The organism is Pseudanabaena yagii GIHE-NHR1 (assembly GCF_012863495.1).
Classification (GTDB): domain Bacteria; phylum Cyanobacteriota; class Cyanobacteriia; order Pseudanabaenales; family Pseudanabaenaceae; genus Pseudanabaena; species Pseudanabaena yagii.
In genome coordinates, this window is sequence record NZ_JAAVJL010000003.1 from 57,672 (window position 1) to 288,357 (window position 230,686).

Genomic DNA, 230,686 nt, shown 5'->3' on the forward strand with positions numbered 1-230,686 from the left:
AAATCTGGACTTAGACAACCTGATTGAAGAATTTGAAAGCTTAATCTTTATTCTCAAAAGAGATTTAGATGACAAGCTGAAAAACTTACTTGTAAACATGCTCAAACGCCTATACGTCCCCTTACCCAATCAATTTGAGAGATGGCAAAGCGACATCAGCTTTTATCGATGCGGTATTGAGCTTATTTTTAGAGATGCCCCTAGCTTAAAAGAAAATTGGAATGAAAGGTTTGACTTTAACTACTCATCTGCGCTCTATGATTTGACTGCCGATTATCCAGATACAAATTTTCCTGAAGTATGGGAATTTGAACGAGATATTGAATCAATTTTGCATAAAAGATTTTGGAAATAGCGATCGCGAAATTATGTACCAGCCATCTAATAAACGTAGATTAAAATTCCAGATTGTTAGTAAATCAGCATTAATCCGTTTGACTATACTCTGCGGTATTTTACTCGTTCTTAGCATATGGGGATGGTTCACCATGTTTGCGATGCCAGCCCAAAGTTATAGAGGTCAATTTACAACTTTAAATAATGAAGAAATAGCATTGCAAGCTTTGCTAAAACAGGACATTCAAAAAATCGCCTCGGAAATTGGAGCCAGAAATTCTGGACAATATGCAAAGCTAAATGCTACCAAAGCTTTTCTTGAAGAAGCATTTACTAAAGCAGGTTATCAGCCAAAATCAATTGAGTACAAAATTCAGGGTAAACCGTACTACAACCTAGAAGTTGAAAAAATAGGAACCGATCAACCTCAAGAAATTGTGGTAGTGGGCGGTCATTATGACACCGCTTTTAATAGTCAGGGTGCTAACGACAATGCCACAGGAGCAGCAGCAACACTAGAACTAGCTAGAATATTTGCCACAAAACCCACAAAGAGAACTATTCGGTTTGTGGAATTTACGAATGAAGAACCACCCTATTTCTGGACAAAGGATATGGGGAGTTTAGTGTATGCCAAACAATTACATGAGCAAGGCGAAAATATTGTGGCAATGTTGAGCCTAGAGACGATGGGATACTTTTCAGATATTGAGAAAAGCCAGAAATATCCTTTTCCTATCGGCTTACTTTATCCAAACCAAGGGAATTTCATTGGTTTTATTGGCAATATCCAATCTGGAGATTTGGTGCGAAAAGCGATCGCCTCTTTTCGTAATCATGCCCAATTCCCCTCTGAAGGCGCTTCTTTACCTGATTGGATACCTGGAATTGGTTGGTCAGATCATTGGTCTTTTTGGCAACAGGGATATCCCGCAATCATGGTTACAGACACTGCTACTTACCGCTATCCGCATTACCATACAGAACAAGATACTTTTGACAAAATTGACTTTGGTAAGCTTACAAGAGTCGTAACTGGCTTAGCTGAAGTTATAGCTGACCTCGCAAATTAGATTTTGGATGCACTCTATCCGCAATCACCCGCAACTACCTAGCATTAGTTATTTATGGCACCTATAAGTATTTCTAAAGAACTCTCAACTCTCGCTTCATGGATGACGGGGGAATTTAGCAACCGTGAACAATCGCTCGATCAACCTGTTTGGTTTGTAAATTTAGTCTGGTGGCAGCGTCCTATCCCATATAACGTTTTAGGCAGCATTGCCATCTTTGCCGAACAAACCAATGCCCTGATCCTCGATCGCCCCTATCGTCAACGCATTTTGCAATTTGTGGAAAATGACGGCAAAATTCAGGTGAAATATTGGGGATTTAAAGATCCTGTCGCATGGACTGGGGCTGGACGCGATCGCGATCGGCTCAATCAACTCACCATAAATGACATCGAACCCCTCGCTGGTTGTTTACTAGATGTCTCATTTGCTAATGGTCGCTACAAAGCCGAAATGCCTAAAGATGCCAAATGTTGTTTTCAATATTTAAACGAATCGCGTCAAGTTGTCTTAGGTTTTGAGGTTAGCGCTGATGAATTTTGGAGTGGCGATCGCGGAGTCGAGCCTGAAACAGGCACAGCCATCTGGGGCGCAATCATGGACTTTTATAAATTTAAAAAAATCCATGATTTTAGTGCTGAAATTACCTATCACTAATGCTATAGCTATGGACGAAATAGCCAGACAAGAGATGAGTGGCGGCGCTTTGCGCCGCCACTCATCTCTTGTCTAAGCAAAACTAGTCTTTGGGGCATCATTAGCAATGACCGTACTTACCGAACCGTGACGATTAGTGACATAATATACGGGAAAACTTAGAACAAGACTGATACTGCTATGTCAGACGGAAAAGGATTTGGCTTTGGTTTAGGCAAAATGAAAGAAGCCTTCCAAAAAGCGCAGCAAATTCAAGAAGGCGCTAAAAAACTACAAGAAGAATTAGATCAACTACGTCTAACTGGCGAATCGGGCGGCGGCTTAGTCAAAGTAACTCTAAGTGGCAACCAAGAACCCCAAGGTGTAGAAATTGCTCCTGAAGCCTTGAATGAAGGTGCAGAAGTTTTATCTGACCTAGTGCTTGCGGCGCTTAAGGATGCCTATCAGCTTTCGACTGGCACGATGAAACAAAAAATGGAAGAGCTTACAGGTGGGCTTGGCTTACCCGCAGGTTTCTAAAGAATTGGAGATAGGGCGCTTTGCGCCCTTCTTGCATTGTTCCTCATTATAGATATTTTGAAGATATGAATAACCCAGCTTTGCGCGTTCAACGTCGCAACCAACCAGCCGCCCTCATTCCTACCCAACAGGAAGTATCGATCCTCGACTGGCTCGAATCTACAGGTCGCCTCATTGCCAGAGAAGGCACTGAATCTAGCTTGAAGTTTGATGATGAAGCGGAAGAACTCAGCGAATTGATGCTCGGTGATGATGCTAGCTACATCGATGATGATGATGATGATATCGATGATGATGATGTTGACTAAACAAATGCCCTAGGGCATTTGTTTGTTAAAGGCTTATGCCCAAGAAACAGAAATTTCCACACCTAATTGGCTCAAAATGGACTGCCATGCAAGAAACCTTCGGCTGGCGGCATTTTGTTGTGGTAAATCGCAAAAATGAGGGGGATTTAGTTTTTGCAGAGATTAAGGCAGCCTGTGATGATTCGGTGCGTTTCTGGCTCAATGCTAAATCCCTAAAGCATCCATCACTATGGACTCCTGGATGGAAAACTTTAAAAGAAATGTAATAAGACAACTCAAGTTTTGTGGCGCGGCGAAGCATTGCCACAAAACTTGAGTTGCAAAGCAAAAGCCTCCATATTTATGCATGGGGGCTTTTGCTTTGTTCTAAGGGACTTGCGATTAATTAAAGTACCTATGGCTTCGACTTCGCTCAGCCAACGTTGGCTGAGCGAAGTCGAAGCCATACAAACTCGGTGGTATCTTTTTTCTCGTCAAGTCCCTAAGCAGTAGCCAAAGCTTTGATTTTCATAAGTTTCAAAAAACGCTCAAAGTTAAAATGTTTGCCCATCATTTCGCAGATACTAGTCACCTTTATGCCTTCATGCAGGCGGACTTGACCAAGACAGCTTTCGATAATGCTGACGGTACTGAGGGTATCTTTGCTGACTGAGAGAACAGGTACGCCTAGCTCCATTGCTTTATGGGCAACATCATCACTAATATAGGGGCGACCTGTGAGAATCAAACAATTAGTAGAGGTTTCTAAAGCCGCAAACTGAAGATCAATGCGACTGCTACCTGTAATTACAGCTTTGTTATAGGACTTGCGAAAATAGCTTTGGGCAGAGTTAACATCCATTGCCCCAATTTTCAACTCTTCGACCATCACTTTGCTTAAATCAATATTTTCAGGACAGCTAAGGATGGTTGCACCAAGTTGATCGATGAGTTCGGAGACACTGACACTTCGCAAAGTACGGTTTTCGGGCATGAGCGCAAATACAGGAATGCCTTGCTCTTCGAGGTAAGGATGCAGGATTTCGATCGCAGTTTCATACTGGTCATCAGGAATGTCATTGATTACCACACCCAAGAGGCGATCGCCAAAGCGATTTTTTGCCATCAAGATATGGTCAACGACCAGCAATGAGCCAAATCGCATTACCAATAGAATTGGCGCATCTAAATTGTTTGCCATCTGCTCTAAAGACAGCCCAAAAATTGTCCCTTCGGCAGTATTCGCAGGTGCTTCTAAAAGGACAAGATCGCCCTCAATAATTTTTTTGTATTCTTCCAGTTTGGTACTGTAATCAGCTTTATCTTCACCAGATAGACGACGCTGGAGGGCGGCGCGGTCAAGATTGAGGAGCGTGGGACGCAAAAGCGACGATGGCAAATTTAGCGTTTTCTGGATGAAGTCCACATCAGCTTCGCTATGCTCTGCTGATTCAGGTAATTCTTTGGTCGTAAAGGTGCCAATTGGTTTACCGTAGCCAACTTTGTAACCCTTGGCTTGCAAATGATATGTTAAACCCAAAATTGTTGCTGATTTCCCACTACCTGCTCTGGTAGAACCAATCAACAAATGCTTAGCCTGTGGCACGTCTTGCCCTCTAAAAAATGATTACAAACTTTACAAGATTGTATTAAAGCCTACATCCTGTTTGGTTATTGTAACTGATGGACTGTAACTGATAGTTTTTGTTCTGTGCTAATTGTGCATAGAAATGATGCAGTTTATGGGATTACCGCCAAATGGCATCGCCTAAACGACAAGCATCAGCGATTTCTTTGGGATCATGAACGCGCAAAATATCTGCTCCGCCTGCAATACAGGCAGTACAGGCAGCGATTGTTCCATAGAGGCGATCTTTAGGCTCAGGGCGATCGCAAAGTTTACCAATAAAGGTTTTGCGAGATACCCCTAGCAAAAGTGGTGCTGGGAGCGTTTTAAAAGCACTTAAATTCTTGATAAGTTCAAGATTATGATCTAAGGTTTTACCGAAACCAATACCAGGGTCAATTCCGATTAAATGTTGAGGAATTCCCCAAGCTTTAGCAACCAAAATTGCGTCTGACAGAAATTGCTTTACATCCCGCACGACATTACTATATCTAGGATTTTCCTGCATTGTGCGCGGTTCCCCTTGCATGTGCATCAAAAAAATTGGGACTTGCAGCTTTCCTACTAAAGGCAGCATATCGAGATCAAATCTGCCTGCGGAGACATCATTGAGTATATCTGCACCTGCGGCGATCGCTGACCTTGCTACACTCGCCTTTACGGTATCTACAGAAATCGGTAAATTCGGATATTCGGAACGGATGGCTTCGATAATCGGCAAAATGCGATCGCTTTCTTCCGCCGCACTAACAGGTTGAGCATTCGGTCTTGTCGATTCGCCACCAATATCGAGGATGTCAATATAGGGCAACATCTGCGCCACCTGTTGCAGTGCCGCATCCCGTGAGTTAAATTGACCGCCATCGCTAAAGCTATCGGGCGTAACATTCAAAATGCCCATGATGTAGGTGCGATCGCCCCAAATAAATTGGCGATCGCGAATTACCCAAGGTTCAGCAACGGGCTTAGTGATACTTGGTTCCAACTTAATAAACCTCAAACATCCTTTAGATATCTGCTAAAACTTGGGCAGGATGTAACTCTGCCTTAACACCAAGATAAATCTTCTCAATATTACCCTCCGTATCGATCACAAAGGTATTACGGAAGACACCCACATATTCTTTACCCATGAATTTTTTAAGTCCATAGCTCTCATAGGCTGTGGCAACTTGACCATCAGCATCGGTGAGTAATGGAAAGGGTAGATCAAACTTTTGCGTGAATTTTTGATGAGACTTTGCATCATCGGTACTGACACCAAAAATCAAAGTATTTTTCGCTTGGAATTGGGCGTAATTATCACGAAAGCCGCAGGCTTCCTTGGTGCATCCGGGGGTATTATCGCGAGGATAGAAATACAAAACTACACGGCTACCTTTGAGACTAGAAAGAGTCACAATATTGCCGTTAGTATCTGGCAAGCTAAACTCTGGAGCGTGATCGCCAACCTTTAAAGCCATAAATCTTCTTTACAAATAATCTTTACAATCGTTTACTCAAAGCATACAGCGCTTTGCGCTTACTGAAACCCCAGAGAAATTTTTGAAAGCGCGGCGGAGCCGCGCTTTCAAAAATTTCTCTGTACTACTCAAAACCTCAATAGGCTGTAACGCTTGGTTCAGAAAACCATGAAGTAATGCTAGGCAATGCTCCATGGTTTTAGTCCTCAATGCCCATTGCCAATCTTGTATAAACCGTCGCTAGAGCATTCGCGTCACCCACATTTCCGGGGAACAAGACCACAGGTAAATCAGGAAAACGGGGATGATCGGCGGGAGTCCGCACCACGGAGCAACCTGCCAAAATTTGACCTAATAGCCTTGCTGTGGGCAGATTTAAGCCTGTACTCAAGACATCATTAGAAGTAATGCCACCTTTGCTAATCAAAAAGCCAATATCGGTAGGTAGTTTCTGCACGATCGCCATTAGTAATGCCGATACCGACTGACCAAAAGCGAGGCGAGTGGAGATATCCGCAAATTCTAATTCTTTACGACTGGTAAACACGACGGCAGTTTTCCCTGCGGCATGAGCCTGTGCAACTTGGGCTAAGGCTTCCTGTTTGAGAATTGCCGATTGGGCTTCCGTATCGCTCAATAAACGCGCCACGTCAATTTCAACGGGAACGGTATTGGGAGCCTTGAGTAGATTCTCCAACTGCTCGGTGGTCTTTTTGACATGGGAGCCAACAATCGCAACACCAGCTTTGTGCGATCGCATATATTTGGACATTTCTTCCGCAGGAATGGGTTGCGGTGGGAGCTTAGCAAGGGCAGTCAATAAACTCGCCGCACTACGGAAGAGAAAGCGCTTGCCAGTTGCGGCGATCGCCAAAACATCGGAGGCAAATTGATTGAGGTCAGCTTGATTTTCGGCATCGACCACACCACATTGATTGTTGCGGAGTCTCGCTAGGCGCAACCGAATTCCCGCTCGGATATCCCCTAATAAAAATCGTTCTACCTGATCCGCAGGAATGCGCCCCTGAGTTTTTTCTTCGACATAATCGGGTAAGTAACTGTGCTTATAGCCAAATACCGAATCCTTGGCGAATTCGGTCTCATGTACAGGTGTAGGCACACCATTAACTACTAAATAATGCACACTTGATTTGGTAAAGCGTCCACCTTCAAAAAATGCTGGCACAAGGAAATGCGCGTCAAAGTTACCTAACTCCTCAGCGATCGCATCGGTCTCAACTGGATAATGTCCCCGCAAAGTCGAGTCCGAACGACTGACGATCAAAAATTCATGGATACCTTCTGCTTCCAGAGCAGGTTTGAGATTGCGGCAAACTTCGCGGGTGACTTTGGTTGCATCTTCGGGAGTCAGCGATCGTGTATTTGTCAACACAAACATAATTGGAGATTCATCGGCTAGCCCAATCCGTAGGGTTTCCACATCCCATTTTGTAAGCAATAGGCAGCTATGCACAGTCTGTGAACCCGTCGGATCGTCATCAAGAACAATAATTTTCGGCTTTGGGGAAGAAGTAGCTGCCATTACGTTTCATCTAAGTGTTTGCTTCTCAGTCTACTAAAAAAGCGATCATTCAGATGATGATTACGCTCTCTTACAATAGAACAAGCTGACTAGCAATATTTAGGTAAAGCGCGTTGCGCTGAATTAAGGACCAGAGAAATTTTGAAAGTGTGACTTCGCCACACTTTCAAATACAGACTGCATGAGGCAATTGCTAATCGGGGAACCGCTATAAAAACACCAATAGGCTAAATAAAATATGGCTAATATCAGTGGTAGTTGGCTTGGCACTTACTGGCAACAGGGTAATCAAACTCGGTTCGAGGCAACCTTTGTCCAAAATGGCAATACTATTTACGGGAATATTCTTGATGATGGGCATTTAGGCGAAGCTACAATTCACGGAGAAGTGATTGGGCGACATATTAGCTTCGTCAAAAGCTATCGGGGAAATAATAAAAAACTTGCTGCGGTTAACTATAACGGTGCGATCACTGAAGATGGTAATTCCATGTCTGGCAAGTGGGATTTTTTCGGTATGTTCGGCTTTGAAGAATGGGAAGCCCACCGCAGCGATCAAAATCTAGAATCTGAGCTAAAAAATTACTTAACCAATAAAGAACCTGTTTACAAATAGAAAAACGGCACAAAGTGCCGTTTTTCTATTTGTAAACTTATAAAACTCGTAATATTGTTGGGATGCTATGCAATGTGGGTAACTCCCGAATGGCAGCGATCGCCTGCTGGAAATTCAACTCGCTCACTTGTTGAGTGACCACCACGATTTCGGCTAAGCCGTCGTGAATCGTATTTTTTTGCAAAATTGCATTCAAACTAACATGGTGATGACCAAAGGCAGTACCAAGATCACCAATTACCCCCGGTTTATCGTGGGTGAGCAATCTGGCATAGAACTGCGTCACCGTATTTTCAATGGGCGCAATCTTGGCATAGTGTTCATGGGAACAGCCCATCAGTTGATTGATGTTATTAGGGACGGACTTCAAAGCTGCGACAACATTGATAATGTCGGCAACTACAGCACTAGCGGTTGCTCCTGAGCCTGCCCCAGGGCCCGAAAATACCACTTCACCAACTGGATCACCTTCAATACGCACCGCATTAGTGACTCCATGAATATTGGCAAGGGGATGCTGGATCGGGATGAGGGTAGGATGTACCCGAATTTCCAAATCGCTCTCTTCTTTTCCTGCGGCTCTTCTCGCAATACCGAGGAGCTTAATCGTAAAGCCTAACTCTTTGGCATAGCCAATATCCGCACTGGTGATCGAGCGAATTCCTTCACGGTAAATATCCTCAAGATTAACGCGATCGCCAAAGGCAAGACTTGCTAAAATCGCCATCTTATCGGCAGCATCATAACCATCGACATCCGCAGTGGGATCGGCTTCGGCATAGCCCAATTTTTGAGCTTCAGCAAGGGTATCGCCGAAGTCTGCCCCCTCAAAGTACATACGGCTGAGAATGTAATTGGTTGTGCCATTGACAATGCCCGTCAATTCAGTAATACGATTAGCACCGAGACTCTGTTTTAAGGCTTGAATTACGGGAATACCGCCACAAGCGGCAGCTTCTAACATTACATATACGTTTTTTTGTTTGGAAGCAGAAAAAATCTCGTTGCCATGTCTGGCGATTACAGCTTTGTTTGCAGTAACCACATGCTTACCATTGGCGATCGCTTTTAAAATTAAACTTTTTGCTGGCTCGATCCCGCCGATTACCTCAACTACGATATTGATCGCAGGATCATTAACAATAGACTCCAAATCATCTGTGACTATATTGGGATCGAACGCCACATCACGCTGCTTATTGAGCGATCGCACACCAACACGTGCGATTTCGATATCAGGGAGTAAGGGATGGCGACCATTAGGGTCTTGGAGAATTTTGGCAACACCAGCGCCAACGGTTCCTAATCCGAGAAGTCCAACTTTATATGTCACAGTCTTAATTTCTTTTAAGTTATCGTCAATTACTATTGGCTCCTATTGTAGTTTTTTTCGGGACGCGATGATTCACCAAAGAGAAAGAGAGCGCTAGCGCTCTCTTTCTCTTTAATATTGATTAGGTTGCTCATCAATAAATATGCTTAGGCAACTTTAGCCAATATACCTTGTGAATTCTTCGACAATTCATGATGAGGTGCTTTTGAGTTTATGTGACTTGGAGATTTATCAATATCGGCAGCGATCGCTAGTTGATAGCAAGGAATCGTATCCGCATGAACTAAGCCCGACATTATGCCTTCATAAACCTCTAATAAGGCATCCATTGATGTAGAAAAATGAATGTATTGATTTGGCAAAATGGATCTTTCAAAGAACGCAATACTAGGTTGAGATATACGTACAATCTGAATAACTGAACTTTCGTTACGATAAATACAAGTTAGTTGCTTAGCCTGATTGTGTAGGTTGTTCGGATTAGTTTTGCGCTCTTGAATATCTAACATTGCCTTTACCTGTGAATAATCTTTATCTTTGCCAGTTCATGATCCCAGAGTAGGGGATCGTCTCATGGCTAGCAGTGATATAGCGCACATATTCCAAGTTTCTTAAGCTTTGGGATCGCTGTTTTCGATCAATGCAAAACGAAGTTTTGCATTGATCGAGCTATTCTTTGCGATCGCTTGACCAAATGCAGATAAAAGTAAAAACTTCGTTTTGTACTTTTATCTAGCTACCCTTTGCGATCGCTTGACCATATATTTAGTGAGATCAATAAAGGCATCACGGCGTAAATAGGGATAATCACCAACCCAAAGATTGTATTGCGGTATATAAGCATCCGAGGTTTGGCGACTAACACGACCAAAGCGACGATCATTAGAAAACAACAACATATATACAGTCTGTTCTGGTCGTATCCGCTTGAGTTCGCGCCTCATTGGTAAACGTAAAGTCGTCACAAAATCCGTTTCATCCCCAAGCTCGATATTCAAAAAGCTTTCGGCATCATAACTAACATCCATTCTTCCCCGCGAATCAACCTTCTCTTCTCTTGCCAAGACCTCTTGGGAAACGTACACATCCAACACCTCTGCTTGCCAAAAACCACAATATGCAAAGCGCCGCAACTTAGCATTACGGATACTTGCTAAAGCTACAGGCTCCAACATCCAATAGAGTCCTCCTAGTGCCGCACATACAAACATAGCTACAGCCGCAAAGCTATTAGGACTATTTTCGTTAACACGGTTATAGAGAATCGTGAAAATAATCACACTAGCGATCGAAATTGCAACCCGCCGAAACACATTCTGTCCATTCCCCGAATAGTATTGGTACTGCTCAGAAGTGGGAACAGCAGGGATCAGTTCATCAAAATTTTTACGTTTGAGTGGAGTAATCATAGGGGTATTTTAGCCAATAACGCCGCACCATAAGCCGCTTCGGTTTGTACAGACTTTTGCATCGGGATCTGAAGATAGCGATCGCGAATTTTTGTCCATACTTGATTTTGCGCCCCACCACCTGCGGTATAAATTTGTTGAATGGGTGAAGCACCTAACTCTTGCAAAAGTTTATAGCCTTGCGCCTCGATTCTTGCCATACTTTCCAGTAACCCATGTAAAAATTCTACGGGATCATTAGGGCGTGGTTCTAAACGTGGGGCAAGGTTAGGATCATTAATAGGAAAGCGATCGCCTATTTTCGGCAAAGGATAATAATCAAGGGGGCTAGGAAGATCGGGATTAATGCGATCGCTTAGCTCTTGCAATTCCTGATCACTAAAAAACTGTCGTAATACTGCCCCACCGACATTTGATGCTCCACCCACAAGCCATAGACATCCTAACTTGGGATGATCAAAGCGATGGCTATATATGCCATATGTGGAATTGTTGACGGGGCGATCGCTTAAAACCTTAAGTACCATCGTGGAACCAAGAGATGTCACGGCTGTGCCGATCTCAAGCTCGGTTGTCCCCACACAAGCTAAAAAAGCGGCATTACTATCTGTTGTTCCTGTCCCAATTTCACAATCTTGGGGCAAGCCTAACTGCGTAGCGATTCCTTCTTGAATCTGACCTACAGTTGTACTAGGTGCAAATACTTCTGGCAAGACTAAATTAGGATTTTTTAAGCTCCAATCCTTGAACCAATCAGGATAGGTTAATGCTGCGGGATCGTAACCCAACTTCAGAGCATTGTGATAATCACTAACGCCTAATTTGCCATGGAGCAAATAACTTAGCCAGTCAGCTTGATGCAGGAAATATATCAATGAAGAGTTTTGCTCTTTATTGACAAGTAAAGAAATTAATTTGGCAAAACTTGAAGTAGCGCTACAAACTGAATGCTGAAGTGGTGCAATTTTTTTTACTTGCTCTAAAATTTCAGGTTTACAGGCATCACTATAAATCATCGACGGAGTAATTACTGTGCCATTGAGATCGCAAATTAAAACCGTTGCCGAAGTCCCATCAATGACAATTTTACGGATATTTTGTTTGATATGCTTCGGCAAGCTATTAATTGCTGCATAAAGCACATTTTGCCATGATGAGCAATCCCGTATCTTGTATTCAGAGCGAGCTATATCAACGATTTCACTATTTATGTCAATCGCGATCGCTCGTATCCCTGAAGTCCCAAAATCAATCCCTAAAAAATAATTCATCAACTACAGCCTGTTAAAGTTTGAAGTAGTACAGAGAAATTTTTGAAAGCGCGGCTTCGCCGCGCTTTCAAAAATTTCTCTGAGTTTCAAGTCAGCGCTTTACACTGTAAATGTCTCATTAGTGAGAACAAGGGGCTTAGGGAGCATGTCACTTTTGCAAAAAGGGAGAGAAAGGAGGGAAAATAGAATAATTTAGAGACCAGTAAAAGCATGACACCAAAACAAGCCAAGAAATTACAAGAACATGTGCAGGAGATCGCCAAAATACTTTACGCAAATACCGAACTAGAAGCGCTAAAGACATTTTCAGGGATCGAACAAGCCGTGCGAGAACAGATGCAACAGCATGTGATGCCCGAAGTAGGAATTTTTTTGTCTCAACAAGTACAGGAACAACAGAAGGACGAGAACGTAAGCTCAAAAGCATCCTTGGAGAGATAACTGTAACCACGCAACAAGCAGAGCAACTGGGAATTAAGGCACATACTCGTCTGAGTCCATATCTGGAGATGTGTTGTTTGCGAGTCAGTGCAAATAGCTCCTATGAACACACCGAAGCAGATGTGGCAATGTTTACAGGAATTCGAGTCCCAGCCAAGACCCAACAGCGTTTAGTCCATCGGCAAACCTTTGAATTACCCCAAGCAGAGCAAGAGATTACCGAACTGAGTGCAGATGGCGGTAAGATTCGCATCAGAACACCTGTGGGTGAAGAATGTCGATGGCTAGACTATAAAGGAGTGAGGTTGCATGAGTTTGCCACTGGAGCTTGCTTTCAGGACAATCAGCAGTTAGTCGATTGGGTACGTCAGCAACCTTTGAGTACGCCAATAACTTGTCTAGGGGATGGACATGATGGAGTATGGAATTTGATTAAGCCCATGGCTACTGAAGAGCAACGACGTGAAATTCTCGATTGGTATCATCTGATGGAGAATCTAGAAAAAGTGGGTGGTTCAATACGTCGCTTAAACGATGCGAAAGCTTTACTTTGGAAAGGTAATGTTGATGATACTATGAGATTGTCAAGCAAAGTGTGTAAAGTCTAGAAACTAGAAGTGGAGACGATCCTCGAAAAGGATAGCAAAGCGATTGAGTGCAGGTTTCCAGTCACGAATGGGCATCGTCCATTTCTTAGAAAATATTCCGCATTGCCAAATAAAACCAGCTTGAAAGCAGCTTCGTCGGTCGGAAAAATCTGTTGAGACTTAATCACCTTCCGCAAACTGCTATTCATCGACTCAATGGCATTGGTGGTATAAATCGCCCTACGAATCTCAGTGGAGAAAGCAAGAAGGGGATAATGTTCGCCAATGACTACGCCAAGACTTGGAGATTGATGGATATTGCTTGTCCCACTTTTCAGCAAACAACTCAAGGTTAAACTCAGCCTCCGACTCCGTTGCAGCGCTATAAATAGCCTTGAGGTCAGCACAAACTTGCTTGCGCTGTTGCCAAGGTACAAAAGCGACTGAATTCCTGACCATGTGGACAATGCATAACTGCACCTGAGTTTTCGGAAATACCGTCTCAATGGCATTAGGGAAACCAGTCAAGCCATCGACACATGCAATCAAAATATCTTTGATGCCACGGTTGTGAATTTCGGTCAGTACTGACAGCCAGAATTTCGCACCTTCATTGGGAGAAATCCACATACCCAGTAATTCCTTGTACCCATCCATATTCACCGCCAAGGCAAAGTACAGGGACTTATTAATTACCCTGCCATTGTCTCGGACTTTAATGACCAGACAGTCCAGAAATACGATTGGATAGACCGCATCAAGGGGACGATTTTGCCATTGCTTTACCTCATCAATCACGGCATCAGTGACATTGGAGATTAATGTCGGTGATACTTCGACTCCATACATTTCCTGCAACTGGGCTTGAATATCCCTGACACTCATGCCTCGTGCGTAGAGAGCAATGATTTTTTCATCTAGTCCTGACAAGCGGCTTTGTCCTTTCTTCACCAGATGTGGTTCAAACTCACCACTGCGATCTCGCGGTACTGCAATTTCTGCTACGCCAAAGTCCCCTTGGACTTTTTTCTGGCTATAACCATTGCGACTGTTGGTTTGTCCTTCTGGTCTGGGTTCATGTTTGCCGTAGCCAAGATGGTTTGATAGCTCTGCTTCCAACGCCCGTTCCACCAACGCGGTCGTCAGTTGCTTCAGGATTCCTCCTTCTCCGAATAGGTCAGGTGGAGTTTTACATTCTTGCAACAATTCGTTTAGCAATTCTTTGCGTATATTCATCTTTTGGGTGTTAGTTATTGTGTGTCTTGATTATCTCTCTGTATACTTCCTAGACTTTACACAGATTACTTTACACTCTCGATACTATTGCTCTTATTGAACAGTGTAAACGTAGGCAGGCTGTTAATTTCTGTGCCTATCTCCGAAAACATAGACACCGTATTGTCAACTATGATTACTATCAGCGTCAGCTGATTTGTTCTATCGGTTCAGGTGCAGTTGAGTCTGCGGTAAAGCAGATTGACCGTCGCACTAAAATCTCTGGTGCTCAGTGGAACAAAGATAATGTCCCTCAAGTGCTTGCCCATCTTTGTGCTTATCTCAATGGTTTATTGGCTTGCTAGACTATCCCAAAAAAGTGACATGCTCCCAGGGGCTTAAGCCCCTTGTCTGCTTCAACAATTTTTATAATCAGACTTTCTTGAGGGAAATATATTTTTCTAAGCAAGTTCTTAGAACATTTACATCAAATAAAATAGGCAAGAAATGAATACTTTTTATCTCTTTAAAATAGAATAAAACTGGAAATCCGAACCAAAATACTTTCCAGTCTTGCCATTCTTGATAGGGGAAAGTACGGAATTTTTCTTGCGATCGATAAACCTCTAAATCTGTTTCCGTAAATACTAAACGAATGGTCGCTGCTTGATAAACTAAAAACAATCCAAAAATTGAAACTACTCCCGCAGCAATTGGTTCTACCCAAATTAGCGGTATACTTGCCAGCACTAGTACAGCAGGTATTGCATAGCTTGGATTCAGTTCTGTAGCCTGTGATGCAGTCTTGGGATCAATAAAAGGATTTGAAGTAGTCATTATGATTTAAATAATTGATTTCTATCTATAGATATACATTTAATTCTAAATCTATGGCTACTTTATTGAAGTGATAAAATCAATAATAGCCACTGAATCCATTCTAGTTAATTCATTCTTAAACCTAATTATTTAACTAAATGTATTTTTGGCAAAACTCCGTAATATCTACACAAGCTTAGGAAATCTCTATGAACTTATCCTCAACAGTGAATGACTTGGCTCTACCTTTGCGCGAAGCTACCAAAGATCCTAAGGTCTGGAGCGATCTCAAACAAGCGATCGCCACAAGTTCAGGATTTGACAAATGGCAGCGCTCCCGTCATGGTGAACCTAAAGAAATTTTGGTGGCACAAGAAGGCGTTCTGGATGATCTCGTGCGTAGCTACTTACGTGAGACACTAGAAACGTTAGCGTATTAATTGCGAGATTTTCTTGTGAGCGAAACCTTTGAAAATTTAAGAGAGCAACTGGCTAAGGATGACATCGGTCTACGAATGAAAGCAATCCATGCTAGTCGCTCTCTTCCCATGTCTGAGCGATTTAGTTTGTTGGTAATTGGTGCAACCGACTCCAATGCCCGTATTCGTTATGATGCAGTTAGTCAGATCGGTACGGTTGGTACGGTTGATTTAGACAAATCTTTAGAAGTTTTAAGCGATCGCCTGCGCGTTGATTCTGAGTTAGATGTTCGTGCTGCTGCCGCTGCTTCCCTTGGTTCCCTACAGCTTAGCCAAGCTTTTGACCTTCTTCAAGCTGCCTACGAAGCTACCAATGATTGGATGCTGCAATTTAGCATTGTTGCAGCAGTCGGTGAGCTAGGTGCACCCCAAGGATTAGACTTTCTTACACAAGCTTTGCAAAGTCCTAATGACCTTGTAAAAATCGCTGCGATCGGCTCTCTTGGAGATCTAGGTAATCCTGATGCTGTTCCTCTTTTACTACCGCTTATCGACGATCCTGATTGGCAAGTACGACATCGTGTATCCCAGTCCTTAGCTCATCTTGGTAGTGATGAAGCTAAGTCAGCTCTAGAAAAGCTTGCTAATGATCCAGTGCCTCAGGTAGCTGAATCCGTCAGATCATTTTTAAACGCTCTTTAGTAATAAGTTGTGATTTTAAATCTAAACTTTTTGGTATAGCGATCGCATCACATTTCAAACTTTGATACTTTATTTCACAACTATAATTTTTAAATACATAAAAAAGGAGAGGCGCTTTGCACCTCTCCTTTTTTAAGACGGTATCAACTAAATCCTAGAAGGAGAAAGTGGTACGGATTACACCAACAGTTGCAGTACCGTTAGCGGTGTTGCTACCTTGGTTGAATACAAAGAAGACACCAGGGGTAATGCTAATGTTCTTAGAAACACGGAAGCGGTATAAAGCTTCAAGTTGGTAAGGGGTGCTAGGGCTAGCAGCAATTCCACTTACGCTGCTTGTGAATAGAGGCTGACCAAAGGTAATAGCAGCGAGGTCACCTTCGCTAAACAAGTCTTTACCAGAAAGAGCAGCATTCCAGCTAGTGAGAGTTGCAGAACCAGCAGTAAAGTTAGCAAAAGTCCAAGAACCCCAAGTGTTGAAGGTGAACTTCTTGGTGATATCCCAGATCAAGCTACCAACAACGGTATCGCTATTAATACCAGAACCTGCTAATGTGCCAAGTGCAGTACCATCACTGTTTAGACCAGTTCCAAGCCCAGTGAAGTTCGCAGCAACACCAGTAGAGAAGCCACTATTAGTGTAAGCATTTGCGTAACCAAGACCAAAAGTCAAGTTTTCAGAAGGCTTAAGAACAAACTGAGCAGCAATCTTGGTATCACCACCAGTTACACCACCAGCACCTGTCGCAGCAGCAGCATTAGATGCACTGTAAGCAGCTTGGAAATTAATCTTATCAGAAAGCTTCCAATCGAAACCAGCAACTGCTAGACCAGTAGCACCACCGTTAGATGCGATGCGAATTAGAGGGCTGAAGCGACCGAAGCGAGAGATTGTTCCTTGGGAATCGCTTTCAAGGGGATTGAGAGGATTGAGGATATCTTCAGTTTGTCCAATTGGGGCAACATAAGCAGTGAAGCTGTCACCAATTGGGAATCTGTAGTACAAGCGATTAAGTTCAAATGTGTTAGCATTGGCTGCGGAAACACCATCATAGGAAAGACGAGTGCTTCCGTCGTTAGCCAAGTTGTTGAAGCTAGTAGTATTACTTGCTTGCAAACGAGTTCTCAACAAGTCCTTACCAGTGAAGCTGGTATCCAAGTTAAGACGAACACGGTAATTGAAAACAACGTTAGTCTTGTCTACACCAGGAGCAGTTGCAACACCGTCAGAACCAGCAGCTAGACCGAAGATTGCTTCGCCGCGTAGTTTGGTGGTGGTTGAGAACTGTTGAGCTTCGAGCTTGGTGACTTTAGCGTCAAGAGCATCTACACGACCGCGAAGAGTTGCAAGTTCAGCCGCAAATTCTTCTTGAAGCTTTTGCAAGGTAGCGAGATCTTCTTTGCTTACCTTGTCAGCTAGACCTGCGGAGATGATTTCATTAATTTTGTCCAAGCAAGCATTTAAGCCAGCAGCAAATTCGTAACGGCTGGTTGCTTGTCTGCCACGGAAAGTACGATCAGGGTAGCCAGCGATGCAACCATAACGCTCTACCAGGGATTGCAATGCGGTGAAAGCCCAATCGGTAGGCTTAACATCGCTAAGTTGAGATACTGAAGTAACGTTTTGAGCTACAGCACTAGGACGCAACTGTAATTGATCAACGGAAGAAGACTGTGCGTTAGCAGCACCGCTCATCATTGCGGATGCAGCAACAGCAGCTGAGATTACTACAGGAGTAACTAAGCTTTGATTTTTCTTAGAAAACTTAGACATTTGATTTATCATTCCTCACAACGTGACTATTCTACATCTAGTCTACCTAAATGTATCAATGTTGGCAGCAAAAAGTTAAGTATTGGGGAACACATTAGCTGTGTACTTATTATAAAAATCCCATAAAACACTACTTACGACATATGTAGCAAGATAGATATAGTGGGTTTTGAGTGAATATCCTGTTGGCTATCTCTCAAAAAGCTCCATCAAGCAAAATCATCAACTAAGAAAATTGATCTATAAAGATATTTGCTGGAGCAATTGGGCTAAAATACTACAAGTAGGGGAACACTATCCAAGCTGACTCTGCAAATTCGTAAGCCATCTAAGTCTCATAAACATTACAAGGAAATAGTGCTAGACACCCTATTCAGCTCGTAGACATTTATCTTGGAAAGTTCTTCAGGATGTCAGACAGAGGTATGCGTTTCGATCCATATATTTCTAGACAAACTGTAGTTTGAGTTTACAAGAATATTTTCTGAGCTACCAAGGGCATCTCTACAAAGATCCGTCAGCTCTCATTGTATGGATAGGTATCGAAAATCCTTACTTGTGATGATTGACGATGTTTATCTGTGTTTCTCAGTTTATGTTTCTGAATGTGTTTGTAGTTTGTTGTTGTGTAGCCCCTCGTTTGCTTTAATTTGCTCACCTTAAACCATCGCTCGAACCTCGCCTCATGGAATTCTCGATTACTCAACTGTTAGATAACTTCTCTGATGACAAGCTAGTTACGCCTAAAGCGATCGAAAAAAAACTTGGAATTAGTGACGATAGCAAAAGCGTCCGTAAGCTCCAAGTTGCCCTTGATGCTCTCGAAAAAATTGGTATTCTCGAAAAAGATAAAGGACGTTACCGCCGCATCCATGAGGAAGGCTTGGTGGAAGGTCGCTTGCGTTGTTCCAGTAAAGGCTTTTGCTTTGCCATCCAAGATGTTGAGGGGGCAGAGGATATATATGTACGAGAGAGCCGTTTGAGTAATGCTTGGAATGGCGATCGCGTATTGGTGCGAGTTACTAAAGATGGAGTCAGAAGGCGATCACCTGAAGGTGAGGTTCGCTTAATTCTAGAGCGTTCTAATCCCACATTACTATCGACAGTAAAATTGACCGAAGGCAGCTATCGTGCAGTCCCGCTTGATGATCGCCTGTTGTTTGAAGTTGAGCTAGTACCTGATGAGGAAACGCCTGATCTGAGTGTGGCTGTTGGGAAATTGGTACATTTGGAAATGGTGAGATTTTCCCTAGGTAATCATTTGCCATTGGGTCGCATTTTACAAGTTTTAGGAGATGATGCTGAATCAACGAATGATATTGATTTGGTCTGTTGCAAGCATAATTTACCCAGAAGATTTAGTGCTAAGGCTTTGACTGCGGCAGCGAGCTTGCCAAGGGGAGTGAGAAAAGCCGATCTCAAACATCGTCTAGATCTTCGCAAAACTCTCACCGTCAGAATTGGTAACGCAGCAGCAATTTCCATCGTTCAGAGTGAAACAGGTTGGGAATTGGGTGTCCATATTCCTGATGTTGCTACCTATGTAACAGCAGGCTCACCTTTAGACTTAGAAGCACGTAAGCGACTAAGGTCTTTTTTCTTGGGCGATACGATTCTGCCAATGTTGCCTGAGATGAATGTTTTTAATCAGCCTGAATATCTCACGATGTCAGTGCTCGTTAAATTAGATCATGATGGTAATGTGCTTTCCTTTGAGATTCAACCTTCTGCAATTTTGGTGCGAGCAAATCTCAGCTATCAAAGAGCGCAACAAATCCTTGATGGTAAGTTGACTGTTGATGAAGATGCACCAAGTCAAGAAATTGATACAGAAGTAGAAGAGTTAGTGCATTTAATTGCTAAAGTGGGTGCGCTACTTCAAAACCATTCCAGTGCAATTAGGTTAGTCTTGCCGCAGATTCCTTCTCAAGAAGCTGATGAAGGTGTTAGGGGTTTGACAGTAGTGCCTTTGACGCTGCCTATTTCTGGCACTGTGACGGAAGTGATGATTTTGGCTAATAAGGCGATCGCGTTGCATTTGCAATCCTTGGCGATTCCTGCCATTTATCTACGCCAATTTCCTCCCGATCAAGGCAAAGTGGATGATTGGATTAAGTTATTAGAGAGTATGGGTATTTCTGCTCAGTTAGAAACTCCTGAACAGATCCAGATTGCTGATCTACATAGTATTTTGCGTCAGGTAAATCAGCTAGAGCAAGAGGCAACTCGCGATATTCTCAAATATCTCTTGTTGTCGATGTTTAAGCCTAATGAATATGTGCTTGCACCGACTCTACATTTTGGTTTGGGATTAATCGATCAACCTTACATACATGGCGTATTTCCCCAACACCATTATGGAGACCTATTAATTCAGCGGACATTGCACACGGTGTTTGAGGAAGGTCGCGATCGTCGCAGCATTCGGATTAAAGATGGTGTAAATTTGCGAAGTTCTACCGCTCATGGTCAAGTCAATTGGAGCGTCTTGCCTCCCGAAACGGAACGCCAGTTAATTGAAGATTTAGAAGCCATTTTGCCAAAGCTCAATCAAGCTGATGCTTTGTATCACCGTTCAATTTCTGATTTAGATGGATTGCGTAAGGCGGAATTTATGCGATCGCATACAGGCGGTAACTTCTATGGCATCATTACTAGCGTTCAATCCTATGGCTTCTTTGTCGAGATTGAGTCTCTATTAGTAGAGGGCTTAGTTCATGTCAGCTCCCTCAAGGATGATTGGTACGAATTCCCCTTAATTAATGGTAAAGGTCGGGCAAGAGCTTCGACTTTACTAGTGGGTCGTCGTAGTGGTCGTCAATATTGCTTGGGTGATCGCGTTGAAGTACAGGTCAAGGGTGTTGATTACTATCGCCAACAAATTGATTTGGTAGCAGTTGTAACCCCTGAAGGTGATCGTGACTCGTCCACTTCGGAATTAGTCTCTATTTCAGAAGCTGATTTAGAGATTCCTGAGGACATCGAGGCAGCAAATATAGAATAATCTCACTAGCCACAATTACCTCATACCACGAGTTCCCCACCATGTCGCTTTCCCGCTTATTGGTGACTTTCTTAAACCGTCTTCAGCCATCTGCGGAGACGGTCATGCTTGTGTCTGCGATCGCTGTCGGTGTGATTAGTGGCACTGGCGTTACCTTATTTCGCAAACTGATTTTAATTACCCAAGAAATCTATTGGCATGAACTAGCTGTAGCTCTGAGTAACCAATGGCATTGGGCAATTATCTTTATCCCAATGTTGGGGGCATTAGTTGTCAGCTTAGTACGCTTGCGACTTGATCAAGTAGAAGCGAAAACCTTGGGCAAAGCGCAGATAGTCAGTGATGTGGGGCAATTACCCTATTCGCAGGTTTCTCTTAAAACAGTGGCAGCCGCACTTTCCTTAGGTTCTGGGGCTTCCCTAGGTCCCGAGGGACCCAGCGTTGAGTTAGGTAGTAACATTGGTTCCATTCTCGGACAAATGTTGCAGTTTTCTAGTGAACGCATTCGGCTATTGATTGGCGCAGGAGGAGCCGCAGGGCTAGCCGCAGGATTTAATGCACCGATCGCAGGCGTATTTTTTGCTCTTGAGGTATTGCTCCGTGATTCCTATCGCACTAATAAATCTAGTCCTAACTCCGACGTTAGTGTGGTCGTTATTGCCTCCGTTATTTCGGCTTTAGTTTCACAAATTAGTCTCGGTGAGCGTCCTGCTTTTAGCTTGCCTGTATATGAAGTCCGTAGTTATTGGGAATTACCGATCTATTTGGGTTTAGGGGTGTTAGCTAGTGTGGTTGCCCTCATGTTTACTAGCGCGATTAAACAGGCTAAGAAGTTTTTTGCAGGGGAATGGGCGATCGCTACATTTATGCAAAAACTGTCCATGCCCGTTAAACTCCTGATTGGTGGGCTATGCGTCGGCATTATCGCTTTGACTTTCCCTGAAGCGATCGGCATAGGTTATGAGACCGTTGAATCAATTTTGCAAGATACTCCTTTCACGATTCCTTTGTTAGGTATTTTGCTAGTTATCAAACTATTGCTAACGGCGATTAGTTCCGCTAGTGGCTTTGTGGGTGGACTGTTTGCGCCTTCGATTTTTTTGGGGGCAGTACTGGGCAGTTTGTATGGACAGGCGATCGCCAGTTTATTACCTGCTTCAATTCCGATTGCGGCTTCCCCTGCCTATGCGCTAGTGGGTATGGCAGCAGTACTAGCAGGTACGGTACGCGCTCCTCTCACATCAGTACTATTACTGTTTGAAATGACCCGCGACTATCGTATCGTTTTGCCTCTGATGGCAGCCGTCGGGCTTTGTGCATGGATACTCGATCAGCTAGATATATCTAAGACCGATCGCATGATCATGCAATGGTCAAATTTACCCGCCGACATCGAAGTCCTTGAAAAAATCAAAATTGCGGAGGTCATGACCTTAAATCCTGCGTCAGTCAAATATTCAATGCCCATATTACAGGCAGCCCAATTTATCACCAGTGGATACCATCACAGCGCTTTAGTTTTTGATGATGTCAATCATTTGCAGGGCATCCTCACGACGCAGGACTTGAAGAGAGTCCTATCTGCACCTACGAGTGATTCTGCCTTTGAGGAAATGACTGTCCAAAATATTTGCACAAGGGAAGTACTATATACCTTTGCTGATGAGTCGCTCGCTGAAGCCCTCAAGCGTATGGCAACAAGGGATCTGCGACAAATGCCTGTAGTCGATCGCAACCAACCAAAACGAGTAATTGGCATGGTTGATCGGCTTGCTATTACAACAGCCTATAACACAGCGCTAACAAAACGAGCGATCGCTGCTAGAATTACAGCGACTAAACCGAATGCAAGCATTGCTAATAATGCCGCAGTCGTAACCAATACGCTAAATGCAGTTAATACCAGTGTTAATGCTAATGCCAGTAATGGCAGTAGTCGCCATAATGGTGATCATCGGCATGATGACATCTCTGGCAATAACTCTGGTAGTAATGGCTCTAGCAGTAATGGCAGCGATAATCCTCTCAATGCCCCTCTAAATAATAATTTAAAGAGAGAATTAGATATTCATAGCTCTGAGACAATTCCCTCCTAAAATTTAGAGATTGTCTTAATCTAGTAACTAGCCCACACAAGGATGTCATGAATAGCGAAGAAATACTCATAGAATTTGTGGCAAATAGCGCTCGCTCTAATGGTGAGTCGATCAAGTCTCTCAGCACCAATAAGGTTAAAGAGAGTATTCAGAAAATTGCCAACCTCGTCCAACAACTCGCAACTGAAAGTACTCCCAACCAAACTAATGGGCTAGCTCTAGATGAAGTTGAGGTTGCCATTAAGCTCACCGAGACAGGTGAAGCAGTTTTATTGGGCGACGGGCAAAGTAATGGCGCAATTACATTAAGATTTCGTCGTCCGAGCCATGTAGTTAGTAGTTCATCGCCTACTAGTGCAAATGACCTGACGATTCCTAGCCAAGGAATTAGCTACCAGAAATTACAGGCTTTGCTAGCTAGCGGTAAGTGGCAAGAAGCCAATCAAGAAACATGGAATGTGATGTGTCAAGCCGCAAACAAAAATGTTGGCTCAGTTCTATCTCCAGAGGATATTAAGCAAATTCCCTGTGAAGTCTTACAAACCATTGATAATCTATGGCAGAAGCATAGTCAGGGTCGCTATGGATTTAGCTCTCAAAATCAAATCTATATGTCATCAATCATGGGCTAAGAATCACGGTCTAAAAATTTCTGCTCTAGGCATCCTAATATAAGGAGCATAGGATCGAAAATTTGGGACAAGTGAGAAGTAAGGATATTTTGCTTCGCCCAGCCTTTACTAAGTATTAACTTTAAGATTACAGGGGTCATTGTCATGGATCAGGATAAGCAAAAGCAGATTACGATGTACTTCATCGAAGAAGCCAAGGAGCATCTGCAAACCATTGAGTCAGGACTACTTGATTTACAAACGATCATGGGGAATGCGGAGTCGGTAAATGAGGTGTTTCGAGCAGCCCACTCGATTAAGGGGGGAGCAGCAATGTTGGGGTTTAGTAGTATCCAACATGTTGCTCATAACTTTGAAGATTATTTCAAAGTTATTCGGGAAAATAGCGACTTTGAGGTTGATCAGCATCTCCAAACGCTGTTTTTACAAGCTTTTGACAAATTACAAGAACTAGTGGAACTGCTCCAAAGTCCCTATGGACTGACTAAGGATGCTGTTGACGCTATTATGGCTGGCTCCGATCAAATCTTTGCTAACCTCAAAGACCATCTGCAAAATTTGGTGTCAGGTCAAAACGTTGATACACAAACAGTGGTTTTGTCAAAATCGGGGTCAAAGGTTGACACTAGAGCTATGTTGGCAACATTTCAGTCTGAAGTACCTCTTAAGCTAAGGAGTATGCTGGAATTGTTCAAACAGCCCGATAGCCCACGCAGTCGTCAGAATCTAGAGAATATCTGTACCCAACTACAGGAAATGGGCGATCGCTTTGGATTAGTGGCTTGGTCAGTCATGATTCAATCAGTACGTTCGGCTGTCACCAATCCCAATAATCAATTTCGCGTCCTTGCACCAATACTGATCAAAGAGGTTAAGCAGGCTCAAGAGCAAGTTTTAGGGCAAAAGGCAAATGAAATTAAAGTCTCTCAACAATTGTTGCAGTTAATTCCCGCAGATACGGCAAGGCAAGCGATACCAACTAAGACTCCTGTGGCAGTGAGAGCTACTTCTTCATCCGATGAATTGAGTAATCTTTTAGGCGCAGTGATTGAAGAAGATAAGGCGCTGCAAGGTTGGCAAACCTTTAGCGATCGCGTTGGTTGGCGACAAAACGGTTCTTGGATTGCCTCTAATACTGTTCAGCCCCAGACTCCACCTGACGGACATTTCCCCACACCATTATGGTTGTCATCGTGGCATCAATCTAAAGATACGAAGGCAAAAGAGTTTCAAGCCCAGTATTTAACTTTCTTAGCTAAACTGTCGAGCTGCAATTTGCCATAAAGAAAAGATTGTTAGTGGCTCACCACCAACAATCTTTTCTTTGTTAAATGGGTTTTATAGCTATATTCATCTGTATCATGACAAATCAAAACCCAAATAGTGTAAGGCGGCGCTTCGTGCCGCCTTACACTATTTGGGTTCAAGAATGGCGACAGCTATATGCGTTAACTCAAATGGCTATAGCTTATGAAGAGAAAGGTGGCGCGAAGCGCCACCTTTCTCTTCTTTTATGTCCTGATATACTTGGCGACAGCTATACTATGCAATAAATTCTTAAGAGGGTTTATCAGTGAGGAGTTTGTTTGCCACGATTTTTGCGGTTACAGCAAGTACGGCACTGCCTGCGATCGCTACCTCGATTAATCATCCATCGACATTCAGTCCCATCAACCCAAACTCAACATATGTGAGTGTTTTGCCCGTCCAGCAAACGGCTATTCAGGAAGCTCAGAATGCTGAACCGCATACATTTGCTCAAAGGTCTCTCAATATTGCGAAACAGATTCCCACCGATGCAATCGGATTATTAGTTGTTGATATAGACCGAGGTTCGTGGCAAACCATTCAAAGATTTCATGGCAATTCGACCAGCCAGCTTGGGGCTATGGACAAATTGCTCGGATTTTTGGGCAAGGCTTCTCAAATATCCTTCGCTAAGGATGTCCAGCCTTGGTTAGGGACAGAGTTGGCGATCGCTTTTTTGAATCATCCTGATCAAAAGGCAGAAATTATCTTTGCGGGAATGTCTGTAATCAAGGATCAACAGCAATTTGACGCTTTTATTAAGAAATTGAAGGGGCTTAATTTTCCCAAGGCTTCAGAAACGCTCTATCAAAATGTCAGAATTTGGGAATGGCAACTTCAGGAAGAAGATGATTCTAAGATGAACTCTTCACAGGTATCTGCATCTAATACTATTCAGGCGCTAAATCTCAAGCAGTCAAAACTATCACATAACCACAAACCTACTAAGGAACCTCAAATGGATCATGATCATCATGAGGAACCCAATGAGGATTTACCAAAGTTCCCTAGTTTTGGATTTAAGCGTTTAGCGATCGCAAAGTTACCTAGTGGTGTTGCCGTAATTGCTTCCGATCGTCAGGCTATTCAGAAAATGATCGATTTGGCGATCGCTAATGCTCCAAATCTCGAAGCATCTCAACCTCCACAGCCATTACCATCCCTTGCTGACAATGATCTCTTTTTGCGATCGCTGCATAATCCTCTATGGAATCGCTCTCTAATCGCAGGGTATGGAAATTTTAAAAGTATCGGTCAATTTTGGGAATTGCTAGCGGCTGATTTACCAGAGACTACGGAAATTCCTGGATTCAGTCGTGATGACTATATCCAAAGCTTGAAATACACCATGAGTCAGTACAGTAGCTTTGATCTATTTACATGGTCAACGCCCAAGGGGATACGCAGTCAAAGTAATAGCTATTTCAGTTCCGTGCGATCGCCTCAGCCAAGAAGTACTGAACCACGTGATCGCCTGCTATCATTTTTGCCCCTCAATGTTTATGGTGCGATTACCAGTCGTAACCTCAATCGTCAATGGCAATGGTTTGTGGAAGAGTCCAAGTCGCAACCAAGCTACAAAATTTTTGTGGAGGGTTTGCGAATGTTGGCTCCCTTAATTTTCGGTTCGGGATTGAAACTTGATATTGAGAAGGATGTGATCTCTTGGATGGATGGCGAATATGCATTAGTCGCATTTCCTAGTGATCGCGCTCCTTTTAAAGAAATTGGCATTGACCTGACCATAGGAGCTTTAATTCGTACTTCCAAACCTGAAGTTGCCAATGCGACTCTCAATAAGCTGACTAAGTATTTTAGTGATTTGGATAAAGATTTTCTGCAAGTGAAGAAGCGTCAAGTCGGCACAACGCTGTTGACTAGCTTTGAATTTCCCGATCAGCGTGAACGGGGCAAAACGCAAAGTATTTTTGCTTACGGATGGCGCGATCGCCAAACTTTATTATTAACTTTGGGGGCAAATACCGCTTCAGCCTTTATTCCGATTCCTAAGCCTGCCCTTGCGGAATCTGAGGATTTTCGAGATGCCATCGCGGAAATGCCACAACCAAATTTTGGCTATTTTTATATCAATGCTAATGCGCTCGCAAAGCAAGTGGCAAATGCTTTCTTTCTCACAGGTTTAATTCCGCTTCCCAATGAGCCAATTGATGATCCTAAACAACCTCCTAAAATCGAGTTACCTGAACCAGTCCAAAAAATCATCAATAGACTCGGTGGTGCAGTTTTTGTCTATTCTGAAACTAGCGATCGCTTTCAATCAGATTTCTTTTTAGGCATTAAACCTTAGATAGAATGGTGGCGCAAAGCGCCACCATTCTATCTACAATTCAAAAATATAAATGCTGACTGAGCGAAGTCGAAGTCAAAGCTTCTTACAAATGAATTAGGCAATTGATATTGTAAGATTTACAAAAAGCAATGGTTTAACAATGTCTGAGATATCAAATCAACTACAAAAATTAGTGATTGCAAGTGGAAATGTTGGCAAAATAGAAGAGTTTCGTGCTTATTTAGCAGACTTAGGTGTGACTCTCATCGCTAAGCCTGACAGTATTGATGTAGAAGAAACAGGAGCAACTTTTATTGAGAATGCTCATCTCAAAGCATCACAGGTTGCGATCGCCACTCAGGAATGGGCATTAGCAGATGATTCAGGGCTAGAGGTAATAGCGCTGAATAGAGCACCGGGTGTGTTATCCGCAAGGTATGCGGAGACTGATCAAGCGCGAATTGATCGAGTTTTACAAGAACTCACTCACCACTCTAATCGCGAAGCTCAGTTTGTCTGTGCGATCGCGATTGCCTCACCCGATGGTGCGATCGCTGCTGATGCAGTTGGTATTTGCAAAGGCTTGATTGCTGATGCCCCAAGGGGAACTCAAGGATTTGGCTATGATCCCGTCTTCCTAGTCCCAGAACTACATCAAACCTTTGGCGAAATCGAGCCTCAAGTTAAGGCTCAGATCAGTCATCGAGCCAATGCCCTCGCCATTTTACGCTCTAAGTTAGAGTCATTGGTTGCACCACGTTATTCCTTGTGATGATGTCAATTAGCTCTTGCTGCACCTCATCTGCTTGGTCATTCGCAATCTGACAAGTTCCTGCATTAGCGTGACCACCTCCTTCGTACCTCAACATCAACTCACCGATATTGATTGGGCAGGTACGATTGAGAACAGATTTTCCTGTTGCAAAAACGGTATTTTGCTGTTGTCTTCCCCACATTCTATGGATAGAAATGTTGCAATCAGGATAGAGCGCATAGACCATAAATCGATTGCCCGCATAGATTGTAGATTCACCCTGCAAGTTTATGATCACTAACTTGTCGTGAACTTCTGCACAATGTTGAATTTGCTTTTTAAAGATTTCCTGTTGCACAAAATAAAGTTCTACACGCTCTTTGACATTGGGAAGTTCCATAATTTCCTCAATTGTCATGGTACGACAAGCTTCTACTAGTTCCATCATTAGAGCATAGTTAGAGATGCTAAATTCGCGAAATCTTCCTAAACCCGTGCGTGAATCCATTAGGAAGCTCAGCAATACCCAGCCTTGGGGATGCAGAATGTCATCAATGTCAAACTGTGCCGAATCGCATTTGTCTACGGCTTGCATCATTGCTTGTGAGATATTAGGAAATTTTAATTTCCCCCCGTAATAGTTATAAACAACTCTAGCGGCTGATGGGGCTTCACCTTCGATAATATGATTTTCTGGTGTGTCATATATCCGCATCGTCTCACTCATGTGGTGATCAAAAATTAAATGAGCACCTTCGATATAGGGTAGGTTTGTCAAAATATCGCGATCGCAGACTTCGACTTTCCCGTCTTGTACATCTTTTGGATGCACAAATAGGATGTCATTAATCATATCTAGCTCTTTGAGTAATACCGCGCTCACAACACCGTCGAAATCACTGCGGGTAATTAATCGGTATTTTTTGGTTGTGACTGACATAAGCTGATGCCCCTAACCTAATAATCTTGCAAACACTAAGATGTTGCACATAACTATAGCGCTTTGCGCTCTAAACGAAAACCCAATACAACCTGTTGAGGCTTAAAGTAGTACAGAGAAATTTTTGAAAGCGCGGCTTCGCCGTGCTTTCAAAAATTTCTCTGGGTTTCAAGTCAGCGCAAAGCGCTGTAATTTGTAAATTCATCTCAGAGCAATAGGGAGGAAATTTAAATAAAAATAAGCTTTTCCGCTACTATTCAGGAATTTTTAGCTTTACCGACTTACAGGTTGTAAACACTATGGGGGGATTCTAAACTCTAATGTTATCTTTGACAGCAACTAACTGTAACCAAGAATAGGATTTTGATGATTAGAAATTTGGAAGAGCAAACACTGGAACACTCATTCTATCAACTGGCTGATTATTTAATTGATAGTCTTCGTTACGGTGAATACCTAACTATTAGTTTAGCTAGTGAACGTAGTCAGTTCACTCGTTTTAACCATGCAAAGGTGCGTCAATCGGGGCTGGTTGCCGATGGGAATGTGACCATATCACTTATTTATAATCAACGTGAAGCCTATGCAGAATTCCCATTTACCAGCGATCGCTCAATAGATATTGCCTATGCCACCGCAAGTCTCAACTATTTACGGCAAGAAGTAGTCCAAATTCCTGAAAATCCTTATCTAGTCATCCCTGAAAACCAAGGCTCAAGTCGTGAAGTTTATCAAGGTAATTTATTGCCGCCAGACGAAGCGATCGCTACTATTCTTGAACCCATCAATAACATTGACTTTACAGGTTTCTATGCTTCGGGTTCGATCATTCGGGCTAGTGCTAACTCCGCAGGTCAAAGACATTGGTTTGCAACGGATTCATTTTTTGTCGATTATTCCATGTTTGTGCAGACTAGTTCAGGCGAAAAAGCAGTTAAAGGAATTTATGCAGGCAAAGATTGGCAAAATCAAGATTACAAATTACAAATCGAGCGATCGCAACAACAATCTATTGCCTTACAAAGACCTAGTAAAACTATAGAGCGGGGACAATATCGCACCTATTTTGCCCCTGCGGCATCCTCAGAACTATTAGGATTTTTAACTTGGAGTGTGGGAGAAGCAAGTTTTCAGCAGGGTAGTAGTGCTCTTCTAAAGTTAAAAAATCAAGAACGAAATCTCTCTCCATTACTATCGCTCAGTGAAAACTTTATTCACGGTAATGTACCGCGATTTAATGATCTCGGTGAGGTTGCTCCTGAATATTTACCAATTATTAGTAACGGCAAGCTAGTTAATACTCTCGTCAGTTCACGCAGTGCTAAAGAATATAGTAAAAATGCCAATGGAGCAGGTAGTGGTGAATCGATGCGATCGCCTGAAGTTGCCACAGGTAATTTATCTGAAGCTGATATTCTCAAACAATTAGATACGGGACTCTATTTATCCAATTTGCATTACCTTAACTGGAGCGATCGCACAGGCGGCAGGATTACAGGCATGACTCGCTATGCTTGTTTCTGGGTAGAAAACGGCGAATTTATTGCTCCGATTGAGAATCTCCGCTTTGATGATAGTATTTACGACTTCTTTGGCGATCATCTCGAAGATTTCACTAATTTTCACGAATTTATTCCCGATACTGGCACTTATGAAAAGCGATCGCTAGGAGGCATTTTTGCACCTGGAATGTTAGTCAAAAAATTTACATTTACTTTGTAGCTTCAAATAAAATAAGCAGCTCTAAGTAATAATTGAAAATGAATCACCTCATCACTTGTTGCGAGATGATTATGATACTGATGATAATTGCAGAAACCATCAATTACTTGCAGTAATTAATGGCTAAATGAATCAAGAAATTTTCAAAAGTATTGCACTGCAATGCTTTTGAAAATTTCTTGATTCGGATTTAAGCGCGAATTATTGAGGTGTTTTACTTGAAAATTTATTAATAATGCCTAAGAATTATATTTTCTAAATATTATTAGGTAATCGTCTAAAATATTTACTTGTAATACACAAGTCATTAGGATTTGATATGTTTTTAAGGCTAATTTTATTTTTGTCTGACATAACTTATAAATTTTTGAGCTTTACTAAATATGTATTTTTAATTACTAACTTTTGACTGTAATAAATATGACTGTGTATTGGAGTTGACATTGAGGTTAAATATTTCGCCCCCTCACCATGACATAAGCCATTTTGCCGTAGAAAAAGTTATTTAAAAGTTATATAAAGTCATATCTTTGTCAAAAATCGGGTAATATTTGAGAGTAGCTTATAGAGCCAGAATTAATATGTTGTTAAAATCTTACAAAAATATTCTGCCAGCCTCTATTGCCTTCATCGGGGGGATGATGTTCGCTATTGGTCAACCAGAGCAGCTAATGGCAAATAATCAGGTAAGTTACACACCAACTGATAGACCACAACCTCAGCGTACTCAAGGCGGGGGATCTCGCTTACATGAGAACGTCAAGACTGTAACTTTCACAGCTACTAGTTTCTAATGTTGGCTAAATTGCTAGCATTAGTTCTCATTAGTCTCATTAGTTGGTATATCAATCATGATAGGCATAGAGTTTAAGGCAAATGTCAAATCCAAAAATAGAGAGGGATACAAAGTACCCCTCTCTATTTTTTAGGCTAATTTTAACTAAGCTTACGACAAAGCGCTTGCATACATCAAAGCGGGAATTTGGTAGGATAAAATCGCCTCAATTTTAGGATTAATATCTGATTGAGCTGCCATCATAATTTCTCAACCAGCCTATGCCCGTTGGAAATTGAAAATCAATTGTAGTAATCCTGTAAATTCAGCTATCTCAGGTTTTACACAAAAGAATTCTGGCTTAACGACAGCAAGTGAAACCAAACTTCTCTAAATGATTGCTATTAAGACCTTAAAGTCCAGATGGGAAAAGTTGCCACGAAGGCTCCAGCAGTGGGGAGGATTTTTTCTGTCGAGTGGCAGCGTCTACTTATTAGTATTCGGACTACGTTGGTTAGGTTGGTTACAGCCTAGCGAGTGGGCAGCCTTTGATTTATACATGCAGTTGCGTCCCAATGAGCCAGTAGACGAACGAATTATTATTGTTGGAGTAAAGGAGTCAGATATTCGCTATTTGGGAAAATGGCCAGTATCTGACCAAGTATTAGCAAAGATTCTCCGCAAGATTCGTGCTCAAAATCCTAAGGTGATTGGGCTAGATTTATATCGAGATATTCCTGTTGGTGAAGGTTATACAGAATTAGAAACGGTCTTTAAAACTACACCAAATTTAATTGGTATCGAAAAGAGTATTGGCGATCGCTTTAATACGGTCATCTCGCCGCCACCTGCGTTAAAAGCCTTGGGGCAAGTGTCCGCAAATGATGTCATTGTCGATCCTGATGGGAGGTTGCGACGCGCCTTTCTATACCCAATGCCAGCAGGTAATGAGGGACTACCCAGCCTTGGTTTAGCAGTTGCGCTTGCCTATTTCAAAGACCAAGGTATCGAACCCCAATCCTCAGAAGTAGGAGGACATTTACAAATTGGGAAAACTGTTTTTAAACCTTTAGAAAGCAATGATGGTAGTTATGTTCGCACCGATGCGGGGGGCTACCAAATTTTGATGAACTATCATGGCTCCTCCCTCAAATTTCGCCAAGTTTCACTGGAAGATATTCTCGAAAATCGAATTCCCACAGATTTAATGCGCGATCGCATTATCTTAATCGGCGCACAAACCCCCAGCCTTAATGATATTTTTTATACCCCCTATAGCAGTAACTTCATTACCTCTCCAAGTCAAATTTCGGGAGTAGAATTTCAAGCGAATGTTGTCAAAATGATTATAGGCTCTGTCCTAGAAAATCGTCCTCTTTTTAAAGTTTGGTCAGATGTTTGGGAAGAGTTATGGATTGCTGGTTGGTCGATTCTCGGAGCTTCTATTGTTTGGTTCTGTGCAACTAGACGTTTAGTGCTTTTAGTTAGTCTAGTCTTCATCTTTGCTGTAGTTCTGATTGGGAGTACCTATTTTCTCTTCATTGCAGGTTGGTGGCTACCAATAGCCCCCTGTATATTTACTTATATAGTCTCCATGATCGTCATGCAGAGCTATATTTATGTATCGCGATTGAGAGAACTCAATGCTGCACTTTCTGATTCGATCGAGATGCTAGCCCATGACGCTTCCCATGACTCACTAACAGGGCTACCCAATCGCAATCTGTTTATGGATCGGGTAGAACATGCCATTAAATATAGCAAGCGCCACTCAGAATATCTATTCGCTATCTTTTTCATTGATCTGGATCGTTTCAAGATGATTAACGATAGCCTTGGTCACAATGTTGGTGATTTATTTTTACAAGAGATTGCAAAGATTTTACAGGGATGTTTACGCTCAATTGATACGGTGGCGCGGATTGGTGGTGATGAATTCACAATTCTCATTGATGATATTCAAGATGTGAGTGAAGCTTTGATTGTTGCTGATCGCATTTTGAATAAGTTTCTGTCACCAATCATCATTCGCGGTGAAGCAATTTTTCCGAGTGCAAGTATTGGTATTGTGATCAATACACAGGACTATACGAATGGAGTGGATTTACTAAGGGATGCCGATATTGCGATGTATCGTGCTAAAGCCCTTGGTAAAGGTCGTTATACTCTCTTCGATCAAGAGATGTATGAACAAACTTTGCGATTGACACAGCTAGAAAGTGAATTGCATTATGCGCTAGAGCATGGAGAGTTTGAGCTTTACTATCAACCCATAATTGCTCTATCCACTAATCAACTATCTGGGTTTGAGGCTCTAATCCGTTGGAAAAATCCGAAACGGGGCTTTATTTCCCCAATCGAGTTTATTCCACTTGCTGAAGATACAGGTCTAATTGTGGCAGTGGGTGACTGGGTTATGAAAGAAGCTTGCCATCAATTGCAGGATTGGATGCGTCAATTTCCTGAAGCTGCACATCTTAAGATGAGCATTAATTTAGCAAGCCACCAAATCCGTGAGCCAGATCTTCTCGATAAACTAGATAGTATTCTAGCACAGACAGGAATTGATGGTAGTTCGATCCGTTTAGAAATTACTGAAAGTACGTTAATGGATCAAGGTGAACAGACTATTAAAAAACTTTCACAACTAAGGGCGCGGAATATTCAGCTTAGTATTGATGACTTTGGTCAAGGCTATTCTTCACTTAGCTATTTACATCGTTTCCCTATTAATATCCTCAAAATTGATCGCGCTTTTGTCAATCAAATGAGTGATGGTGGTGAGAATATCGAAATTGTGCGGACTATTACGGTGCTTGCCCATACTTTAAATATGAGTGTGGTTGCCGAAGGTGTGGAAACTCAACAGCAAGCGGAAATCTTAAAACAGCTAGGCTGTGAGTTTGGACAGGGTTATCTCTTCTCCAGACCACTGACTGCTGCCGATGCGGAACTCGCGATCGCTAAAAGTATAAATTTATCGCAAGTTAGTTGATTGACGCGATCGCTTACTATCAATGGTGATAATGTCAAGGGTCAATCACTTGATGTTATTGCTTCTAATAATAATAACTTCAGTTCATGGTAAGCTTGCGAGTTTTACAACCCCATAATCAAAATCCTTGCTACGCATGGCTTTTGATTATGGGGTTTGAGAGAGGATTTGCGTAGTAACCACTCTCTCAAACCCCTTGTTTAATTATTCTCCACGAACGTTCTAATAAGTTTCAATACGTTCCTATACAACTCAAATATTCTAGAGGTTTAACTAGACATCATTTCAAACATCACTTCGTTATGTTGTCTTTAGTAAGATAACAACCTTTAGATACAGTCGTTATCATCACCTGCGATACATTTTATAGACAGGAGATTCATAATGAGAATTGCCCAAGTTTCACCACTATGGGAACAGGTTCCTCCCCCCGCCTATGGCGGTACTGAACTGGTAGTAAGTTTACTCACCGAAGAATTAGTTAAGCGTGGTCATGAGGTCACTCTATTTGCTTCAGGAGATTCTACTACTTTAGCTAAATTAGAATCTGTGCATCCTAGAGCCTTACGTCTGGATACCAGCGTCAAAGATCCGAATATCTACGACATGCTGAATATGAGCCGTGTTTATGAGAATGCTGATCAATTTGATATTATCCATTCCCATGTCGGATGTGTCGCATTACCCTACACAAATTTAGTCAAAACTCCTACAGTACATACGTTACATGGCATTTTCACGCCCGACAATGAGAAGTTATTTAGCCATGTACGAAATCAACCGTTTATAAGTATTTCTAATTCTCAGAGGGATACGAATTTGGGCTTAAACTATGTATCCACGGTTTATAACGGTATCGCTCCTAACACTTATAGCTTTTATCCCCAGCCAGAACATCCACCGTATCTGGCTTTTTTGGGTCGCATGTCGCCTGAAAAGGGAGCGCATTTAGCAATTGAGATCGCGAAACGTTCAGGATGGCATCTCAAAATGGCTGGAAAAGTTGATGCTGTGGATTTGGAATATTTTGAGACGAAAATCCTTCCCCATATTGGTAGTAGTCAGATTGAATTCCTTGGCGAGGCTAATCACCATCAAAAAAGTGTGCTCATGGGTGGAGCTGTGGCGACGCTATTCCCGATTACATGGAAAGAACCTTTTGGACTGGTGATGATTGAATCAATGGTGACAGGAACGCCAGTCATTGCCATGAATTTAGGATCAGCTTCTGAGGTGATTGCTCATGGAGTAAGCGGATTCCTCTGTGATACCGTAACGGAATGCGTAGATGCGATCACTTTGGCTGCTCAACTAGATCGGCGAGTTTGTCGAGATCATGTGCTGATGAATTTCACGGCAAAGCTGATGGCAGATAGATATGAAGCCGTGTATCAAAAGATTTTGGGAGAAAAGTATTCTCGAAATGGTCAGAAGCGCGATTTGGTAATGCAAACCCATTAGAGAATTAGTGGCGCGAAGCGCCATCAATTCTCTAGTCAAAAAGGAGAAAAATATTATGTTGAGTTTGAATAGACAGGCGATCGCACTTATTTCTGATCATGCTGACCCTGCGGCGGAAATTGGCTCAGAAGAGGCAGGTGGACAAAATGTATATGTACGTCATGTGGGTGAAACCCTTGCAGCGCTTGGTTGGCAAGTGGACATGTTTACGCGCAAAGCTCATGCCGATGATGAGTCGATTGTGCAGCATTCGCCCCATTGCCGCACGATCCGCCTCAAAGCTGGTGCGGAGGCTTATATCCCTAGAGATCGCTTATTTGAGCATATGCCAGAGTTTGTAGATTCATTTCAAACATTCCAAAGGACTCAGGGTATGAATTATCCCTTAATCCATACGAATTACTGGTTATCGGCTTGGGCGGGAATGGAATTACAAAAAACTAGTGGTATCCAGTTGGTGCATACTTATCATTCCTTGGGAGCCGTAAAATATCAATCTCTAGTGGAGATCCCTCAGGTTGCGAATACTCGTTTGAGGATTGAACGAGAGATCTTAGAACGGGCTAATTGCGTTGTGGCAACTAGTCCTCAGGAACAAGAGACTTTGCGATCGCTGGTTTCGACTCGTGGTCAAATTGAAGTTATTCCCTGTGGTACTGATACGGCTAACTTTCGCCTAACCTCAAAGGCTCATGCTCGCGCTAAATTGAAACTCGATAGCCGCGAAAAAATCATCCTCTATGTTGGTAGATTTGACGAAAGGAAAGGGATTGAGACTTTAGTAAGAGCCTTTGCTCTACTCAAAAGCCATAATCTTCAAAATCTCAAGTTGATTATTGTCGGAGGTAGCTCGGCAAATATGCCTGATGGTGATGAAAGGAATAGGATTGAGCATATTGTAGATGAATTAGGGCTTAAGGATTCTACGTTTTTTGCAGGTAGGATTGGGCATGATATTTTACCGCTTTACTATACTGCGGCGGATGTATGCGTGATTCCGAGCTATTATGAACCCTTCGGATTAGTAGCGATCGAGGCGATGGCTTGCGGTGTGCCTGTCGTCGCTTCTAATGTCGGTGGTTTGAAGTTCACGATTATTCCTGAAGAAACAGGTTTATTAGTTGAACCAAAAGATATTGAAGGTTTTGCTAATGGTATTCATCGAATTCTATTTGATGAATTATGGGTCAGGAAAATGCGGAAACAGGCTTCAGCAAATGTGAATCAGCGCTTTAGTTGGACTGGTGTGACAATCCAATTGAGCGAACTCTATCGGCATGTGTTAGCGCGATCGATTATGCATGAGCAGGCTTGGAGTTACAAAGTTCCAAGTATTACTAGATCTGCGTAAATTAGCGATCTAGAATTGGTGAAAGGAATGAGGGCAATCAAGAAAAAATGATACTCATCCAAACATGGCGATTTATAGTATTGATAGTAGCTGTATTTGGCTTAGGTTTGTCTATGAACTATTTGCTGAAGTTACCACCAATTGCCATTATTAGCATTCTGTTCTTATCCCTATTGGTACTTGTGATTATTTACAGACGCAATCGCTGGTGGTCTGAGACTGATCAATTACGAGTCAATCTGATAAATGGGCAACAACCAATTCAGCCTAAAGTATATGACTCAAAAGAGATTGAAGGTCTACCAGATCCCGCACAGCGATTTTTTAAAACTGTACTTCAGGAAGGGCAAGCGATCATTACAAAGGTCGAATTCTCTCAGCATGGGCAGTTTAACATGAATGAAATGGAGGATAAATGGCATAAATTTAATGCTACGCAACTTGTGGTCACGCAAAGACAGGGGTTTGATTGGGATGCAAAAATTCAGATGATGCCATTCGTAAATGTATTTGTTCATGATACATACCTGCTAGGAGAAGGGCATCTACAAGCTTCATTAATTGGTCTTTTTACGGTTGCTAAAATGCACAATATTCCTGAACTAAACCAAGGAGAATTATTACGCTTCCTTGCCGAATCGGTTTGGTATCCAACATCGTTGCTACCTAGTCAAGGTGTAATCTGGGAAGCGATCGATCAGCATTCTAGTCGTGCTACTTTGACCGATGGTAAAACAACAGCCTCGGTCGTTTTTCAGTTTGATACGGAAGGATTAATTACCAGTATGCGTGCTGAAGCCCGTTGTTATCGTGTGATTGGAGATAAATTGACGTTTATGCCTTGGGTAGGCAAGTTTGGGGAATATTCAGATCATAATGGAATGCGGATTCCCTTAGAAGGCGAAGTGGGTTGGGAGCATCCAGAAGGCGCTCGGCTTTATTTTAAAGGAAAAATCACCAAGATTAGCTATGAGTTTGCATCGTAATAGATTTACAGAAACGAAGATGAGTAGTACGCATCTTCGTTTCTATAACTTTCACAAATAAATTTAACTAAATTATAAAATGCCCAACACAACTAAATTAGCGATCATTGAACCTGCGACAATTGAAGTTGGAGGCAGGACATTTGTTCCTATTGATAAAAGTTTGATTTCTCCTTGGGTTTGTGTCACTGGTGAGCATCCGATCGCTACCTTGACCTTAAAGGACGATGATTTATTCCTAATTACGGATACATTGGGCAATATCTCAGATCTAAGCTGCCGCCTTGGTGGTATTGAAGATAGCATGGGTTTGTTTTGTCGTGACACTAGGTTTTTGAGCCGTCTAGAGTTACAAATTAATGCGCGATCGCCTATTTCCTTTAGTAGTACAGCGCGTAAAGGCTTTGCGATGACGGTGTTATGTGCAAATCCCGAAATTGACGATGAAAAGGGTGGTCACATTAAAGCAGAAACCATTGATATCCATCGAGAAATTGTGATTAAAGGTGGTTTCTTTGAGCAGACCCAAGTAACTAACTACAATACACATCCAGTGAGCTTTATGCTCAGTTTAAGCCTAGATGCGGATTTTCTGGATTTATTTGAAGTGAGGGGAGCTAGGCGCGAAAAAAGAGGTAACTTCCTACGCTATGTTCCCAATCAAGATCAGAAATCTGCGGAAATTCTACCTAAAGAAATTGTACTTGCCTACGAGGGACTAGATGGCGCTTTGATGGAATCACGGGTTCAGTTTCACTCTTTTCAGCCTCAAGAAATCCAAGGCTATACTGCCATCTGGCACGTAGAATTAGCTGCCCATGAATCGAGAACGATTGGATATCGGATTCATTTGTTTACGAATAATTCTCCAACCTCGATAGTGAGTGTGCCTGAAACCTTTACGCAGGCGAAAACTGAGGAGTTGTTAGAAGAGAAACTTTGGACAGAACAAATTACGAAAATTCAAACTGACAATAAATCTCTGAATCATGTCATTGATCGCGCTGTACAGGATATTTATTTACTCAGACAGACATCAGAAAAGTATAACTTCCTTTCGGCAGGAGTGCCTTGGTTTTCAACTTTATTTGGCAGAGATTCGATCATTTCTGCTTCGCAAACCTTGGCTTTAGATCCCACGATCGCCCGTGATACGCTCTCCCTTTTGGCTTACTTTCAAGGCAAAGTTGATAACGAATGGCAAGATGAGCAGAAGGGGAAAATTCTCCATGAAATCAGGCTAGGAGAGATGGCGCGTTGTCATGAAGTTCCCCATACTCCCTACTATGGAACCGTAGATGCGACTCCTCTCTGGTTAATGCTCTATGCTGAATATTATGCTTGGACTGCGGATCAGCCCACCTTAGATCAGCTATGGCCGAATGCGCTCTCGGCAATGGCATGGATCGATCGCAACTGCCAAGAAACGGGATATCTCCGTTATTATCGTTCCTCGGACAAAGGTTTGCTCAATCAGGGTTGGAAAGATTCCGAAAATTGTATTGTCAATAGTAAAGGAGAAATCGCAGAGGGCGCGATCGCTTTATGTGAAGTGCAGGGCTATGTCTATGCCGCCAAAATCCGCATGAGTGAGTTAGCGGAAAAAAGACAGTTGTTTGATCTTGCAGATCTTTGGCGATCGCAGGCACAGGATTTAAAATCAAGATTCAATCACGATTTTTGGATGCCCGATCAAGACTATTGCGCGATCGCCTTAGATGGAAAAGGTAAACAGGTTGATAGTATTACTTCTAATGCTGGTCATTGCTTGAATTTAGGGATTTTCGATTATGAAAAAGCAATCAGTGTCGCCGCCCGTTTAAATGCCCCTGATATGTTCAATGGTTGGGGTATTCGGACACTGAGCAGTCTATCTCCCGCTTACAATCCGATGGGATATCACATTGGTTCCGTTTGGCCCCATGATAATAGTCTGATCGCGATCGGGATGCGATCGCATAGTCTCGTCAAACAATCCCTGAGGATTGCTCAAGGCTTAATCGATATGACGATCGCTCAGCCCTATCACCGCCCACCTGAGTTATTGTGCGGCTATGAGCATGATGGCTTTAGTTTTCCCGTCCAATATCCTGTCGCCTGTTCACCGCAAGCTTGGGCAACGGGAAGCATCTTCCAATTAATTGCGGTTATGGTAAATTTTGTCCCCGATGCACCTAATAATCAACTTAGAATTCTCGATCCCTGCTTACTTAACTCTATCAATCGTTTGTCGATTCAAAACCTACGAATTGGACAAACATTACTAGATTTAGAGTTTGAGCGATTAGGCGATACTACTGCCTGTCGAGTCAATAAAAAACGCGGCAATGTCCGCGTCATCATTGAGGCATAGCAGTAGCGATCGCCTTGTTATAGCTAATTTAGATAAAAACTAAAGCTTCGACTTCGCTCAGCTAGCTTACACCGAGGGCTGAGCGAAGTCGAAGCCCCTCTACAAATTATTTAAAACAACTATAATTCGTAATGCTGTAATTTCTGAAATAGAATCAATCAAATTAGAGAGATTAATGGCTTAGTAGCATTGATGTAGAGGAAGCGATCGCTTGTTTGTTCTTTCACAACCGTGAATCCCCAACTGGTGATCAAATCTAGCAATTCTTGTTTTTTATCTATCCATCGGCTGATGGTTTCTGCAATCAATAAACTGCCGCCACCTTTGAGGGTGCGATGGGCTTCTTGGAGATAGTCGGCATAGTTTAAGCCCATGAGGGATAGAGAAAAGATGGCGACATCGAGGGTTGCATCGGGGAGAGGTGTATGGGCGATGTCACAGGCTTGTACTTTGGCGTTGATGGCGATGTGGTCGAAGGAATGGACTTGGTGATTGGGAAGTAATTCGGCTAGTTTGGCTTCACCGCAACCAAAGTCACCGATTTGGAGATTGGTATAGTTTTGGAGCTTTTCGGCGATTTTTTTGTAGGGAATTTCTTGCCATGTTTCACGGGCGGCGCGATAGAGGTGGTGGTATTGATACCATTCTTCGGGATGTGCTTTGAGGCGATCGCCTGTGGTGTGGCTGTAGGAATTATTGAAGCGGTTGTTCATCGCTGAGAAGTCCCCAAAGCGGCGTTGTAGGATTTTAGCGATCGCGGCGGGTAAGGGAACGCGCAATTCTTCGCGGTTGATTTCATAGATGTCGCCACTTTCGACGCGATCGATCCATGTTTGCAGGGCTTCTCCTGCTTTTTGGAGGACGACTTTTTCCGATGCAAGTTCGCCCTTGGGAATTACGCCATCGATCGCCGTGTCAGCGAGGGATTTTTTCCATTGGATGCGACTCCATCGGTATTGGCGATCCCATGACCAGATATCGCCTTGATGGTCGAGGATGACTTGGGGAATGATTACTTCTACTTTGGCAAATGATGATTTTTGGCGATAGATGCGTCCGACTAGTTGCTCGTATTCGGCATGAGTCCAAGGAAGGCTGGCGATAATCAGGCGATCGCATACATATTGCAATCCATCTACGCCTGTACCGATGGGAGCCGTGCCGATGAGAATGTCGATTTCTCTGGCGATGAATTTCTGTTTGGCGGAATCACGTTCTTTGGTGTCTTCTACGCCTGTGAATAAGCCCACCTTGTAACCTGCGGCGGCGATCGCTTTGCGGAGTGGTTCGACCATGCCTTCGACATAGTGGGTATAGATGAGGGTTCCTGTTTTGAGATGGGTGATGATTGTGTCGATTTTGGCTGAGAGGAGGACTTGCTCGACGGCGAGGGGGCTGGTTTTGATGGCGGCGATGAGTTGGGGGCGCAGGTGTTCACCTGAGATTTCGGGAAAGCTTTCGGCGATCGCAATCTTGTAATTGGGACGATAGCGGATGCCATAGAGCATCAGTTTTTCGTGCATGGCGAGGGCGTTGGCAATTATATATGTTTACTAAGTGGGTCTAACACCTCTTCCTTGAGCATATATATCGCTTCTTTTACAGCTTGTGTTAGAGAATCTATATCTTTAAGCACATGGTTAAGATAGCCTGTATTTAAAGCAATGTGTGCATGTGGCCAAATATGACAATGTGGATAGCAAGACGAATCTGAACATTCTATATGTAGATGCAAACTTTGCTTGTATTTTGCATGAGCGGCGTTATCTGGTTCATTTGGATCACAATGGAGAAGCGCAAACTCTTTCTCTTCGGATATAGATGGTTCAATCATGTAAAAATGAAGATAAGCTCTATCTAGATAGAATAATTCTTCTCTATTCTGAGAAATTTTGTACCATCTTTCGTAATACATAGCGCGTAATTCACCAATAGTCCTAAATCTCATCTCATCGTAACGAGCATTAGGCTTTGATATATTATCTTTTGCCGCGACTATATGCTCCGTTGAACTACGACCAATAGGAGATACATCTAGTCTTTGGTAGTTTAAAGCAAGAGGTTTAAGTAATGGCTTTACGACATTATGTCTATTTCGCAGTTTTTTATAATCAATTAAAATTCGCTTATCTTGAGTTGCCATATATAGCCAGTTCTTCCTCACTAAATCCGTATAAATCAGCTACAATATGGTCAATTTCTGTCTCGATATCTATAATTTCAGAGCCTGAAGCAAGCAGACGTTTATCAACGAGAAGTAGCAAGTTGTGCATGGTAGAAGAATTTACTTTTGTTGGATCTGGAACAGGAGTCTTAAGCAAGCTTTTAGGTTCTAACATAGAATACCCACTGCCATATTTATGAGAATGTTCGGAGATGTAACGATAGCAAACACTCGAATTTAAGACAGCAGCAAAGTATCGCAGTAGCTCACTTTCAACATTGCGCTCCTTAGGAAAAATCACTGGAGATCGAACAACAGCAAATTTACCCGCACTATCAATTGAAAATCTAGGCATAATCGCTAAGTGTGGACTAACAATTTTTGCTTGCTGTAAATATTCAGATCGAGATCTTTCTAATTCCCACCAAAGAACTTGATTTTTTCGCACTGCGGCACGAGCCTCTAACTTTACTTTATGTTGTAATAAGTACTCCCATGTTTTTGGATATCTTAGTTTAAGATCATCTTCATTAAGCTTTTTACCTTCAGCATATGGATAAAACAAATAACTTTCTGTCTGTTTAGGAGTAGTATAAGATTCCATTTCACGATCTGAAAGAAATGGAATAAAAATACCATCTTCTCCTTTTGGTATTTGCCATCTTGGAACTATAAATACCTCGTTACTACCAGTTTGAACGCCTACTCGAATATTCATAAACTCACCAATAGTTGGGAGTAATTTTAATTTGCGTTCGATACTAGCAGTTGTAGGAGTTTGTATTATCCATTCATCAGATTCAAAAACATCTTGATTCACATTGAAAATATTGTAAAATTTGGTTTCTGACTGACGACCTTCGACTATATCTTGTAACGCTTTCCCCAATAATTCTTGGCATTGAGCAATAGTAGCCATAGGTGCTTGATCCAAACTATAGCGTTTCTGGAAAATCAGAAGAATAACATAAGTATTGACATCCCCGAAAACTTGAATAGCGGAAAGATCTACTAAACAACGAATCCAAGCTGTTTGAGAAATAAGGTTGCGAATTCCAGAATCACTTTTTGACAAAAGGAATTTATGGGGTAAAACAAATAGACCATATCCACCAGGTTTCAAGGATTCTATCGCTATCTTTAAGAAAGCTAAAGATAAATCTACTTTTCCCTGAGAAGTAGTTCCCATAAAATCAGCAACTCTCGCTCTTGTTGCTTCATTTTGATCTCCTAATGATACAAATGGTGGATTAGCAATAACAGCACCAAAACTATTTTTTAATTCTGGATGGTCTTGAGTATACTTAATAGCTTCCTCCACTTTTATTTCAAGATTAGATGGTAATTTATCTGTAAGAACTAAATAGAGCAAAGAAAGTGATAAGAGAGCTGAATGGCATGCATTGGGATCAATATCTAGACCAGTTACATTGCTAAATGCTGTTTCGATAAATTCAGTTGTTATGCCACCTTGGGTAGGATCGCATTGAATCTCCAAAAGTGTTCTCAAAAAAATACCAGAACCGATAGCAGGTTCCAATGTACGCAATCTCTTAAACTCCATCGGTGGCATTTGCTCACGTAGATATCTTGCAAAAAAACCTGCTATAAATTGAGGCGTATAAACACTACCATGAGCTTTGTTTTGTATTTCATCTGGTAAAGGTGGAAAGAAACTAAGCTGATCGGCATCATTTTCTGTAAATCTTAAAAGACTGGTATATCTTTCATAAATACGACTCAGAGCATGTTTGGATATGAGAGAGAAGTCATATTTATAGGGCTTTGCGTATTTGATTCTATAAAAATCTCTTACAAGAACTTCTAGGGTTTGTCCATCTAGACCATCAAAAACACTAAGTAAAGATTCATCTATTAGATATTGTGGTATTTCTTTTTGATCAAAATATTCGAGAGTTCTAAAAATTGCTTTGCGAATTGTTAATTGTTCACCTCTAGATTGAATAACGTTCTCAAACAAAGCTTGCGAATTTGAAAACTCCTCAGCCCTAAATGGGTAAAGACGACGAAAATTATCTTCAACCGCTCTAGTAAATATAATTGCATTAAACAGAGCAGACAACTCTCTATTAGAGATTGAGTTTCCCATCTCAGAATATAAATTGCGCTTCCAAAATGAAATTGTATTGATTAGGGCATCATCTAGAGCAGGAAGATTAGGATTTTGTCTCTTTCCTGAAATTTGCTCAAATGCTTTGCTTCTCAAATTATCTAAATTATCATGAGAAATATGACGAGTTTCTACAATTTTCTCTGGATCACAACGGTTAAAAATATACGAAATTTGGTCAGATTCGATCTGAATATGCCAATCAACTAAATTGTTATAGGATATGTTGAGTAATCGTTTTCTTTCTTCATAATTCAGATCCGAATATCTTCTTTGGAGGAAAGTTATGACAGCTTGGTTTTCTAGACCATGTTCAATTATTAAATGAGCTTTTGCAAATTCATTGGTTGAGGGTATTTCTAAAATATCACTTGGAGTCCACCCAAAATTGTGAGCAAAATCATTCAAAATTCTTGCACGGTCAGTGGTCGGCAGTTTTGATGCCGATGTAAGTTGCAAAACAGTGCTGTACAACCCAGAAACCATTCCCATCCTCAAATTTTTTCAAGACTTCTCATAGTAACACCTTAACAACAAGCATATACCACAAAAAATAGTGTTGCTATTAAAATAATCATGATCTAGAACAATTGCAATATTTATCATTAAAAACTTAGTATGAATTCACTGTAATCTCAAAGAGCGTAGTATTTTGGTATTCCCTTATCGCTGTTTGGTTTTGAGTAAATAGGTGATCGGGTTTTGGGTTGTGAGGGGCGATCGATGTTTGATGTTGAATTTAGGCGATCTTTTGTGGGTGATGAAGGAGCGATCGCTGTTTGATGTGGGGAATAGGCGATCGGGTTTTGTGGGTGAAGAAGGTGCGATCGATGTTTGATTTGAGGGAAAAGGTGATCGGTTTAGGGTGATGAGAGGCGATCGCGCTCAATTATTCACACCTTACCCTGCTTTGCATAAGCATCCACAAGATTGGAGATCATCTCTTGATATGAAGAATTGCGGCGTTTAGCCTCGCGCTTAAAAAACTCAATACTTTCTTGAGTAAATTCCATCGTAATTGTTACCGTCTTTTGCCTCGGAATTAACTGATTCACTGGAGGCAAAAAATCTTTAACAATAGTGACATTCCCAATTGGTTCAGCAGGATCAGGAATTGTGTTGTTCATAAAATTTCCTCCATTTACGCCATTGAGCAGCTCCAAATATCCGAATCACTCCATCTCGATAAGTAAAACGCACTGTCAATACAAGATCATCTACTTTTCCGATACAAAACCAACGTTCCTCCAACTCACTATGTTCCGAATCATGGACAATCAATCGGTTGGGATCGAAAAAAGCATATTGAGCAGTTTCAAAATCTAAGCCATGCTTTGCCTTGTTATCAGCATCTTTTTGCTCATCCCACTCGAAAGTGGTACTCATATCATATAAACCATAAGCATTTTAATCGACAATTTACAACTGCTTGGAGACATTTAAATTTTACAACCACTTTTAGCTTTTTGGTGTGAAATCGCTGTTTGATGTGGGAATAGGCGATTGGGTTTTATGGGTGTTGAGGGGCGATCGCTGTTTGATTTGTGGGAATAGGCGATCGGGTTTTGGGTGTTGAGGGGCGATCGCTTTTGATTTGGGAAATAGGCGATCGGTTTTTGTGGGTGATGAAGGTGCGATCTCTGCCTTACAAACTTAAATCCAATGCAAAAATAATCGCTTGCTTGATTTGTAACATCACATCACTTGGCAAATCTCCCAACTTGCGTTCTAATCTTGCAGTAGGAATAGAAGCAATACCCTGAACATTAGCTATAGATGATTGATTGAGAAACTTCAAGTTAGGAAGTACGACTTCATACTCACTATTTCTATACTGAGTCGTCAGAGGAACATAAATTGCTAAAACTCTTGGAGGATTTGCATCATAACGAGAAACAATGACAACAGGACGAGTCTTCGCAGCTATGCCTAAATCCGCTAACCAAACTTCACCCTGCTTAATATTCATCCAGCAAATCCAATACCTCTTGTTCCACAGACCGCGATCGCAAAATATCTAACGCATCCCGATCAGCTAAATCAATTATTTCCAAAATGAACTGTCTCGCCAATTCAGCAACATCTGGTTGCCATTTGGCTAATCTTACACTTAATGTTTCCGCTAAAGTATCCATACTTTACCTTTGCTTAAATCATCAATCTAACCTAGATTAACATACTTGATGAGAGGCGATCAGGTTTATGTATGGTGTGGTGCGATCGCTGTTTGATGTGGGGAATAGGCGATCGGGTGTTGGGTGGTGAGGGGAGATCACTGATTGATTTGGAGAAATAGGCGATCGGGTTTTGTGGGTGGTAAGGGGCGATCGCTGTCCTTACCAATGCTCTATCACCAAACCATCCACATAATCAAAATCTGAATCATCAGTCACAAGCACCCAACCACGTTCCAAACAATGCGCCGCAATCCAAACATCATTCATCGGAATTGGTCGCCCCTTTCGCTTCAAAGCCAAACGGGTTTGTGCATAAACAACCGCCGTTCTTCTCTCAATCGGAACAACTACACAAGCCTCAATAAACTCCAAATAGCGAGGTAAATTTTTTAATGCGCGGGTAGAGTTCTCAGCGCCAAACAATAACTCGCCCGCCACAATCGCCGATAAAAATATCTCTGGCAATGCCAAAACCCTTGAAACAACTTCAGGATCACCATTCAAAAAACGAACTGCAACAGAAGTATCTAGCGCAATTTCACCACTCATTTATATCCACCTGACGGCAATCAGTTCTAATTACGTTCTGCAAATCAGCCGCCTCATCATCACTCAAAATACCTGCAAATTTGGCTAATGGATGATGAATACGTGTCGTCTTAACCCGATGCAAAAAATCTAAAACTACTTTGACTAACTCATCTGGAACCTCTGTAAGTTCTTGGATAAGCTGCTCCCGACTAGTCATATATTTGACCCTCTTTAGCAAAGTTATGGCTAATATTATAACGAATCAGCATCAAAATGAAATATCCATAATTCAGGCGATCGCTGTTTGATTTGAGGGAATAGGCGATCGCTGTTTGATGAGAGGAATAGGCGATCGGGTTTGTGGGTGGTGAGAGGCGATCGCTGTTTGGCGTGAGGGAAAAGGCGATCGGGTTTGTGGGTGGTGAGGGGCGATCAGTTATAATTATGATTAATCCAGTAAGTTATATTGGCTGCTATGACTAACGCATTACAATACATCTGTGATTCAGAAGGACAAACAGTATCGGTAGTTGTCCCTATCGACTTTTGGCGAGAACTAATGGCAGAGAGAGAAACTGCCTATTTACTCAGTAGTCCAATCATGAGAGAAAGACTACTTGCAGCCAGAAAACGTCAAGATGGAATCTCTTTGGAAGCAGCCTGTGAAAAACTTGGAATTTGATGCAGATACTTTTGAGGACTTAGCTTGGTGGATTGAAAATGATCGTAAAAAAGCTTTAAAAATCATCAAACTGATTCGTGAAGTCCAACGTAATCCATTTGAAGGCACAGGACAACCTGAAGCTCTAAAACACGATCTATCTGGTTGTTGGTCACGCCGTATCGATCAAGAACATCGTCTAGTTTATGAAGTCCTAGACGATAAAATTAGAATTCTCGCTTGCCGTTTTCACTACTAGAAATCGCTGTTAGATGTTGAGATTTAGGCGATCGGGTTTTGTGGGTGGTGAGGGAGCAATCGCTGTTTGGTGTGGGAAATAGGCGATCAGGTTTGTTGGGTTTGATGGGCGATCGCTGTTTGATGTGGGGGAATAGGCGATCGGGTTTTATGGGTGGTGAGAGGCGATCACTCTAAAATCCTAAGCCGCAGCAAGCTCATATTGCAAAGTAAGAAATTCATTAGCCTTCAAATAGGCGATCGCAAACTCACATCCATCAGAATCCGCAAACTCCACCAAATAATCAGCCCCCTGATTATCCTGATGAATATCCACAATCGTACCAACTAAACCCACTGGCAAAGCTGAATTAAAATCATATTCTGCTTCCATCAGAGAAAGTCTATCTATAGAAATTGGTTTTAAAATAGCGATCGTATCGAGTAACTGTGGAGTTTTCATTATTTCTCTCTCTTTAAAAAAGCACTAATCAATCGTGGATAACCAGATTCTATACTAACTTCCCAAATAGTTCTTAGTTCAGCACCTCCTGTATTAGGAATTTCCCAATCCACCTTGTATTCTTTACCAAATCTTGTATTACTCTCCTGCACAACTTCACCTTCAACTGCCGCAACTTGAATTAATTCAACCAAACTATCAGCATTTTGAATTGTAATACCCAGTCTGGATTCAAACACCCTTGCCTTGTCTTTACCCTTATCATGGTTGATGTTTAAGCAATATCCTAAAATCTTTTGCATAGAAATTTCAGGGCGATCGCCATTTGGTAATTTCATAGGCAGAAGTCAATACTAAATTAATCTTAGTATACCCAACTGTGAGGCGATCGCTGTTTGATTTGAAGGAATAGGAGATAGGGTTTTGTTGTAGTGAGGTGCGATCGCTGTTTGATTTGAGGAAATATGCGATCGGGTTTTAGGTGGTGAGGGGCGATCACTGTTTGATTTGAGGGGAAAGGAGATCGGTTTAGTGTGATGAGAGGCGATCGCTGTTTGTTTGGGAATAGGCGATCGGGTTTGTGGGTGGTGTGAGTGCGATCGCTGCCTTACAAACTTAAATCCAATGCAAAAATAATCGCTTGCTTGATTTGTAACATCACATCACTTGGCAAATCTCCCAACTTGCGTTCTAACCTTGCAGTAGGAATAGAAGCAATACCCTGCACATTAGCTATGGATGATTGATTGAGAAACTTCAAGTTAGGAAGTACGACCTCATACTCACTTTTCTATACTGAGTCGTTAGAGGAACATAAATCACTAAAACTCTTGGAGGATTTGCATCATAACGAGACACAATAACAACAGGACGAGTCTTTGCAGCTATCCCTAAATCCGCTAACCAAACTTCACCCTGCTTAATATTCATCCAACAAATCCAATACCTCTTGTTCCACAGAACGCGATCGCAAAATATCTAACGCATCCCGATCAGCTAAATCAATTATTTCCAAAATGAACTGTCTCGCCAATTCAGCAACATCTGGTTGCCATTTGGCTAATCTTACATTTAATGTTTCCGCTAAAGTATCCATACTTTACCTTTGCTTAAATCATCAATTTAACTTAGATTAACATATTTGCTAGGAGGAGATCGCCGTTTGATTTGGGGAAATCGGCGATCGGGTTTCGGGTGGTGAGGGGCGATCGCTGTTTGATGTGGGAAATAGGTGATCGGGCTTGTGGGTGATGAAGGGGCGATCGCTGTTTGATTTAGGAAAATAGGTGATCGGGTGTTGGGTTTTGAGGGTGCGATCGCTGTTTGGCGTGAGGGAAAAGGCGATCGGGTTTATGGGTGGTGAGGGGCGATCGTCGTTTGGTGTTTAGGGAATAGGCGATCACAAAATCCTAGCTTAATTGCTAAAATACCTACACAACAATTAATCCTATAAATACCATGTCCGAAAACACTATCACCCTAGACGACATCTTTGCTCTCTTCCGCGAAAGCGAACAACAACGCCAAGAATATCAGCACCAAGCCGAACTAGAAATGGCGGAACTCCGAAAGACTATTGAACAAACAAACAAACAAATTGAGCAAACTAACAAACAAGTTGGGGGACTAACCAGCAGATGGGCAGAATTTGTCGAAAACCTAATCAAGCCTGCTGCCGCTAGAATTTTTAGAGAACAAGGAATTGATGTTCATTACACAGCCATGCGGGTGAAAGGAGATGATGATCGTGGCTCAATGGAAATTGATATTCTGGTAGAAAATGGTAATGAAATAGTAGCAATTGAAGTGAAGTCCCATTTAGAAATTCGCAATGTGAAGCGATTTTTGGAAGTATTAGCAAGATTTAAAGAAGCATTTCCCAAATACAAAAACTATAAAGTTTATGGAGCCGTAGCAGGAATAAAAATTGATGAAAAGGCAGATGAATATGCAACACAAGAAGGACTATTTTTAATCGAACCCGCAGGAGATTCTGTCATTATTGCCAATAGTCAGAATTTACAGCCGAGAATCTGGTGATTTTTATTGATTGATAGGCGATCGGGTTTATGGTGATGAAGGGCGATCGCTGTTTGGTCTGGGTGAATAGGCGATCGCTAATTTTAAGAAAGTAGCATTTTAACTTCAGAAATAAAAGTTTGAGCGTTAGAGATGGCATTTTTCGCCATTTCCTCATCCTCAGTCATATCAAATTCATAATCACAAGTTTGTCTGGCATCGTAAGCTTCCCTCAGCAAGTCTGCAACACTTGGAGTTATTTTCCCTGTTTTCACAAAATGTAGACTAAGCATCTTAAGAACTCCTTTATGAGTAGAAGTATCCAATCCCTCAGAGAGAAGTAAATATTGAGTCATATAAAAATAATAAGCACGTGATATAGCAGAACGATAACGTCCAGAATCGCAGGGCAATTGAGCAGTTTCCAGATCATCATTGGACAATAGCAAGAACTTTGCTAATTCATATCTCAATACCTTCACGCTTAACCACTCTCAGAAAAGAAATTTCACCTGCTAAAAATCGAGATTTTGATATTGGGATAATTGAGATTAATTCATCGTATTCCCTCGAGAAGTACCAAAAAAGACTAGACATTCTTGATCGCTCCTCAACTGCGTTAACAGGATCTGCCAAAACTACCATCCCATCAATATCTGATTCAGAAGTAGCCTCTCCTCTTGCATGAGAACCAAAAAGAATCAACGAAAACAATCTGTCTCCATAGAGTTCTACCAGACCACACTTTAGCTCATTCAACAAAACAAATAATTGCTTGTTCTTAATAGTTGTAATCATAGATTTAAGGCTAAAGCAAGCATTATCAACACTATTCTAATCTAGGATCACTAACATGAATAGGCGATTGTTGTTTGATTTGAGGGAATAGGCGATCGGGTTTTGGGTGGTGTGAGTGCGATCGCTGTTTGGTGTTGAGAAATAGGTGATCGGGTTTTGTGGGTGTTGAGGACGTGATCGCTGTTTGATGTGGGGAAATAGGCGATCGGGTTTATGGTGGTGAGGGGGCGATTGCTGTTTGACTTGGGGGAATAGGCGATCGGGTTTTGAGTTTGAGGGGCGATCGCTGTTTGATGTGGGGAAATAGGCGATTTGTCATTTAATCTACTGTCATTCTATCGAGAAAACCCTTTAGCTTTTATCCATCTACGCTTAGACTTATCAACCACAGTAATTCCAGTTACAGAGAAAAAGCCACTATCTATATCATTAGACATCGCAGGAAGTAAAAGCCTCACATTGTTTTCATAGTTTAACTTCCAAATAGTAGATAACTTCTCTCTTCCATCTTCATTCACATAGACTTTCTTATCTTTTGAAATTAATACCATCGCCACTGAACCCGAATTTTCTGTCACCACCAGCACAAAATTTTCTCGATCAGCCTTCAAACCTGCGTACCATTCCTGAAGATGCTCCTCTAACTCAAATTTGTATAAATCATAATCCATCTGTCCTTGCTGTAGCAAAGCTTTGCTCAATAAATCTGATATTTCTTTTTCTCTTCTCGACATAATGTTAAGGTCAAGTTCTAAGTTGGGATCTAGTTTATCGCACTGTATTAAGTAGATTAGAGATATAGAGATAGGCGATCGCTGTAAGAGTGATCGCTTCTCATTCTGAGGCGGAACAAAATTTAGATTTGCGATAGCAACAAGCGATCTCTGGTGTCGAGTTTAATCTTTACTAAAATTTTTGCAAAAATAGAACCTTAATGTGCGATTGCCAGTCTAAAGAAAAGTCATTCAAGAAATGTCATCAAGTTTGTCTCACCAAGCTTGGATTAATGCAACTTGCTTTATGGAAATAATTCTATGGATCGCATCGTACTGAAAGGTCATTTTTTGAGACGGGCAGGATTTGGGGCAACCCTCGACGAATTGAATAGTGACATTTCCCCTGAAATGTTGTTATCAACTTGGCTCAACGAATCACCAGTGCTGAATGTCCCTGCACCTCTACCCATAGTCAAAAAAGGTAAACAGGATCAATCGCGGGAAATGTGGCGCTGGTTATTAAAGCAAATGGTGAATGCTAATAATCCATTACATGAACGCATGGTTAACTTTTGGCGCGATCGCTTTGTGGTATCACTCCGCAAAATTGGCAGAGCGCAGTTCTTGCTAGACTACGAAAAAAGATTGCGAGCCTATGCGATGGGAGATTTTCAGGAATTGATGATGCAAGTAACTACTAGTCCCGCGATGCTCAACTATTTGGATAACGCTCAAAATCGGGCGGGCAAGATCAACGAAAACTATAGTCGTGAAGTGATGGAACTGTTTACCCTTGGGCAGGGGCAATATACTGAAAAGGATATTCAAGAGGGGGCGAGGGCATTGACGGGATGGCAGGTGAAATTACGTCCTGAGATGGGCATTGCTGATGTGACATTCGTAAAGCGCCGCCATGATGATGGAGTTAAGAATTATTTAGGACATTCAGGAAAACTCAGCACCCAAGATGTGGTGGAAATTTTAGTCAATCATCCTAGCACTGCCAGAAAATTAGCTGTCGATCTATGGAGTACCTTCGCCTATAGCAATCCTGAACCTGCGATCGTCGATCGCCTTGCACAGGTCTATAAACAGAACAATCGCAGCATCAGAGCCGTGGTTGCCGCAGTCTTCAATAGTCCCGAATTTTATAGTACCAAAGCCTACCGTAGCCATCTGAAAACACCACTCTATTTTGTTTTGAGCAGTTTGCGTCAATTGCAAATTGACGCAGATAGCGATCGCGTGATTGGTGATTTACGTGCTATGGGACAAGTACCCTACAATGCTCCGTCGGTCAAAGGTTGGCAAGGAGATCAGGGTTGGTTGACTGCGCCTTCTTTATTAACGCGGCTCAATGTCGCGCGGCAGTTTACTAAAGAGTATGGTGATGATGGGGGCTTTAAGTTCAATCCCGATCGCTACAGTGCCAAGGATTTAGTCACAGTTCTATTAGATGGTAATGGCGATCGCCAATTAGAAGAACAATTTACAAGTTTATCCAAACGCGAAATTGCAGCATTGATTCTATCTTCACCGATCTATCAACTGGCTTAAATATAGCCAAGATTAATGCTTGTTCCCATATGGATTTTTGTCGCTAAGACTCTTGCGGATAAAAAATGTCCCACCAAAGTTATCTAGCTTCGACTTCGCTCAGCTAACGTTGGCTGAGCGGAGTCGAAGCCACAGATACTTTAATTAATAGCAAGTCCCTAACTCTCAATTTGCAAATAGAAGATTACCAATAGAAAATTATGAATAGAAGAGATTTTCTCACCTTGATGTCTAGCACGGCGGCAATGGCGATCCTTGCTCCTAGTTGTACTAGTGCCGCCCAAAGTAGCGATCGCAAAACTCTTGTCGTTATTGAACTGGCAGGGGGCAACGATGGCTTAAATACGATCGTTCCTTACAATGATCCTAATTACCGCAAATTGCGTCCCACTATTGCGATCAAGGATGGGATTCCTATTTCTAATCAGGCAGCATTCCATCCCGCTCTCAAAGACTTAAAACCTGTTTTCGATAAAGGACGAATGGCGATCGTTCAGAATGTCAGCTATCCTAATCCTAATCTATCCCATTTCCGTTCTAAGGAAATTTGGCAAAGCGCCCATCCTCAAGGTGCATCGGATACAGGCTGGTTAGCGAGATATCTCAGCGATGTGCAAGCGAAAACCGCAGATGCCATCTTTCTTGGTGAAGAATATCCTCTAGCGCTCACAGGTGATGGCGATCGCTATTTGCAACTGTCTCCTCGCCTAGCCGTGCAGCAACGGGGCAAACTTGGCGAAGCAATGCGTGTGATTTATAACAATCCTCAAGGTTCAGAATTGGCAGAGCAAGTCCGTCGCTCCGTACTAGAGAGCGAAGCTGCTATAAAAAAACTGACTAAAGATATTGATAAACGGGTTGACGATCATAGCTATCCCAAAACAGCGATCGGTAGACAATTTGCACTGCTTGCTCGTGTTTTAGAGTCACAGCCCAAGGTGGTCTATCTCACCATCGGCGGATGGGATACACATACTGGACAGGTGCGCCGTCATCAACAGTTACTAAGTGACCTTGGCTCTGGACTCGCTGCCCTCGATCGCGATATTCAAGCGCATAATATGCAGAAAAATGTCTTAGTTATGGTGCAAAGTGAGTTTGGTCGTCGTCCTGCGGAAAATGGCAATGGTGGAACCGATCACGGCACGGCTGCCCCTGTGATGTTGTTGGGCAATGTTCGCGGTGGTCTCTATGGTGGTAGTCCTGCATTAGATAGTCTGGTGCAGGGGAATTTACCAATGCAAGTAGATTTCCGTAGTATTTACGCTGAGATTCTCAACCGTTGGGAAGGATTTAGCGCAGCGACTATTTTGGATCAAGATTTTGCAAAAATCGGTTTTTTATAATAATAGAAAGTTCTTGATCATTTTAGCCGTTTCTCGATGCCACTCTTCATTACCAGTGTACGATAGATCTAGAAGAATAGATGTTCCGTTATTCAGCAAAACCACTACTTGATAAGCATCTGGCTCACCTTTTTGTTTAAAAATATCGACAGTCACATCATAAATTTCTGATAGGAGATATTGTCTTTTGTCTAGATTTCTTGAAAAAAACCAATACTTCTCAACATTAAGTTGATTTTTCTCTAAATCAAAAACCACCCTTCTTGTCGAAATCTGGAGGAATAAAAAAAGCCCTAAAGCAATCATCAAAATTCCAATCAAACTGCCACCAATATATTGCAGCATATTCGTAGAGTGAAAACTCATGAGAATCTTATAACAAACCTTATCCCTCAAACACTCTATCAAGTTTGGAAATAGCAAAAGCAATAAAATAAGACCTCCTATAGTTACCACAAAACCAGCGAAAGGAACCCCACATGAATTTGATTTGCAAATTAATTTTTGCTCAGATTCTTGGATTAGTTTCATAAATTTGATGTTACATGGAAAGATTTAGCTATAGCCAGCCAGTAAGTTAGGATACGGCAAGAGCAAGAACGGAGCCGATCACAAGGACATTATGGAGATTAACTGAATTGCGTAAGAGTTAACGCAGAAAACCCAAAGCTGCGCCGATTATTAAAAATATACCCATAATTAGTCGATACCAAACAAAGATCCAAGTGCTTTGCTTTTCTAAATAGCGTAATAGCCCAAAAATAGCCAGAAATGCGGAAATACTAGCTGAGAGTAACCCTGTACCAAGAATTAACCAACCATTGAGGTCTAATCCTGCCTTGCTTAAGGAATGTAATTCCACGGCTCCTCCGAGAATAATTGCGGGTAATCCCAATAGAAAAGAGAATCTCGCCGCAGTTTCGCGTTCCATATTCAGGAATAGCCCTGCGGTGAGAGTAGAGCCTGAGCGCGATACTCCAGGGATTAAGGCAAGCGTTTGGGCTATTCCCACTAGTAGTCCATCTAAAAGTGCCAGTCTTTTAAAATCTCTTTTTCTACTGCCCCGTAACTCCGCGATCGCCAATAATATAGACATCACAATAGAAGCAATACCAATTACCGTAAGACTACGTAGAGGAGAGTTAGGCGCATCTAGAGTCTTTTTGAGCAATAGCCCCACGATCACAATTGGTATTGTTCCAATTAATAATCCTAAAGTTAAGCGTAGAGATTGAGATTGATAGTCTTGATGGGCGATCGCTTTAATCGAACTACCGACTAAGCTTTTGATATCTTGCCAAAAGTAAGCTAAAACTGCACCTAAACTCGCAAGCTGCATCGCTGCGGAAAAGGCTGTACCAGGGTCTTGCCATCCCAGTAGACTGGGGACAATTCGCAGGTGAGCTGTGCTACTAATTGGTAATAGTTCAGTGATTCCCTGCACAATTCCTAAGAAAATCACTTTCAGCCAGCCTAGCTCCACAAAACCAAGGTCGATAGTCTCAGAAGCAGCTATTGCAGTTAAAAACATAATCTTTGGTCAAGATAGACAGGTAACAATATTAGATTAGTTTGGCAAAAAGTTAGCTAACAGGAGTTCAGGATAATTTAAAATAGGCTTTGAGAGAGGGTTTGCATAGCAAACCCTCTCTCAAAGCCTCAGAGCAAAAAAGCCCTGCCTTTTTCCAGTATTGACAATCGAAGGAAGCGTTGCAAATAAGTCACGCCCCAAATCGATCAAGCTGTTGATCTAGGCTATACAGAATTATTAAAAGCAGTTTTAGAAGTAACTTCTCATAAAGAAAGACTAACCATCGTTCAACGCATAAATATAGAGCCACCAAACTATTTCTTACGTTAATAGAATTATCCTATAACTGAAAAGCGAACAGATCTAGACATTGACAAGCTGAGGTACTGATTGCAAAGGTTCTAAGAATATTCCCAAAATCTTATCAACCTCACTGATATAGTATTCCACCACATCGATTTGAACTAGATTTTGTTCTAACTTAATAAATCGCCAGTTTGTACCACTAGTAACAGCGCCATAAATAATTGGAATTTCATTATGATGCTGTTCATTAAATATTTGAGCCGCAACCATTGCTGCAACACATTGACCGACACCACCAAAAATATCTTCTCGCTTTGCCTCAATAATAATCACCACAGGCGCTGTAATTTCCAACTGTTCCTCAGATCTGCTTAACAAAAAATCGCAAAATCCCGTCAAGCCGCGATCGCGATCAACCGTAAACTCTGAGCCAGAAAACAATGAAATTTTATAATTCAATTGGCGGCGTACTTCGCTCAATACCTGAGCAATGATAAATTCTGATCTTGCCTTTTCAGTACCAACCGCAATTGCAAAAGATAGATTTTCTTGAAGCAGCGTAGTCAGGATTTGGGAAGGTTGAACTTTAGATGTATTAGCAAAAAGGTTAGTTTTTTCATCAATGGTTAATTGAAAAGCTTCTTTGACTTTGCTAAACGTGAAGTCACTGTATGCCATAAAAATCTACATTTTCGTGATGCTCTTATTTTACTTGTTTTGGATCGCCTATACTGCCTGTTGAGGCTTAAAGTAGTACAGAGAAATTTTTGAAGGTGTGGCAAAGCCGCACCTTCAAAAATTTCTCTGGGCTTAAAGTCATTACAAAGCGTTGTAATTAAGCACTGTAACAAAGCACAAATAGCTAGGACGCTTTCGGGGTTATTTTGACGAATAGACGAATAACTGTGCAGATGAAAGCGTAATCACGCTAAATGTAGAATAGGTTTAGCTCATATAGTCATGAAACCATGCCCGTACCCGTAGAACAGTTACTAACCCCTGAAATCCTGAAACCTGCCCGTTATTTGGGTAACGAGTTTGGTGCAGTGCATAAGCCTTGGGATCAGGCGATCGTGCGTTGGTCGCTCACCTATCCTGAAATTTATGAGGTGGGCGCATCAAACTTGGGACATATCATCCTTTACAGCATTATTAACTCTAAAGATGGGCAGCTATGCGATCGCGCCTATCTTCCTGCCCCCGATCTATCGGCAAAGCTCCGCGAAACTCAGACTGCGTTGTTTGCCGTTGAGTCCAAGCGATCGCTGCGGGAATTTGACATTTTAGGCTTTAGCCTTAGCTATGAGCTAGGCGCAACCAATGTATTGGAAATGTTTGACCTTGCTCAAATTCCGATGACATGGCGAGAGCGTAGTGAGTTAAGTATTGAGGAATGTCCATTAATCTTTGCAGGCGGACAAACCGCTACTTCTAATCCTGAACCATATGCCGATTTCTTTGATTTCTTTGCCCTCGGTGATGGCGAAGAATTATTACCAGAAATTGGGGAAGTCGTGAAAGCGGCGAAGCTAGCGGGCAAAACTCGCCGTGAGACTTTGCTAGATCTTGCCAATGAGATTGATGGAGTTTATGTTCCCGAATTCTATGATCTGGATGAAAGAACGGGAGCGATTAAACCTAATCGCAGAGATGTTTCGCCACGCATTCTGCGCCGTGTCGCCACCCCAAGCCCTGAGCATAGCATCGGCTTAGTTCCCTTAATTGAGACTGTCCATGATCGCCTTGTGATCGAAATTAGAAGAGGCTGTACTCGCGGTTGTCGCTTTTGCCAACCGGGGATGCTTACCCGCCCAGCCCGTGATGTCGATCCTGAGAAGGTGGTCGATACGATTGAGAGAGCGATTCGGGAAACGGGCTATAACGAATTTTCGTTGCTTTCCCTCTCTTGTTCCGATTATTTGGCTTTGCCATCAGTGGGAGTGCAGATTAAGAATCGCTTCAAAGATGAACATGTTACTTTATCGCTTCCTAGTCAAAGGGTCGATCGCTTTGATGAAAATATCGCCCATATGCTCCGTAGTGGTGATGGTCGTCAGCAGAGGCTAACCTTTGCGCCAGAGGCAGGCACACAGCGCCTAAGGGATGTAATTAATAAGGGCTTAACTGATGAAGAATTACTACAGGGCATTAAAACTGCCTATGTCGAAGGTTGGGATAAGGTCAAGCTCTATTTCATGATTGGATTGCCGACAGAAACCGATGAGGATGTAATTGGCATCGTCAATACAGTGGAGTGGCTACAACAGGAATGTTCGCAAAAGGGAAGAAAGAAAATCTCCTTTAATTTGACTATTTCTAACTTCACACCTAAGCCCCATACACCTTTCCAATGGCACACCGTTTCTAGTGGTGAATTTGTGCGGAAACAGCAGCTACTTCGCAAAGAATTCCGTCGCTTGAGTGGCGTGAAGGTTAATTACACCGAAGTTCGCATTAGTGCGATGGAGGATTTTGTCGGACGAGGCGATCGCCGTTTAGGTAAAGTTCTCTATCGCGCATGGCAACTGGGCGCAGGCATGGACTCATGGTTTGAGAATAGTGATAAAGCTTTTGGCGCATGGACACAGGCGATCGCTGAGGCGGATCTGGTTTGGGATGCGCCATCGTTAAAAATTCCCGATCCCTTGCCTTGGGATCATATTGATACGGGCATTGACAAGCAATGGCTGATCGAAGATTGGGAAAGAGCGATCGCTGCTAAGGTAATTCCCGATTGTTCCTTCGGTGGTTGCTCGGAGTGCGGTGTCTGTGGTCCTGAATTTGGTCATAACGAGGTGATCCCCCCCCCCGAAGTTCCGCCAATTTCTTTAGAGAAGCCCAAAGTTCCGCCAAGAGTGCAACGCATTCGCCTTAAGTTTGGCAAATTGGGCGATATGAGTTTGATTTCCCATTTAGATTTACAACGCTTCTTCCAGCGTGCGGCACGTCGTGCGGCTCTGCCCATTGCTCATACCGAAGGCTTTAATCCATTACCACGGATTTCCATTGCTAAGGCTCTGCCTCTAGGTCAAACCAGTAGTGCCGAGTTTGTTGATTTTGAACTGACGCAAGTAATTCCTATTGAGGAATTTCAAGAACGCTTCAAGTCAGAACTAGACAATGATTTACCAATCTATGCCATTGAAGAAATTCCCGTGCATTCTCCTTCCCTAGACTCGATTCTAGAAGTTGCAGAATATACGCTCACCTGTGCCTTTATTACTCCTAAAGAACGCAATGCTGCGGATATTATGGATTTACTCGAAGGTGCAAGTTATTGTGTACTAGCGGCTACTTCTATTCAAATGCCAAAGGTATCGAAATCGGGACGTAATCAAATGCTGGAATTACGCGATCGCATTTTCACAATTAATGTCATCAACCCAGATCCCAATCTGCCCACAATTCACTTCATGGGAAGCTGTAAGCCCGATAGCAATCTCAAGCCTGAGTATGTGGTCTATATGATGAATAAATATCTCCCTGAAGATGACGAGATTAAATTAGTCAAAGTCCATCGTGAATCAATGCGTTAAGGTTTTGTGTAGTCCAGATAAACTTTCAAAAAGATAGCTAAACAATCTTTTTGAAAGTTTATCTGAGTTTTAAGAAAGCGCAAGTTGATAACATTTCTAAAAAATATGACTCATCTATTTACTCCATTACAACAACGCGGCATAACTTTTCGTAATCGGATTGGAGTTTCGCCGATGTGTCAATATTCCAGTACCGATGGATGTGCCAGTGACTGGCACATTACCCATCTAGTTAGTCGCGCGATCGGTGGTGCAGGGCTAGTATTTACCGAAGCTGCCGCAGTAGAACCTGAAGGTCGGATTTCACCCAAAGATTTAGGTATTTGGTCGGATCAACATATTGAAACACTTACCAAAATCACTCAGCAAATCCATCAAGCAGGTGCGATCGCAGGAATTCAACTTGCCCATGCAGGACGTAAAGCAAGTTGTGCTGTGCCTTGGGAAGGAGGTAAGCCAATTGATGAGAGTCAAGGAGGTTGGCGACCTGTGTTTGCCCCTAGTGCGATCGCTTTTAATCATGCTAATAGCCCAGAGCCTCAAGCTTTAGATTTAGCGGGGATTGAGCGAGTCAAAGCCGCCTTTATCAATGGTGCAAAACGTTCCGTCGAAGCAGGATTTCAAGTTATCGAAATTCATGCGGCACATGGCTATTTGCTCCATGAGTTTCTCTCACCCTTGAGCAATCACCGTGAAGATGACTATGGAGGTAATTTTGAGAACCGTATCCGTTTATTAGTCGAAATTGCCGTTGGTATTCGTGCTGTCGTTCCTGATCGCTATCCGATCTGGGTGAGAATTTCGGCAAGTGATTGGACTGAAAATAGTTGGGATATTGAGCAGAGTATAGAACTTGCCCATAAACTGAAAGCATTAGGTATTGATGCGATCGATGCGTCTTCAGGAGGCATTCTCAATGGACTTGGTGCAAATATTCCCCTCGGTGCAGGCTATCAAACTGCTTTTAGCGATCACATCCGTCGGGAAACAGGTATTAATACTGCCACTGTGGGTTTAATTACGGTTCCCGAACAAGCCGATCATATTGTGCGTACAGGTCAAGCTGATTTTGTGTTGATAGGTCGAGAATTTTTGAGAGATCCTTACTGGGCTGCCAGAGCTGCCAAACAATTAGGAATCAAGGACTTCGACTATCCTGTGCAATACCAACGAGCTTGGTTGTAGTATTGGCTGCGCTTTGCGCCGCATTTAATCAATTATTTTGACATTTCACCTTTAACTAACTGCAACTTGAAATGGCGCAACTCTCCAGAGTTGTTCTAATTTTGTGGCAGGCATCGTCAAATAGAGAATATCTCCTGCACTGAGAGAAGCTTCTAGCAAATTCCATCCGTGAATTGTTTGACAGGCAGTTTCAATATAAAGCGGTACAAAATCCGCAGTCATTGAAGCTTCACATACAGGTTTGCCGCAGAAGGGATGATTGGGCGTAATCATCGTAGCGATCGCTACCCAGAGACTATCGGCGACAATGCCATTACCGAGAATACGTCCACCTAAAGCGGAGGAAGCAAAAGCAGGAGCCGCAATTTCAGGAGGACTAAGTACTGCCTCAAAATCAAATACTTCCTGCGCCATACCTGCATAATAGGGATCGTCATAGCGCACAACTACACGACAACGGGGAGCAATTCCTTTGGCATTGAGAGCAATTTCAAGGTTCGCTGTATCGTTGCTGGTGACAGCAAGTAAACTTTCGGCTTTATCTAGATTGGCAGCTTTGAGCGTAGCAGGCAGACTCGCATCACCATGAATGACAGGGATATTATGCGATCGCACCGTATCTAAAAAACGATTATTAGGATCGCGTTCGATGATGAGAACTTCGTAACCATAGTTCACTAATTGCATGGCTGTCTGTACACCCACACTTCCCAAACCACAAATCACAATATGATTACGTTGTGGTACTCGTGCAGCATCCCAGAAGTTCCGTAACCGTGAGCCGAGAATAAAATCATTGAGAATCGCGTAGAAAATTCCAATTACTGCTGTACCAATCAGCATCATGATGATTGTAAAAACTTTGATGCTATCAGTAGCATGTTCTACTACCTGCTCATTGCCGCCTGCTCCCGTAATCATTCCCACGGAAAAATAGAGGGCATCAACAAAGGAAATCTTTAATTGCAAACTCGTATATACCAAGGTTGCAGAAAAAATTGTTAGCAAAAGAGCGATCGCTGTAAATAAAACTGCTTTTCCATGTTCATGAAAATGACGAAAGCCCATAAACAACTTTGAGATTTTTTGCAAGATCGGACGCGAGGCAGTTCTGACGCTGGGTTGTGTGCCTAGCAAGAGGCGATCGCCGATCTGCAATGTGCGCCCACTGAGTACAGCACTTACGAGATCAACTCTAGCCTCATCGTAGGGAAGGTAATAGATCAACATCCGCGTCCGATCTTCCCAAAACTCTGATAAGGGCTTGCCACACCAAGGATGACGCTCATCGATATATTCTTCGTGAATTGGCCAAATTTGGTTAAAGAGGCGCAACTGCCCGATCGCTTCGCTTCCCATAGCGCTAAAGGCAAATACGGGAGCTGCCAGAGCCGCAACGCTCATAGTGACATGATTAGGCAGGGTTAAATCTAAGCGTGTACCCAAACTAGAGTTAAACAGACGATTGATAATTCTGACATGGGGATTAAGTACTCTCGCCTGCATCAAGATGCTGAGATTACGGGTTTCATCGGCTCCTGCCAAAATCAAGGTCTGAGCATCTCGAATTCCTGCGGCTAGCAAAGTCTCCGCCGCCGCCAAATCTCCAATGACAATTTCTGCATCCGCTTGGTGAATAGGCTTGTCATGAATGCCAATCACAAAACAACCTTGCTGCTTGAGCAGGGTCAAAATCTTATAACCCGTTCGGTCTAGACCACAGACGATAATGCGGGGTTTCATTGCTTATACGCGATCGCGATCGCTACCCATAGGACTATCGCAACTATTGTGAGCTATAGATGACATTGCGACTGTAGCTCACAACACGAATCTGAATTAATGACGGGGTATTGCATCGCGCCACCTTTATATTTAATTACATTTAATCGGATCCAAAAGCGGTAATCCATTTGTGTTGAATCGCAGTTTCGATCAGTCCTTGTACGATCGCTAACCATGCAATATTTTCTCCTAACAAAATAGCGATCGCTAATGACATGGAAATAAAAGGCAACTGTATAAGTGAAGTTAATTCGTGATCAACTGTGGCAAAGGAACGAATACAGGCAAATGCTAAAATTGCCCCTGATTTGAGATGGGAGTTGCGATCGCGCCGCACAATGTAGCGATAGGTGACTGCAAACAAAAAACCTGCAAAGCCAATCATTGCTAGCTTGATCAACAAAATTAAGGGGTTACTAAGCTCGAAGCTGCTAATCAGTTGCACAGGTTCATTCGCCAGCATATTCTGCAAAAAGTGATGCAAAATTGCGATCGCAAAAAATGCGAAAACACTAGTGATCGCGCCAAGAAACCCTGCTTTAAAAGATTCAATGCGATCGGCAAGCGATAAATGCTCTGATTCAGTCGAAATAAATTTAGAAGATTGCACGCTCTTTAACTATATTTTGGTCTACAGCAATCCTACATGAGTTCAGAGGCAACAGAAAATCTCTGAACCTCACAACTTAAATTACCAAGCCTGTCAAGAAAAATGTACAACGCCCACAACTTACCTGTTTTGGCTCTGACGGTAAAAACAAGATGTACTTGTTCAAGTCACATTTCGCTGTTGATGGTTTGCTGATTTCCCTCATTTTTGCTAAGGCTATTGCTGGCTATTTCAAAACCCCTATTTTCTTCCTTTTGTCAATGCGTAACTCCTATAGCAACGTAAGAGATAGCTAGGACAAATCAAAAAACAAATAAGTGAAGGCAGCACTTCGTGCTGCCTTCACTTATTTGTTTTTTATGTCCTAAGCAAGCCTTACATTGCTATATAGGAACCAATGTAAAGTAAGGGAAGCATCTTCAGATTTGCATGGATATATCGCGCTGTATAATTCAACAAAGACGTTGCTATGCAGCGTCTTTAATTGTTAATTAGATGAAACTTCATGACAGAGCTTTGCGCGATCGCCCTCGGTAGTAACCTGAGCAGTGAAATCGGGGACTCCGAAAAAATTGTCCAAGCAGCGATCGCTCGACTCGCTAATCATCCCGAAATCGAGGTGGTTAAGGTTTCGCGTTGGTATCGCACCAAGGCAATTACCTTACCAAATTCTGCACCACAGCCTGATTACATTAATGGTTGTGCAATTTTAAAAACTATTCTCAATCCGTTGCAGTTATTACGTGCTTTGTTTTATATAGAGCAAATTTTTGGACGCGAACGCCGTGAACGGTGGGGAGCTAGAACCCTTGATCTTGATTTATTGCTGTATGGCGATCGCCTCATTGACTCGCCCGAACTAGTATTACCGCATCCTAGAATGAGCGATCGCGCTTTTGTTCTCTTACCCCTAGCCGAAATCGCCGCCGATTGGATTCATCCTGTTGCTGGTATATCGATCGCCGATCTCGCCCAAAATCCCCCTGACCTAGATTTAAGTCATCCCATAGCTATTGATTTAGTCTTAAATAGCTAGATCAATAACACGAACTAATCTTGATAATGATATCTGCGAGCAATAATGATGATGCTGTCATCCAGTACTTCATAAACGAGTCTATGTTCAGTGTTGATCCGTCTAGACCAATAGCCTGAGAGATTTGCTTTCAATCTTTCTGGTTTACCAATTCCTTCACAAGGACTGCGTAGAACTTCTTTGATTACAGTATTAATTCTTTTTAGAAGTTTTTTATAATTTTCCTGAAACCATAAATAATCATCCCAACCCTCTTCTGTAAATGTAAGTTTCATTCTTCAATTAAAGCTCTCTCAGTTACTTTTTGAGACTTTGCGGATTGAATTGAACTGAGGAGACGTTTTGCATTGGCAGGATTTGACAGTAAATATAAAGTTTCTTGCCAAGCAGAAAACTCATCAAGAGAAATTAATACGGCTTTGTTGCCTTTGTCATTACAAAGAATCGTTGGTTGTACGTCGGCTATTACGCGATCAATTAAACCATCTAAGTCATTACTTGCTTGCTGTGTTGTCATAGCATCCATTTTTTATGCCCTTATTTTCATTGCTGAGATGAGAGTTGAGCTTTTCCTAAGCCTAGTCGAAAGTAATGAACTATAGCAGTTTTCATTTTATTTTAAACAAAGCGAAAACTTGGTAATCTTAGCCTGAATTGATTTTTGTTTTTAAAAGATTCAATCTAATCAAAAGCACTCAGAGCGTCCTCTTGATTAGATTGAGATTAGGTATTAGGCGCTCACGCTAGAGCCAAAGCGAATTGAATATACTTCCTGTTCCTTGTCGGTGTAGATTTCTACATCGGACTTGGGATAGGAAACACAAAGAAGAACATAACCCTTTGCATCTAACTCTTCACCCATACCGCCAATCCCCATGCCTTGGCTTTGATCAACTTCACCCTTCACAATTTGGGCAGCGCAAGTTGTACATACACCCGCATAACATGAGCAGGGCAAATCCACACCCGCAGCGATCGCGGCATCAAGAATAGCTTGGTCTTCGGGGACAGGCACAATATAGGTTTGTCCGTGATGATGAAGGGTAGCTGTAAAGGTCTGAGTCATTTTTATAAGTTTTAGTGCGTAAAGTGAATGATAAGATATGCAATTGGCTTAATTTTATCTTCTCCTATGCAACCCCGCCACATCGCCCGCGAACTCGCACTATTTAGTATTAACCAATTACCTAGCCAATCCCAAAAGCTAGAGACGAAAACCCTTGATGACATCGTTACTGCGGTTGTGCGATCGCTGCATGATGAAACTAAAGAATTATTACAAACCGCTAGTGCTGAGTTACAACGCAGTCAAGAACGCATATCCTCTAGCGAAATCCGCACAGGTGACATCCGTCAAGATATTCAAGCAGTCGAAGGTATGGTACGCGAGGCGATCGAGCTAACTAAAAATGCCATTAACAATATTGGCTCGGCGTTAGAGTTTCCCGTCACCCTAGTTTTGTCGCAAAGGGATGAGGTGCGTAACTATGCGATCGATATTCTCAAGACTGTAAATACTAAGCGAACGCAGATTGATGAAACTATCAGTAGTGCCTTGGTTAATTGGCAAATTGATCGCCTTGCCCAAGTAGATAAAGATATTTTGCGGATTGCCACTGCAGAAATGATGTTTTTGAATGTGGCAAGTAAAATCGCGATCGATGAAGCGGTGGAGCTAGCTAAGCGCTATAGCAGTGAAGATGGCTATCGATTTATCAATGGTGTTTTACGCCGCATTGACGATCAACTTAAAGAATCCCGTAAATCAAAATAGGCTATACATTTTAGCCAAAATCAAGTCCCAAAATATGGCGTTTTTCACACAAGTGAAGTACAGAGAGTTTTTTCCACCGAAGGCTGCGAATCAACCTCATCCTTCACTCTTCACTAGACTGAAAAACGCTATATATTAGATTTTAGATTTTATAGATAATTCAAATAAGAACTACAGTTTCGACTTCGCTCAGCTAGCTTACACCGATGGCTGAGCGGAGTCGAAGCCCCTCTGCAAATTATTTAAAACAACTATATTTATATTTTAATTCCTACTCAAGGAAATTATCATCCAGTGATGTCTTCACAAAAAACATACAGCCTGCGATCGCAGTTGGTGCATGAATAGATCCAGCCTTGGAATAAAGATAGTCCCCTGCTTTGTAAGTAACGCCGCGATCGATTAACTCGCCTTGGAGCATAAAAATTTCTTCCCCCGTCGCATGGTGATGAGATGGATACTCAACATCTTGATCCGCACGGATTAAGGCTGATATCTCGCGTTTTTGGTGATCAATCTTTAACACAGTCATCATCAAACCTTTGACAGGATGAGGTTTCCACTTTAGTTCTCCCGATCGCAAAGCCACAAAATCTAAAACCTCTGTTTCCTGTTGGATGCGATTAAATAGTCTTTGTTTGAGACCAGCAGGAACATCTAAAGGAGTTTCAGTATAGGCTAGGGTCGCCGCAGTATTCTGGAGAGATCGCAGTTCTTGATCTATTTCTGGCGATGCGGCGGCAAGTTCTTCCACGGATTGGATTTCGTCAGGAGCGATCGCTGCAATGGCTGATAAGGCTAATAGATTTTGAAGTTCTTCTTGGTTCATGCAGTTTAGATCCTGATTTTTGGCTGTTAGCTATTGGCTATTAGCTGTTAGCTTTGTTGATATTTGGGTTAGTGGTTATGGTTAGCTTTCCCTAAAAGTTAAACCATTCGTCGCCGATCGCTTCGCGTAATTTTTTTAGTCCCAGACGAATACGGGTTTTTACCGTGCCGAGGGAAATACCTGTTTTCGCAGCAATTTCACTATGGCTGAGTCCGCTAAAGTAGGCAAGTTCTAGAACTAAGCGCTGTTCTTGGGGGAGTTCGGCTAGACAAGCTTTAATGTAGGAACTACGCTCTTGCAGTAAAACATCTTCTTCAGGGCTATCGGTGTGTGAGTGGATCTTGAGGACATCTTCAGAAGCTGCTACGGCTTTGTCAAACCTTGCATGACTACGTAGCCGATCCAGAGCGCGACTGCGTGTGAGCATAAATAGCCATGTATCTACTCTACCCTTTTGGAAATTGTAGTTTTTGGCAATCCTCCATACTTGAGTAAATACGTCTAAAACGATCTCTTCGGATTCCTCTGAAGAATTAAGAATTTTATAGGCAATCGTATAAATCACTTTTGCATAGCGATCGTAGAGTGCTGATAGGGCTGTCTGATCCTGTTCGGCAATGCGAATAATGAGCGCAACTTCATCTTGCTTGCTGTCACTATCTATTTTAAGAAATTTGCGATCGCATGAATCCAAGATCAGATCCTCTTCGTATTCCTATTTGAATCAGCGATTTCAAAGATCTCTAGGAGTTTGCCTGTTGCACTAGGCAACAGGCAAACTCAAAACCCTCGCTGACCAGCCACAACTGATTTTTTAACTATATATTATCTGGTGAAAACCATGTCTAGAACAGAAAGATCTTCTCGTTCCGCTTCGCGCCGCGAATTAATTAAAGCTGGGCTATTTGGAGCAATGGGAATTGCGGCTAGTACCGCAGTTGTTCCTGCGGTGATGGCACAGCCTAAGGGTGATGTGGTTAATGACATCAAGGTACTCAATAAGGCTCTATTTTATGAACATCAAGCAATTTGGGCCTATGGATTTGCCGCAGGTAAACTCACTGACAGCAATGTGGGTAAGGCAGTTTTGGCGATCGCTTTAGCGAACCAATCCGATCACAAAGCCCATCGTGACCTACTGGCGAGTGTCGTGAAGCAGCTAGGTGGTACACCTGTAACTGCGAAGATGGAATATCTGAAAACCGTTACTCCCTATATTGAGAGAGGTGAAGGGAATTTAGATTCCGATGTGAATATTGCGAAGCTTGCCCTTGCGCTAGAGGTCGATGCCGCGATCGCCTATGGTCGCGAAGTGGCTACTCTCAAGAATCCTGAACTCATCACCGCAGGCGCAAGTATTGGTTCTACTGAAGCTTCCCATGCCACGGTCATTCGCGCAGCATTTCAATCTCTAGGTGTTTCCCTGAATGTTGTTCCTGCTGCTTTTGTGAGCAAAGATACTCGCAATGATTGGATTCTCAAAGTTTAAATAAACTTTGGGAAGTATTGCTTTGCAATACTTCCCAAATATTTTACTAATTATAAATATCGCGACTAATGCTGCAAACTACTTCTTTCCCAAGTCCTCCGACTAAAATTCTTTGGCGACAAGTCTGGGGACTCTCAGTCCTATTAGCTGCAATTACCTTTAGCTGGATTGCTTACGGATTTTATCAGCCGAGAATTTTGGCAAAGATTGGATTTGTGGATTTAGCCGCATGGTTAGGCATTTTTCAGGGATTATTGGGGGCAGTTGTGGAACCAATTGTCGGCTGGTTTTCCGATCGCCTTCTCGGTCGATTTGGGAGTCGTCTACCACAGGTGGCGGTGGGCGTGACTCTCGCAGGACTCATTTTTGTAATTGTTTCTTGGCTGGTCGAAGCGCAACTTGCGGAGCAACTGCGGTGGATTGTGCCAGTAATGATGACAATTTGGGTAATCGCCATGATTATCTTTCGGGGACCTGCGATCGCTTTACTTCAGGGATTTGCACCAACGAGTCAACTACCTCAAGCTAATTCCGTTTTGGCTCTCGTTTTGGCAATTACTAGCGCGACTAGCCCCATACTGGGATTAATTCTCAAACAGATTGGTGCTTCCCTCACTTTTATTTTGGGAGCGATCGCGCTTTTAATTGGTTCAGTGTTGCTATGGTCATCCATGCCCAGACATTTAGCTACAGCAACAAGCCCCGAACTTACCATCGCAAATTTAACGCCAAATTCGGCGATCGCCTACAGCTTGCCCTTTTTGGTCGGTCTAGGCTCAGGCTTAGAAATTAATTTGTTGCTCCATATCCTCCCCCATCATCTTTTTGCAGCAATTGCTCATCTTCCAGTGGAATATTCTCAATCGGCAATTCTGTTAATTGCTGGTTTGGCGACATTACCTTTGCGATCGCTATTTGGTAGACAGAAAACAGCTTTTGGTATGGGCTGCGGATTAACCATAATTGCTGGTTGTCTTACGCTTTCATTACTGAGCGAAAATGGAATTTATTTAATATTGATAAGTGCGATCGCTTCTATCGCGCTAGGTTTAGTTTTAACTAATACGATTCCCTTAGCCTTAGCGATGGTTCCGCCACATCAAGCTGGCTTTGGGACGGGATTATATTTCGGTGGCAGTGGTTTAGCAACAGCAATTTTTGCAAGTGGTGTTATTGCATTAGGAGAAATTCCTGTCATTTATGGAGCATTTTTGAGCGGATTTGCCTTAGCTATTTCTTTAATCTGTTTAAAGAAGTTCATAAACTCCACAGTGTAAACAACAAAATTATAGTTGTTTTACAGCAAATTCTGATCAAACCCGCCACAAAAGAAGCTACCTAAAAGGCTCAAAGCAGATGCCACAATGATGGAACCAATTAAGAGCATCTTCATCAGTAATAGTCTGAATAGACGAAGTAATTGCCGCATCAAGAGCCTCGATTGTACGAGCTTTAGCTGAACGAATAATTTCCTTTAACTTTGACCAACACAACTCAATCGGTGATAAGTCAGGAGAATAAGGAGGGAGAAACTTGACCTTAGCCCCAACAGATTCAATTAAGATTTTCGCAATTTCTGCGTAATGTACTGGCAAATTGTCCATAGCAACAATTGCTCCAACCCATAATTGAGGCAATAATATTTTTTCAATAAAAACTAAAAAGCTTGCAGTATTTAAACTGCCCACAAAAGTCATTGCTGCTATCAACCCAGTATCACTCATTGCGCCGATTAAAGTAATGTTCTTGCCTTTGTTGCTTGGACGGTCGTCATATACTCTTGCTCCCCCTTCACATCTGCCATAGAACCTTGTCATCGCCAGATTTAGTCCTGTCTCATCAATGAATACAAGGTTTTTTACATCTATTGTATCGAGCCAACTCCGAAACTCATAGCGCAATTTTTGGACTCTCTCTGTGGCTTGTTCACTGGCTACTAAAGTTTTTTTTTACGTCCTAAATCCAATCGCTTGAGAGTACGGCTTAAACTCGATACACTCACCTTAATTTCTTTGCTTTCTTGGAGTTTTTCTTTTATCTCTCGCAGATATATATCATTTTGTTCTCTAACAATTGCTTTCACTAATTCTTCATTCTTGCCTTTAATTTTGGATCGTCGATCTCCTCCTTGCGGTTTTGCGGCGATTTCACCTGTTTCTCGATACCGACGCAATAAATCTCGCACAAAAGATAAACTTACTTTAAATCGTTTTGCCAAATCTCTCTGCGTATTTTCTTTGTTTTGCCATGCACTTAATATCTTTTCCCGTAAATAAGCGCGAATATGCTGCCATATTTTATTTCTATTTCGTGATGCTTCTAGATTACTCTTCCTGTGGCGGGTTTGATCGGAATTTGCTGTAAATAATTTGCAGAGGGGCTTCGACTTCGCTCAGCCATCGGTGTAAGCTAGCTGAGCGAAGTCGAAGCTGTAGTTCTTATTTGAATTATCTATAAAACCAACAAAGTTTTGAGGGGTTCAATTTGCCTATAGGCAAATTGAACCCCTCAAAACTTTATGAAGCTACTTTTCTTGATTTCCCTCTAATTGCCTAACTGCGGCTAATTCTCTTTCTAATAAATTTACACGCTCTAATAATTGTTGGTTAGAAGCGAGTAATTCCTGCGTTCTCGAAGACAAATAGGGATCAGATTCCCACCAGTTAATCCCGATTTCCTTCGCTTTATCCACCGAGGCTACTAGCAACCGAATTCTGATACTCAACAACTCCACACTGCCCACGGACACTGTGATATCACCCGCAATGACAATGCCCTTGTCTAATACTCTTTCCAGAATATCGGCAAGGGAAGAGCCAGTTGTACTAGTGTTTATTGCTTGAGATTTAATCGCTTGAGACATTAAGGTATTTGATCCAATAATTTAGCGAGTCCAAGTTCCGACTCAGGCTCACCACTACCATAGCGAGAAATCAACACATCAAAGCACAGTGCGCGGAAGTCATCATCTTTGCCAGAGACAGGAATTTCATGCTCAACGCAAATCTTACCAATCAACAAACAGGCTCTCAAACTCGATGCTTTGCTACATTGCACTTGCCGACGATAACCACGAATCAAGTTGATCAATTTCAGGGCTTGACTGCGATCTAAGCCTACGCGATTTACTAAGATTTGCTTTTCGGTTTCAACGTCCGCTTCACCAATGTTAATGGTGATCATGCGATCGAGTAGCGCGTCCTGTGTGGGATGTACCCCTGCATATTCCTCAGGATTAGAAGTAAAGATTGCTCGAAACAAGGGATGTACCCGCACATATTCCGATTGGGAACTGTCGGGAGGCAAGACGATGAGCTTCTCTTCGAGAGCGCTGAGCAATACGTTATTTACTTCAGGTCGCGATCGGTTAAACTCATCATAAATCAGCGTGAAGCCTTCCTTGGCTGCCAAAGTTAAACGCGAGTCTGTCCAATTTTGACGCAGATCGTCTTCAACTTTCAAAACTGAATGGATGTAGTTATCGACAACTTTTTTACGGGAATAGCCTGAGTTAGAACCAACCAATTGCGACGATCGCAAGTCTTCATCACCATAGATCAAAACCATTGGTCTACCGACTAAGCCTGCAAGGTGCATCGCTAAAGTAGTTTTGCCTGTACCAGCAGGCCCGCGCAAATGAATTGCAAAGCCCGATTGTAAATAGCGTAGCGCCCGACGGACAATTTGCTTAGTAAATTCCGTGCTGACAAATTGACGCGCATTGGCATGGAGAACTGTGGTCATGTTGATGAGCCTTCTGCCATTTGTAGTAAGGTGTTCAGGATATCAGAAGGATCGACTTTGAGCGTGTTTGCACCTTGAGCCAGTAAATCTCTAACGGTGTCGCGATCATTAACGACTTCTAATAGGCTAGAGTTTGTCGATAGTTGAGCCACATAGTCAACCACAAATTGCTCGATTTTACCAGAAGACTTAGGAGCTTCCTTGGGAGTTTCTTTAGGAGTTTCCTTAACCTCAACTGGTTTGGTTGCTACTGGTGGTGCAACAGTTTCTGGTTCTTTAGCAGCTTTCTTCTTAGACTTAGCAGGGGTATCTGTGCGCTCAGGAATGGGGTTTGATACTACCTTGGTCACAGGCTGAGGCACTGCTAAGGAACGCGAGCCTGCCCAAACTGAGTTACTTAAATTGACTCGAAAAGCACTGAGTTGATTAGCTTGAGCCTCGGCTGTCGCAAGGCGATTAGCTTCGAGATGTGCTAGAGATTCTTTAACATTAGCGGCGCGATCGCTAAGTTCCTGATTTCTTGAGGCAGCATCTTGTTTGGCTTGAGCGAGTCTTTGCTCGCTCGTAGCCTGTATTTGAGCCGAAACCTCTGCTGTTCTTGCCTGAGTTTCCTGTGCCCTTTGCTGAGCCGCAGCTTTAGCATTAGCCAAACGCGCTTTGTTAATATCTTCGATTTGCATTTGAGTAAAGGCGGCTCGCTCTTGAGTTAGTTGTTGACGTTGAGCACGATCAGCTTGCCCTGTACGAATTCTTGCCTTGTGGATATGCTTTAACTGCGATCGCGTTTTAAAAGTGCGAGTTCTGACTTCTTGGGCACGTTCTTCGCTGTCTTCGGTAGCTTGCTGAGCACGATTTGAACTGAGATCTTGCAAATATTGAGATACCTGATTAGCACGATTTTGCAGTTCTTCCTGTCGAGATGCCAAAGCATTTTCAGCGATCGCTTGTCTACCTTGTTCCCATGCCAGACGAGTCTGCTCAGCATGAGCTAAGTAAGCAGCCGTAGCCTCTGACTGTGTTTGTAAAGCTTTTTCTCGCTCTTGTCGCGCTAACTGTTGCTCAGCTAAAAATTTTGCACGCTCCTGTAGCCGTTGTTGCCTTGCTTCTGCAAATCCTTGCATCAAAGAAGCCATAACGTTATCCTCAAATTTACTCTTTCAAATCAAATTTATCAAATCAACATAGATTCGACTCTATAAACAACCACCCGTGCAAAATGATCGCTCAACTTTGCTCGCCTAAACTGTTTCATCTATCAATAAACTGAGTCGAACCCCAAAATCAAAATATGAGAACTTATACCCCTCCTCACTACATCAATACCCTGCTAACAACTTGCTTGGTGTTGCATTATTTTCATGATGAAACTGTTAGGGACAACCCCCCGTGGTTGTCCAAAATATCATAGGGTAGGTACGGGGACGCTACTCCACGGGTAAATTCAGTAAATCACTACTATGTTTCGCAACGCCCAAGATTTACTGTTTTGTTAATAAAAAATCAACAACAATAAATTACAAAATCAACAAGATATTTATTAGTGAGAAGGGAGTAAAAAAGAATTCGGTAGGCTAATAGATCTATTGTTTAGTAACTTATGACTAGCATTGCTAGATATACTTTACTAAGCAGCAGGTACTGCCGCCGAGGCTGTGAGACCAACTGCTTCAGCATATTTAAGATATGTTTCCACAGAGGCAATGACAACGCGAGCTTCAATTGATAGCAGTTCGATTCCCACCAATGAGACTCGTACCCATGCATCAATGACAATGCCCTTATCCAAAATACGATCAATAACTTCCGCTAGACTAGAGGAAGAGTTGACTTTTTCGACTGCCATAGTAATGTTCTCCTTGAATTAACTATGTTCGGCATCTAAATTCTGCCTGTGTTACCCGTGCTACACAACAGCAAAATTACTTATACTGATTTTGTACTAATCATCTTGATAAAATACCAAAACGATATGTTTTTAATCATATAGGATATAGAAAAAATTGATGATTAACTTTTTTTAAGGGAATACAATAATAACAGTATCAATTTCTGATTAATTTGTCATGGCTATGAAGGTTGCTTTCTAAAATCAGCAATCTGACTATGTAGCCTGTATTACCTAGCTACTAAATATTCATCAACCATTTTTGAAATTTCGATAAATTATTGCAACTAAAATCATGAGCAACGATCTAAATCTTCAATCTAATTCTCCTAGCAACGATAGTGTCAATAACGACATTAACAAGCATGATGTCAAAGCTAATGCTAAGCCACAAGATAGTTTCGTCAAACTTGCTATGCGTAATATGGTTAAGAAAGGTGGCACATCACTATTTCATTTTTCTCTAACCATTTTTGGTGTGATTGCCATCTTATTCGGTTTAGCGATCGCTTTTCATTAGTAACTTGATGGTGAAATACTGTTATGTGATGATACAAATTTTTGGCATTTATGTTTAAAAGTCTATACCTAACAACAAGATAAGAATAATTATTAATTAGAAATACTTGAGCCAAGTACTTATTGAGATTCTTTTTTATCTAAACTGCTAGTAAGCTTTTGTATGTTTATGTCAGGTTTATACTTTTGTTGAAATGAGATTGTCTTTTAATTTCTATTAGACAGATTGGATTAATTTTAATTTTTTGTTGATTGAGGTTATTGAGAGTTGAGCATTGATCTATATTGCGAAATCTATCCCGAAGTTATCGCTCAGCATCCAATCTCATTGGAGCAGTGGCAAGAATGGTTTTCTGTTTGGGAAAAGTATCTATTAGATGAACAGGAAATCGAAGAGGGAGAATACGAGCTATCCCTATCTATTACCAATGATGAGACGATTCAACAACTAAATTTGCAGTACCGTCAACAGGATCGACCAACGGATGTTCTATCCTTTGCTGCTTTAGAGTCGGAACTTCCAGAGATTCCCATAGATGACGACTATGTTGAGCCAACTAATTTGGGTGATATTATCATTTCCCAAACGACAGCAATCCGTCAGGCAGAAGAAAGAGAACATTCACTAGTCTATGAACTTGCTTGGCTAGCAGCTCATGGAATACTGCATTTACTTGGATGGGATCATCCAGATGATGAAAGCTTAGAAGCGATGCTCAAACAACAAGATTTAATGCTAAGCCTAATTTCACTATAAATCAAGATGATATCAACAATTGCAAAGAATAACTTAATATATGGTGATTTTTTGGGCTGATATTTGAAAATAGCTATGATTGAGGGCATAAGTTGGGTAAACTATTGGGCAGAATCTTGACAATTGCTTGGCAAAATCTAATTGGAAAATGATCCATGAATATTGATTTACCGCTCTCAAGAATATTTGTAATCAAATCGCCCCAATCGCCTTTTTTATCTGAGCAAATGACGCAGATCGACGAGTTTGAAGAATCTGAAGAGATAGCAAGCCAGCGCATTAATTCTTTTCAAATTGCCACAAATTTATTTCTTAGTTTTAAATATGCTGGACAAGGCGTGAGCTATGCTTTTCGTACTCAGAGGAATTTTCGGATTCATGTAATCATCGGGTCGATCGCTTTATCCCTCAGTATTTATTTCAAGCTGTCGGCTGTAGCTTGCTCGATTATTAGCTTGACGATCGCCTTAGTTTTGGTACTGGAATTACTAAACACAGCTTTAGAAGCGGTAGTAGATTTGACCGTGGGTCGTGAGTTTCATCAGTTAGCCAAAATTGCTAAGGACTGTGCCGCAGGAGCCGTGTTAATTGCGGCGATCGCGGCTCTAATCATTGCTGGGGTATTGTTATTGCCCCATATTTTGCTTGCTTTTGCCTAAACTTCCAAAAGTTGGGTAGTGAGTATTTCTGCCACTCTCCACGCGATCGCTCAAAACTGAAAATTACAGCCTATTTAGGGTTTGTGTAGTACAGATAAATTTTGAAAAAGCTTGCGAAGCAAGCTTTTTCAAAATTTATCTGTTTTTTGAGAAAACGCAAAGCGCTGTAGCCGTATGTCCCAACAGATGCAGTAAGGTTTGTCATAGAATATACTTGGCTAGGATGGGCGATGCTTGGCAATGCCTATCCTAGCTCAGTATTAATTAAAATATTTCAGCAGTCAGTGGCTAGATCTATTGCTTAACTCTTCATTCTTACATCTCAGCCATGCTGCTATCCATATCTGACTTTTTTATCAGACGACCTGTGTTTGCGACAGTTTGTTCTGTCATCATCACATTATTGGGAACAGCCTGTATCTTTATCTTACCTGTCGCTCAATATCCTGAAATTACGCCACCTAAGGTAACGGTTACGGCAAACTATGTCGGTGCAAATGCCGAAGTTGTGGAATCTACAGTTACCAATATTCTCGAAAGAGAATTGAATGGGATTGAGGGAGTTCGCTACATCACTTCCACCAGTGCCAATAATGGAACTAGTTCTGTCAATCTAGTTTTTGACCTAGGCAAAAACAAAGATATTGCTGCCGTGGATGTGCAAAACCGTGTCTCCAGTGTGCAATCACAGCTACCTGCTCCAGTCCAACAAACGGGAGTCAGAGTTAGTAAAGAGTCTTCAGGGTTTCTCTTTGCGATCGGTGTGTATGCCGAGAAGGGAGAATATGACGATCTATATTTGAGTAATTACGCTGATCTCTACATTGTCGATGCGATTAAGAAAGTCAAAGGCGTTGGTAATGTGATCATCTTTGGTGAGCGCAAGTATGCCATGCGGGTATGGCTTGATCCTAATCGTCTCTCGGCAAGAGGTTTAACGGCTCAGGATGTCGTAGCTGCCATTCAGCAACAAAACTTGCAGGTGGGTGTCGGACAAATTGGACAGCAACCCAATCTCCCCGATCAACAATATCAACTATCAATTTCCGCTACAGGGCGTTTAAAAACCACTGAAGAATTCTCGGATATTGTGATTAAAACTGCGAGTGATGGCTCCCTGATCAAGCTCCGTGATGTCGGACGGGTAGAGCTAGGTGCAGAAAACTATGGATCAGCTCTGAGGTTTAATGGTACTCGTGGGATTGGTTTAGGTGTATCGCAATTACCCGATGCCAATGCCTTAGATGTAGCGAAAGCGGTAAAACATGTTTTAGAAGAGTTGAAACCAACTTTTCCCCCTGGGTTAAATTATGAAGTTGCTTTTGACACTACTAGTTTCATTGAAGCGGGAACTGAGGAAGTCATTATTTCACTCATAATTGCGATCGCTCTCGTCATCGTCATTATTTATCTGTTCCTGCAAAATTGGCGCTCTACTTTAATTCCCGCGATCGCTATTCCCGTTTCCTTGATTGGGACATTCATTTTCATCAAGCTGCTGAATTTTAATATCAATACTCTGACCCTATTTGGCTTGACCCTTGCCACAGGTCTGGTCGTTGATGATGCGATCGTGGTTGTAGAGGACGTGACGCGCCGCATTCAAGAAAAAGGAGAAACCCCTGTTAAAGCTGCGATCGCGGCGATGAATGAATTGCAGGGCGCGGTCATTGCTAGCTCGATGGTACTGATTGCGGTGTTTGTCCCTGTTGCATTTTTCCCTGGAACAACGGGGCAATTGTATAAACAGTTTGCATTAACGATCGCCTTTTCGATCGCTGTTTCTACTTTTAACGCCTTGACCCTTTCCCCAACCTTAGCGGCTTTCTTATTAAAACAGGAAGCACCACGTAGCAATTGGTTCTTTGATCGGGTGAATTGGGTGATTGATGGTATCCGCCATAACTATAACTGGGTACTAGTCAGGGCAACCAAGCTCAAAGGAATCATGATGATTCTATTTGTAGCATCCCTATTCCTGACCTATTGGGTCTATACGGTTGTGCCAAAAGGCTTTTTGCCTCAGGAAGATCAGGGCTATTTCATTACGATTGTCCAAGCTCCCGAAGGTGTATCGCTTAATTACACGGAAAAGGTATTGGAAAATATCGAAGGCATCATGCGGCGTAAGGATGAAAAGGGAGAACCTGTTTATCCTGAAATCTCAAATATTTTCGCGATCGCAGGATTTAGCTTTAGTGGCAATACGCCCAACAATGGCATTGTGTTTACCACGCTGAAGCCTTGGAAAGAAAGATCGCGCTCGGCAGCAGATATTATTGGTGGATTTACGCCCAAGCCATTCGGTTTACTACCTTCCCTCATTTCCATTAAAGATGCCTTTGTGGTTCCCTTTCCACCACCAGCAATTCAAGGCTTGAGCAACTACGGTGGTTTTGAATATCAATTACAGGACAAGGCGAACCAAGGTTTCCCCGTCATCGAGCAGACAATGGGAGCTTTATTAGGCAAGGCAAGTACCTACCCTGATCCCAATCACCCAATGCTGGCGGGGCTACGTCCAAGCTTTAATGGCAACACGCCACAGTTAACCGTTGATGTCGATCGCGTTAAGGCGAATGCGCTGCAAGTATCTTTGCAAGATATTTACAACACCTTGCAGACTTTGCTCGGTTCCCAATATGTCAATGATTTCAATACTTTTGGGCGTACCTATCGCGTCTATGTCCAAGCCGATGCTCAATTCCGTGCTAACCCTGACGATATTAATAAGCTTTATGTGCGATCGCGGACAGGACAATTGATTCCCCTCAGCAATTTAGTTAAAGTCACCCAAACCGTGGGTCCTTCGATTATTAATCACTATAATCTCTTCCGATCTGTACAAATTACAGGTAATACCGCGCCGGGAGTCAGTTCAGGACAAGCGATCGACATTATGAACAAGATTTCTAAGGAAGTTCTGCCCAAGAGCTTTAGCTATGAATGGTCGGGCTTATCTTTAGAAGAAATTGGTTCGGGTAGTAGTGCCTTCTTTATCTTTGGTTTAGGACTTGTCTTTGTATTTTTAGTACTGGCGGCTCAATACGAAAACTACATCGATCCCACGATCATTATGCTCACTGTGCCCCTTGCCGTACTGGGCGCACTTTTAGCGGTAATGTTCCGTGGATTATCGAGTCCCAATTTTGCTAATGATGTTTATACCCAAATCGGTTTAGTAATGTTGATCGGGATGGCAAGTAAGAACGCCATTCTGATTGTGGAATTTGCTAATCAATTGCATGAAAGAGGTTTGAGTATTACCAAAGCCGTACTCGAAGCATCGAGACAACGTTTGCGCCCCATTTTGATGACTGCCTTTGCGACAGTGATCGGTATTGTGCCTCTGGTGATTGCCACAGGTGCGGGTGCAGCGGCTCGTCAGTCGATTGGGACTGCGGTGATGGGTGGTATGTGTGTGGCAACCTTATTAAGCCTCTTCATCGTTCCGATTCTATATATTGTCGTGAAGACGATTGAGAAACGGATGCGATTAGATGTCCATGATCCTAAAGCTGTCAGTATTGTTGAATCTGCACTAGTTGCTGAGTATGGCAATCATGACCATCGCTTTCATGATATTCATGGTGATTCCAGAAATGGCGATCGCCTGAATCATGATCACTTAAACGGCAATCATGACACCGCCCATAACAACTCAAATGACAATCATAGCGATTCTTCGGAAAAGTCACAGGAAGACAACAAACCTGTATAAATAAAGAAGAGGGTGCTTTAGCACCCTCTTCTTTTATGAATTTATAAGCTCTTTCATTTCCCGAATCGCCTTATCTAAGCCAACTAACACGGCACGGCTAATAATGCTATGTCCAATGTTTAACTCCTCCATTCCCTTTATTTGTGCCACAGGACGAGTATTCCAATAGGTTAAGCCATGCCCTGAATTCAGTCTTAGTCCTAAGCTAATTGCTAATTCTCCACCTTTAGTCAATAGTTCTAGCTCACGGGTATGCTCTTCTTCATTTTTGGCGTTGGCATAAGTACCTGTATGTAATTCCACAAATTTTGCGCCAGTTCTTGCGGAAGCTTGCAATTGCTCTGGCTCAGCATCAACGAACAGACTCACAGGTATACCTGCACCTTGCAATTGATGCACAAATTTACCCAAGCGATCGCATTGTGCCTTTACATTTAAACCACCCTCTGTCGTGATTTCTTCGCGCCGTTCAGGTACGAGGGTAATATAGTCAGGCTTGACATCAAGGGCGATCGCGACCATTTCAGGGGTTGCTGCCATTTCGAGGTTGAGTCTAGTACGGATAGTTTGTCTGAGTAATCGGACATCTCGCTCTTGAATATGACGACGATCTTCACGTAAATGGACAGTTATCCCATCCGCACCTGCTAATTCGGCGATTACTGCTGCCGCGACGGGATCGGGTTCGACACCTCGGCGAGCTTGACGAATCGTCGCAATATGATCGATGTTTACTCCCAACGTAGGCAAAGCTTTTCCCTCAAAAATTTGAAAAATTTGTCATATCTCTATACTTTACGACAGCAATCGTCATAATGCTTAGAACAAATTACAGGGCTTTGCTAACAAACCTAAAAAGTCAAAAGTCAGCAATTCTCATTATGAACGAAGGCTAGTCAAACCGTTGATATAGGGATATTGTAAATAACATGATGATTGATTTAGGGGAAGAGCTTTGAAAGCACAAGGCTCATTCGACAGAATTGTAGAAATTTTCCGACAACAACTAGAATCATTGCCAGACAAGCGGACAGGCAAAAATAGTCGCTATGGCATGGAAGATGCAGCCATGAGTGCATTCAGTGTATTTTTCACTCAAAGTCCATCATTCTTGTCTTACCAGCGGACAATGGAGCAGACAAAAGGGCGAAGCAACGCCCAAAGTTTATTTGGGGTGCATAAAATACCAACGGATAACCATATCCGAGACTTGCTAGACCCAGTGCAACCTAAAGAAATGTTTCCAGTGTTCGAGACAATCTTGGAGACGATAGAGCAAAAGGGGAAACTGCAAAGATTTCGAGGATTCGCCAACAATCTATTAATGGCGCTAGATGGGACAGAGTACTTTAGTTCAAAACAAATACACTGTCACCATTGTTCGAGTAGGAAAATGAAATCAGGAGAAATTCATTATTTTCATAGCGTAGTTACGCCAGTTATCGTCAGTCCACATCAATCGCAAGTGATTCCCCTAGTACCAGAATTTATTGTGCCGCAGGATGGAAATGACAAGCAAGACTGTGAGAATACAGCCGCCAAAAGATGGTTGTTACAACATGGCAGTAAGTACAGTGCATTCAAGGTAACTGTTTTGGGTGATGACCTTTATTCTCGCCAACCCCTCTGCCAAATGCTATTAGAGCAACAGTTCAACTTCATCTTAGTCTGCCGCCCCGAATCTCACCCCACTATCTATGAGCATATAGAAGGGATTGCTTTGCCAACGGTGGTTGTCAATAAGTGGACAGGGAAAGTTCAAGAGACCTATACCTACCAATATGTCAATGGGCTACCTATCAAAGATGGTGACGATGCTTTGCTGGTTAACTGGTGTGAACTAACTGTGACTAGACCTGATGGCAAGGTAGTTTACAAAAACTCTTTTGCCACCAATCACCTGATTACTGAGCAAACAGTGGTGGAAATCGTGCTGGCTGGTCGTACTCGTTGGAAAGTGGAAAATGAGAATAACAATACTCTCAAAACTAAGGGCTACAACCTAGAACACAACTTTGGACATGGCAAGGAGCATCTTGCTTCATTCCTAGCCACCCTCAATATTTTGTCCCTACTATTTCACACGTTATTGGAATTGGTCGATGACAAGTACCAGTTATTGCGCTCTCATTTGCCAACCCGCAAAACCTTTTTTAACGATTTACGCGCCTTGACTCGATATCTTGTTTTTGATAGTTGGGATCATCTTTTGACTTTTATGATTCAAGGTTTGGAGTTAGATCTCCCTCCCAACAGTAGTTAATTTTTCATAATGAGAATTGCTGGTCAAAAGTATATTGACTAGACAAAATCAATCAAATTCACGTAGGATCATAAGCCGCCAAAAAAATCCCACAGACTAATGACCTCTGACAAGATGAAGCTGCTAGTTGACGAAGCAGTTACAGCCCTCGCACCTACTTTCACTAAAATCGATCTTCATGTAAAAACAAATCTCGAAAGAGTTTTACAAGCTTTTCGCGATCGCCGTGTGGGCGCACATCATTTTGCCAGTGTGTCAGGCTATGGACATGGGGACATGGGGCGTGATGTATTGGATGAAGTTTTTGCACAGGTCATGGGCGCAGAGTCCGCCGCCGTGCGTGTGCAGTTTGTCTCAGGAACCCATGCGATCGCCTGTTGTCTATTCGGGATTTTGCGTCCCCTTGATGAGCTTTTATCTGTAGTCGGCGCACCCTACGACACTCTTGAAGAAGTCATTGGCTATCCCCTCACCTCCGATAGTACAGGTGCTAACTATGCAGGTTCGCTCAAAGATTTTGGGATTACCTATCGTCAAGTGGAACTCACCCCTGAAGGTGGCGTAAATTGGGAAGCTCTAGCAAAAGCCGTTAAACCCCAAACGCGGATGGTCTTAATCCAGCGCTCCTGCGGCTATGCGTGGCGGCAGAGTTTATCGATTGAAGATATCGAAAGAATTATTCAATTGGTTAAACAGCAAAATCCAAATACTGTCTGTTTTGTCGATAACTGCTATGGCGAATTTATTAGCGATCGCGAACCCACGGCAGTAGGTGCTGACCTCATGGCAGGTTCCCTGATCAAAAATCCGGGGGGAACGATCGCTACCGCAGGTGGCTATGTGGCGGGCAAAGCCGAATATGTCGAACTCGCCGCCCAAAGGCTCACTGCCCCCGGAATTGGACGAGAAGGCGGCGCAACCTTTGACCTCAATCGACTTCTATTTCAAGGTTTATTTCTTGCACCGCAGATGGTCGGCGAAGCGATGAAAAGCAGTCATCTTGCGGCTTACGTCTTTGACAAATTGGGCTATCAAGTCAAGCCCCTACCCTACGAGCCTCGACGTGATATTATTCAAGCGATTCAATTGGGTGATCCGAAAAAATTAATTGAATTCTGTCGTAATCTTCAGCGCTTTTCTCCTATTGATTCCTATGTCGATCCTGTCCCTGGAGAAATGCCAGGCTACGTTAGCCAGTTAGTCATGGCAGGGGGAACCTTCATTGATGGCAGTACCCTAGAGCTTTCCGCAGATGGCCCCCTGCGTGAACCCTATACCGTATTTCTCCAAGGTGGAACCCATTGGACGCATGTTGCGATCGCCCTTGAGAATTTCCAGATTGATGATCTATAGATTTAGAGAGCCGCGCAGGAAAATCAGTTCCTTAACATTAATACTTTAATAATCTTGTCTGGTAGTCTTTTTAGCTTTTCTCACTCAATTACTGATGTTACGTGGAAGGAATTCCTGCGATGTTGAAGGCTCGGGGCTGGCACGGAGGCACAGCACCTACCAAAAATTTAAATATTCAGGTAGGGGCAATCCCCCCGTGGTTGCCCTGCTCTGCTAGCAGCAAGAAATTCATACCCTGAGTTCCACGTAACATCAGTCAATTAGAATTTGCTCGTCGAGATAATTCTTAATCACTTCAAGAATGGAGAATTGTTATCCTGTGCCGCTCAAATAAGTGCTGCTCTAATGGCTTATTTATGATGAGCAGCACCCGCAGGCGTTTGAATGCTCTGACCTATATAATCGAACAAAAAATTAACACCAACTGTATGATTTAGAGCTTTATCTAAAACTACTAGATTGATAAGTATGACTTTATCAGATGCAATTGCCTAATTTATTGTTAAAAACGATAAATTTAGTTGTGCTAAAAATATAGTAACTAAATAAACAAAAAATATTTCAAGGCTTTTGTTTATATTGAATTTATCCAAAACGTCAAAATCAATATCTTTTAATATTTCTTAAATTAGAGAAATTCTCAAAATATCTACAATAACTCAAGATTTTTCCTCAAAGGCTGGGGCGTAGGCTTGAAGTAAGTTACTCAGTTGAGAAAGGACAGAGTCTTTATTGACTGAACCGAAGGTGGAGCGATCAGGGAAGAACTCAGGGCGATCAAGGTTGCGATCAATCGCTTCTTTGACTTGCTGAGCAATTAGGTGTTGCAAATCCGCTAGCGCCCTTTCTCTTTGATAATTTGCACCCTGTTCAGTGGTGGCATATAGCGGCGGTAAACGGTTGAGCGCGTAGGCAGCAATGTCCCCCAAATCCAAAACCTTATTACTATTTGCCTCAATCTCAGCAACCCGTGCTACAGCCTCACTTAGCACCAATTCTTCCATCACATTAATAAATTGCTTTCGTGGGACAGCGACCACTTCCCCTGTTAGCAAAGCACCCATCAGGCGATCGAGTGCCATGTATTCTTCTACCGAGAGTTCAAACGCGCTATCACAGATTCGTCCAACTTCGGCTTCCATTGCTGGAGTAAGGTAGCGATCTTGCAAAGCTTGCTCGACAATCGACTCAATGCTGGTCTTTTCTAGCTTTTCCACTGTTATCTCTTTAATAACGCAACACTAAGGTACTTCAATGGGAATAATCGTATACTCTGGTAGGGATATCTGAAAATGCTCTTTTTGGCTGAGCATAATCACCAATCTTGCAACGGATTGAGGCTTAACTGCCAAATCACTCCAAGGTATGGCAATCTCTAGACATTGCTCTAAACCTATTTTCGTATGAGTCGCTATGGTTTCCCACTGAAATTTTTCTAAAGATTCTTGAAGCTGGACTGACTTATCCGCAAAATTGATCGCTAGGTGATGGCGAAACAAATAATTTAGCGGTGATACATCAGGCATATCAAGAAGTTTTACAGGACTATTGGGGTGAATCCGACTTGGATAAAACCACAACAGATGTAATTTACTTTGAGAAACGTTCTCTAGATTACTAAATTCTAGACGCAAGTAGCAATAAAAATGATCGTATCCGTACCATAGACGTTTGACAGGTGCATTTTGGTGCATTGCTCCTCTCGCCCCACTAATTTCTATTTTACCTGCACCTTGCCAATCATCGTTTTCAAATCTGCCATTAATTATGGGATGGATTAAGTTGGTAGGTCGATCGCTAGTAGAAACATCATGGGGTTCAAGGGGATAGAGCAAGGCATGGGGAACTGGCTCATTGAGGGCGCGATAAATTACCTGTAAATGTTCGCGAAATAGGCGATCGAACATGGCATCGTCATTGGAGCTATGCCCTTCCCCAAACCACCAAAACCAGTCGGAGCCTTCGGCTGCCATCAGGCTTTCCCATGCTTCAGGATTATTTTCAGGAGTGGCTTCAGGATGTTGCGCTAAAACTTGGCGTGCCTCGGCAAGTAATTCCCATGCCCGATTTTTGACTGGATCGCCAATCCATGTCATAAAGCTGGAATCAATCCATGAGCCACTATGCAATTGATGGGGCGGAATTTTTTCAATGGTTGAGTATTTAGCTAAATATTCAGAAGGTGTAACTAGCTTCAGGTTGTGATTATTGGAAAGATTTTCATATAGGGTCTGCAAAAATGGGTTGCCATCTTGGGGATAAAATTCCCAGCAGTTTTCACCATCAAGGGCGATCGTCACAAGCCAAGGTTGACCATCGGGATGTTCGGCTAAATATTCATTTTGTTGTTTTTGAATTGTCATCAAGCGATCGCATAGGTCGTCACTAGCAGCTTGAGGTAGGAGTGCCCCATAGCTAAAGCCAATTAAATCTGAAAGCAGGCGATCGCGGAAAATAATAGCTAAGTCCCCATGTACGGTTTCAAGGCGATAGGGTTGGTATAGCAAATGGGGGGCATCGATCGCACCACGTTCATCACGGCGGAAATAATGTCCCAGACTCCAACCCAATACGCCCTCATCGGAGCATAACCATGAGAAGCCTTGCTTAGAGATATGGGGCAAGATGGCAGGGCTAACTGATTGCTCTGAGGGCCATAGACCTTTAGGGTCACAACCAAAATGTTGACGGTAAAGTTCTTTAGCTTTTTCTAAATGCAGATTGATGTCTGTCTCCCAGCGAAACCTTGTATTGGGTAGATACATTTGGGGCACGGCAATGCGTCCAGACTGTGTATCGGCAAGGAGGGGCATGATCGGATGGTTATAGGGGGTAGTCGTAATTTCTAACTGCCCATGTTTTTGCATTTGCCGATGTTGGGGCAGGATGCGACTGATGATTTCGCGTTGTTTGCTGTAAATTCTTTGGCGATCGGCGAGGGTGAAATCTCTGCCACGCTCGTACCATTCACCAATTTCAGGATCGGCTTCACGGAAGAGGGGATCAATCCATGCCAAGTTATGCCAAGCAAGTAAATCGCTAAAGTCGGGTGCTTGCCAATGATTCACACACCACTCGATGCCGTAGGCTTGCCGTTGCGCTAAGAGATCGGCATAGCGATGGTATGGCTCGATCATCGTCTGATGATTGGCATCAAAGAAATGCTCAACGATGAAATGCTTTTGCGATCGCGTGAGATTATCAACGGGCGTTAAGGTCAATGACAAATAGGGATCAAACGCTTTCCCCTCCACATAGTCTTGCAGTTGTAGAATTAGAGATGGTACAAGATTGATCGTTTGATGTAACTTTGGGTATCTTGACAACATCAATGCGAGATCCAAATAATCTTTTACGCCATGCAGCCTCACCCAAGGCAAATGATACTTGCCCGCGATCGCGCTTTTATAGAGAGGTTGATGTTGGTGCCAGATAAATGCGACATGTAGAGGAAAAGACATAGGATGACTGGCAATATGACTGGCGATACTTCTAGAAATTGTGACACACCTGTTCATAGTTCGATCCAAATCCTCCAAAGAGTTTGTATAAAGCTATGTACGATTAGCCTGAGCCTGTCGATGATCGCTTGTAGTTCTCCTGCGGTGTCTGACAATGCTAAACCATCGACAAACCCATCAATTCCCGTTACAACTTCACCACAAACTGCGTCACCGCAGCTAACTCCTCAAACTAAACCTAGACCAGTTTCCGAACTAGGACAATATTTGCCAATTACTGCCATTGCCACCATCGCAGGACGCGAGATTCAGCTAGAGGTTGCCAATACCCCTAAGGAACAAGAAAAAGGATTAATGTTTCGTCCTCCCTTAACTGATGATCGCGGGATGTTATTTCCCTTTATCCCTGCGCGTCCTGTTGCCTTTTGGATGAAAAATACGCCTTCACCCTTAGATATTATCTTCTTGCTTGATGGCAAGGTCGTAGCGATCGCTCGTAATGCGACTACTTGTAAAGGTGACCCCTGCCCGATTTATCCAGAAAATGGAGTTGTGGCAGATAACGTCATCGAAGTAAGGTCTGGACTCACGACAGAACTAGGTTTGCAAGAAGGCGATCAAATTACCGTTAAATTATTGTTGCCAAAAAATCAATGACCACTATAATTCTAGGGTTAGAAATTATCCATGATTTACTTTGAGTGAATCTCGAAGTAAATATTTGGTAAGAAATTCCAAAATGTTCAAAAAACACTTGGTAATTTCGGCATGAAGGTGCTACAAGTAGCAGTGGTGAATCTTGAGTGAGAGAAGAGTTAAGAAAATGACAGCTAGCAGAGCGAGAATGCCTGAACCACAACGATCTCCACAGCCTCTGGATCGTCAGAGTAAACGCCTGCCTGCGAGTCGCAAATCCTTAACCAACAAGACATCCCCTAACAAGAACGTTAAGCGTCTTCCTCGTGCTAACGTTTTTCCCTTGCCTCTGTGGTTACGACTGCTGATGTCCACCCAGAAGCTCTCTATTGTAGTGACAGTTTTACTAACTGTTTCTGTGTTTGCGATTTATGGCTGGACGGTCTATGCCCAAGAGCAGTGGAACCAACAGTATAAAAAGCTAGAACAGCTTAAACGCCAAGAGCGACAATTGACTGCTGCTGAGGGTTCTTTTAATAATGAATTGATGCGATCGGCAGAAAAAAATCCTGGGGAATTAGTACGTGAGCGTCCTGAGCAATCAATTTTTTTACAAGCTGCGCCTCTCCGCCCCAAGCGTGATGTTCCTGCTACTGTCTCCGAGCTTCCTAAAAACAAGAAGAATGAAAGCTTGGGCTATTAACCAAAAACAGAGGTGAAAGGGAAATACTCATCTCTGTTTTTATATCTGTGTGCATGATTACAAATGCTATATGCCACATAGATTTAAAGTTTTAGGCGTTGAGAATTTAAGTTATCTGTCTAAAACAAAATTTATGTCAGTGGAATTTCCTGCATTTACATATACATTACTAGCTGCTAAGAAGGCAAAAGGATTAACCTTTGCGGATCTTGAAACATTGCTAGGACATGATGAAGTATGGATTGCTTCACTTTTTTATGGTCAAAATAGTACCTCTGTAGAAGAAGCGCAGAAAATTGCTGATGCTCTAGGTCTTGGTGAGGATATCGTTGCAGCTTTGAGTTCTTATCCCAGTAAAGGTTTAGGTCCAGTTGTTCCCACCGATCCATTGATCTACCGTTTTTATGAAATCATGCAGGTCTATGGATATCCGATGAAGGAAATTATCCATGAGAAGTTTGGGGACGGTATTATGAGCGCGATCGACTTTACCCTCGATATTGAGAAGGTAGAAGATCCTAAAGGCGATCGCGTCAAAGTGACAATGAACGGTAAATTCTTACCCTATAAAAAATGGTAAATTCCAAGGCTGCTTGCTTTGCAAGCAGCCTTCATAAAGGCTGCATTAACTCAATCGGTAAACCGTCAGGATCGGCAATAAAGGCTACTTGATACGTGTGATCGCCAATACTTTGTTCTCTTGGTGGCAAAAGTAATTTGACCTTGCCTAATTTATTTACAAGCTCCTGTAAAAAAGCTTCAAGATTGTCCACATGAAAAGATAGGTGATAGTAGCCTACATAATGCTCATCACCAAAGGGATCGGGAATATGCTTTGGTTCAGGTACTTGGAGTAGTTCTAAGTTTGTCCCTGCTCCCTGCATCCAGCAGGCAAGGGTGATCCCCGCTGTAAAGCGCTCCGTCACCTCAAAACCTAGTGCTTCATAAAAGGCGATCGCCCGAAAGATATCCGATGTCCGAATCGAAGTATGGTGATGTTTCATGCTTCTATTAAAACTCAAAAATAAAAAGCGGCGCGATGCGCCGCTTTTTATTTTTTGGGTTTTAAAGAATCGATGGTGACACACCAGACAAAATGCGGTAGAGAAAGCATTCTCTTCCAGCGCCAAGGCTCTTGATAGAGGCGATACAACCACTCTAGATGATTTTTGCTAAACCATTCAGGGGCACGAGTTTTTAATTCAGACCAGATATCAAAACTGCCACCTACGCCAATCCAAACTGCATTAGGACAAAGATAACGGTATTTCTGAATCCATAGCTCTTGTCGCGGAACTCCTAATCCTACCAAAATCAAGTTTGGCTGAGAACTCTGTAACTGTTCACAAATTTGCTGTTCGATCGCTGCGTCAAAATAGCCATGATGCATTCCCGCGATTGCAATATCTGTCCATTTATTACGCCAAATTTCCGCCACTGTATCGACTACTTTGGGCGCACCCCCAATCAAAAAAATCCGCCATTGTTTCTCCGCTGCAATTTGCACAATCTGTTCCGATAGCTCAATGCCCGGACAGCGATCAATCTTTTCGCCTTGCGATCGTAGATAAAGCACAATCCCCGAACCATCTGGTACAACTAATTCAGCCTGCTTAATTACGTTTGCCAGAGCAGGATTTTTTCGCGCTTGCATTGTCATTTCTGCGTTGATGGTGACTACATGCGTACCTTGATTGGTTTGCAATCTTTGAGCAAGCCAATCACGATAATTTTCATGAATATGCACGGGCAGACCAAGCACACTAAACTGACGCAAGGGATCTTCTCTCCAGAGGTATCTACTATTTTGAATGGATATGATTAAAGGTTTATCCTCATATCCCTAACCTATTTGGCTATATTACCTAATTTTGAGACTTGCTGAAAATGATAAATTTATAATTTATTAGCGAGTTTAGTTTTGCGCCATTCTAAAAACCAAATAGCAGCTTGGCAGAAAGGTCTATATTTACAATTTTTTTGATTTTTCCATTCTTCAATCTCTCTCTCAATTTGCTTAAGTGTCCAGTTTCCAGTTGGGTATTTATCTATTAAAAGTTTTTTCGCTAAATCTATTGCTTCTTTACGATACTCTTTTAACTTTTCATCATTCAAATTTAGAATAATATCTAAATCTTCAGTGATTTTATTTTGTAATTCTGTATCTTTTACATTTGCAAAAATCTCACCAGACAAGGAATAGGTAATAACTTTTTCTGACTTATTAATCTCTAGTGGGTTCAATATATTCAGCTTAACTTCTCCATTTGCTTTACCCTTGACAAATACACCTTCACTACTGGTTTTACCTTTACTTTTATCACAATGTGTTTCCAAGCCAGTATCCCCATTACAAACACCTATCATATTTTCCCATCTTAAACTTAGATCGGGATATAATTTTCTTGATAGATAATGTTCAATTTCAATAGAAGGTTTACCGCTTTTACGATCTAAACTAATACGTCTCATACAGTATGCACAAAGATGACCTTGTTCCTTAAGTAGATCTTCCTGCCAGTCTTTTTGAGCACATTCATAGATCGCCCCTTCAGTATTACGTTTATCTGTTAAAGTCTGAGGCTCTTTCCCCTTTTTTATATATTTCATAGGAGATCAATATATGACTGCATACGCATTATTTCAAGATCATTTTCACCACGTTTTTCTTTGAGCTTTTCTAGTAATTCTTGGGCATTTTTACCATCGTATTTATCGATTAAATGATATATCTCATTAAGCTCTTTTTCGTATTCTTTCTCATACTTAGGCACATGAAAAGCGTCTTGTAGAATGGAATTACTATCACGACCTTCTGTATAAATCTCCCGATCGCTAATTTTATTGTCTTCTAGTAAAAAGACACTTTCTCTAGGTAAATGACTTAAAACCTGTGGTGAATGTGTCGTAACAATAAATTGAATATTTGGGAAGGTATGTGTGAGTGCTGGTAGAAGCTTACGTTGCCATTGTGGATGTAAATGTAGATCAACTTCATCAATTAATACGATGCCTTCACCTTCCAGTTTGTTATCTAAGCTTGGATTTGCGATCGCTAATCTCCGCGCAATATCTACAACCAAAGACAGCATCATTTTTTCGCCAGATGAAAGCTGTGAAAACTCAAACCTTTCTCCATCTTTATCAATAACTAGACTTGTAGTATATTGAAACTTAACAGGTGTAAAATTATGATGACTTGGAGATCTTTCGACTCTTAAATTAACAAATCTAGCAAATCCAAATTTGTTCAGGAATGTATTAATAGCCAATCTAATGACTTCTAATTTTTCGTTTCGATATTTAAAATCTTGTAGATTCCTTTGGTTTTGATTTTCTAAATCTTCCTCTTCACGGAACCATTTAGTAAATTCATTAAATGAGTCAATACTACTATTAAAGGAATTTTCATATGTTAGCAATTGCTCTCTTTGATATTTGGGAATATATCCATACTTAGGACTATAAGTTTTAGTATTGTTACCAACAACAGTTCGATTAATTGAATAACAAATAAGTATTGGCAAATTAAATAGTTCATTTCCAACAAGAGCTAGTTTTGTTTTGCTAATAAAATCATTGTAGTTCCCATCTATTAGCAATCTATAAGTTATTGAAATTTGGTAATTTTTATCATTTTCATGAGAGAAGCTCATTTGAAGTTTGTACTTTTCTGCTTTTAGGTGTATATCGCTATTAGTTAGTTCTTTATACGATAATGCTGATGTCTTTTTTGAATTGCAAATATCTTTAACTAATACATTCAACAAAATACTAATTGCATCTAAAATAGCAGATTTACCTGCTCCATTTATGCCAATAAATACAACAATATTAGAGCTTTTAGGAAAAGTAATTTCACAATCTCTAAATCCGCGAAAATCTTTAAGTGTCAGCCAATTTATTTTCATTTTTTTGTAATACAGATTTACTCAGTGATATTTACCCTAAGTATCACTGAGTAATTATAAAGGTTTGAGAATATTCTAAACGATCGCAACTTTAAGGTGTAGTCGTAACTGTCAAAACTTGAGGTGGTGTCGCATCCGCAGGATAGAGAAAATCAAACTGGACAACACGGCGATCGCTTGGGGGCATCTTTAAAGTAACTAAAGGTTTGCCACGCTCACCACGCCGCATCATCAGATGTACATAGCGAGTTTGCGCTAAGCCCCTGTCATCACGAAATCTGACCCTTACTGAACCTCGGAAAAATACATCATCGGGTAATGGCTCAAAAAACTGCAAACCACCAACGGGCTTATCGTATTTGATCGGATTCTGGAAAGAGAGAACCACTGTTTGCGGCTCACTAGTTGGATTGTGCAGAGGCATCGTCAGGTTATACTGCACACCGTAATTGCCATGAGCCGAATATGCCGTGTCAGGATAGCGAACCTTGAGAGGGGCAGTTTGTACTTGCCCTGTTCCCATCGTGCCGTATTGAAGCAAGCTCAATCCATAGGAATAGGATTCTCCGCGTTTAGGAATTGCAAGATTATTACTATCCTTATCGGTTAGGTTCCCGAACCATTGCGAACCAAGTTGAACACCAGCCACACGGCTATATTCAAAGAATCCTTCCTTTAAATCTGGTGGCGTAGGTACAACATCGCGAGGCTTCGCAAGTTCACCAGTTTTGAGAATGTTTTCCCATTCGGCAAGATTGGGAGCGCGTTCGGTTCCATCAGGATTGAGACGGGCATAGAGAGAGAGCGTCGCTACATAAACTTTGCCATCGCTTCGCAATCGCGACAAACCCGATCGCCCATTTAAGGGAGGATCTAATTCCTTAACGGGAATTGGCACATTCATCAACATGCGGCTTTGCTTGGGCGGAATCATGATTTGAGCAGGAAAGATGTCCTGACGACGACCGCGCAAAATATCGAGCATGGCACGATCGCCAGGACCGCGATAAGTTTCACCGTTATTATTCAAGGAATAGTTGGGAGCATCATAAAAGGGCGCATCAGGCTGACTGAGATAACTTGCCCCCTGCAACACATCAATGGTTACAGGTTTATCGTTGGGGTTATAGGCGATCGCGCCAATATATAGAGTTCTTAAATCCTTAGGTGGTGGTGCTTTGGAAATATGGTGGGTGAAGACATCAAAGCGACCTTCAAAGGGAAAGTTTAAATGCGCCTTGGGATACGCCATCCCTTCAGGGGGAAAAGCGGATAGCAAAATCCCTTCCGTTTGCACAATTTCGGGACTATTGCTATTAAACATAGGCACTTCGTCAAGACTGCCCATTAGAGGGCGCATTTCTTGGCGATCCAAAATAATTTGGCGTTGGTTTGGGGCTTGAGCGATTTTGGTTGTATTAACTGAATTAGTTTCTACAGCGCTATGTAGCCCTGCGGGATTAGTCAATAACGATATTAAAAAAGCTGTCAACATAGGCTATTGATCCAACTCAGACGATCTTACTTACCTGATACTGCCATGAAAAAAGCATCAGTAGTCGCAAAAGTTGCGATCGCAATGCCAATTCCCAGAGAAATCATTGCCTTCCGCAAAAAAACGGTGCGGGCTTCTTTATAGGCTTGCAGGTCACTAATTTGCTGCATCCATGTTGTTGTAATTGCTGTTTGCAAGCTGTCGTTCTTTTGCATTAAGACTTCAGGGGAAAGTCCAGTAGTCGCGACTTTACGTGGATAGAGTCCTAATACGGCAAAGGCGATCGCGATCGCAAGGGCAACGCAAGCTGAAAGTTTTAATGTCAAATAAAGAAAATATAAATGAGCTTGTTCGGGCTTGACATAAATCTGAAAAGTGGAAGTAACTCGCAAGCCGAGCAATAACAAAGCACTGATTTCCATGACACCAGAGAGCTTAGTGCCCAAAGTGTCAACTCCATGCTGAGCCTGCTCTAGACAAAACTTTGTGTATTCGTAAAGAAAACTTTGCTGATCTTCCATACTTTTCCCACTTTTGATCAAAAGTTCAACTACGGTCTAGCAATACTTGTTTTAAACGCATCGGATCGCCTTTATCAATGACTTGACCACGCTCTAATAAAAATGCTCCATCAGCATAGTCAAGTTCATTTAAGCGATGCGTTACCCAGAGAGCCGTGAGATTCTTTTGCTTGACTAATTCACGCACAGAGGCAACCAGATCCGTTTGATTCTCGCCATCTAACAGAGCTGTTGGTTCATCTAGTAATAAAACTTCTGCATGACGTGCGATCGCACCTGCGATCGCAACCCTTTGTTTTTGACCACCACTGAGCGCATAGATGGGGCGGCGCAGCATTTGTGAGAGATTGACAGCACTGAGAGATTCTTTGACTCGATGTAGAGTTTCGATATAGGAAAGTTTCTCAGATACTAAGCCGAAGGCAATATCTGCACCGACTGTGGGCATGACTAATTGATGATCGGGATTTTGAAAGACAAACCCAACGCGATCGCTAATTTCAATATCCCCCGACTTTGGTTTCAGCAATCCCGCTAATAGCCTCAGCAACGTTGACTTGCCACTGCCATTAGTCCCTAATAGCATCCAAAATTCCCCCTTAGGAACGGACAAAGTACAACGATCAAGAACGGTTTCGCCCGATGCCCACGCAAAGGAAAGTTCGCGAACACTTATGGCAGCAGTGGTAACGGATTGGTCAATGGGCATTGGTTAAATTGCTGATAGTGCAACAAATATGCAAATTTAAAGAAATATTTATAGAGGGAGTGCAAAGCATCCCCCTCTAGTTTAAAGGCTAGCCGCGTACAAAACCTGCACCGAGATTTGCCGAAGAGCCTGATTTTTCGGAAACCTGTACGGCTGAGATCTCGCTCACAAGTACCGATACCTTTTTGCCTTCTTGTTTTTCGCAGGTTAATTCCAAAACCTTGGGATGACCATTGGCGATCGCATTGGTAATATCACGATAAAGTGACTCGGCGTTTTCTTGCTCCTTGCGCTGTACGGACAAAGCGATCGGATTATTTTTGAGGGTGATTTCAACTGTGTACATCAGCATTAATAAGGTTTCCTGCCTAGAAATAAAAAGAGATCAAAATAAATGCTTGTCTTTTCTCAGTATGCCATTGCATCGGCAATCAAGGTGATGTTTGTGGTAGGGCATCCCGTATAGTCCCCTACTAAGTAGCTGGTGGGCATAATTAAAAACCAGAGTCAAAAGCTGTGGCGCACGCGCAGTGTGCGCCACAGCTTTTTGGGTTTTATATTTGCGCCTAGCTACTTATCATTACCCCGTATACGAATCATTTGCTGCAACATATAAATCTAATGTATGCGATAGAAATATTTCTATATCATGATTTGTATATTTATTTTAGTTTTTGAGTTCTACGATACTAAACATTATTTAACAAGAGCGATAAATTAATGAGTGCTGGGATGAGATAAAAGAATGACGCAATATAATCTCCAAAAAGTTAGAACCCTCCGCCAACAAATTATTGCTGAAACTAGCCATGGCTTTGCCGACTGGAACTTAGTGCAAAAGTTATTAGATGAATTAATGGAAAATCATCATCAATACAAGCAGTTTGCTCTCAAAGAAAATCTTAGTCTCTATAAATGAGAGCCTTTCTAGACAGAATCCTCACATTGCGAGGATTTCTTGCTTAAATCGACATTTCTAACATTCGTTGCATGGGTTTTAGTGCAGCTTGACGAATAGTTTCATCGAGAATGATTTCGGGAGAACGGTTTTTCATGGTGAGATATACCTTTTCTAGGGTATTGAGACGCATATAGGGGCATTCATTGCACGCACAATTACTAGTTGGTGGGGCTGGAATAAATTTTTTAAAAGGAGTTGCCTTTTGCATTTGGTGAATTACACCAGATTCTGTGACTACGATAAATTCTTCACGATCGCTTTTCTGAACATATTTCAATAATCCCGTAGTAGAACCAATGAAATCTGCATGGCGTAATACATTTGCTTCACATTCAGGATGGGCAATGATATCTGCTTGGGGATGACTCAGTTTGAGTTCTACCAACTTACGCTCCGAGAAGATTTCATGCACCATGCAAGCTCCATCCCATAGCAATAGCTCGCGTCCTGTTTGTTCGCTGACATAACGCCCCAGATTGCGATCGGGCGCAAAAATAATTGGTTGCTCCTTAGGAATTTGATTAACGATCGCGACAGCATTGGAGCTAGTGCAGATAATATCGCTCAGGGCTTTAATTTCTGCTGAGCAGTTTATGTAGGAAATCACCAAATGGTTAGGATGTTCAGCTTTAAAAGCTGCAAAGCGATCGGGAGGACAACTATCGGCAAGTGAGCAGCCTGCATCGAGATCGGGTAGCAAAACTAACTTGTTAGGATTCAAAATCTTGGCGGTTTCTGCCATGAAATGCACACCCAGAAATACAATCACATCTGCTTGACAATTGACCGCAGCTTGAGATAACCCGAGAGAATCGCCAATATAGTCTGCAATATCTTGTAGATCAGGATCTTGGTAATAATGTGCCAAAATGACTGCGTTCAGTTCCTTTTTGAGATCAGCGATCGCCGCAAATAGGTCTTGAGGAATTGCTTCATGGGAAAGTTTTTGGTCTGCTGGAGGAGCGGTAAGAAACATAGTTTGCAGTTTTATAGTAAAAACTATTTATTTAATATATTTAATTATAGTAGAAACTACCAAAAATATTTATTCATACCTATTGTATTTTCCTGTCTAGGTCTGTTTCCCTGTCGAAGACAGGGAAACAGACCTATGAATACTTTGCTTGCCAAGCTCTATAAGTACTAATATTCTGGCAACTTTTTGCAACTTTTTCTATCGCTTTCCCGTCATTGCCCTGTAATACATAGATAATAAAATCTAAGCTGTATTTTTTTTGATAATTCTCAGTCTAGTAACTCTAAATTTTTTGTGACTTGGATCTGGTGATGGGGATATATCCTGAATATTGTATATACATTGAGCGAATATAAGCCAGTAAAAAGATGAGGTAACTGTAAATATGAAAATATCAATCTCCCAATTATCAAAATTAATTAGCCAAAATTTTCAGCACTACTGGAAATTGGTTATCGCTTCGCTGATATCTCTAATTTTGGCAGTTACTCTCAATCCCTTTGTAGTTAGTGCCTTCGATCTATCTGACCTATTTCGTGTTTTGCCATCAGCTATTCAGATTATTCAGCTTTCTAGTATTGGCGATAATGATGAAATTGCCCTAGGCAAACAAATTGATGCTCAAGTTCAACAAGAAGTGAGAATAAGTCGTGATCCTGCGGCGAATGCTCTAGTTAATCGTTTAGGACAGTTCCTCGTACCAAAGAGCGATCGCCCAAATATTCCTTATACCTTTCGTGTAGTAGATGATAATAATCTCAACGCATTCGCAACTATGGGGGGCTTTGTTTATATCAATACAGGGACGATCGCGGCTTCCGACAACGTAGCTCAACTAGCCAGTGTCATCGGTCATGAAATGGGGCATATTGCGGGCCGCCATTCCCTAGAGCAAATGAAGCAAATGGCGATCGCTCAAGGTATTGCCACAATTGCTGGAGTTGCTGATGATCGCTTAGTTGGTATTGGTGTAGATTTAGCACTGCGCTTACCCAATAGCCGAGAAGCTGAATTTGATGCTGACCGCAGAGGTTTGATCAATATCACCAGAGCAGGCTTTGCGGCAAGAGCGATGCCCGCCTTCATGCAGAAACTTGCTAGTGCTAGCAATGGTGGTAATGCTCCTGCATTTTTGAGTACTCACCCTGCAACAGGCGATCGCATTAATGCCCTTAATGAAGCAATCCAAGCCAACAACCTTAATACTTCAGGTGGTTTGAATGATACCGAATATCAAAGAATTTGGCGATCGCGTTTCCGCTAACGGATTCATAACTTAACGTTAGTTTGGGTTAAACTTGCAAATTTTGTATTACCAACAATACATATAAATATTAAGAAGTGGTGTTTTGCACCACTTCTTAATATTTATATGTATATTTAGTTTAGCTATATAAGTTTCTGTATACAGATTAAACATGAATGATGTAACTCTTCAAATAAATCTTTCACCTGGTGATATTAACTACGTTAATCTGACTGTACCTTATCTAGTCAAATCACATCGTGAAAATGTACATGAAGTATTAGCAGTAATTGATTGTTGTCGTCCCCAAAAAACTAAAATCGTTGATCCAGATCAAAGGTTTCCTGAGACTGAATTCAGAAAAAAAGTAGAAAAAATATCATCAATCGCTGAAGAATTAAAATCTCAAGGTTATCTTGATAGAATTATTTATCTATATCCTAACAACAGCTTACAGTCAATTATTTCTAAGAAATATTTGGGTAATTTGATAAGAGAAACTCATGATTATGGTGGTTGTGCTCTTATGTCTTATTTAGCTGCATTTGAAGTAATAAATACACGCTATATTATTCATTATGATGCTGATATGCTCCTATATCAAGCACCAAATTATGACTGGTCAATTGAAGCAAAGAATATTATTAACAAATATCCAAAAGCAGTTGCTGCTAGCCCAAGGATTAGTCCACCTTTTAATAAATATAGAAATACAGTCGATGCACCAAGTATGCATGAGGGAAGACAATTTTCAAGTGTAGAGGGAGGTTGGCGTAATGATTGGTTTAGTACTCGTTGTTTCTTGATGGATGTAGAGAAATTACATAGTTACTTACCACTTATTCAAGGCGGTCAAATAATTGAAACTCTAGCAATAAAATATTTAAATCGAGGTTATCCTAGATCTCCAGAAATTATGCTCTTTGAGAGATTAAGTAAGGCTGGTGGCTGGCGACTCAACCTAAAATCGCAGAAGGCATGGCTATTGCATCCTTCAACTAAGCCATCTCGCTATATAGAATTATTACCGCAAATAATCAATTCTGTTCAGGAGGGGAAAATCCCAGAGCCACAACAAGGCTATGCTGATATTAATTTAGCCGCATGGGAAAATTTTTTCTATTCAATAAAAAGCTAATTTAATATTTGTTCAAACTTTTAAATTTAAAGGATTTGCAATGGAAATGCTAGCTCAGGGCATGAGATCTTTACGTCACGGAGTATTATCTCAAATCCCAAAACCTCTTTATGTATTTGCTAGACAGTTGTCTTTGTTAACTTTAAATGCGATTTCCCTTGGTAAAGGTCGTAGTGTTAAGGTTGCAGGTATTTATCCTCTTCAAGTAGAGTGGGAAAGAAGCTCGGTTGACTTTACAACTTGGGAAGCTGAGTTTATTAAGGAATTTGGTAAGACCCTACAAACTAAAAGAGTTGTTTTTGATGTAGGAGCTAGTATTGGTGAATGGAGCGCTTTAGCTTCAACTTTAGTAGGTTCTGAAAATGTTCATGTGTTTGAACCAGATCTACCATCATTTAAAAACATTGAGATTGTTTTTAAGCTAAATAATTTATCTGCCCCTGCGGGCATTTTCTCTGGATTTTTAGCTAATCAAGATTCCTTTGAAGAAGATATTTGGCAGCAAGTTTCTTCTCATCAATTTCCACCTAAAGTAAATGGACAAGCAGGATTTCAAAGTATTAAGTACCCTCAGGATTTACCGATCGCAAAACTTGATACTTACTGCTTAAAAACAAAAGTTATCCCAGAAGTAATTAAGATTGATGTTGAAGGTGCTGAAGGTGAAGTATTGCGTGGAGGGGAATATGTTTTGCAAAATTACCATCCAATTATCTTTCTAAGTCTTCATCCTTGGGCATTACAAGATTTTGGGGATACTAAATCCGATCTACTTAATTGGATAGAACAGAAAGGCTATGTCTGTCGTTTATTGGCAATAGATCATGAAGAACATTGGATTTGTGAGCCTAAAATTTAAATTTAACCCATGCGTATCTTAATTACTGCAGATCCTGAATTACCAGTTCCTCCACAACTTTATGGTGGTATTGAGCGCATTATTGATTTATTGGTGATGGGATTGCAGGATCGCGGTCATCAGGTAGCGCTCGTTGCACATCCTGAATCAACATCACCTGCACAACTTTTTCCGTGGCGAGGGAAGCGATCGCAAAGTAAGCTCGATACCTTACAAAATATGTTTACGCTATGGTCAGCAGTACGGGAATTTCAACCTGATGTTGTGCATAGCTTTTCGCGCATTTTCTATATGTTGCCAATTTTGCGATCGCCTATTCCCAAGATCATGTCTTATCAGCGCAAACCTAGTGATCACACTGTTAAGCTAGCATCGCAAATTGCAGGTAATTCGCTCACTTTTACAGGCTGTAGTGACCACATTTGCCAAATAGGGCGTAAGGCTGGAGGAACTTGGCAAACTATTTATAATTGTGTCGATCTTGAGAAATATACATTTCAAGCAAATGTAAATCATGATGCCACTCTCGTCTTTTTGAGTCGGATTGAGAGGATTAAAGGGGCACATACAGCGATCGAGATCGCGCAAAAAACTGGTAAAAGACTAAGAATTGCTGGCAATCATAGTGAGACAGGCGAAGAAGGGAAATATTGGCGAGAACAAATAGTTCCACATCTTGATAACGGGCAAATTGAATATATTGGTACAGTTAATGATGAACAAAAAAATAATTTATTAGGTCAAGCCTTAGCAATGGTTGTACCTATTGAGTGGGAAGAGCCATTTGGTATAGTTTTTGCAGAAGCTTTAGCCTGTGGTACTCCCGTAATATCTTGTCCGAGAGGTGCTTTACCTGAAATCATTCGTCAAGAAATTGATGGTTATCTAATTGAAACAATTGATGAAGCTTGTCTAGCTGTTCATAATATTTCTAAAATTAATCGTCATAATTGTCGCCAAAGGGTTGAAAATAAATTCTCAAATTCAATAATTACGAAGCAATATGAGCAAATTTATAAAATGTGATCTTAGCATACACCAAATCTACTCATTGTGTAACTTCCAAATGATTTAAAAAACGTTCAATATTTCTGTAATGCTAAATTCTATACATCAATCTGTCCCAGTAAATTCAAACGCAATTCAATGTCCAGTCTGTCACACAGTTTGCGATAGTCCGCCACTGTATAGCTACACAGCCTCACAAGCGGCTGCTTACTTTTGTCCTGAAATGCGTGATCCAGAGCGATACCAACGGCTTAAAAATTGCATTCAAAGATTATGGCAAAGTGATAGTTTGGTAATTTTACAATGTCAAAATTGTGGCTTTGGTTTTGGTTATCCATTTATAGGTGGAGACGAAGAGTTTTACCAGATTCTCCATGAACAGAAGGGATATCCTGCTTGGCGGTGGGATTATGATGTTGCACTTCAAGAAGTCTTAGAACCGACGCAAACAGGGAAATTGCTAGAAATCGGTGCAGGTGCGGGAATTTTCTTAAAAAAAGTAAGACAATCATGGAATTGTTATGCCACAGAAGGTAGTGAATCAACTAGAAAAGATTTAAAGTCATTGGGAATTCAAGTTTTCTCTGATCTCGATTTAACGATAGAGTCTCATCAACAATCTTTTGATGTTGTTGTATTATTCCAAGTTTTAGAACATATCTCTGATTTCCACTCTATTCTTGATAACTGTCGAAAACTCTTGCGTGTTGGCGGCAAGATTGTGATTACTGTACCTGATGGAGAAGCAATGATCCTCCAAGAAAAAATTACTGGCTGTCCTGATATGCCTCCAAATCATATTAATAAATGGACTCCTAATAGTCTCTCTATTGCCCTACAGCAACATGGTTTTGAGACTCAAACGGCTATATTTGAACCATCTTCGTGGAAAAATTTTAGAGGCTACTTACATCTCAAAATAATTGCCGAGGCAACAAATCCGCGATCGCTAGCTTCCCAAATTTATCGCATTAAAAATAAAAAAATTAGAGTACCTTTACTCGCTGTTTTAGGAATTTCAGCAATGTTTAAAATGCTTCCTTATTTTCGGGATTTGCGGAAAGGAGGAGCTTTTGCCATGATTGGGAGCTTAAAGGACAAACAGTGATTACATCTTTTTTAAGAACTTGGAGATTTATTTATTCCCATCCTCTTGCATCGCGGAATTTGCCATACGCAATCAAGCAGTGGTTCAAATGGCAAATTGCCTCGCGCATTCTTAAGATGCCAGTAGTGGTTCCATTTATCGGTGAAGCTTATTTAGTTGCTGAGTTAGGTATGACTGGAGCAACAGGCAATATTTATACGGGACTCCATGAGTTTGTAGACATGGCTTTCTGTTTACACCTTCTGCGTGCTGGAGATCTCTTTGTAGATGTAGGAGCAAATATAGGTTCTTATACAGTGCTTGCGTCAAAAGTAGTTGGAGCGAATAGCTTTACGATCGAGCCAGTGCCAAAAACCTTTGGTTATTTGCATCGTAATATAAATCTGAATGAAATATCTTCTCTTGTGGATAGTCGATGTTGTGCTGTAGGACGGAATCATGGCTTGCTTAAATTCTCATCGGATCTCGATACCACGAATAGAGTAGTTGATGGCAGCTATTCTGGAAGTTCGATTGAGGTTCCTGTGCAAACTCTAGATCGCATGATGGAGCAATTACAACCGACCTTAATTAAGATTGATGTTGAAGGATTTGAATTTGAAGTCATAGCAGGTGCACTGAAAACACTCTCATATAGTTCATTACTCGCAATTTTGATAGAAACAGTTGAACCAAATACTAGGAAAATTCTTGAAGAATATGGCTTTGAGCCTGCAATTTATCATCCATTTCAAAGGGATTTACAAGTTTCAGAGAACAATCATTTAAGTAGTAATTATTTGTGGATAAGGAATAGATCTGAAATTATCAGAAGATGTAAGTCTGCGCCGATTTACCAATCACTAGGAGTTGATTTTTAATGCAGAGACGAGTTCTGATTATTAGCCCTAACTTCCCGCCCATGAATGCAGCCGATCATCAAAGGATTAGAATGTCATTGCCCTATTTTAATGAATTTAGATGGGAGCCAGTTGTCTTATGCATTAATCCCAATTTTGTGGAAGGTGTTGTCGATCCTAATTTAGATTTAACAGTTCCTTTAAATATAGAAATTATTAAGTGTAATGCTATCCCTCAGCAAATTTCTCGCAAGTTTCTGATCGGTAATTTAGCCTTAAGAGCAATGCCTTATTTAATGAGAGCAGTTTCCAAGTATTTAGAAAAAAATACAATTGATTTAATATATTTCTCTACAACCATATTTCCAGTTATGGTTTTGGGACGCTACTGGTTAAAGCGATATAACATTCCTTATGTTCTAGATTTTCAAGATCCTTGGTTAAATGACTATTACGATCGCACTAATAGCCCACCACCTGGAGGTAAAGTAAAATATCAAATATCTCAGTCACTTGCTAAAACTTTAGAGCCATTTGCCCTGAAGAAGGCTAGTCATATCATTAGTGTTTCTCCAGAATATTCCAAAATACTAATGCAGAGATATGCATGGCTAGATCAAGAAAAATTTACGATTCTGCCATTTGGTGCACCTGAAAAAGATTTTGAAATATTGCCTAGATTAAATATCAACCACAAAATCTTCGATCCCAATGATGGTTATAAGCATTGGGTCTATGTCGGTAGAGGAGGAGATGATATGGCTTTTAGCATTAAGTCTCTATTTATGGCAATTCAAGCACATCGACATCAAGTTCCTGAAGCATGGCAAAACATCAAAATACACTTTGTGGGAACGAAATATTCAATCTTTGATAATAAGAAAGAAATAGAGTCTATCGCAAAATTTTATGAGCTTGATGACTTAGTAACGGAATATCCGCAACGCATCCCTTATTTTGAAGCATTAAAAGTATTAACAGATAGTCACGGTATTTTAATCATTGGATCTGATGATCAAGGATATTCTGCTTCTAAGATTTATCCATGTATTCTTGCACATAAGCCAATATTAGCTATCCTGCATGAGCAAAGCCTTGTAGTGAATGTCCTACAAAACTGCAAGGCTGGACAAATAGTGAAATTTAACCGCACAGAATCGAGCACGGAATCCATCAATGAACTAGATTTGGTAATAGCCAAAATTGAATGGTTATTATCCCAATCACAGAATTATACTTCTCATACAGACTGGCAGGCTTTTCAATCGTATACAGCTAGAGAAATGACTCGTCAGCAATGTGCTATTTTTAATCGATGTATATCTTCTTGAAGATCTATGCTTAAGCATTTACCAGCACCAACCCAAGATACTCAACAAGCAAAGATAAATAACCGTAATGGTCAACGTCAGCTACTACCATTTTTCTGGTTTTTATTAGGAGCTTATGCTGTTTTTGCGATTACTAAAGTATATTCTAGCCAAGTAATTTTTGCAGAAGATATATTTGGGGCTTTTACAATTTCTGTAGCGTCTTTACTTTCTGTATATCTTTGGTGTTCAGGTAAAGCTTTTGGTATTCCTATTTTTCCGCTATTTTCAATTACTTATGTATGGACTTGTGCGATTCCATTAATTTCAGCAAATCCTTCAGTATTTAGTTATAGTAATTCTGAAAGATTTTTTGCCAGCATGACAGTTACAGGATTTCTTTTACTTTCAACATCAATATGGTATCAGTTTGTTAATAGATTTCCACATCCTAGAAATCACTATAGAACTCTCGATATCCAGAAAGGCGATCCTATTTTTTTAGGGGTTTTGTTTTTAGGAAATATATATACAATATTTAGTCTAGCTGGTTGGTTATCCTTAGATTCAGGCTCATTTTCTCTAGTTCGAGCTGCAATTTTAGGGCTATCAGCGATCGCGACATTTTCTATGTCCTATAGATATGGTGCTGGCAAGTTATCTACAAGTAATAATGCTTTGTATTTAACTTTAATCACTACAAATATAATTACTAATTCTGTATCTCTTTTATTAATTAGTTCATTAACTTTATTTTTGATTACAGTTGTTGGCTACTCTCTAGGCAAAAGGAAATTTCCTTGGATCTCGACAATATTAATGTTGAGCTTATTTGCATTGCTCCATGCAGGCAAAGCCCCGATGCGGGAATTATACTGGCAACAACCAGTTGAACCTTGGCAATATCCATCTAGATGTATTGAATGGATTGATTTTGGTATTAAGTCCTTATCATCTAAGGAAGTAGAAAGTGGAGAATCTGAACAATCAATTATTGAAAGAGCTAGCGTTTTTCAACAGCTTTTATTAACGCAATCTTTAACAGAAAAGGGAATGCCACTACTTGATGGTTACACCTATGCAATTATTCCCCAATTGCTTCTTCCTCGAATTTTTAATCCTGATAAAATCACTAGTCATGAAGGCACATCTATTTTAAATATTTATTATGGTAGACAGACTCGTAAGGATACACAAACGACAACGATTGGTTGGGGATTATTAGCGGAAGCTTATGCTAACTATGGTCTATGGGGATGTGGTTTATTGGCTTTCCTTTGCGGGGCTGGTTATGGATATGTGTCACTCATGAGTATTAATGCACCAGCATTTAGCGATCGCTATTTATTTGCAATTTTAGTGATGAGCTATGCTTTCCAGACAGAATATACGGCGGGTGTGTATGTAGCAGCATTATTTCAATCATCAGTAACATTATTAGTATTCATATTCTTATTGATGAAAGTAAAAAAATTAGAAGATATAGAAGTTTCGTGATTAATTTAGCAATAGTTGCATCACATCCGATCCAATACTACGCGCCACTGTTTCAACGTATTATTCAGGAATCTGATCTCAAAATCAAAGTATTTTATCTATGGGATTTTGGAATTACTAATCAGATTGATCGAGGTTTTCAGCAATCCTTAAAATGGGATATTTCCTTGCTAGATGGCTATGAGTTTGAGTTTGTATCTAATACTAGTAAAGATAAAGGAACTCATCATCTATTTGGATTGCAAAATCCGACTCTCACGAATCAAGTATTAGGGTTTAATCCAGATGCAATATTACTCACTGTTTCCTATAACTATGCAAGTATTTATAAATTTCTTTGGGAGCTAAGAAATCATAATATACCGATTATATTTCGGGGTGATTCCCACCGAATTTTGGCTAAGCAAGATCTAAAAAGTAAAATTAAGAGATTGATTATTGCTAAGATCTTTCAAAACTTTGCAGCTTGTCTATATGTTGGTAAAGCTAATTACGATTATTTTCGATACCACCATGTTCCAGAGCATCAGCTATTTTTTACACCTCATGCGATTGATAACCAGCGCTTCTCAGATGCAAATATTAATTTGCAGGAAAAAGTTAAACTTTGGAAACAGGAATTAGGTATTCCGCTAGATAGTCAAGTCATTCTTTTTGCAGGGAAATTTGAAGAAAAAAAGTGTCCTTTAGATTTAATTCAAGCTTTTATCCACGCTCAGTTACCTTCAGTCTCATTTCTATTAGTTGGATCTGGTGTTTTAGAGTCAGCAATACAGGATTTTGCTGTGCAAAATCAGCATATTTATCTTGCACCTTTTCAAAATCAATCACTGATGCCGCTTACTTACGCTATGGGGGATATTTTTGTTTTACCTAGTTATGGTGCTAGTGAGACATGGGGACTCGCGATTAATGAAGCGATGTGTATGGGTAAGCCTGTAATTGTGAGTAACCATGTGGGCTGTGCGGCGGATTTGGTTAAGCCCTTTGAGAATGGTTTGATTTTTGAGGCGGGGAATGTGGATGCGTTGACGGATTGCTTACGGGAGGCAATGAGCGATCGCAATCGCCTCAAACGCTGGGGCGAGGAAAGCAAAAAAATTATCGCTAATTATTCATACGATCACGTAATTGCAGGATTAAAACAAGCTTTGAAAGCAGTCTTAAAATAAAAAAGCCTCGCATTGCGAGGCTTTTTATTAAGGATCGACCCAGCGATCGTCGGATTTGATGAGGGCAATTAATTGTTCTACCCCTTCGGCTTCAGGAACGCGCTTAATTTCTTCTTTGCCGCGATAGAGTGAGATTGTGCCAGGGGTTTTGCCGACATAGCCGTAGTCTGCATCTGCCATTTCCCCAGGTCCATTGACGATACAACCCATGACGGCAATGTCGAGACCGACGAGGTGCTTAGTTGCTTCGCGGACTTTGTGGAGGACTTCTTCGAGGTTAAATAGGGTGCGTCCACAGGATGGACAGGCGACATACTCCACCATTGTTTTGCGGAGTCCGAGGGATTGGAGAATGCTGTAGCAAACGGGGATTTCCTTTTCGGGAGCTTCGGTGAGGGATACGCGGATGGTGTCACCGATGCCTTGGGCAAGTAATGTGGCTATGCCTGCGGTGGACTTGATCCGTCCATATTCACCATCACCTGCTTCGGTTACACCGAGGTGTAAGGGGTAATCCATCCCCAATTGATCCATGCGCTTGACCATCAATTGATAGGCGGCGATCATCACAGGGACGCGGGAAGCCTTCATGGAGATGACAATATTTCTAAAGTCGAGGTCTTCACAGATGCGGATAAACTCGATCGCCGATTCGACCATGCCCTGAGGAGTGTCACCGTAGGTAAAGAGCATCCGTTCGGCGAGGGAACCGTGATTTACGCCGATCCGCATCGCTTTGCCCTGTTCTTTGAGGGATAGAACTAAGGGCTTGAGGGTATCACGGACTTTTTCGGCGATTTCGTCAAATTCTGATTGGGTGTATTCAGTGCGATCGGCTTTGGGCTTCTCGAATACATAGAGACCGGGATTGATGCGAACTTTGTGAATATGCTTAGCGACTTCGAGGGCAATTTTCATGCCGTTGTGGTGGACATCGGCGACTAGAGGCACGTCAAGGTAAGTACGCTGGAGCTTTTGGCGGATTTCTGAGAGGGCGGCGGCATGAGCCATGCTGGGGACGGTGACGCGCACAATTTCACAACCAATTTCATGCAGGCGGCGAATTGCAGCGACGGAGCCATCGATATCGAGAGTATCTTCGTTAATCATCGACTGCACAACTACGGGCGCACCACCACCGATGGTGATGTTGCCTACTTGCACGGGTCGGGTTTTGCGTCTGACGATTACACCGAGATTTTCACTGCCATCGATGATTGGCTCAACTTTACCATTTTGGGTGCTGGGTCTATTCTCAGAAACAGTCGTCATAACACTTTTCGTTGCTTTCAACTATTTAGTGTATCTGAAGTGGCACATCGTGAAAATCATTTTTTCTGGTCAATATCCTATGGTTTACAAAAGATTGAACCTATACAGCGCTTTGCGCTGACTTGAAACCCAGAGAAATTTTTGCAAGCTCGGCGAAGCCGAGCTTGCAAAAATTTCTCTGGGTTTCTTATTCGTAGGATGCGTTAGTGCAACGTGACGCATCAAGTTAAGCGGGAAGGCTAATTATTTGTAGGCAAAATATGATGCATAAAGTGGTTAAAAATGATGGGTTACGCGATCGCTAACCCATCCTACGTTTAGTTGTCATAGACACATTTCTTACAGCAAATTCCGATCAAACCCGCCACAGGAAGAGTAATCTAGAAGCATCACGAAATAGAAATAAAATATGGCAGCATATTCGCGCTTATTTACGGGAAAAGATATTAAGTGCATGGCAAAACAAAGAAAATACGCAGAGAGATTTGGCAAAACGATTTAAAGTAAGTTTATCTTTTGTGCGAGATTTATTGCGTCGGTATCGAGAAACAGGTGAAATCGCCGCAAAACCGCAAGGAGGAGATCGACGATCCAAAATTAAAGGCAAGAATGAAGAATTAGTGAAAGCAATTGTTAGAGAACAAAATGATATATATCTGCGAGAGATAAAAGAAAAACTCCAAGAAAGCAAAGAAATTAAGGTGAGTGTATCGAGTTTAAGCCGTACTCTCAAGCGATTGGATTTAGGACGTAAAAAAAAACTTTAGTAGCCAGTGAACAAGCCACAGAGAGAGTCCAAAAATTGCGCTATGAGTTTCGGAGTTGGCTCGATACAATAGATGTAAAAAACCTTGTATTCATTGATGAGACAGGACTAAATCTGGCGATGACAAGGTTCTATGGCAGATGTGAAGGGGGAGCAAGAGTATATGACGACCGTCCAAGCAACAAAGGCAAGAACATTACTTTAATCGGCGCAATGAGTGATACTGGGTTGATAGCAGCAATGACTTTTGTGGGCAGTTTAAATACTGCAAGCTTTTTAGTTTTTATTGAAAAAATATTATTGCCTCAATTATGGGTTGGAGCAATTGTTGCTATGGACAATTTGCCAGTACATTACGCAGAAATTGCGAAAATCTTAATTGAATCTGTTGGGGCTAAGGTCAAGTTTCTCCCTCCTTATTCTCCTGACTTATCACCGATTGAGTTGTGTTGGTCAAAGTTAAAGGAAATTATTCGTTCAGCTAAAGCTCGTACAATCGAGGCTCTTGATGCGGCAATTACTTCGTCTATTCAGACTATTACTGATGAAGATGCTCTTAATTGGTTCCATCATTGTGGCATCTGCTTTGAGCCTTTTAGGTAGCTTCTTTTGTGGCGGGTTTGATCAGAATTTGCTGTAAAATTAGGATAGCTTTTCATAATCGTTTCATTTTCTTGTCTTTCTATGCTATATTTCAAAAAGTGAAACGATTATGAAAGTAATCATGAAGTCCCAAATCATTAGCAAATCAAGCTTAAAGGCACTAACTAAATATTTAGTGAAGTATGCAGTTGTGATACCTAGCTGCGTATTGATGATTGGGCTGAGTGGATGCACGAACTCGGCAAGTCAGCGTGAAGTTACCAACAACAATGCCATTCGCCAAAATCCTCAAGGTAAGAAGGTGATTTTGACAACGTTTACAGTGCTGGCGGATATGGCGCAAAACGTGGCGGGGGATAAAGCAATCGTCGAGTCAATCACTAAGGTGGGGGCAGAAATTCATGGATATGAGCCGACACCAAGTGATTTACAGCGTGGGCAAGGCGTGGATCTGATTTTAGATAATGGTCTAAATCTAGAGCGTTGGGCAGATCGTTTTTATAACAGTATTCCGAAGGTAGAGCGATTAACCTTATCGGAGGGTGTGCAACCAGTAAATATTGCCGAAGATGCTTATCAAGGTAAGCCCAATCCTCACGCTTGGATGTCGCCACAGAATGCCTTGATCTATGTGGATAATATTCGGAAAGCATTAGTCAAGCTCGATCCTGTAAATGCTGCGACCTATGAGGCAAATGCTAAAGCCTATAGCCAAAAGATTAAAGATATTGATGCCAAACTCAAACAGGCGATCGCGGTAATTCCTCCTGATAAACGCTATATCGTCAGTTGTGAAGGCGCTTTTTCCTATCTAGCGCGTGATTATGGCTTGAAGGAAATATATATCTGGCCAGTGAATGCGGAGCAGCAAGCCACACCGAAGCAAGTCCAAAAAGTAATTGATGCCGTTAGAGCTAAGCAGATTCCGACGGTGTTTTGTGAGAGTACGGTGAGTAATGCGGCGCAGATGCAGGTGGTGAAAGAGACAGGAGCGAAGTATGGAGGAGTGTTTTATGTGGATTCGCTATCTCCTCCCGATGGCGTGACACCAACCTATCTGAAGTTATTGGAATACAACGTCAATACATTAATTAAGGGATTGAGTCCCACATAAAGATATTTTGAGAACGCGAAGCGTTCTCAAAATATCTTTCCAACACTTAGAGATTTTAAAAGGATAAAACTATGGATACGATTAGCATTGATATTGAGAATGTGACGGTTGCCTATCATGGAAAGGTTGCTCTGCATAGCGCTAACTTACAACTGAAAGCAGGCACGATCTGCGGTCTGGTAGGAATGAATGGTGCAGGTAAGTCAACTCTCTTTAAGTCAGTGATGGGTTTTGTCAAGCCGATGAGCGGTCGAGTCTTAATTAATGGCTTACCAATTCGGATTGTTCAAAAAAAGAGCTTAGTTGCCTATGTGCCACAAACAGAAGAAGTAGATTGGAACTTCCCTGTGAGTGTTCATGATGTGGTGATGATGGGACGTTATGGCTATATGAATTTCCTACGGATGCCAAAAGCGCTCGATCGCCAAGTGGTACGTGAGAGCTTAGAGCGTGTGGAAATGTGGGAAATGCGCGATCGCCAAATTGGTGAATTATCGGGTGGTCAAAAGAAACGTGCCTTTTTCGCAAGGGCTTTGGCGCAACAGGGGAAGGTGTTGCTTCTCGATGAGCCATTTGCAGGTGTGGATGTGAAGACTGAGAAGATGATGATTAATCTGCTAATGGAATTGCGTGATGCAGGTTATACGGTACTAGTTTCTACTCACGATCTGGAATCGATTAATACTTTTTGCGATCAGGTGGTGTTAATCAATCGCACGATTCTTGCCTATGGTCAGACTTCAGAGGTATTTACCGAAGAAAATATTTCACGGACTTTTGGCGGCTCGTTTAAGTTTGCCTAGTGTATTAACCACCTTTAATTCCCCCTTGGGAAGGGGGAAGACAAAAATATTATTCCCTCCCATTTACAAGGGGAGGGTTAGGGAAGAGTACATTTCCTCAAAAAAGAATTTAGGAATTAAAGAATGGACATTATTCATTGGTTTACAGCACCGTTGCAATACGGGTTTATGGTGAAGGCGATTTGGGTGAGTGCCCTTGTGGGGATTGTTTGCTCAGCTTTATCTTGCTTCATGATTTTGAAAGGATGGGCGTTGATGGGCGATGCAGTATCCCATGCGGTACTTCCGGGGGTGGTACTTGCCTATGTGATTAATATTCCCTTTGCGATCGGGGCTTTTGTGTTTGGTGTAGGTTCCGTGATTGCGATCGGCTTTATCAAAGCGAATACAAGAATTAAAGAAGATACAGTAATTGGCTTGGTCTTTACGGGGCTATTTGCTTTGGGAATTGTGCTGGTATCGAAGATCAAGAGTACCGTCGATTTAGGACATATTCTGTTTGGGAATGTGTTGGGAATTGCCGATAGTGATATCATCCAAACCGTGATTATCAGCGTGATTACATTGGTAACGCTCGCGATTTTGCGAAAGGATTTGATTCTCTTTTGCTTTGATGCGACCCATGCCCGTTCAATTGGTATGAATACCACATTTCTCTATTACGTGTTGCTGTCGTTGTTGTCGCTCACGGCAGTAGCAGGGTTGCAAACGGTAGGAATTATCCTCGTTGTGGCGATGTTGATTACCCCCGGAGCAACTGCCTATTTATTGAGCGATCGCTTTGACCATATGATGTTAATTGCGATGGCTTCGGGGATGTTTGCCAGTGTGATGGGGACTTACATCAGTTATCACATTGATGGCTCGACGGGGGGCTGTATTGTGGTTTTACAAACATTGTTATTTTTGGCGGCGATGATTTTTGCACCGAAGCATGGGATGCTAGCGCGATCGCGTCAACAAGTTTCTGAATCCTAATCAATTCGCATCCCTTCTGTAACAGGATCAAAATTTGTTGGTAGTTTGGTACTAAGGCTATATTTTGCACCTGTAAACTTAGCTTCAGTAAATACGGCTTCAGATAGGTCAGCACTACTGAGATTTGCTTCACTGAAGTCTGCTTCTCGGAGTCTTGATTGGCTTAAGTTGGCATTCAATAAAATTGCTCCGTTTAAGGAAGCCTTAAGTAATATTGATTTGATTAGGGTTGCACCTGTCATTAACGAGCGACTTAGGTTTGCACCTGTGAGATTGGCGCGACTTAATTCAACTCGATTGAGAATGGCAGTTGATAGATCTGCTTGAAACAAAAGCGCAGAGCTAAGATCAGTCCCTGTCAGATCTGCTTTTCTGAGGCTTGCCCGACTTAGATTAATCTCTTTTAATACCAAGCCGCTTAAGTTAGCACCATCTAATTCGGAGCCTTCAAAGTTACGCTCTCCTTGATTATATTGGGTTAATAATTGTTCAGCACTACTTACTTTTGCCATGCATCTATACCTGTTATGTACTTTTCTGGATTCTAGAATAACCTAAAGGTTAATTTTTATTTACCTGCGCTTAAGAGTGGAGCATACATCATCAGAGCATGATTTTCGGCGATCAATTCTTCATCGAGAAGTTGGTTTGTATGGCGATCGCAAATTTTACGAAAAAGCTGATTTTGACGCATATATTTTCCTGCGACGGGGCCACTAATAAGGTGATTCTTTTCCACGATTTCATATCTATAATGACTTTCCATATCAGAATGGATCGCTCCGCATAGATGCTCATCGGTTAGCCATAGACAAAGCTGATACTGATGTGGTGTTTTGTTCTCAATTTGCAGGTCGATGTAGTTGTAGGAGACAGTTGCGCCACTGCCAAAGGGTAATGTGCGATTGACATCTGGGAAAACGTCATAGCCATGTCGCCAGCGTTCTCTGACCGATAGCGGTGAATGTATTGTCATCCAATAGATGAGGTTGGCGAGTTGACATAAGCCGCCGCCATAGCCAGTGCTGACTTTACCATTGTCTAAAACCATGCCTAGTTTAAATCCCTTCTGTTTGGTGGGATTGCCGACTAAATACCAAAAGGAAAAGACTTGGTTGGGCTGAATCACTAATCCATCAATCTGCGCGATCGCTAGTCGTAGGTTTTCGATTTTGTTATATTGCAGCCACATTTCTACGTCTTTGAGTTGGCGCAGTAGGATCGACTGATGGGTAAAGATTTGAACGGGTAGGCGATCGCGTTTAAGTTCAGTGGCAAATTTGCGATCGCTAAAAATCCACTCAAGGCGACGTTTGAGAATGTAGAAGTAGCGCCCTAACCATAATCTCAATTTACTTCGTTTGATTGTCTGTTGAAGATTATGGTTTTGCATGGTTTTCTCAAGGGTGAGATTAGGTCAGGCTTGCCAAATACTAAGAATTGCATCGGCAATTTTCTTGACGGGTTCGATGAGGCTAGCTGCTTTGCTAATTAAGCCTGTGAAGGCATCGAGCAAAATCGGGAGCATTCCCTTTTTTTGTGACGGATCTTTTGCCGACATGTTGCCAATGTTGAATAAAAAATGAGAATGGATTTTACGATGTGTATTGCCAGTCTAGACTTTTTTATCTCAAACTACAGTTATAGGTTGATCTCCTTCTAAAATATAAAGAAGGGGGGTTAGTCTAATTTTTCTCGGATGTCGCTACAATAAATAGAAAATCAAGTTTATTGGTGTAAAGCAGCTATGCATATAGAAAAGTTGCGGATGCAAAACTTTAGGGGCTTTAAAGATGTCACCATAGATTTTCCATCAAATCTTGCTGTTTTTATTGGTGTGAATGGCTCAGGTAAATCAAGCATCATTGACTGTTGTGCTTTGTTCTTATCTTTACTAGTTACCTCAGTTAGGATGTTTCGCGATTTTCATGATTCTGAACCTCCAAGCATTTCAGAGAGTGATATTACAATTGGTTATGATGAAACTCAAAATCAAATAGATGTTTTATTGGATTTAAAAAGACTAAGCTTTCCACTTATATTGACGAGAAAATCATCTCGTGAGATGAATCTTTTCACAAGAATAAATACATCGGAATCTATTAAAGAAGGGGAAAAAGTTATATTTCATAATGAAAGCTACTATGGATTAGATTCAGTTTTTTCAGAAGTTGTGAATGATTTTTATCAGATTTTAACTAATAAGCTTAGTGATGAGAATATTTACGATGGATTCCCAATATTAGTTCATTATTCAACTGATAGAGCAGTAAATGAAATTGTTTTAGATAGTGATCAAAAAAATCTTAATATTCCAGCATTAGCTTATGATTATGCGATCACAAAAAAAGTTGATTTCACTGATTTCTTTGTTTGGTATAGAAATCAAGAAGACTTAGAAAATGAAGTCAGACTAAGTGACAATCCCAATTATGTAGATCACAAGCTAAAAACCATCAGAAGTGCTATTCCTCTTTTCTTACCAAAACTATCTAACTTACGAGTAAAGCGCTCCATGCCTATACGTATGACAATGATGAAGGATGGTGATGAATTAAATATTAAGCAACTTTCTAGTGGTGAGAAAAACTTGTTGGTAATGGTTGCGGATATAGCGAGAAGATTGGCGATCGCTAATCCAGATCCTACAAAAAATGCATTAGAGGGCGAAGGAATTATTTTAATTGATGAAATAGAACTACATTTGCATCCTCAATGGCAGCGTGATATTATTCCACGTCTTACCAGTACTTTCCCAAACTGCCAGTTTATTGTGACAACACACTCCCCTCAAGTTCTTAGCAACGTCAAAAAAGAGAACGTATTTGTTGTTGAAGATTTTCAAGTGTATCCTGCTGATGCCTATACGTTTGGGCGTGATAGTAACTCGATTTTATCTGAGCTAATGGGAGTTACTGAAAGACCAGTAGAAATTCAAAACAAACTAACCGAATGTCTATATAAGATCGATGATGGTCAAATCGAAGAAGCCAAAATATTACTTCGTGAATTGTCAGATTTGCTTGGTCATAATGACTCAGAAATTGTTAAGGCAAATACTCTGATTAGTTTTCTATCTAAGGTGAAATGAAAAAGATTATTAAACAATCAGAGCCAAGATCTCTTGTAGAACATCGATCACAAGCTAATGCTAACTATGATAACTATCCAGAAAAAGATGATCTACGAAAATCATTGCTAAAAGAGCAAGGATATATTTGTTGCTACTGTATGAGCCGCATCAAATTAGATGAGATGAAGATAGAACATTGGCAACCCCAAACCAAATACATATCTCGACAACTCGACTATAAAAATTTGCTTGGCGCTTGTATGGGGAATCAAGGAGCACGTCCTCAAAACCAACATTGCGACACTAGAAAAGGAGATAGTGAAATTACGATCAATCCCATTGAAGGTGATAAAAATTGTGAAAAATTAATCAAATATCGTCCTGACGGTAAAATTTACTCTGATGATTTATCTGTTAATAACGATTTGAATGAGACTTTAAATTTAAACCTTGGTTTTTTGAAGAAAAATCGTAAAGATGCTCTTGATGTCGTAATTCGCAAACTTAATGAGAAATTCTCAAATAAAACTTGGGCTAAAATCACCGTGCAGAAGGAATTAGACAAATTGAATACAAAAGATGAAAACGGATTTTACGATGTGTATTGTCAGTTTATAGTTTCGTATCTCAAATCAAAGTTATAGAGCGATCGCGTAAATCCTGATTAGAAAAATCTAGAGGCTGAGTCATATATTTAGGACATTTGCCCGAAATCAAAACAGCGACAAACATCTAAAATATTAATAGCAAATCTCAAGATCGGCAAAACTATTGCATTTTGCTAAGTTTCGCTGACGAGTTTCGGTAAATAGGAGGCAAAAATGGCTGACATCCAACAACTACGACTACTCGAAGAAGGAGTCGATGTTTGGAATCGGTGGCGCGATCAGCATCCAGATATCGAGATCGACTTCCAAGAAGCCCAATTAAACATTGCAAATTTACGCTATGCCAACCTAAGCAAAGCCAATCTCGCAGACGCAGATCTCTATCATGCAAACTTGATAGAGGCGAACTTGCAATATGCAAACTTAACGCGAGCAGTTTTAAATGGAGCGATCGCCACAGGTTCTCTCAGCCATGCCAACCTTAGTGAAGCGAACCTTTACAGTTCCATTTTTAACTTTGCCGACATGAGCTATGTGAACCTACAAAATGCCACAGCGATCGCTGCAAATTTCAATAGTGTCAATCTTCAAGGAGCGAACTTGCAAAATATCAATGCTAGTCATGCAATCTTCTGGCAAACAAACTTGCTCGAAACGAACTTGAATAAAGCAGTTTTTTGGGGAGCAAAATTTTACTGCGCTAACTTAAGGCGATCGCTATTACAAGAAACCGATCTTAGCGGTGCAGACCTGAGTGGAGCCGATTTGCGCGAAGCCGATCTCAGTGGAGCCGATTTGCGCGAGGCAAATTTAAGTCGAGTTAACCTAGAGGGCGCAAACTTAGAGGGGATTCGGTGGGGCAAGGATGTACGCGGGCGCGATACCAATTGGCAGAATGCGATCGGGCTTCAGTCAGCACTAAACGTTCCTAAAGCACTCTTACGATAGGATAGACATTCTATTAGTGCATTGCGTAAAAAAATAGAAATTTTGGAAAGCGTGGCTTAGCTACGCTTTCCAAAATTTCTCTGCACTAAATTGCTATGTTAAAATCATCAAGCAACAAAACTAACTGGATTCATTATGACTATTACGGTTAGCGCAAAGGTAAACGATCCAAAAGAGATTGTAGAAGTCAAGCCAGAAATTGTTTCTGATGTTTGGGTAAGAGCCTCTTGGGAAGAATTTCTAGCTCTTGCTGAAGAACCAAGCTTAGACAAGGCTAAATTTTACTATGACCAGCATCTAATGAGGATTGAAATGTCACCCATTGGACCAATTCATGCCCATGAGAATTCAATTGTTTCTAACGTCATTCGCCTATTTGCTACTCTCGCGAATATTGTTATCTATGAGTATACCAACTGTAGTTTCAGGAAAAAGAACAACGCAGAATTTCAGCCAGATATAGCTTTTTTCTTGGGAACTGGATTGAAGATTCCACCCAGAAATAATGCTCCTGTTGATCTAAATGAGTTCGATTTACCGACCCTAGTTGTAGAAATTTCAGCAACTACTATTCAAGATGATTTAAGTTACAAACGATTGCTCTATGAGCGTTTAGGCATTCAAGAGTATTGGGCAGTGAACGCCAATACCTCAGAAGTATTTGCCTTTGCGATCGCTGAAGGTCATAGTGGCAGAATTAGTGCATCAAGAGTTCTCGAAGGATTAGAAATTAGTATCGTCGAAGAAGCCTTAAAACGTAGTCAAGCGGATGAAGATGATGGCGCGATCGCAAGATGGTTATTACAGACTTTCGCGAAATCTCCGACCGAATCCTGATCCCGAATCCTAATCTATGACAAGCAATCCTTTACAGCAAGCACTGAAACAATACTTTGGTTATGACTCCTTTCGTGCTGGTCAGCGTGAGATTATCGAAGCCCATCTTGCGGGGCGTGACACCTTGGCGATTATGCCCACAGGGGGCGGAAAATCCATTTGCTTTCAGTTACCAGCCTTATTAAAAACTGGTGTAACTATCGTTGTATCGCCTTTGATCGCCTTGATGCAGGATCAAGTTACAGCGCTTAAAGAGAATGGCATTGGCGCAACTTTTTTAAACAGTACTTTGTCAGGTCGAGAAACTCATCTGCGATCGCAAGCAATTTTAAATGGAGCGATTAAACTCATTTATGTTGCACCTGAACGCTTATTTGCCGAGCAGTTTATCGAATTTCTGAATATCGTTAAAAACAAAATTGGCATTGCAGGATTTGCGATCGATGAAGCCCATTGCGTCTCAGAATGGGGGCATGATTTTCGTCCTGAATATCGTCAATTGAGCCGTCTGCGACAGTTCTATCCCGATGTCCCCGTCATTGGCTTGACGGCTACGGCAACAGAACGAGTTAGAGAAGATATCATTCAACAATTGCAGTTGCAACAGCCCTACGTTCATGTTGCTAGCTTCAATCGCAATAATCTCTATTATGAAGTTGTTCCCAAACAAGGAACTGAACAATCCTATGTGGATTTGTTAAGGCAAATCAAGAGAATGCAAGGTTCAGGAATTGTCTATTGCCTCAGTCGTAAGCGTGTCAATGAAATCGCAGAACGTTTGCGAGAGGATGGGATTGTGGCGATCCCCTATCATGCGGGTTTGAGTGCTAAGGAACGGGAAGAAAATCAGACTCGATGGATTCGGGATGATGTGCAAGTGATGGTAGCCACGATCGCTTTCGGAATGGGAATTAATAAGCCCGATGTGCGGTTTGTAATTCATTATGACTTGCCCAAAAATATTGAAGGCTATTATCAAGAATCAGGTCGGGCTGGGCGGGATGGCGAGGATTCCCACTGTACATTATTTTTAGGCTATGGGGATTTAGAAACGATCAAATATCTCATTGCCCAAAAGGTCGATCCACATACCAATGAGCCATTGGAAGCGGAACAAAGAATTGCTCAACAGCAATTGCGCCAAGTCGTTGACTATGCCGAAGGTGTCGCCTGTCGTCGCACCATTCTCTTACGCTATTTTGGCGAACATTTTCATGGCGATTGCGCCAATTGCGATAACTGCCTCACGCCGAAGCCAATGGAAGATTGGACAGTGGAGGCTCAGAAATTCTTATCCTGCGTGGCAAGGGTCAAGGAACGATTTGGAGCAGGTCATGTAATTGATATTTTGCGAGGTTCAATGAATAAAAAGATTTTGCAGCATGGGCATGAAAGTCTTTCTACTCATGGCATCGGTAAAGATCGGAGTCTCGATGAATGGCGACAACTTTCGCGATCGCTAATTCATCAAGGTTATTTAACCCAAACTACTGATGGTTATGCAATTCTCAAACTCAATGATCGCAGTTGGGAAGTGATGCGTGGTCAGCGTAATGTGCTATTGCCGATTGAACGGGATACGGAACCTGTAACTGTTACAGAGCGCGAAACGAGCGAAAGACCTGTTGATGTGGAAATTCTCTTTGAGAGACTTCGCCTACTACGCAAAAATCTCGCCGATGAGCAGGAAGTTCCGCCCTACGTGATTTTTAGCAATGCTACTCTCAATCAAATGGCTGAACAGCAACCCACAAGTCGCAAAGAATTTGCGAAATTATCGGGCGTTGGCGCAAAGAAATTAGAGCAGTATGCCGATGATTTTATCGCCATCATTCTCGAACATCATCTCAAATATCCACCTGCGGAACCTGAAGAATCAACAACTTCTAGGGTTAAGCAAGAATCGGTCACGCCTAAATCCAAGCTATCTAAAGCAAGTACCCAGCGTGAAACCTTGGCGATGTATGAGAATGGTCTAGATATTGATGAAATTGCTCGCGATCGCGGACTCAAACCTGCAACAGTCTGGACACATCTCGTACAACTAATTGAGGCGGGCTATGCGATTAATTGCGATCGCCTTGTAACGCCAGAACGCCAAAATGTCATTTATGAAGCTCTCGAAGCGATCGGTGGTGATTCCCTTCGTAATCTCTTCGATCATCTCCGAGAGGAATACACCTATGACGAGATTAAAATTGTGCGTGCCATCTGGCAAAACGAAAAGGAACCGCTATAGTGACCTTAGACAAATAACTTAAGCAACCAACCGATCGCACCTCCAGCGATTATTAACCAAGCGGAATTGACCTTGGGAAATTTGAGCAAGATTGTGAGACTAGCGATCGCCACTGCAACTGTCCAGATATCAATGAAAGTACTCTTTCCTAATTCCCATGCTACGGCTGCCATTAATCCAATGGAAGCAGCATTTACCCCATCGAGAAAACCTGCTGTCCAAGGAGATTTGCGTAAATTAGACACAAAAGGATTGATCGCCAGTACTAGGATAAACGCTGGTAAAAAAATGCCAACCGTAGCTGCGATCGCCCCCAAATTTCCTGCTAAGAGATAGCCAATAAAGGTAGCCGTAGTTAACACAGGTCCGGGGGTAAATTGCCCGATCGCTACAGCATCTAACAATTGCTGTGAGGTTAGCCAATGAGTGCGATCGACAAATTCCTGTTGCACAAAGGCAAGCAAAACATAGCCACTACCATAAAGCACAGACCCAATTTTTAAAAAACTGAGAAATACGGTGTGCCAAGGCTTCGGTGTGATAGTAGGTGTGATATTTGTGGCGATCGCTCCTAGAGGTAAGGGAACAAAGGAAAAAGGAAAAAACAAAACTGAGAGGGATTTAGAATTTTTCAAGGATACTAAATTGCGAACAAGGCTTACTACCACACCTGCACCTAGCATTAAGGCAACTTCGTTAATTTGGAGAAAGTACAGTGCTAAAACTACAAGCCCTGCGCTCCAAGTGGGAATATTTTTTAATGCTGATTTCCCTAGTTTCCAGAGAGATTGGGAAATAATCGCAATGATTACGGGCTTAACTCCATACAGCAACCAACCCACCGCAGGAAGCGTTTGATATTCCACATAAACGATCGCCAATCCCCAAACCAACAACATCGCAGGCAAGATAAAACAAGCTCCTGCCACGATTACGCCCTGCCATCCCGCTTGCTCCAAACCGACATGAATTGCTAACTCCGTTGAGTTAGGTCCAGGAATGAGATTGCTGATACTTAACAAATCCAATAACTTTTCGCGACTGAGCCAGCGCCGATTTTGCACTACTTCTAATTCAATCTGGGCAATATGAGCCGCAGGCCCCCCAAAGGCGATCGCACCTAGCTTTCCGAAAACTAATGCTAACTCCCACAATGGAGTTTTGGATTTTGGCTGAGGCTCTGGGAATGAATCATTTGATAAAATTTCTGACTTTGGATCTGGTTTGGTATACTCAGGCATATTTTTTTGGAATTATCTGCGACATACTCTGTTAAATAAATCCCAACCAGATTTAAGTTATGAATAGAGTCTCTAGCCAAAAAACTCTTGTAATAGTTGACTCTGTTGAGCATACACAAAGCTCTATACTTTTTGTAAGTATCCCAGAATACTAAATAGTTTTTGCCAAAGATATTGTCATGGTAGACCTACTCAAATCCCTGAAAACACAGCAGTTGCCCAATCCTGAAAGCTCCGATCAAGGATGTGGTCATTCATCTGAGCCGATGTTTTACTACTTTGCGTATGGCTCCTGTATGTGTCCTGTGGATTTAAAGCGATCGCTAGGTGAGTCTGCCCATCAATATGTTGTTGGTGTCGCCCGTTTAAATGGTTATAAGCTAGGATTTTATTACCGTTCACCTCACCGTGGTTGTGGTTGCTTAGATATTGTCAAAGATCCTAATACCTATGTAGAAGGAGTCCTATATTGCTTACCTCTACGCCTTAGCGATCGCTTAGATATTCGTGAAGATGTCTCAAAAGGCGGCTATCAGCATGAATTGATCACAGTCACGGTTGATCAAAAGGTTTATACCAATGTCAGAACCTATAGTGTTGTCAACAAGCTAGCCCGCGAACTCGCTCCTAATGATTGGTATTCCAATGTGGTATTACGCGGCGCATCTACCTGTGGTTTAACCGAAAAGTATTTCTGGCAATTGTTCTATCACATTTACAAATTGCAGTCCTACAACTACAACTATCAAGAATGTGGCTAAAGTAAAGAAGTGCGGTACAAAGTACCGCACTTCTTTTTTAATTAACAGAGATTGGGAAACGCGATAGTAATTTTCATCTTGCTGTAGACAAAACGAAAACTACTATAATAAATAGTTGAAAAGTACTGCCAATTAAAGCTTTTCAACTATTTACTTAGAATGCGATGAGAAAGCCAATTACAGAGCGTATTGCCCAGCTAGATCCACAGCAGGATTGTCAAGAAATTATCTTTTTGCTCACATATCATGTTTTTCCTTGGGATATTGAGCGGGCTTTAGAATTTGCCCTATTTCGCACCTATGCCATTCCTGCCATCTCTAGCCTCTTAGCGAAAACAGGAGAATTTATTAAGCGACCCCGTAAGCGTTACGACGATACGGAACTAATCATGTCAGAAATTGTTGAACATGGCTATGATAGCGATCGCGGTCAAAGGGCATTGCGGCGCATGAACCAAATGCATGGACGATTTCCAATTAGCAACGAAGACTTTCTCTATGTCCTCAGCACCTTCATTTACGAACCAATTCGTTGGTTAGACCGCTACGGATGGCGATCGCTAACGCGCAATGAGCAACTGGCTTGTTTTTACTTTTATCGAGAGGTGGGCTTACGGATGAATATTCGTGATATCCCTGAAGATTTCGATCAATTTGAGCAGTTTAACCGCAATTACGAGCAAAACAATTTTGTTCTAGCTACTTCAAATCGAATCATCGCTAAAGTTACGGTAAATTTATTTTTAAGTTTTTATTTACCACGATTACTATGGTCACTAGGAAGACCTCTTATTTACGCTGCACTTGACGATCCTTTAATGGCAGCACTTTCTCTTCCTTGTCCACCTGCTTTTTTACGCAAAATGGTTACAGGTACTTTGAAATTACGCGGCAAACTTGTAGGATTCCTTCCTGAACGTCGCGAACCTTTGCTAGGCACTAATCGCAAGCGCCCATCTTATCCTGAAGGTTACAAAATTGAAGAGCTAGGTACATTCTCTAAGGATGGCTATCGGTGACAGACATCGTTTTGCACCCTCATTTTGGGAAATCTACATATAGATAATTCAAATAAAAAATAGGGCTTCGACTCCGCTCAGCCAACGTATGTAGATGGCTGAGCGGAGTCGAAGCCTCTTTTAACCTATTTAGAACTGCTATACCCTTTGTAGTGATGAGATAGTTTATGGATAAGCGATTAGAGGAATTTTATAAGGTTGATGCAACTAGACACTACAAACGTCCTGCACTGACATTTTTATTACGGCGTAATGATTCTAGTTGTTTTAGTTGTTGAGACTGTTCTTGCAAACGTAGCGATAGGCGATCTCCTACCAGTTCACATAAATCAAAAATAAATGGTTCCACAATTTCGTAATACACACTCACACCTTGGGGAGTCCGCGATACAATTCCTGCCTGCGCTAAAATCTTCAGGTGCTTGGAGACATTTGCCTGCCCCAGCCCCGTTTCTTCCATAATTTCAGTAACATTTTTTGAGCCTGACTTAAGAGAACACAATACTTGCAAGCGACTCAGTTCTGATAATACTTTGAAGTAATCAGCAACCTGTGTGAGAGCAGAGGGAGATAGAGTCATAATATCGCTAGAAAGCCTTGAATATTTGTGTTTTGCTTTCATTATTATATAGTTGTATAGCATGATTGACTATGCTTCCTATCAATATAGCAATGAAAAAGATTACTAGGGCACTCCTAATGCATCACGCAATGTCTGCTCACTGATTCCTAAACGCTCTGCGGAAATTTCTAGATTAGGAGGGGGCGCACCAAGAGCATCGCGCAGCTTTTGTTCGCTAATTCCTAACTTCTGTGCGGCAATTGCCAAATTAGGACGACGTGGAGGAGCATTCCCAAAATCTTGGGGAGGAAAACCCTCTCTCCTTCTTGGTCTGGGACCACTAATTGTCATCACATCGCTCATTTTATAGGAACCACGCATACAACCAACCGTATAGGGAAAATCCCAAGTTGCATGGTAGTGATACATAGAAATTTGCTTGCCATCCCAATTAATCTGATGAGTATGTCCATGACAAACATCTAAATCGGCACTCTTTAACACCTTGCCACTTTCTCCATGCCGACCGAAAATGCCAAAGCCATCGAGACTATAGCCCATCAATGTTGAATGGCCATCCTTCGTTGTCTGATCAGGTAAACAGGTAGTAGCACTGTGATAGTGATAAACCCCTGCCTCCTGTGGATGTCCCTGACAGACATCTTGGGTTTCATGGGCTACTGCATCACGTCCTAGTGCATCAAGGGCATTAAACAAAACTGTACCCGTCAACAAAATACCAACTGCCCCCGATGCACAGCTTGGCTGGCTTGCTAGTTGGGGATTCGCAGGCAACTCTACCTGCATATTCTGAGGGGCGATACGATTGGGATTGCGATCATAGAGAAAGGCTTCGCTATTGGGAGCAATGGGATATATCCCTGTCGGATGGTTCGGCAAATCATTGGTGCTAAAAATACGCTTATTGCCTTGACGTGACATTTTAAAGCGGTAATCCCAATTAACCTTCCCTTGCACAATCGGTTTCGCGGTGAAATCGTAAGTACCATCTGATTTAATCCAATTCCCATCTCGAAAAGCGCCACCAGCATTGGGATCGATGCGACATGCCCAGATCCAGCCAACTTTTGGGCTATTAGATATTTTGCCATCACCTAAAGGTAATCGCTTCAGATCGACTGGATTCGCTTGAGATATCACGTTGGCAATTGTGAGATTTGGCGATCGCTCAGGCTTAGTTGCCGAGTTGACTATCCCCACTTTTTGGAAGAGTGTAATGAGCAGAATTATTAAACAAGTGAGGCTAATAAAATATTTATTCATTATTTCTACATGATTGGCGGTGGCTTGAGAGATGGATATCAATCAACTTAATGCTGGCAGTTTATTGATATTTGCAAGGTTTGTCGCAACACGGTTTCTACCTTCTGATTTTGCTTGATAGAGATATTCATCAGCCTGTGCGATTAAATCTCGATCAGACAAGTGCTCTTGAGGAATCAAACTACAAACACCAATACTCAAGGTGACGAGATCGCTTGCCTTAGAACTGGCGTGGGGAAGATTTAAGTTGAAAACAGATATCCGTATTTGCTCGGCAATGTCAACGGCTTTACTGACGGGCATATTAAATAGGACTGCGGCAAATTCTTCGCCACCATAACGGGCAATGATCGCATTAGGTTCACGTTCTACAACATCAGCCATTGCTTTAGCGACTTTCTGCAAACAGAGATCACCTGCGAGATGCCCATAGGTATCGTTATACAGTTTGAAAAAGTCAACATCGCAAAGGAGCAGCGATAGAGGTTGTGATGATTGCAATGCGGCTTGCCAAATTTTGTCCAGATGCATTTGAAAGAAGCGACGATTCATCACCTTAGTTAATCCATCGGTACAGGCTAAACGCTCTAATTCCTGATTAGCTGCTTCTATTTCTGCTTTCGCTAGGCGCAAGCTTTCTTGATAGCGTTCCTGTTCTTGTAACATCAAGTTAATATCAGAGGCAAGTTCGCTTAGTTCATCATTTCCTGCTAGCGATACCTCTGTAGAGTGGCTAAAATCTGCTTTCACTTCCTTAAGTTGTTTACTCAAATGGGAAATTCGCGATAGAACCCAGCGATCAAGAAGTAAGTTGGAAGTTATGCCAAATACCAGAACCGTTAACCATACAAATAGTAGGAGAATCTTTACGCCTTCTTCTCCCTGTGTGGCAAAGGGCTTAGGAGAAATTGACTGAAGCACTGCGATCGGTTCGCCTTTTATATCCCGTAAAAGTATATAGCCAGCTTGAAATTTGGTCTCTTCAGATGGAAATATATTCTTACCAGCCGTTCCATCTAGTTTAGGTTGTAAATCTGGTTTGGGAGTGTAGTCTTTAATGGAGCGTAAATTACCTAACTGTGGTGATTTCAACTCTTCAGGAACTTCTGGATCTTTGATGGAGAGAAGACGTAATCTTAAAAGTGATCGCTCTCCAAAGCTTTTGAGCCGACTAGGAGTTAGCCATTGCCCAATCAGTAGTCGTAGTTGCTCGCGATCGCTAATCTGTGGACGCTCTGTTAGTAATAGTAAGCCTTCAGGTGTTTGAACAAATCCCGCTTGAATACCTTTTGGGAAATTAATTGCCTCACTAGTGGGAAGGCTTGTCCATTGTGGGGGGAGATTGCCTAGGATGGTTTCTAGAGATGAGGAAGGAGGCTTAATTTCTTTGAGTCCATCTCCTAAGCCACTCTTACAGCAAATTCCGATCAAACCCGCCACAGGAAGAGTAATCTAGAAGGATCACGAAATAGAAATAAAATATGGCAGCATATTCGCGCTTATTTACGGGAAAAGATATTAAGTGCATGGCAAAACAAAGAAAATACGCAGAGAGATTTGGCAAAACGATTTAAAGTAAGTCTGTCTTTTGTGCGAGATTTTTTGCGTCGGTATCGAGAAACAGATGAAATCGCAGCAAAACCGCAAGGAGGAGATCGACGATCCAAAATTAAAGGCAAGAATGAAGAATTAGTGAAAGCAATTGTTAGAGAACAAAATGATATATATCTGCGAGAGATAAAAGAAAAACTCCAAGAAACCAAAGAAATTAAGGTGAGTGTATCGAGTTTAAGCCGTACTCTCAAGCGATTGGATTTAGGGCGTAAAAAAAAACTTTAGTAGCCAGTGAACAAGCCACAGAGAGAGTCCAAAAATTGCGCTATGAGTTTCGGAGTTGGCTCGATACAATAGATGTAAAAAACCTTGTATTCATTGATGAGACAGGACTAAATCTGGCGATGACAAGGTTCTATGGCAGATGTGAAGGGGGAGCAAGAGTATATGACGACCGTCCAAGCAACAAAGGTAAGAACATTACTTTAATTGGCGCAATGAGTGATACTGGGTTGATAGCAGCAATGACTTTTGTAGGGAGTTTAAACACTGCAAGCTTCTTAGTTTTTATTGAAAAAATATTATTGCCTCAATTATGGGTTGGAGCAATTGTTGCTATGGACAATTTGCCAGTACATTACGCAGAAATTGCGAAAATCTTAATTGAATCTGTTGGGGCTAAGGTCAAGTTTCTCCCTCCTTATTCTCCAGACTTATCACCGATTGAGTTATGTTGGTCAAAGTTAAAGGAAATTATTCGTTCAGCTAAAGCTCGTACAATCGAGGCTCTTGATGCGGCAATTACTTCGTCTATTCAGACTATTACTGATGAAGATGCTCTTAATTGGTTCCATCATTGTGGCATCTGCTTTGAGCCTTTTAGGTAGCTTCTTTTGTGGCGGGTTTGATCAGAATTTGCTGTAAGGGATTTGCCAGAGCGATCAAAGGCGATCGCAATATCGATCTTGGAGTTAATCTTTTCTAGAGATTCCTTGCTATACCTTGACAGGGGGTAGACTTTATTTTTTATAAGAGTAAAGATGGAAGAAACGTTAACTTTTCTCCAAGATGCTCCGAATAACATTTACCAAAGAAGAAATAGATGCGCTACATTACGAAAGATTCCATCACCCGCATCCACGAGTGCAGAGAAAAATGGAAGCACTATACCTAAAAAGCCAGAAATACCCACACAAGGAAATTACGAAACTGCTAAGAATCAGTGAACCGACACTGTTGAACTATTTACGAGATTATAAAGAAGGTGGGATAAGCAAACTGAAAGAACTGACCTTTAATCGCCCCCAGAGTGAACTAAAAAAGCATCAAGAAAGTTTAGAGATATATTTTCGAGAACATCCACCTAAAACGCTGGCTCATGCAGCAGCAAAAATTACTGAGTTGACAGGGATTGTCCGTAGTCGAGAACAGGTGCGTCATTTCCTGAAATCGATGGGAATGAGTTGTCGTCGAGTGGGGCTAATACCTGCAAAGGCTGACCCAGCAGCACAAGAGGAATTTCTTAAAAAAAACTAGAACCGCGCTTAGAGGAAGCTAAATCTGGACAAAGAGCCGTTTTCTTTGTTGATGCTGCTCACTTTGTCCTTGGAGCCTATTTAGGCTTTTTGTGGTGTTTTGAACGCTTGTTTCTTAAATCTGGGACGGGAAGACAGCGTTTTAATGTCCTCGGTGCACTTAATGCTGTTACTCATGAGTTGATTACTGTGACTAATGATTCTTACATCAATGCTCAAAGTGTTTGTGACTTACTCCACAAACTTGCGGCTTTGGGTTTGACTATACCCATTACTCTTGTCTTGGATAATGCTCGTTATCAAAAGTGTGTTTTAGTTTTTGAGTTGGCTCAGTCATTAAATATCGAGCTTCTTTATTTGACTACTTACTCTCCAAACTTAAACTTGATTGAGCGTCTTTGGAAATTTGTGAAGAAACAGTGTCTCTACTCCGTCTATTACCCTGATTTTGATTCTTTCAAGTTTGCTATTGCTTCTTGCCTTGAGAATTCCCGCACTACTCATAAAGCAGCTTTGGATTCTTTATTGACTTTGCGCTTTCAGTCTTTTGATAATGTTAAGTCTATTCCCTGTTAAGGTATATCTGGAGATAATGGCTGATTAGGATTAGATGATATTCCCAAATCATCGATGAGAGACTTAAGCATTCGATCAAGCCGACGGTGCATTGTCGTGGACTCGATCAAGGCAATCTTCTGCAAAATCAAATAGGACAACCCGACTGACAACCCCACTACCAGAAATATAGTAGTAATGCTGCTAGCCAGCAATGTCCTTAGTCGCAGATTCATAGGATATGGCTTGTTGGTCTAAGGAAAAACTTTTAGGTCTCTGCGATTTAATGAGGAACCAATTTTTGGTGATGCAGCGAAGTCGCTGCATCATCAAAAATTGGTTCCTCATTTTACGGCGAAGAACTCCCATGATTATACCTAGGTATATCGCAATCCTAAAACGAGCTGTAAAGTTTTGCAAAAGATAGTAAATTTTAAGCATTTAGTAAAATAATATACAGAAATATAAAAAGTTTTCCTTTCGGTTTTTAAGTTTTTGACATTCTGTACTTAACAGGGGGTAATTTTGGTATTCATATAATTGACACACCAAAGAACTCTTAGCCCTCACCCACTTCGACTGGCTCAGTGCATCGCCTAGCCCCTCTCCCGCAGGAGAGGGGGAACAAGAAAAATATCTTACTCCCCTTCTCCTGCGGGAGAAGGGGTTGGGGGATGAGGGGGTGAGTCAAGTATATTAACGCCGTCATTTATGCCTTTGCTACTCCTGAAACTTTGGTAATTAACTGTAGGGACTATGCAACTACTTGGCAATTTGATGAAGATCAATACAAATTACATAAAGCGATCGCACATCTTAAGTCTTCTATCCATACGATTTTGATTGAGAAGGCAGGCTTTGTATCCTCTTTCTACTAAGAATCTAGCTAAAGCATTGCCATAAGTGCTAGTGGCTTCCATACAACTATGCAAGTTTGTGACATTTTGAAGGTTTAGCCATTCTTGCAATTCAGCAAATCCTTCAGGATTGTTGGCAAATACTTTGTTTTTAATCTTGGCGTTACCTTGGATGAGGGCAACATCAAATTTTGCTTTGCTGATATCTATTCCTAAAACATCACATACTTCATTGCTATTGTTCATCGTGTTTTCTTTGCTTCTTGCTAGAGTTTCTAGTACAGCAATTAGTGGAGTTTAACTATCCTTGTGAATGCAGGTATACCCATCGGATGACCTCTGATACTGCCCAGTCTTTATCTATTTCCACTGTTTAAGCAGAGACGACTCTATCTACAATAAGGGCTTGGTGTCCCTAGGGGCTGTTCGAGTTTATCTCTGCTTTTGCTTTTTCGGATTGTAGTAAAGATTTTATCTTTTACTTTTCTTCCTAGATACAAGGGGGGGCTTGGTTCGATTGAAAATTAATGGATAATTCTATACAGCACCATTATCTTTTTCAAAGAGAACCATCACTGTTTTCCAGATTAGCCAGAGATCATATCTGAGACTCCAGTTTTGCTTGTAGTATAGGTCAAACTCCATCACCTCTTCAAAACTTCTAACCGTAGATCTGCCACTTACTTGCCATACACCACTTAACCCTGGTCTAACATCAAGGCGGCTCCATTCAGTCATTTTGGAATCTGTATATTCATTTTCTATCTCATATAGTCCCACTTCCGCAAAAGTTGGTGGTCTTGTTCCAATCAAGCTCATATCCCCGATAAAAATGTTCCAAAACTGTGGAAATTCATCTAGGCTTGTTTTACGCAGAATTCTTCCTGTTTTAGTAATTCTAGGATCTTTCTTGTTTTTGAAAAATTTAGCATTGTCTGCACTTTGAGTATTGCCATCAGTGAGATCTGCGATTTCATTGGTAACTTTCTGCTTGAGAATTTCGGCGTTCTTGACCATAGAGCGAAACTTCCAGATTGCAAAAGGCTTGCTCATTAGCCCTGCCCGTTTTTGTTTAAATAGAACTGGCCCTGCACTTTCGATTTTGATGGCGATCGCTAATGGGATAAACAGGAGCGCAGTGAATGCTAAGCCAATGATAGAGCCAATAATATCGATAAGCCTCTTGGGAAAACTGCGTACAGACGGATGGACTGGCACTCTAGGATCTAATTCGATCGCAGGATAGAGAAAATACATGAGATAGGCGATCACACATAGGACGGGAATCTTAATCAGCGATTGATAGAGACGATATAACGTCATCGCGAGGCGACTCGTTTGCTTTTGCGATCGCGCACTTTTCTTACTAGGAGCACGATTAGTCCGCGAAGCAGGTTCAACAGGGAAAACATGAGCCAGATTTGTCATTTCTAAAATGGATTGCACCTGTGGATTAACACTCCAAAGCACAAGTTCGGTAGTTTCAGACTTACCTGACTGAATATCTGTCTGACGGATTACTTTCAGACAAGAGACTAAAGCTCCTATACCTGAGCTATCCATAAATTCAGTTTTAGACATGTCTATAATAATCTTGCGGAAATTCTCTTCCTCTTGACATAGTTGTCGAAAATCTTCCTTTAGCTTACGAGCCTCAGGGTTAAGCAGTTGTTTGGGAGTACTGATTAGGACTGTATCTTGGAAATTAGTCACTTGAACATCATGTAATCCAACCCTTAGTGATTGCTGATCATGACCTGTGGGGATATAAACTGTCTCAGGATAAAGTTTGGCAATTTCTTCGGCGCGGACTATTAGGAGATCCAGAGCCTTTAATGAGCGCAATAACCTTGCTGAAAGACTTAAATCTCGAATGCGTGTTTTGGATTCTACAAAGATGACTTGGCTCTTGTTGAGATACTTTGCAGCAACGAGAAATGGTACAGCTACACCTGCACCAGTTGAAATGACGATATGTGGGCGTTCCTTAAAAATCACCCGAATTGCTAACAGTAGATTTCTCACTAGGTTAGGGAGGTTACGGTTAGTAGGACTATATGCCCAAAATGCTTTCTCATCCTCTAACTCAGATACAGTTGTGCCTGTTTTAAATGTAATCCAACTTCTATGCTTAAACTGCTTCCAATATTGATGTAACCCTTGCATTCCTTTGAAATGACCACCTGATGAGCAAACCAGCATGATTTTAGTTTGATCAGAACTAGGGTAGCGATCGCTTAAATAATTGCATAAGGGAGTATCTTCACCAAAATTCGCAGAATAGCGATTTACAGTGATTAACTTAAGAAACTTAACCAGATCGGCAGGCGATCGCGCAATTAGGATGCCTTGATTTTCTAAATCATCAGCCATTTCTAATTGATGATCGTCAACATGCTCATGAAACTTGACCGTGCGGGGCACTAAGATATAGGGCTTATCAAAGTCTTCTAATAATAATGCTGTTCCTTCTCCACAGTGGGCAATGACTGCACTTGCTTGTTTAACTGTTTTTTTAAACTGAACTTCAGGAATGACTCTACTAATTTTAACGTCGTCAGGTAAACGTGTTGAAGAACCATATTGAATAATTACTTCTTCTGTAATCATTCCTTCTTTCATTAACAAGCCAACCCAATCCAATAATGCATTGAATGGATACTGCTCAGTCCCAACTGTTACTAATATCATAGTTCCGCTTTCCCTCTTGTTTAATAATGTAGAACAGGATTGACATAGTGACTAGATTTGGTACAGATTGCTCGCGCATCACAGCCAATTAAAACCTAGTAAATTCGTTAGACTTGTATAAGCCCTATTGGAAAGAAACTAAGTAAAATATTGCTTAATTTCTTTCTACCCCCCCTATATCTAGAAATAATCATAACTAATCACCTACACCCAATACCTCAGCAAAAAGTATTACGATAAGCTCAAAAGAACCAGCGATCGCATTAAATATGCACAAATATCTCAACACAAGCCCAGTAATTGACTGGAAACATCCCCAAATTTTGGATCTTGCCTATGATCTTGCTTCAGGCATAACATCACATGAAGCGATCTCAAAGGTTTGTTTTGAGTGGGTACGTGATGAAATTTGTCATAGTGTTGACTACCAAATGAATCCTGTGACTTGGCGAGCCTCCGATGTCTTACATTACAAAACAGGATATTGCTATGCAAAAAGCCATTTATTAGCAGCTTTACTTCGCGCAAATGGAATTCCCGCAGGTTTTTGCTATCAGCGTTTAAGCATTGATGATACTGGTGCACCCTACAGTCTGCATGGATTTAATGCGGTTTATTTACCTGAATTTGGTTGGTATCGCATGGATGCAAGGGGAAATAGAACGGGAGTTGATGCTCAATTCACTCCACCACAAGAAAGGTTAGCTTTCCAGATTCAGTTCCCTGAAGAGATGGATTCATCGAACATACTGCCAGAGCCACTGAAAATTGTAATTGAAGCTTTACAGTCTCACACCAGATGGGATCAAATGTTGCGGAATCTCCCCGATGTTTCCTTAGAGCAAGCTAGGATAATCTTGTAATTTTTGAGATCGTTGACATAGTCAATTGCACAACTTTATCTTAACTTTAATTACTTAGCCAATAGGTGATATTATGCCCCTCCCTTTTGCCACAACCCGACGACGTTTACTTTTTTTGGGTGCAAGCATTGCTTCCACTTTTGGTACAGCGATCGCTGCTTTTGGGCAGCAACCCACTAGCGCTCCTAAGCCACCAGCACCCCAGTCACCAAAACCTAGAACCGATGGATTTGTACCTGTTGTTGGTCCCGCCAATATCTTAGAAAAAAATGGTAAAGTTTTGACCGATAAGGTTCTCATTATCCGTAATAGTGCCGACAAAAAGCTGGTTGCAGTTAGTCCTCTATGTCCTCATCGCAATTGCGTAGTTGACTGGAAACAAGACACACAGAAATTTGTCTGTCCTTGTCATGCGTCGGAATTTGGCTTTGATGGCAAAGTTCTCAAAGGTCCCTCGGAAAAAGGTTTAATTGCCTTTGATGTGAAGATTGAAGAAAATCGCTTTTTCGTCAAACCTCGTGCCATAGACAAATCTAGCAAGACTATCTCAGGATAAGTCTATAGATGCACTGACAAAATAAATTTGCGATAGAAAGTTAAAGATGATAGGGCGATCGCTTGCTTGTAATGCGATCGCCCTATCTTGTAATGATAAGAATAATGTTGCACAACTCCAACAATCTCATGATTGATTTGTCGACATTTTTCGCTGCTTAGCCATGATTGATATTCCCCTTGTTTACAAGCTTCTAAAAGAACAACATCCAGATCTTGCCGACTTTCCAATTCACTTTAATGACACTAGATACCAAACAAGCTTGAGATTTACTTAGAATAAGCCCATTGATGCTGAGGCAAAATGGTTGCATGGCGACTATTCCAATTTTTTTATAACCTGCGCGATCGCCTCTAACACTTCATCACACCAGCTAACCCAGTCTTCTTGATAGCGGATTGCACGCCGAATGATTAGATGCATATATAGATCCTTTAGCTCTAGGGATTCTAAATTTTTGGCAAAATGCTCATCCATCTTTCTGACATGGAGTGCCATGTTTGCATGGAGTTGTCGCCGCCTTTCGATTTCGCGCACAGTCACTTGATGGGGAACTAAATGCGCCGCCAAACCCATTACACCTAAATCTTCACGCATTGCAGTTGGCTCAGTGGGTTGAACTAGCCAATCCGTAAGTTCTTTTAGCCCTTGATCGGTAATGGAATAAATTTTTTTGTCTAGCCTGCCTGCCTGTGGAATTGCCTCATAGGTAACACTACCCTGCTTCTCTAGCTTGGCAAGTTCGGCATAAATTTGCTGCTGGCTTGCTTTCCAAAAACAACTCCCAAAACCTTCAGCAAATTCTTTGGCGACTTCATAGCCACTGAGGGACTGCCGAGAGAGGAAAGCAAGGATGGTATGTTTGAGCGCCATTTTTCGATCGCAAACTACTTGACGAATTTTATGGGTTAAGTATACATTGTTTTTTGTATTCAAAAATTTGAATACAAAAAACGGAGTTAAAAATGCTGAGTATTAATTCTCGTAGCCGATCCCGTATTAGCAACTTATCTAGGCGATACGGCTCTTGGGCGATTGTGACGGGTGCTTCTTCAGGTATTGGGCGCGAAATGGCACTAAGGCTTGCTGAGGCAGGGCTAAATCTGGTTCTAGTTGCGCGTAGTCAAAATGTATTGCTACAGATGGCGATTGATTTGGGCGATCGCTATGCAATTGCCACAAAAGTTCTCGCTGTTGATTTGACTCTGAAGACAGGAACCAAAATAATTTTGGAAGAAACGCAAAATCTGGATATTGGGTTGCTCGTAGCGGCAGCAGGATTTGGGACTTCGGGTGCATTTCTTGATTGTCCAATAGAAACAGAAATTGAAATGTTGAATGTCAATTGCCGATCGCTATTAGAACTAACTTGGCATTTTGGGCAAAGGTTCGCTAAGCGTGGCAATGGTGGCATCGTGCTGATGAGTTCGATTGTCGGCTTTCAAGGAACCCCCTTTGCGGCACACTATGCTGCAACTAAAGCTTATGTTCAGACCCTAGCCGAAGCCCTATATGTCGAACTTGCTCCGATGGGAATTGATGTCATTGCTTCTGCTCCCGGTCCTACCAATAGCGGTTTTGCTGACCGTGCAGGCATGAAATTGGGAATGGCATTAAATCCTGTAGATGTGGCTCAGGCAACTCTAGATGCTCTAGGGAAAAAGCCCACAATCTTACCTGGATTCATCTCGAAACTGTTGACCTATTCCCTTGCATTTTTGCCACGTTGGGCGAGAGTGCAGATTATGGGGGGCGTAATGCGCGATATGACTAGACATCAAAACGGTTAAAATCCCATGAGCATTAGATTTCCAATTCAATATTTACCACTAACGGCGATCGCGATCGCTTCTTTAAGTATTGGTGGTATCGCCTATATAAACCTCTCCCAAAAATCTATTCAACCTGTTATTTCCGAAACCACTCCTAAATTAGAAACAGTTTCAGCATTGGGAAGATTGGAACCTGATGGAGAAGTAATTAAGGTGTTTGCACCCATATCGGGCGAAAGTGCGCGAATTGAACGGCTCAACGTGCAGCACGGGCAACAACTTCGCAAAGGAGAGATTATCGCCTATCTCGATAACTATGCTCCGCGTGCAGCGGCTTTGCGGGAAGCACAGGAAAGAGTTGCTGTTGCCGAAGCGCAATTAAGGCAAGTAGAAGCAGGGGCAAAGTCGGGGCAAATTGTGGCGCAGCAAAGAGTCGTCGATCGCATTCAAGTAGAGTTACAAACGGAAACTGCTGCTCAAGAGGCAGCGATCGCCCGTTTAGAAGCCGAACTTCGCAATGCGGAGCTAGAGGATCGGCGGTATCAATATCTGCAAACAGAAGGCGCAGTCTCAAGTTCTCTGCGTGATAGCAAACAGTTAACTAGCGATACAGTGCGTCAACAGTTAAATGAAGCGAAGGCACAGTTATCGCGGATAGTGCGATCTCGTCAGTCGCAAATCGCTGAGTCCCGCGCCACCCTCGACCAGATCGCCGAAGTTCGTCCAGTAGATGTGGAATTAGCGCGATCGCAGGTCGCACAAGCAAAGGCAGGTGTAGCAAGGGCAAAAGCCGATCTTGATTTAGCTATAGTGCGATCCCCCCAAGATGGACAGGTTCTCAAAATCCATACCCGTGCTGGGGAATTAGTGGGAAATAATGGAATTATTAGTTTAGGTCAAACTCAACGTATGGTTGCCGTTGCTGAGGTTTATGAACTGGATATTAACCGAATCAAAATCGGTCAATCCGCCACTGTAATCAGCAAAAATAATGCCTTCTCCGAAACATTGCGCGGCAAAGTGAAGGAAGTTGGCTTAGAGATTAGTAAAAAAGATGTCTTAAATACCGATCCTGCGGCTCAGTTCGATGCAAGAGTCGTGGAAGTAAAAATACTGCTAGATGAACCTTCTAGTCGTTTGGTTGCAGGGCTAACCAATCTCAGTATTCAAGCAGCGATCGATGTTCGGGATTAGTAGCGATTGCGAGGAGATCCCTCAGCTTTCCTTGTAAAGCTACCTCGTACACACAAGTCATAAAACCCAGTCAAGTCAACAATTAATTGCCCCCTAGCCCCCAATTCTGGGGGAACAAGATAATAAAATTCTTTCAGAGTCCCCCAGAATTGGGGGATTTAGGGGGCTAGATCCATTGAAACGAAGACAAAGGGACTTGTGTGTAAACCTTAGCTTGTAAAGAGTGGAGAATTATATTCTTCCCCCTTTACAAGGCGGGTTGAGGGTGATCATTAGTATCTTAAGCCTTTGAAAATGATTTCCTAGCCTAGAGAGTTATGACCAAAATCATAGATAAACCTATAAATGTCACGGCAAAATCCAAAAAGAAGAAACCACTCTTTCTTTCTTGGTTGCAATTGCGGAAAGAGCGCGTGCGTCTACTAGTAGCGATCGCAGGAATTAGTTTTGCTGATGTGTTGATGTTTTTGCAAATGGGATTTCGGGGCGCATTATTTAGCAGTGCCGTAGAACTCCATCACAGCATCAATGGCGAAATCGTGATTTTAAGCAGTCGCTACCGATCGCTAATTTCCCTCGATCGCTTTACCGATCGCCGCCTTTACCAAGCCGCAGGCGTATCGGGTGTACAGTCCGTTAGTCCGATTTATCTCAACTTCATTCAATGGCGCAACCCTTACAACAAAGAGATCTGGGATATTTACGCTATTGGCATTAATCCCGAACATCAAGTTTTAAATATTAAAGGCGTTGTTGAGAATCGCCAAAAGCTGCGCGAACCCTATACAGTTCTCTTTAATTCTGGATCGCGGAATGAATTTGGGGCAATCGCAAAGAAATTTCAAGCAGGTGAATCCATCGTTACGGAAATTGATGAACGCCAATTCCAAGTGCGGGGACTATTTCAACTCAGCCCCACCTTTGGCATTAATGCCCATCTCGTCACCAGCGATATTAACTTTTTGCGAATGGTGCGATCGCGCCAAGGCGGACTAATTGATATCGGTGTAGTCAAGCTCAAGCCCGATGCCGATGTCAATAAAGTCTTAGCAGAATTGCGATCGCTCCTGCCTAACGATGTCAAAGTCATGACGAGACAAGATTTCGCCAAAGCTGAAGTAGCTTTTTGGAATGCGAGTACACCCGTGGGCTACACCTTCGATCTCGGTGTCGTAATTGCTTTTATCGTCGGAGCCGTAATTGTCTATCAAATTCTCTATAGCGATGTCACCGACCATTTGCCCGAATACGCCACTCTGAAGGCAATGGGATTTCGCGATCGCTATCTATTAATAGTCGTCTTCCAAGAATCGCTCATCCTCGCTGTCCTCGGCTTCATTCCCGCCACAGCCATGGCATGGGGCATTTACGAAATCACCCATATCGCCACGCTCTTACCAATGGCAATGGATGCAGGACGGATTACGTTTGTATTCGTACTAACCGCCATCATGTGTTCTATTTCCGCAGCAATTGCCGTGAGAAAGATTCAAACTGCCGATCCTGCGGATATTTTTTAATTAGCTTTTAAGCTTTTGGCTTTTAGCTTTAAAAAGTTAGAGAACTGTATTTTTCCCTTTTTCCTTTCTACTTTTTCCTTGAAATAAATGTCCTCGCAATTTGCTATTTCCGTAACGCAACTAAATCACTACTACGGTCAGAATGCTCTCCGTAAGCAGGTTTTGTTTGATATAAATCTGCAAATTGATCGCGGTGAGATTGTGATTATGACAGGACCTTCGGGTTCGGGGAAAACGACTTTGCTCTCGCTCATGGGTGGCTTGCGATCGCCGCAAGAGGGTAGCCTGAAGATTCTCGATCGGGAATTACTTAATTCTCTTCCCGAGCAAATGACGCTGATTCGTCGCAACATTGGCTATATTTTCCAAGCCCATAATCTCTTGAACTTTCTCACCGTTTATCAAAATGTGGAAATGGCGCTAGAACTCCATGATGTCACTGCTGAAGAAGCAGATCGACGGATTCGAGATGTCTTAAATGCTGTGGGTTTGTCTCACCGACTGGATTACTATCCTAGCGACCTGTCAGGAGGACAAAAACAACGAGTAGCGATCGCCCGTGCCTTGGTGGGACAACCGAAGATCATCCTTGCCGATGAACCAACGGCGGCTCTAGATAAAAAATCAGGGCGAGATGTGGTGGAGATTATGGAAAAATTAGCCAAACAGCAAGGCTGTACGATTCTCCTTGTGACCCATGACAATCGCATTCTTGATCTCGCCGATCGCATTATTTACATGGAAGATGGATGCTTGATGATATGAAATCTGGAAATTTTAGGACTTACGCAGTGGAGAAAAAGAGGTAAAAAAGAAGAAGAGTTAGACAAAGCCAAATGGCGAAGAAATTTAGCACCCTAGACTATTGCCAGTATCTGCTGAGTAGCCAGATAAACTATACAATCACGAACTTAGCTGAACATATAGAGGGATACAGTCACGACCAAATCAACCGATATATGAGAGGACAAAAATTGACTCCAAGGATAGTCTGGCAAATGAGGCGATCGCGAAAATGCGTTTTGAGTGGGTACGTGATGAAATTCGTCATAGTGTTGACTACCAAATGAATCCTGTGACTTGGCTAGCCTCCGATGTCTTACATTACAAAACAGGATATTCCCATGTGAAAAGCCATTTATTAGCAGTTCTACTTCGAGGAAATGGAATTCCCGCAGTTTTTTGCTATCAGCACTTAAGTATTGATGATACTAATGCACCCTACAGTCTGCATGGATTTAATGGGGTTTATTTGCCTGAGTTTGGTTGGTATCGCATGGATGCGAGAAATAAAGAGAGAGTTGATGCTCAATTCACCCCACCGCACGAAAAGTTAGCTTTTAAGATTCAATTTCTAGAAGAAGCTGATTTCTCAAGTATACTACCAGAGCTACTTACAGTTGTGATTGAGGCTTTGCAATCTCACATCACATGGGAATGGATGTTGCAAAATCTCCCTAATGTTTCCTTAGAGAATGCAACCAACTATGGTCTTAGTTCAAGTTCCTAATTCAGATAAACATGATTAAATACGTTATTTTCAATTGTGATGGAACCTTAGTTGATCGCATGATTAATTTGCCGTTATTTTTCGCTGCTTAGTCATGATCGATATTCCCGTTGTTTACAAGCTAATAAATCCCCCTGACTATAAGCTATATTGACTCCCCAATTTTATTAGTCCATTATAGATACGTGAGGCATTTTGGGGCATTTGTCCTATGTTCCTTTTTTGTTCAAAAAAATAGCATAAGTCTATTTTCTACTCAATTCTACTTTCTGTATATTCCCCAAATACTTTTCTTAAAAATTTTGCTAGCCGATCGTTTTTTTATCTGCATAAAGGTTTTTTCAAGGTTTTACTTCTCATGACTTCTCTGCCAAATCTCAATCTCCAAGCCTCAGAAAAAATCCAATCTCTAATTATTCGTAATCCCTTAACGATCGCGTTAGATACATCTGTGGGTAAGGCGATCGCGATGATGGCTGAACATAACTCTAGTTATATAATCGTCGTAGACGAGGCAAATCAATCTCAAGCGGTGGGTATTTTTACTGAGAGAGATGTGGTTAGCGTTGGCGCTCAGCGAGTAGATTTAGAGCTGTTAACAATGCAGTCAGTGATAAGCCATTCTGTAATTAGCATTCAAGAAGAATCCATCGCAACAATTACAAGTATCAATACAATCGTAGCCATCTTTCAAAAACATCAGATTCGGCATTTACCTGTGTTAGAAGGCGATCGCCTAGTTGGTTTGTTAATTCAAGACAGCTTGATCGAGTTATTAACTCAGCAGATTACACGATTAACTCTTATCGGAGAGCGGGCGCAATTGGCTCTCAAGGGTTCAAATGATGCCATTTGGGATTGGGATCTTGAGCGTAATACAAAATTTTTCTCCCCCCGATGGAAACAGATGCGCGGCTTTAGCGAGCAGGAAATTGGTAATTCGCCTGATGAGTGTATCAGACGCATTCATCCCGATGATTATCATCGTTTTATGAAATCTTTAGATGATCATGTAATTGGGGAAACGGAGTTTTTTGAGATTGAATATCGCAGCCAATGTAAAGATGGCAGTTATCTCTGGGTGCTAGATCGTGGACAAACTGTGAAAGATCAAACTGGTAAGGCAAGTCGTTTTATTGGCTTTGAAACAGATATCAGTGATCGCAAACGCGCAGAAGAGAAACTTCAAAAAAGCGAACAACGGTATCGCGCTATCATGGACAATGCCAGTGATGCAATTTGTCTAGCTGATCCCCAAGGCAACTTGATCGAAGCAAATCACAAAGCTGAAATACTCTTAGGATATACCCGTGAAGAATTAAGTAAACTCCATGTATCGCAGATCCATCCTCCCGATGCTTTACAAGCGGTACGCGAACACTTTCAAACTGTTGTCCAAGGTGTCGCAGCACCGATGCTAGAAAGTGTTGTATTGCGAAAAGATAGTAGCCTCGTTCCTGTGGAAGTTACTGGTAGTCGGATTGAGCTTGATGGAACATATATTGCTCAAGGCATTTTGAGAGATATCAGCAAACGCAAACGGATTGAAGCCGCCTTATTTGATAGTGAAAAACGATATCAGGCTTTGTTTAATCACAAATCCGATGCAGTATTTATCAATGGATTTACGGAAACAGGAAAGCCCAGCAATTTTATTGAAGTTAATCAAACTGCTTGTGAAAGCTTGGGATATAGCCGAGAGGAATTGCTAAGGATGGATCCCAGCGACATCATGCCGAAGGATTTTTTCTGTAAAAAAGATATTATCGAAACCCTTCATACCCAAAAATATGCCAGTCAAGAGGTTTTACATCAAACAAAGGATGGCAAAATTTTCCCCGTAGAGCTTAACTTGGTGGAACTTGAAGATTCTCAAGGTAAAACTTTGGTAATTACCTCTGCACGAAATATCAGCGATCGCAAAGAATACGAAAACAAACTAGAACTTACAAATGCAGAATTAATCCGAGCCACGCGCCTAAAAGATGAGTTTTTGGCAAATATGAGCCATGAACTCCGCACGCCCCTCAATGCAATTTTAGGACTTTCAGAAGGTTTGCAAGAAGAAATTTTTGGATCGATAAATGAACGTCAATCTCAAGCGATCGCTACTATTGAAAAGAGCGGTCAGCATTTGTTAGAACTCATAAGTGACATTCTCGATCTATCCAAAATAGAAGCGGGTAAACTAGAACTAGAAATTGCGAGGGTAAATATCTTGCAACTTTGTCAATCTAGCCTCAATTTTGTAAAAAACCAAGCTTTTAAAAAACAGATTCAACTCCGAGCCAATCTCTCTCAAGATATCGGCGAAATGGTACTAGATGAACGCCGCATCCGTCAAGTGTTAATCAATCTACTATCTAATGCCGTTAAATTCACTCCCACTGGTGGGAAGGTCACCCTAGATGTCCATTACGAACCGCTAGATAGTAACTTAGCTGAGCATATATCCTTAACCCTCAGTCCAATCCAGCCCCGACCGAATTCCGTATTAGAGTCCTGCCCTCTCGAAGACCGATTTTATCTCTGCATCTCTGTAACCGATACGGGCATTGGTATAGAGCCTCTCGATCAAGTAAAACTGTTTAAACCCTTTGTCCAGATTGATAGTAGTCTTAACCGTAAATACGAAGGTACTGGCTTGGGACTAGCCCTTGTCAAACAAATAGTGGAAATGCATGGAGGCGATATTAACCTTCGTAGTCAAGTTGGTGAAGGTAGTTGCTTTACTGTGCGACTGCCCTATGTCTGCATAGCTCCAGATTCCCATGCTACTCAATCACCAAAAGATGAAAACAGTCAAACCGATACTCTCTCCTTGCAACAATCAAATACTCAATCAAATTCTAATGAGAATTCTATACCAGTATTGCTAAGTACTACTTCACCTACGATTCTGATCGCTGAAGATAATGAAGCAAATACGCTGTCTGTTACCAGTTATCTTGAAGAGAAAGGCTATCACTGTGTGATTGCTCAAAATGGACAAGAAGCGATCACTTTTGCAAAAATCCATCAACCTCAATTAATTTTGATGGATATCCAAATGCCAGAAATGGATGGAATCACTGCCACGAAGCAAATTCGCAATGAACCTAGTTTGGTAGATATTCCCATAATTGCCCTAACCGCTCTTGCCATGTCAGGTGATCGCGAAAGATGTCTAGAGGCAGGAGCAAATGATTATCTAACCAAGCCAGTTCATCTACAATATTTAGCAAAGGTAATTGAAGATATGTTAGCCAAGAATGAGAAGTCTAAGTGATTAATGTTGCTAGACTTAGGGCTAAAAAATGATCTGAGATATACCATCATTGGAAAAAGAACATTACCGCGTATGGCTGAAGATATATAAACAGGTAAGTGATGATTCCTCATGATTTTACGAGATGCAAATATTAATGATGTACCAGCGATCGCTAGAGTTCATGTTGATACTTGGCGTACTGCCTATCGCGGGATTATTCCCGATGAACACTTAGAGAACATGTCTTACAAGCAGCGAGAAAAGACGTGGCACCAGGTTCTGAGCCATCCTAATAATTATTTTGTCTATGTAGTGGAAGATGATTTTGGGCAGATTGTCGGTTTTGCTAGTGGTGGTTTAGAACGGACAGGCGATTATTTACGCAATCATCGTCATCGCATTCCTGAGTATGGTTATTTACAGAATCAGGGAATTCCCATCGGCTCAGGCTCAGTTGAATCAACAATTAAGCAGATTGGTCGTCGCGTCAAGATTTCTGGTGCTCAGTGGAATCAGGACAATGTTGCTCAAGTTTTGAGACATCGTTGCGCTTATCTCAATGGCTATTTCTATTCTTCTAAATATATTTACTCAATGCCTAATTGATATGCTCCCAATCATTCTTGGCATACCGATACAGAGCGTCGCAATCGTTAAAACGGCTAAACCTTTGACCAAAAATGACTTTTGCATGATAGTAATTAACTTCTATGTAATTAATTGATTACAAATAATCTACTAAAACTTCGCTAATTCTTCTCTTTTAAGAATGAAGTACAGGAGGTTTTAATGAAGCAAAGAATACCTCTTAAAAAGCACGATAGTCACGATAGTCAAGAGATTTTCTCGATCGGTTATGGCAACTACAACCATTTCCAAATAATTATTAAAACTTAATGTGAGATTATGTTTAAGGCGTTAAGGATGTCGTTGAAATAGTTGTTATACTAGCCTACCTTAAGGAGTTAGTCTTAACTCCAACTCTAGTTTTTTGTCATAGGAAAGTAAACTTTATACTAAGCGATCACCCACAACTCACACCTAACAGTAATAGCGATCGCCATACTGCAAAACCTTTATTAGATAGATAATTGAGGCGATCTCATTTGACTTAAAATATGACTTACAGTAATTTATGCTCGACTATCTCCAGCCAGCTTAAGTCATCAAAATCTAGGGTAAGTGAATTATGAAATCCTACTCGGCATATTTTGTTCGTAGCGAATCGATTGAGAATGCCCGAAAGATATTTGGTAAAAGGGTTGAACCTCTTCCAAATTCCCCTTGGCTGCTTTGCGATTATCAGCCCGATGACGAGCTTCCTGATGATGAAGTACTGTTCGGCGAAGAGTCTCTCACTGAAGCTAAATCGGGGCAATTGGGAGAAATCTTTTTTGTCTATGGGGATACTTCGGTAGATTGGTTTGTTTATGAACATGCTAGTGATGGTAGACTGTTACGAAAACTGGTGTGGTATACTTTGCCTGATGACGTGTGGAACTCAGGTTGGATATTGGTGGCAGGAGAACCTGAGGATTGGGAAGCGACGTTGTTTCGTTCAGATGGATTGGCGCGACATCTCGAACTTGAGAGTCAAAAGTTAAAAGATCAAGGTCATGCGGATAAAATACCTGCTATGGAAGCGGAAGTCAGACAACTTTGGGATCTAAAACAGATTATCAAGGGAAAGAGGTTGCCCTTTTGTGATGGGACTGTAGCCATGCTTGTCGAGGAGAGCTACGGCATCAATCGCTTCGATAACAAGTAATCACTTACAATGGCTAAATACTGGCGCTATGCAGCGAGAGTTCTAGGTTGTTTACAGAAAATCTAGCAATTGACGTATATCATCAAAAACTAACTTTACTCCTGCGGTAATTAGCAACCCATGATGAGAAGAGTGGCAGCTATTAGTCAATAGACGGCACTCCTAAATTTTATGGACTTTTTTATGCGATCGCCCCAAAGTTACGTAGTGCTTACAATCAATGCTGAAAGATATTAGAATAGGACAGCAATCTTTTCGGCTTGGTTAAACACTTTCATGACTGCTCAGAAATATCACATCGTCACCTTCGGCTGCCAAATGAACAAAGCTGACTCCGAACGCATGGCAGGCGTTTTGGAAGATATGGGCTATCAGTCAACCGAGGAAAGCGAAGAAGCCGACCTGATTTTGTATAACACTTGCAGCATCCGCGACAATGCCGAGCAAAAGGTGTATTCGTACCTAGGTAGACAAGCCAAACGTAAACGCGAAAATCCTAACTTAACCCTAGTTGTTGCTGGTTGTGTCGCTCAGCAAGAAGGTGAGGCACTCTTGAGACGAGTACCTGAGCTTGATCTCGTGATGGGACCTCAGCATGTCAACCGTCTTGGCGATCTTTTGGGACAGGTTTTTAATGGCAATCAAGTTGCCGCCACCGAAGAAGCCTATATCGAAGAAGACATCACCACACCTCGCCGCAATAGCTCCGTATCGGCTTGGGTCAATGTCATTTATGGCTGTAACGAAAACTGCACCTATTGCATCGTCCCCTCAGTACGTGGACGCGAACAATCCCGCACCCCTGAAGTAATCCGTAAGGAAATTGAGGGACTAGCGGCTCAAGGTTACAAAGAAATTACCTTGCTTGGTCAAAATATTGATGCCTATGGGCGCGACCTGCCCGCAGGTGGCATTGGTGCTGGCGTTGGCGGCAAAATTACCTTTACGGACTTGCTCTATTACGTCCATGATGTCGAGGGGATCGATCGCATTCGATATGCCACTAGCCATCCGCGCTATTTCAGCCCACGACTGATCAAAGCCTGTTACGAACTTCCCAAGGTTTGCGAACATTTCCATATTCCCTTCCAGTCAGGTGATAACGATATCCTTAAGGCGATGGCACGCGGCTATACCCATGAGCGTTACCGTCGCATTATCGATGATATCCGTGCGGTGATGCCCGATGCGGCAATTACTGCCGATGCGATCGTTGCGTTTCCGGGGGAAACTGAGGAGCAGTTTGAGCGAACTGTACAACTAGTCAATGACATTGGCTTTGATCTCGTCAATACAGCCGCCTATTCGCCTCGCCCAGGGACACCTGCGGCGGTTTGGGAAAATCAATTGAGTGAGGAGATTAAAAGCGATCGCCTCCAACGCCTCAATCATGCCGTTAACCAAAATGCAGCTTTGCGATCGCAGCGTTATGCAGGACGCATCGAAGAAATCATGATCGAAGGCACAAACCATAAAGATCCTCATCAAGTGATGGGACGCACACGCACCAATCGCATTGCCTTTACAGAAAACACCACAGGTAAACCATTAGCCGAACTAATAGGTCAAACAGTTTCCATAAAAATTACTGAGGTTAGACCTTTCAGTTTGACTGGTGTTATTTGCTAAAGTCATGTTAGACTAGCTAAGCGCGATAAAAAACGGAAGTTCAAATACAGCCGCAAGCGCTTAGTACAACTAAATCAGGGTCGCTAACTCAACGGTAGAGTACTCGGCTTTTAACCGATTAGTTCCGGGTTCGAATCCCGGGCGACCCATGAAATTCTAGCAATTTAGCCAGTGCATGTCACTGGCTAAATTTTTTTATAGCTGTCGTCGCTTATGCCCAAAAACAACGCGAGTTCGGGATAATTTGAAACGAGCTTTGAGAGAGGGTTTGCATAGCAAACCCTCTCTCAAAGCCCAAAAGTAAAAGCCTTGCTTAGCAAGGCTTTTACTTTTGGGCTTTTAAAATATGCCAGCTTAACCCGAACTGACGTAAAAATAGAAAAGCAGCACATGATGTCCTGATTTTCTATTCCATCAAAATATTTTTTGCTAATGTGCAAAGGTGTTGTCGTCTGAGCATTTGGTATTATACCTTTGGTAATAATGTGGTGTAGTTCATGCATATTGCATGGTTAGGTAAAAAATCGCCTGCTTGTGGCAACGTGACCTATAGTCGCGAAATTACAAATGCATTACTCGATCGCGGACATCGTGTCAGCTTTATGCATTTTGCTCCTGAATCGGATCACGATAATCCAGATCACGAGGAATTGGACGAAAACTCTCAAGAGGCACAGGATGTCGCTTTACCTTTTCTCTACAAATCCACGATTTATACTGTTCCATCATTGCGGGCTAATAAAATTCTGGTGGATTCCCTGCAATCGCTAAAGCCCGATCTTATTCATGCATCCCTTGCGATATCCCCCCTCGATTTCCGCTTGCCAGAAATTTGTGCGGAGCTAGATTTACCCCTTGTGGCAACCTTTCACCAACCCTTTGACATCAAACGTCGTAATCTTGCATCTAGCACCCAGCAACTTACTTATCAGATTTATGCACCATCCTTGGCAGATTACAATCAAGTTATTATCTTCTCTAATATTCAAAAGGAACTCCTGAATAAATTAGGCGTTCCCAATACCAGAATTGCGATTATTCCTAATGGTGTCGATAGCGATCGCTATTCCCCCGGACCTTCAAATATCAAGGAAGAACTCAATGCTGATGTGCTATTTCTCTATCAAGGACGACTAGCTGCTGAGAAAAACGTAGAGGCTCTGCTCAAGGCATGGCGCAAATGTCGAATGCCTGAAGGCTGTAAATTAGCGATCGTTGGTACAGGTCCCCTCTTGGCTGGCTTAAAAACTTTTTATGGTAATGATCCTAGTATTGTCTGGATGGGGTATATTGCCGATGAACAAAGACGGATCGAGATTTTACGTGGTACGGATGTATTTATTTTGCCTTCACTAGTGGAAGGATTATCCCTATCTTTGTTAGAAGCAATGTCCTGCGGTGTTGCTTGCATTGCCACCGATGTGGGCGCAGATGGTGAGGTAATTGAGCATGGTGCAGGGATTATTCTTGATTCCCATAAGGTGACTTCGCAACTCTGTACACTTTTGCCCCTATTTGTCGATCATCCTGAAATGGCAAAGATTATCGGGATCAAAGCAAGACAAAGAGTATTAGAGCGCTATACCTTAACCAAAAATATTGATCGCTTGGAAGAACTCTATGAGCAAACCATGAGCCAACAATGGGTCAGAGTTAGCGCTTTCTAAGTTTGTTTGAGATAGTGCTCCCGAAGGCAGCACTATCTCAATGATATATGTCTTAAAAATTAACCAGACTGTAGAGGATTAGATGATTCGATATTTGCCCCTTGTAGTGGGGACATTGGGCGGATTGGCGTTATTGATCAATCGGATGGTGACATTAAACCTTACGGCTAGTCAGGCAAGGGCTGATGCTTTAGGGATTTTATTAAGTGCTGTTTTGATTTTGATTGGGTTGCTATGGCAGCAAGTACAGCCGAAACCACCTGATGCCGTGACCCTAGTTGGCGAAGAAGGTTTTGAAATTGAGGCAGCTTTACCTGAAGCAGTAAAGACAGAATTGGCTTGGGCTTCACATATATTGCTAACTAATACGGTGACGAAAGTAGTAGCTATTTATTACGATCGCCAAACGATCCTCCGCAGAGGCATTTTAGGGAAAAGCAAGCAGGTCAATCTTGGCACGATCGCGGAACGAGTGATGAAAACCCAGAAGCCAGTATATCTAGTCAAATTAGAGCTTTATCCTGGGCGCGTCGAGTTTGATTATTTGCCCGAAAATACACAGGGTGTAATTGTGCAACCTCTGGGCGAAAAAGGAGTCATGGTATTAGGGGCAAATATTCCCCGTAGCTATACTAAACAAGATGAAAATTGGGTAACAGCGATCGCTGATAAGCTCGCCTATAATCTCGAACAACAGCAGTAAGGCAATTACTGTCGAAGACGGTAATTGCCTTAACTAAAAAACTAACCCATTCAAACTATTCACGATTATTATGCTAAACCGCATTCTTGTAACCCTTACCCTGTCATCATTAATAACGGCTGGCTCGGTTTTGCCATCACTTAATTTCACCAAAGCGATCGCCCAAGAAAGTAGTGAAACGCCCCAAAGTAAACCCGACGCATCCGTAACAACCGTAATTTCGCCAGAAAAACGCGCCTTGATTAAGGAACTACTAGAAATCACGGAATCCAGCAAAAATGCTAATCAAGTTATGGAATCCATGGTTCGCTCAGAATTGCCCAAGATGGTATCGACCATTTTAAAAACTGTTCCTGCGCTCAATAGCGATCGCCCCGAAGTGCAAAAACAATTTAGTGACATCGTGTCGCGGATGGCAATCAAATATCGCGATCGCGTAATTAAGCAAATTGACCTCAGTCAACTGATCGAGCAAGTCTCCTATCCTATCTATGACAAGTATTTTACGGAATCAGAACTGCGCGATATTATTGGGTTTTATAAGTCTTCAACGGGCAAAAAAGCAATTAGTGTCTTGCCTCAGATTATGCTCGATTCCATGAGCCGCACCAATGATATTTTGCTGCCAAAAATGTCACGTATTATGACCGAAATCATTACCGAAGAGCTATTGAACGCTTTGCCCAAGCCAAAGTGAAATCTGTCAACTACACTTAGGATGTCTGCACAGATTCAATTTGCCTTTATACTGTAATGCTGATGGCGTTTACTCACAGCCTCATTGTTTAATCTTTAAACCTATTTCAACCGTTACATTCAGCAAATACGCATGGCAATTTTAGATCGGCAAGGTCGTTTATTTGGCAAACTTAGCATTTTGGACATCGGGGCGATCGCGACAATCCTGATCGTCCTCATCGGCTTACTCATTGTCCCCGGCAACAGTGGTAGTTCGATCGCCCAAATGCTATCTGCTGAAAACAAAACCGTCCAAGTAGATATGAATGTGCGCGGTCTTAGTGCTACGAATCCCCAGAACCTGATTAAAATTGGCGATAAAGTCAATATCATCATTCGCAATCAGCCACGCGGCGAAGTCACCATCAAAAAAGTCAGTATCTCCACCCCCCAAGTTGTTGCCGCCAAAGCAGATGGTTCTCCAGTTGTCTTTGATGATCCTCGCGCTGTGTCCACATCCCAATCTGACCTAGCGCTTACCCTCGAAGCCACCGCCAGAGTTACCAACGATGGCGTAGTATTTGGCAATGAAAAGGTCAAAGTCGGCACATCAATTGACATCGAAGGCTCTAAATATCTGATTCGTGGTAGTGCCATGGCAGTAAGGTACTAATTTTTTAATTTCATGATTAATTAATGAATTACCGATCATCTGTTACCAATTACCAATCACCAATTACCAATTACCGATAATGCAACCCCCATTTCCTCAAGGTTTTGTTCTTAAAGGTCGCTACGCTATCCGCTCAACAATTGGACAGGGTGGTATGGGGCGTACCTACTTAGCGCAAGACCTAGAGCGCTTTAATGAAACCTGTGTACTCAAGGAGTTCATTCCTCCACAAGATTCACTAGAGGTATCTGAAAAAGCGAAAGAATTATTTCGACGTGAAGCATCGGTACTATACCAAATCCGCCATCCCCAAGTACCAGAGTTTCGCGCCACCTTTGAGTCAGAGGGCAGACTTCTGTTAGTACAGGACTATGTGGAGGGCAAGAATTATCGGAATTTACTCCTCGATCGCTTGAAATCTGGTCAAGCCTTTTCCGAGAATGAAATTTTTGCCTTGATGCAACAGCTTTTACCAGTGCTGAGCTATCTGCATAGTCACAATATTATTCACCGTGATATCTCACCTGAAAACTTGATGTTGCGATCGCAGGATAATTTACCTGTGCTAATTGATTTTGGAGTTGTCCAAGAAACCAATGCTAAGCTCAACTCCCAAATGGGTATCCCCTCTTCCACGGTAGCGGGTAAAGCTGGCTATGCACCACCAGAGCAGTTACAGTCAGGTAATGCCTATGCGAATAGTGACCTTTATGCCCTCGCCGTAACTTCCATTGTGCTGATGACGGGACGTGAACCATCAGAACTATTTGATAGCATCAATCTGGCATGGAATTGGCAGCAGTACACCAATGTCAATCCTGCCTTTGCGAGAGTTATCAATCAAATGCTGAGCTACAAGCCCACCAATCGCTATCGCTCGGCGGATGAGGTAATGCAAGCTCTTCAAATAGCCCAAGCTTCTTTTTCTGGTGCAAAGACCTATGTGGTTGGACGACCTGTGCCATCTAATGTCGCCGCAACAATTCCCCAACGCACTGTAGTGGCAGGAGCTAATAATCGCAATCCCGCTAATTATGGAAGTAACGCTCCCAATCGTACTAATGAATCGAATAATAGTAGTGGAATCAATTGGTTTATCGGCATTCTGATCATCTTAGTTGCTGGCATTGGTTCATGGGCTGTGACTTCCTTCTTTTTTAGCCGCAATCGTCTAACCAACAATCCGACCGAAACAGCTATTACTTCCCAAAATGCTAATTCCAATAGTGCAACAGTAACTAATGTTGTTCTAAATTTAAAGCAAACTAGCGAAGGAATCAGTCAAGATTCTACTAGCAATCGCATCACAAGCGGAAAAATAGTTAAAGTTCGTTTTGAAGCCAAGAAGGAAGATAATCTGAGTGTATCCTTGACTAACGGTGAAAACCTACAAATGACGATTCAGGACGAGGATCAAAATCCTCTTGATAATAATGCTAAGGATAATACGACAGGATATTGGAAAGGTAGGCTAAGAAAGAGTGGTGCTTACTATATTGAAATTAAAACAACTAGTCCAAATGAAACTGGCTACAAATTAGATGTGCAGCTAGAAACTCCAGCACCAAAACCTCAACCAACAACTCCCTCTCAAACCTCTACTCCAACGCCTACGGTAAAACCAACCACTACAGCTACACCTACTGAATCCCCAACAACTAGTCCATCGACCAGTCCTAGAGCAACTGAATCACCAAGATCTACAGCTTCTCCTAGTCCTAGTAATGAACCAACGCGATCGCCATCGCCGCCTATTCCTATAGAACCTGCACCTGAGCCATTCAAGCCGACTGCAACTCCCAAAAATCCCAATACTTTTTAGTCCAGTGTTCTAATTAATGCAAACCATAGAAATTAAATTCCAAAAGCTACATCCTGATGCACAGATCCCTAGCTACGCGCATATTGGCGATGCTGGGGCTGACGTGTATTCAGTTGCAGAAGTCACTTTACAACCAAGTGATCGCGCAGCAATTCCCACTGGCTTAGCTGTAGATATTCCCCTTGGTTATGAAATTCAAGTACGTCCCAAAAGTGGATTAGCATTGAAACATGGTATTGCCGTTCTTAATTCCCCTGGTACAGTTGATGCGGGCTATCGTGGTGAAATCCAAGTAATTGTGATTAATCTTGGTAAAGAAGCCTATACCTTCGCGAAAGGACAAAAGATCGCGCAGTTAGTTCTGAAGCCTGTAATTCAAGCTCAATATATTGAAGGAGAACTTGGAACTAGCGATCGTGGTGTTGGTGGTTTTGGCAGTACAGGACTGAAGTAGCGATCGCACAATGAACTCTATCCAGCTATCCAAATCCTAAAATCTCTTGGAAAGTTAAACTAATGGATAATTCCTTCTACTTTCCTACCTTTAACCATCCAAATACTTGATCTACAGTTAAACTTAGTTCTATTTCCAAAAAATTTGGTACAAGTAATTTCTGAGCAGCATTTATTTCACTATTGATTTCAATTGGTTGGCGATCGCGTTGAAATATTAATAGTGATCGCTCATTGGGAAATAGTAACCATCCCATTTCTGTACCATGTTCGAGGCAGTGCAAAATATTACTAATGACTCGCATCGGTGCTTGTTCTGGCGATAGAATCTCAATTACCCAATCTGGATAAATGGAAAATACATTCTCAATTTCTCCTTCCGCATTAACAGGCAACCTCTGCCATTGAAATACTGCTACGTCTGGCACAATTGAGCGATTCCCAAAGGTGCAACGCAGTTCTGGTAAAGCTAAAGCTATTTGTTTGTCTTCGGCTACTGCATTAACGGTATTACAAAATTTAAGCTGAAGTCGAGAATGTTGACCTTGGGGCATAGGCTTCTGATAAATCGAACCATTGATATATTCACTAGCAGGCTTCGTTTCTGGTTGAGTCAGAAAGCGATCGAGCGTTATCGAGGGAATATTTTTTGTGGCGAGAGTCATGGTTCATCTACTTTAATCATTGACGCTGACTTTTATTATACTAGTGAAAGATTAGTGTGTATATAGAATGAATTTAGGCTAAGATAGCAGAAGATTTTTAGGCTTGATAGCTATGTCAAAGGGTGTGTGGGAAAGGCTATGGGATCTGATGAATACCAAGATCTCGATTAGTGAATTAACACAGGGAAGTGTTGACACTACTAAGACATTTTTGGATTTATCTAAGGCATTAAACGAAAATAAGTCGCTTCCCGAATTAACGCCTTTAATTAGTCAGGTTTCTTCACTGCTAGATGTTTTGAATTTACCCATTGTGCAGGTGGTGGGAGCAGGACTGCCATTTGTCTCGATCGCTAGTAAGTTGTTGCAGTTTTATCTGAATAGCACTAAGGAAGATCCATCCTTAGAAGATTGTGTGGAACTGGTAGGACAGGCGGCTTATTTAGAGAGTTTTAAGAAGTTTTTTAGTGATGATGATGCTAATAAGCATTTGTTGGAGAAGTTAAATGAGGCAAAAGCCTCTGATCGCCTTCAGAAACAAATTGCACAATTTAGCAAGAGTCTTACTTTAACTGAGTCTGATGCTAGGACAGTTTTACTTTGCTTTCATGACTCGAAGTTGGCGGATGGGTTGACTCCTATTGTTTTGGCGCGATTGGTTGAGGCGGGGATCGAGGAGGGGCAAGCGAAGATTATTGTCGAGCGGATTTCGCGGATGACACATCGGGATATTAAACCTGCGTTGGCGGAGATTAAGGACAAGGTGAAGAAGCTATCTGTGATTTATGGTAGTGAGTGGCAGCGTGAGATAGAAACCTATGACAGCATCGATCGCTATTTAAAAGAGGTGATTGCTGAGAAGCCTAAAGAAAAAGTCTTTGAGGAGAATTTTGGATTTGAAGATATTTATGTGGAGTTGCAGGTTGAGGCGATCGCAAAAAATAACAACAATAGCGAACCTCAGTTCATCGAAGAATGGGCGTTAGGTTTACTCAATGATGAGAGCAAATCGGGACAGGTGTTATTTATCCAAGGGGAACCGGGGCGGGGGAAGAGTGTGTTTTGTCGGATGTTTGCCGATCGCGTAAGGCGGGAGCTATATCCGATTTGGATTCCGATTTTAATTAGATTGCGGGATATTGACATCTCAGCATATGATTTTGATATTTTGCTGCGGAATTCGGTAAATACGGATTTTGCGCGGAGTGATAATGGCTGGTTGACGGATCGGAATACGCGATTTTTGTTTATTTTGGATGGGTTTGATGAACTTCTGTTACAACGTGGGCGCGATCGCAGTCTCAAGGATTTTCTAGAGCGTGTTTCTAGTTTTCAAGATGGTTGCAAAAATATTAAGGAGCGTGGACATCGGATCGTTATTACGGGTAGACCACTTGCGCTGTTTGGGATTGAGCGTGAGATGCGTCCCAATTTGGAACGGGTGAAAATCCTTGATATGAGTCCAGAAGTTCAGACGAGTTGGTTGAAGAAATGGGCGGTACTTAAAGGAGAATATGCGGCTCAAAAATTTCAAGATTTTATTAGCGACGATCAATGTCCTGAGCAGGTAAAGACCTTGGCAAAAGAGCCATTGTTATTGTATCTATTGGCAGCGATGCACGGGGATAATAGGTTTAAGATTGAGGACTTCCAGAAGGCGGGGAACAGTGCCAAAATTTTGATTTACGATGCGACTCTAGACTGGGTTTTGACCAAACAGCGTAATGACAAACTTAATCCACGTTTGACAAGTTTAGATGTAGAAGATATTCGCGATATTTTGAAGGAGGCGGGTTTGTGTGTGGCTCAGTCTGGGGGAGAATGTGCTTCTTTGGAGGTGATTGAAGCAAGGTTAGCACCCGAACTAAAAAATGCTCTTGAGGATGCTCGGAAGGATCAAGATAAAGATACTTTGCCTGTGGCGTTGGCGACTTTTTATCTGAAGGCGGCGGATGGTAAAAATAATTCGATGGAGTTTCTGCATAAGAGTTTTGGTGAGTTTCTTTGTGCAGAGCGTTTGGTTGATAGTTTGTTGGCATGGTCGAGACAAAAGCCCGATCCACGCCGAGCTAGTCGCCAAGTTTTGGAAGTAGAGGATAAAGATTTAGAGTGGCAGGTTTACGATTTATTGGGATTTGGAGCGCTCACTTCTGAGATTGTGGAATATTTGGTGGCTTTGATTGAAAGGGAATTTAAAGGCAAAGACGATGATTTTGCAAGGCTGTTTGAGCGCTTATATGGGTTTTATTGGGCTTGGAGTGATGGGGACTTTATTGAGGCGGTTGAGTCAGATGGAGAGCCTATGCCACTTAGGAAAGCACGTTTGATGCAGAAGCAAGGTGTCGCGATCGGACAACGTAAGGTTGATGTTTATACAGGCTTGAATGTTTTGATCCTGATGTTTACTTTCCATCGTTATGCTCAAGCAAATTCAGAACTAAAAGACAAAGTTTCATTTCATCCTTGCAATTACAGTTCAAAAGATGACGCGATCGATCACCCAAGACAATTGCTCCGTATTATTGGTTATGGTCAATGCATTGAAGATGGTGGCTTTATCGAAATAGTCGGCAAATTTTTAAACAATGCAAACCTCAGTGAAGCAACACTGTGGAACGCAGACCTCACTGGCGCAGACCTCATGCAAGCAAACCTCATGCAAGCAAACCTCTTGCAAGCAGAACTACATAGCGTAAATCTCATGCAAGCAAACCTCATGCAAGCAAACTTCATTCAAGCAAACCTATTTAACGTAAATCTCATGCAAGCAAACCTATGTGAAGCAAACCTATGTGAAGCAAACCTCATGCAAGCAAACCTCAGTGACGCAGACCTCAGTTACGCAGACCTCAGTGACGCAGACCTCAGTTACGCAGACCTCAGTTACGCAGACCTCAGTGACGCAAACCTTCGTGACGCAGACCTCAGTGACGCAAACCTCAGTGACGCAAACCTTAGTAAAGCAAACCTTAGTAAAGCAAACCTTAATAAAGCAAACCTCAGTGGTGCAAACCTCAGTGGTGCAGACCTCAGTGACGTAAACCTCAGTGACATAAACCTCAGTAACGCAAACCTCAGTGGTACAGACCTCAGTTACGTAAACCTCAGTGGTGCAGACCTCAGTTACGCAAACCTCAGTGGTGCAGACTTCAGTAAAGCAGACCTCAGTGGTGCAAACCTTAGTAAAGCAAACCTCAGTGACGCAAACCTTAGTGCATACCTCAGTGGTGCAAACCTCAGTGACGCAAACCTCAGTGACGCAAACCTTAGTAACGCAGACCTTAGTAACGCAAACCTTAGTAACGCAGACCTCAGTGGTGCAAACCTCAATGACGCAATCCTCATTGGCGCAAACCTCCATGACGCAATCCTCAGTGGCGCAATCCTCAGTGGCGCAATCCTCAGTGGCGCAATCCTCTATCGCGCAAACCTCAGTTATATTTCATCAAATGAAGGTGCAATTTGGTCAAGCGCTAGAGGCTTAAATAAAGCAATTAATGTACCTGACGCTTTAGTTAGCAATCCGCAATTTAGAGCAGCAGTTTTGCTGGGCAATGGTTCAGATTTGGTTGTTTCTGGCAATGTGGATGGAGCAATTGCAGCTTATTCCGAAGCACAAACAATCGATCCTAAATTGGAGATTTCTGCATTTTACTGGAATCGATTAGGCTGGTTTGGTAGCCTGCATAATCGCGCTACTGATGTTCTATTTGCCTGCGAGAAGGCTGTTGAATTAGAAAAATCTGCAAAACATCATAATACTCGTGGTCTAGCAAGAGCGTTAACTGGCAACTTGACTGGTGCAATTGAAGATTTTGAAGCTGCAATCAACAGTGGTGAACTTGAAGGAGAAATGTTAGAAAAGCGACAACATTGGCTTGAAGCTTTAAAATCTGGCATTAATCCATTTACACCCGAAAAACTAGAAGCATTGAGAGCTAGCGAGGAGGCAACATCATGAACATAAAATGTATTAGCGAAGTCACCGCCCAAAGATATAAAAATCTTGATTTAGAGCAAGGTTTAAAACTTAGCGAAGGATTAAACATCTTTATTGGTTCTAATGGCTCTGGCAAAAGTAATTTTATTACATTACTCAATTTCTTAAAAGAGAGTATTTCTGGCAATGCTTTCCTAGACAGCAACGGAGCATCAAGATTCATACAAGCTATATCTAATCTAGGTGATTCAAGGATATTAAATGCACGATATTTATTGCCAGAAAAAGTCAATCTGTCATTTAGCTTTGTTACCGAAAATACTAACAATAAACTAAAACTCAATCTTTCCATCCTTTGCTCAGACAAAATTTTTCCATACATATCTGAAGAGTCCTTGTTACAAGTTAGCGATCTTCATGGGAGTGCTTTTTATTATCACTTTCCATATCAATCAAATGATTATGGAGCTATTTTTGAACCTCAAGATAATTCCCATTACGCAAAATCAAAAATAGTTCAAACCAAAGAAATCTCTTTATCAATTATCCCAAGCTTATTAGAGAATATAGAAAACCCTCCAAATCTTAAACCTTTGTACAGTGTTTGTCGTCAGATTATTAATCTTGTAGCTGATTGGCAATTTTACAGTGCTAATAATATGAATCTTAAAGAGATTCGTAATGCAGAACCAGAAATTGGATCTCCAGAGAAATATCTCAATCCTGACTGTGAAAACCTCGCCCTAGTCCTAGACAATCTCATCCAAGAAAGCATCGACTTTGAAGACCAACTCAACGTCATCATGCGCGACATCGTGCCACAAACAAAACGCATTCGCCCCATCAGAACAGGTAGAACCAGAATTAGCATTGAATGGCATTTACAAAATACCAAACGTCCCCTATACCTTGATGAAATGTCCGATGGCACAGTCAGAATGCTATGTTGGGCAATCATCCTCAACTCTCCTAACTTACCCTCCCTCATCGTCATTGACGAGCCAGAAGTCGGCTTACACGTTCAATGGTTGAGCTATCTCGCTGAATGGATAAAAAACGCCGCCGCTAGAACACAGGTGATCATCACCACCCATAGCCCCGACCTATTAGATAAATTTACAGACCGTCTCGAAAATGTCCATGTCTTTGAAGCCTCCAACCCAGAGCAAACTCTATTCCATGTCAAAACCCTATCCAAAGAACGCCTCCAAGATCGTCTAGATGAAGGATGGGAACTTGGCGATCTTTATCGGGTAGGTGAACCTGAAGTCGGAGGCTGGGCGCTGTGATCGTATGGGTATTTGCAGGAGGTGGACAATCGGAAATATCAGGACTACTTCCCTACTTACGCAGAGAATTTCCAAATTGTGACTTCCAAAGAGTGACACCAGTTAGTAATAAGGAAGGAATCAAACCCAACAAACTAGGTGCAAAACCTAAGACGGATCGAGCATCTCAAGCCTTAACAGGCAAGTCATTGCTCAAAGAAATTGAAGAGAGATTAAATCATAAATTCAGATTAAATGATCCCATGTGCGATCTCATTTTGATTTTTGACGATCTCGACTATCCATCCCAAGGCACTAACGATCCAAACGAGTTCTGTCAACAGAAATCTCAAGAATTTGGAGATCTCCTCAATCAAGTATGGCAAAATAACCCCAACATTCCGCCAGTTAATCACATCATCGGATTCGCCAAGCCAGAATTAGAGTCTTGGGTGATAGCCGATTGGGATCAAACTTTAGCCAGAGATCCCGACTTTCGTGATAAATGTAAGGCAATGCAGCACTGGCTCGTAAGCGATCGCCAACTATCCTTTAAAGATCCTGAAGATTTTGGGCTAGATCCCGCATTTCCCCAGAGCTATCATCAAAAACTTTCCAACGCGATTATCCAAGCTTCAGAACAAAAAGAAGGAATGAGATATTCCAAACAACTGCATACCGCCCGTTTTATCAAGCAACTTGACTCGGCGATCGCCCAACAAAAATGTCCAGAATTCCGCAAATTTTTCACCAGCCTATCACGGCTCACAAGTCCATCAAAGAGCTAACTGCTAAGCGCTAACAGCTAACTGCTATACCCCAAAGCCAATCAAGACTACAATCTTAGATGAATTAAGAATTTAAGCATCATGTTTCAACCCCAAGCCGCAATCATCGCTGACAGCATTAACTTAACAGGCGATCGCCTGACCACCTTTGTGCTGACCTACCACCGCATGATTCACTCAGAATTCATGACCCATCGAATGCTCAGCAAAAACAGCAGCAGTAGTCGAGCCATTCCCGTCGAGAAAATGATCAAACTCGTCGAGAGTCAAGAAGTCTATCCATTACATTGGGGCAAAAATCAAAAGGGAATGTCCGCCCAAACCGAAGTAACCGAAGCTGAAATCCAAGCCGCCGCAGCAGTATGGCAAGAAGCCAGACTCGATGCAATCCGTCATGCGCGGCGACTAGTGGACATTGGTATTCATAAACAAGTGGTTAATCGCCTTTTGGAACCATTCTCCACAATTACCGTAATTTGTTCGGGAACCGAATATCAAAACTTCTTTGAACAACGCTGTCATCCTGACGCACAGCCTGAAATTCAAGATTTAGCTAATAAAATGAAAGCTGCCTATGATGCGAGTCAACCAAAGCAATTAAACTCAGGAGAATGGCATTTGCCACTGATTAAGCAAGAGGATATTGACGAAATTAGCGATATTCATGAATTAGTGAAAGTTGCCGTGGGACGCTGTGCTAGAGTCAGTTATCTCAATCATGATGGGGTGCGTAGTCTAGCCGATGATGTGAAACTGCACGATCGCCTATTAACTTCTAAACCTGCTCACCTATCACCCTTTGAGCATGTCGCAAGTGCCCTTCCTAATTCTGAGAAACGCGCCAATTTTACTGGTTTCCAAGCCTATCGATTTGATCTAGAACGTAATAAGCTCAGGAAGTGATGTTATGTGGAATGTAGATGATAGACATCTTGCTGCTAGCCAAGCAGGGCAACCACGGGGGGATTGCCCCTACCCCAAATACAATATAGATTACGTAGGGGCTGTGCCCCCCGTGCCAGCCCAAGACTCTGGCTATGACAGAAATTCCTTCCCCGCAACATCCGTTAGTAAATAAACATCAAGATTCTCAATGTCTCGTCCTAAAACAGCTAAATCTGGCAAAAAAGGATTTTCCCGATCGCCAATATCCATAGAGTTAAGCGCTTGCTTGATTGTCAAAAACGAGGAGCAGCGCATACCAAAATGCTTGGATAGTCTACGATCGCTTGCCGATGAAATCATTGTCGTCGATACAGGATCAAGCGATCGCACTATCTCTATTGCCAAAAAATATCAGGCGCGAGTATTTCACTTTGAGTGGTGTGATGATTTTGCACAGGCGCGGAACTATGCGATCGCACAGGCTAAGGGTAAATGGATTTTAGTAATTGATGCTGATGAAGTTTTAGAGCAAAGTGCGATCGCCATTTTGCAAGAGGTGATGCAACAGGATGATTGTTTAGCCGTAAATTTGATGCGATCGGAAATTGGCGCGAAGCAAGCCCCCTATTCCCTCATCTTACGTCTATTCCGCAATCATCCTGAGATTACCTTTACGGGCATCTATCATGAATCCATTGATCAATCGGTAGCATCATGGCAGTCAAAAGAACCACATTGGAGAATCCTCAATGTGGAAGTTCCTGTCTTGTTGCATTATGGCTATATGGATAGCGAAATTCAACTCAGGGATAAGTATGAGTTTGCTCAAAGGTTAATGCACAAGCATTTGGAAGAATTTCCAGAGGATAGTTATATGCTCAATAAACTAGGGGCTTTGTATATCAATAACCCCGATAGTGATCGCGATTTTGGGATTTCTCTATTACAAAAGGGCTTATCATTAATTGATGATACCGATCAACAGAACTTAACTCGCTGTGAGATTTATTACCATTTGGGGCTTGCCTATCAGCAAAATGAGGATTGGGAATTAGCGAAACAAGCTTATAACCAAGTCATCGAGCTTGATGTTCCCAATCTCGTCAAATTATCTGCTTATGTCAATTTAGGAAATATCTATCAAGAGCTTAATCAAAAGGAAGCGATCGCCTATTTTGAAAAGGTTACTCAAATTGCGCCTAACTTTGCTCAAGGACATTTTAATTATGGAATTGCGCTCAAAACTTCAGGACGTTTTATCGAAGCGATCGCCGCTTATCAAAAGGCTATTTCTCTAGAACCAGACTATGCTGATGCCCATCAAAATTTGGGTGTGGTGCTGATGAAGGCGGGATATTTCCCAGAAGCGATCGCCTCTTTTACTAAAGCCATTAAACTCCATGAGCAGCAACAAAATTACGAAACTGCGGCAATATTGCGATCGGCGTTGCAGGAGTTCCAATAAAGATTTTGGCTTAGCTAAAATCTTTATTGGGGTTTTAGTTGTTCGGCAAGATTTTTGGCTAACAGAGCGCGATTAGGACAGATAGAAACCCCTGCTTGACGCAAAGCTTCGGCAGCCCATGTGTTGCAGTTAAACAAAGAGAAATATCTAGGAACTGCTGCATAAAAATTGCTCACCCCATACTGCCCCTTACCGATCGCTGCTAAGCGATCGCCTGTTTCATTTACCGAAAAAGTCTGTTTCACATAGGTAAATAAATTTTGAAACCCGACTTCCGATAATTCAATTTTAAAAACGGGAAATTTGAAAAATTGTTCGGGTGATTCTACAAAGCTTGCTACATGCATCACGCTATCCGATGGAATAAAAACTGCTCGCAGCATCGAAGGAATTGATTGATCGCCTGCAAAATAAAATTGGCGATCGCCCCATCCCACTTCCACAAATGGCGCATCCTTCCATGCTTCTGCTCCAAAGTTCTCTTTATCACGTTGCGCCCATGCTAAGCCTGAATGCCAGTCATGCTGCACAAAATAAATTGTCCGAGTCTTGGCATTGGGGGGTGGTGGAAACAGTCCCGCAACAGGGCTAGGGCAATAGAGAAAATAACTAGCGATCGCTACTGCAATCCCCAATAACACGCCTAACAATATCGCAATTTTTCTTTTGCGGGACACGATCAACTTTAAAGCTATTTATCTAATCTCTAATTATCATAAAGCTTAAAGAACCGATTTTTGATGTACCTTTACCACGCCCAAAAGCTGCTTATTGCAAGTTAAAATAAACCAAATCCTCTCTTATGGAGTTGTGCTATGGTTTCGCAGCTAACCATCTCATCAACTGAAGTTATTTACCCCGAAAGCGATGGGCAACCCATGGCAAGCAATACCACGCATTTTATTTGGATCGTCACAATCAAAGAAAATCTTGACTGGTTCTTTAGTCAAAATCAAAATAGCGATCTCAAGATTTTTGTTGCAGGGGATTTGTTGTGGTATCCAGTCGAAGGACGTAATGATCTCTCCACTGCTCCCGATATCATGGTTGCGATCGGTAGACCAAGGGGACATCGCGGCTCTTACAAACAATGGCTAGAAGATAATATTGCTCCACAGATTGTATTTGAGATTCTCTCTCCATCTAATACGAAAGAAGAGATGGATAAGAAACTCCTATTTTACGATCGCTATGGAGTGCAGGAGTATTACATTTATGACTACGAAGCCAACCGCTTATTAGTGTGGTTGAGGCAAAGTGATAGCCTATCACCTCTGGTTATTGTGCGAGGGTGGCAAAGCCCCAGATTAGGAATTCAGTTTGAAATTACCGATGAAACCTTAAAAATGTTTCATGCCGATGGGACTCCGTTTTTAAATTATGCCGAAATCCAAGATTTACTCGTCCAAGAGCGCCAACGTGCTGATGCGGAAAAACAACGTGCTGATCGCCTTGAGGCAAAACTGAGAGAATTGGGAATTGAGCCATAAATAAGAAAGGGTGCAAAGCACCCTTTCTTATTTAGTTACGCAGATCTGCGATCGCACTCATGGCAACATTGGCGATCGCTTGGTCAGTCGCTTTGGGCAAATGGTAATACTTGCCACCACCTGCGGCAGCGAGTTCCTTCGCAAAGCCTGTTGATACAAATTTATTTTCTGTATCAATTACCAACAGCCCAATATTCAAGGCGCGAATCTTCCGACAAATATCAATCAATTCGCCTTTGATATCAGGTTTATTCTCAGGATCGATGGGTTCACCTTGCGATCGCGCCAGTGGCACATTACCGCGTCCATCGGTAATCGCCACAATCGTGACCGAACCGACATCACCTGATTGTCTAGCATTCAAGCCCACACGCACCGCTTGAGTTAATCCATGCGCCAATGGCGAACCACCACCGCAGGGCATCGTATCCAAACGCCGCCTTGCTGCCTCAATGGAACGGGTGGGCGGTAACAATACATCTGCCTTTTCGCCTCGGAAAGGAATGAGGGAAATTTGGTCACGGTTTTGATAGCTATCGGTGAGCATTCGCAAAGCCGCACCTTTCGCTGACTGCATCCGATTGAGTGCCATCGAGCCAGACGCATCGACGAGGAAAACAGTAAGCGCCCCTGCTTTACGGGCTAGTTTCTTTGCTCTCACATCGGTACTTTCGACGATGACCTTGCGATGGGGCTGACGCGCTCTTCTTGCCTTTTGGTAGGGAGCCGAAGCGCGGAGGGTGGCATCAACGGCAATGCGATCGCTCTTTCCTTGAGGCAAAACAGGCTTGATATAACGCCCACGCTCTTGGGAATAGATCACATTGCGCGTACCTGATCGCCCTTGCTTTTGCATAGACTGCGCGAAAAATAGCACTTCAGGATCGAGAATTACGCCTTCAGGATCGAAGATAAACTCTTCAGGAATTTCAGGAGATTCATCTTCCTGCTCTTGATCCTGTTCCTGATCCTCTTGATTATCATCCTGCTCCTGTTCACCATCATCATTGGGAGGTGGGGGTGGGGCTTGCTGTTGCTGCTGTTCAGGCTGTTGCTGCTGTTGTTCTGGCGAAAGAGGCGATCGCGGTACGATGACTAACTCCACCGCTTGACGCAAATCATCGGCATTAACTTGAGTCCGACTATCCAGAGCCGCCGCCGCCTTTGCCACACGCACAGCAAATAATTCTGCACGATGCCCCTGCACGCCGCCACGCACGGCTTCCGCAATCAAATATTGCATTTGCGCTCTGGAAATGGTCACATCATTAAGCCATTCTCTCGCCAAAATAATCTGAGTTCGCAAATCATCGACATCGGCATCATAGCCACGCAAAAAGGCTTCAGGGGAATTGGCATAATCCAACACCATATCCACAGCTTCTACGCGCTGATCGAGGGAGAGAACGCCATCGGCGGAGAGATTAACCGCAATCCGATCCATCAAATGCTGACTTAACGCGCCTTCTTCTGGGTTGTAAGTGGCAATCAGCAAAGGCTGACAGGGATGTTGATAGCTAATTCCTTCGCGTTCGACTTGGTTATAACCTGTGGAGAGAACCGAAAGCAGTAAATTAGAAATCTGTGGGTCGAGTAAATTAATTTCGTCAATGTAGAGAACGCCACGATGGGCTTCTGCTAGTAGCCCCGGTTGAAATACAGTCTGACCTTCACGCACCGAACGGCTCACATCGACAGAACCAATCAGCCGATCTTCGGTAATTCCCAAAGGAATTTGGATAAATGGTGCAGGAATAACTTTAGTCTGAATTTCACTAGGATCTTTATCCTTCATTGCCTTGACTAGCACATCGTCCCATGTGTCAGGCTTGGTCGGATCGCAATTGCTGAGGGATTCAATCGCGACTTCAATGGGTGGTAACAGGGCATGAATACCGCGCGCAAGGACGGATTTAGCCGTGCCGCGTCTACCTGCGAGGGCAATGCCACCGATCGTAGGATCGATCGCTGCTAGCAGTAAAGCAGTTTTAATTGCTTCTTGACCGACCACAGCCGCAAGGGGAAAGGTGATGGGGGTGTAAGAGATATTTGTAGTTAGGGGCAGCGAAGATACCATGCGATCGAGTTACGGGTTAAAAGATATAAGAAAGTTAATAAGAATTTTAGAAAATGAAATTTTAAGCTTCGGCTAAATTATACCGTTTATAGCAGTTTTCATTTTGCCTAAGTAGCGGAGGGTAATTAAAACCCAAACCCAAAACCTGTAGCTCACGCGCAGCGTGAGCTACAGGTTTTGGGGCTTAGCTACTTATGGCAACATGCAAACTGCAATAGTAGCCTAAGCTAAGATTAGAGCTAGCTACTCAGTTAGGAATATCAGCGATCATGACAAAAACCGCATGGGATGAACTAGTGTTTCAGTCGCCATATCTAGCTGCGGTGACTGCTAAGGAATTGGTGCAGGAGGGACAAATGGCTGAAGCATATAATGTTTTGGAGAGTTTAGTTGAGTCAATGGGGCGATCAGAAAGGAGAGCTGTAGGTAGTCAATTGACTCGATTAATGTTGCATATTATCAAGTGGAAATGCCAGCCTGAAAAACGTAGTGCTAGTTGGGTAATTTCAATTCGCTCGGCAAGGCGGGAAATTGCGGAGAGTCAAGAGGAGATGCCAAGTCTAAATAGAGATTTTTTAATTTCGATTTGGGACAAGTGCCTTATGGCGGCGAAAGAGGATGCTAGAGATGAGATGGGCAAGAAGGCGGAAATTGCATCATTAAGTTGGGATGATGTCTTTGAGCAAATCTACACAATTTGGGAAGATGATGATTTAACATAAGCCATGTAATCAGCCATTTTGTCACTTTTAGGCGCTTGCGGATAAAAAATGTCCCACCAAAGTTATCTAGCTTCGACTTCGCTCAGCTAACGTTGGCTGAGCGGAGTCGAAGCCACAGGTACTTTAATCAATAGCAAGTCCCTTAAGGTTGTGACAACATCGCTCATCAACAAGCCCAAGAGAGATTTGCCCCAGACGTAACTCGCCGATCGCGATCGCTGCTTGACGGTAATGAGTAATGGCATAAACCGACATAGATCTCAACCTAGATATGCTAGGCTATGTCATCTGTATAAGATTTGCCGATATCACGCATGGACTCTTTGCCTGAATCTTCAAAATCTTTGGGCGATCTTGTCAAAAACGATCGCGAACCCTTAGATGTTGGTCAAGTAGCTGATCAACCCAATTTAGAGTCAAATTCAAAATCCAAGCAACTTTTATTAACAGGTAAAAGTAGAGATCCACGCGATTACATTACTTGGTCGAATCTAGGTATAGTATGCAGTATTCCCCTCTTGGCTTGGCTGATTGCTGTAGGGGCAATTTATCTCGTTAATCCCTTAGCAATTAGCTGGTTAGGCTCTTCCGAAGCGCCCGCTTTTTACCCTAATTCTTTATGGAATATTCCTAAAAGTCTTCAGCAAATTCAAGACGAACTGGCGCGTAACCAGCTTAAGCTTGGCGAAAATTACAATCTTAAAACGGGCGAAATTATCTACACTGTTCTGGAAAAAGAAACCCAGAATATCCGTGAAATCCGTCTTTATCAGTTGGTTTGGGATCGAGGGGTCGAGAAATTTTTGCTGGTTAGTACCACCACGATCGCAGGAATTGATGAGTATTTTGTGCGATCGCCTCTGTTTAAATATGCGACTTATTCCATTCCTGAACGAATACAGCCCAGCCGCAATCGACTACCGTTAAAAAAATTATCCTTAATTGATAATCCACCGAAACAAATCGGCGATCAAAAAGATGGAATTTGGTTCAGTACATCGGGAAATGTCGATGGCATCGCCTATGGGCAGATTTATTACTTTGTCACCAATAAGCGATCACAGCTATTTGAACTAGATGCTTGGACAAGTGCCGCAGGTGAACTTCCCAAATGGCGCAATGTAGTGACGAGCAATCCTAATTCTACACAACTAGTTATCAATCAAACTCAGGAATTTGAGCCAATGTTCTTGGTCTATCAACCTGAAGAATCGATTACTAATTCCATTAATAAAATTCAGTTACGCCAAATCAATCTCAACGAGGCTAAAAATCAATCTAAGGCATACCAAGATGCACTAGTGATGGCAAGTGTTGGTTTATGGTCACCTGCATTAGGTAAATTTCAATTGATGGTTGATGAGTTGCGATCGCAGGGCAAAACCCTACCATCATATTTGCAAGAACAGTATGATTTGATTGCCTTTCACGCTAAGATTACCTCTGAAAGAGCAGATAATCCCAATGCAAATATTGGCGAAAAAGCTCTGATTAATATTATTGATGGTCGATGGAGTGAAGCACTAGCGATCGCCAATGACACTACCTATAAAGGCGATCGCATTGCCGAAATGTTAGATAAGTATCATCCTCACATTTGGCAGAGAGTGACGACCATGTTGACCTTTACAGGAGCAACAGAAATTAAGCTCTGGGGAGGACTAGTAGTTTTACAGCGCAATGGATTACGACGTGCTGAGCATTGGCTGAGAGAACAAAAAGTTGAGGCAAAAGATTTCAATCAATTGTTACAGCGACTCGATCTCGCTCCCATTGCCATCAAACCACAGCAATTACTAGGCAGTGTGACCTATTTAGGCAAAGGGAATGTAGGTTCAGAATGGTTCATCCCACCACCTAAGTTAGAGTCAGGTCAAGCTTGGTACGAAGTGCGGATTGATCTGATTAAAGATGGTGATAAATGGCGCAATGATCCCTTCCCTGAACTAAGCGATCGCTCATCGATTCTGCTATGGCGAATTTTGGGACTATCAATTAATAACAATCTCGGTCTAGTGATCTATGATGCCTATGGCAAGACCCAAGCCGCAACTCTAACTGCCCAATCCCTATGGGTTGGCGATGATGGTCAGTTAAAAATCTTAGCTTCGGGGGAAGCAACTATTGCCCCTTTATTAAATAAAAGTATTATTCCTGCGCTTGTAACTAGTGGCGGTAATTTCGATCCACCCAAGGGAATTCCTGTTGATTGGCTCACCCTCTCACCTAAAGTAATTGAACGTTTAATTCGCACCATGTATAGCGAGTTGCAACGCAATGGACAGGTCTCCATGAGTATTGAAGATTTTAGTGTCCTTGTGCAGCAGCAATGGTCTCTTTTATCAGTTAATTTAGACGGGTTAGGTAAGTCTGAATATTTACTATTACTAGATCGAGCGCAAGTTGATTTAGGTGATCGCCATTATCCTTTAGCGATCGCTTTTTCGAGTGATGGCTCCCTGCTATTTAGTGATATGAATGGAGGTCGCATCTGGCTAGATGTATTACCAAGCAGCATCGAAGGACAAATCCTCACCTTTCGCAATCGCCGCTACGAAGTATGGAACTTCCGTTAAAATGAACAATGCCTAGCTTTGCGAGACATTGTTTATAGAATTGTTAATGGATCGACATCGATCACAACTCTAACAGCTTTAGAATTGACTAACATTCGTAACTCTTCTAGGCTCGGTACATTGGGTAAAACATCGGGCATGAATTTTAATAGAATTTGCCAGCGATAACGATTGGCGACTTTAGCGATCGTGGCGGGAGTAGCTCCTAATATTTCCCAATCATTTTCTAATTGCCGTAAATATTCTGCCAATTCATTCGCAGAATTCTCTACTGTCTGAGCATTCTCGCTACTGAGATGAATCAAGACCATTTGCCCTTTTGGTGGATAGCGCAATGCTTCCCGCATCTCTAGTTCGGTTTGCATAAATTCTTCTAGGCGATAGCTCTGAACTGCTTGGATGGCAGGATGTTCTGGAGTGTAGGTTTGCATAATGACCTTGCCATCTTCTTCGCCACGACCTGCTCGACCTGCTACTTGTAAGAGGGTTTGTGCGGCTCGCTCTCCTGCGCGATAATCAGAAAAGTTTAATAATCCATCGGCGGAAACTACACCTACTAAAGTTACTTGGGGAATATCTAAACCCTTGGTTAGCATTTGGGTTCCCACTAATAAATCTGCTGTTCCTGCGCGGAACTGATCGATGAGCAGACGATGCTGATCCTTGTTACGGGTGGTGTCGCTATCAAAACGAATCAGGCGAATATTGGGGAATAATTTGCTAAGTTCCTGTTCTACTTTTTGAGTACCGCTACCAAAATATTTGAAATAGGGTGAATTGCATTGAGGACAGGATTTTGGCTGTATTTGGGTGTAGTTGCAATAGTGGCATCGCAAATGGGCGGATTTGGGTTGATGGGCTGTGGGCGAGATGGGATCGTGATAGGAGAGGGAAACATCGCAATGGGGACATTCCGCAACGTAGCCACAGGAGCGACAGGAAACGAAGGTGCTATAGCCGCGTCGATGGATGAATAGAATTCCTTGCTGTTTGGCTTCAAGCATTTCGGCGATCGCACCCTGTAACTTGCGACTCAAGATCGAGTAATTGCCTGCCTTAAATTCATCGCGCATATCCACAATTTCAATCGGTGGCATCGCTCGATTGCCAATGCGATTAGGCAGTTCCAAATAAATTAATTCCTGCTGTTTCTGGGCAAAGACCAATTCGGCGGAAGGGGTTGCGGAACCCATGACAAGGGGAACTTGCTCTAACTGCGATCGCCATTGTGCTACCGTCCGCGCATGGTAACAGGGTTGAGGTTGATCCTGCTTGAAGCTATTGTCATGCTCCTCATCCATCACAATTAAGCCGAGATTTGATAGTGGCGCAAATACTGACGATCTCGTACCAATTACTACTTGGGATTCCCCTGTTAGCATCAAACGCCATGTGTCAAAGCGTTCACCATCGGATAGCTGGCTATGATACACATTCACCTTGGCATCACCAAATCTTGCCCGAAACCGATCTGTTAATTGCGGAGTCAACCCAATTTCAGGAACTAATACCAATGCAGATTTCCCAGTTTCGAGGACAGTAGCGATCGCTTGCAGATACACTTCAGTTTTACCTGAGCCTGTAACCCCATGCAGGAGAAAATGTGACGGATTATTATTAGCGATCGCTTTTAAGATTTGCTGTAGGGCTAAATCTTGATCAGGGGTGAGAGCTTTGGGGCGATCGCGAATAACCGTATGACTTTTGCCACCTAATCGCAAAGATTCTCTTTTAGAAATTACGATATATCCCTTATTCTCTAAGTTCTGAATTACGGAAGCAGAGGTTTTTGCTAGTTTACATAATTGAGATTTGGAGCATTCTCCCCCTTGATGTTGCAAAATTGTTAAAACTTCTGTCTGTCTAGCCGTAATTTCGCTATCGGGGACCTTGATTAAAACGACTATATCTTCATATTTTGGTTGTGGACGATTTGGTAATTCTAAAACCGTTTCAACCAGATCTAATTTTTGTAATTCCCTTAGCCCTGCACCAGTATATCTACCCAGCTTTTGCTGAATATAGCGACGAATTAGCCCTTTAGAATTTCCTTTATGCTCTTGTAAAAAATCCCATACCATTTGGGCTGACTTGGCAACAATTAGATTCGCCGCAGGCGAATCTAATTGTTTGATTTTGATGCGGTAATGGGACTGATCGAGTAATTTCGGAGGTAACGCCGTTTTTACCGTTTGCATCACAGGAGTTCGATAATACTCAGCCGTGCGCGTTAACAGTTCCCAATAGGTCTTAGGAAAAATCCCCGAACTGACTACGGCGCTAATTTCCTTAATTTCTGTTTCGGGATCATCAATTGCGGAAGTATCAGAAATTTGCAAAGCGATCGCCCCCACTTGGCGATTGCCCAAAGGAACACTGAGAATATCACCAACTTGAAGCTCGACATCTTCAGGAATTCGATAGGTCAGTAAATCATCAATACCAATGCAATCAACGATCACCGTGACATAGCGATTACCTGAAATGTTGCTTAAATCAAACAGAGTCATGGATAGGTGTTGTCCTGAAGATAGTAGATCCTAAAACAAAAAATGGCTACGCCATTTTTTGTTTTAGGATCAAAGCGGCGATGGAGATCTCTATAGACAGATAAACAGTGGTTGCTAGCCCTGCTATATAATCACTTTGTTAAGTATTGTCTACGAAATGATTAGGACAATACACCCTAATAACGAAATTTTATGGCTAAGTATATCTTTGTGACTGGCGGAGTCGTCTCTAGTATTGGGAAGGGCATCGTTGCCGCAAGTTTGGGACGGTTGCTGAAATCAAGGGATTATTCCATAGCAATCCTCAAGCTTGATCCTTATATCAACGTTGACCCTGGTACGATGAGTCCTTTTCAGCATGGGGAGGTGTTTGTCACCGAAGATGGTGCGGAGACAGACCTTGACTTGGGGCATTACGAGCGCTTTACTGATACATCGATGTCCAAGTTGAGTAATGTTACCACAGGCGCAATCTACCAAGGCGTAATCAATAAAGAACGCCGTGGTGATTACCAAGGCGGCACGGTGCAGGTGATTCCACACATTACCAACGAAATTAAAGAGCGCATTCATCGCGTAGCCAATAATGGCAATCCTGATCTCGTCATTGTCGAAATTGGTGGCACGGTTGGTGACATCGAGTCTCTGCCATTTATCGAAGCCATTCGTCAATTTCGTAAGGATGTAGGTCGCCAAAATGTAGTCTATATGCATGTGACCCTGATGCCTTGGATTGCCTCCGCAGGAGAGATGAAAACCAAACCCACCCAACACTCGGTTAAAGAGTTGCAATCCGTCGGTATTCAGCCTGATATTTTAGTTTGCCGTAGCGATCGCCCCTTACCACAAAATATCAAAGACAAGATTTCTGAATTTTGCAACGTTTTGCCTGAGTGTGTGATGACAGGGCAAGATGTCAAAAGCATCTATGAAGTGCCGCTAGCAATGGAGCGTGAAGGCTTGGCAGAGCAAGTATTGCGCCTGTTAGGAATGCAGCAACGCCAACCCGACCTTCGCAGTTGGCAAACCCTTGTTGAGCGTCTATATCGCTCAGAGCATCAGCTAGAAGTAGCGATCGTTGGTAAATATGTCCGCTTGACCGATGCCTATCTCTCGGTGATCGAAGCCCTTAAGCATGGTGCGATCGCTTTGAATAGCAACGTGAATTTGCGCTGGGTGAACTCCGAAGACATCGAAACCTATGGCGCGGAGAAATTCCTCAAAGATGTCCATGCGATCGTTGTCCCTGGGGGCTTTGGACATCGTGGTGTCGATGGTAAAGTGGCGGCTGTGCAATATGCTCGCGATCACCAGATTCCATTTTTAGGACTCTGTTTAGGAATGCAATGTGCGGTGATTGACTGGGCGAGAAATATCGGTAATCTCAGTGATGCCAATAGCTCTGAGTTTGCCCCAGAATCCAAAAATCCCGTCATTCACCTATTGCCAGAGCAGCAAGATGTGGTTAACCTCGGTGGCACAATGCGTTTAGGTCTATATGCCTGTCGCCTTGCCCCTAATAGCCTTGTGCATAGCCTATATAACGAGTCAGTTATTTATGAGCGCCATCGCCATCGTTACGAGTTTAACAATGCCTACCGATCTCTTTTCCTTGAGTCAGGCTATGTGATTAGCGGTACTTCTCCCGATGGACGTTTAGTTGAAGCGATCGAGCTACCTAGTCATCCCTACTTTATTGCCACCCAGTTCCATCCAGAATTCCAATCTCGTCCAAGTAGCCCCCATCCTTTATTCCAAGGTTTGGTCAAAGCTGCTCTAGATCTCCAAAAACAGCGCATTGCCAGTAATACTGAATCCGTTCATCTTCCAGTTTTAGAACAGAATAATGAACAAAAGCAAGAGTTTGCCTCTGTGATGTTTAGCTAATTTGTATGGCTTCGACTTCGCTCAGCTAACGTTGGCTGAGCGAAGTCGAAGCCGTAGGTACTTTAATTAATCGCAAGTCCCTTCCTTAGTGCTGTCTCTTGTCTTTTGAGATGCGATTATAGCTATGTATAAGGTTTAGGCAATTTCGTCATAACGCCTAATAATTTTTAAGAATCTCAACGTTTTGCAGCGATCGCCCTGTAATTGAGCTTTACTCAAGATATAGCAAATTTTTATAGATGACCAGTAACGTTAGCGCTACTTGTAATCAGATGACAAATACCTAAGGTTCGACAACTATGTTCCAACAAATTTTATTGGCTGTTGATGGTTCAGGGCGATCGCGCGAAATGCTGAATATGCTGCTAACCCTGCCTAGTATTCAAAATTCGCAAATTAATGTACTGCACGTTATTCCTAACTCTACCAACTCCGAAGGAATTACCGAATACCGTCTTGCAGGTGAAAAGATTATCGAAAGAGAAATTAAAAGCTTGCGCTTGTCTTCAGGCAATAGCACCGTATCACTGCTCAAAGAGGGCGAAGCCAAGGATGTTGTCTGTAAAGTTGCTGAAGAACTCAAAGCCAATCTGCTGATCATGGGATCGCGTGGTATGGGACGCTTACAAGCAATTTTGGCAAATTCCGTCAGTCAATATGTTTTCCAATTGTCTGATGTCCCCATGTTGCTCATTAAGGATGATGTATATATCAAAACCATCCGTAGCATCATGGTTTCCGTTGATGGGTCAGTAGCTTCCAATCACAGTCTCGATCTTGCCATTAAACTAGCTAGTGGCGCTAAGGATGTGGAAATTTTCTTAGCAAGGGTTGTCAAACGTAAGGATGAAAATACTGCAAGCACTGATCCAGTACTAGTTGAAGCTAGTGCCAAACTCAAGCGTTTAAATATTCCATCACGCTCCTTTGTTGGTTCTGGTGATGTGGGCAAAGAACTAGTTAGACTTGCCGATGAGTCTAATGCCAGCATCCTATTGGTTGGCTCACCCGATCGCCGTCCTTCGATCGCTCGCAGTTTACCTGACCTTGATCGCCTACTCGGTAGCTCAGTATCAGATTATGTGCGTGTCAATGCCACTGTTCCTGTATTGCTAACCCGCACGATTGAATAATTCCTAGTTCCCAAAGTGTCGCGGCATTTTGGGAGTTAAAATCTTAAAAATAAAGGCAGCACAAAGTGCTGCCTTTATTTTTAAAGCTATAATTTGCTAACTTACGAACACAAATTATGCAACGAATTTTAGTTATTGACGACGACGACGAGCTAAGGAGCGATGTCATCGATATTTTAAAATTCAAAGGATTTATCACTCAAGGTGCGATTAACGGAAAGATTGGGTTACAGGCTGTCAAAGACTTTCATCCTGATTTGATTCTCTGTGATGTAGATATGCCTGATTTAAATGGCTACGAAGTCTTGGAAGCATTAAATCAAGATCCAGACTTTCAGGATATAACTTTTATTTTCTTAACTGGAGCATCCAGTATGGAAAATTTGCGTAAGGGAATGAATCTTGGTGCAGATGACTATCTCACCAAGCCTCTACAAATAGATGATTTACTCAAAGCGATCGCCACGAGGCTCAAAAAAAATGAAACTCAGATTCATCGCAAAGTCAAGAAACTGACTCCCGAAGGAAAAACCTCTGAAAGAATCAGACTTACCCCTCGTCAGAACCGCATTGTGAAATTAGTTAATCAAGGAATGTCATTGACTGAAATTGCAAACAGCCTTGAGGTTAGCCTTGATGCTGCGGAGATCTTGGAAGATATTGTAATTAGACTCAATCATCGCCTCGAATTAAATACTCAATTAGACCAGCCACAAATTCAAGAACCAAATCAGGAAAATCATCATGTCATTCATGAGGAAAAGTTAACGCCTCGCCAGCTTGAAATTTTGCGCTTAGTAGCTAATGGTATGACCACCAAAGAAATTGCAGAAACTCTATTTATTAGCGTAAAAACCGTAGAAACCCATCGCGGACAACTCATGGAGCGGTTGCATATTCACGACCTCGCAGGGTTAATTCGTTATGCATTACGCATAGGACTAATTAATCTAGAGGATTGAGTGTAGGACTAAGGCTCTTGCGGATAAAAAATGTCCCACCAAAGTTATCTAGCTTCGACTTCGCTCAGCTAACGTTGGCTGAGCGGAGTCGAAGCCACAGGTACTTTAATTAATAGCAAGTCCCTAAGTAGTAGATATCAGGGATATCCCTGATATCTACTTAGTCCTACTTTTGGTAATCTATTAAGTACGGATATATAAAGCCTAAATAGCTTTTAGAAGCGTAAAGCTTCAGAGTTCCGTGTAATTCAAGAAACTGTTTGAAAAGTTGTATTTTGCGCCAACGAACATTGTAGATTTTAAGGAGAGGTGCTTAGTACAGGACAAAAAGTTGCAAAAGTAGGCAGGGAGGGGTTTTATAAAAGATAACCACATCGTAAATAAAACCCCTATGAAAGAGATTAACCTATTCCGAGAAAAGTTGCAGCAACATCTGCAATGGAATAGAGCAAGACTAGCCTTTGTGTCCATGTTCTTGATCGCGCTAATGCGAGTAAAGACAGTAAACCTAGCTGAAATTGCCACAGGATTTAGTGGTTATGCCAAAGTCGAATCACACTATAAGAGGTTACAGAGATTTTTTCGAGACTTTGAAGTGGACTATGAAAAGATCGCACTCATGGTCGTCAAAGTCATGCAAATCCCCGAACCTTGGGTAATTTCTATCGACCGCACCGATTGGGAATTCGGTAAAACCGTGTTTAATGTGCTGACATTGGGAATAGTGCATTACGGTATTGCATTCCCGTTGGTATGGATGATGCTGGACAAAAAAGGTAACTCAAACACCCGTGAGCGCTGTGAATTGTGTAATCGATTTCTGGAAATATTTGGAGACCGCAAAATCGACTTTTTGAGTGCAGACCGAGAGTTTGTCGGTGAGGATTGGTTAGATTACTTGTTGTGTGAACCATGTAACCGTTTTCGTATCCGCCGTAAAAATACTTTGCTCAATGACGGGCAGAAAAAACTGCGTGCCGACATTTGTTTTCAAGACCTCCAAGTTGGTCAGTCCAAAGTATTGTCCAAGCCCAGAAAGGTTTGGAACCATTGGCTTCGTATAGCCGCTATGCGTCTTGATGATGGCGATTTATTAATTGTCGCGACGACTCATGACCCTGATACGGCTATTGCTGACTATGCTAAGCGTTGGGCTATTGAGACTTTATTCGGGTGCTTTAAAACCCGTGGCTTTTGTTTGGAGTCCACTCATCTTCAAGATCCTGAACGTCTTTCCAAACTAATTGCTTTGCTTACTCTGGCTTTATGTTGGGCTTTTTCTTCTGGGCTTTGGTTGGCTCAACTAAATCCCCTCAAGCCTAAAAAACACGGTCGTCTTCCTAAAAGCATTTTTCGCCTTGGTTTTGATTTCCTTCGTCACATCATCTTTGACTTACATCTCAATTCTCAAGCCTTCTTTAACTCCATTAAATTTTTGTCCTGTACTTAGGGAGAGGTGATAACTATGAATATACGATTGCCTCCAGAAAAGCAGTTAGAACACGAAATGTTCTGTCAAGGGATCAAAAATATTGACTTGGAAATAATGCAAGTTCTCCTTGTAAAACTACATATGATGTATTTGCAGGAACAGGCTTTATTAAATGAAATAGTAAATAACAATCTACTCAAAAGCCCTTAGAGGTGATTTACTGGGGGCATCCCCATTACCTCTCTTGCAGTAAGGGGCTTAGGGATTAGGTAATTATGTTGCAATCTCTAGCGTGGGAGGATGTCCTCCCGCCCTTTTTTTTGAATAGGTAAGGATGAGCGGCGTAAAGCGCTGCCCATTCTTACCTACATAAATCCTTTCCTTTTTAGGACTACCAGTTTATGAACATCTTTTTGAAAAAATATTTATCCTTGGGATGTTTTGGTATAGCGATCACCCTATTACCAGAGATTGCTCCAGATATCGCTCAAGCAGATAATGTCTATGCAAATTTGCCAACGCTAAACTCGATTGTGTTTGTATCTAGTCGCGGTACATCTGGTACGGCGATTCCTTTGACAGCAAATGCAGCTTTAGCTCTTACCAGTGTGGGTAATGTCAATGTGAAGTCAAATACCTATTTGGGATTTAAGGTTGAGGTGGAGTCTACAAATAATGGATTGCTAAAGCATTCCTCGGGGGCAGGAATGGCGTATAACTTGAATTACAACAATGCTGATAAGGGGCAAATTACTAGTAAGACGGTGGTTGAGGATAATAGTGCGTTGATTACGGGCTGTGCTGGTGATACGGGGTGCGATCGCGATGTCAAAATTTCGATTACGCAGTCTGAGATCCAGAGTAAACCTGCGGGGCTATACTCAGATACACTGACGTTTACATTGACTAATAAATAAAAGGAGAGGGGTGATGCTTTGCACCACCCCTCTCCTTTTTTGTAATATCAGGGTTTTCCCTGATATACAGGACTAGGTGGTAGCGCTATATTAAATACATCAAAAGGAACAGAGAAACACCAAAAGACCAAACGGGGGATGGGGGGAAAGATCAAGAGTAGAGACTAACAAACCCTACAACACAAGGGATCTACCAAACTTCTAAAGTGGTTCTCACAAGGATAGATAAAGCTATCCGTTCCTAATCAAAAAATTTGTTCTGAGTGATTCAGAAAGAGAGGGTTAAGATTATGCTATTCACCACACTTCGTCAATTGGCTTCTATCTCTGGACGTACAATCGTTGCGATCGGTTTGACTTCTGCTGCTGTGTTGGCTTTGGCTCCTTCTGCGAAGGCTGACACAACAACTGGTACATTATCTAGTCAAGGTGTAAGTGTAACCAACCCACCGTATAGAGCAATCAATAGTTATACAGCAAACGATTCACTAGTTCCCAACGCTTTAGGCGTTACTGGTACTATTGGTACGTTGAACGTTTCTGCTAATACTACTTTCAAAATTCAAATTCTGTCTACTGCAGGTGCTGTTTTAACTGGTCCTGGTTCATCGAATACAGTAGCGTACCAATTGAAAGTTTCTGGAGTAACGACTGGAACGCCTAATGCCGTCTTGAAAGATATCACTACATCTGCACAAGATTTTTACTTAGGTACAACGGCAGACGAAGCTTTAAGTAATGAAGACCTTACCGTAGGGATTTCTTCAACTGCTGACTTCACACACAAGCGTGCTGGTGCATACACTGATACACTTACCTTTTCTATTATTGCTCAATAGTTAATTTTTTATCCTTAGAGATAACATAAACACCAAATAGTATAGGGGACACAATGCATCCACTATACTATTTAGTGTTTGAATTGGGTTTATTTTATGTTAAAGCTGTTTTCAATCACCTCCATATTCTCTTCAATTATCTATTGCCTATCCCCTTTCCCCATCTTCTCCCAAGTTAACTCCATTACTTTTACTTCCAATACCATCTCACCACCCGTTGACCTCACTCCTAATACCGCATTGCCCAATACCTTAATTGGTAAAGTAAATATCAAATCCAACAATGCTAATGGTTTTATTGTTAATGCAAAATCAACCAATGGAGGAGCATTAAAGCGTAGTTCGGGTGAGTTAATTGATTACACAGTGAACTATAATGGAATAGAACAGGGACAATTAGCGACAACAGATAAAAACTTGGAAAATGTAAGTAACTTGATAACAGACTGTGCTAGTACAAACGGTTGCGATAGAAATATTCAAATAGCGATTAGTCAATCCGCCATTTCCGCCAAACCCGCAGGCAGTTACTCCGATCAACTTACATTTACACTTGTTGCGAAATAGAAAAAGACAAAAACATAGAGGGGTCATCATCATGAATATGCGATCGCTAACCGCCATCTTGCCATTGGTCATCGGTGCAAATCTGATTTCAGCGCTGCCATCTTTTTCTCAAGTTGAGGCAACCTTCCAGTTTTCGCCAATGCTTTCAAACTTTGCCCCCTCTGGACAAAAAGCTAATCAATCTTTTGTCGTCAAAAATACAGGCAAGAAATCCACTGCCATCCAAATCAGGATGGTGAAACGGGAAATGGATCTTGATGGCAAAGAGATTAATACTAACGCCGATGATGACTTTATTCTCTATCCACCGCAAATGCTGGTCAAGGCTGGCGAAAGTCAAACCGTGCGCGTCACTTGGGTGGGCGATGCTAGTCCAGCCAAAGAGCTTTCCTATCGCATCATCGCCGAGCAACTGCCCATCGATTTAACCACAATTACCCAAACCCAAGGGAATACAACGGTTTCGATCAAAGTTTTATTTCAATACATGGGATCGGTCTATATTGTGCCGCCAAATGTTGCACCCAATGTCTCTCTAGAGAACGCAGTTTGTCAGGTGGAAACTAGCAAAGATGGTAAGAAAGAGAATAAGTTGCAGCTAACCTTTGCTAACCAAGGCACAGCCCACGCCCTGCTTAGCAACCTCCGTCTCAGTCTAGCTCCTATCGGCAAAGAAACTAATCCCATCAAGTTAGAAGCCAAACAACTCACAGGTGTAAACGGCGAAAATATGCTCGCTGGTAGCAAGCGCCGATTCTCGTTACCCTGTCCCGCAGGTTTATCGAATGAGAAGCTATCAGGCACATTCGAGTATGATCGTGGTAATTAATGTCACCAGTCACCAGTAGGGGCACAGCATTTGCGCCACAATTTTAAAACTCATCACAGGAACCCTGATCTGCAAATGCTACGCCCTCTCCGCTTTGATCGACAATTTGTCCCTGTGTTGCGAAGTTTTGGACAAGGCATTCTCTGAAGTAGATTATCTACAAATTTTGTAGATTGTGGTGGCAATGCTCTGTTCCTACAGTTCTATCATTTATTGTTTTGTATTGTTGTCATTACATTCCCTAACTTCTATACTGCATAGGGCTTTTACGATCGCGCAGTATAGATCACCTAACATCATCATGCGTCGAGTGATCAAACATAGTTATCTATACCTTGCTATCTGTCTTCCTATTTTGCTCATAGCAGACTATACGATCGCTCAAAATTCTCCTGCCAACAATAGCGATGACGAAACCTTTCAGCGTGTGTTTGGTCGTCCTCGTGCCAACACTGGTAAACAGACGCTAATAGTTCCCCTCGTCATCGACGATCGCGAACAAGCCACGATTCGTATTAGCTTTGTCCCTAGTCAACCACAACAAACAAGACTCCAATCAAAAGTCACTCTGCAAGCGCTCAAACCGATCTTGCGACCTGAAGTTCTCAATGCAATTGAAACTGCAATCGGCAATGCTGAAGACTTTGCAGTAGATGTCTTACAAAAAAATGGCATTGAGGCAGTTTTTGATGAACGCCGCCTTGCTGTGTTCTTAAAAATTAGTCCTGCGGTGCGTGCTGTTAACGTTTTAGGCGATCGCGCTAATCTCCCACCCGAAGCTAAAGAAGCAATCCCAGTTAGTAGCTTGAGTGGCTATGTGAATATCTTTGCCAGCGATCGCTTTGCATGGGCAAGTAACCAAATACAGGGAATTCAGCGACAACCATTGTTTTTCGGGTTTGATGGTGCGATTAATTTCCAGAATTGGGTTTTGGAAGGAAATTGGTCATTTGCCGAAAAGGGACAACCTGAATTAACGCGAGGCGATATCAGGATTGTGCGTGATGATCCAGATAATGCCGTACGCTATCTCGCAGGGGACTACAGCTTCCCGACTACAGGTTTTCAAAATGCGATCGCGGTGGGTGGTATTGCAGCGGCACGGAACTTCTCTTTACAGCCCTATACGATTATTCGACCTATCAACAATTTTGAGTTTTTTCTAGAACGTCCCTCCAAAGTAGAAATCTATGCCAATGGTCGGCTTGCTCAAACGCTAAATCTTCCCGCAGGACAGCAGGACTTACGCCAATTACCCCTCACTACTGGCATTAATGACATTCAACTCTTAGTCACCGATGATCTTGGACAAGAGCAAAGAATTAACTTCTCATCCGCAGTTGCCTCAAATCTGCTGGCTCCCAATGTGCAGCAGTTTGCCTATAGTTTTGGATTTCCCTCAAAGACACTCAATGGTGGACGTAACTATGACTGGTCAAAACCTATTCTATCTTTGGCGCATCGTTGGGGCGTGAGTAATGTATTGACCTTGGGTGGCTATACTCAAGCTACCAGTCGTCAGCAACTATTGGGTATTGAAGGAATCTTTGCCACTGTTTTCGGGAACTTCGCATGGGATGCCGCCATTAGTAATGATCAAAATGTTGGTCAAGATTTAGCATGGCGACTGCGTTATGACTTCTTTAATGCCAAGGATACCGATCGCTCCTTTGGTTTTAGCGCCGAGCAACGCGGGGCAAGATTTATTACCTTTGGCAATGAAGAAATACCTCGCAATAATACGGCTCTGGATTTATCAGCTTTCTATCGCCAAAAAATATTTGATGATATTGGCGCAGGCTTGAATATCCAATACCGTTTTGGGCGCGATGTTCCTGATGCTTATCGGGTAGGACTAGATTTATCCAAATCCTTTAGTAATGGGCTTTCCCTCAATCTATCGCTATCCCAAAGCCGTGATACTAATGGAGTAAATGAACAACGTGCTCTATTGAGTATGCAGCTAAATCTAGGAGCGCAATCCGTCCAAGCTAGTACCGAGGTTCGCAATACCGATAGTCCCACGCAACAAGTATCATGGAGTTTCCGCACGCCAGAGGTGAGTGAGTCCCTCAGTGGCTCCCTTGGGCTGAGTCGTAGTCGCGGTAGCGATCGCTTCACGAGCAACTTCACCTACACAGGCTATCGCGCCATTTGGAACCTTGCACCTGATATTGCTTTTGCGCCCAATAGCACCCAAGCCAATGCTCTAGTGAGTGTCAGAACTGCGATCGCCTTTGCCGATGGCAATATTGCTTTATCACGTCCGATTAGTGACAGCTTTGCGCTGGTTGTACCAGAAAAAGCTTTAGCCTCGCAAATAGTCGGTGTCAATCCCGATGGACAAGGAACATATCTCAGTCGTGCTGATGATTTCGGTGCAGCCGTGATTCCCAATCTATCCTCCTATAATGTTTCTCGCCTCTTACTAGAAGTTCCCGATGCTCCCGCAGGTGTGGAAACTGGCAATCCTATTTATTACACCTTGCCAACCTATAAAAGTGGCACTGTGATTCGCGTTGGTACGGATGCGACTGTCTATATAAGAGGAATTTTGACTGATGCGAAAGGAACGGCGATCGCTCTTCAAGCAGGAGAGGTTCGTTCTCTATCCGATCCACAATGGCAACCGATCACTCTATTCACCAATCGGGCTGGCAAGTTTGCGCTGACAGGTTTCAAGGTCGGACGATATGAATTAAAAATTGGTTCGCAAACTCTCCAATTTGAAGTTCCTGAAGGGAAGGTTGGCTTGTACGATCTTGGAAAATTAAAGCTTCCTGCTTTTGAAAAGAAGTAATGTATAGAGCGCCTTACTTCCTATTTCTCTTGTAACTGGTGTTACGTGGAACTCAGGGTATGAATTTCTTGCTACTAGCACAGCAGGGCAACCACGGGGGGATTGTCCCTACCTGAATAATTTAAATTTTTGGTAGGGACAATCCCCCGTGCCAGCCCCGCTATTTCAACATCACAGGCATTCCTTCCACGTAACATCAGTTATAAACAAGTCAGAATTTCAGTTTCTTCTAATTAACACAAAGTTTTGTGAGTTGTTTATCTATAAATTTTACTAAAATAATAAAATTTATAGATAAATCTTGAAACATATAAATTTATAATCCAAAGAATTTATATACATAGCTAATGTTAAGTTGAAAGAATTCTTGAGACTGTCCAATTATGGGGCTAGCACGGGGGCACAGCCCTCAAATTATCTACGTTGTTTTAAGGGCAACCATGTATGGATTGCCCTGCTTGGTTAGTAGCAAGAGGTAAACATCTGCGCTCCACTTAACATCACTACATAGGTTAAAATTTTCGCTGTTTAATATTTAATACTCAGGAAAAATCCATAATACTTGTAATTGATCTCATTTTATATATTTTTTATTGCTTGCTTAATAAATTCAACCATAATCATCAAGTCTTAATATGCTGCCCAGAACATCCTATAGAATACGAGCCTATGCGATCGCGGTACTATTAGTACCAATCGCAATCATGTTGACGTATCTCTATAGCTACTTTTTACTGCAACACCCCACAGACATTCCAATTTTTGCCGCCTTTTATGTGGCTGTATGCCTGAGCACTTGGTACGGTGGTAGATATGCTGGCTTGACCACAACCGTACTATCGGTAATAGCAATTGACTATTATTTCTTACCTCCTTTTGATAATTGGTCTACATCTATTAAAGATGGATTTCGGTTAGGAGTTTATGCGGGTATAATGCTACTTTTGAACTGGTTGATAACAAAACTAGTTGATTCTCGTAACCAAATCAAAAAAATTAGTCAACAACAACTTCTACAGAGTAAAGATCTACTGCATCAAGCATTGCAAGCCGCCGATATGGGTGTTTGGGAATATGAACTTTCTACCCAAAACATGATTTGGTCATCTGAACATGAAAAATTATTCGGTTTAGAACAAGGCGCATTTGATGGCAGATATGAAACCTTTGAGTCCTTTATTCATACTGACGATCGCCAAATAGTAAAAAAATCTCTTCAATTAGCCACAAATCAACAAGAAATCCTAAATACCAGATTTCGGATTGTTTGGGCAGATGGTAGTTTGCACTGGTTAGAGTATCGCGGCAAGCTTATCTATGATGAAAAAGGACAAAGATTATCCATTAATGGTATAGGGATGAATGTTGACGCTCGCATCCAAGCTAAGGAGGCGTTGCAGAATTTAAATCTAGAATTAGAAGACAAAGTAAAGCAGCGTACATTAGCATTACAGGAAACGGAAGCCAGATATCGCGCTATTGTTGAGGATCAGACAGAACTAATCGTCCGCTATCGTCCTGATAGCACAGTTGTATTTGCCAATGACGCATACTGTCATTACTTCGGTATGAAACAGGAGGAGGTTATTAGTCAAAGTTATGCCCCTGTTGTGTTTGCTGATGATTTGGAATATGTTAATCGACAGGTACAATCGATCAGTGCCACAAATCCAATTGTGATGATTACAAACCGTGTGGTCGTCAATGGTGAAATTCGATGGACACAGTGGAATAACCACCTATTAGTTGATGAGAATGGAAAGGCTGTAGAGCTGCAAGCCGTTGGGCGCGATATTACACCTTGGAAACAAGCAGAAGAGGCTCTCCAAATTAGCGAGGAACGCTTAAAACTTGCTTTAGAAGGATCTGGCGATGGTTTGTGGGATTGGGATATTACTAATAGTAAAGTGTATGTGAGTCCGAGATGGCTAGAAATGTTGGACTATGCCGAGAATGAATTGTCTATAAATTTGAGCAATTGGGCAAATTTAATTCACCCAGATGACAAATCTTGGGTATTAGATTTACTCAACGATCATCTTCAAAATAGCAATGCTCGCTATGCCTACGATTATCGTGTCCAAACTAAGTCAGGGCAATGGAAATGGATTGCCAACTTTGGCAAGGTTGTAGCTCGTGATAAGGATGGTAAACCATTGCGAATGGTGGGGACACATAAAGATATTAGCGATCGCAAAAAAGCTGAGGAACAGTTACAGTTAAGCTCTGAGAGGATCAGCCTTGCTAATGCTGAGCTATCCAGAGCTGCAAGGCTAAAAGATGAATTCCTTGCAGGTATGAGCCATGAACTACGCACCCCTCTCAATGCCATTTTAGGAATGTCAGAAATCTTGCTAGAAGAGCTGCATGGCAGAATCAATAGTAGCCAGAAACAATCTGTCAACCTGATTGAAAGTAGTGGCAAGCACCTATTAAACCTAATCAACGATATTCTTGACCTGTCAAAAATCGAAGCGGGTAGAATGGAACTGGAAATAAATTCTGTCGAAGTTCAGCAACTATGCAAAGATAGTCTGAGTTTCGTCAAAGAAATGGCATTCAAGAAAAATATCCAGATACGTTATGATATTGCTCGCGGCATCGATCATGTAGAACTAGATGAGCGTCGGATAAGGCAGGTATTGATCAACTTGCTGAGTAATGCTGTGAAATTTACGCCCGAAGGTGGCGAGGTGCAACTATCTGTAATCTGTCCCGAACCTGAAAAAATAGAATTTGCGATCTCCGATACTGGTATTGGCATTGCTACCGATCAGATGGACAAGCTGTTTCAGCCCTTTATGCAGATTGATAGCAAGCTCTCTCGTCGCTATTCTGGAACGGGATTAGGTCTATCCCTAGTGCGAAGGATTGTCGAGCTACATGGCGGTAGTGTCACCCTAGAAAGTGAAGTAGGACAAGGCCTAAGTACAGGACAAAAATTTAATGGAGTTAAAGAAGGCTTGAGAATTGAGATGTAAGTCAAAGATGATGTGACGAAGGAAATCAAAACCAAGGCGAAAAATGCTTTTAGGAAGACGACCGTGTTTTTTAGGCTTGAGGGGATTTAGTTGAGCCAACCAAAGCCCAGAAGAAAAAGCCCAACATAAAGCCAGAGTAAGCAAAGCAATTAGTTTGGAAAGACGTTCAGGATCTTGAAGATGAGTGGACTCCAAACAAAAGCCACGGGTTTTAAAGCACCCGAATAAAGTCTCAATAGCCAACGCTTAGCATAGTCAGCAATAGCCGTATCAGGGTCATGAGTCGTCGCGACAATTAATAAATCGCCATCATCAAGACGCATAGCGGCTATACGAAGCCAATGGTTCCAAACCTTTCTGGGCTTGGACAATACTTTGGACTGACCAACTTGGAGGTCTTGAAAACAAATGTCGGCACGCAGTTTTTTCTGCCCGTCATTGAGCAAAGTATTTTTACGAATGCGGATACGAAAACGGTTACATGGTTCACACAACAAGTAATCTAACCAATCCTCACCGACAAACTCTCGGTCTGCACTCAAAAAGTCGATTTTGCGGTCTCCAAATATTTCCAGAAATCGATTACACAATTCACAGCGCTCACGGGTGTTTGAGTTACCTTTTTTGTCCAGCATCATCCATACCAACGGGAATGCAATACCGTAATGCACTATTCCCAATGTCAGCACATTAAACACGGTTTTACCGAATTCCCAATCGGTGCGGTCGATAGAAATTACCCAAGGTTCGGGGATTTGCATGACTTTGACGACCATGAGTGCGATCTTTTCATAGTCCACTTCAAAGTCTCGAAAAAATCTCTGTAACCTCTTATAGTGTGATTCGACTTTGGCATAACCACTAAATCCTGTGGCAATTTCAGCTAGGTTTACTGTCTTTACTCGCATTAGCGCGATCAAGAACATGGACACAAAGGCTAGTCTTGCTCTATTCCATTGCAGATGTTGCTGCAACTTTTCTCGGAATAGGTTAATCTCTTTCATAGGGGTTTTATTTACGATGTGGTTATCTTTTATAAAACCCCTCCCTGCCTACTTTTGCAACTTTTTGTCCTGTACTAAGGGACAAGGCAGTAGATTTACCGTGATCATTCCTTGCCAAGTTAGTTCTCTATCTCAGGTTGATTTTATCGCATCACCAGTGATGCATCCGCCATCGATTCAACGCGCACTCATTATCGAAGATTCGGAATCTGCTGCCAATCAAATTTCTCGATATTTGCAAGAACTAGGTGCGACTACAGTAATACATCCTTGGGGGCAAGGAGTGATTAATGCTGTACTCGAAACTAAACCTGACTTGATTATTCTTGATATTTTACTGCCAGATCTACCGGGGTGGGATGTATTGATTGAGCTAAAAAGCAATCCGCTTACCAAAGATATTCCAGTAGTGATTATTTCTATCGTTGACGATCGCCCCAAAGGATTTGCCCTCGGAGCCGCCGATTATCTAGTTAAGCCAATTAACCGCATACAGTTACAGCAATCTCTAAATGGCATTATGGGGATTGTCGAAAAAGTCCAAACAACTGCACTCGTGATTGCTAACCATCAAAAGATAAAAGCCCCATTGATCGTACTTGCCGAAGATAACGAAGCTATTATTATCACGATGCTTAGCTATTTAGAGGCTTATGGACTCAGGATGGCGATCGCTCGTAATGGTTTAGAAGCAGTTCACTTGATCAAGCAATGTCCACCAGAACTAGTGCTAATGGATATTCAAATGCCTGAAATGGATGGATTAGAAGCCATTCGCCAAATTCGCGCCGACAGTAGTTTTGCGAATCTTCCCATTATTGCTTTGACAGCCTTGGCAATGCCCGATGATCGTGAGCGTTGCTTCAACGCAGGAGCTAATGAATATCTAACTAAACCTGTAAGATTAAAACAAGTCAGACAACTGATTCAACAATATCTACCGTATTGGCAGTTACCGTAAGTTATTAGCTTACTTACTTAGGACATAAAACCCAAAACACAAGTAGCGGCGCTTCGCGCCGCTACTTGTGTTTTGGGTAAATTATGGACTAATTGAAGTATATGTATCTGGACATCGATATCCTTCATCCTGTTTTTGAGCCTGAGACGGAGGATTTCGGGTGGCAAGATTGCTTTCACACATCAATAGTTTCGTGACCTTCTGATTTTGGCTATCATTAGCGATCGCATAGACAATGCCCGTATAAGCTTTGAGTCCATCCTTAACAGGAATAGCAGTATTTTGGACTAGTAATCCTGAAGCTGTATCCAATACCGTAGCTTGGTAATTATAGAATTCCGAGTTAAGTTTTAATCCTGATGCTAATAGATTAATATCCGTTGAGAATTGTCCCTTCTCTTGAAATATTTGTTGCTGCGATCGCATGATGACGCGAATATAAGACTTACTCTCAGCTTCCCGAATCAATGCCGATGAAGCAGCTAAATCAGGCGATCGCAGAATTTTGATATCACTTGCAATACTTGTATTGTCTGAGACTTTAGTTAACTGTTGGGGTTGAGCATCTAAAGTAGTGGGACGGGGTTGATCAGGAACTGTATTCGCAATTTTTAGCTGTCCATCATTACCGATTTCGTAGATCGTTTGCGTAGTGAGATCGCCAAAAGTGAGATCGAGTTGTTGGGGATTGGTACTAGAGTTGACTTTAAACTTACCTGCGATCGCAGTCTTTCCTGATGGCAAATCATTGCTCAAAATATAGACATTTCCCTCAATTCCATTTTGAGAATCAAAAATCGCTATCCCATTCTTGACTCCATCATGATTTTTAAATTCCCAAGTTCCTGCTAGTTTTTGACTGTTTGCATCTTTAGGGCGATCGCCTGAATTACAGGCAACTAATAAACTAAGCGTGAGGCAAGGCATGGCGATCGCTTGGCAGACTCTCACGAAAACAGGTTTGATATTTGAGCGGGAATTTGGCTGTCGCATATAAGCCTTAATAAATATATTTAATAATTACGATGAGAATCGAAGCGATCGCGGAAAAGGAGAGAATCAATTCAAACTTTTGAAAATGCTTACCCTTAATTGGTTTCAGGTAACTGGATGGAAATAGTGACTCATCTTCCTCATCAAATACCTTCGTCTCGTATAGCCCCAAGGCTTTTTCGACGCGGACAGAAATACCCATTGTTTTGATATAGCCTCGCCGAATATCAATCAAGATCAGCAAGTTGCCAATCCAAAACATCAAGATAATACATACAAAGAGCATTGTTTCAGGCAGAGATAGCTTAGCTACTCGTTGCACAATCCAGCCAATAAACACGGTAAACAGAGTGATGGCAGTACTCACAATACTAAAAACCCGCGATCGCATTTCCCTTAGGCTTTCTTGGGTAGTACCACGTACTGCTAACAAAATTTGCCTTTTATCATCACTCATAGTCAAGTTCTAAGTAGAAGTAGCGATCAAATTTAGGATTGGTAATGTTTGCTCTGCCAGTCCTAAACTCTATCCTGAGGAAATAACCGTAGCTCCGAAGTAGGAGAATTGAGAAATAGATCTGCTCGTTTGAGAACTGATGACGATATTTTAATTTGCTTTAGAGTCACTAATCCTTCAGCAACAAATGATTGACAGAGCGCGGCATTATTTCCTTTATTAAAACTAGTTTCATAATAAACTTCGCGAATACCTGCTGATACGACCAACTTTAGACAGGAAATGCAGGGTTCCAAAGTTACATAAATACTTGCGCCATCGGTGGAAATACCATGTTTTGCAGCTTGGGCGATCGCATTAGCTTCTGCATGAACTGCTCTTGAGGGGAACTCCTTACTCGCATCACAGGTACTAACATTGGGATAGCAATAGCCTTGGGTGGTGCAATGTACTGAGCCTGATGGTGAGCCGTTATAACCTGTAGCTAATACTTGCTTGTCCTTAACAATTACCGCGCCCACAGGAAAGGCTAAGCAGGTAGAGCGCATGGCAGCAAGTTTAGTCAGCAGCATGAAATATTCGTCCCATGTTGGGCGTTGTTGGTATGCAGCATTATCGAGCAATTCAGGCATGGGTCAGCAAGTTTATAAAGTGTCAGGATGCGGTTTTAGTTATAGCGCTTTTCCAGCAATTGAGGTAGATTTTTTGACCCGCCGAAGGCGGATCAAAAAATCCCAAATTCATTGGGCGAGCAAACGCTATAGCTAATTATGGAGTTTTCTTTCTAATTTCTGGCTCGCTTGGGACATGGAAAAACAGAATACCCAATAGATGAGGGCAACAAACAGATAAACTTCAGCATAGCGCCCGATAAACTCTGGCTGTGATAGAACAGTACGGGCAATGCCCATCAGATCGACCAGTCCCACGATCGCTACTAGCGATGTATCTTTAAACAGACCAATAAATTGTCCCACAATTGCAGGGATTGAAGCTTTGAGCGCTTGCGGCAAGACGATCAAAGCAATAGTTAGAGGAATATTTAATCCTAAGGCTCTAGCGGCTTCGGCTTGACCTTTAGGAATCGACTGCAAACCGCCACGGACATTTTCGGCAAGATAGGCGGCACTGAATAACACAAAAGCTGCGATCGCTCTCAATACGCGATCGATTTCTAAGCCTGCGGGTAAAAATAAGGGCAGCATCACCTGCGCCATAAAGAGAATGCCAATCAAGGGAAGCCCGCGCACTAGCTCAATGTAGCAGGTGCAAAATAATTTGATGATCGGTAAAGTGCTTTGTCTTCCTAAAGCTAATAAAACTCCTAGAGGGAAAGAGAAGGTAATCCCAGAGATGGCTACGATCAAGGTCAATACGAGTCCATTCCAGACATTCACATCAACGGCTGTTAATCCGAAATTACCACCAACTAGCCATAGGGAAATTGGGAAAGAGAGAAACCATGCGATCGCCAAAGCTAACGAACTTATTTCAAATCTCTTACATTGCTGCCCAATGATGAACCCAACTGCGATCGCGCCACTAATGCCTAACGTTAACCCTTTGAAAAGCGGTTCGACAGGTAGCAAAATCGCAAGGGCGATGGATAAAGCCCCGATCACGATCGCCACAGAGCGACTAAATCTCCCCCATAGTCCCCATGAGATGCCTGCTAAGCTTCCTGCGATCGCTAAAACACCCCATAATCGCCAAAATTCGGTGACAGGGTATAGACCCACCAAAAATAGACGCAAATTACTGCTGACAACCTCCCATTGAGCCTTAGTTGTCGCCCAAATCCAGAGATTACTCACTGAAAGGTATAAAAACCAAATACAAATAATTGTGAGTAGGGTATTAAACCAACTGCTAAAGAGATTTTTCTTTGCCCATTGCCAAGCAGTTTGCGATATTTGCGGTGGCATTGTCACGGGAATTTGCGTCATAAACAGACACCTAGAAGATAGCTATTATTGCTGATAGCTCTTGCGAGCTATCAGCAATAATATAGCAGCCCTAAATCATTTGTAGATTTTTGGGTTTATGGAAGCGCAACCCCGAAGGGTTGCGCTTCCATAAACCATTAACTTGTTTAAGCATAATCCTGTAGGGCAGTTACAGAAATAGCTCCAGATTGGAGCGAGCGAATGGCAGCGATCGCCGCTTTTGCCCCTGCAAGGGTGGTAATCACAGGGATTTTATAAGCTAGAGCTGTCCGCCGAATCATCTTACCGTCGGTTTTTGCCTCCTCGCCACTTGGTGAATTAACGATCAATTGAATTTGACCATTTTTCATCGAGTCGCCAATGTGGGGACGACCTTCATGGACTTTGAGAACCTGTTTGGATTCGATATTGTTGCGACGGAGGATTTTATAGGTTCCTTCGGTTGCCACAATTTTAAACCCAAGCTCAACAAAGGCTTCAGCAACGGCAGGAATGCCGCTTTTATCGCGATCGTTGACTGAGAGAAATACAGTTCCCTCTAGTGGCAAATGTGTTCCTGCGGCAATTTGCGCTTTCGCAAAGGCTCGACCAAACTCAGTGTCGATACCCATAACTTCGCCCGTCGATCGCATTTCAGGTCCCAAAATCGTATCGGTTCCTGCAAACTTGGCAAAGGGTAGCACCGCTTCCTTAATCGAGATATGCTTCGGAATTACCTCTTCTGTTAAACCCAACTCGGCGAGAGTTGCGCCAGACATAATCCGCGAAGCATAGTTCACGAGGGGAACGTTAATTGCTTTGCTAACATAGGGAACGGTGCGTGAAGCGCGAGGATTAGCTTCAAGAATAAAGACTTTGCTTGCCTTGGGATTGCTATTATTCAACTGCACTGCATATTGAATATTCATCAAGCCAATTACGTTTAGAGCTTTAGCGAGGCTAATTGTCCATTCACGGATCGTCTTGAGAACCTCGGGCGGTAAAGAGAATGTGGGGATGGAACAAGCGGAGTCACCTGAGTGAATTCCTGCCTCCTCAATATGTTCCATGATGCCGCCGATGGTGACATTACCTAATTGATCGGCGATCGCATCCACATCCACCTCAACTGCACCTTCAAGGAATTGATCAATCAGTACAGGATGTTCAGGCTCGATGATAATGGCGCGACGCATATAGTCTTCGAGTTCAGCATCGGAGTAAACGACCTCCATGCCGCGACCACCCAAAACATAGCTAGGACGAACGACGACGGGATAACTGACACGCTGGGCGACAGCGATCGCTTCCTCTTCGGAACGGGCTAAGCCATTATTAGGCTGTAGGATGCCCAACTTTTGACAGATTGCCTCGAAGCGTTCCCGATCTTCGGCAGTATCAATGGAATCGGGAGAAGTTCCCCAAATCTTAGTTGTGGAATTATTCTCTTCCAAATAGCGTAGAAGCGGCACTGACAGCTTCAGAGGCGTTTGTCCACCAAACTGAATGATCACACCTTCAGGATTTTCAGCTTCGATTATGTTCAGCACATCTTCACGAGTTAATGGCTCGAAATAGAGGCGATCGCTAGTGTCGTAATCGGTGGAAACAGTTTCAGGGTTAGAGTTAACCATGATTGTTTCAAAGCCTGCGGCACGTAACGCATAGCTGGCATGACAGCAGCAATAGTCAAATTCAATCCCCTGTCCAATGCGATTAGGTCCCCCACCGAGAATCATTACCTTGCGCTTAGTCGAAGGCATGATTTCCGATTCTTCTTCGTAGGTGGAGTAGTGGTAGGGAGTGAGCGCTTCAAACTCGGCGGCGCAGGTATCAACGGTTTTGTAAGAAGGAATTACGCCAAGGGATTTGCGATAGGAGCGCACTGCATCTTCATTTGTACCTGTGAGATAGGCGATTTGGCGATCGCTGAATCCTAGTCGTTTAGTTTCCAGCATCTCATCCTTGAGAATACTTTCGAGCTTCCGACCCTTGATCGAGAGTTCCACGTCAGTAATCTCACGCATTTTTTGGAGGAACCAAGGATCGATATTGGTTAACTCAAAAATGGCTTGAACTGATAGCCCTGACAGGAATCCATCACGAATTGAGAAAATGCGATCGGGGTTAGGAGTCCGCAGACTATATTTGATTTTGTCGAGATCGGGCAGAGTCTCTTCGCGATCGCCCCCAAAACCAAAGCGACCAACTTCTAGCGATCGCAATGCCTTTTGGAATGACTCTTGGAAGGTACGACCAATTGCCATCGCTTCACCGACGGACTTCATTTGGGTGGTGAGAACTGGCTCAGAACCGGGAAATTTCTCGAAGGCAAAGCGAGGAATCTTGGTAACGACATAATCAATAGTTGGCTCGAAACTGGCGGGGGTTTTCTTGGTGATGTCGTTAGAGATTTCATCAAGGGTGTAGCCTACGGCAAGTTTCGCGGCAAATTTAGCGATCGGGAATCCTGTCGCTTTGGAGGCAAGGGCGGAACTGCGGGAGACGCGGGGATTCATCTCGATGACCACCACTTCGCCATTTTCAGGATTGATCGAGAACTGAATATTCGATCCGCCAGTTTCTACGCCGATTTCACGAATGATTTTAATTGCATAGTCCCGCAAACGCTGATATTCTTTGTCCGTCAAGGTTTGAGCAGGTGCAACCGTAATCGAGTCGCCCGTATGGATACCCATCGGGTCAATATTTTCGATACTGCAAATGATCACCACGTTATCGGCGAGATCGCGCATCACCTCTAGCTCGTACTCTTTCCAGCCAATTAGCGATCGCTCGATCAAGATTTGCGACACAGGACTCGCTTCGAGACCAGAGGCACAAATTTCTTCAAACTCCTCTTGGTTGTAAGCGATCCCGCCGCCTGTACCGCCCATTGTGAAGGCAGGACGAATGATCAAGGGATAAGTACCAATTTCTTGGGCGATCGCACGGGATTCTTCCATAGTCGTCCCCAAGCCAGATGGACACATGGCAACGCCGATCCGTTCCATCGCCTCTTTAAACAGTTTGCGATCCTCTGCCATCTCGATCGCGTCTAGTTTTGCGCCAATTAGTTCAACGCCATACTTTTCTAAAACACCATTCTTCGCAAGGGCTACGGCAGTATTTAGCGCTGTCTGTCCACCCATCGTTGGAAGTAGTGCATCAGGTCTTTCTTTTTCAATAATTTGAGCGACAACTTCGGGGGTAATTGGCTCAATGTAGGTGCGATCGGCTGTGGCGGGATCGGTCATGATCGTAGCGGGATTGGAGTTAACTAGGATCACGTAATAGCCCTCGTCCCGTAGAACCTTACAGGCTTGGGTTCCCGAATAGTCAAATTCGCAGGCTTGCCCGATCACGATCGGACCAGCGCCAATCAGCAAAATTTTCTGAATGTCATTACGGCGGGGCATATAATCTTGTATTTCTTAGGTAACTCGCAATACATTTTATAGCCTCATGGCGATCATTCATGATGTAGCGCATGATGCTAATTGGTGCGCTACTGAACAGGTGAAGGAATTTTGGGAGGATTTTAAATTGGTTGTTATGTCTAGTCTAATGATCCACTCAGATAAAAAAATCAGAATAATGACGGCAAACTTAAGTAACCATCTCGCTGTTGAATTAATTATCGATACTGTTTGATCAAGTTGATCAAGGTTGGAGTATAGATGAAACTCTTCGCAATTATCTAGATATTATGTTTGTAGATATTCAAGCTAGATATTCAAGCTTTTTTGCTTATAAAAAGTAGCCTATTCTAAATGAGCAATAATGCAACTAAACTTTGTACCTGAAATTATGCTAGGTCATTACAGTGACTGCTAAATTTTATAATCTGACTTAATTAAATCGAGTAAAATTTTCCATGCCTCGAAATTTATCGACAATAACAACGAAATTTTTAGCTTCAGGAGTAGGAGTAAATGCTATATGTCGCGCTCTTTCTCCCATATCAAACTATTCCCGATGTGAAAGCTCTGCATTTGTAAGGCGTGCACTAACTCATGCTATTCACAAGGACGTTATCGGGGTTGAGATATCTCCATATGCAGAATTTATTCCTACAAAGACAACTCTATTGCTTGGAGAAGGTAGAGGAAGATCACAAGATTATCTTGAAGCTATTGAAACAGAAGAACAAATTAATAAAGCTGCTATAGAAACCTCAGCACAACTGAAAAAATCTCGCTATTTTTTTGAGCAAGCTAATGTAGTTACAGAGGAAATCAAACCAATTCTCTATTACTACGGATCAATGTATTTTCTTGACTTTATCTGCTTAAACATTGTTCGTCGTCGGTTAATCGGTAGTCGAGGACATGGTCTATCTATAACTAACGATTCAGAAGGTTGGGACTTTAATAAAAATTGGGCAAGAAATAAATGTAGAGTCCAAATTGGATCGGCAGGTGATTTTCCATTCTATGTTGATGCTCTCACAGTATCAGGCTGGACAACATTGTTTAGCCAATTTAGATTTCACCATGAAGCGATGGATGATCCATATATTTTGCTGGACAACCCAAAACCTTTGTTTACAGAGAAAGTTTCACTAGATAAACTATGTAACTTTAATAAGGATAAGTATTTAGATGATTATCCTGATGTCAAAGAATGGCTAATTGGCACTAACGAAGGAATGGTCTGGAAACTCACAGAATTATTGATGGATGTAATAGTAGTTTACATTGCATCTTCGCTTGCTCGCTACTATACTCCAGCATGGATTGGAATTATTGAAGCAAATAAGTCAGACATCTATAATGACGTTCGTGCTGCTTATCAGAATGTATCTGAAGGTCTTCCTTTGTTTTTTGCAGATGAACATCCATTTGACTATAGCTACGGAACTAGAATTCCTCCATACTAATATACAGTTCGTGAATTTTTTGACACTAGGAATACCAGCCTAAAAATTCCTGTCTAAACGACAGAGGCTGTCTAGGAGGTTGTCTAGTGAGTATTCAATTTTATCTGTAGTACATGATGGTCAACATTAGTCTGATTTTCAGAGGTTCGATTTTCTACAATATTGCACACAATTTCTGGTCAGTGAGAATGCTAGATAAAGTAACCTTTTCAATCCCATAGAGTTTTGATTTTAGATGACTCCCTCAACATCTCATCTCTTGTAATCAGTGTTGTTTGATAATAACTAGCCGTTGCTGCAATAACGCGATCATGAATATCCCACTCTTTCGGTAAGGAAAGCATTGCTTGAAAAACAGGAAAATCAAAAGCCACTACCAGCAATTCTCATTATGAAAAATTAACTACTGTTGGGAGGGAGATCTAACTCCAAACCTTGAATCATAAAAGTCAAAAGATGATCTGAGATCTTGCACCAATCTAAAAAAAGGTTGCAAAAAAAGTAGAGATGTGAAAAAAAGGGCGTAGTAGAAAATTCAATAACGATTATGGAAAGCATCGTTAAGTACGCCCAAGGGCTAGTGTATAGCCTAATTTGTCTGATGCCAAGTGTGTATCAAAAAGCAAGTCTGAATGCAATATTGGGACTATTCCTCGAAGCACAAGGGCATCCATATCCAGAACATACACAGATAAAATCAGCCAGTTCGTTAAGTCGATTTCTCAATCACTATAACTGGTCAACGAAAGGGTTGATTCGAGAAACAAGGCAGGCAGTTTTGGGACAAATCGCCAAGTATCGTCCATCGAAACAAGTGCCATTAAAGATACTGATAGACTTGACCACCCTAGAAAAAAGCGGCAAGTTTTTACATTTGAGTAATCCCCCTAAAGACGAACCTGACCCATGGGTGAGAATACTCAACGGCAAGCGAGGACTACATTTGGTTGTACTGTATCTGGTCTATGGAGAGTGGCGCGTACCGTGGAGTTTTAGAGTATGGCGAGGTAAAGGATACCCCAGTCCCTCTGACTTAGCCTGTAAATTATTGGGGACAGTCCCGAAGCAACTAACCCAAAACAGAACTGTGATTGTCCTTGCTGATACTGAGTTTAGTACCATCAAGTTTTTCAACTCTGTCCGAGTCAAGTCTTGGCGCATTGTTGTCGGTGTACGCAACAATCGTAAACTTCAAGATGGACGTACTGTCAAACAACTTTATCGCCATGGCAAACGTGGACAACAAGAGATGCTCGAAGGGCTAACTACGCCTTTGAGCATCTCTTGGTTCTGGCTCAAAAGAGCCGATAATAAACGTGAGTTACGCTTTGTTGTCTCTTCTCATCCTTATTCTGGTGCTTATCTGGTTATATTGGGGCGTAAGCGTTGGGCAATTGAGGGTTTCTTCAAAACCATCAAACATCGTTTTGGTTTGCATTGTTTTGGACAATCGACAAAACTTGGTGTTTACCGTTGGCTTATCCTCTCTCTCCTTGCTTATCTTTTGGCTCATTGGATTGATCAATGGTCGAGTCCTCCTATCTTGGATTGGAAAGCTACATCTGATTTAACTCTTTCAGTTTTATTCCCTTCTGTCCTTTGGTTGAAGCTTCTCCGATACATCCGAATTAATGCCGATATTGCTGCTCGTCATGGCTTTGAAATTGTTCTTAAACCTATTCCCATTTAGAATATTCAGGAATGGTGCAAGATCTGAGTGATCCCAACTATCAAAAACAAGATATCGAGTCAAGGCGCGTAAATCGTTAAAAAAGGTTTTGCGGGTTGGCAAATGAGAGCGCAATAACTGGTACTTGTCATCGACCAATTCCAATAACGTGTGAAATAGTAGGGACAAAATATTGAGGGTGGCTAGGAATGAAGCAAGATGCTCCTTGCCATGTCCAAAGTTGTGTTCTAGGTTGTAGCCCTTAGTTTTGAGAGTATTGTTATTCTCATTTTCCACTTTCCAACGAGTACGACCAGCCAGCACGATTTCCACCACTGTTTGCTCAGTAATCAGGTGATTGGTGGCAAAAGAGTTTTTGTAAACTACCTTGCCATCAGGTCTAGTCACAGTTAGTTCACACCAGTTAACCAGCAAAGCATCGTCACCATCTTTGATAGGTAGCCCATTGACATATTGGTAGGTATAGGTCTCTTGAACTTTCCCTGTCCACTTATTGACAACCACCGTTGGCAAAGCAATCCCTTCTATATGCTCATAGATAGTGGGGTGAGATTCGGGGCGGCAGACTAAGATGAAGTTGAACTGTTGCTCTAATAGCATTTGGCAGAGGGGTTGGCGAGAATAAAGGTCATCACCCAAAACAGTTACCTTGAATGCACTGTACTTACTGCCATGTTGTAACAACCATCTTTTGGCGGCTGTATTCTCACAGTCTTGCTTGTCATTTCCATCCTGCGGCACAATAAATTCTGGTACTAGGGGAATCACTTGCGATTGATGTGGACTGACGATAACTGGCGTAACTACGCTATGAAAATAATGAATTTCTCCTGATTTCATTTTCCTACTCGAACAATGGTGACAGTGTATTTGTTTTGAACTAAAGTACTCTGTCCCATCTAGCGCCATTAATAGATTGTTGGCGAATCCTCGAAATCCTTGCAGTTTCCCCTTTTGCTCTATCGTCTCCAAGATTGTCTCGAACACTGGAAACATTTCTTTAGGTTGCACTGGGTCTAGCAAGTCTCGGATATGGTTATCCGTTGGTATTTTATGCACCCCAAATAAACTTTGGGCGTTGCTTCGCCCTTTTGTCTGCTCCATTGTCCGCTGGTAAGACAAGAATGATGGACTTTGAGTGAAAAATACACTGAATGCACTCATGGCTGCATCTTCCATGCCATAGCGACTATTTTTGCCTGTCCGCTTGTCTGGCAATGATTCTAGTTGTTGTCGGAAAATTTCTACAATTCTGTCGAATGAGCCTTGTGCTTTCAAAGCTCTTCCCCTAAATCAATCATCATGTTATTTACAATATCCCTATATCAACGGTTTGACTAGCCTTCGTTCATAATGAGAATTGCTGAGCCACTACCGTAAATCCATCCCCTCGATTAATTTGTTGTAAAATCTCCTCAACCGAGACTTTTACTTTCCCCTTTTCAGTAATATGCGTAAGTTCAGCCAAAACTAAAGTTGGAATTAGAATTTGAACCTCACCCTCTTGCGCCTGATTAAGAATCTGCTCAGCCAAAGGTGATAATCGTTTATCTGCGGCAATAAACCAAGCTAGAGCATGAGTGTCAACCAAATAAGTATCCATCTAATTTTTAATCATTCCAATTAGTAACATCCTTAAAAACAGCTTTTTTAGCATCAGCAAAATCATCATCAGTTATCTCCAAATCTTTCCATAAGCCCTTAATATTCGTTGGTTTACGAGGATTTCGTAACAATTGATGTCTAACAATCTTTTTTAAACTTTCAAGCTCTTCTTGAAGAGACTGAATGCGAAGTAAAACATATTGACTCATAGCAATTACCTCTTTAATAACTTGATTTTACACTCAATCTCTCAGGTAATTATCAATCGCATAGCCAAAGAATCTAAATAATAGCTAGTAAATCCTATATATTTCATGTTTTGATTTACTTGATGCGTTTTAAGAAACTTCTGGCATAATACTAGGGATTTTTTTGAGGCGTGGGATGTCCGAACTAAGAGACTATCAAAAACGGGTCATCGACGAGATTTATGAAACTTGGCGCATGGGCAAACGGGCTATCTTGCTAGCCATGCCCACAGGCTCAGGCAAAACCCGCACTTTTAGCGAACTCGCCAAACATTTTTACGATCGCCATCAGCGTGTTCTCCTATTAGTTCATCGTGAAGAACTCCTCTGGCAAGCAAAAAATACTTTAGAAAAAACTTTGCGATCGCCCGTTGGCATCATCAAAGCCGATCAGCCCATGCACCTAGCACATCCTGTGCAATGTGCCTCCGTACAAACCTTGGTGAAACGCCTTGCAAAGCAAGAAATAGATCTAGGTGAAATTTCTCTTGTGATTGTTGATGAAGCGCACCTTTCCCTTGCCCCAAGCTATTTAAAAATTTTGAGTTACTTTACCGAAGCCTTAATTTTGGGCGTTACGGCTACACCTTCGCGACTGGATGGTAGAGGATTTGATCGCCTTTACGAAGCATTGGTCGTTGGCCCCTCCGTATCCGAATTGATTTGGCGCGGATTTCTCGCTGATTATGATGTGCTTGCACCTGAAAGCTTTTTACCTACAGAAGAAGGGATTCGGATTGCAGGGGGTGATTTTAATTCAGCGGACTTAGCAGAGCGCATTGATCGTCGCTATGTAGCTGGTTGTGCTGTCGATGCATATTTGCGTCACGCCCACTCAAAGCGCTGTGTCGTATTTGCGATCAATTTAGACCATTCCAAAGCGATCGCCGAACGCTACCGAACCGCAGGCATTGCCGCCGAACATATCGATGGTGAAACTATCCCCAAAGAGCGTCAAGCGATCCTCGAACGCTTTCGCTCTGGCGAAACTAACGTACTCTGTAATGTCAATTTGTTCACTGAAGGCTTTGATGTTCCCGAAATCGAAGTAATCCAGCTTTGTCGCCCCACTAAGTCCGTGGCTCTGCATTTGCAAATGCTCGGTCGCGGCTTACGTCCCAAGGGTGGACGCAAAGCACTAGTTATCGATCACGCAGGTAACTGTTTACGTTTAGGTGGAGCCAAGGCAGAACGGAATTGGACATTGCAGGGTTTAGTAGAAGAAGTTCCTGAGCTAGAACCAGTTGTAGAAGTCTTCACAGAAGAACCTATTACCGTTATTGCAAAACCACAAATTGATTTACCCAATTTCCCTAAGCGTCGTGTCGAAATTTATGAAACCGATGCCGATTTCTACAACATCCCCACTCATACTGAACTCGAAACTCATCTAGCTCAACAAACCTATCGTCAACCTACTCAATCAAGACCTATTGCAAATAGACTGTCGCGATCGCCATTAGACTCGCCTCAGCCCCAGCCACGTCCAGCCGCTCCAAACCGCAAGGTTGCCACCCGTCCATCTCGAAAGGTATCTTCAACAGGTCGATCAAACCGACCAAACCGCCAATTATCGCCTCTGCAAAAAGTCAGTAAAGCAGCGATCGAGCTAGCGGAAATGCTCGAAAATATTCTGGTTTGGGTGTGGCGATCGTGGTTTCCACCTAAGCGTCAAAAGATCGATGTATCTCGTAAATACAAACGTCAGTAACCTTAAAAGTGTGGGTCGCTCGCGTAGCGGGCGACCCACACTCTAGTTTCGGTTTTTAATTATGTTGAACTACTTAGTAGAAGTTTGTCATGTTTTGCATAGCCTAATCGAGCTTAAGATCGTGCTAATCTAGCTACTTAGATTTGATTTGTAGAGCGCTATGACTGGATTTGTTGGATTACACGTTCATACCGAGTACAGCCTGCTTGATGGGGCAAGCCAAATTCCTGATCTAGTTAGCCGTGCGGTGGAATTGGGGATGCCTGCGATCGCCTTGACCGATCATGGTGTGATGTATGGGGCGATCGAACTCATCAAAACCTGCAAATCTAAGGGAATTAAGCCAATTATTGGCAATGAAATGTATGTCCTCAATGGGGATATTACTAAGCAATATAAGAAAGGAGACAAAGACGGCAAAAAATATCACCAATGCGTTCTCGCTAAAGATACACAGGGCTATCGTAATCTCGTCAAATTAACTTCTATTTCCCATTTACAAGGCTTTCAAGGGAAAGGAATCTTTGCGCGTCCCTGCATCAGCAAAGATTATCTTCTGCAATACAAAGAAGGTTTGATACTTACTTCGGGATGTTTAGCAGGAGAAGTCCCACAGGCAATTATGAAAGGTGATCCCGAAGAAGCGCGACGGGTGGCAGCTTGGTATAAGGAGCATTTTGGCGATGATTATTATTTAGAAATTCAAGATCATGGCTATCCTGAAGATCGGATTGTGAATGTGGAGATTTTCAAGATTGCAAGGGAATTAGATATTCGCGTAATTGCGACTAATGATTCTCACTTCACCTCCTGTTCCGATGTGGAAGCCCATGATGCGTTGCTCTGTATCCAAACAGGAAAGCTGATTTCCGATGAGAAGCGCCTTCGCTATAGCGGTATGGAATATCTCAAGTCCTATGATGAGATGAAGCAGCTATTTCGCGATCACTTGGAAGATGAGTTAATTGAGGAAGCTCTCGCGAATACTCTCCATGCCGCCAATAAGGTCAAGCCCTACGACCTCATGCGCGATCCCCGTGCCGCAGACTATCCGATTCCTGAAGGACATACTGCCGACACCTATTTTGAAGAGGTCACATGGCAAGGCTTGCTCCAAAGATTTAATGTCAAAACCCATGCTGAAATTCCCCAAAACTATCAAGAGCGTCTACGCTTTGAATTGGGAATTATCATGCAAATGGGCTTTGCGACTTACTTCCTTGTGGTGTGGGACTATATCAAATATGCTAGAGATAAACAGATTCCTGTAGGTCCGGGGCGTGGTAGTGCGGCGGGTTCTCTCGTTGCATATTCCTTAGGAATTACGAATATTGACCCGATCCATCATGGACTTCTCTTTGAGAGATTTCTCAATCCTGAACGGAAGTCGATGCCTGATATTGATACGGACTTCTGTATCGATCACCGTGGCGAATTGATTGATTATGTGACTCAGCGCTATGGACAGGAAAGGGTCGCGCAGATTGTTACCTTTAACCGCTTAACTTCTAAAGCTGTGCTTAAGGATGTTGGACGAGTGCTAGATGTGTCCTACAGCGAAGCCGACAAGATGGCGAAGATGATTCCTGTGTCGCGTGGCAAACCTGCGAAGTTAAAGGTGATGATTTCGGAGGAGTCGCCAGCACCAGAATTTCGCGATCGCTATAAGCAAGATGCCAAAGTCTTTGAATGGCTAGACATGGCGATGCGGATCGAAGGCGTGAACAAAAGTTCGGGCGTTCATGCGGCAGGGGTGGTGATTTCGCCTTTTCCATTAGATGAAGTTGTACCCTTGCAGCGAAGCAATGAAGGACAGGTAGTCACGCAATACACAATGGAAGATTTGGAATCTTTAGGTCTATTAAAAATGGACTTCTTAGGATTACGGAACTTAACCACGATTGAGCATACGAGTAAGCTAATTCGCGACAATCAAGATCCGCAATTTCATATCGATGCGATCGCCCCTGATATGTCTACGGAGGCAAATCAAAAAACCTATAAGCTCTTAGAAAAAGGCGATCTCGAAGGTGTCTTCCAATTAGAATCGTCAGGCATGAAGCAGATCGTAAAGGATCTCAAACCTTCCAATATTGAAGATATTTCTTCAATTCTAGCGCTCTATCGTCCCGGACCTTTAGATGCAGGGCTAATTCCGAAGTTCATTAATCGTAAGCATGGACGAGAAGCGATCGAGTATCAGCACCATACCCTAGAACCTATACTGAACAACACTTACGGAGTTCTCTGTTACCAAGAGCAGATCATGAAGATGGCTCAGGAATTGGCGGGCTATTCTCTTGGTGCTGCGGACTTATTGCGGCGGGCGATGGGTAAAAAGAAACCTGAAGAAATGGAAAAACAGCGTTCTATTTTCCTTGATGGTTGCGCGAAAAATGGAATTAGAAAAGAAATTTCTAACGATCTCTTTGATCAGATGGTTCTCTTTGCCGAGTATTGTCTTAGCTACGATACTTTAGTGCGAACTGTGGAATATGGCTTAATGCCGATCGGTAAAATCGTGGAGCATCAAATCGAATGTCAGGTTTACAGTATTGATGAGAATGGATTTGTCTATACACAACCCATTGCTCAATGGCACGATCGCGGCAATCAAGAGGTCTTTGAGTATGAGTTAGAAAATGGCGATCGCATTAAAGCTACTAAGGATCATAAATTTATGACCACTGACGGTGAGATGCTAGCGATCGATGAGATTTTTGAGAAAGGATTAGATTTGCTTTGTTACAATAACGATCAAGACTAAATATAGTCAGAGAGGTTGCAAACTGATGACTGTTACCACTACTAGAAAAATCACCTTTGAAGAATATTTGACCTATGATGACGGCACTGACAAGCGTTATGACTTTAATGATGGAGAACTAATTGAAGTGACTCCAGCAACGGTTTTACATAACGATGTGATGATGTTCTTGGCGTTTTTTTTGCAGTCATTGGTTCAGCAATATCAATTACCTTACTGTGTACGTGTTAACAGCACTGAAATATTTAATGGTAAACGCACACGCCGACCTGATGTATTGGTGATGACTCTAGAGCAGAAACGAGGATTAGGTAATCAGCCTGATATGTTGTATGAGCCTTGCCTATTGGTAATTGAGATTGTTAGTCCAACTTGTCGTACTGTGGATACTGTAGAAAAGCGCGAAGAATATGCTCAATTTGGTATTCCTGAATATTGGATTGTCGATTTTCTCTTAGGTACTTTTTCTGTACTTAGTTTAGTAAATGGAACTTATATTGAGAAGGTTTACCGAGAGAATGACCAAGTTATTTCTAATATTTTTCCTAAGCTAAGTTTGTCCATGAATCAGGTTATGGCAGACAGATGATCGCATTAGAGCTACATGGGTTAGATTTGAAGATCGCTAAGACTTTTTAGAGTTGCGCGATCGCATAAATAACCAGATGCTCTCTAATGCCATCAAATTCAGGATCTTTTTTGGCTCGATTTTTTGTTTCTTCAGGTTGTTGATTGATTGCTAGAGCAAGATATTTGAGAGACTCATCAATGTTGCGCTGTAAGGCATAGCAGCAAGACATTCCATATAAAGCATCAACATCATAAGGATTTTGTTGTAATACTTGTTCGCATTCTCTAACTGCTTCCTGATATCTGCCCATCCAAGCAAACAAGACTCCTCGATTGATTTGAAACTGTATTTCATTGGGGTCTAGATACATAGCATGATTGAAATGTTCAAGGGCTTGGTCATATTTTCCAAGTCTAGTTAAAGCAATTCCTCTCTTAGACCAAGCTTGAGCAAAGTTAGGATTTAGCTCAATTGCTTTATCATGATCAGCGATAGCTTCTTCATACCTTTGTAGATTTTCTTTTGCATCACCTCGAAACGACCAAGCTTCAGCATAGTTAGGATTTAGCTCAATTGCTTTGTCATAATCAGCGATAGCTTCTTCATACCTTTGTAGATTTTCTTTCATCCCACCTTGAAACGACCAAGCTTCAGCATAGTTGGGATTTATCTGAATCGCTTTGTCATAATCAGAGATCGATTCTTCATACCTTTGTAGATTTCCCTTTGCTGTACCTCGATTAACCCACCCTTTGACATGGTTAGGATTTAGCTCAATTACTTTGTCAAAATCAGCAATCGCTTCTTTATGCCTTTTTAGATTACCTTTTGCAATACCTCGATTAAACCAAGCTTTAACATAGTTGGGATTTAGCTCAATTGCTTTATCAAAATCGGTGATTGCTTCTTCATATTGCTCTAAAGAATTAAACAAATTGCCAACTTCTAGAAAAAGTTGACTGCGATAAATTGCTTCAATTTTTGGTTCAAAGAGATTAACTTGTGCTTCTGCTTGTTTGGCAATGTCAAATACTCTAGTTCGATGAGCGCGTAAACACTTGCAAATCAAGGCAATAAATTTTGAGAGTCCATCAGGCAAAGCATCAACCTTTTCTAAGGATTTCTTGATCGCATTTTCAATTCTTTCTAATAAAGCTTTTGGCAAACTAACTTCATCAATTTCAACCTCAGTGTGTGGTGGGGAATTGACTAACAACCAGCCTACAGGCAATAACAGTTTTACGCTCTCCAAAAACTTTTTGTTCTCCTGCGGTAGGAGATGATTGTCATCAAATTCTGCATCCGAAGCAAGCGCCGCAAATGCAGGTGTGTCCATAACTTCAAATTGGTTGAAATAACGTGAAGCAAAAAAATGTTTTAGGAAATAAACTTGCCAACCATCGCGCCGCAAATTAAAAAATGCGTGATACATCGCCTCGGCAGTATATGCACACCAAACAGAACTCTCGTACTTTTCCCCATCCCAAAGCTCAGGTGGTACTTCTTGGTCAGCCAGATCCTCAAAATATTGCTGTAAGTGCGCGTGAATTTCTTTACGCTCATTAGGCTCTAAAGAAAAGTGAATGATATCCCGTGCCACATCACCTAAACGATAGCGCCCATTGCTTCCTGTAAATTCCACAAAGTCGCGATCTTTTAGCCAATCAAAACAATTAAGATTAGGATCGACACCCTTCGCAAAGTCTAGCCCCTGCCAATTAGCTAAACTCGTGATCGCTGATCGATCAAACCATCGACAACAAGACGCATACTTGATCAGTTTTTGCTGGATTTCGGTTAGCTTCCCCAGTAAGCGCTTTTCAATCGCCTCATCACTATCAATGGCAATACCCTGCTCCTTTTGTTGCGCGATGAGATGCAAATGGAAAGGCAAACCATTAGTTCTTTTATAAAATTTATCAATCTCCCGCCTATCCGTAATCCCAATTTTTTCTAGGTAGTTCTTGACCTTATCCTTCTCAAACTCCCTCAACGGCAATTCCTGCACCAATCGCTCCCCAGTGATCAAATCACTCCAGCCTTCTTTTTTTAGTAGTTGATATCGCCCCGCCGTCACTACCCTAAGCTGGCTATTCTTAAGAGATTTATTTTTGAGAAATATCTGTCTGAGCCAAGTATCAAAATCGACCGATGCCTTTTCATACAGCAAATTCCGATCAAACCCGCCACAGGAAGAGTAATCTAGAAGCATCACGAAATAGAAATAAAATATGGCAGCATATTCGCGCTTATTTACGGGAAAAGATATTAAGTGCATGGCAAAACAAAGAAAATACGCAGAGAGATTTGGCAAAACGATTTAAAGTAAGTTTATCTTTTGTGCGAGATTTATTGCGTCGGTATCGAGAAACAGATGAAATCGCAGCAAAACCGCAAGGAGGAGATCGACGATCCAAAATTAAAGGCAAGAATGAAGAATTAGTGAAAGCAATTGTTAGAGAACAAAATGATATATATCTGCGAGAGATAAAAGAAAAACTCCAAGAAACCAAAGAAATTAAGGTGAGTGTATCGAGTTTAAGTCGTACTCTCAAGCGATTGGATTTAGGGCGTAAAAAAAAACTTTAGTAGCCAGTGAACAAGCCACAGAGAGAGTCCAAAAATTGCGCTATGAGTTTCGGAGTTGGCTCGATACAATAGATGTAAAAAACCTTGTATTCATTGATGAGACAGGACTAAATCTGGCGATGACAAGGTTCTATGGCAGATGTGAAGGGGGAGCAAGAGTATATGACGACCGTCCAAGCAACAAAGGTAAGAACATTACTTTAATTGGCGCAATGAGTGATACTGGGTTGATAGCAGCAATGACTTTTGTAGGGAGTTTAAACACTGCAAGCTTCTTAGTTTTTATTGAAAAAATATTATTGCCTCAATTATGGGTTGGAGCAATTGTTGCTATGGACAATTTGCCAGTACATTACGCAGAAATTGCGAAAATCTTAATTGAATCTGTTGGGGCTAAGGTCAAGTTTCTCCCTCCTTATTCTCCAGACTTATCACCGATTGAGTTATGTTGGTCAAAGTTAAAGGAAATTATTCGTTCAGCTAAAGCTCGTACAATCGAGGCTCTTGATGCGGCAATTACTTCGTCTATTCAGACTATTACTGATGAAGATGCTCTTAATTGGTTCCATCATTGTGGCATCTGCTTTGAGCCTTTTAGGTAGCTTCTTTTGTGGCGGGTTTGATCAGAATTTGCTGTAGGTGTCTAGCACAAGCACCACAGGCGTTTTATGAGCATGGTTTACCAAACTCTCGACAAAAGCCTGAGTAAGTTTAGGCAAAGGATCAAGCATTAACTCCCGCACCTCTGCATCCTTGGTAGCTTCATGCTTGAGTAACAACTCATCCATCAGTTTATCTTTTAGCGATAATGCCGAGGCTGCTCCATCAATAGTTAGGTCTAATACACTACCAACCGCCGAAGTTGTCACGGAAGCAGCGAACTCTGTCATCGGATTGCCCACACCTCCCGAAGCAGCCGTTTTGCCTACCCAAATCCCCGCATTTGCTAAAAGCTTAGTCAGTTGCTTAACACGATCAAGCTGATCGCTTTCAACTTTTTCCTTGCCTTTAACTGGTGCATTATTTAAATTCGCCAGAGTTTCTTTGTAAGTCTTATATTTTTCACTAAAAATATCTTTTGCCAAAACATCTCTTTTCAAAAAAGGAATTGGGGGTAAATCCTTATGCAGGGCAACCATGACATCTAATGGCGTTGCGTAGTTGTCATCAAAGGTAATTGCTGCGAAGTCGATCTGCTTACCCTGTATGCGATCGCTTAATCCTTCTTGAAATTTCCTGAGCAGTGTAGATTTACCAACTCCACCAATTCCCCAGACATTAAACATCACAGGCGAACGATCTGGCTTTGCGATCGCCTCAGTAACTTCATTAATCAGCTTTTCTTCTTGTTTGTGAGGAAGGTGGAGATTTTGACTTGCCATTCAGTTCAGGACATTAAGCTGTAAACAATCTAAAAAAACGTTGTCTGATTATAACTGAATGTTAAATATCGACATATCTCGACTTGCCGCAACTTCTTCAAGCGATCGCTTAACCAACACCAGCAATAACCTGTCCAATATCTTGAGGAGTCGCACCAATTGCCAACATTGCCCTAATCAATAACTCAATAGAAACAGAAGCATCACCATTTTCAGCTTTAGCGATCCGAGGCTGACTAGAACTCATCTTAGACGCAAGTTCACTTTGAGTCATCAGCTTTTGTCGGCGCTCCTTCAAGCTTTGACTAAGAGCTAACTTAATCTCTACCAAAACAGACTCTTCAGGCGTTAACTCCAAAAAATCTGAAACAGATCCAACCTTCCAGCCTTTCGACTCCAAACGTTCTCTTTTATCTAAATCCATCGCATTAATCCTGCTAGTCAGTATCGTATTTACTAAGGCGTTTCTTGCAAACTTCAATCACACTCTTGGGAGTCGCTCTCGTTGATTTGTTAAAAACCTCTACAATTAGAATTGCATCATCATCAATTCGATAAATGATTCTCCAATTCTTATCAGCATCTCGAATGCGTAACTCATGACAGCCTTCTCCAATACTTGGCATAGGACGAGAATGAGGTAATCCAATAGACACTCCTTGCTGCAATTGCCTGAGTAGAATGCCTGTTTCTACCCGTATTTCTTGACTGAAAGGTGGAGTTTTAACTTCTCCATGCAGCCAAACTAAAGGTTTACTTTGCTTTCCCATATTTCTTTATATCACATTTGATATATTAGCATGGGTTAGCTTTAATCTAAGTAACAATACGACTTACCACCAAACACCCCCTTAACCCAACCCATCACGCATTCAACCTAGCAATTTATAGCCTGTTCTTAAATTTGAAAGCGCGGCTAAACCGCGCTTTCAAAAATTTCTCTGTTTTTTAATTCAGTGCGTTGCGCTGTAATTACATTTGTGATTGAAGATAATTGGGTAAGCCGAGTTGGTCAATTAACTTGAGTTGTTTTTCTAACCAATAGGCATGATCTTCCTCAGTATCCGTGAGAATATCCAACAAAATCTTGCGACTTTGATAATCCTGTTCGCTCTCACAGACAGCGATCGCTTCTTTGAGATCACCAATCACACTATATTCAAAGTCCAAATCATTCTGCAACATCTCAGGCACAGTTTTCCCAATCTTAATAGCATCTTGTTGCGACAGATCGGGCGTACCACCAAGAAAGAGAATTCGCTCAATCAATAAAGTCGCATGTTGGGTTTCATCCTGCATCTCATGATTGATGCGTTCATACAGTTTATTGAGTCCCCAATCGAGATACATGCGTGAGTGAGTAAAGTATTGATCTCGCGCTGCTAATTCACCACGCAACAACTTCGATAATTGTTGCAAGACTTTCTCACTACCTTTCATAATTTTCCTCAATTGATTTTTTAATTAATAGTTCAAGAATCGATGACATCTGCCATCAATTTGCCAATAGGCTAGATCATCGACTGCAAGAAGTTGGGCAAGCCAGTGTTATCAATCAGCCAAATTTGTGATTCTAACCAATCGATTTGCTCCTCCGTCTCCTCTAGCAACTTCGCAAACAAATCACGGCTGACAAAATCTTGCTGAGTCTCACAGGTGATTACCGAGGCTTTTAGTCCATCACGAATTTCAATGCAGAGAGTCAAGTCATTCTGCAATACTTCAGGAACATCCTCGCCGATTAGCAGCTTTCCTAAACTTTGCAAATTTGGCAAGCCTTCTAAAAAGAGAACTCGCTCAATTAATTCATCAGCCTGCTTCATTGCCTTAATGGAGTAACGATATTCGCGATCGTTAAGCTGATTTAATCCCCAATTTTTGCACATCCGCGCATGGAGAAAATATTGGTTAATTGCTGTCAGTTGAGCTTTGAGTGCCTCGTTGAGCTGACGTTTGACATCGATGTTTCCTTGCATTGCTACCTATCTCTATCCTAAATAAGATCAGCTTGTTTATAGTCCCTTGCAATAGTAATAGCCATTATAGAGATTACTTGCAAATGGAAAATCCCAAATTTGTAAGTAATCAACCTGCAATATAGCGTTTTTCAATCTCAAGAAGTAGATGATCTCAGTGTTTAAGCCGAGATAATCAGCATATATACCCTAGGGTTTAAAGCGTCGTATCCTACTTGACTAATTTATCACTATAAAGAATAATGAGAATTACTTGCAATAAAATTAAATTTTTTAACCTTGCTAAGGAATTAGAGAATATGTATATTTGTGTTTGCCATGCAGTGACTGAAAAAGATATTAAAAAAGCAGTCGGAAAAGGAGCTTCGTCCATTTCCAGATTATCGGAATTAACCATGCTGGGTACACAATGTGGCTGTTGCACAGAACATGCCAATCAAGTTTTGCACCAATGCGCTAATAAGCCTTAGTCCCTAATTGGGCAACGAAAGAGCCTCTAAAAACTCAAAAAAATTTACAAGATTTAAAAAAGTACTTGTCTAAATACACGTACTAGTATTAAGATAGATAACGGTTAAATGGCGAGCGTAGCCAAGTGGTTAAGGCAGAGGTTTGTGGTTCCTCCACTCGTGGGTTCAATTCCCATCGTTCGCCCTAATAAAAAAATAGAGACTGTGCTTGGCACAGTCTCTATTTTTTTGGGTATTTTGACGCTATCTCTTAGGGATAAAATTGCGAGAGAGTATTTATATGTTGATCGCAGTGCTTTGCACTGAAATCGTATCTAATGGTTTTTATAGTTTTAGGACGGCTGTATTTTCATGGGTAAGACAGTTGCAAGGTTTTGGACGATCGCCTTAATCACGCTTTTTAGTGTGATATCGCTTGGCGGTTTATTCCCACAGGGGTCAAGGGCTGAGGGCGGTGCGATCGCGATCGCGGTTGCTGCACCTCTAAGTGGTGATGGCGCTAGTGGGGGGCAGGAAATCGTGGATAGCATCAAGTTATATATTGATGCTACGAACCGCGAGGGGGGAATTAACGGTCGTCCGCTTAAATTAAACATTTATGATGACAAGGGCAATGCGGATGGGGCAACTCAAGTTGCTAACGACATTGCCAAAAGTGACGCATTGGTGGTGTTGGGACATCGCTCCTCTGATGCCTCGATCGCGGCGGGTAGCATTTACCAAGACAAGAAACTACCAGCGATTACAGGTACGGCAAATAGTCCGAAGGTCACAAGTGATCGCCCCTATTATTTTCGGATGATCTATACCAATCCTGCCCTTGCGAAGACCCTATCGATCTATGCTCAGCAGGTATTGCAGATCAAAACTGCGAGTGTGATCTACGACAAAGCTAGCAAAAATGAACTTGCCCAGTCTGAGGTGATTAAGTCCGCCTTTGAAGCTAACGATAATGGCAAAATTCAAAAAATTTGGGCGATCGATTCTGACCCCAATAATCGCAAAGCTTCAGTGCAACAAATTGTCAATGAAATTGCTGCCGAGCCTGAAGCGGGCATTTTGTTTTTAACTTTATCTAAAGAAGAGGTTGCTGAGGATTTCTTGGTAGCGCTCAAACAAAAGGGGCTAAAGAATTCGATTTTGGGTGAGCAGGCTCTTGGTAGAGAAAGCTTTGCCAAACGCTTTGAAAAATATGATGAAGAAAAGAAAAATGCAGGGTTCTTTACGGATGGGATGTATGTGCCATTGCCGATCTTGTTTGACAGCGCAGGAGCCGATGCTCAGGACTTCTTAACTTCCTATCAAAAAGCCTATAGCAAGACTCCCTCATATTTAGGAGCAAAGTTTTATGAGGCAGCGATTGCCGCAGTGGACGCGATTCGTAAAGCCAATCCTAAGGGCACAAACGTAGAAGGCGATCGCGAACAGGTGCGTGATGCTCTGTCGAAACTCAACAATCGCAAGGTAGGGATTAGAGGCTTGACGGGGCTGCTGTACTTTAATAGCGATCGCAATAGTGATCAGCCTGTGCGTCTTGCCCAGTTCCAAAATCAAAAACTAATTTCGGCATCCCAGCAATTTACGCCGATCGCTAATCCTGAACGCTTGAATTTACCCAAGGAATTGCAATCGGGTAGCATTGTCCAGTCGGGCGATCAATATTTTTGGCGGCAGCGTGTAGTTTATGCAGGCATGGATATCAATAAGCTGAATCGCATTGATAAATCCACCTTTACCGCCGATTTTTATGTATGGTTCCGCTATAGTGGCGGTGATGAACCCACAGAGATTCAGTTCCCTGATGCAGTTACCAATAGCGTCAATCCTACGGCTCCCGTATTTGATGGCAAGGCTCCGATCAAGGCTCAGGTGGTCAATGGCTTAAACTATCGCCTCTATCGGGTGCGCGGTGAATTCCGTAATGCCTTCGATTTTCGTGATTATCCCTTTGACTCACAAAAACTAAATTTACGCTTTGATAATCCCACTTTGTCTACGGAGCGACTAGTTTATGCGATCGATACCGTGGGCTTAAAGTTGCCTAGAGCCAAGGATGCTGAACGCAAACCATTCCAAGGGCTACAGCTTTGGAATTTCAAAGACATCACTTATTTCCAAGATTCTTCGCGCAGTACTTCCACTCAAGGCGATCCCGATTTGGTACAATCCAATGCTCAAATTGAATATCCTGGATTAAGCATTCGCATGACTTTCCAGCGTAAAACCCTAGTGTTTCTCTCTAAGAATGTCTTGCCTTTGATCTTGCTATCGCTCCTAACCTATTGCTGCCTATTCTTCCCCTATACGATGTTTGTGCCCCGCACGATGGCTCCTGCCTCAGCGCTACTATCAGGGATTGTGTTATTACTTTCCTTTAACAATCAACTTCCTGAAGTCGGCTATACCGTAGCGATGGAATATGTGTTTTATGTCTATTTCTGTTTGTGTTTGCTACCGATTGTCGTTACAGCGATCGGCACTAAGCTCGACAAAGATGGTCATAAAAAAGCCTTTAAATATTTGAACATTGCCTCGTGGATTCTCTATCCATTAATTTTGATTACTACCGTTGCCACGTTTGCAATTAGTTATAGCGATCGCCTAGTTTAAAAACCCACAGAAAGATTGCAGAGTAAAGCACTGCAATCTTTCTGTTATTTGACTAATCAAAGTGTAATCAGCATCCTGCCAGTTAGTTTTAAGGGAACTATGAATATTAAGTGGAAATCTCAACTGTTGTTGTTTATGGTGGCTATAACCACTTCGATTGTGTCTGCATATTCAGGTTTTCAGGCAAACAATGCCATGATCGAAAGTGCGAAGAAACGCGAACTGAATATCACAGCTACTCTCATCCAAAGCAACATTAACGAGCAGATTAACAAAGCTTCCGCCCGTGCTTCATTAGTTTCCTCATTACCCTCGATCAAACAGGCATTTCGGGCAAAAAATCGAGAAGATCTCACCACCCGTCTATTACCCGCCATGATTGTCCAACGCGATCAGTTTGGTGTGAGAGAAGGACAGTTTATTCTGCCACCTGCAATCTCTTTTCTCCGCATCTATGCGCTCAAGGATGGACATGGTGAAGATTTGAGTGGATTTCGGCAGATGGTTCTGGTCGCTAATCGCACTGGCGAACCACAACGCGGTATGGAAATTGGTCGTCGTGGGCTTAGCATTCGCGCAGTCTATCCCGTCAAAGATGATGAGGGGATCATCGGTAGCTTTGAAATCGGCTTGAGTTTCTCGTCGGTACTATCGCAAACTAAGACGAATACAGGCTTTGACGTTGGTGTGTTCATCGATGATAAGTTGATGACTGAGGTTGCCAAATTGCAACCTCGTCCCGATAACGAGCGCATCGTGGGCGGCTATCAAGCCGTTGAAGTTACTGACTGGGCAGCTCTTAAGTCATTGCTGTCTCCAGCCATATTTGCCAAGGCTCGCGATGTTGCAGTTGACCTGCTCACGGTAAATGGGAATGACTATGGACTGGTATTAGTACCAGTGCTGGACTACAAGGGTGAACGCATCGGCGCGGTGGTGGCAGTCCGCGATTTTAGTGAATTTCAGACGCAGCAGCGGTGGGCACTCACAGGCACGATCGCGATGGCGGGATTACAGATCGTGTTGCTGACGGGTGCATTGTTGATTGTGGTTAATGCCATGTTACTTAAGCCTTTTGAGGCGATCGCTAAGGCTAGCAATGAGCTTGCCGATGGAAATGCAGCTCCCGATCTCGAAGAATTAGCTAACCGTCAGGATGAGATTGGTGGTATGGCGCGATCGCTACAAACTCTCGCAACTCAAACCAGCGCTTCCCAAAGTAATGGCAAGGGTCATGCTCAGCCTGATGCGAAGAAGGAGTTGGGAAATGCGTAGATTAAAAACATTTTCGATATATCGCATATTCATTTTCTGTTTACTGTTCATTTCTTTCTACTTAGCTACCTATATTGGAGCAGGAACAAATCTATCCACAACCGCTATCTTTGCCGAATCTAAAGCTAATCCAGCCGCTACTGAAACAGCAAAGCCTTCTGTTAATCCGCCAGTTAATCCACCAGTTAATCCACCTGTCAATAAAGATAACGCTACTGAAGCAGCGAATCCAGTTAGTAAAGATAATGCTATTGAGGCAGCAAATCCAGTCAATTCAGTCAATAAAGATAATGCTACCGAAGCAGTAAAGCCTCCAGTAAACAAAAATAACGCTAAGGATAACGGCAAAAAACCGACTGCTCCAGATGCAAACCCTCTAGGGTTGAATAATCTTGTGCCTTTCCCAACTAATGTGGCTCTACCAATAAAGGTAGGTGTATCTTTGTTTGTCAATAACATTAGCAAAATCAATGAAGCCACTAATACCTTTGAGAGTCAGTTTGATTTAAGGTATGTCTGGAAAGATCCTCGGTTAGCCTTCGATACAGGTGAGATGGGAACCAACCGTTTGGAGTTTGGACAAGAGTCGGCGGTGGCGAAGTTGGCCACAATCTGGAACCCGCAAATTAAAATCACTAACATCATTGAGAAGGATGCTCAAATTGTTCCGGGGTTATTCATTCACTATGATGGGGAAGTGGAACTCATCCAGCGTGTCAAAGCGACCTTCGAGACTAAATTAAATTTAGATGCTTTTCCCTTTGATACTCAGTCATTGTTGGTAGCCATGTTGTCGTCTAAGTACAACTCCAATCAGATTACCTTGACTCAAGATCAGGAAGATCTGAATGAATCAGGACTCGATCCCGATCTCAAGGTGAATGGATGGAATCCACAGGGCATCACTTTTAAAATGACCCAGCTCCGCGCTTGGAATGGTGCTTTTCTGCGTCAGATTGAGGCTCGTGTGGGGATGAAGCGCATACCGAATGCAATTCTCGGATCGATCTTTACGCCTTTCCTATTGACCTTGATCGTCCCGACGATCTTTACGTTCTTCTCAAATGTAGAGTTAGCTCCGCGTTTGGTCGCTTGGAGTGGCTCGATTTTGGCGTTGGTGGCGCTCACCTTTACCTTTTCAGTACGATATCCTTGGCTCGGCAGCAACAGTCTCGTATCTCAGGTATTCACTTCTGGTCATGCCTATCAACTGATTTCTGTGCTTTTGTCGCTTACGCTCTTTAATCCAGATGTCACTCGACGGATGGATCGGTTTATCGTTGAGGAATTGGTTAGATATCTGCGGTGGTTAGTTCCTATCGGTTTCTTAGGTGTTTTGATCACGAAGTCTTTGCTGACGGCTTTTGATTGGTAGCGATCGCCAAGGTGCGATCGCTTAGTCTAGACCAAGCCCAGAATAAAAGTTCTGGGCTGCAAATTCATTAAATTTTACTTGCAATGAAAACCCCAAGATGCTGTAGGGGCTTAGCATTTGCGCCACTATTTCTAGGCTCATCACAAAAAAATTTAATTTGCAAATGCAAAGCCCTCTTTGCTTTTACTGACAAGTTATAGCAGTTCTAAATAAGTTTAAAGAGGCTTCGACTCCGCTCAGCCATCTATATACGTTGGCTGAGCGGAGTCGAAGCCCTATTTTTTATTTGAATTATCATTGTAAATTTTTGGGCAGAGCATTACCAATTGAAGAGGATGTGAGAAATTTATAGATTGTTGCGAGAATGCTTTGCCCCTAACGATCTATATCTATGGGCGAACTCATATTCCTGCCCCCTTGTATCTTAGAGAAGTGGTAGACCGAACCCCCTAAGGTCAAAAAGATCGAGATTTAGCAAGGGTCGCCACACATAAACAATGATGGAATATAACTCGAACAATCGCTAGGGATATAAATCTCGCATCAGGCAAGGAAGAGATTTTTCTATCATCCTCAAAATAGGTGGAGAAAAAACATGAGTCAAATATGGGTAGGTATAGATGTTTGTAAAGCATGGTTAGACGTGCATATTGTCCCGAACAAAGGATATATCTGCCGAATACCGAGGCAGGAGTGAAAGAGTTAATCAGCCAAATACCTGACCCCACAGAGGTTGGACGAGTAATTCTTAAAGCAACAGGAGGAATGGAATTGACTTCGGCATTGACATTACATCAAGCAGGATTTCCTGTGGTTGTGATCAATCCGAGGCAATCACGCAACTTTGCCAAAGCTACGAATCAACTGGCAAAAATAGACAAAGTGGATGTCAAGATTCTTGCCTTTTTTGGCGAAGCCTTGCGCCCTGAAGTAAGGACAATGGCAGCGGAAGAGACTGATCTAGTTACTCGTCGCCGCCAAATTGTGGAGATGCTGACATCTGAGCGCAACCGTTTAACATCTATTCGTGGCAAAGCTCGTGAAGATATCGAAGCGAATATTGGGTGGTTGAATCAACGTCTCAAAGGAATTGACGAACAAATTGCCCAACAGATTAAAGAATCTACTCTTTGGACTGAACAAGAGGCAATTTTAACCAGTGTCCCTAGGGTTGGCATTGTCGTGGCAAGTACACTATTATCATCTTTACCTGAGCTAGGAACCCTTACCCCAAAACAAATTTCTAGTTTGGTTGGACTGGCTCCGATGAATTGTGATAGTGGACAGATGCGTGATAAGCGGAGAATTACTGGCGGCAGAGCATCAGTTCGAGCAGTTCTATATATGGCTGCTCTGGTTTTGGTTCGGTATAATCCTGTGATTCGTGCTTTTTATGCTCGTCTGCTTGCTAGGGGCAAGCTTAAAAAGGTTGTTTTGACTGCATGTATGCACAAGCTACTGATTATTCTCAATGCCATGCTCAAACAAAAAACTGCGTGGCGTAAGGCTGTTGTTGTGCCTGCCTAGAGATATATTTAAACTGTTTTTTAGACCTGTATATGGTCTTGCTTTAGCGCGAATAATATTAATTCATTTTTTCCTGAATGAAATGAACTTATGGCTTGACATTTAAGACAATTGCTAAAAGTGTTGCTTCGCAGCACTTTTAGGGGGGCTTGGTTTGGATTTGAGCACAACTTACAGTGATTCTTCAAGTTTGTTAATTTGTTCAACTTCAGGTTCAAGATACTTAGGCTGTGCGCCGATTCCCATCATCACTAGACCTGGCCAAAACAAATATGCCAAAATTTCTAGATTCTCCCCAAAGGTATAAAAGAACAGCACCATCACCATACATAAGCCCACCTTCGCAGGAATACTTCTTTGAGATAGATATAACATATGGATAAATCCACATGCCATCGGCACTGCTAGTGATATATATCCGACAATTCCTTTGACATAAAGCAGTCCAAACCAACTGTGATGGGAACCGATGGGCATGAACTCTACCATGTGAGGTCCCTTGACTACAACACCATGTCCCCAAATGGGAGCTTCCTTTTCCCATCGATAAACAGCAATTCTTCCCAGAGCCGCCCGTACTCGCGAAGAATCTTTTCTTGCGGCAGTAAATTTCTCGGAAAAATCATGGAGCATTTCTGCAATCTGATTAGTTGAGATACTCAGAAAAAAGCTCATAAATCCCGATGCAATCAATGTGTAGGGGCGACCGAGTTTTGCCATAAATTCACTCATTAACCAAACTGCTGGGAGGCAAATTAAAGCCAATCGTGAGGCAGAGATTTGGCAAATGACCACACATCCTGCAATTCCTAACCAGCGTAACTTTTTATCCTTTTCATGAATAACCATGAAAAAATAAATGTTCGCCACAAAACCCGCAGCAGGAGCCCAAGGTGTATATAGTCGCCATCTGGGTTTCCCTTCACCAGGGTCTATTTCATACAGCATTACCTCAAAAAAAGCATCACTAGGTCCCCCGACAGCTCTCAGTGGTGAAACATAAAGCTTTTGAGGAAGATGCAAATAGAAAGCGAGGACAAATGGAATCGAAATTAATAAGCTTGTCCTACAAACCAGAGCCGCAGCGCGATACATTAGCTTTGGGCGAATTTTTAGACATCCTACTAAAGGATAAAGAGCTAACAAAGCCCATCCTTTTGCCCAACCAATTGTCGATTTGATAATTTCCCCTAGACCTAAGTAATTGTCCAAATGACCAATAACTAAAGCAACTTCCATCATCAACATTCCTCCAATCCATACCCAGATCGACCAAGGAATCCGAATTTTGTCTTCTTCAGGCGTATTTTCATCCTGCTTCCACAGCTCACGACAGAGATGGTAAAAGAGAATCCAAGCTACGGCTGCTCCGAGAATATATAATCCCCCGATAAAATAAAACCAATAAGTCCAAATAATCGCATACCAAATAATACGTTCGGCAAAATTTTCTGGCTGAATATTCTCTCGTTCACGTTTCATTGGACAACTTCCACAGGCTTAGATTTTGCTAGAACTACTTTTTGTTTAATTTCCTTGCGCCACCAGAGCATCACTAAACCTGTGGTGATCAAGATAGAACCAACCGTAGTTCCTAAAAATACTACAGTTGGCTGAGGGGCAGATTTTTTGTCAGGTAAGGATGGTTTGGAAAGAACCTGTACTAGGGGATAGGCTGTAAAAATATCTGATTTTGCTAAATTCATTTTAGCGAGGGTAGAGGCAAATACAGCTTCAGCAATTTGCACTTCACGTTGCAAATTATCTAAGCCGACCTGCTTTTGTACTAGAGACTGTAGGCGATCTTCTAATTGCGAAATTTGGTATTGGAGCGCCTCATTTTGAGCGATCGCTCCCTGTTGATCGACTTGAAAAGCAATGAGATCGCGAAAGAGGTTTTCTCGACTAGTGCCAGAGCTATCACCCAAGATTAAATGTTCTATATATTCTGTCGTAACTGCTTTGCGTAAGATGGCACTAGCTCGTTCAATCATGGCAGATTTGGCAGATATTTGCCTTGCTTGTTCTTTGACCACTAGGGGATGATTAACGCCCCATTTCGTGCGGATCACAGTTAATGTGGTATTTGCTTCGCTATAATCTCGGGCATTTTGTAAAAATTGGCGATCGGCATGGAGAACAAATGCATCTGTCACCTCAGGAACTGTTAGCCCCAAACTATCGGCTAGTTGTTGAAATCGACTGGAGATTTGCTCCTTTTGGGCAAATATTTCGGCTTTTTGTTTGCGAAGTGTTTCAATATTTGTAGACAGCTCGCCAACTTGATTTGATGAGCTTAGTCCTGAACTAGCTTTATAGGCAGATAGCTTTTTTTGAGCAATTTGTAATTTTTCTCTTGCTTCTTTTAAAGTCGCATCGGTATTTTCCCCACGTTTATCTATTTCCTCAGCCCTAAGCATATTCAGACGTGATTGGAGCGCCTCGATGATTGCTGTTGCGTTATCTCTGGCTTGCTCAGGGGTTTTTGCGCCTATTTCCAATTCCATAATGGAAGTATTATCAACTAGCTTGACCTTCGGTTTACCTAGCTTACTAATGGGGATTTTCTGAGTTTCAGCAGCAATTTCTAGGACACTCTCATCCGTGATGATAAATTGATAGTTTGCTCTCGGGTCCATACTTGTACCGCCAAAGGGCGAACTACTAGAAGCAGAAGTCTGTCCGATATCGGCAAGACTAACATTAACCCCCAACCCATTCCCTGGCATGATCATTGCCCATTTACTAATATAAACGGGTGGAGTGACTTTGAGATATAGCAGCGCTGCTCCCCATAGACCCGCATTAGCGATAACTCCGAGCGCAATATATCGCGAATATCGCAAAAAGTTATTTTTACCCAGCTTCATCAGATGGGGTAATCCTGAGGGAGCAATATCGGTCATTTCTTATTGCCTCCAAAAATATTAAATATGAGATTGAAGGGGTTCAGAAATTCACTAATTGTGGATAGGACATCGCGGACATCGGATGTGGTCGAGTCATAACAGGCTACGGTATCCTCAGGCATCAAGAATGGGTTGTCATTATCGTTTTTAGAAGTTCTCATGATTTCTTCGATGGAACGATCCCAAGAAACTGTTTCTCCTGTAACACGATTAACACGTACAAGTAACGCATGGCGATCATGGGCAGTCACTATTCCACCTGCACAGTTTGCAGAAACCACTGCCTGAGACAACCTTGCTCCATAGGGGAAAGAAGAACCATCAGATTTAATCGAAGAGCTAGAATTACTATCTGCCGATTTTGTCAGATTTGATAGAAATACGCGAATACCGGGGGGGGTAATTTGTGAAGGACGGACAAATTCATTCTGCGGTTCAGGTAATTTGGGAACAATAATGCGATCGCCTGCCACTAAAGGTACATCAACGACAGGCTCCCCCGTAAAAATACCCGTGAGGTCAACCTTGCGGTCTTTACCATTGCGAATCAAGCGAATTTCTTTAATGTTGGCATTGGGCATTACGCCGCCTGCCCCACGGAGAGCTGCCGTCAGATAACGTTCAGGTGGATAGTCTCCCGAAGATACACTTTGTTGTTGCGATCGATCCTCGGCTGATCTTGAGTTGACTATGATTCTTCCTGGTTGGAATGTTTCTCCTGAGACAGTGACTTGAATCGCTGACCATTGAAGGATACTTACGCTCACCTGTAAAAATTTGGGTTGAAAATATTGATTGGCGATTAAAGCATCATAAATCTTTTGCCTGACCTCACTAACTTCAAGCCCCTGTACTAAAAGTGGCTCCAAATATGGAACCTGTATTTTGCCGTCAAGATTAACTTCAAATACACCGCTAAACAAATCTCCTTCAGGAATTAAGACCCTGATGCGATCGCCTGCTGAAAGTGGAATTGCATTTACCTTAGCAACTATTGTCAATGACGCAGTAATTGATACGGCGATCATGCCTAAGGTAAATGAAACTACTTTTTGTGTATATTTAGCTAACCTCATGACAAGAGATACCCAATTATTACATCTAATTATAGCAGGAATTTTTTGGATCAAAAGTCACAATCATTTGGCTTTAAACTGCTTAGGATAATGATCTAAGCGATTTAACTATTGAGATTTACGAGGATTTGTGTAGGGTGCTAATTTCATGTTGGCAACTGGATAAAGTAAGATTTATAGAGCTTTATGTCATAAATTATTTGGTTGCAATTATAGTTGCTGTTTAGGTTGTTTCTTTGGTTTCTATTGCTATGGTGGTTTCCCTATCCATTACTCGCGAAATATAAGAAGATACCCAGACTGTATAGGCAGGTGAAGCAATACTATGGGTTAAGAAAACTGCGATCGCCACACCTAAGACTCCCCAATTAACTCCGATGAGCAAAGCGATCGCAAAAAATCCTGTAAATAGGATATTCCACATAAAGTCCCAATCGGGTTTATCAATTGCCCATAGTCCACTAGAAGCAGCATTAGCAAAGGGGCGGGGAATTGCTGACAGACAAATGAGAATCAATAAAGGTATAGCCGCAATCCATTTTTGCCCAAAGATCAACGGTACATAAAATGGAGCTAATGATGATTGTAAGAATACGAGGGGCAAGATAATCCAAGCGATACTTTTAAAGGATTTGAAATACCGTGATTTAAACTCACTAGGCTGACTACGTGCATCGCAGAGATGAGGAAATAGAGCTGTTTCTAGAGTGTTAATCGCACTCATGCTAATGCCTAGCCCTGCATTAAAAGCAAAGTAATATAATCCAAGCGCTTCCACACCCAAGAATCTTCCTGCAATCACATAATCTAGATTGTTAATCAAGGTATGCATTACTTTCACTCCTAGGACGCTACGCCCAAAACGAATAATTTCTTGCCATTTAGATAGGGTAAATTTATAAGTTGGTCGCCAAGGATGATTGCGATAGTATACGATTACCCATATTGGAGCTACTAATACTTTAGGCAAGACGATCGCCCACATTCCCCATCCTAAGAAGGCTAAGATGATTGTTAGTATATTATCCACAGAGACTTGAATGCCATTAGCTAAAGCTGAAACATGGAGACGATTTTCGCGATTAGCTAGAGAAGCTTGTACTAAAGCCATCGGAATCATCAAATATACCGTCGCCATTACGCAAATTGGTAAAATGATGCGCGGATCATTATAAAACCAACTGACTGGAAAAGCTGCAATGCATTGAGATAGAAACACTAGTCCGCATACGATCCAGTTGAGCCAATAGGAAGTCTCACAAAGTTCTGGCAAATCTGCCTCATCAGCTTGAACGATTTTTGCCCAAATTCCATTTTGTGTAAAGACATTCACAAATTCGTTGGTTGTCAGTACCAGTGCGGCTAACCCGTAATCTTCCTTAGTGAGCAACCTCGCCAACACAATAGTGGCTGCCAAACGGGAAACGCGGATGAATAGTTGTGACAAACCGAGCCAACCGAGATTGCGGAGAAAGCGATCGGCTAACTTTTCTTTAATTACTTTGATTATTTGCTGGACAGCCAAAATAGAGCCTCCCATTCAGCTAGATATCTTTCCCATGCGCCACGCACGGATTGTCTTCCCTGTTCTCCCCAACAGATCAGGGTTTGTGGCGAGGTTTGATGAATATGAACAACTTTAGCGATCGCTTCTTTAATTTCCTCTACATTTGCCTCCACAACTAATCCACAATCTTTGACCTGCTCAGTTAAGCCATCAACCCTTGTCACAATGACAGGCTTGCCAGCCGCTTTAGCTTCTAAACAAACATTTCCCCAAGGCTCCCACCGTGAAGGGATAACAACGACATCACAGGTTCCCAAAAATTGCGGTACGTTGGCTAACTTGCCCACAAATTGAATACGGTGATCGCCATCCGCCATTTTGCGAAGGTTCTGTTCATGCTCACCATAACCTCCAACTAATAATTCTAAATCTAGACTAGGCAACTCCTGTATGGCTCTGAGAAGCAGATCAATCCCCTTCTGAGCAGAAAATCGTCCGTAGACTCCTAAGATCAATTTATCTCCCAAAGGTTTACTTGGTAATACAACGAAGTCTTCTAAGTTGCGACATTGCTGAATGACAGTCAAATTTCTAGGCTTAACTAATTTATGTTTCAGCATCCATTTCATCTGTCCATAGGAAACAGCAATCACACGATTAGCGATCGCATAGGCTATTTTCAGCATTAGCCGAAATCGCCATTTCTGAGAAACATTGAGAGATTCAAAGCATTCTGAATAATGATGTTCTTGAATTACTAACTTACTTCGCATTCGCAAACGCAATAAAGTTAGGAGGAATTTCCATGAGCTAGCATCATGAACAATCGTTAGATCAGGTCTAAATTTCGATTTTGTATGTTTAGATAGAGCTTCCTGAGGGCTAATCAGTGCAAAGCTAAATTTCTGAGCAAGGGAAGATTCTAGCAAGCTATTCACCGATGCTGTGACTCCACCAACATTGCGATCAATTAGTACAGAAAGAATTTTAGGCTTCATAAGTTTCTACTTCTTTCTCTTCCTAGTGATCTTTTCTGACAGTTGATCCCATTCCATAAGATATCGTTCCCATGAATTATTGACATCTGCTCTACCATTTGCTCCCCAAGCAACTAGAGTTTGAGGGGAGTTTTGGTAGATATTCACTACTTTCGCGATCGCTTCTTTTAAAGATGTGGCTGTTGGCTCAGCAACAAGTCCACAGTTCTTAATTTGCTCAGGTAGACCATCAACATTTGTAACGATAACGGGTTTAGCTGCTGCCTTTGCTTCTACACAGACATTCCCCCAAGGCTCCCATCGCGAAGGAATCAATACCACATCACAGGATTCCAAAAATTGCGGCACATTACTTAACTTACCGACAAATTGAATGCGGTGATCGCCTTCTGCCATTTGATATAACATCTGTTCATGTTCACCATAGCCGCCGATTAATAGTTCTACATCCAAATCTGGTAAAGCTTGCATAGCTGCGAGTACAAGCTCGACTCCCTTTTGGTTAGAGAACCTGCCATAGACTCCAAAGATTAACTTCTCTCCTAAGGGTTTAATCGGTAAAGACAAGAAATTATCAAGAGTGCGACATTGTTGAATTACGGTTAGTTTCTCAGGCTTCACGAGCTTATGCTCTAACATCCAATCACCTTGAGCATGGGATACTGCCACAACGTAATTGGCGATCACATGGGCTAGCTTTAAGGCAAGGCGAAAGCGCTGTTTATTGGGAACATTAATCGCCTCAAAGGATTTTGAATAATGGTGATCGTGAATGAGGACTTGACCATGCGATCGCAATCGCCACAAAACTGGCAAAATTTTCCAAGCCGAAGGATCGTGCATAATGATCAGGTCAGGCTTTAAATCTGACATTTGTGCTAGAGCTTCGTTGGGTGTGAGCAAAAGAAAGTCGTATTTCTCAGACAGATGCGATCGCATTAAACTGTTAGTGCAAGCAGTTACTCCTCCCACATTGCGATCGCTAAGTAAGTGTAAAATTTTAGGCTTCATAGAACTAATCCTGATGCGATCTCAACTTCTGTATTACAAAACTTCTGATATCCCCTGTTTCTGATTACTATTCCCTTATCCTATGTTCATTCAAGGGTGAAGTTATCACAATCCGCAGATTTGCTGATCAATATATTCAATATATTTTGTAGAGATATTTTGTAGAGCGTCGAAGGAAGTTGCGCTACAAAATATCCTTACTGTTCATCGCTTAGATGTAGCTAAAAACCCAGAAGAGAGTTGTGGCGCGAAGCGCCACAACTCTCTTCTGGGTTTTGTTTTTGACTAACTACTGTTATAACTAACTAAAATGGCTTACCAATTTTTAAAGAAAAGGGCTAAAATTGAAGACAACTTATGTTTTTTGTGCTTTTTACTGCTTAGCAAAACAAATCACAAAATGACTTAAGAGTATTTCTATCGTTACCTTTTCATATTAACCATTCATGAATTAACGCATTATGTCTACATCAGTAACACCTCAAGAGTCTAACGTTGCTCAGGATCGCATTATCTTTTTTGACACCACACTACGCGACGGTGAACAGTCCCCCGGCGCAACCCTGAACGTGGAGCAAAAACTGCTAATCGCCCAGCAACTGGCTCGACTTGGTGTAGACATTATTGAGGCAGGTTTTCCCTTCGCAAGTAAAGGTGATTTTCATGCAGTTCAAGAAATCGCCAAGCTCGTTGGTACGGAAAATGGCCCAACGATTTGCGGTTTAGCGCGTGCTACTAAAGGCGACATTGATGCGGCAGCAGAGGCAGTCAAACCTGCGGCAAAAGGAAGAATTCATACTTTCCTTGCAACTTCTGATATTCACTTGGAGTACAAGCTCCGTAAAACTCGCGCTGAAGTCTTGGCAATCGTGCCTGAGATGGTTGCCTATGCCAAATCTAAAGTTGCCGATGTCGAATTTTCGCCAGAAGATGCAGGTCGCTCCGATCCTGAATTTCTCTATCAAGTATTAGAAGCTGCGATCGCCGCAGGTGCATCAACGGTAAATATCCCCGACACCGTTGGTTACTTAACTCCATCAGAATTTGGAGCCTTGATTAAGGGTATTAAGGATAATGTCCGCAATATTGATCAAGCGATTATTTCTGTGCATGGGCATAACGACCTTGGTTTGGCGGTAGCAAATTTCCTCGAAGCTGCTAAGAATGGCGCACGTCAAATGGAATGCACTATCAATGGTATCGGTGAACGCGCAGGTAATGCGGCTCTCGAAGAATTGGTGATGGCATTACATGTCCGTCGTGCTTATTTCAATAGCTATCTCGGTCGTCCTGCGGAATCAACAGCACCTCTTTGCAATATTGACACTAAGCAGATTTACAAGACTTCGCGCCTTGTGTCTAATCTCACAGGAATGTTGGTGCAGCCCAATAAAGCGATCGTCGGAGCAAATGCCTTTGCCCATGAGTCAGGTATTCACCAAGATGGTGTTTTGAAAAACCGTCTTACCTACGAAATCATGGATGCTCAATCCATAGGTTTGACCGATAACTTGATCGTCCTTGGTAAGCTTTCGGGGCGCAATGCCTTGAGTTCTCGATTGAAAGAACTTGGCTTTGAACTCTCGGAGCAAGAACTTAATGCTGCTTTTGTACGCTTTAAAGAGCTTGCTGACAAAAAACGTGAAATTAGCGATCGCGACCTAGAAGCGATCGTTAATGACGAAATCCGTCATGCGCCCGAAGCCTTCAAGCTCGATCATGTCCAAGTAAGCTGTGGTGATCGCGCTATTCCTACAGCAACAGTCACAGTAGTCATGCCAGATGGTCAGGAAATTACTGATGCTTCCGTAGGAACTGGTCCTGTAGATGCAGTGTACAAAGCAATTAATCGCATTGTGAATGTCCCCAATCAGTTGATTGAGTACTCGGTGCAATCCGTTACCGCAGGTATCGATGCCCTTGGCGAAGTCACCATTCGCCTCAAGCATCCCGATGCAGGTACGCTCTCTGGTCATTCTGCTAACACAGATATCATTGTTGCCTCTGCTAGAGCCTATCTCAGTGCCTTGAATAAACTCTACTTTGCACTTCAGACACCTAATACAAAGATCAGCGATCGCGACACTCTCAAGAGAGAAGCAGCTTTATAAAAACTAGAAAGCATCGCGTAGCGATGCTTTCTAGTTTTTATGAGATTAGGGACTTGCGGATAAAAAATGTCCCACCAAAGTTATCTAGCTTCGACTTCGCTCAGCTAACATTGGCTGAGCGGAGTCGAAGCCACAGGTACTTTAATTAATAGCAAGTCCCTTAGTGAAAAAAAGGTAGCGACACTTTGTGTCGCTACCTTTTTTACGTCGCTATAGATTTAAGCTTTATTGAGACTCATACCATTAGCTTCAGCATAGCGATTCATAAATCTCAAAAAGCGTTCCCATTCAGACTGTCCATTGAGTTTATGAATTGCTTCAATTCCCGCAGACTTGCCATTGATGAATTTGGCGTTGACGTTGCGCGTCACCATTTGCCCCTCTTCATCAATCATGTACATTCCCAAAATTTCATTATTGCCAGCATTTGCGCCAGACATACAGTTAGGTGAATCAAAGAAAAACACAGCAACGCTGGTATCTCCATCCTTAGATCTGGTGATTTTTACATCGGAAGCTTCTTCATCAATGCCGATCGCTAACTGTATTCTTGCTGTCATTTTTAAAACCTTGAATAAAAATTGTTAAAATTTGTAATGTTATTAACATAACCTAAAAGCAGCAACCATGCAGATTAAATGTGTTGCCAATCACATTCAGTTTTCAGCTTTTAGTCTTTGCGTCTAATCAAATACTACAGTCCTCAGTCCCAAACCTGAGTTAGCAGATTGACCATAAACCAATACTCGGTTTTGTAAATGTTGTCTGACAGCCCTAGCCAAAACAATTCGCTCTAAGTCTTTACCTTTACGAATCAGATCGGTAACTGAATCGCGATGGGACACCCGAATCACATCCTGCTCAATAATTGGTCCCTCATCGAGTTCATCGGTTACATAATGAGCTGTTGCCCCAATAATCTTTACGCCACGTTTATAGGCTCTTTGATAGGGATTTGCTCCCGCAAAAGCAGGCAAAAAGGAATGGTGGATATTAATTACTTGCGAAAACTTTGACAGAAAATTTGGACTAAGTACCTGCATATATTTCGCCAGAACCACCAAATCAATCTTGTATTGGTTGAGTAGTTCTAGTTGCTTTTTCTCTTGCTCCAACTTATTTTCAGGATTGATCGCAATGTGATGATAATTAATCCCAAAGTTATGCGCGACCTTTTCTAAATCAGGATGGTTACTAATGACAACGGGGATCACGGCATCAAGTTCATGCGATCGCTGCCGCAGGATCAAATCATACAAACAGTGATCCTGTTTCGAGACAAAAATGGCAATACGGCGCACATAGTCAGAAAAATGAATATTCCATTTAGCATGGATATTGATCGCTAGTTTCTCAAAGGTCGGGGCAATCTCTTCTCGCGCTAGATCAAAGCTATCCAATTCCCATTCAACCCGCATTAAAAATAGCCCTGCCGTACTATCAGAATGTTGATCGGCATGGAGAATATTGCCACCGTGGGAAAACACCCAGTCCGAAATTTTTGCGACTAAGCCTTTTTGATCTGGACAAGAAACTAGTAAAGTTGCAGTTGTCATAGTTATTTAATATTGTGATGGTCAGCGCTTGTCACTGCCCATCCTAAATCAGGTTTCCATAAATATTTGCGTAGATCGATTTTACCTGTGGGACTGAAAATAATTCCTTCTGCTTCAAGAAGCGATCGCTGCAAATAGTCAGTCCCAAAGCGTAAAGGCGATAGTGAAATTTCCCCCTTGGCATTCACCACTCGCTGCCAAGGCACATCTAAAGATTGCATATCCACACGATAGAGTGCATAGCCGACTACACGGGCTTTTCTCGCTAAATTGGCAAGCTCAGCAATCTGTCCATAGGTAGCCACGTAACCTCGTGGAATTTGACGCACAATTTCGTAAATGCGATCGTAGCTTGTTGCTTCTTTGGTCATAATTAGCAAATATACAGTCGCAAAACGCCGCATACCATAAGGGCATAAATTAGTTTTTAATGAGTATGCACTCATTGAAAACCGTGATAAGGCATCATCTAAATATCCAGATAGTAAAACTTTATACTCTTTATCGATTTGGTGACTCAAATCACTTTCATTTCCGTAAAACTTTAGCTATCATGGTTATGTCAAAACATTAAGACATTTGCACTGGAGAAACTTCAATGCTAGCGGCGGAATGCATCGATTCCAGAGCTACCGTAAATATAGAGGAAAAGCGACGGACGACTACACGTATAGCTATGCGCGTACCGAGAAGTTGCTACGGAGAGCCAATTATCTCTCGCCTCTCCTGTGAACACGGACTGACTGTGACTATCATTGCTGCACTTCTTGGAGAAAATCCAGAAGATGATGGCTGGTTCACCTTAGAACTAACTGGAACAACCCAACAAATACAAAGTGGAATTATTTATCTAGAAGAGCTAGATTTAGAAATTTGGGATAAAACAGCTGTCGAGGACGAAAGCTGGTAAACAAAACAAAAAGGCTTGCTTAGCAAGCCTTTTTGTTTTGTTTTCAAAGTTCTCTGTGCTTAGCACAGAGAACTTTGGGCAATTACTTGTTAGGCTGAGGAGTCAAACGCAAGTATGGCTTCACAGGATTGAAACCTTTAGGGAATTTGGTCTTAGCTTCCTCATCAGAAACTGAAGGCACAATCACACAGTCATCACCATCTTTCCAGTTAGCAGGTGTAGCAACGCTGTAGTTGTCAGTCAATTGCAGTGAATCAATCACGCGCAAAATTTCATCAAAGTTGCGACCTGTACTAGCAGGATAGGTCAAGGTGAGGCGAAGCTTCTTATTGGAATCAATGATGAATACCGATCGCACAGTCAATGTATTACCTGTGGAAGAGTTAGGGTGAATCATGCCATAAAGCTC

215 protein-coding genes, 2 tRNA genes and 13 pseudogenes (2 of these 230 only partly in view) are annotated in these 230,686 nt (G+C 42.1%); 127 read left to right on the plus strand and 103 right to left on the minus strand.

All coding sequences use genetic code 11. The features are described from left to right. The 6 genes from HC246_RS20405 to HC246_RS20430 all read left to right on the plus strand — a co-directional run. Window positions 1-355, plus strand: the 3' portion of a protein-coding gene (locus HC246_RS20405) for a DUF29 domain-containing protein (RefSeq protein ID WP_169365294.1). 80 nt of this gene lie to the left of the window's left edge; 355 of the gene's 435 nt are visible here — the last part of the coding sequence; the start codon falls outside the window, past its left edge; it ends in the stop codon at window positions 353-355. Between the two features lie 13 nt (window positions 356-368). After that, the gene (locus tag HC246_RS20410; protein ID WP_169365295.1) at window positions 369-1,409 is read left to right on the plus strand and encodes a M28 family peptidase; all 1,041 of its coding nucleotides are present in this window, start codon (window positions 369-371) and stop codon (window positions 1,407-1,409) included. A gap of 54 nt (window positions 1,410-1,463) precedes the next feature. Further along, window positions 1,464-2,066 carry a chromophore lyase CpcT/CpeT gene (locus HC246_RS20415; RefSeq protein WP_211167884.1) on the plus strand — a complete coding sequence of 201 codons (603 nt, stop codon included), beginning with the start codon at window positions 1,464-1,466 and terminating at the stop codon, window positions 2,064-2,066. Window positions 2,067-2,246: 180 nt separating this feature from the next. After that, complete coding sequence (locus tag HC246_RS20420) at window positions 2,247-2,585, plus strand: YbaB/EbfC family nucleoid-associated protein (protein WP_169365296.1); 339 nt, start codon at window positions 2,247-2,249, stop codon at window positions 2,583-2,585. Between the two features lie 65 nt (window positions 2,586-2,650). Then, window positions 2,651-2,893, plus strand: a complete 243-nt coding sequence (locus tag HC246_RS20425) for a DUF3134 domain-containing protein (protein ID WP_169365297.1) — start codon at window positions 2,651-2,653, stop codon at window positions 2,891-2,893. Between the two features lie 35 nt (window positions 2,894-2,928). Next, window positions 2,929-3,159, plus strand: coding sequence for a TIGR02450 family Trp-rich protein (locus HC246_RS20430; RefSeq protein ID WP_169365298.1), 231 nt, complete (start codon window positions 2,929-2,931; stop codon window positions 3,157-3,159). Between the two features lie 9 nt (window positions 3,160-3,168). Here the strand turns inward: HC246_RS20430 and HC246_RS20435 are convergent, their stop codons facing one another. The 5 genes from HC246_RS20435 to HC246_RS20455 all read right to left on the minus strand — a co-directional run bounded on the left by HC246_RS20435 (window position 3,169) and on the right by HC246_RS20455 (window position 7,505). Continuing rightward, the gene (locus HC246_RS20435) at window positions 3,169-3,339 is read right to left on the minus strand and encodes a hypothetical protein (protein ID WP_169365299.1); all 171 of its coding nucleotides are present in this window, start codon (window positions 3,337-3,339) and stop codon (window positions 3,169-3,171) included. Window positions 3,340-3,374: 35 nt separating this feature from the next. Continuing rightward, window positions 3,375-4,478, minus strand: coding sequence for a phosphotransacetylase family protein (locus tag HC246_RS20440; RefSeq protein WP_169365300.1), 1,104 nt, complete (start codon window positions 4,476-4,478; stop codon window positions 3,375-3,377). Between the two features lie 142 nt (window positions 4,479-4,620). Beyond that, complete coding sequence (gene folP, locus HC246_RS20445; protein WP_263972543.1) at window positions 4,621-5,484, minus strand: dihydropteroate synthase; 864 nt, start codon at window positions 5,482-5,484, stop codon at window positions 4,621-4,623. Window positions 5,485-5,506: 22 nt separating this feature from the next. Beyond that, on the minus strand, window positions 5,507-5,962 hold the full coding sequence (gene bcp, locus HC246_RS20450) for a thioredoxin-dependent thiol peroxidase (RefSeq protein ID WP_169365301.1): 456 nt from the start codon (window positions 5,960-5,962) through the stop codon (window positions 5,507-5,509). 199 nt (window positions 5,963-6,161) lie between these two features. Beyond that, window positions 6,162-7,505 (minus strand): four-carbon acid sugar kinase family protein, encoded by a 1,344-nt coding sequence (locus HC246_RS20455; protein ID WP_169365302.1) that lies wholly within the window; start codon window positions 7,503-7,505, stop codon window positions 6,162-6,164. 238 nt (window positions 7,506-7,743) lie between these two features. Here HC246_RS20455 and HC246_RS20460 point away from each other — a divergent pair, with 238 nt between their 5' ends. Beyond that, window positions 7,744-8,121, plus strand: coding sequence for a hypothetical protein (locus tag HC246_RS20460; RefSeq protein ID WP_169365303.1), 378 nt, complete (start codon window positions 7,744-7,746; stop codon window positions 8,119-8,121). A 37-nt stretch (window positions 8,122-8,158) separates the two neighbouring features. Here HC246_RS20460 and HC246_RS20465 read toward each other — a convergent pair whose 3' ends face one another. From HC246_RS20465 to HC246_RS20480, 4 genes are all read right to left on the minus strand, one after another. Further along, the gene (locus tag HC246_RS20465; RefSeq protein WP_169365304.1) at window positions 8,159-9,454 is read right to left on the minus strand and encodes a homoserine dehydrogenase; all 1,296 of its coding nucleotides are present in this window, start codon (window positions 9,452-9,454) and stop codon (window positions 8,159-8,161) included. 146 nt (window positions 9,455-9,600) lie between these two features. Then, window positions 9,601-9,963 carry a DUF1830 domain-containing protein gene (locus HC246_RS20470; protein ID WP_169365305.1) on the minus strand — a complete coding sequence of 121 codons (363 nt, stop codon included), beginning with the start codon at window positions 9,961-9,963 and terminating at the stop codon, window positions 9,601-9,603. A 219-nt stretch (window positions 9,964-10,182) separates the two neighbouring features. Further along, window positions 10,183-10,863: a hypothetical protein gene (locus HC246_RS20475; RefSeq protein WP_169365306.1), complete on the minus strand. Its 681-nt coding sequence runs from the start codon at window positions 10,861-10,863 to the stop codon at window positions 10,183-10,185. Continuing rightward, a complete protein-coding gene (locus tag HC246_RS20480) occupies window positions 10,860-12,134 on the minus strand; it encodes an FGGY-family carbohydrate kinase (protein ID WP_169365307.1) in 1,275 nt (424 codons plus the stop codon). Before HC246_RS20480 ends, HC246_RS20475 begins: the two co-directional genes overlap by 4 nt. A 210-nt stretch (window positions 12,135-12,344) precedes the next feature. Here HC246_RS20480 and HC246_RS20485 point away from each other — a divergent pair, with 210 nt between their 5' ends. Both HC246_RS20485 and HC246_RS20490 read left to right on the plus strand, forming a co-directional pair. Beyond that, complete coding sequence (locus HC246_RS20485; RefSeq protein WP_169365308.1) at window positions 12,345-12,575, plus strand: hypothetical protein; 231 nt, start codon at window positions 12,345-12,347, stop codon at window positions 12,573-12,575. Window positions 12,576-12,643: 68 nt separating this feature from the next. Beyond that, window positions 12,644-13,183, plus strand: a complete 540-nt coding sequence (locus HC246_RS20490) for a hypothetical protein (RefSeq protein ID WP_169365309.1) — start codon at window positions 12,644-12,646, stop codon at window positions 13,181-13,183. Window positions 13,184-13,186: 3 nt separating this feature from the next. Here the strand turns inward: HC246_RS20490 and HC246_RS20495 are convergent. Continuing rightward, a pseudogene (locus HC246_RS20495) lies at window positions 13,187-14,398 on the minus strand (IS256 family transposase). A 110-nt stretch (window positions 14,399-14,508) separates the two neighbouring features. Here HC246_RS20495 and HC246_RS20500 point away from each other — a divergent pair. Further along, window positions 14,509-14,742, plus strand: a pseudogene (locus tag HC246_RS20500) (ISKra4 family transposase); the annotation flags it as partial. A gap of 67 nt (window positions 14,743-14,809) precedes the next feature. Here the strand turns inward: HC246_RS20500 and HC246_RS20505 are convergent. Beyond that, window positions 14,810-15,214 (minus strand): DUF3119 family protein, encoded by a 405-nt coding sequence (locus HC246_RS20505; protein WP_169365310.1) that lies wholly within the window; start codon window positions 15,212-15,214, stop codon window positions 14,810-14,812. A 191-nt stretch (window positions 15,215-15,405) separates the two neighbouring features. Here HC246_RS20505 and HC246_RS20510 point away from each other — a divergent pair, with 191 nt between their 5' ends. Both HC246_RS20510 and HC246_RS20515 read left to right on the plus strand, forming a co-directional pair. After that, window positions 15,406-15,636, plus strand: coding sequence for a hypothetical protein (locus tag HC246_RS20510; protein WP_169365311.1), 231 nt, complete (start codon window positions 15,406-15,408; stop codon window positions 15,634-15,636). Between the two features lie 15 nt (window positions 15,637-15,651). Continuing rightward, entirely contained in the window at window positions 15,652-16,317 is a 666-nt protein-coding gene (locus HC246_RS20515) for a HEAT repeat domain-containing protein (RefSeq protein ID WP_169365312.1), read from the plus strand. A gap of 154 nt (window positions 16,318-16,471) precedes the next feature. Here HC246_RS20515 and HC246_RS20520 read toward each other — a convergent pair whose 3' ends face one another. Next, on the minus strand, window positions 16,472-18,091 hold the full coding sequence (locus tag HC246_RS20520; RefSeq protein WP_169365313.1) for an iron uptake porin: 1,620 nt from the start codon (window positions 18,089-18,091) through the stop codon (window positions 16,472-16,474). A 685-nt stretch (window positions 18,092-18,776) separates the two neighbouring features. On the opposite strand from HC246_RS20520, the gene HC246_RS20525 reads away from it, so the two are divergent. The 6 genes from HC246_RS20525 to rdgB all read left to right on the plus strand — a co-directional run bounded on the left by HC246_RS20525 (window position 18,777) and on the right by rdgB (window position 28,193). Then, window positions 18,777-21,095, plus strand: coding sequence for a ribonuclease R family protein (locus HC246_RS20525; protein ID WP_169365314.1), 2,319 nt, complete (start codon window positions 18,777-18,779; stop codon window positions 21,093-21,095). A 41-nt stretch (window positions 21,096-21,136) separates the two neighbouring features. Beyond that, the gene (locus HC246_RS20530; RefSeq protein ID WP_169365315.1) at window positions 21,137-23,191 is read left to right on the plus strand and encodes a chloride channel protein; all 2,055 of its coding nucleotides are present in this window, start codon (window positions 21,137-21,139) and stop codon (window positions 23,189-23,191) included. 47 nt (window positions 23,192-23,238) lie between these two features. After that, window positions 23,239-23,823: a GUN4 domain-containing protein gene (locus tag HC246_RS20535; protein WP_169365316.1), complete on the plus strand. Its 585-nt coding sequence runs from the start codon at window positions 23,239-23,241 to the stop codon at window positions 23,821-23,823. Between the two features lie 144 nt (window positions 23,824-23,967). Continuing rightward, window positions 23,968-25,107, plus strand: a complete 1,140-nt coding sequence (locus HC246_RS20540) for an Hpt domain-containing protein (RefSeq protein WP_169365317.1) — start codon at window positions 23,968-23,970, stop codon at window positions 25,105-25,107. Window positions 25,108-25,396: 289 nt separating this feature from the next. Then, entirely contained in the window at window positions 25,397-27,439 is a 2,043-nt protein-coding gene (locus HC246_RS20545) for a DUF3352 domain-containing protein (RefSeq protein ID WP_169365318.1), read from the plus strand. A 142-nt stretch (window positions 27,440-27,581) separates the two neighbouring features. Then, window positions 27,582-28,193 (plus strand): RdgB/HAM1 family non-canonical purine NTP pyrophosphatase, encoded by a 612-nt coding sequence (gene rdgB, locus HC246_RS20550; RefSeq protein WP_169365319.1) that lies wholly within the window; start codon window positions 27,582-27,584, stop codon window positions 28,191-28,193. On the opposite strand, the gene HC246_RS20555 is transcribed toward rdgB, so the two are convergent. Continuing rightward, window positions 28,153-29,115: an exopolyphosphatase gene (locus HC246_RS20555; protein ID WP_169365320.1), complete on the minus strand. Its 963-nt coding sequence runs from the start codon at window positions 29,113-29,115 to the stop codon at window positions 28,153-28,155. The genes rdgB and HC246_RS20555 overlap by 41 nt on opposite strands. A gap of 366 nt (window positions 29,116-29,481) precedes the next feature. Between HC246_RS20555 and HC246_RS20560 the strand changes: the two genes are divergently transcribed. From HC246_RS20560 to HC246_RS20590, 7 genes are all read left to right on the plus strand, one after another. Beyond that, on the plus strand, window positions 29,482-30,837 hold the full coding sequence (locus HC246_RS20560; protein WP_169365321.1) for a TldD/PmbA family protein: 1,356 nt from the start codon (window positions 29,482-29,484) through the stop codon (window positions 30,835-30,837). A 581-nt stretch (window positions 30,838-31,418) separates the two neighbouring features. Next, the gene (locus HC246_RS20565) at window positions 31,419-31,631 is read left to right on the plus strand and encodes a hypothetical protein (protein WP_169365322.1); all 213 of its coding nucleotides are present in this window, start codon (window positions 31,419-31,421) and stop codon (window positions 31,629-31,631) included. Between the two features lie 375 nt (window positions 31,632-32,006). Further along, the gene (locus HC246_RS20570) at window positions 32,007-34,607 is read left to right on the plus strand and encodes an EAL domain-containing protein (RefSeq protein WP_169365323.1); all 2,601 of its coding nucleotides are present in this window, start codon (window positions 32,007-32,009) and stop codon (window positions 34,605-34,607) included. Between the two features lie 384 nt (window positions 34,608-34,991). Then, entirely contained in the window at window positions 34,992-36,068 is a 1,077-nt protein-coding gene (locus HC246_RS20575) for a glycosyltransferase family 4 protein (RefSeq protein WP_169365324.1), read from the plus strand. 55 nt (window positions 36,069-36,123) lie between these two features. After that, window positions 36,124-37,419 carry a glycosyltransferase family 4 protein gene (locus tag HC246_RS20580; protein ID WP_169365325.1) on the plus strand — a complete coding sequence of 432 codons (1,296 nt, stop codon included), beginning with the start codon at window positions 36,124-36,126 and terminating at the stop codon, window positions 37,417-37,419. 113 nt (window positions 37,420-37,532) lie between these two features. Beyond that, window positions 37,533-38,405: a DUF6920 family protein gene (locus tag HC246_RS20585; protein WP_211167885.1), complete on the plus strand. Its 873-nt coding sequence runs from the start codon at window positions 37,533-37,535 to the stop codon at window positions 38,403-38,405. A 79-nt stretch (window positions 38,406-38,484) separates the two neighbouring features. Beyond that, window positions 38,485-40,758: an amylo-alpha-1,6-glucosidase gene (locus tag HC246_RS20590; protein WP_169365326.1), complete on the plus strand. Its 2,274-nt coding sequence runs from the start codon at window positions 38,485-38,487 to the stop codon at window positions 40,756-40,758. Window positions 40,759-40,916: 158 nt separating this feature from the next. On the opposite strand, the gene HC246_RS20595 is transcribed toward HC246_RS20590, so the two are convergent. Genes HC246_RS20595 through HC246_RS20605 form a run of 3 tightly spaced genes read right to left on the minus strand, consistent with a single transcriptional unit; the run spans window position 40,917 to window position 45,545 of the window. Then, complete coding sequence (locus tag HC246_RS20595; protein WP_169365327.1) at window positions 40,917-42,281, minus strand: helicase-related protein; 1,365 nt, start codon at window positions 42,279-42,281, stop codon at window positions 40,917-40,919. A gap of 17 nt (window positions 42,282-42,298) precedes the next feature. Then, window positions 42,299-42,901, minus strand: coding sequence for a hypothetical protein (locus HC246_RS20600; RefSeq protein ID WP_169365328.1), 603 nt, complete (start codon window positions 42,899-42,901; stop codon window positions 42,299-42,301). Then, on the minus strand, window positions 42,885-45,545 hold the full coding sequence (locus HC246_RS20605) for an Eco57I restriction-modification methylase domain-containing protein (protein WP_169365329.1): 2,661 nt from the start codon (window positions 45,543-45,545) through the stop codon (window positions 42,885-42,887). Before HC246_RS20605 ends, HC246_RS20600 begins: the two co-directional genes overlap by 17 nt. A 199-nt stretch (window positions 45,546-45,744) precedes the next feature. Here HC246_RS20605 and HC246_RS20610 point away from each other — a divergent pair, with 199 nt between their 5' ends. Beyond that, window positions 45,745-45,891 carry a hypothetical protein gene (locus tag HC246_RS20610; protein ID WP_169365330.1) on the plus strand — a complete coding sequence of 49 codons (147 nt, stop codon included), beginning with the start codon at window positions 45,745-45,747 and terminating at the stop codon, window positions 45,889-45,891. A gap of 55 nt (window positions 45,892-45,946) precedes the next feature. On the opposite strand, the gene HC246_RS20615 is transcribed toward HC246_RS20610, so the two are convergent. The 7 genes from HC246_RS20615 to HC246_RS20645 form a co-directional block, all read right to left on the minus strand. Further along, on the minus strand, window positions 45,947-46,180 hold the full coding sequence (locus HC246_RS20615; RefSeq protein WP_169365331.1) for a hypothetical protein: 234 nt from the start codon (window positions 46,178-46,180) through the stop codon (window positions 45,947-45,949). Then, the gene (locus HC246_RS20620; protein ID WP_169365332.1) at window positions 46,161-46,439 is read right to left on the minus strand and encodes a BrnT family toxin; all 279 of its coding nucleotides are present in this window, start codon (window positions 46,437-46,439) and stop codon (window positions 46,161-46,163) included. Before HC246_RS20620 ends, HC246_RS20615 begins: the two co-directional genes overlap by 20 nt. Window positions 46,440-46,698: 259 nt before the next feature. Beyond that, window positions 46,699-47,022 carry a type II toxin-antitoxin system PemK/MazF family toxin gene (locus tag HC246_RS20625; protein WP_169365333.1) on the minus strand — a complete coding sequence of 108 codons (324 nt, stop codon included), beginning with the start codon at window positions 47,020-47,022 and terminating at the stop codon, window positions 46,699-46,701. Then, window positions 47,012-47,188: a hypothetical protein gene (locus tag HC246_RS20630; protein ID WP_169365334.1), complete on the minus strand. Its 177-nt coding sequence runs from the start codon at window positions 47,186-47,188 to the stop codon at window positions 47,012-47,014. The genes HC246_RS20625 and HC246_RS20630 overlap by 11 nt, the downstream gene beginning before the upstream one ends. 31 nt (window positions 47,189-47,219) lie before the next feature. Further along, window positions 47,220-47,396 carry a hypothetical protein gene (locus HC246_RS20635; RefSeq protein ID WP_169365335.1) on the minus strand — a complete coding sequence of 59 codons (177 nt, stop codon included), beginning with the start codon at window positions 47,394-47,396 and terminating at the stop codon, window positions 47,220-47,222. Beyond that, window positions 47,390-47,779, minus strand: a complete 390-nt coding sequence (locus HC246_RS20640; protein ID WP_169365336.1) for a type II toxin-antitoxin system VapC family toxin — start codon at window positions 47,777-47,779, stop codon at window positions 47,390-47,392. Before HC246_RS20640 ends, HC246_RS20635 begins: the two co-directional genes overlap by 7 nt. Further along, window positions 47,769-47,978, minus strand: coding sequence for a hypothetical protein (locus HC246_RS20645; protein ID WP_169365337.1), 210 nt, complete (start codon window positions 47,976-47,978; stop codon window positions 47,769-47,771). The genes HC246_RS20640 and HC246_RS20645 overlap by 11 nt, the downstream gene beginning before the upstream one ends. A gap of 143 nt (window positions 47,979-48,121) precedes the next feature. Here HC246_RS20645 and HC246_RS26530 point away from each other — a divergent pair, with 143 nt between their 5' ends. Genes HC246_RS26530 through HC246_RS26535 form a run of 4 tightly spaced genes read left to right on the plus strand, consistent with a single transcriptional unit; the run spans window position 48,122 to window position 48,857 of the window. Then, the gene (locus HC246_RS26530; protein ID WP_263972545.1) at window positions 48,122-48,244 is read left to right on the plus strand and encodes a hypothetical protein; all 123 of its coding nucleotides are present in this window, start codon (window positions 48,122-48,124) and stop codon (window positions 48,242-48,244) included. Beyond that, entirely contained in the window at window positions 48,237-48,443 is a 207-nt protein-coding gene (locus HC246_RS20650) for a prevent-host-death protein (RefSeq protein WP_169365338.1), read from the plus strand. Before HC246_RS26530 ends, HC246_RS20650 begins: the two co-directional genes overlap by 8 nt. Further along, window positions 48,400-48,681, plus strand: coding sequence for a Txe/YoeB family addiction module toxin (locus HC246_RS20655; RefSeq protein ID WP_211167886.1), 282 nt, complete (start codon window positions 48,400-48,402; stop codon window positions 48,679-48,681). The genes HC246_RS20650 and HC246_RS20655 overlap by 44 nt, the downstream gene beginning before the upstream one ends. Before the next feature lie 47 nt (window positions 48,682-48,728). Beyond that, entirely contained in the window at window positions 48,729-48,857 is a 129-nt protein-coding gene (locus HC246_RS26535; RefSeq protein WP_263972546.1) for a hypothetical protein, read from the plus strand. A gap of 4 nt (window positions 48,858-48,861) precedes the next feature. Here the strand turns inward: HC246_RS26535 and HC246_RS20660 are convergent, their stop codons facing one another. The 5 genes and pseudogenes from HC246_RS20660 to HC246_RS20675 form a co-directional block, all read right to left on the minus strand. Then, a complete protein-coding gene (locus HC246_RS20660) occupies window positions 48,862-49,122 on the minus strand; it encodes a DUF4926 domain-containing protein (protein ID WP_169365340.1) in 261 nt (86 codons plus the stop codon). Next, on the minus strand, window positions 49,122-49,460 hold the full coding sequence (locus HC246_RS20665) for a DUF6883 domain-containing protein (RefSeq protein ID WP_169365341.1): 339 nt from the start codon (window positions 49,458-49,460) through the stop codon (window positions 49,122-49,124). Before HC246_RS20665 ends, HC246_RS20660 begins: the two co-directional genes overlap by 1 nt. A 26-nt stretch (window positions 49,461-49,486) precedes the next feature. Then, window positions 49,487-49,621, minus strand: a complete 135-nt coding sequence (locus tag HC246_RS26540) for a hypothetical protein (RefSeq protein ID WP_263972547.1) — start codon at window positions 49,619-49,621, stop codon at window positions 49,487-49,489. 108 nt (window positions 49,622-49,729) lie between these two features. Then, window positions 49,730-50,052 (minus strand): annotated as a pseudogene (locus tag HC246_RS27045) (type II toxin-antitoxin system PemK/MazF family toxin). Then, window positions 50,042-50,218 carry a hypothetical protein gene (locus HC246_RS20675; protein WP_009629480.1) on the minus strand — a complete coding sequence of 59 codons (177 nt, stop codon included), beginning with the start codon at window positions 50,216-50,218 and terminating at the stop codon, window positions 50,042-50,044. The pseudogene HC246_RS27045 and the gene HC246_RS20675 overlap by 11 nt, the downstream one beginning before the upstream one ends. Before the next feature lie 362 nt (window positions 50,219-50,580). Here HC246_RS20675 and HC246_RS20680 point away from each other — a divergent pair, with 362 nt between their 5' ends. Beyond that, window positions 50,581-51,162, plus strand: coding sequence for a DUF3782 domain-containing protein (locus HC246_RS20680; protein ID WP_169365342.1), 582 nt, complete (start codon window positions 50,581-50,583; stop codon window positions 51,160-51,162). Between the two features lie 83 nt (window positions 51,163-51,245). Here HC246_RS20680 and HC246_RS20685 read toward each other — a convergent pair whose 3' ends face one another. The 3 genes from HC246_RS20685 to HC246_RS20695 form a co-directional block, all read right to left on the minus strand. Further along, window positions 51,246-51,584, minus strand: a complete 339-nt coding sequence (locus HC246_RS20685; protein ID WP_169365343.1) for a HEPN domain-containing protein — start codon at window positions 51,582-51,584, stop codon at window positions 51,246-51,248. Window positions 51,585-51,603: 19 nt separating this feature from the next. Further along, the gene (locus HC246_RS20690; RefSeq protein ID WP_169365344.1) at window positions 51,604-51,939 is read right to left on the minus strand and encodes a nucleotidyltransferase domain-containing protein; all 336 of its coding nucleotides are present in this window, start codon (window positions 51,937-51,939) and stop codon (window positions 51,604-51,606) included. Between the two features lie 335 nt (window positions 51,940-52,274). Continuing rightward, window positions 52,275-52,673 (minus strand): hypothetical protein, encoded by a 399-nt coding sequence (locus HC246_RS20695; RefSeq protein WP_169365345.1) that lies wholly within the window; start codon window positions 52,671-52,673, stop codon window positions 52,275-52,277. 300 nt (window positions 52,674-52,973) lie between these two features. Between HC246_RS20695 and HC246_RS20700 the strand changes: the two genes are divergently transcribed. Further along, complete coding sequence (locus tag HC246_RS20700) at window positions 52,974-54,212, plus strand: DUF1800 domain-containing protein (RefSeq protein WP_169365346.1); 1,239 nt, start codon at window positions 52,974-52,976, stop codon at window positions 54,210-54,212. A gap of 200 nt (window positions 54,213-54,412) precedes the next feature. Next, window positions 54,413-55,558, plus strand: coding sequence for a DUF1501 domain-containing protein (locus HC246_RS20705; RefSeq protein WP_169365347.1), 1,146 nt, complete (start codon window positions 54,413-54,415; stop codon window positions 55,556-55,558). Here the strand turns inward: HC246_RS20705 and HC246_RS20710 are convergent. The 3 genes from HC246_RS20710 to HC246_RS20720 all read right to left on the minus strand — a co-directional run bounded on the left by HC246_RS20710 (window position 55,553) and on the right by HC246_RS20720 (window position 58,073). Then, window positions 55,553-56,089 carry a hypothetical protein gene (locus HC246_RS20710; RefSeq protein WP_169365348.1) on the minus strand — a complete coding sequence of 179 codons (537 nt, stop codon included), beginning with the start codon at window positions 56,087-56,089 and terminating at the stop codon, window positions 55,553-55,555. The genes HC246_RS20705 and HC246_RS20710 overlap by 6 nt on opposite strands. 118 nt (window positions 56,090-56,207) lie before the next feature. After that, a complete protein-coding gene (locus HC246_RS20715; protein ID WP_169365349.1) occupies window positions 56,208-57,089 on the minus strand; it encodes an undecaprenyl-diphosphate phosphatase in 882 nt (293 codons plus the stop codon). A gap of 363 nt (window positions 57,090-57,452) precedes the next feature. After that, a complete protein-coding gene (locus tag HC246_RS20720; RefSeq protein ID WP_169365350.1) occupies window positions 57,453-58,073 on the minus strand; it encodes a hypothetical protein in 621 nt (206 codons plus the stop codon). Between the two features lie 290 nt (window positions 58,074-58,363). On the opposite strand from HC246_RS20720, the gene HC246_RS20725 reads away from it, so the two are divergent. Next, window positions 58,364-60,931, plus strand: coding sequence for a TIGR03960 family B12-binding radical SAM protein (locus HC246_RS20725; protein ID WP_169365351.1), 2,568 nt, complete (start codon window positions 58,364-58,366; stop codon window positions 60,929-60,931). A 105-nt stretch (window positions 60,932-61,036) separates the two neighbouring features. Continuing rightward, window positions 61,037-62,116 (plus strand): NADH:flavin oxidoreductase/NADH oxidase, encoded by a 1,080-nt coding sequence (locus tag HC246_RS20730; RefSeq protein WP_169365352.1) that lies wholly within the window; start codon window positions 61,037-61,039, stop codon window positions 62,114-62,116. Between the two features lie 51 nt (window positions 62,117-62,167). Here HC246_RS20730 and HC246_RS20735 read toward each other — a convergent pair whose 3' ends face one another. After that, complete coding sequence (locus HC246_RS20735) at window positions 62,168-63,859, minus strand: NAD-binding protein (protein ID WP_169365353.1); 1,692 nt, start codon at window positions 63,857-63,859, stop codon at window positions 62,168-62,170. Between the two features lie 142 nt (window positions 63,860-64,001). Beyond that, window positions 64,002-64,511, minus strand: a complete 510-nt coding sequence (locus tag HC246_RS20740) for a hypothetical protein (RefSeq protein WP_169365354.1) — start codon at window positions 64,509-64,511, stop codon at window positions 64,002-64,004. A gap of 505 nt (window positions 64,512-65,016) precedes the next feature. On the opposite strand from HC246_RS20740, the gene folK reads away from it, so the two are divergent. Continuing rightward, window positions 65,017-65,547 (plus strand): 2-amino-4-hydroxy-6-hydroxymethyldihydropteridine diphosphokinase, encoded by a 531-nt coding sequence (gene folK, locus HC246_RS20745; protein ID WP_169365355.1) that lies wholly within the window; start codon window positions 65,017-65,019, stop codon window positions 65,545-65,547. 14 nt (window positions 65,548-65,561) lie between these two features. Here folK and HC246_RS20750 read toward each other — a convergent pair whose 3' ends face one another. The 3 genes from HC246_RS20750 to HC246_RS20760 form a co-directional block, all read right to left on the minus strand. Continuing rightward, on the minus strand, window positions 65,562-65,822 hold the full coding sequence (locus HC246_RS20750) for a Txe/YoeB family addiction module toxin (RefSeq protein WP_169365356.1): 261 nt from the start codon (window positions 65,820-65,822) through the stop codon (window positions 65,562-65,564). Next, window positions 65,819-66,073: a type II toxin-antitoxin system Phd/YefM family antitoxin gene (locus HC246_RS20755; RefSeq protein WP_169365357.1), complete on the minus strand. Its 255-nt coding sequence runs from the start codon at window positions 66,071-66,073 to the stop codon at window positions 65,819-65,821. Before HC246_RS20755 ends, HC246_RS20750 begins: the two co-directional genes overlap by 4 nt. Before the next feature lie 204 nt (window positions 66,074-66,277). Beyond that, on the minus strand, window positions 66,278-66,613 hold the full coding sequence (locus HC246_RS20760) for a 2Fe-2S iron-sulfur cluster-binding protein (protein WP_169365358.1): 336 nt from the start codon (window positions 66,611-66,613) through the stop codon (window positions 66,278-66,280). A gap of 66 nt (window positions 66,614-66,679) precedes the next feature. Here HC246_RS20760 and nusB point away from each other — a divergent pair, with 66 nt between their 5' ends. Then, window positions 66,680-67,321: a transcription antitermination factor NusB gene (nusB, locus tag HC246_RS20765; RefSeq protein WP_169365359.1), complete on the plus strand. Its 642-nt coding sequence runs from the start codon at window positions 66,680-66,682 to the stop codon at window positions 67,319-67,321. A 271-nt stretch (window positions 67,322-67,592) separates the two neighbouring features. Here the strand turns inward: nusB and HC246_RS20770 are convergent, their stop codons facing one another. Together HC246_RS20770 and HC246_RS20775 are read right to left on the minus strand one after the other, a co-directional pair. Beyond that, window positions 67,593-68,150: a cupin domain-containing protein gene (locus tag HC246_RS20770; protein WP_169365360.1), complete on the minus strand. Its 558-nt coding sequence runs from the start codon at window positions 68,148-68,150 to the stop codon at window positions 67,593-67,595. Between the two features lie 91 nt (window positions 68,151-68,241). After that, the gene (locus HC246_RS20775) at window positions 68,242-68,844 is read right to left on the minus strand and encodes a sigma-70 family RNA polymerase sigma factor (protein ID WP_169365361.1); all 603 of its coding nucleotides are present in this window, start codon (window positions 68,842-68,844) and stop codon (window positions 68,242-68,244) included. Between the two features lie 147 nt (window positions 68,845-68,991). Between HC246_RS20775 and HC246_RS20780 the strand changes: the two genes are divergently transcribed. Next, window positions 68,992-69,639 carry a ferritin-like domain-containing protein gene (locus tag HC246_RS20780; protein WP_169365362.1) on the plus strand — a complete coding sequence of 216 codons (648 nt, stop codon included), beginning with the start codon at window positions 68,992-68,994 and terminating at the stop codon, window positions 69,637-69,639. 68 nt (window positions 69,640-69,707) lie between these two features. Next, window positions 69,708-70,916: an MFS transporter gene (locus HC246_RS20785; RefSeq protein WP_169365363.1), complete on the plus strand. Its 1,209-nt coding sequence runs from the start codon at window positions 69,708-69,710 to the stop codon at window positions 70,914-70,916. 57 nt (window positions 70,917-70,973) lie between these two features. Here HC246_RS20785 and HC246_RS20790 read toward each other — a convergent pair. From HC246_RS20790 to gvpA, 6 genes and pseudogenes are all read right to left on the minus strand, one after another. After that, window positions 70,974-71,555: pseudogene (locus HC246_RS20790) on the minus strand (IS630 family transposase); the annotation flags it as partial. 20 nt (window positions 71,556-71,575) lie between these two features. Continuing rightward, window positions 71,576-71,857 (minus strand): helix-turn-helix domain-containing protein, encoded by a 282-nt coding sequence (locus tag HC246_RS20795; protein ID WP_225903073.1) that lies wholly within the window; start codon window positions 71,855-71,857, stop codon window positions 71,576-71,578. A gap of 306 nt (window positions 71,858-72,163) precedes the next feature. After that, window positions 72,164-72,502 carry a gas vesicle protein gene (locus HC246_RS20800; protein WP_126387278.1) on the minus strand — a complete coding sequence of 113 codons (339 nt, stop codon included), beginning with the start codon at window positions 72,500-72,502 and terminating at the stop codon, window positions 72,164-72,166. Continuing rightward, a complete protein-coding gene (gene gvpN / locus HC246_RS20805; RefSeq protein WP_169365364.1) occupies window positions 72,502-73,383 on the minus strand; it encodes a gas vesicle protein GvpN in 882 nt (293 codons plus the stop codon). The genes HC246_RS20800 and gvpN overlap by 1 nt, the downstream gene beginning before the upstream one ends. After that, a complete protein-coding gene (gene gvpC / locus HC246_RS20810; RefSeq protein ID WP_169365365.1) occupies window positions 73,380-74,516 on the minus strand; it encodes a gas vesicle protein GvpC in 1,137 nt (378 codons plus the stop codon). The genes gvpN and gvpC overlap by 4 nt, the downstream gene beginning before the upstream one ends. Window positions 74,517-75,007: 491 nt before the next feature. Beyond that, window positions 75,008-75,226, minus strand: coding sequence for a gas vesicle structural protein GvpA (gene gvpA, locus HC246_RS20815; protein ID WP_009626980.1), 219 nt, complete (start codon window positions 75,224-75,226; stop codon window positions 75,008-75,010). A 337-nt stretch (window positions 75,227-75,563) separates the two neighbouring features. Between gvpA and HC246_RS20820 the strand changes: the two genes are divergently transcribed. From HC246_RS20820 to HC246_RS20835, 4 genes are all read left to right on the plus strand, one after another. Further along, the gene (locus tag HC246_RS20820; RefSeq protein ID WP_169365366.1) at window positions 75,564-75,788 is read left to right on the plus strand and encodes a DUF3285 domain-containing protein; all 225 of its coding nucleotides are present in this window, start codon (window positions 75,564-75,566) and stop codon (window positions 75,786-75,788) included. Window positions 75,789-76,055: 267 nt separating this feature from the next. After that, complete coding sequence (gene ybeY, locus HC246_RS20825; RefSeq protein ID WP_169365367.1) at window positions 76,056-76,544, plus strand: rRNA maturation RNase YbeY; 489 nt, start codon at window positions 76,056-76,058, stop codon at window positions 76,542-76,544. Window positions 76,545-76,699: 155 nt separating this feature from the next. Beyond that, window positions 76,700-77,203, plus strand: coding sequence for a diacylglycerol kinase family protein (locus tag HC246_RS20830; RefSeq protein WP_169365368.1), 504 nt, complete (start codon window positions 76,700-76,702; stop codon window positions 77,201-77,203). A gap of 328 nt (window positions 77,204-77,531) precedes the next feature. Beyond that, complete coding sequence (locus HC246_RS20835; protein ID WP_169365369.1) at window positions 77,532-80,924, plus strand: efflux RND transporter permease subunit; 3,393 nt, start codon at window positions 77,532-77,534, stop codon at window positions 80,922-80,924. Between the two features lie 33 nt (window positions 80,925-80,957). Here HC246_RS20835 and HC246_RS20840 read toward each other — a convergent pair whose 3' ends face one another. Next, entirely contained in the window at window positions 80,958-81,674 is a 717-nt protein-coding gene (locus HC246_RS20840) for a pyridoxine 5'-phosphate synthase (protein WP_169365370.1), read from the minus strand. 232 nt (window positions 81,675-81,906) lie between these two features. Here HC246_RS20840 and HC246_RS20845 point away from each other — a divergent pair, with 232 nt between their 5' ends. Together HC246_RS20845 and HC246_RS20850 are read left to right on the plus strand one after the other, a co-directional pair. After that, entirely contained in the window at window positions 81,907-83,187 is a 1,281-nt protein-coding gene (locus HC246_RS20845) for an ISNCY family transposase (RefSeq protein WP_169365215.1), read from the plus strand. A 99-nt stretch (window positions 83,188-83,286) separates the two neighbouring features. Then, window positions 83,287-84,540 (plus strand): methionine gamma-lyase family protein, encoded by a 1,254-nt coding sequence (locus tag HC246_RS20850; RefSeq protein WP_211167889.1) that lies wholly within the window; start codon window positions 83,287-83,289, stop codon window positions 84,538-84,540. 659 nt (window positions 84,541-85,199) lie between these two features. Here the strand turns inward: HC246_RS20850 and HC246_RS20855 are convergent. Together HC246_RS20855 and HC246_RS20860 are read right to left on the minus strand one after the other, a co-directional pair. Beyond that, entirely contained in the window at window positions 85,200-85,682 is a 483-nt protein-coding gene (locus HC246_RS20855; protein ID WP_211167916.1) for a late competence development ComFB family protein, read from the minus strand. Window positions 85,683-85,781: 99 nt separating this feature from the next. Next, on the minus strand, window positions 85,782-88,001 hold the full coding sequence (locus HC246_RS20860) for a glycoside hydrolase (protein WP_169365372.1): 2,220 nt from the start codon (window positions 87,999-88,001) through the stop codon (window positions 85,782-85,784). A 3-nt stretch (window positions 88,002-88,004) separates the two neighbouring features. On the opposite strand from HC246_RS20860, the gene HC246_RS20865 reads away from it, so the two are divergent. The 3 genes from HC246_RS20865 to cynS all read left to right on the plus strand — a co-directional run bounded on the left by HC246_RS20865 (window position 88,005) and on the right by cynS (window position 89,920). Next, window positions 88,005-88,658 carry a DUF192 domain-containing protein gene (locus HC246_RS20865; protein ID WP_225903074.1) on the plus strand — a complete coding sequence of 218 codons (654 nt, stop codon included), beginning with the start codon at window positions 88,005-88,007 and terminating at the stop codon, window positions 88,656-88,658. Window positions 88,659-88,824: 166 nt separating this feature from the next. Beyond that, window positions 88,825-89,340: a hypothetical protein gene (locus tag HC246_RS20870; RefSeq protein WP_169365373.1), complete on the plus strand. Its 516-nt coding sequence runs from the start codon at window positions 88,825-88,827 to the stop codon at window positions 89,338-89,340. 133 nt (window positions 89,341-89,473) lie between these two features. Beyond that, on the plus strand, window positions 89,474-89,920 hold the full coding sequence (gene cynS, locus HC246_RS20875; RefSeq protein WP_169365374.1) for a cyanase: 447 nt from the start codon (window positions 89,474-89,476) through the stop codon (window positions 89,918-89,920). A gap of 31 nt (window positions 89,921-89,951) precedes the next feature. Here cynS and HC246_RS20880 read toward each other — a convergent pair whose 3' ends face one another. The 8 genes from HC246_RS20880 to HC246_RS20915 form a co-directional block, all read right to left on the minus strand. Beyond that, window positions 89,952-90,344: a VOC family protein gene (locus HC246_RS20880; protein WP_169365375.1), complete on the minus strand. Its 393-nt coding sequence runs from the start codon at window positions 90,342-90,344 to the stop codon at window positions 89,952-89,954. A gap of 47 nt (window positions 90,345-90,391) precedes the next feature. After that, window positions 90,392-91,117 (minus strand): WecB/TagA/CpsF family glycosyltransferase, encoded by a 726-nt coding sequence (locus HC246_RS20885; protein WP_169365376.1) that lies wholly within the window; start codon window positions 91,115-91,117, stop codon window positions 90,392-90,394. Window positions 91,118-91,236: 119 nt separating this feature from the next. Continuing rightward, window positions 91,237-91,950 carry a retron system putative HNH endonuclease gene (locus HC246_RS20890; RefSeq protein ID WP_169365377.1) on the minus strand — a complete coding sequence of 238 codons (714 nt, stop codon included), beginning with the start codon at window positions 91,948-91,950 and terminating at the stop codon, window positions 91,237-91,239. Then, window positions 91,947-93,251 (minus strand): AAA family ATPase, encoded by a 1,305-nt coding sequence (locus tag HC246_RS20895; protein ID WP_169365378.1) that lies wholly within the window; start codon window positions 93,249-93,251, stop codon window positions 91,947-91,949. The genes HC246_RS20890 and HC246_RS20895 overlap by 4 nt, the downstream gene beginning before the upstream one ends. 91 nt (window positions 93,252-93,342) lie before the next feature. Next, a complete protein-coding gene (locus HC246_RS20900; protein ID WP_169365379.1) occupies window positions 93,343-94,746 on the minus strand; it encodes a DUF3370 domain-containing protein in 1,404 nt (467 codons plus the stop codon). A gap of 26 nt (window positions 94,747-94,772) precedes the next feature. After that, window positions 94,773-95,267, minus strand: a complete 495-nt coding sequence (locus HC246_RS20905; protein WP_169365380.1) for a hypothetical protein — start codon at window positions 95,265-95,267, stop codon at window positions 94,773-94,775. A 25-nt stretch (window positions 95,268-95,292) separates the two neighbouring features. Further along, the gene (locus HC246_RS20910) at window positions 95,293-95,976 is read right to left on the minus strand and encodes an ABC transporter ATP-binding protein (protein ID WP_169365381.1); all 684 of its coding nucleotides are present in this window, start codon (window positions 95,974-95,976) and stop codon (window positions 95,293-95,295) included. A gap of 88 nt (window positions 95,977-96,064) precedes the next feature. Then, window positions 96,065-96,322, minus strand: a complete 258-nt coding sequence (locus tag HC246_RS20915; protein ID WP_169365627.1) for a hypothetical protein — start codon at window positions 96,320-96,322, stop codon at window positions 96,065-96,067. A gap of 399 nt (window positions 96,323-96,721) precedes the next feature. Between HC246_RS20915 and HC246_RS20920 the strand changes: the two genes are divergently transcribed. After that, entirely contained in the window at window positions 96,722-96,895 is a 174-nt protein-coding gene (locus HC246_RS20920) for a hypothetical protein (RefSeq protein WP_169365382.1), read from the plus strand. 43 nt (window positions 96,896-96,938) lie between these two features. Here the strand turns inward: HC246_RS20920 and nadA are convergent, their stop codons facing one another. Then, on the minus strand, window positions 96,939-97,913 hold the full coding sequence (nadA, locus tag HC246_RS20925; RefSeq protein ID WP_169365383.1) for a quinolinate synthase NadA: 975 nt from the start codon (window positions 97,911-97,913) through the stop codon (window positions 96,939-96,941). A 385-nt stretch (window positions 97,914-98,298) separates the two neighbouring features. Here nadA and HC246_RS20930 point away from each other — a divergent pair, with 385 nt between their 5' ends. The 9 genes from HC246_RS20930 (at window position 98,299) to HC246_RS20970 (ending at window position 108,090) form a co-directional block, all read left to right on the plus strand. Next, window positions 98,299-99,177 (plus strand): M48 family metallopeptidase, encoded by an 879-nt coding sequence (locus tag HC246_RS20930; RefSeq protein ID WP_169365384.1) that lies wholly within the window; start codon window positions 98,299-98,301, stop codon window positions 99,175-99,177. Between the two features lie 154 nt (window positions 99,178-99,331). Then, window positions 99,332-100,297 carry a hypothetical protein gene (locus tag HC246_RS20935; protein ID WP_169365385.1) on the plus strand — a complete coding sequence of 322 codons (966 nt, stop codon included), beginning with the start codon at window positions 99,332-99,334 and terminating at the stop codon, window positions 100,295-100,297. Window positions 100,298-100,337: 40 nt separating this feature from the next. Next, a complete protein-coding gene (locus HC246_RS20940; protein ID WP_169365386.1) occupies window positions 100,338-101,156 on the plus strand; it encodes an FkbM family methyltransferase in 819 nt (272 codons plus the stop codon). Window positions 101,157-101,165: 9 nt separating this feature from the next. Next, on the plus strand, window positions 101,166-102,182 hold the full coding sequence (locus HC246_RS20945) for a glycosyltransferase (protein ID WP_169365387.1): 1,017 nt from the start codon (window positions 101,166-101,168) through the stop codon (window positions 102,180-102,182). A gap of 70 nt (window positions 102,183-102,252) precedes the next feature. Then, complete coding sequence (locus tag HC246_RS20950; protein WP_169365388.1) at window positions 102,253-103,272, plus strand: class I SAM-dependent methyltransferase; 1,020 nt, start codon at window positions 102,253-102,255, stop codon at window positions 103,270-103,272. After that, a complete protein-coding gene (locus HC246_RS20955; RefSeq protein ID WP_169365389.1) occupies window positions 103,269-104,132 on the plus strand; it encodes an FkbM family methyltransferase in 864 nt (287 codons plus the stop codon). Before HC246_RS20950 ends, HC246_RS20955 begins: the two co-directional genes overlap by 4 nt. A 41-nt stretch (window positions 104,133-104,173) precedes the next feature. After that, the gene (locus tag HC246_RS20960; RefSeq protein ID WP_211167890.1) at window positions 104,174-105,442 is read left to right on the plus strand and encodes a glycosyltransferase; all 1,269 of its coding nucleotides are present in this window, start codon (window positions 104,174-104,176) and stop codon (window positions 105,440-105,442) included. Between the two features lie 6 nt (window positions 105,443-105,448). After that, a complete protein-coding gene (locus HC246_RS20965) occupies window positions 105,449-106,918 on the plus strand; it encodes a hypothetical protein (RefSeq protein WP_169365391.1) in 1,470 nt (489 codons plus the stop codon). Further along, a complete protein-coding gene (locus HC246_RS20970) occupies window positions 106,915-108,090 on the plus strand; it encodes a glycosyltransferase family 4 protein (RefSeq protein ID WP_169365392.1) in 1,176 nt (391 codons plus the stop codon). The genes HC246_RS20965 and HC246_RS20970 overlap by 4 nt, the downstream gene beginning before the upstream one ends. 27 nt (window positions 108,091-108,117) lie before the next feature. On the opposite strand, the gene ispG is transcribed toward HC246_RS20970, so the two are convergent. Continuing rightward, window positions 108,118-109,362, minus strand: coding sequence for a (E)-4-hydroxy-3-methylbut-2-enyl-diphosphate synthase (ispG, locus tag HC246_RS20975; protein ID WP_211167891.1), 1,245 nt, complete (start codon window positions 109,360-109,362; stop codon window positions 108,118-108,120). 485 nt (window positions 109,363-109,847) lie between these two features. Here ispG and HC246_RS20980 point away from each other — a divergent pair, with 485 nt between their 5' ends. From HC246_RS20980 to HC246_RS21000, 5 genes and pseudogenes are all read left to right on the plus strand, one after another. After that, entirely contained in the window at window positions 109,848-110,129 is a 282-nt protein-coding gene (locus HC246_RS20980) for a helix-turn-helix domain-containing protein (protein WP_225903073.1), read from the plus strand. A gap of 20 nt (window positions 110,130-110,149) precedes the next feature. After that, window positions 110,150-110,731 (plus strand): annotated as a pseudogene (locus HC246_RS20985) (IS630 family transposase); the annotation flags it as partial. Between the two features lie 121 nt (window positions 110,732-110,852). Further along, window positions 110,853-111,845 carry a metal ABC transporter substrate-binding protein gene (locus HC246_RS20990; protein WP_169365393.1) on the plus strand — a complete coding sequence of 331 codons (993 nt, stop codon included), beginning with the start codon at window positions 110,853-110,855 and terminating at the stop codon, window positions 111,843-111,845. 71 nt (window positions 111,846-111,916) lie between these two features. Continuing rightward, entirely contained in the window at window positions 111,917-112,648 is a 732-nt protein-coding gene (locus tag HC246_RS20995; protein WP_169365394.1) for a metal ABC transporter ATP-binding protein, read from the plus strand. Between the two features lie 123 nt (window positions 112,649-112,771). Then, entirely contained in the window at window positions 112,772-113,626 is an 855-nt protein-coding gene (locus HC246_RS21000) for a metal ABC transporter permease (RefSeq protein ID WP_169365395.1), read from the plus strand. Here the strand turns inward: HC246_RS21000 and HC246_RS21005 are convergent. From HC246_RS21005 to HC246_RS21015, 3 genes are read right to left on the minus strand one after another with little or no spacing between them, the layout of a single operon-like run. Next, on the minus strand, window positions 113,623-114,138 hold the full coding sequence (locus HC246_RS21005; protein WP_169365396.1) for a pentapeptide repeat-containing protein: 516 nt from the start codon (window positions 114,136-114,138) through the stop codon (window positions 113,623-113,625). The genes HC246_RS21000 and HC246_RS21005 overlap by 4 nt on opposite strands. Window positions 114,139-114,194: 56 nt before the next feature. Then, window positions 114,195-115,019 (minus strand): VanW family protein, encoded by an 825-nt coding sequence (locus HC246_RS21010; protein ID WP_169365397.1) that lies wholly within the window; start codon window positions 115,017-115,019, stop codon window positions 114,195-114,197. 24 nt (window positions 115,020-115,043) lie between these two features. After that, window positions 115,044-115,187, minus strand: a complete 144-nt coding sequence (locus HC246_RS21015) for a hypothetical protein (RefSeq protein WP_169365398.1) — start codon at window positions 115,185-115,187, stop codon at window positions 115,044-115,046. 186 nt (window positions 115,188-115,373) lie between these two features. Here HC246_RS21015 and HC246_RS21020 point away from each other — a divergent pair, with 186 nt between their 5' ends. From HC246_RS21020 to recQ, 5 genes are all read left to right on the plus strand, one after another. After that, window positions 115,374-116,717, plus strand: coding sequence for an AAA family ATPase (locus HC246_RS21020; protein WP_169365399.1), 1,344 nt, complete (start codon window positions 115,374-115,376; stop codon window positions 116,715-116,717). Next, window positions 116,714-117,343 (plus strand): retron system putative HNH endonuclease, encoded by a 630-nt coding sequence (locus HC246_RS21025; RefSeq protein ID WP_169365400.1) that lies wholly within the window; start codon window positions 116,714-116,716, stop codon window positions 117,341-117,343. The genes HC246_RS21020 and HC246_RS21025 overlap by 4 nt, the downstream gene beginning before the upstream one ends. A 177-nt stretch (window positions 117,344-117,520) precedes the next feature. Beyond that, complete coding sequence (locus HC246_RS21030; RefSeq protein WP_169365401.1) at window positions 117,521-118,255, plus strand: pentapeptide repeat-containing protein; 735 nt, start codon at window positions 117,521-117,523, stop codon at window positions 118,253-118,255. 135 nt (window positions 118,256-118,390) lie between these two features. After that, window positions 118,391-119,092 (plus strand): Uma2 family endonuclease, encoded by a 702-nt coding sequence (locus tag HC246_RS21035; RefSeq protein WP_169365402.1) that lies wholly within the window; start codon window positions 118,391-118,393, stop codon window positions 119,090-119,092. A 16-nt stretch (window positions 119,093-119,108) separates the two neighbouring features. Beyond that, window positions 119,109-121,331 carry a DNA helicase RecQ gene (gene recQ, locus HC246_RS21040; RefSeq protein ID WP_169365403.1) on the plus strand — a complete coding sequence of 741 codons (2,223 nt, stop codon included), beginning with the start codon at window positions 119,109-119,111 and terminating at the stop codon, window positions 121,329-121,331. 5 nt (window positions 121,332-121,336) lie between these two features. On the opposite strand, the gene HC246_RS21045 is transcribed toward recQ, so the two are convergent. Continuing rightward, complete coding sequence (locus HC246_RS21045; RefSeq protein ID WP_169365404.1) at window positions 121,337-122,572, minus strand: chromate transporter; 1,236 nt, start codon at window positions 122,570-122,572, stop codon at window positions 121,337-121,339. 179 nt (window positions 122,573-122,751) lie between these two features. Between HC246_RS21045 and HC246_RS21050 the strand changes: the two genes are divergently transcribed. Continuing rightward, complete coding sequence (locus HC246_RS21050; protein WP_169365405.1) at window positions 122,752-123,333, plus strand: gamma-glutamylcyclotransferase family protein; 582 nt, start codon at window positions 122,752-122,754, stop codon at window positions 123,331-123,333. A gap of 164 nt (window positions 123,334-123,497) precedes the next feature. Continuing rightward, entirely contained in the window at window positions 123,498-124,352 is an 855-nt protein-coding gene (locus HC246_RS21055; RefSeq protein WP_169365406.1) for an oxygenase MpaB family protein, read from the plus strand. Between the two features lie 214 nt (window positions 124,353-124,566). Here the strand turns inward: HC246_RS21055 and HC246_RS21060 are convergent, their stop codons facing one another. From HC246_RS21060 to HC246_RS21070, 3 genes are all read right to left on the minus strand, one after another. After that, window positions 124,567-124,932, minus strand: coding sequence for an ArsR/SmtB family transcription factor (locus HC246_RS21060; RefSeq protein ID WP_211167892.1), 366 nt, complete (start codon window positions 124,930-124,932; stop codon window positions 124,567-124,569). A 105-nt stretch (window positions 124,933-125,037) separates the two neighbouring features. Further along, window positions 125,038-126,198 carry a YHYH protein gene (locus HC246_RS21065; protein ID WP_169365407.1) on the minus strand — a complete coding sequence of 387 codons (1,161 nt, stop codon included), beginning with the start codon at window positions 126,196-126,198 and terminating at the stop codon, window positions 125,038-125,040. A gap of 42 nt (window positions 126,199-126,240) precedes the next feature. Continuing rightward, window positions 126,241-127,638 (minus strand): sensor domain-containing diguanylate cyclase, encoded by a 1,398-nt coding sequence (locus tag HC246_RS21070; protein ID WP_169365408.1) that lies wholly within the window; start codon window positions 127,636-127,638, stop codon window positions 126,241-126,243. 117 nt (window positions 127,639-127,755) lie between these two features. Here HC246_RS21070 and HC246_RS21075 point away from each other — a divergent pair, with 117 nt between their 5' ends. From HC246_RS21075 to HC246_RS21085, 3 genes and pseudogenes are all read left to right on the plus strand, one after another. Next, a complete protein-coding gene (locus HC246_RS21075) occupies window positions 127,756-128,037 on the plus strand; it encodes a helix-turn-helix domain-containing protein (RefSeq protein WP_211167893.1) in 282 nt (93 codons plus the stop codon). A gap of 20 nt (window positions 128,038-128,057) precedes the next feature. Next, window positions 128,058-128,639 (plus strand): annotated as a pseudogene (locus HC246_RS21080) (IS630 family transposase); the annotation flags it as partial. A gap of 181 nt (window positions 128,640-128,820) precedes the next feature. Continuing rightward, window positions 128,821-129,863: pseudogene (locus HC246_RS21085) on the plus strand (IS630 family transposase). Here the strand turns inward: HC246_RS21085 and HC246_RS21090 are convergent. The 3 genes from HC246_RS21090 to HC246_RS26550 form a co-directional block, all read right to left on the minus strand. Beyond that, on the minus strand, window positions 129,860-130,078 hold the full coding sequence (locus HC246_RS21090; RefSeq protein WP_169365409.1) for a hypothetical protein: 219 nt from the start codon (window positions 130,076-130,078) through the stop codon (window positions 129,860-129,862). The pseudogene HC246_RS21085 and the gene HC246_RS21090 sit on opposite strands and share 4 nt — an antisense overlap. Window positions 130,079-130,636: 558 nt before the next feature. Next, complete coding sequence (locus HC246_RS21095) at window positions 130,637-130,945, minus strand: IS110 family transposase (protein ID WP_169365410.1); 309 nt, start codon at window positions 130,943-130,945, stop codon at window positions 130,637-130,639. A 291-nt stretch (window positions 130,946-131,236) separates the two neighbouring features. Continuing rightward, window positions 131,237-133,390, minus strand: coding sequence for a sugar transferase (locus HC246_RS26550; RefSeq protein ID WP_211167894.1), 2,154 nt, complete (start codon window positions 133,388-133,390; stop codon window positions 131,237-131,239). A gap of 269 nt (window positions 133,391-133,659) precedes the next feature. Between HC246_RS26550 and HC246_RS21115 the strand changes: the two genes are divergently transcribed. Together HC246_RS21115 and HC246_RS21120 are read left to right on the plus strand one after the other, a co-directional pair. Next, on the plus strand, window positions 133,660-134,253 hold the full coding sequence (locus HC246_RS21115; RefSeq protein WP_169365411.1) for a transglutaminase-like domain-containing protein: 594 nt from the start codon (window positions 133,660-133,662) through the stop codon (window positions 134,251-134,253). Window positions 134,254-134,326: 73 nt separating this feature from the next. After that, window positions 134,327-134,809 (plus strand): QcrA and Rieske domain-containing protein, encoded by a 483-nt coding sequence (locus HC246_RS21120; protein WP_169365412.1) that lies wholly within the window; start codon window positions 134,327-134,329, stop codon window positions 134,807-134,809. Window positions 134,810-134,811: 2 nt separating this feature from the next. On the opposite strand, the gene HC246_RS21125 is transcribed toward HC246_RS21120, so the two are convergent. Then, a complete protein-coding gene (locus HC246_RS21125) occupies window positions 134,812-135,039 on the minus strand; it encodes a hypothetical protein (protein WP_169365413.1) in 228 nt (75 codons plus the stop codon). A gap of 88 nt (window positions 135,040-135,127) precedes the next feature. After that, a complete protein-coding gene (locus HC246_RS21130) occupies window positions 135,128-135,745 on the minus strand; it encodes a PadR family transcriptional regulator (protein ID WP_225903075.1) in 618 nt (205 codons plus the stop codon). 29 nt (window positions 135,746-135,774) lie between these two features. Here HC246_RS21130 and HC246_RS21135 point away from each other — a divergent pair, with 29 nt between their 5' ends. From HC246_RS21135 to dut, 17 genes and pseudogenes are all read left to right on the plus strand, one after another. Further along, window positions 135,775-136,599, plus strand: coding sequence for an SDR family NAD(P)-dependent oxidoreductase (locus HC246_RS21135; RefSeq protein ID WP_169365414.1), 825 nt, complete (start codon window positions 135,775-135,777; stop codon window positions 136,597-136,599). A gap of 6 nt (window positions 136,600-136,605) precedes the next feature. Continuing rightward, on the plus strand, window positions 136,606-137,775 hold the full coding sequence (locus HC246_RS21140; RefSeq protein ID WP_169365415.1) for an ABC exporter membrane fusion protein: 1,170 nt from the start codon (window positions 136,606-136,608) through the stop codon (window positions 137,773-137,775). A 317-nt stretch (window positions 137,776-138,092) separates the two neighbouring features. Then, entirely contained in the window at window positions 138,093-139,295 is a 1,203-nt protein-coding gene (gene devC / locus HC246_RS21145; protein WP_169365416.1) for an ABC transporter permease DevC, read from the plus strand. Window positions 139,296-139,382: 87 nt separating this feature from the next. Then, a complete protein-coding gene (locus tag HC246_RS21150) occupies window positions 139,383-140,060 on the plus strand; it encodes a DevA family ABC transporter ATP-binding protein (RefSeq protein ID WP_169365417.1) in 678 nt (225 codons plus the stop codon). A 71-nt stretch (window positions 140,061-140,131) separates the two neighbouring features. Continuing rightward, a pseudogene (locus HC246_RS27155) lies at window positions 140,132-140,293 on the plus strand (IS701 family transposase); the annotation flags it as partial. Further along, window positions 140,251-140,805 (plus strand): transglutaminase-like domain-containing protein, encoded by a 555-nt coding sequence (locus tag HC246_RS21155; RefSeq protein WP_404822292.1) that lies wholly within the window; start codon window positions 140,251-140,253, stop codon window positions 140,803-140,805. The pseudogene HC246_RS27155 and the gene HC246_RS21155, both read left to right, overlap by 43 nt. A 358-nt stretch (window positions 140,806-141,163) precedes the next feature. Beyond that, on the plus strand, window positions 141,164-144,073 hold the full coding sequence (locus HC246_RS21160; protein ID WP_169365419.1) for a PAS domain S-box protein: 2,910 nt from the start codon (window positions 141,164-141,166) through the stop codon (window positions 144,071-144,073). A gap of 357 nt (window positions 144,074-144,430) precedes the next feature. Then, window positions 144,431-144,661: pseudogene (locus HC246_RS21165) on the plus strand (hypothetical protein); the annotation flags it as partial. A 583-nt stretch (window positions 144,662-145,244) separates the two neighbouring features. Next, window positions 145,245-145,823: a hypothetical protein gene (locus HC246_RS21170; protein WP_169365420.1), complete on the plus strand. Its 579-nt coding sequence runs from the start codon at window positions 145,245-145,247 to the stop codon at window positions 145,821-145,823. Window positions 145,824-146,099: 276 nt separating this feature from the next. Next, entirely contained in the window at window positions 146,100-147,452 is a 1,353-nt protein-coding gene (gene miaB / locus HC246_RS21175; protein WP_169365421.1) for a tRNA (N6-isopentenyl adenosine(37)-C2)-methylthiotransferase MiaB, read from the plus strand. A gap of 77 nt (window positions 147,453-147,529) precedes the next feature. Next, window positions 147,530-147,601 (plus strand) — tRNA-Lys (locus HC246_RS21180). A gap of 348 nt (window positions 147,602-147,949) precedes the next feature. After that, complete coding sequence (locus tag HC246_RS21185; protein WP_169365422.1) at window positions 147,950-149,119, plus strand: glycosyltransferase family 4 protein; 1,170 nt, start codon at window positions 147,950-147,952, stop codon at window positions 149,117-149,119. Between the two features lie 82 nt (window positions 149,120-149,201). Then, complete coding sequence (locus HC246_RS21190; RefSeq protein WP_169365423.1) at window positions 149,202-149,822, plus strand: cofactor assembly of complex C subunit B; 621 nt, start codon at window positions 149,202-149,204, stop codon at window positions 149,820-149,822. A gap of 70 nt (window positions 149,823-149,892) precedes the next feature. Further along, the gene (locus HC246_RS21195) at window positions 149,893-150,519 is read left to right on the plus strand and encodes a DUF2059 domain-containing protein (RefSeq protein ID WP_169365424.1); all 627 of its coding nucleotides are present in this window, start codon (window positions 149,893-149,895) and stop codon (window positions 150,517-150,519) included. Window positions 150,520-150,651: 132 nt separating this feature from the next. Beyond that, entirely contained in the window at window positions 150,652-151,173 is a 522-nt protein-coding gene (locus tag HC246_RS21200) for a DUF4330 domain-containing protein (RefSeq protein WP_169365425.1), read from the plus strand. Between the two features lie 79 nt (window positions 151,174-151,252). Continuing rightward, the gene (locus tag HC246_RS21205) at window positions 151,253-152,995 is read left to right on the plus strand and encodes a serine/threonine-protein kinase (protein WP_169365426.1); all 1,743 of its coding nucleotides are present in this window, start codon (window positions 151,253-151,255) and stop codon (window positions 152,993-152,995) included. Window positions 152,996-153,011: 16 nt separating this feature from the next. After that, window positions 153,012-153,449, plus strand: a complete 438-nt coding sequence (gene dut, locus HC246_RS21210; protein ID WP_169365427.1) for a dUTP diphosphatase — start codon at window positions 153,012-153,014, stop codon at window positions 153,447-153,449. Between the two features lie 76 nt (window positions 153,450-153,525). Here the strand turns inward: dut and HC246_RS21215 are convergent, their stop codons facing one another. Continuing rightward, window positions 153,526-154,113, minus strand: coding sequence for a Uma2 family endonuclease (locus HC246_RS21215; protein WP_169365428.1), 588 nt, complete (start codon window positions 154,111-154,113; stop codon window positions 153,526-153,528). A 112-nt stretch (window positions 154,114-154,225) separates the two neighbouring features. Between HC246_RS21215 and HC246_RS21220 the strand changes: the two genes are divergently transcribed. From HC246_RS21220 to HC246_RS21235, 4 genes are all read left to right on the plus strand, one after another. Then, a complete protein-coding gene (locus tag HC246_RS21220; RefSeq protein ID WP_169365429.1) occupies window positions 154,226-158,074 on the plus strand; it encodes a pentapeptide repeat-containing protein in 3,849 nt (1,282 codons plus the stop codon). Beyond that, a complete protein-coding gene (locus tag HC246_RS21225; RefSeq protein ID WP_169365430.1) occupies window positions 158,071-159,342 on the plus strand; it encodes an AAA family ATPase in 1,272 nt (423 codons plus the stop codon). Before HC246_RS21220 ends, HC246_RS21225 begins: the two co-directional genes overlap by 4 nt. Further along, window positions 159,339-160,109: a DUF4276 family protein gene (locus HC246_RS21230; protein ID WP_169365431.1), complete on the plus strand. Its 771-nt coding sequence runs from the start codon at window positions 159,339-159,341 to the stop codon at window positions 160,107-160,109. Before HC246_RS21225 ends, HC246_RS21230 begins: the two co-directional genes overlap by 4 nt. A gap of 81 nt (window positions 160,110-160,190) precedes the next feature. Then, window positions 160,191-161,012 (plus strand): FAD-dependent thymidylate synthase, encoded by an 822-nt coding sequence (locus HC246_RS21235; RefSeq protein WP_169365432.1) that lies wholly within the window; start codon window positions 160,191-160,193, stop codon window positions 161,010-161,012. A gap of 132 nt (window positions 161,013-161,144) precedes the next feature. On the opposite strand, the gene HC246_RS26075 is transcribed toward HC246_RS21235, so the two are convergent. Then, window positions 161,145-161,291, minus strand: coding sequence for a hypothetical protein (locus tag HC246_RS26075; RefSeq protein ID WP_225903091.1), 147 nt, complete (start codon window positions 161,289-161,291; stop codon window positions 161,145-161,147). Window positions 161,292-161,319: 28 nt separating this feature from the next. On the opposite strand from HC246_RS26075, the gene HC246_RS21240 reads away from it, so the two are divergent. Further along, the gene (locus HC246_RS21240; protein WP_263972550.1) at window positions 161,320-162,459 is read left to right on the plus strand and encodes a tetratricopeptide repeat protein; all 1,140 of its coding nucleotides are present in this window, start codon (window positions 161,320-161,322) and stop codon (window positions 162,457-162,459) included. Window positions 162,460-162,482: 23 nt separating this feature from the next. Here the strand turns inward: HC246_RS21240 and HC246_RS21245 are convergent, their stop codons facing one another. Beyond that, complete coding sequence (locus HC246_RS21245; protein WP_169365434.1) at window positions 162,483-163,136, minus strand: DUF2459 domain-containing protein; 654 nt, start codon at window positions 163,134-163,136, stop codon at window positions 162,483-162,485. Window positions 163,137-163,274: 138 nt separating this feature from the next. Here HC246_RS21245 and HC246_RS21250 point away from each other — a divergent pair, with 138 nt between their 5' ends. Then, window positions 163,275-163,949, plus strand: coding sequence for a Uma2 family endonuclease (locus HC246_RS21250; protein WP_169365435.1), 675 nt, complete (start codon window positions 163,275-163,277; stop codon window positions 163,947-163,949). A 31-nt stretch (window positions 163,950-163,980) separates the two neighbouring features. Here the strand turns inward: HC246_RS21250 and bchD are convergent, their stop codons facing one another. Next, on the minus strand, window positions 163,981-166,026 hold the full coding sequence (gene bchD / locus HC246_RS21255; protein WP_211167895.1) for a magnesium chelatase ATPase subunit D: 2,046 nt from the start codon (window positions 166,024-166,026) through the stop codon (window positions 163,981-163,983). A 269-nt stretch (window positions 166,027-166,295) separates the two neighbouring features. On the opposite strand from bchD, the gene HC246_RS21260 reads away from it, so the two are divergent. Then, window positions 166,296-166,748 (plus strand): DUF29 domain-containing protein, encoded by a 453-nt coding sequence (locus HC246_RS21260; RefSeq protein WP_169365436.1) that lies wholly within the window; start codon window positions 166,296-166,298, stop codon window positions 166,746-166,748. Between the two features lie 123 nt (window positions 166,749-166,871). Here HC246_RS21260 and HC246_RS26555 read toward each other — a convergent pair whose 3' ends face one another. Then, window positions 166,872-167,003 (minus strand): hypothetical protein, encoded by a 132-nt coding sequence (locus HC246_RS26555; RefSeq protein ID WP_263972551.1) that lies wholly within the window; start codon window positions 167,001-167,003, stop codon window positions 166,872-166,874. Window positions 167,004-167,062: 59 nt separating this feature from the next. Here HC246_RS26555 and HC246_RS21265 point away from each other — a divergent pair, with 59 nt between their 5' ends. Beyond that, window positions 167,063-169,324 (plus strand): hypothetical protein, encoded by a 2,262-nt coding sequence (locus tag HC246_RS21265; RefSeq protein WP_169365437.1) that lies wholly within the window; start codon window positions 167,063-167,065, stop codon window positions 169,322-169,324. A gap of 32 nt (window positions 169,325-169,356) precedes the next feature. Here the strand turns inward: HC246_RS21265 and priA are convergent, their stop codons facing one another. Then, complete coding sequence (gene priA / locus HC246_RS21270) at window positions 169,357-171,834, minus strand: primosomal protein N' (RefSeq protein ID WP_169365438.1); 2,478 nt, start codon at window positions 171,832-171,834, stop codon at window positions 169,357-169,359. Window positions 171,835-172,026: 192 nt separating this feature from the next. Between priA and HC246_RS21275 the strand changes: the two genes are divergently transcribed. The 11 genes from HC246_RS21275 to HC246_RS21325 all read left to right on the plus strand — a co-directional run bounded on the left by HC246_RS21275 (window position 172,027) and on the right by HC246_RS21325 (window position 186,181). Next, entirely contained in the window at window positions 172,027-173,721 is a 1,695-nt protein-coding gene (locus HC246_RS21275) for a CTP synthase (protein WP_169365439.1), read from the plus strand. A gap of 299 nt (window positions 173,722-174,020) precedes the next feature. Then, complete coding sequence (locus tag HC246_RS21280; RefSeq protein ID WP_169365440.1) at window positions 174,021-174,854, plus strand: universal stress protein; 834 nt, start codon at window positions 174,021-174,023, stop codon at window positions 174,852-174,854. Window positions 174,855-174,970: 116 nt separating this feature from the next. Beyond that, a complete protein-coding gene (locus HC246_RS21285; protein WP_169365441.1) occupies window positions 174,971-175,816 on the plus strand; it encodes a response regulator transcription factor in 846 nt (281 codons plus the stop codon). Window positions 175,817-176,207: 391 nt separating this feature from the next. Then, window positions 176,208-177,266 (plus strand): IS4 family transposase, encoded by a 1,059-nt coding sequence (locus HC246_RS21290; RefSeq protein WP_169361901.1) that lies wholly within the window; start codon window positions 176,208-176,210, stop codon window positions 177,264-177,266. A gap of 15 nt (window positions 177,267-177,281) precedes the next feature. After that, window positions 177,282-177,458, plus strand: coding sequence for a hypothetical protein (locus tag HC246_RS21295; protein ID WP_169365442.1), 177 nt, complete (start codon window positions 177,282-177,284; stop codon window positions 177,456-177,458). Window positions 177,459-177,649: 191 nt separating this feature from the next. Continuing rightward, window positions 177,650-178,165, plus strand: a complete 516-nt coding sequence (locus tag HC246_RS21300; protein ID WP_169365443.1) for a hypothetical protein — start codon at window positions 177,650-177,652, stop codon at window positions 178,163-178,165. Window positions 178,166-178,455: 290 nt separating this feature from the next. Next, on the plus strand, window positions 178,456-179,004 hold the full coding sequence (locus HC246_RS21305; protein WP_169365444.1) for a hypothetical protein: 549 nt from the start codon (window positions 178,456-178,458) through the stop codon (window positions 179,002-179,004). Window positions 179,005-179,100: 96 nt separating this feature from the next. Continuing rightward, a complete protein-coding gene (locus HC246_RS21310) occupies window positions 179,101-179,571 on the plus strand; it encodes a hypothetical protein (RefSeq protein WP_169365445.1) in 471 nt (156 codons plus the stop codon). Window positions 179,572-179,602: 31 nt separating this feature from the next. Then, on the plus strand, window positions 179,603-180,400 hold the full coding sequence (locus HC246_RS21315; protein WP_169365446.1) for a fimbrial biogenesis chaperone: 798 nt from the start codon (window positions 179,603-179,605) through the stop codon (window positions 180,398-180,400). 301 nt (window positions 180,401-180,701) lie between these two features. Beyond that, complete coding sequence (locus tag HC246_RS21320) at window positions 180,702-183,200, plus strand: fimbria/pilus outer membrane usher protein (protein ID WP_169365447.1); 2,499 nt, start codon at window positions 180,702-180,704, stop codon at window positions 183,198-183,200. Between the two features lie 635 nt (window positions 183,201-183,835). Further along, window positions 183,836-186,181 carry a PAS domain-containing protein gene (locus HC246_RS21325; RefSeq protein WP_169365448.1) on the plus strand — a complete coding sequence of 782 codons (2,346 nt, stop codon included), beginning with the start codon at window positions 183,836-183,838 and terminating at the stop codon, window positions 186,179-186,181. Here HC246_RS21325 and HC246_RS21330 read toward each other — a convergent pair. Further along, window positions 186,125-187,185, minus strand: a pseudogene (locus HC246_RS21330) (IS4 family transposase). The gene HC246_RS21325 and the pseudogene HC246_RS21330 sit on opposite strands and share 57 nt — an antisense overlap. A 64-nt stretch (window positions 187,186-187,249) precedes the next feature. Between HC246_RS21330 and HC246_RS21335 the strand changes: the two are divergent. Next, window positions 187,250-188,146 (plus strand): response regulator, encoded by an 897-nt coding sequence (locus tag HC246_RS21335; RefSeq protein ID WP_169365449.1) that lies wholly within the window; start codon window positions 187,250-187,252, stop codon window positions 188,144-188,146. An 81-nt stretch (window positions 188,147-188,227) separates the two neighbouring features. Here HC246_RS21335 and HC246_RS21340 read toward each other — a convergent pair whose 3' ends face one another. From HC246_RS21340 to carB, 5 genes are all read right to left on the minus strand, one after another. Further along, entirely contained in the window at window positions 188,228-189,139 is a 912-nt protein-coding gene (locus tag HC246_RS21340) for a type IV pilin-like G/H family protein (RefSeq protein ID WP_169365450.1), read from the minus strand. Window positions 189,140-189,146: 7 nt separating this feature from the next. Further along, complete coding sequence (locus HC246_RS21345) at window positions 189,147-189,596, minus strand: hypothetical protein (protein WP_169365451.1); 450 nt, start codon at window positions 189,594-189,596, stop codon at window positions 189,147-189,149. A 62-nt stretch (window positions 189,597-189,658) separates the two neighbouring features. Next, window positions 189,659-190,228: a deoxycytidylate deaminase gene (locus HC246_RS21350; RefSeq protein WP_169365452.1), complete on the minus strand. Its 570-nt coding sequence runs from the start codon at window positions 190,226-190,228 to the stop codon at window positions 189,659-189,661. Between the two features lie 132 nt (window positions 190,229-190,360). Then, entirely contained in the window at window positions 190,361-191,542 is a 1,182-nt protein-coding gene (locus tag HC246_RS21355; RefSeq protein WP_211167896.1) for an amino acid ABC transporter permease, read from the minus strand. 146 nt (window positions 191,543-191,688) lie between these two features. Continuing rightward, window positions 191,689-194,940: a carbamoyl-phosphate synthase large subunit gene (gene carB, locus HC246_RS21360; RefSeq protein ID WP_169365453.1), complete on the minus strand. Its 3,252-nt coding sequence runs from the start codon at window positions 194,938-194,940 to the stop codon at window positions 191,689-191,691. Window positions 194,941-195,398: 458 nt separating this feature from the next. Between carB and HC246_RS21365 the strand changes: the two genes are divergently transcribed. Both HC246_RS21365 and HC246_RS21370 read left to right on the plus strand, forming a co-directional pair. Then, a complete protein-coding gene (locus HC246_RS21365; RefSeq protein WP_169365454.1) occupies window positions 195,399-196,403 on the plus strand; it encodes a hypothetical protein in 1,005 nt (334 codons plus the stop codon). Between the two features lie 547 nt (window positions 196,404-196,950). Next, window positions 196,951-198,093 carry a transposase gene (locus HC246_RS21370; RefSeq protein WP_225903043.1) on the plus strand — a complete coding sequence of 381 codons (1,143 nt, stop codon included), beginning with the start codon at window positions 196,951-196,953 and terminating at the stop codon, window positions 198,091-198,093. Between the two features lie 54 nt (window positions 198,094-198,147). On the opposite strand, the pseudogene HC246_RS21375 reads toward HC246_RS21370, so the two are convergent. The 3 genes and pseudogenes from HC246_RS21375 to HC246_RS21385 all read right to left on the minus strand — a co-directional run. Next, window positions 198,148-199,344, minus strand: a pseudogene (locus HC246_RS21375) (hypothetical protein); the annotation flags it as partial. Between the two features lie 97 nt (window positions 199,345-199,441). Then, window positions 199,442-199,696: a PIN domain-containing protein gene (locus tag HC246_RS21380; RefSeq protein WP_211167897.1), complete on the minus strand. Its 255-nt coding sequence runs from the start codon at window positions 199,694-199,696 to the stop codon at window positions 199,442-199,444. A gap of 7 nt (window positions 199,697-199,703) precedes the next feature. Next, window positions 199,704-199,907, minus strand: coding sequence for a hypothetical protein (locus HC246_RS21385; RefSeq protein WP_169365455.1), 204 nt, complete (start codon window positions 199,905-199,907; stop codon window positions 199,704-199,706). A gap of 175 nt (window positions 199,908-200,082) precedes the next feature. On the opposite strand from HC246_RS21385, the gene HC246_RS21390 reads away from it, so the two are divergent. From HC246_RS21390 to HC246_RS21400, 3 genes are all read left to right on the plus strand, one after another. Beyond that, window positions 200,083-201,657, plus strand: coding sequence for a DEAD/DEAH box helicase (locus HC246_RS21390; protein ID WP_169365456.1), 1,575 nt, complete (start codon window positions 200,083-200,085; stop codon window positions 201,655-201,657). 160 nt (window positions 201,658-201,817) lie between these two features. Beyond that, window positions 201,818-204,424, plus strand: a complete 2,607-nt coding sequence (locus HC246_RS21395; protein ID WP_169365457.1) for a DNA polymerase III subunit alpha — start codon at window positions 201,818-201,820, stop codon at window positions 204,422-204,424. A 25-nt stretch (window positions 204,425-204,449) separates the two neighbouring features. Then, window positions 204,450-205,013 carry a Uma2 family endonuclease gene (locus HC246_RS21400; protein WP_169365458.1) on the plus strand — a complete coding sequence of 188 codons (564 nt, stop codon included), beginning with the start codon at window positions 204,450-204,452 and terminating at the stop codon, window positions 205,011-205,013. A gap of 46 nt (window positions 205,014-205,059) precedes the next feature. On the opposite strand, the gene HC246_RS21405 is transcribed toward HC246_RS21400, so the two are convergent. Then, window positions 205,060-207,165, minus strand: a complete 2,106-nt coding sequence (locus HC246_RS21405; protein ID WP_169365459.1) for a tetratricopeptide repeat protein — start codon at window positions 207,163-207,165, stop codon at window positions 205,060-205,062. Here HC246_RS21405 and HC246_RS21410 point away from each other — a divergent pair. Then, window positions 207,147-207,584, plus strand: a complete 438-nt coding sequence (locus HC246_RS21410) for a helix-turn-helix domain-containing protein (RefSeq protein ID WP_211167898.1) — start codon at window positions 207,147-207,149, stop codon at window positions 207,582-207,584. The two genes, HC246_RS21405 and HC246_RS21410, sit on opposite strands and share 19 nt — an antisense overlap. Before the next feature lie 20 nt (window positions 207,585-207,604). Further along, window positions 207,605-208,186 (plus strand): annotated as a pseudogene (locus tag HC246_RS21415) (IS630 family transposase); the annotation flags it as partial. Between the two features lie 21 nt (window positions 208,187-208,207). Here the strand turns inward: HC246_RS21415 and HC246_RS21420 are convergent. The 5 genes from HC246_RS21420 to bfr (HC246_RS21440) form a co-directional block, all read right to left on the minus strand. Next, window positions 208,208-208,966: a DEAD/DEAH box helicase family protein gene (locus HC246_RS21420; RefSeq protein ID WP_169365460.1), complete on the minus strand. Its 759-nt coding sequence runs from the start codon at window positions 208,964-208,966 to the stop codon at window positions 208,208-208,210. A 109-nt stretch (window positions 208,967-209,075) separates the two neighbouring features. Further along, window positions 209,076-209,390 (minus strand): helix-turn-helix domain-containing protein, encoded by a 315-nt coding sequence (locus tag HC246_RS21425; RefSeq protein ID WP_169365461.1) that lies wholly within the window; start codon window positions 209,388-209,390, stop codon window positions 209,076-209,078. Between the two features lie 13 nt (window positions 209,391-209,403). Then, window positions 209,404-209,736: a type II toxin-antitoxin system RelE/ParE family toxin gene (locus tag HC246_RS21430; protein WP_169365462.1), complete on the minus strand. Its 333-nt coding sequence runs from the start codon at window positions 209,734-209,736 to the stop codon at window positions 209,404-209,406. A gap of 202 nt (window positions 209,737-209,938) precedes the next feature. Beyond that, entirely contained in the window at window positions 209,939-210,406 is a 468-nt protein-coding gene (gene bfr, locus HC246_RS21435) for a bacterioferritin (protein WP_169365463.1), read from the minus strand. Window positions 210,407-210,477: 71 nt separating this feature from the next. Then, on the minus strand, window positions 210,478-210,942 hold the full coding sequence (bfr, locus tag HC246_RS21440) for a bacterioferritin (RefSeq protein WP_169365464.1): 465 nt from the start codon (window positions 210,940-210,942) through the stop codon (window positions 210,478-210,480). A gap of 299 nt (window positions 210,943-211,241) precedes the next feature. On the opposite strand from bfr (HC246_RS21440), the gene HC246_RS27050 reads away from it, so the two are divergent. The 6 genes and pseudogenes from HC246_RS27050 (at window position 211,242) to HC246_RS25630 (ending at window position 218,199) form a co-directional block, all read left to right on the plus strand. Next, a complete protein-coding gene (locus HC246_RS27050; protein WP_169365636.1) occupies window positions 211,242-211,412 on the plus strand; it encodes a (2Fe-2S)-binding protein in 171 nt (56 codons plus the stop codon). A 111-nt stretch (window positions 211,413-211,523) separates the two neighbouring features. Beyond that, window positions 211,524-211,596, plus strand: a tRNA-His gene (locus tag HC246_RS21450). Between the two features lie 167 nt (window positions 211,597-211,763). Then, the gene (locus tag HC246_RS21455; RefSeq protein WP_169365465.1) at window positions 211,764-214,022 is read left to right on the plus strand and encodes an ABC transporter substrate-binding protein; all 2,259 of its coding nucleotides are present in this window, start codon (window positions 211,764-211,766) and stop codon (window positions 214,020-214,022) included. A gap of 99 nt (window positions 214,023-214,121) precedes the next feature. After that, the gene (locus HC246_RS21460; RefSeq protein WP_169365466.1) at window positions 214,122-215,297 is read left to right on the plus strand and encodes a HAMP domain-containing protein; all 1,176 of its coding nucleotides are present in this window, start codon (window positions 214,122-214,124) and stop codon (window positions 215,295-215,297) included. Beyond that, window positions 215,179-216,672 (plus strand): ligand-gated ion channel, encoded by a 1,494-nt coding sequence (locus HC246_RS21465; protein WP_169365467.1) that lies wholly within the window; start codon window positions 215,179-215,181, stop codon window positions 216,670-216,672. Before HC246_RS21460 ends, HC246_RS21465 begins: the two co-directional genes overlap by 119 nt. A gap of 595 nt (window positions 216,673-217,267) precedes the next feature. Then, window positions 217,268-218,199 (plus strand): annotated as a pseudogene (locus HC246_RS25630) (IS110 family transposase). Between the two features lie 171 nt (window positions 218,200-218,370). On the opposite strand, the gene HC246_RS21470 reads toward HC246_RS25630, so the two are convergent. The 6 genes from HC246_RS21470 to HC246_RS21495 form a co-directional block, all read right to left on the minus strand. Beyond that, window positions 218,371-219,681: an O-antigen ligase domain-containing protein gene (locus tag HC246_RS21470; RefSeq protein WP_169365468.1), complete on the minus strand. Its 1,311-nt coding sequence runs from the start codon at window positions 219,679-219,681 to the stop codon at window positions 218,371-218,373. Beyond that, window positions 219,678-221,105 carry a GumC family protein gene (locus HC246_RS21475; protein WP_169365469.1) on the minus strand — a complete coding sequence of 476 codons (1,428 nt, stop codon included), beginning with the start codon at window positions 221,103-221,105 and terminating at the stop codon, window positions 219,678-219,680. Before HC246_RS21475 ends, HC246_RS21470 begins: the two co-directional genes overlap by 4 nt. After that, a complete protein-coding gene (locus tag HC246_RS21480; RefSeq protein ID WP_225903076.1) occupies window positions 221,102-222,184 on the minus strand; it encodes a polysaccharide biosynthesis/export family protein in 1,083 nt (360 codons plus the stop codon). Before HC246_RS21480 ends, HC246_RS21475 begins: the two co-directional genes overlap by 4 nt. Before the next feature lie 223 nt (window positions 222,185-222,407). Beyond that, a complete protein-coding gene (locus HC246_RS21485; protein WP_169365470.1) occupies window positions 222,408-223,724 on the minus strand; it encodes a lipopolysaccharide biosynthesis protein in 1,317 nt (438 codons plus the stop codon). Beyond that, on the minus strand, window positions 223,691-224,689 hold the full coding sequence (locus HC246_RS21490; protein WP_169365471.1) for a glycosyltransferase family 4 protein: 999 nt from the start codon (window positions 224,687-224,689) through the stop codon (window positions 223,691-223,693). Before HC246_RS21490 ends, HC246_RS21485 begins: the two co-directional genes overlap by 34 nt. 6 nt (window positions 224,690-224,695) lie before the next feature. Next, window positions 224,696-225,700, minus strand: coding sequence for a glycosyltransferase family 4 protein (locus tag HC246_RS21495; protein ID WP_169365472.1), 1,005 nt, complete (start codon window positions 225,698-225,700; stop codon window positions 224,696-224,698). Window positions 225,701-226,161: 461 nt separating this feature from the next. Between HC246_RS21495 and HC246_RS21500 the strand changes: the two genes are divergently transcribed. Then, a complete protein-coding gene (locus tag HC246_RS21500; protein ID WP_169365473.1) occupies window positions 226,162-227,811 on the plus strand; it encodes a 2-isopropylmalate synthase in 1,650 nt (549 codons plus the stop codon). A 218-nt stretch (window positions 227,812-228,029) separates the two neighbouring features. Here HC246_RS21500 and psb28 read toward each other — a convergent pair whose 3' ends face one another. From psb28 to HC246_RS21515, 3 genes are all read right to left on the minus strand, one after another. Continuing rightward, window positions 228,030-228,371, minus strand: coding sequence for a photosystem II reaction center protein Psb28 (gene psb28, locus HC246_RS21505; protein ID WP_169365474.1), 342 nt, complete (start codon window positions 228,369-228,371; stop codon window positions 228,030-228,032). Between the two features lie 123 nt (window positions 228,372-228,494). Further along, window positions 228,495-229,373 carry a formyltetrahydrofolate deformylase gene (gene purU, locus HC246_RS21510; protein ID WP_169365638.1) on the minus strand — a complete coding sequence of 293 codons (879 nt, stop codon included), beginning with the start codon at window positions 229,371-229,373 and terminating at the stop codon, window positions 228,495-228,497. Next, window positions 229,370-229,738 carry an MGMT family protein gene (locus tag HC246_RS21515; protein ID WP_169365475.1) on the minus strand — a complete coding sequence of 123 codons (369 nt, stop codon included), beginning with the start codon at window positions 229,736-229,738 and terminating at the stop codon, window positions 229,370-229,372. Before HC246_RS21515 ends, purU begins: the two co-directional genes overlap by 4 nt. A 227-nt stretch (window positions 229,739-229,965) precedes the next feature. Here HC246_RS21515 and HC246_RS21520 point away from each other — a divergent pair, with 227 nt between their 5' ends. Continuing rightward, window positions 229,966-230,277: an NIL domain-containing protein gene (locus HC246_RS21520; RefSeq protein WP_126386626.1), complete on the plus strand. Its 312-nt coding sequence runs from the start codon at window positions 229,966-229,968 to the stop codon at window positions 230,275-230,277. Between the two features lie 82 nt (window positions 230,278-230,359). Here the strand turns inward: HC246_RS21520 and HC246_RS21525 are convergent, their stop codons facing one another. Next, window positions 230,360-230,686 carry the 3' portion of a peroxiredoxin gene (locus HC246_RS21525; RefSeq protein ID WP_169365476.1) on the minus strand. Its footprint extends 315 nt past the window's final position, so only the last 327 of its 642 coding nucleotides appear in the window; its start codon lies off the right edge, out of view — the gene reads right to left on this strand; its stop codon occupies window positions 230,360-230,362.

Excerpts from the sequence above, each read along its gene's own strand:
- HC246_RS21060 (WP_211167892.1), bottom strand. The coding sequence starts at position 124,932 with ATGACTCTATCTCCCTCTGCTCTCACACAGGTTGCTGATTACTTCAAA.
- HC246_RS20935 (WP_169365385.1), top strand. The coding sequence starts at position 99,332 with ATGAATGATGTAACTCTTCAAATAAATCTTTCACCTGGTGATATTAAC.
- HC246_RS20720 (WP_169365350.1), bottom strand. The coding sequence starts at position 58,073 with ATGGCATACAGTGACTTCACGTTTAGCAAAGTCAAAGAAGCTTTTCAA.
- HC246_RS21220 (WP_169365429.1), top strand. The coding sequence starts at position 154,226 with ATGTCAAAGGGTGTGTGGGAAAGGCTATGGGATCTGATGAATACCAAG.
- HC246_RS21005 (WP_169365396.1), bottom strand. The coding sequence starts at position 114,138 with ATGGCAAAAGTAAGTAGTGCTGAACAATTATTAACCCAATATAATCAA.
- HC246_RS20770 (WP_169365360.1), bottom strand. The coding sequence starts at position 68,150 with ATGAACCAAGAAGAACTTCAAAATCTATTAGCCTTATCAGCCATTGCA.
- HC246_RS21340 (WP_169365450.1), bottom strand. The coding sequence starts at position 189,139 with ATGCGACAGCCAAATTCCCGCTCAAATATCAAACCTGTTTTCGTGAGA.
- HC246_RS20800 (WP_126387278.1), bottom strand. The coding sequence starts at position 72,502 with ATGTCTCAAGCGATTAAATCTCAAGCAATAAACACTAGTACAACTGGC.
- HC246_RS21345 (WP_169365451.1), bottom strand. The coding sequence starts at position 189,596 with ATGAGTGATGATAAAAGGCAAATTTTGTTAGCAGTACGTGGTACTACC.
- HC246_RS20750 (WP_169365356.1), bottom strand. The coding sequence starts at position 65,822 with ATGAAACTTACATTTACAGAAGAGGGTTGGGATGATTATTTATGGTTT.
- HC246_RS20575 (WP_169365324.1), top strand. The coding sequence starts at position 34,992 with ATGAGAATTGCCCAAGTTTCACCACTATGGGAACAGGTTCCTCCCCCC.
- miaB (WP_169365421.1), top strand. The coding sequence starts at position 146,100 with ATGACTGCTCAGAAATATCACATCGTCACCTTCGGCTGCCAAATGAAC.
- HC246_RS21020 (WP_169365399.1), top strand. The coding sequence starts at position 115,374 with ATGCATATAGAAAAGTTGCGGATGCAAAACTTTAGGGGCTTTAAAGAT.
- HC246_RS20565 (WP_169365322.1), top strand. The coding sequence starts at position 31,419 with ATGTTGTTAAAATCTTACAAAAATATTCTGCCAGCCTCTATTGCCTTC.
- HC246_RS21190 (WP_169365423.1), top strand. The coding sequence starts at position 149,202 with ATGATTCGATATTTGCCCCTTGTAGTGGGGACATTGGGCGGATTGGCG.
- HC246_RS20695 (WP_169365345.1), bottom strand. The coding sequence starts at position 52,673 with ATGTCGAGAAGAGAAAAAGAAATATCAGATTTATTGAGCAAAGCTTTG.
- HC246_RS21150 (WP_169365417.1), top strand. The coding sequence starts at position 139,383 with ATGTCCTCGCAATTTGCTATTTCCGTAACGCAACTAAATCACTACTAC.
- gvpN (WP_169365364.1), bottom strand. The coding sequence starts at position 73,383 with ATGACCACAGTTCTCCATGCCAATGCGCGTCAATTTGTCAGCACGGAA.
- HC246_RS20530 (WP_169365315.1), top strand. The coding sequence starts at position 21,137 with ATGTCGCTTTCCCGCTTATTGGTGACTTTCTTAAACCGTCTTCAGCCA.
- HC246_RS21320 (WP_169365447.1), top strand. The coding sequence starts at position 180,702 with ATGCGTCGAGTGATCAAACATAGTTATCTATACCTTGCTATCTGTCTT.
- HC246_RS21170 (WP_169365420.1), top strand. The coding sequence starts at position 145,245 with ATGAAATCCTACTCGGCATATTTTGTTCGTAGCGAATCGATTGAGAAT.
- HC246_RS21135 (WP_169365414.1), top strand. The coding sequence starts at position 135,775 with ATGCTGAGTATTAATTCTCGTAGCCGATCCCGTATTAGCAACTTATCT.
- HC246_RS20555 (WP_169365320.1), bottom strand. The coding sequence starts at position 29,115 with ATGTCAGTCACAACCAAAAAATACCGATTAATTACCCGCAGTGATTTC.
- HC246_RS20700 (WP_169365346.1), top strand. The coding sequence starts at position 52,974 with ATGGATCGCATCGTACTGAAAGGTCATTTTTTGAGACGGGCAGGATTT.
- HC246_RS21115 (WP_169365411.1), top strand. The coding sequence starts at position 133,660 with ATGCACAAATATCTCAACACAAGCCCAGTAATTGACTGGAAACATCCC.
- HC246_RS21000 (WP_169365395.1), top strand. The coding sequence starts at position 112,772 with ATGGACATTATTCATTGGTTTACAGCACCGTTGCAATACGGGTTTATG.
- HC246_RS20850 (WP_211167889.1), top strand. The coding sequence starts at position 83,287 with ATGACCTCTGACAAGATGAAGCTGCTAGTTGACGAAGCAGTTACAGCC.
- HC246_RS21235 (WP_169365432.1), top strand. The coding sequence starts at position 160,191 with ATGTTTCAACCCCAAGCCGCAATCATCGCTGACAGCATTAACTTAACA.
- HC246_RS21140 (WP_169365415.1), top strand. The coding sequence starts at position 136,606 with ATGAGCATTAGATTTCCAATTCAATATTTACCACTAACGGCGATCGCG.
- HC246_RS21275 (WP_169365439.1), top strand. The coding sequence starts at position 172,027 with ATGGCTAAGTATATCTTTGTGACTGGCGGAGTCGTCTCTAGTATTGGG.
- HC246_RS20665 (WP_169365341.1), bottom strand. The coding sequence starts at position 49,460 with ATGAAATTACCAAATGGCGATCGCCCTGAAATTTCTATGCAAAAGATT.
- HC246_RS20835 (WP_169365369.1), top strand. The coding sequence starts at position 77,532 with ATGCTGCTATCCATATCTGACTTTTTTATCAGACGACCTGTGTTTGCG.
- HC246_RS20510 (WP_169365311.1), top strand. The coding sequence starts at position 15,406 with ATGAACTTATCCTCAACAGTGAATGACTTGGCTCTACCTTTGCGCGAA.
- HC246_RS20475 (WP_169365306.1), bottom strand. The coding sequence starts at position 10,863 with ATGATTACTCCACTCAAACGTAAAAATTTTGATGAACTGATCCCTGCT.
- HC246_RS20455 (WP_169365302.1), bottom strand. The coding sequence starts at position 7,505 with ATGGCAGCTACTTCTTCCCCAAAGCCGAAAATTATTGTTCTTGATGAC.
- HC246_RS21185 (WP_169365422.1), top strand. The coding sequence starts at position 147,950 with ATGCATATTGCATGGTTAGGTAAAAAATCGCCTGCTTGTGGCAACGTG.
- HC246_RS21045 (WP_169365404.1), bottom strand. The coding sequence starts at position 122,572 with ATGCCTGAGTATACCAAACCAGATCCAAAGTCAGAAATTTTATCAAAT.
- HC246_RS20485 (WP_169365308.1), top strand. The coding sequence starts at position 12,345 with ATGACACCAAAACAAGCCAAGAAATTACAAGAACATGTGCAGGAGATC.
- HC246_RS20460 (WP_169365303.1), top strand. The coding sequence starts at position 7,744 with ATGGCTAATATCAGTGGTAGTTGGCTTGGCACTTACTGGCAACAGGGT.
- HC246_RS20900 (WP_169365379.1), bottom strand. The coding sequence starts at position 94,746 with ATGTTGACAGCTTTTTTAATATCGTTATTGACTAATCCCGCAGGGCTA.
- HC246_RS21385 (WP_169365455.1), bottom strand. The coding sequence starts at position 199,907 with ATGAGTCAATATGTTTTACTTCGCATTCAGTCTCTTCAAGAAGAGCTT.
- HC246_RS21290 (WP_169361901.1), top strand. The coding sequence starts at position 176,208 with ATGAAAGAGATTAACCTATTCCGAGAAAAGTTGCAGCAACATCTGCAA.
- HC246_RS20410 (WP_169365295.1), top strand. The coding sequence starts at position 369 with ATGTACCAGCCATCTAATAAACGTAGATTAAAATTCCAGATTGTTAGT.
- HC246_RS20615 (WP_169365331.1), bottom strand. The coding sequence starts at position 46,180 with ATGAACAACACAATTCCTGATCCTGCTGAACCAATTGGGAATGTCACT.
- ispG (WP_211167891.1), bottom strand. The coding sequence starts at position 109,362 with ATGACGACTGTTTCTGAGAATAGACCCAGCACCCAAAATGGTAAAGTT.
- HC246_RS20520 (WP_169365313.1), bottom strand. The coding sequence starts at position 18,091 with ATGTCTAAGTTTTCTAAGAAAAATCAAAGCTTAGTTACTCCTGTAGTA.
- HC246_RS21260 (WP_169365436.1), top strand. The coding sequence starts at position 166,296 with ATGACAAAAACCGCATGGGATGAACTAGTGTTTCAGTCGCCATATCTA.
- HC246_RS20585 (WP_211167885.1), top strand. The coding sequence starts at position 37,533 with ATGAACTATTTGCTGAAGTTACCACCAATTGCCATTATTAGCATTCTG.
- HC246_RS20965 (WP_169365391.1), top strand. The coding sequence starts at position 105,449 with ATGCTTAAGCATTTACCAGCACCAACCCAAGATACTCAACAAGCAAAG.
- HC246_RS21250 (WP_169365435.1), top strand. The coding sequence starts at position 163,275 with ATGGTTTCGCAGCTAACCATCTCATCAACTGAAGTTATTTACCCCGAA.
- HC246_RS20625 (WP_169365333.1), bottom strand. The coding sequence starts at position 47,022 with ATGAATATTAAGCAGGGTGAAGTTTGGTTAGCGGATTTAGGCATAGCT.
- HC246_RS20415 (WP_211167884.1), top strand. The coding sequence starts at position 1,464 with ATGGCACCTATAAGTATTTCTAAAGAACTCTCAACTCTCGCTTCATGG.
- HC246_RS21515 (WP_169365475.1), bottom strand. The coding sequence starts at position 229,738 with ATGACCAAAGAAGCAACAAGCTACGATCGCATTTACGAAATTGTGCGT.
- HC246_RS21370 (WP_225903043.1), top strand. The coding sequence starts at position 196,951 with ATGGAAAGCATCGTTAAGTACGCCCAAGGGCTAGTGTATAGCCTAATT.
- HC246_RS20570 (WP_169365323.1), top strand. The coding sequence starts at position 32,007 with ATGATTGCTATTAAGACCTTAAAGTCCAGATGGGAAAAGTTGCCACGA.
- HC246_RS20640 (WP_169365336.1), bottom strand. The coding sequence starts at position 47,779 with ATGAGTGGTGAAATTGCGCTAGATACTTCTGTTGCAGTTCGTTTTTTG.
- HC246_RS20940 (WP_169365386.1), top strand. The coding sequence starts at position 100,338 with ATGGAAATGCTAGCTCAGGGCATGAGATCTTTACGTCACGGAGTATTA.
- HC246_RS21305 (WP_169365444.1), top strand. The coding sequence starts at position 178,456 with ATGCTATTCACCACACTTCGTCAATTGGCTTCTATCTCTGGACGTACA.
- HC246_RS20715 (WP_169365349.1), bottom strand. The coding sequence starts at position 57,089 with ATGTTTTTAACTGCAATAGCTGCTTCTGAGACTATCGACCTTGGTTTT.
- HC246_RS21025 (WP_169365400.1), top strand. The coding sequence starts at position 116,714 with ATGAAAAAGATTATTAAACAATCAGAGCCAAGATCTCTTGTAGAACAT.
- HC246_RS21500 (WP_169365473.1), top strand. The coding sequence starts at position 226,162 with ATGTCTACATCAGTAACACCTCAAGAGTCTAACGTTGCTCAGGATCGC.
- HC246_RS21410 (WP_211167898.1), top strand. The coding sequence starts at position 207,147 with ATGCCTTTTCATACAGCAAATTCCGATCAAACCCGCCACAGGAAGAGT.
- HC246_RS21030 (WP_169365401.1), top strand. The coding sequence starts at position 117,521 with ATGGCTGACATCCAACAACTACGACTACTCGAAGAAGGAGTCGATGTT.
- HC246_RS21010 (WP_169365397.1), bottom strand. The coding sequence starts at position 115,019 with ATGCAAAACCATAATCTTCAACAGACAATCAAACGAAGTAAATTGAGA.
- HC246_RS20960 (WP_211167890.1), top strand. The coding sequence starts at position 104,174 with ATGAATGCAGCCGATCATCAAAGGATTAGAATGTCATTGCCCTATTTT.
- HC246_RS21015 (WP_169365398.1), bottom strand. The coding sequence starts at position 115,187 with ATGTCGGCAAAAGATCCGTCACAAAAAAAGGGAATGCTCCCGATTTTG.
- HC246_RS21215 (WP_169365428.1), bottom strand. The coding sequence starts at position 154,113 with ATGACTCTCGCCACAAAAAATATTCCCTCGATAACGCTCGATCGCTTT.
- HC246_RS20505 (WP_169365310.1), bottom strand. The coding sequence starts at position 15,214 with ATGACTACTTCAAATCCTTTTATTGATCCCAAGACTGCATCACAGGCT.
- HC246_RS21485 (WP_169365470.1), bottom strand. The coding sequence starts at position 223,724 with ATGGGAGGCTCTATTTTGGCTGTCCAGCAAATAATCAAAGTAATTAAA.
- HC246_RS20950 (WP_169365388.1), top strand. The coding sequence starts at position 102,253 with ATGCTAAATTCTATACATCAATCTGTCCCAGTAAATTCAAACGCAATT.
- HC246_RS20860 (WP_169365372.1), bottom strand. The coding sequence starts at position 88,001 with ATGTCTTTTCCTCTACATGTCGCATTTATCTGGCACCAACATCAACCT.
- HC246_RS20660 (WP_169365340.1), bottom strand. The coding sequence starts at position 49,122 with ATGAAAACTCCACAGTTACTCGATACGATCGCTATTTTAAAACCAATT.
- HC246_RS20655 (WP_211167886.1), top strand. The coding sequence starts at position 48,400 with ATGGAATCTCTTTGGAAGCAGCCTGTGAAAAACTTGGAATTTGATGCA.
- HC246_RS21265 (WP_169365437.1), top strand. The coding sequence starts at position 167,063 with ATGGACTCTTTGCCTGAATCTTCAAAATCTTTGGGCGATCTTGTCAAA.
- HC246_RS21295 (WP_169365442.1), top strand. The coding sequence starts at position 177,282 with ATGAATATACGATTGCCTCCAGAAAAGCAGTTAGAACACGAAATGTTC.
- HC246_RS20945 (WP_169365387.1), top strand. The coding sequence starts at position 101,166 with ATGCGTATCTTAATTACTGCAGATCCTGAATTACCAGTTCCTCCACAA.
- HC246_RS21420 (WP_169365460.1), bottom strand. The coding sequence starts at position 208,966 with ATGGCAAGTCAAAATCTCCACCTTCCTCACAAACAAGAAGAAAAGCTG.
- HC246_RS21475 (WP_169365469.1), bottom strand. The coding sequence starts at position 221,105 with ATGACCGATATTGCTCCCTCAGGATTACCCCATCTGATGAAGCTGGGT.
- bcp (WP_169365301.1), bottom strand. The coding sequence starts at position 5,962 with ATGGCTTTAAAGGTTGGCGATCACGCTCCAGAGTTTAGCTTGCCAGAT.
- HC246_RS21285 (WP_169365441.1), top strand. The coding sequence starts at position 174,971 with ATGCAACGAATTTTAGTTATTGACGACGACGACGAGCTAAGGAGCGAT.
- HC246_RS20995 (WP_169365394.1), top strand. The coding sequence starts at position 111,917 with ATGGATACGATTAGCATTGATATTGAGAATGTGACGGTTGCCTATCAT.
- HC246_RS20430 (WP_169365298.1), top strand. The coding sequence starts at position 2,929 with ATGCCCAAGAAACAGAAATTTCCACACCTAATTGGCTCAAAATGGACT.
- HC246_RS20435 (WP_169365299.1), bottom strand. The coding sequence starts at position 3,339 with ATGGCTTCGACTTCGCTCAGCCAACGTTGGCTGAGCGAAGTCGAAGCC.
- HC246_RS21120 (WP_169365412.1), top strand. The coding sequence starts at position 134,327 with ATGCCCCTCCCTTTTGCCACAACCCGACGACGTTTACTTTTTTTGGGT.
- bfr (WP_169365464.1), bottom strand. The coding sequence starts at position 210,942 with ATGCAAGGAAACATCGATGTCAAACGTCAGCTCAACGAGGCACTCAAA.
- HC246_RS20600 (WP_169365328.1), bottom strand. The coding sequence starts at position 42,901 with ATGGCAACTCAAGATAAGCGAATTTTAATTGATTATAAAAAACTGCGA.
- HC246_RS20590 (WP_169365326.1), top strand. The coding sequence starts at position 38,485 with ATGCCCAACACAACTAAATTAGCGATCATTGAACCTGCGACAATTGAA.
- HC246_RS21350 (WP_169365452.1), bottom strand. The coding sequence starts at position 190,228 with ATGCCTGAATTGCTCGATAATGCTGCATACCAACAACGCCCAACATGG.
- HC246_RS21395 (WP_169365457.1), top strand. The coding sequence starts at position 201,818 with ATGACTGGATTTGTTGGATTACACGTTCATACCGAGTACAGCCTGCTT.
- HC246_RS20425 (WP_169365297.1), top strand. The coding sequence starts at position 2,651 with ATGAATAACCCAGCTTTGCGCGTTCAACGTCGCAACCAACCAGCCGCC.
- HC246_RS21470 (WP_169365468.1), bottom strand. The coding sequence starts at position 219,681 with ATGAAACGTGAACGAGAGAATATTCAGCCAGAAAATTTTGCCGAACGT.
- HC246_RS20690 (WP_169365344.1), bottom strand. The coding sequence starts at position 51,939 with ATGATTACAACTATTAAGAACAAGCAATTATTTGTTTTGTTGAATGAG.
- HC246_RS21365 (WP_169365454.1), top strand. The coding sequence starts at position 195,399 with ATGCCTCGAAATTTATCGACAATAACAACGAAATTTTTAGCTTCAGGA.
- devC (WP_169365416.1), top strand. The coding sequence starts at position 138,093 with ATGACCAAAATCATAGATAAACCTATAAATGTCACGGCAAAATCCAAA.
- HC246_RS21495 (WP_169365472.1), bottom strand. The coding sequence starts at position 225,700 with ATGAAGCCTAAAATTTTACACTTACTTAGCGATCGCAATGTGGGAGGA.
- HC246_RS20710 (WP_169365348.1), bottom strand. The coding sequence starts at position 56,089 with ATGAAACTAATCCAAGAATCTGAGCAAAAATTAATTTGCAAATCAAAT.
- HC246_RS21390 (WP_169365456.1), top strand. The coding sequence starts at position 200,083 with ATGTCCGAACTAAGAGACTATCAAAAACGGGTCATCGACGAGATTTAT.
- HC246_RS20730 (WP_169365352.1), top strand. The coding sequence starts at position 61,037 with ATGACTCATCTATTTACTCCATTACAACAACGCGGCATAACTTTTCGT.
- HC246_RS20930 (WP_169365384.1), top strand. The coding sequence starts at position 98,299 with ATGAAAATATCAATCTCCCAATTATCAAAATTAATTAGCCAAAATTTT.
- HC246_RS20540 (WP_169365317.1), top strand. The coding sequence starts at position 23,968 with ATGGATCAGGATAAGCAAAAGCAGATTACGATGTACTTCATCGAAGAA.
- HC246_RS20595 (WP_169365327.1), bottom strand. The coding sequence starts at position 42,281 with ATGCACGAAAAACTGATGCTCTATGGCATCCGCTATCGTCCCAATTAC.
- HC246_RS20645 (WP_169365337.1), bottom strand. The coding sequence starts at position 47,978 with ATGACTAGTCGGGAGCAGCTTATCCAAGAACTTACAGAGGTTCCAGAT.
- HC246_RS20580 (WP_169365325.1), top strand. The coding sequence starts at position 36,124 with ATGTTGAGTTTGAATAGACAGGCGATCGCACTTATTTCTGATCATGCT.
- HC246_RS21490 (WP_169365471.1), bottom strand. The coding sequence starts at position 224,689 with ATGAAGCCTAAAATTCTTTCTGTACTAATTGATCGCAATGTTGGTGGA.
- HC246_RS21205 (WP_169365426.1), top strand. The coding sequence starts at position 151,253 with ATGCAACCCCCATTTCCTCAAGGTTTTGTTCTTAAAGGTCGCTACGCT.
- carB (WP_169365453.1), bottom strand. The coding sequence starts at position 194,940 with ATGCCCCGCCGTAATGACATTCAGAAAATTTTGCTGATTGGCGCTGGT.
- HC246_RS21480 (WP_225903076.1), bottom strand. The coding sequence starts at position 222,184 with ATGAGGTTAGCTAAATATACACAAAAAGTAGTTTCATTTACCTTAGGC.
- HC246_RS20735 (WP_169365353.1), bottom strand. The coding sequence starts at position 63,859 with ATGAAACCCCGCATTATCGTCTGTGGTCTAGACCGAACGGGTTATAAG.
- HC246_RS20420 (WP_169365296.1), top strand. The coding sequence starts at position 2,247 with ATGTCAGACGGAAAAGGATTTGGCTTTGGTTTAGGCAAAATGAAAGAA.
- priA (WP_169365438.1), bottom strand. The coding sequence starts at position 171,834 with ATGACTCTGTTTGATTTAAGCAACATTTCAGGTAATCGCTATGTCACG.
- HC246_RS21160 (WP_169365419.1), top strand. The coding sequence starts at position 141,164 with ATGACTTCTCTGCCAAATCTCAATCTCCAAGCCTCAGAAAAAATCCAA.
- HC246_RS21460 (WP_169365466.1), top strand. The coding sequence starts at position 214,122 with ATGAATATTAAGTGGAAATCTCAACTGTTGTTGTTTATGGTGGCTATA.
- HC246_RS21355 (WP_211167896.1), bottom strand. The coding sequence starts at position 191,542 with ATGACGCAAATTCCCGTGACAATGCCACCGCAAATATCGCAAACTGCT.
- HC246_RS20705 (WP_169365347.1), top strand. The coding sequence starts at position 54,413 with ATGAATAGAAGAGATTTTCTCACCTTGATGTCTAGCACGGCGGCAATG.
- HC246_RS20725 (WP_169365351.1), top strand. The coding sequence starts at position 58,364 with ATGCCCGTACCCGTAGAACAGTTACTAACCCCTGAAATCCTGAAACCT.
- HC246_RS20880 (WP_169365375.1), bottom strand. The coding sequence starts at position 90,344 with ATGAAACATCACCATACTTCGATTCGGACATCGGATATCTTTCGGGCG.
- HC246_RS20870 (WP_169365373.1), top strand. The coding sequence starts at position 88,825 with ATGACAGCTAGCAGAGCGAGAATGCCTGAACCACAACGATCTCCACAG.
- HC246_RS21055 (WP_169365406.1), top strand. The coding sequence starts at position 123,498 with ATGAGAAAGCCAATTACAGAGCGTATTGCCCAGCTAGATCCACAGCAG.
- HC246_RS20785 (WP_169365363.1), top strand. The coding sequence starts at position 69,708 with ATGCTGCAAACTACTTCTTTCCCAAGTCCTCCGACTAAAATTCTTTGG.
- nusB (WP_169365359.1), top strand. The coding sequence starts at position 66,680 with ATGCAACCCCGCCACATCGCCCGCGAACTCGCACTATTTAGTATTAAC.
- HC246_RS20855 (WP_211167916.1), bottom strand. The coding sequence starts at position 85,682 with ATGGAAGCCGAAGTTGGACGAATCTGTGATAGCGCGTTTGAACTCTCG.
- recQ (WP_169365403.1), top strand. The coding sequence starts at position 119,109 with ATGACAAGCAATCCTTTACAGCAAGCACTGAAACAATACTTTGGTTAT.
- HC246_RS20760 (WP_169365358.1), bottom strand. The coding sequence starts at position 66,613 with ATGACTCAGACCTTTACAGCTACCCTTCATCATCACGGACAAACCTAT.
- HC246_RS21090 (WP_169365409.1), bottom strand. The coding sequence starts at position 130,078 with ATGAATCTGCGACTAAGGACATTGCTGGCTAGCAGCATTACTACTATA.
- HC246_RS21520 (WP_126386626.1), top strand. The coding sequence starts at position 229,966 with ATGCTAGCGGCGGAATGCATCGATTCCAGAGCTACCGTAAATATAGAG.
- HC246_RS21280 (WP_169365440.1), top strand. The coding sequence starts at position 174,021 with ATGTTCCAACAAATTTTATTGGCTGTTGATGGTTCAGGGCGATCGCGC.
- HC246_RS20470 (WP_169365305.1), bottom strand. The coding sequence starts at position 9,963 with ATGTTAGATATTCAAGAGCGCAAAACTAATCCGAACAACCTACACAAT.
- HC246_RS26550 (WP_211167894.1), bottom strand. The coding sequence starts at position 133,390 with ATGATATTAGTAACAGTTGGGACTGAGCAGTATCCATTCAATGCATTA.
- HC246_RS21195 (WP_169365424.1), top strand. The coding sequence starts at position 149,893 with ATGCTAAACCGCATTCTTGTAACCCTTACCCTGTCATCATTAATAACG.
- HC246_RS20830 (WP_169365368.1), top strand. The coding sequence starts at position 76,700 with ATGAATATTGATTTACCGCTCTCAAGAATATTTGTAATCAAATCGCCC.
- HC246_RS21325 (WP_169365448.1), top strand. The coding sequence starts at position 183,836 with ATGCTGCCCAGAACATCCTATAGAATACGAGCCTATGCGATCGCGGTA.
- gvpC (WP_169365365.1), bottom strand. The coding sequence starts at position 74,516 with ATGGCTTCTTTGATGCAAGGATTTGCAGAAGCAAGGCAACAACGGCTA.
- HC246_RS21455 (WP_169365465.1), top strand. The coding sequence starts at position 211,764 with ATGGGTAAGACAGTTGCAAGGTTTTGGACGATCGCCTTAATCACGCTT.
- HC246_RS20990 (WP_169365393.1), top strand. The coding sequence starts at position 110,853 with ATGAAGTCCCAAATCATTAGCAAATCAAGCTTAAAGGCACTAACTAAA.
- dut (WP_169365427.1), top strand. The coding sequence starts at position 153,012 with ATGCAAACCATAGAAATTAAATTCCAAAAGCTACATCCTGATGCACAG.
- HC246_RS21310 (WP_169365445.1), top strand. The coding sequence starts at position 179,101 with ATGTTAAAGCTGTTTTCAATCACCTCCATATTCTCTTCAATTATCTAT.
- HC246_RS20755 (WP_169365357.1), bottom strand. The coding sequence starts at position 66,073 with ATGGATGCTATGACAACACAGCAAGCAAGTAATGACTTAGATGGTTTA.
- HC246_RS21300 (WP_169365443.1), top strand. The coding sequence starts at position 177,650 with ATGAACATCTTTTTGAAAAAATATTTATCCTTGGGATGTTTTGGTATA.
- HC246_RS20605 (WP_169365329.1), bottom strand. The coding sequence starts at position 45,545 with ATGGGAATGGTTTCTGGGTTGTACAGCACTGTTTTGCAACTTACATCG.
- rdgB (WP_169365319.1), top strand. The coding sequence starts at position 27,582 with ATGTCTGAGATATCAAATCAACTACAAAAATTAGTGATTGCAAGTGGA.
- psb28 (WP_169365474.1), bottom strand. The coding sequence starts at position 228,371 with ATGACAGCAAGAATACAGTTAGCGATCGGCATTGATGAAGAAGCTTCC.
- HC246_RS20650 (WP_169365338.1), top strand. The coding sequence starts at position 48,237 with ATGACTAACGCATTACAATACATCTGTGATTCAGAAGGACAAACAGTA.
- HC246_RS20915 (WP_169365627.1), bottom strand. The coding sequence starts at position 96,322 with ATGTACACAGTTGAAATCACCCTCAAAAATAATCCGATCGCTTTGTCC.
- HC246_RS20920 (WP_169365382.1), top strand. The coding sequence starts at position 96,722 with ATGACGCAATATAATCTCCAAAAAGTTAGAACCCTCCGCCAACAAATT.
- HC246_RS21050 (WP_169365405.1), top strand. The coding sequence starts at position 122,752 with ATGGTAGACCTACTCAAATCCCTGAAAACACAGCAGTTGCCCAATCCT.
- cynS (WP_169365374.1), top strand. The coding sequence starts at position 89,474 with ATGTCAGTGGAATTTCCTGCATTTACATATACATTACTAGCTGCTAAG.
- HC246_RS20620 (WP_169365332.1), bottom strand. The coding sequence starts at position 46,439 with ATGAGTACCACTTTCGAGTGGGATGAGCAAAAAGATGCTGATAACAAG.
- HC246_RS20820 (WP_169365366.1), top strand. The coding sequence starts at position 75,564 with ATGAGCAACGATCTAAATCTTCAATCTAATTCTCCTAGCAACGATAGT.
- bfr (WP_169365463.1), bottom strand. The coding sequence starts at position 210,406 with ATGAAAGGTAGTGAGAAAGTCTTGCAACAATTATCGAAGTTGTTGCGT.
- HC246_RS20535 (WP_169365316.1), top strand. The coding sequence starts at position 23,239 with ATGAATAGCGAAGAAATACTCATAGAATTTGTGGCAAATAGCGCTCGC.
- HC246_RS20490 (WP_169365309.1), top strand. The coding sequence starts at position 12,644 with ATGTGTTGTTTGCGAGTCAGTGCAAATAGCTCCTATGAACACACCGAA.
- HC246_RS20910 (WP_169365381.1), bottom strand. The coding sequence starts at position 95,976 with ATGCCCATTGACCAATCCGTTACCACTGCTGCCATAAGTGTTCGCGAA.
- HC246_RS27050 (WP_169365636.1), top strand. The coding sequence starts at position 211,242 with ATGTATATTTGTGTTTGCCATGCAGTGACTGAAAAAGATATTAAAAAA.
- HC246_RS21035 (WP_169365402.1), top strand. The coding sequence starts at position 118,391 with ATGACTATTACGGTTAGCGCAAAGGTAAACGATCCAAAAGAGATTGTA.
- HC246_RS20525 (WP_169365314.1), top strand. The coding sequence starts at position 18,777 with ATGGAATTCTCGATTACTCAACTGTTAGATAACTTCTCTGATGACAAG.
- HC246_RS21465 (WP_169365467.1), top strand. The coding sequence starts at position 215,179 with ATGAGATTGGTGGTATGGCGCGATCGCTACAAACTCTCGCAACTCAAA.
- HC246_RS21095 (WP_169365410.1), bottom strand. The coding sequence starts at position 130,945 with ATGAACAATAGCAATGAAGTATGTGATGTTTTAGGAATAGATATCAGC.
- gvpA (WP_009626980.1), bottom strand. The coding sequence starts at position 75,226 with ATGGCAGTCGAAAAAGTCAACTCTTCCTCTAGTCTAGCGGAAGTTATT.
- HC246_RS21380 (WP_211167897.1), bottom strand. The coding sequence starts at position 199,696 with ATGGATACTTATTTGGTTGACACTCATGCTCTAGCTTGGTTTATTGCC.
- bchD (WP_211167895.1), bottom strand. The coding sequence starts at position 166,026 with ATGGTATCTTCGCTGCCCCTAACTACAAATATCTCTTACACCCCCATC.
- HC246_RS21430 (WP_169365462.1), bottom strand. The coding sequence starts at position 209,736 with ATGGGAAAGCAAAGTAAACCTTTAGTTTGGCTGCATGGAGAAGTTAAA.
- HC246_RS21065 (WP_169365407.1), bottom strand. The coding sequence starts at position 126,198 with ATGAATAAATATTTTATTAGCCTCACTTGTTTAATAATTCTGCTCATT.
- HC246_RS20865 (WP_225903074.1), top strand. The coding sequence starts at position 88,005 with ATGACTGGCAATATGACTGGCGATACTTCTAGAAATTGTGACACACCT.
- HC246_RS20560 (WP_169365321.1), top strand. The coding sequence starts at position 29,482 with ATGATTAGAAATTTGGAAGAGCAAACACTGGAACACTCATTCTATCAA.
- HC246_RS20780 (WP_169365362.1), top strand. The coding sequence starts at position 68,992 with ATGTCTAGAACAGAAAGATCTTCTCGTTCCGCTTCGCGCCGCGAATTA.
- HC246_RS20895 (WP_169365378.1), bottom strand. The coding sequence starts at position 93,251 with ATGAAAATAAATTGGCTGACACTTAAAGATTTTCGCGGATTTAGAGAT.
- HC246_RS20890 (WP_169365377.1), bottom strand. The coding sequence starts at position 91,950 with ATGAAATATATAAAAAAGGGGAAAGAGCCTCAGACTTTAACAGATAAA.
- HC246_RS21315 (WP_169365446.1), top strand. The coding sequence starts at position 179,603 with ATGAATATGCGATCGCTAACCGCCATCTTGCCATTGGTCATCGGTGCA.
- nadA (WP_169365383.1), bottom strand. The coding sequence starts at position 97,913 with ATGTTTCTTACCGCTCCTCCAGCAGACCAAAAACTTTCCCATGAAGCA.
- HC246_RS21225 (WP_169365430.1), top strand. The coding sequence starts at position 158,071 with ATGAACATAAAATGTATTAGCGAAGTCACCGCCCAAAGATATAAAAAT.
- folK (WP_169365355.1), top strand. The coding sequence starts at position 65,017 with ATGACAGAGCTTTGCGCGATCGCCCTCGGTAGTAACCTGAGCAGTGAA.
- HC246_RS21400 (WP_169365458.1), top strand. The coding sequence starts at position 204,450 with ATGACTGTTACCACTACTAGAAAAATCACCTTTGAAGAATATTTGACC.
- HC246_RS20675 (WP_009629480.1), bottom strand. The coding sequence starts at position 50,218 with ATGGATACTTTAGCGGAAACATTAAATGTAAGATTAGCCAAATGGCAA.
- HC246_RS21200 (WP_169365425.1), top strand. The coding sequence starts at position 150,652 with ATGGCAATTTTAGATCGGCAAGGTCGTTTATTTGGCAAACTTAGCATT.
- HC246_RS21425 (WP_169365461.1), bottom strand. The coding sequence starts at position 209,390 with ATGGATTTAGATAAAAGAGAACGTTTGGAGTCGAAAGGCTGGAAGGTT.
- HC246_RS20630 (WP_169365334.1), bottom strand. The coding sequence starts at position 47,188 with ATGGATACTTTAGCGGAAACATTAAGTGTAAGATTAGCCAAATGGCAA.
- HC246_RS26555 (WP_263972551.1), bottom strand. The coding sequence starts at position 167,003 with ATGTCGGTTTATGCCATTACTCATTACCGTCAAGCAGCGATCGCGATC.
- HC246_RS20905 (WP_169365380.1), bottom strand. The coding sequence starts at position 95,267 with ATGGAAGATCAGCAAAGTTTTCTTTACGAATACACAAAGTTTTGTCTA.
- HC246_RS20680 (WP_169365342.1), top strand. The coding sequence starts at position 50,581 with ATGTCCGAAAACACTATCACCCTAGACGACATCTTTGCTCTCTTCCGC.
- HC246_RS20480 (WP_169365307.1), bottom strand. The coding sequence starts at position 12,134 with ATGAATTATTTTTTAGGGATTGATTTTGGGACTTCAGGGATACGAGCG.